The following is a 230,686-nucleotide window of genomic DNA, read 5'->3' on the forward strand; positions in this document are numbered from 1 at the left end:
CATGGATAACCTGCACCGGCAAACTCATCGGAGTATGGTTGGACAGCACGCTCAGCGGAATATCGACAATCCGGCGGGTGCCGGGGGAGATTTCTTCTCCCCCGATCAAAAATGGTTTACGCAACTTTGACCTTCTTACGGCTCTTGCCGCCCTTTGTCCGCGTGCGACCGGCACGGGCGTTCTTTTCCAAAAACTCGATGATCTTGCCTGCCACGTCGACACCGGTGGCATTCTCAACCCCTTCGAGACCCGGCGAGGAGTTCACCTCCATCACCACCGGCCCGTCATTCGAACGCAGCATGTCAACACCGCAGACATTGAGCCCCATTGCATTCGCCGCCTTGATTGCCGTCGCGCGCTCGGCTGCGGATATTTTCACGGCCTCCGCGGAACCGCCGCGATGCAGGTTGGACCGGAAATCGCCTTCCTTGCCGCGACGGATCATCGACGCGACGACCTTCTCACCAACCACGAGGCAACGAATATCCTCACCGTTGGCTTCCTTCACGAACTGCTGGACGAGAATGTTCGTTTTCACCCCGCCAAAGGCCTGGATGATACTCTCGGCCGCTTTCGGCGTTTCGCCGAGGACCACACCAATGCCCTGTGTACCTTCGAGCAGCTTGATGATGACCGGCGCCCCGCCGGCGATGCGCAGCAGTTCCTCGGCGTCCGAGGTCCGGTGTGCAAAGACCGTGACCGGAAGCCCCACGCCTTCGCGCGACAGGAGCTGCATGCTGCGCAGCTTGTCCCGGGAGCGTGAGATGCCGACCGACTCGTTCAGCGGATAGACGTCCATCATCTCGAACTGACGCAGCACCGCCGTACCGAAGAAGGTCACGGATGCGCCAATACGCGGGATGACCGCATCGTAGCCGGTCAGGGAATGTCCCTTGTAGTGCACTTCGGGATCGTTCGACGCAATGTCTATGAAACAGCGCAAATGGTCGATGACATCGATTTCGTGACCGCGCTCCTTAGCAGCCTCGATGATGCGCTTGTGTGAGTAGAGTTCGGGATTACGGCAAAGAAGACCAATCTTCATTTGCTTATCCTTTCTATCATTACCTTGGTTTAACCAACTACATGCTTTCGTCCGGTCACAAACGAACGTCCGGGATCGACCAGAAAGCGGTCCCTGACGGCCTGACGGCCCAAAAGCATTCGAAACCCGAGCTGATCGCGATCAGCCAGGGTGATTTCGATCGGCCATGTGAAGCCAGCGAGAGAAACATCGGTCGAGATGACGTAGCGAACGTCCTTGTGACCGCTGGAACTCATGACCTCGCGCTCGTCCAGCACTTCCGCGATGCACTCGACCACGGGCAGCCGATAGCGCTGCCGCGGGTGCACCACAAACGCAACATGCGGCGCACCATGGTCGGTGAATTGCCGGATGTTGAAAGCGTGCAACGAGGACGTCCGAGCACCGGTATCGATTTTGGTCTTGATCCGCTCGATCCCAAGCTCACCAAGAGACACCCATTCACGCCAGCCGATTACCGGCAAGCGCACTTCCTTATGCCGCTTCATACGCCCTCGTCACCCGTAGCCTCATCCACTCCCGGCTCTTCACCGGCCTCAGCCGTTACGGGCTCCTCCCCATCCGATATCGCACCGACAGGAAACTTCATTGCGGCGGCAATAACGCCCTCGTTCGCGCGCCGGTAACTGGCAAAGGTCTGCTGACTGACGACGATGAAGTAAGTCTCAAGATCGATCAGCAGATATCCCATCTCGTAAAGCGACCGGCGGAGGGCCTCGATCTGCTCCGGCCAGAGTCGCCGTACGCCCATCAGTTGGCGCATCAGCTTCATCGAAATCCGGTACCGCCCGCGCGGCTTCCCCGCGAAGGGATGCTCGTAAAGCGCCACCAGGCGTGTGCGTACATCCACGTAATCGACATCCACGTCGTCACCCATATTTCCGCCTCACATTTCGTGACCTAAAATATAAATTTTATTAGCTATAGCAAATATTTTTTTGACTATTCTATGATTTTTTATATATTCCGCCATCAATCAAAGAGATCTCGGAGAGTCGTCTTGAACTCGTTTTACGTGCAGCTTCTTGCAATCATTGCGCTTCTGGCAGCGAACGCCTTCTTTGTCGCAGCCGAGTTCGCGCTCGTCTCAGCACGGCATTTCCGGATCGAGACCCGGGCAAAGGGCGGCAGCAGCGCCGCCCGGATGACCCTGCGAATAAAAGAAAACATCGACGCCTATCTGTCCGCCTGCCAGCTCGGCATCACCATGGCCTCGCTCGGTCTTGGCTGGCTTGGCGAGCCGGCGGTTGCCGCGATCTTGAAGCCCGTGCTGGAGCCTCTCCATCTTTCGGATGCGACCCTGCACACGATCTCGTTCGTGATCGGCTTTATCGTCTTCTCGTCCCTGCATATCGTCATTGGCGAGCAGGTTCCGAAGACCTATGCAATCCGCAAGGCGGTCGCGGTCTCCATTCTCCTCTCCTATCCATTGCACTGGTTTTACCTCGCCATCTTCCCGCTGAGCTGGGTGCTGAACTGGGCCTCGATCTCGCTCCTGCGCCTGATGGGCGTAAAGGAAGCCAGCCACGCGGAAGTTCTGACCAGCGACGAGTTGAAAGGCCTGATCCATGTTTCAGCGGAACACGGAGAGGTCGAGGCGGAGCGTGCAACCATGCTGCACAATCTGTTTCATTTCGATGAGCGCACCGTCGAGAGCGTGATGATCCCGCGTACCGAAACCAGGGTTCTGCGGACCGAAGCCAGTGCTGCCGAGAATCTGGATACCATCCGTCAATCCCAGTATTCGCGGTTCCCGATTGTAAGCGACGGTCACGACAATCTGATCGGCATCATCCTTGTCCGCGACCTGGTAAACGCCTTGGTCGACGGCAAAAAAGCTCCCTGGGAAAACCTCAAGCCTTATTGCCGCGACCCCCTCGTGGTGCCTGAGTCCCTGCGTGTCTCCACCCTGTTCGAAATGATGCGCACCAAGCGGGCGCATATGGCGTGCGTGATTGACGAATACGGCTCCTTCGTCGGCATCGTCACGCTTGAGGATCTGCTTGAGGAAATCGTCGGCGAAATCGCGGACGAGACCGACAAGGACGAGCAGGAATTCCCGATTGTCTGGAAGGGCGATCACTGGGATTCCCATGGCCTAGCCTCGCTGGCCGATTTCGAGCGTGAAACCGGTTTCGTCGGAAGCGACGAGTATGAGGTCAATACGGTCTCCGGCCTGGTCATGAGCCTGCTCGGACGCATTCCACTCGCGAAGGACGTCGTTGAGCTGGATGGCTTTCGCTTCACCGTCCTCGCAATGAAGGACCGGCGCATAGAGCGGTTACGCATCTCGCGGATCGACGACGACGCCACGTCTACAGAAGAAAACGACAGCGACGGCGAGTCGAAACACTAGAAACCCTCAACGACGCTGCAAGCAAATAATCCGAACAAGGAGAATTGCCATGCTTGAACATGCAGAACCCATCGTTTCCGGGCTGAAGCAGATTGCGGATTCACTCTTCGAACTTCTGCCTGCGCTCCTGAGTGCCGCCCTGCTTCTTGTCATTGGCTGGCTCGTGGCCCGCACCGTTCGGGCGATCACTCTTCGGTCGGCGAAAACCCTGAACCGTGGAGCGCAGGCGCTCGGGCTTGGCGGCCTGGTCCGGACCATCGGATCCGAAGGCTCGACGACGAAGGTCCTGGCGAGCGTGTTCTACTGGCTGGTCATCCTGTTCTTCCTGACCTCGGCCACCAATGTGCTGGGTCTGACGGTTTTCACCGGCTGGCTTGCACAGCTTGTCACCTACCTGCCCCAGATCCTCTCCGGCGCCCTGATCATCTTCGCCGGGGTCATTCTTGCCAATATCGCGCGCGATGCCCTGATCGCCGCTCTGCCCGGTGTTCCCGAGCAGCAGCGCAACCTGCTCGGCCGGCTTGTGCAGGGACTGACGGTCGTGGTGCTGGTCGTCGTCGGTCTGGATCAGATCGGCATCGACATCACCATCATCATCACCATTCTGTCCGTTGCGGTCGCGGCCCTGCTGGGCGGCCTCTCGCTGGCCTTCAGCCTCGGTGCGCGCACTTTTGTCAGCAACGTGATCGGCTCCCATTACCTCGATCGCGATTTCAGCATCGGGCAGAAAATCCGCTTCGCTGAAACGGAAGGCGCCATCGCTGAAATCACGGCAACCACGGTGATCCTCGAGACAAGCGACGGCCGGCTCATCATCCCCGCCCATCGTTTCGCGGAGGAGACCACGCTCATCCGGACGGGAGACTAAGCCATGACGGATTATCAGTCCCTTGCTGCCGACTTCCTGCGGCACCATCCGGCGGAAGCCGCCTCCATCCTCGAGAAAAACGACTCCGAGCAAATTGCGGCATTCGCGACTACCCTCGGCGAGGATGAGGCAACCCGGCTATTCATGGTCCTGTCATCTCAGACAGCCGCTACCGCCCTTCGTCATTTCGGCGAGAAGGACGTAATTGCCATTCTAGGGAACATGCCCCGCCGCGAGGCGAGCAATATCCTGCGCCGGACTCCGCGGAAACGGCGTGAGGTCTATCTCGCCGGCATGCCGGCTGCAACCCGCCTGCAGCTTGAGGTGGTCCTGCACCAGCCCACCCACAGGGTCGGTGCCTATACGGACAGCAGCCTTGTTGCCGTCACGCCCAACACAACCGTCGAGGCGATCCGCAAGCGCCTGCGTTCCGTGGAAAGTCCGGTTTCCGTCATCTTCCTTGTCAACGACAAACAGCAGCTTCTCGGCAGTTTCCCGATCGGGCGGCTCTTTTCCGTCAAAGGCTCGGAAACCGCCAGCTCTCTCGCCGACACCACGCGGCAATCGCTGAATGTCAGGACGACATTGGAAGACGGACTGGCAAGCCCCGATTGGATGAACAACGACGTCCTCGGTGTAGTGGACCGGGAAGGAAAGCTCGTCGGCAGCGTGCGCTACGCGATCCTCCGCCAGGCCAATGAACCGGTCTCCGCACCCGAAGCCGTCGAAGCAGGGAGCGACTACATGCGTGTCGCCGACAATCTTTATGTCGGCCTCGCGGAGGTCCTGCTCACGACGATCCCTAAACCGAAGCCCCACGCCGCCCGGAATACGATCGAGGGAGATGCGAAATGACCGAGTGCGCACAAGCTCTGGCAAGTCACTACCTGACCGCCTACCCAAAAGAAGCGGCCCGGTCGATTGAGCAGCTGCCGCAGACTGTAGTCGCCGATCTGCTGTCATCGCTCGAGCCGGTCCAGATCGTTCCGATCCTGAACGCCCTGCCGGCAATGCTGGCGACGCCCGTGCTCATGGCGATGCCAGCGGCGATCCGCCGGGCAGTGATCGAAAAGGCTGACCGGAACCGGGCTGTTCCCCTGCTTGGCCAGATGAGCAGTGAGCAGCAGGAGGCCCTGTTCGCCGAGCTTCCGGCCGGACTTTCGGCGGAGCTCCGCACGATGCTCAACTATCCGGACGGCACAGCTGGCCGCCTCATGGACACTGTGGTCTTCAGCCTGACCGGTGAAGCTACCGTTGGGCGGGCCCTTGAACTGCTGCGTCAGCGCGATCCGGACCGGGTGCACTTCATCAAGCTGCTCGACAGCGAGAGCCGGCTCTCAAGTCTGGTCGACGTGCGCCAACTTGCGTTCAACGCTCCGGAAACCCGTCTCTCGGAGATTTCCCGACCGGTCGTCGATGTCGTCAGTCCGTTGGACCCCCGCGAGGACGTCGTGCGCAAGTTCGAAGAACACGACATGGAAGAGCTGCCGGTCATTGATGTGGACGGCCGGATCCTGGGCCTGATCCGCCATAGCGCGCTGGTCGTCGCCCTGAAGACGCAATCCACCCTCGACATCCAGACCATGGTCGGCGTCAGCAAGGACGAGCGGGCTCTGTCTCCGAGCTGGTTCGCCCTCCGCAAGCGCATGCCCTGGATGCAGATCAACCTGCTGACCGCTTTCCTGGCGGCGTCTGTTGTCGGACTGTTCGAAAACACCATCGCGACCTTCACCGCACTCGCCGTCCTGCTCCCGGTCGTGGCCGGGCAGTCGGGCAATGCCGGCGCTCAGGCCCTGGCCGTCACGATGCGCGGCCTGGCATTGCGCGAGATCACCATCGGGCAGTGGTTCAGGGTTCTGCGGAAAGAGCTGAATGTCGGCTTCTGGAACGGTATCGCCATCGCCATCACGTGCGGCATCGGCGTGTTCTTCTGGAGCGGCAGCATCGGCCTCGTGCTGGTCATCGCCCTGTCCATGATCATTGCCATGGTGGCTGCCGGCATTGCAGGCGCGCTGGTTCCGATCATCCTGTCCCGCCTCGGCCAAGACCCGGCCGTTGCGTCGTCTATCATCCTGACAACGGTCACGGACGTCGCCGGCTTCTTCTCGTTCCTCGGCATCGCGACAGTGCTGTCTGGAATGCTGTGACAGACGATCTGCATGGGTCAGTACCGGCATAACAAGCCTGACCGGCATCGGCCATTCACCGCGCGCTGCTGAATGGCCGCATACAGGACCGGCTCAATGACGAAAACCGAGCCTGGATCATGATCGGCCCGCTCTTCCCGGCCAATCCGGTCCGAGCTCGGTTCTCTTTCCCCGCAAGGGTGTTGCCGTGGGACGGAGCCAAGACCACCAGCCCCGAGCTTCAGCCCTCCTGGCCGGGTGCTTCCGGCCGGGCATCGGGGTGTTTCCTGACCTCGTCGCGTAATTTCTCGAGCTGCGCGCGAAAGCCCTCGGCGTCGCCATACTCAACGAAGTTCCTGTAGCGCGGATGCCGCGTGCGCACGCGCAGCGCATGCTTAATCGGACACCAGTACTGCTCCGAGCGGCTGGCGACTTCGCGTGCGAGGGCGATGACTCCGTTCGCGTAGCCGCAGTACCAGCAGTTCAGTTTTTCGATCCCGTTGAGATAGCTCAAACGGTGGCGGTCAACGATCACATGGTCCGAGCGCTTCACCCGCTCCATCCCCCACGCGGTGAAGCAGACGAGTTGAAAGATCCAGACCCCGAGATCCAGAAGGGCGATCGGTATGATCAGCCCGTAGACAGCCGGGGCTACGATCAGGCTTGCCAGCGGCGATCGCTTCAAAAACGTGACGAGGCTGGTTTTCAGCAGCTTGTGTTGACGGTTGACGCTCTCTTCGAAGACAGCGCGCCCCTCTTCCACGCGATAGCGAAACTGGTCACGTTGCGCCTCCAGCTTACGCTCGAGCTCATCTTCCAGACGCACCAGGCGCCGGACCAGATCGTCGATCTCGTTTTCCATCGTGATACCTTTCCCAGCAATCCTATCGCGTGACGACCTCTTGGTGCTGGGAACTAGGCATCCCATCGCCCGATCTGATCGATCCTACACGACAAGAATGCAGACATCTTGGTCTCAATGACGGACATGAAACAGGGCCTGTGAACCACAGAGGCCATTCTTGATCATTGTCGTGAAATATTCAGGGCCCTGACCCTGTCGGGACCAAGCTGATACCGGAGCACCGCTGAAATCGGCAACCAGTCTTTGGAATGGTGGGCCCGGAGGGATTCGAACCCCCGACAACACCGTTATGAGCGGTGCGTTCTAACCGCTGAACTACAGGCCCTATTCCGGCGGAAAGCACGGGACAGGTGTTATGCGCACCGATGGCGGCGCCGTCAACCGGCCTGCGCATCCCCGGACCTTTCTCCCCATAAAAAATGCCCGGCCTCTGAGGGCCGGGCAGTCAGGCTTTATCGGATCCGCCGATCGGATAACCGATCAAGAAACGATCCGAGCCGCCAGGGATTGATCCGTCTATTCTGTGCTCCGCGGCTCAGCCGGAGGCGCCTTCCTGGACGATGGTGAAGCGCGCCGTGCAGATGCTGCGGGTTTCGCTGGCGATGCGATCCCAGACCTGCCGGGCCTCACTCTGATCGCCGAACGGGCCGAACATTTTCTCGGTACCGTCGATCAGCTGGCTGAAGCGGGTGTCCGTATATTCCCCGCCGATGACCCAGAAACGATTGCTCATTGTCTCTCTCCTTTTCCTGTACCGGTCGTCCGGGAGCCGGCGGGGGCAATGGGTGGTTAGCCGCCCGCCGGCCCCAAGCCTCCCGGACCTTTATTCCGCTGCCGTGCGAGCCGCCTGTTCGGTCTCGTGGAACTGGGCTTCCTCGGTGGATCCGGTCAGCGCCGTGGTCGAGGAGGCATCGCCCTTGATCGCGGTCGCAACCGCGTCGAAGTAGCCGGTGCCGACCTCGCGCTGATGCTTGGTCGCGCTGTAGCCCTGCGCCTCGGCGGCGAATTCCGCGTCCTGCAGTTCCGAATAAGCCGCCATGCCACGCTCGCGATAGCCGGAGGCCAACTCGAACATGCCGTAGTTGAGGGAGTGGAAACCGGCCAGGGTGACGAACTGGTACTTGTAGCCCATGGCACCGATCTCACGCTGGAAGCGGGCGATATCGTCCTTGTCCAGATTGGCCGTCCAATTGAAGGACGGGGAGCAGTTATAGGCCAGCATCTGGTCGGGAAACTCCTTGCGGATGGCCTCGGCGAAGCGCTTGCACTGCTCCAGGTCCGGCGTCGATGTCTCCATCCAGAGCAGGTCGGAATACGGCGCATAGGCGAGCGAACGAGCAACGCAACGCTCGAAGCTGGTGCCTTCCTTCAACCGGAAGAAGCCTTCAGCTGTGCGCTCTCCGGTCAGGAACGGCCGGTCGCGCTCGTCCACGTCGCTGGTCACCAGCTTGGCGCTTTCGGCATCGGTGCGGCAGATCACCAGAGTCGGCACGCCCTCGACATCGGCGGCGAGACGGGCCGCGTTCAGGGTGTTGATATGCTGCTGGGTCGGCACCAGAACCTTACCGCCCATATGGCCGCACTTCTTCTCGGACGCCAGCTGGTCCTCGAAATGCACCGCAGCGGCACCCGCATCGATATAGGCCCGGGTCAGCTCGTAGGCGTTCAGGGCACCGCCGAAGCCGGCCTCACAATCGGCGATGATCGGCAGCATCCAGTCGGTGCTGTTATCGCCTTCCAGATGATGGATCTGGTCGGTGCGCAGCAGGGAATTGTTGATCTTGCGGGCCAGCTCCGGGCCGCTGTTCGCCGGATAGAGGCTCTGGTCCGGATACATCGCACCGGCGACATTCGCGTCCGCCGCGACCTGCCAGCCTGAGAGATAAACCGCCTTCAGGCCTGCTTTCGCCATCTGCACCGCCTGGCCGCCGGTGACGGCGCCGAGGGAAGGCACGAAATCTTCCTCATGCAGGCTCTTCCAGAGCCGCTCCGCACCCTTGCGGGCAAGGCTGTGTTCGATACGGACGGTGCCACGCAGCCGCTCAACATCGGCGCGGGAGTAATCGCGCTTCACATTGTCGAAACGGCCGGACGCGGTCAGCGTCATATTTTCGAAATCCTTGGACATGCTTGCTCTCCTCGGTTGCGCGGCCTCGCCGCCTTGATCCGGACGGTGCGCCCGGCCTTTCCAGAGCCGATGTGCACCGCAACACTGGAAAGACCGTGCAACGCAAAACGAAGAACGTCCATAAGTCATTGAAAGTAAAAAAGTAAATCTGTCACACCTGTAAAATTAAATGAGCATGTTTTGAAAATTATGAAAATCATTGTGCAGGCGCGAAAGAACCATAAGGTGGGAAGACGCCCGCTAATCATAATGAAGGAACAGGGCATGGAGGCGCTTGACCGCAAGGCGATGCTGGGGCCGAAGATCCGCCGTTTCCGGACAGACCTCGGCATGAGCCAGACGGAAATGGCAGGCGAGATCGGTATTTCGCCAAGCTATCTCAACCTGATCGAGCACAATCAGCGGCCGGTAACCGTCCCGCTGTTGTTCAAGCTCGGGCAGGCTTTCGAGCTGGATCTGAAACAGTTCGCCGAGGATGACGACGCCAAGACCGTCGCCGAACTCGCCGAGGTATTCAGCGATCCGCTGTTCCGGGATCAGCCGGTGCGCCCGGTCGAGCTGCAGGAATTCGCCGCCCGCTCGCCGAACGCGGCGCAGGCCATGCTGCGGCTCTATCAGGCCTATCGCCAAGTCTGGGAGAATGCCCGGGCGGGCTCGATCGGCACCGGGCGTGACCCGCTTCCCGATCCAGGCCAACCTCTCTCCCCTGTAGAGGCTGTGCGGGATATGCACCAGCGCGAGGCGAACCACTTCCCCGAACTGGAGGAAGCGGCTGAAGCGCTCTGGCTTGAGGCCGGACTGGATCGCAACGATCTGTTCAGGGGGCTGAGCGAACACCTCTTCCAAAAAAACGGCATCGCAGTGAAGGTGATGCCCGTGCATGTCATGACCGACACGCTGAGGCGCTACGATCCGCACGGCCGCCGCATTCTGCTGTCCGAAGCCCTGCTGGCATCGGGTCGCTGCTTCCAGCTCGCCTCCCAGTTCGCCGCGCTCGCCCATCACGATCTGATCGAGAGCATCATCGACCGGCTGGAGCCGACGGATGCGGAAACCCGCAACATGCTCTTCGTCGCCCTCTGCAATTATTTCGCCGGCGCCGTGCTGATGCCGTACGAAACATTTCGGACCTCGGCGCAGGAGTTGCGGCACGATCTCGAACTGCTGCGCCGCCGTTTCGGTGCCAGCTTCGAGCAGGTCTCGCACCGCCTGACCACCCTGCAGCGTCCGGGCGCGCGGGGCATTCCGTTCTTCTTCATCCGCGTCGATGCGGCCGGCAATGTCTCCAAGCGCCTCAATGGCGGCGGCTTCCAGTTCGCCCGCTATGGCGGCACCTGCCCACGCTGGGTGGTGCATGAGGCCTTCCGCACGCCGGGACAGGTCCACACTCAGGTCGCCCGGATGCCGGACGAGACCACTTTCTTCACCATCGCCCGCACCCTCGACAGCGCCGGCGGCTGGCACGAGCAATTGCAACCGCAATTCGCCGTCGGCCTCGGCTGCGAGATCAGGGACGCGAAGCATCTGGTCTATGCGGACGGGCTTGATCTGCCGAAAGCCACCGGCGCGACCCCAGTCGGCGTCAGTTGCCGGCTGTGCGAACGGCTCGATTGCAGTCAGCGCGCCCACCCGCCGCTTAACCGGACGATCCGGGCAGACCAGCACATGAAGAAAGCGTCGGCCTTCACCTTCGAAAGCTGACACAGGACGGCAAGCGGGGGTATGACCGGGCCGCTTCAGTGTGACCTAAAACACAAACAGAAACAGATTCCCGTCCGGATAGTGGCTCCGGGACGTCGAGGCGAGCTATGGTAGCGGGCAAACAATTATAAACGGCGCAAAGCAACTTGCGCCCGCCCCTGAACAGGCAGGCATGTGACAGTAGACTCGACACCTTCCCGGCAGCGGGATTTCCGCGCGATCTTCATTTCGGATATCCATTTGGGAACCCGGCATTGCCAGGCCGATCTATTCGTCGAATTCATGAACAAGCATGAAGCGGACCGAATCTATCTGATCGGCGATATCGTGGATGGCTGGCGGCTCAAGAAGTCACGATACTGGCCACAATCTCACGACGATGCCGTTCAGATGATCCTGAAGAAAGCGCATCTCGGCGTGAAGATTTCCTACATTCCCGGTAACCATGACGAGTTCGTCAGGCGGTACGACGGCCGCAGGATCAAAGGGGTGGAGATACTCGACCAGACGATCCATACAACAGCGGACGGCCGCCGGTATCTGGTGACCCATGGAGACCAGTACGACGTGGTGATCCAGAACGCCAAATGGCTGGCCTATCTCGGGGACTGCTTCTACGAATTCGCCCTCTCGACGAACACCTGGCTGAACTGGGTGCGCGGACGCATGGGGATGAAATACTGGTCGCTCGGCGCCTTCGCGAAACGTCATGTGAAGAGCTTCGTCAATATCATCGGCAACTTCGAGGCCGTTGTTGCGGAAGAGGTCCGGGGCCAGGAGCTCGACGGCGTGATCTGCGGCCATATCCACCATGCGACGAGCCGGGAGACGAATGGCATTCACTACGTCAATACCGGCGATTGGGTCGAAAGCTGTACAGCGGTCGTCGAGCACCATGACGGCACCCTGGAGGTGCTGTACTGGGAAGAGCTGTCGCAGGAACAGGAGCGCTATTCCGGGATCACCCTCGATCCGAAATATGACGAGCAAGCGTCGTAAGGCTTTAAGGTAACGCCTCTGAATCCGTGATGTGTTTCAGGATTAAAATATGACATCGATACTCATTGTCACGGATGCGTGGCTCCCGCAGGTCAACGGTGTCGTCCGGTCCCTGCAATGGACGGCACGGGAGCTTGAAAAGATGGGTGTCCGGGTCGAGTTTCTGTCACCCCAGGAATTCGTCACGGTCCCCTGCCCGACCTATCCCGACATCCGGCTTTCCCTGACACATCGCCGGGCCGTTCAGCGGCGCATGGCCGCCTACGGGTGCGAGCATCTGCACATCGCGACCGAAGGCCCCCTCGGGCTGTTGGCGGCGTCGGCTGCGCGCCGCACCGGCACGCCCTATACAACCGGGTATCACACGCGCTTCCCGGAATATGTGGAGGCACGCTGGCCGCTTCCGGTTTCCTGGTTCTATGCCTGGTTTCGCAGATTCCACAATTTCGGGGCCGGCTGCATGGTCGCGACGGAAACGCTCAGACAGGACCTGGAGAGCCGGGGCTTCCGGAATCTGAAAATGTGGTCGCGTGGTGTGGATGCGGATCTGTTTCGCCCGACGGAAGCCTCCGTGCTGCCGCCGGATCTGCCGCGGCCGATCTTCATCAATGTCGGACGCGTTTCGGTCGAGAAGAATATCAAGGCTTTCCTCGATCTGGATTTGCCCGGCTCGAAGGTCGTCGTTGGTGACGGCCCGCAACTGGCCAGCCTCCGGAAGGAATATCCGGAGGTCTATTTCACCGGCGCGAAATCAGGTGAGGATCTTGCCAGACATTTCGCCAGCGCCGATGCGTTCGTCTTTCCCTCGCTGACTGACACATTCGGGCTGGTAATCCTTGAAGCCCTGGCCTGCGGTGTTCCGGTTGCCGCCTATCCGGTGATGGGTCCCCGCGATGTCATCGGCGACAGCGGCACGGGTGTTCTCTCCGAAGACCTGCGTCAGGCCGCGCTGGATGCCCTGCAGATCCCGGCCGACCGTTGCCGCGCCTGGGCTCTCAAATACAGCTGGGCATCCTGCACGCAGCAATTTCTGGACAATGCCGTAGCCGCTCAAACATCACACGAGGCCGGGTTTTAGCCCGAGACCTCAACCGGCCAGCGCGACCGGTGCGGCTTTTGCCCGCGCATTCAGAAGTTCCTCCGTCAGCCCGCCTTCAGCGTCGGTGATCCTCAGAGGCTCAAAGCATTTTTCAAACTTCGACGGCAGCGGGACGAGTGGCTTGTATGCCGAGCGCAAGCCATCGCTCAGCGCGCAATAGGTCAGCGGCGGCTCTTTGCGCGATTGGCTCATCTGTCTGATGCTGCCCAGATTGATTTTGCCGCCGAAGCGGTGCAACGGGCGGACCATCGCCAATGCGGTCTGGTCCCAGTCGAAATGCTTGCGCCAATGCCAGGCGTGCTTGGCCGCATGCCGGGCCAAAGCGCGTTTACGGCCCTTGAACTGCATGAGATCGGCGACAAAGGGCACGACTTTCTCAAGCGGCTCCTTCGGCCATTCAACGACCTTTTGTCCATCCATGTCGCTGAGCAGGAGGTCTGGCATCAGGCGACCGGCGCTGGCCGCCTCGTCGAAATAGGGTGTGCCCAGAATGGGAATGGTCAGAGACAGCAAACCCGGCAGGGGAATGGTTGGATCATCCAGGACAGCGTTTAGCTGACTGTCCACGTCAGCGATCGTCTGCTGGGAAAAATCGGCGATCATTCCATAATCGAAGAACATGCCGTTCTCGGCGCACAGTTTCGTCAATGCGCGCGGGTCCGACGTCATGCTCTGCTTCTTGTTGAAGGATTTCAGAACCTCGGGATCAAGGGATTCCACGCCGGAAAACACAGCCTTGCAGCCGTTCCTGGCCATCAGCTCGACATTCTCCGGGCGTTTGAAAAAGTCCCCGGTTACCAGAGCCCCCCAGCCGCGGAACTGACCTTGTCGCCAACGGTCCCCGATCAGCTCGACGCGCCGCTCGAAGCTCTGCCGGTTGTTGCCATAAAAATTATTGTCCAGGACCATGACACCCAGCACGCGTTTCATGGCATCGAATTGGTGGGCGATGGATTGCTCCGAATGGGACACGTATTTTCGTTGCTCCCCGGTCAGGGAGCAGAACGAGCAGGCGAAATTGCAGTTCTTCGTCGTCTCCAGATAGCCGAGCCCCATCGAGGGCACGGCGAGATCGAACCGCGGCGCGCCGGTTTCAGAGACATGAGATCTGTCGAACACTTCTGCGATGACCTGTGACATCTCCTCAACGTCACCCTGGCAGGCATAGTCGAATGCCTCGGCGCAAAGACTGGGCAAGGCGCGGGCAATCGGACCGCCAATGACGGTGACGACGGCTGGATTGGCATTTCTGAAATAGGCTGAAAGCTGATGCGCCCGGTCGAAGGCCGCCGTCAGGCCGGTGAAGATGACCAGGTCCGGCCAGTCGAACAACCGGGTATCCAGCAGCGCGCCGTGGAACACCTCGTCCCAGACACGCACATTGACGAGATCGGCGTTGAAGTAACCGGCCAGATAATACGGCGCCATCGCCCGTGGGATGAACCAGCGCGTCGGTGTCGAGGAGCGCCACGGATCGAAATAGGCATTGATGATCAGTACGTTCTGTTTTCTTTTCAAGCTCATACCCAAAAAATTAGACCGAAGCTCCAGAACCTCGATCATGGCAGCTTATTCAACTCTTGCGGTTTGGTCTGTGGCATTGTCCAGTTGACAATCGCCGTCACGATGAGCGGATATCCCTCCTCGCTTCACGAATTTGATCAAAGGTCTTCATGGAAGACGCATCCCAGAACATTGCTCAAACCCTCGGCGCGCATCCTACTTTCGCGAAACTCAGCCCGGAAACCATCCAAGCGATAGCCTCCGTTTCAAAAATGACGGAAGCCTCGCCCGGCGAGCTGATTGTCCGGGAAGGTGATGAAAAAACGGATCTTTTCCTCTTCGTCTCGGGCTCGGCCAATGCTGTCAGGGAGTCCGGGGACGGAAGCTCTGTCGTGCTCAATGCGGTCACTGCCGGGGATTGTATCGGCGAACTGGCGTTTCTGGATGGCGGCCGGCGATCCGCGTCCGTCAGGGCGGAGGTGCCCTGTGTGCTGATCATGATCCCGGCGGACGCGCTGCAAAACATCGCGAATGCACCCGCGGTCATAGGCGACCTCAAGGGCGCACTTGCTTCTGTCGTGGTCAGCCGTGCGCGCACGCTCAGTGATGAAATGCTCGCCTCGCTCCGCAAGCAGCTGGAAATCAAGACGATCCAGAATCAGTTCGGCTACTTTCTGATCTTCACCATCGCGATCTACATGATCTCGACGACGTTGTTCTATCTGGTTGCCGAAGATTACGTAAAGGACATCTACGATCCCGGCTTTTCCTGGCAGACCGTCGTCTTTCTGGCCATTCCCTGCCTGCTCATCATAAGAATGATGCGCATCCCGCTGGCTGATCTGGGCATCAGGCGGGAAGGATTGTGGCGATCGTTCCGCGAGACGATTGTCATCTGCGTTCTCATCACCATTCCCGTGGCAATCTACCTTGTCTGGTTCAAACCGGAGGCGTCAGGAAACACGCCTGGCGCCAGCGTCGATACGTTTTTCCTCATTCAGTATTTTCTGCATACGGTCGTTCAGGAAGTCGGCTCGCGCGGTCTTCTTCAGGGGTTGTTCCAGAAATTTCTCGACGACACCAAAGGCCATCGGGCAGTTCTGCTGACGAGCACGATTTTCGCATCCCTGCACCTGACATTCGGGGTCGATGCCGTCGTGATCACATTCTTTGCCAGCATCATTTTCGGCTACGTGTATTTGCGGCAGAAAAACCTGCTCGGCGTTACGCTTCTTCACTACTGGCTCGGCGTTCTGGCTGCGGTCGCGGTCGCCTTCTAGGCGCGCGCCTTAGTCACGGATGAAGTGGATTCTGTCGAACCGCTTCCGCAGCTTCGCCACCTCCGGCGCCAGTGCCGATGGATCGTTCGCTTTGAGCGCCCGGACCACGTAGTCCGCGATCTCCGGCACATCCTCAACCCCGACACCCCAGCGGACCAGTTCCGGCACGCCGATGCGCAGCCCGTTCATGTCTCCCTCGACCGGCGCGATAGGCAGGCCGATACCACAGGCGAGGAAGCCGGCTTCATAGAGCCGCTTTGAAGCCGCCTGGCCGCCACCGAATGCCGCCGCCTCGACGGCGAACTGGTGCGAGCCGGTGAAACCGCGCCCGGCGCCATGAACAGGCATGCCGCCCTCGGCAAGCGCTGCGGCGAAGGCCTTGCTGACCTTGACCATCTCGGCCGCATAGGCGGCGCCGAATTCACGCCAGTCAAGCAGGGTGATCGCAAGTGCCGCTGATTTTCCGGCATCGAAATTCGCCGTCATGCCCGGAAAGGCGATGGCATCGAACTTCTCGGCCAGAGCAGCATCGTCGGTAACGATCAGCCCGCCGGCTGGACCGCCGAGACTTTTGTACGTGCTCATCGTCATGAAATGAGCGCCTTCTTTCAGCGGGTTCGGCCAGGCGCCGCCGGCGATCACGCCGCATTGATGCGCGGCATCGAACATCACCTTGGCTCCCACCGCGTCCGCAATCTCCCGCACACCGGCAACAGGATGGGGGAAGAGGTTGAGACTGCCGCCAACGGTGATCAGCTTCGGGCGCACCCGTTCGGCGAGGGCCTTGAGCCCGTCCAGATCAATGGTAAAATTATCCGGATCGATCGGCGCTTCGTGAATCTCGAGGCTATAGAGTCCGGCGCAACCGTCTTGCAAGTGGGTAACGTGACCGCCAATTGAGGCCGGCGGCGCGATGATGGCATCACCCGGTTTGCAGGTCGCCATGAAGCCGTAGAGATTGGCGATGGCGCCCGACGGCACCCGGATCTCAGCGAACCCGGCATCGAAGACTTCGGCTGCAAGCTCGGCGGCGATGACTTCGATCTCCTCGATCGCCTCAAGCCCCATTTCGTACTTGTCGCCGGGATAACCGAGCGACGGCCGGCTACCCAGCCCGGCCCCAAGAGCGGCTTCGGCCCGCGGGTTCATGACGTTGGTAGCAGGGTTCAGGTTGAAACAGTCGCGCTCGTGGATTTCCCTGTTGCGGGCGATCAGCCTGTCGATTCGCTCAGCAATGGCGCGCGCGCCTTCAGCGGCCGTCAGTTCCGCCAGCTTGCCGACCCGTGTTTCCGGGCCGTTCGGGACCCAGTTTCGCTTCCGAAGTCTCACGCGGCGCCTCCTTTGCTGCAACGCAGCGATCTTGGCATCTCGCCACCGAGCACGGCAATCGGATTTGCGGTCCAGCAATCAGGAAGCGCTCTGGTGACGTGAACCCAGTAACGCCAAGTTGCATGCAGATCGCGTGAAACGTGCGTTACTCTGAGCACTCGTGTAAGGTGGAGTGAAAAGCAGGCCCGTGGACCGGCATCCACAAGGAGCTATGCGTGAGGAAGCTTCTAAAAATTCTGGCACTGGCTTCGGTCATTTTTCCGGGAACCTTTGGCCCAGCGACGGTTTTGGCGCAGGGCGATCCACGATTCATCGAGCTGGATGCCTTTCTTGCCGCCCATCCGGACGAGCGCCGCAAATCGGACTCGTTCGAGCGACAGGTCCACAGGCTTGCAAGCCCCCTTGAGAAGCCAATAAAAACTCCGGTCACGATCCACATTATCTATCCGGGTCTGCAGCAGTCGGATTACTGGCGGCGCAGCGTGAAATCCTTCACCGCCCGCATGGACGAAATCGGCATCCCGCACAAAATCGCGACGCGGTTCACCAAGAGCGCGGAAGACCTTCGCCTGCAGGAACAGTCCATCGGGGAAGTGCTTCGGGAAAAGCCGGATTTCCTCATCTTCACGCTCGATGCCCTGAGACATAAAGGCATGATCTCCAGGGTTCTGGCTTCCGGTCATACGAAAGTCATCCTGCAGAACATCACCACACCACTGACCGATCTCGGCCCGCCACCGCCTCTGCTCTATGTCGGCTTCGATCACGGTGTCGGCTCAAGGCTGCTTGCGGACGAGCACATCAAGCGGGCCGGTAAAGAAGCACGATACGCTATCTTCTACGGGCCCGTCGGCTATGTCAGCGAGATGCGCGGCGGAACTTTCAAACGATACATTTCCGCCAGGACTGATTACAAACTCGCCGCGGAATATTATGTCGGGTTCAACCGGGAGCGTGCCCGAGAGGCCGCCCTGGCGCTTTTCAGGGTGAACAAGGATCTCGACTTCGTCTTCGCTGCATCGACGGACATCGCGCACGGAATTACAGACGCACTGAAAGAACTGGGTCTTCTTGGGACCATCAGGGTGAACGGCTGGGGTGGCGGCAGCAGCGAGCTGGCTGCAATCCGCAACCGCGAGATCGATTTTACGGTGATGCGGATGAATGACGACAATGGCGTCGCGATGGCCGAGGCGATCCGGATGACTCTGGAAGATCGAATACAGGATATCCCTCAGATCTTCTCCGGCAGTTTCTCAATGGTGGATCAGACAACCTCGGACGAAGCGCTGGAGACACTGGTCGACCAGGCGTTCCGGTACTCAAGGTAGCGCCGATCTTGACGCGTCACGACTTCCGCTATTCGACGATCATCGCCGCGGCTTCTTTCGGGGCGATGCTGGCTATTTCCGCCATCGTTGTCTGGCTTGGCTTTTGGTTCGCGAGCCAGACACTTGATGCTGAACTGGAGCGACGTCACCAGCATTACCACCGTTTCACGGAACTCCACTTCCGAACCCAGCTCGGACATCTGGAGAATTTTCTCCGTGTTCTGTCCCACAATGGCGTGCTGGTGAGTCGGCTGAGAGAAGGAAATTACAGCGCAGTCGAGGAACTTCTCGGCAACGCCTTCTTCGAGCTGGACAGCGGCGTGCTCGATATTCTTTTCGTGGATCCCGGCGGAAACGAACGGATCATCGATGTCAGCTCAAGTCCTTATAACAGCGCCTCAATTGTCCGGGACGCCGCGGCATTTCCTCTGTCCGGAGGCCCGCGTTTAATAACGAGCCAAGCGGCTGACGGTACGATGATTGCCGCCTTTGTCAGTGGCCTGCAAATCATCGATCCGACAAGCCGGGCCGTCACAGGAAGACTATTCGGCGGTGTTATCCTGAATGATAATTCGCGCGTCCTGCGCGATCTTCTGGACGACACGGACCTGAAAGCCGTCGCGCTGCTGGTTGACGGCAAGACGGTCTCTGGAATCTCGACCTATGACGAGACCAGTGGGGCGAGGACCGATGGGGCTGAAAGCGGTATTGCCACAACTGGGACAAAAACCACCATATCTTTTTCGGTTACGGCTGATGGCCCGGGGACAGTTATCGAAGCGGTCCGTGCAGCAAGTCCGATTGCAGACCTCCAGGCCACCTATCTCCGGCTGCTCCCCATCGTTATCGGTTTGATCATCGTTCTGGCCGCCATGCTCAGCGGGTTCATCAGGCTGGTGACCATGCGCTCGCTTTCCAAGCTGTCGCATTATGCCGACGCCGTCGCGGCCACGATCGAGGGCGGTAGCCATATCCCGCAATTCCAATCGGGTCCAATACGCGAATTCAACAGCCTCGGCGATACCATCGAACGGGTTTTCACTGCGTTCAGGGAAAGCGAATTTCGCGCGGAATCGGTCATCGATCGGGCACCGGCAGCGATTTTCGCCAAGGATCTGGACGGTCGTTACATCATCGCCAATGCCGAATTCCTGTCCGTATTCAATCTCCGCAAGGATCAAGTGATCGGAGGGTCTAACGAGGAGCTGTTTCCGGATGAATTCGTCCAGGAGATCAAGGCGTTCGAGACTTCGGCGGCGGAACGCGAAGACGGAACTGCGGTCGAACTCACCGCGCCGACGGCTCACGGAGAAAGGGCCTTCCTCGGTGTTATTTTCCCGCTTCGGGAGGATACCGGGGCTATCTATGCCTATTGCACAATTCTCGCGGATATTACGGAACGCAAGAAGGCCGAGATCGGCCTCCGGCATGCCAAGGAAGAGGCGGAATTCGCCAACTCCGCAAAAACCAGTTTTCTTGCCGGCGTGAGCCACGAACTCCGCACCCCCCTGAACGCGATCATCGGGTTTTCCGAGATGATCGTGAAAGAAGTGCTTGGGAAGATCGAAAACCGGAACTATGTCGAATATGCGGAGCATATCCAATCGAGCGGCACTCACCTCCTGAGCCTGATCGGCGACGTGCTTGATCTCTCGGTCATCGAGGCGCGCGGAGAAGCGGTGAGCGATGAACCCCTCAATATCGAACAATTAGGCGATGACTGTGTGCGAATGGTTGCCGACCAAGCAAGTTCCGCCGGTATCGACATCATCACCGACATCAACCTGCAAGGCCGCGCTCTCAGGGCCGATGCGCGGCGTATACGGCAAATCCTCATCAATCTTCTGACCAACGCGGTGAAATTCACGCCCCCAGGCGGGCGCATCGAACTATCCGGTCATCTGCAAGAAGATGGGCGCATCCGGCTGACAGTCACCGACACTGGCTTCGGCATGGACGAGGCCACCAAAGCTCATGCCTTCGAGCCGTTCATGCAGGGTAGTTCAAGCATGGTGCGTAAGGCTGAAGGAGCGGGCCTCGGGCTGGCTCTGGTCAAAAGGCTGACGGAACTGCACGACGCGAAACTGGACTGCATCAGCGCACCTGATGAAGGCACGACGATCTCGATCCTCTTCCCGGCAAATCGATCTGTCGCGGCTCCGCCATACCAATCCGTTTTGGAAGTCGGGCAATGAAAAAGGCGGCGCCTTAACGGCACCGCCTTCTCAAATAACCTTTGGGTCGTCCACCCGATAATATAGTCCAGCAAGGTCGGGAGTTTAGTAGTCCAGGAAGCTCCGGAGTTTCCGGGACCGGCTCGGATGCTTCAGCTTGCGGAGCGCCTTCGCCTCGATCTGACGAATACGCTCACGGGTCACGCTGAACTGCTGGCCCACTTCCTCAAGCGTATGGTCGGTGTTCATACCGATGCCGAAGCGCATGCGCAGCACACGCTCTTCACGCGGGGTCAGGCTGGCGAGCACACGGGTTGTGGTCTCGCGCAGGTTCGCCTGGATCGCCGCATCGAGCGGCTGCACCGCGTTCTTGTCCTCGATGAAGTCACCGAGATGGCTGTCTTCCTCGTCGCCGATCGGCGTCTCGAGGCTGATCGGCTCCTTGGCGATCTTCAGGACCTTGCGGACCTTCTCCAACGGCATGACCAGCTTCTCGGCCAGCTCTTCCGGGGTCGGCTCGCGGCCGATCTCGTGCAGCATCTGACGTGAGGTGCGGACCAGCTTGTTAATGGTCTCGATCATGTGGACCGGGATACGGATGGTCCGCGCCTGGTCGGCAATCGACCGGGTGATAGCCTGCCGGATCCACCAGGTGGCGTAGGTCGAGAACTTGTAGCCGCGGCGATATTCGAACTTATCGACGGCCTTCATCAGGCCGATATTGCCTTCCTGAATGAGATCCAGGAACTGCAGGCCACGGTTGGTATATTTCTTGGCGATGGAGATCACGAGACGCAGGTTCGCCTCGACCATTTCCTTCTTCGCCCGGCTTGCCTCGCGCTCGCCCTTCTGCACCGTCTGAACGATCCGGCGGAATTCGCCGATCGGCAGGCCTGCATCCTCGGACACGGCGGACATGCCATCGCGCAGCTTGGCAATTTCAAGCTCGTTACGCTCGACGAACTTCGCCCAGCCCTTGCCGGACAGATCGCCAACGCGGTCGGACCAGTCGGGAGCCAGCTCGTTGCCGAAATGCTCTTTCAGGAAAACGGCGCGGTCGACCCCGGCCTTTTCCGCCATCTTCAGCATGCGCATATCCATGCCGGTGAGATGACGATTGAGGCTATAGAGCTGCTCTACAAGCGCTTCGATACGGCCGTTATTGAGCCGCACGCCCTCCATCAGATCGACCAGTTCTTCGCGCAGCTTCTCGTAACGGCGTTCGCTCTGGGCGGTCAGTTCCTCACCCTTCTGCAGGCGCTGCAGGCGCTTGTCCTGAACCTTCTTCATCTTGCCGTAGGTCTCGGCAATCTTGTCGAAAGTTTCGAGCACCTGAGGCGTCAGGGCCGCTTCCATGGCGGAAAGAGACATATTGTTCTCTTCGGCATCATCATCGTCGTCGTCGTCATCAGATGTGTCGCCGGAAGCGCGTTCCTCATCGGACTTGACCACGCCGTCATCGGCCTCGTCGTCCTCGGACTCTGTATCCTCCGACTTGGCGTCAGCGGACTTGGTATCGTCTTCGTCGCTCTCGCCGTCTTCAGCTTTTCCAACGCTGGTGGCAGCGTTGGCGTTGATCACAGCGTTGGCGTTCGCGTTGGCGTTCGCAGCATTCTCCTTCGCCTTCGCGCCTTCCGGGGTAGCGCCATAGGTCGCATCAAGATCAATGACGTCGCGCAGGAGAACCTTCTCCTCCTTCAGCGCGTCACGCCACTGGATCAATGCCTTGATGGTCAGCGGGCTCTCACAGATGCCGCCGATCATCATCTCGCGGCCGGCCTCGATCCGCTTGGCGATGGCAATTTCGCCTTCGCGCGACAGCAGCTCGACGCTGCCCATCTCGCGCAGATACATCCGGACCGGATCGTCCGTGCGGCCTACATCGTCATCGGCGACGTTGCCGGCCACTGCCTTCTCATCTTCGGCCTTGGGCTCCGGGCCGCTGTCTTCCTGTTCCTCATTCTCGACGACATTGACGCCCATCTCGCTCAGAGCGGACATCACATCCTCGATCTGTTCAGAGGACATCTCCTCCTGGGGCAGTGCCGCGTTCACCTCGTCATAGGTGAGGTAGCCGCGCTCCTTGCCCTTTTTGATCAGGTTTTTGACAGTCTGATTGACATTGTCGATCAGCGGGCCGTCCGCGTTATTCTCTTCGCGGTCCCGGTTCTCGTCTTCGTTCGCCAGCGATTGCTTCGCCATTCGTTCGTCGACCTCTCCAAATGCGCCATCGCCCCAACCGGGGGCGACCCGCCGTTATCTTATGACCGACCCATGTCGGTCTCTTCGAGTGCGGAGCTGGAATTCAGGGAAGCCAGCGCCGATCTTAGGGACGCCAATCGGTTCCAACTCGCCTCGCTAAATTCTTCCGCCACGGCCCGCTCGGCATCGGCCAGCTGTGCCTCAAGCTGAGGCTTTCCGATGCGAGCCAGTAATTCAGTCAGTCCCGCGCGTGCCTGAACAAGCGTCGCGCTGCGCCGCGCGAAAGCCGCGTGGCCCAATGTCTCCCCACCAAGAAGCCCGTTGCAGGCATCCGACAACCCCAACCGCGTCAAATGGGAGATTAACCCGTCAGTGTCAAGACCCGAATCGGCGAGCGCAATCTCTATGATCTGCTGCCGCAGCTTGTCAAGGAAGGGATCGGCGAAGGAAAGCGCGCCCACAGTCTCGCCAAGTTCGTCAATCAGGCCCGGGTGATTGATCAGGGCTGCGAGCACGATTTGCTGCTGCCGGTTCGCCATCACCGCCGGAATATTCGAGCGGTTCCCCTGGATAAAAGTCGTATTCTGATTGGACGGTTTGTATCCGCGTTTATCGCCGCGCTTAAAATTACTGTTCTCCCGACCCGCACGCCGCATCTCGCGGATCCGGTTCTCGACCATGTCGGCATAGCTTTCCTGAACCGTGCGCTCACCGATTTCCTTGATACGGGCCCGCATCCGGGTCTGAAAATCGGCAATCCGCTCCGGCGTGGTCACCGGCTGGGCCGTCAACTCCTGACGCCAGATGAAATCAGACAGCGGCACTGCCGCATCCAGCACATCCCGCATCGCCTTGGAGCCGTGCCTGCTGATCAGGTCGTCAGGGTCCTGCCCCTGGGGCAATGTGACGAAGCGCAGTGAGTGACCCGGCTTCAGCATCGGCAATGCCCGGTCGGCGGCGCGGGCGGCGGCGCGCATGCCGGCGGTATCCCCGTCGAAACAGACGATCGGTTCGTTCGCCAGCTTCCAGAGCTCGGCGATCTGGTCCTCGGTCAAGGCCGTGCCAAGCGGCGCAACGGCTTGCGGGAAGCCGCCCTGCGACAGCGCGATCACGTCCATATAGCCTTCGGCGACAATGATCTCTTCCGATTTGCGGGCCGCCTCGCGCGCCTGCGCGAGTCCATAGAGTACGCGCCCCTTGTGGAAGACCGGCGTGTCTGGAGAGTTCAGATACTTCGGCTGCCCGTCCCCCAGGATGCGACCACCGAAGGCGATGACCCGGCCGCGCCGGTCGGTGATCGGAAACATCACCCGGCCACGGAAATAATCATAGGCATCGCCGCCGCCTTCCGGCTTGCGCAGCAATCCGGCCTCGACCAGCAAGGCCTCGTCAATGCCTTCAGCCTTCATCGACTGGGTCATCGCCGTACGGCTGTCCGGGGCCCAGCCAAGGCGGAAATGTCCGATGGTCTTGGGCGACAAGCCACGCCCTCGCAGATAATCGAGTGCTTCCGCACCGCCCGGCCCGGCCAATTTCTGCTCGAACCAGTTACAGGCATGCTCAAGAACTTCGTGCAGGGTGTTACGCTGCTTCGATCTTTCCCGCTCGGCAGGGGTTTCCTTGGGCACTTCGAGGCCGGCCATTTCCGCCAGCTTCTCGACCGCCTCGGGAAAGGCCATGCCTTCGTTCTCCATGACAAACTTGATGATGTCGCCATGCGCCCCACAGGCGAAGCAGTGATAGAAGTTCTTGTCATCGACGACATTCATCGACGGCTTGCTGTCGGTATGAAAAGGGCAGAGTCCAATGAACTCGCGCCCGCGCCGCTGCAAGGTCACACGTCTTCCGACGACCTCGGAGACCGGCAGTCGGGTCCTCAATTCATCAAGGAATTGCGGCGGAAAGCTCATCGCACACAGCACATTGTTCTGCCCTCGCGGAGCGGGTCAGGAATAGTGAACCTCGGAGGCGTTCCGGTCAAAAACAATCCCGGATCGAGATTTCTCAGGAAAATATCAGGTTAGGCGAGCTTTTGCCGGACGAGGCCGCTGGCCTTGGAGAAATCCATGCGGCCCGCATATTTCTCTTTCAGGGCCGCCATGGTGCGCCCCATATCCTTCAGCTCGCGGGCACCGATTTCCTGAAGCACGGATTCGACAGCTTCGGTAATCTCGTCGTCGCTCAACTGCTGCGGCATGAAACGGCGGATGACTTCCATCTCGGCTTTTTCCTGCTCGGCAAGCTCCAACCGGCCACCTTCTTCATACATCCGGATGGACTCGGTCCGCTGCTTAAGCATGGTCTGCAGCATGGCCAGGATTTCATCGTCGCCAATGCCGTCTGGCTGACCGCTTGTACGGCCGGCGATATCGCGGTCTTTCAAAGCAGCCAAAATCAACCGGATGGTGCTGACAGCACACTGTTCCTTGGATTTCAAAGCCTCTTTCAAGGCGTCACTGAATGCGGCGCGCAACATTTTTTCCAAACTACCCCTAGCCTTATTCGCGGCGGGTTTCTGAAAAGACCGGCGCGCGAATTCGCCTACACCATCGACATCGCGGCGCAAAACGCAAGGCACAATTCCTAACTAATTGAATTTATTGAATTATACACAAAACAAGATCCTTGACCTATTGCCCGGCATTCTTTATCAAAGCGCCACCGAAGCGCCCGGCCTGGCCTGAATTGACATTTAAATGTCGAGCAAGCGGAAATCCCATGAGATCCTCCGCGGTTCACGTGTGCCGGAACCGCAGCGATTCACGAGGGATATTCGTAATGGCGCAGCCTGCGACCGCCGATAACGCTAAACCCGACTTCTCCTCCGTCACCAAGCCGGATGGCGCCACCGCCGTTCTGATGCTGGCGGACGGCACCCTGTTCTGGGGCCGAGGATTGGGCGCCGCCACAACCCGCGTCGGCGAAGTCTGTTTCAATACCTCGCTGACCGGCTACCAGGAGATCATGACCGATCCGTCCTACGCCGGTCAGATCATCACCTTCACCTTCCCGCATATCGGCAATGTCGGCGCCAATTCAATGGACGTCGAGACAACCACACCGGCCGCCCTCGGCCTGGTGCTGCGCGCCGATCTGACCGAGCCCTCGAACTATCGTGCCGAACGGCATTTCGACGACTGGCTGAAAAGTTTCGATCTGCCGGGTATCAGCGGCATCGACACACGACGCCTGACCCGGCGCATCCGTGACGGCGGCGCCCCGACCGGCTGCCTCGTGCATGCTCCGGACAGTGTGTTCGATCTCGATGCGCTCTGGCAGACGACGCAGGACTGGCCGGGCCTGGAAGGTATGGACCTGGCGATCCAGGTTTCCTGCCGGCAGACCTATCAGTGGCGCGAAGGCACCTGGGAGTTCGCCCGCAACGGCATCAACGGCGAAGACAGTTTCGAGGCCGAGCCAGAGATCAAGCGTCATGTCGTGGCAGTGGATTTTGGCGCCAAGCGGAACATCCTGCGCAATCTCGCCAGCCTCGGCTGCAAGGTCACCGTCGTTCCGGCAGACGCCAAGGCCGAGGAAATCCTGGCGCATGAGCCTGACGGTATCTTCCTCGCCAACGGCCCGGGCGATCCGGCGGCGACCGGTGCGTATGCGGTCGCAGAAATCAGTAAGCTTGTGGATAGCGGCAAGCCGGTCTTCGGCATCTGCCTTGGCCACCAGATGCTGGCGCTGTCGCTCGGTGCCAAGACCGAAAAGATGCATCAAGGCCATCGCGGCGCGAACCATCCGGTGAAAGACTTGACGACCGGTAAAGTGGAAATCACCTCGCAGAACCACGGCTTCGTCATCAGCGAAGGCAGTCTGCCGGACGGTGTGGAGATCACCCACCGCTCGCTGTTCGACGGTTCGATCGAGGGTATCCGTCTGACGGGCCGCCCGGTCTTCTCCGTGCAGTACCATCCTGAGGCCTCCCCGGGGCCGCGGGACAGCCATTACCTCTTCCAACGGTTTGTCGATCTGATCGACAAGGAAAGCTGAGCGGCGCCATGCCCAAACGTACAGATATCCAGTCCATCATGATCATCGGGGCCGGCCCGATCATCATCGGTCAGGCTTGCGAGTTCGACTATTCCGGCGCACAGGCCTGCAAGGCCCTGAAGGAAGAGGGCTACCGGGTCATCCTGGTAAACTCGAACCCGGCCACGATCATGACCGATCCCGGCCTTGCCGACGCCACCTATATCGAGCCGATAACGCCCGAGATGGTCGCCCGTGTGATCGAGAAAGAGCGCCCGGATGCGCTGCTCCCGACCATGGGTGGACAGACCGCGCTGAATACCGCGATCGCGCTCTCCAAGGACGGCACGCTGGACAAGTACAATGTCGAGCTGATCGGCGCCAAGCTGGAAGCCATCGAGAAGGCGGAAGACCGGCTGCTGTTCCGCGACGCAATGGACAAGATCGGTCTCGATTCCCCGCGCTCAAGCCTCGTGCACACGGTCGAGGAAGCGATGGATGCACTATCCCATGTCGGCCTACCGGCCATCATGCGCCCGTCCTTCACCCTTGGCGGCGAAGGCGGCGGTGTCGCCTACAATGTCGAGGAATACGAGCAGATCATTCGCAACGGCCTGCGCGCCTCTCCGGTCAGCTCCGTGCTGGTCGAGGAAAGCGTGCTCGGTTGGAAGGAATACGAGATGGAAGTTGTCCGCGACAAGGCGGACAATTGCATCATCATCTGCTCCATCGAGAACGTCGATCCGATGGGCGTCCATACCGGCGACAGCATCACCGTCGCCCCAGCCCTGACGCTGACCGACAAGGAATATCAGCGGATGCGCGACGCCTCCCTCGCGGTGTTGCGCGAGATCGGTGTCGAGACCGGCGGCTCCAACGTCCAGTTCGCGGTCAATCCGGAGAACGGACGGCTCATCGTCATCGAGATGAACCCGCGCGTCTCCCGCTCCTCCGCGCTGGCGTCCAAGGCAACCGGTTTCCCGATCGCGAAGATCGCGGCGAAGCTGGCTGTCGGTTACCTGCTTGACGAGCTCAGCAACGACATCACCGGCGGCGCGACGCCGGCGAGCTTCGAGCCGACCATCGACTATGTCGTCACCAAGATCCCGCGCTTCACCTTCGAGAAGTTCCCGAACGCGGTGCCACTGCTGAGCACGGCTATGAAGTCGGTCGGCGAGGCCATGTCCATCGGCCGCAGTTTCCCGGAGAGCCTGCAAAAGGCCCTGCGCTCCATGGAAACCGGCCTGACTGGCCTCAATGAAGTTGATATGCCGGGTGTCGGCAGCGACGGCGTTGATCAACAGCGGGTCCTTGCGGCGCTCAGCGAACAGACGCCGGACCGGCTGCTGCGCGTGGCCCAGGCCTTCCGGGCAGGTCTCTCGCTGCAGGAAATCCAGAATGCCAGCCACTTCGATCCGTGGTTCCTGCGTCATATCGAAGAAATCGTGGCCGTCGAGGCGGAGGTTCGCGAAGCCGGCCTGCCGACCCATGCGAAGGATTTCGCCCGGCTGAAGCAAATGGGCTTCTCCGACGCCCGGCTCGGCGAGCTGACAGGCACGGAAGAGGCCGACGTGACGGCGGCCCGCCACGCACTGGATATCCGCCCGGTCTACAAGCGCATCGATACCTGCGCCGGCGAATTCCCGTCCCCCACGCCCTACATGTATTCCTGCTACGAGAGCAATGGCTACGAAGCCCCAGAATGCGAGTCCGATCCGACCGATGCCGAGAAAATCGTCATCCTGGGTGGCGGGCCGAACCGGATCGGTCAGGGCATCGAGTTCGACTATTGCTGCGTCCATGCCGCCTACGCGCTGTCCGAGGCCGGGTACGAGACCATCATGGTCAACTGCAACCCGGAAACCGTCTCGACCGACTACGACACGTCCGACCGGCTCTATTTCGAGCCGCTGACCGCGGAGGACGTGATTGAGCTGGTCCGCAAGGAACAGTCCAACGGAACGGTGAAAGGCGTCATCGTGCAGCTCGGCGGGCAAACCCCGCTGAAGCTCTCCCAGGCACTTGAAGATGCCGGAATTCCGATCCTCGGCACATCGCCGGACGCTATCGATCTCGCCGAGGACCGGAAACGGTTCCAGGCGCTGCTGAACGATCTCGGCCTGCGTCAGCCAGCAAACGGCACCGCCTTTACCGTCGAGCAGGCAGAGGCCATTGCCCGCGAGGTCGGCTATCCGGTTGTCATCCGCCCGTCCTACGTACTGGGTGGCCGCGGCATGGAGATCGTGCATGAGCCGTCGCAGCTCCGCCGTTATATGGAAAAGGCCGTCATCGTATCGGGAAAAAACCCGGTGCTGGTTGACAGCTTCCTGCGCAGCGCCGTCGAGGTAGACGTGGATTGCCTCTCCGATGGCAAACAGGTCTATATCGCTGGCATCATGGAGCATATCGAGGAAGCCGGGATTCATTCCGGCGACAGCGCCTGCTCCCTGCCGCCGCAAAGCCTGCCCGAAACCGTGATCCAGGAGATCCGGCGCCAGGCGACCCTGCTGGCCGAAGGCCTGAAGGTGGTCGGCCTGATGAACACCCAGTTCGCGGTCAAGGACGGTGCGGTCTTCATCCTAGAGGTGAACCCGCGCGCCAGCCGGACCGTGCCGTTCGTCGCCAAGGCGACCGGTGTGCCGATTGCCAAGATCGCCAGCCGCATCATGGCCGGCGAGAAACTGGCCGACTTCCCGCTGCCGACGAAAATGCCGGACCATGTCGCGGTGAAGGAAGCCGTCTTCCCGTTCAACCGGTTCCCCGGCGTCGATGTCATTCTCGGCCCGGAAATGAAATCTACCGGCGAAGTCATGGGCATCGACAAAGATTTCGGCCGCGCCTTCGCCAAGAGCCAGATGGCCGCGAGCACGCATCTGCCGACGTCCGGCACGGTCTTCGTGTCCGTGCGCGACGAAGACAAGGCGGAGATCGTCAAACTCTCTATCGATCTCGCGGAAATGGGCTATCAGCTGCTGGCTACCGAAGGCACGGCGAATGTCCTGAAAGAGGCCGGCTTGCGTGTCGACCGAACCAAGAAAGTGCTCGAGGGCCGGCCGCATATCGTCGACAACATGCTCTCAGGACACGTTGATTTGGTCTTCAACACCACCGGCGGGGCCCAGGCGATCTCGGACAGTTTCAGCTTGCGTCAGACTGCGCTGACCCACAATATTCCATACTATACGACGGTCGAAGGTGCCCGAGCCGCAGTTCAGGCAATGAAAGCGATGCGGGCCGGTCGCCTTGAAGTGGCACCGTTGCAATCCTATCTAAGCGGATCGTTTTGACGGCCGGCGGTAGGACCGGGCGCCACCGGTGACTCTTCCTCGGAAGAGCGGGTCGCCTTTTTTGTAAGCTTTTTGAGTAAGTAACCGAGGTCGGTTTAATGGAAAAAGTCCCGATGACGGCGCAAGGTTTTGATCGCCTCAAGGCCGAGCTGAAGCAGCTTAAGACTGTGGAGCGCTACGAGATCATCAAGGCCATTTCGGAAGCACGCGAACACGGCGATCTTTCAGAGAATGCCGAGTATCATTCCGCACGCGAACGCCAGAGCTTCATCGAAGGCCGCATTCTCGAGCTTGAGGACGCGACCAGCCGCGCCGACGTTATCGACACCGCCAAACTCGGCGGCGAAACGGTAACCTTCGGGACCATTATCAAGGTCGCGGATGAGGATACGGACGAAGAGCAGACCTTCACCATTGTCGGCCCCTACGAGACCGACATTTCGAAGGGCTTTATCTCGACCTCCTCCCCGATCGCACGCGCTCTGATCGGAAAACGGGTCGGAGACAGTGCCGAGGTGGCGACGCCACGCGGCTCGAAAAGCTACGAAATCCTCAGCATTGCCGTGATGTAATTCCGGCGCCTTGCCGCGCACAGAATTGAAGAGAAGAGCCCGGTTCGCCGGGCTCTTCTTCGTTCAGGGTCCCGTTAGTGACCCGCCGGCACGGTGACCGAACCCGTATCGGCGATGGTGAACTTCCAATTCTCGGCCTGCGTACCCGCCAGATTGAGATTCCCGCTGAGGAAATAGAGCCGGTCGCGGTCCTTGCCCTTGGCCGTGCAGAACCGGTCCTGCAGGTAGAAGGGCGGTGTCGCCTGGTAGGATAGCCGGGCGCGGACCGATACGGGCGTGCCCGCAAGCTCGCCCAGCGGGACGGCATAGCTCAGCCTGTCCCCGCCACCGCTCTTGTAGTCCGGATCATCCCCGACACCGAGAGACCCGGCATCCTCGGCCATGTCCGCACCGGCGCCCAGTGCCGCCGCAATCTCCTTGCGCTGTTCGAGCGGAAGATAACCGGTCGGCAGCAGCCTGTTATCCTTCACCTCCGCACAGATCGACAGGAAAGATGTGGTCAGCTGGCCTTCCGGCTTTGCGTCGTGACCGCATTGCGGGTTACTGGAGCCCGGCTTCGGCGTACTGACCAGTTCCTGATAGATCTGCACCTGATCCTGCCGCGTGATGAGCTGGTGGTGCGGCTGGTGCAGGCGTTTTTCGGGCTCGATCCGGGCAGAACAATCGTCCTTCCACCACATCTCGCCCGGCAGGGGTGCGCCATCCGGATCAACGATGCGACCCGCACCGTCCGTATTGCCGGAGGACCAGATCACATTCCCCAGCCGGTCCATGACGTCAAAGGTCACGAATGCCCGGCGGAAGCCGACCCCCGACGGGAACTTGTGCCCGACATGATTGGTGATGGAGACATCCGCCTCAAGAAGCGCCTTGTCAGTGTCTATAGAGACTTTGGTGACCGCAAGATCGGCCGTCGCCTTCGCCGCCTGATCCAGCATCTTCTGCTCGGTATAGATCAACGGGTCCATGCCCTTCTTGCCCATCATCGGGTCCTGGGTCCTGATGCCGAGCACGTCCGGGAATTGCTGGGCCATGCTGGTGAGGAAGACGTTGAGCCCGACCAGCGTGTGCTCGGCAAAGCCCTCGCGCACCGGCAGATCGATTTCATCCGGGCCGCGATTGAATTCGGCCTGCGGGAAATTGGAGAATTCCTGGATGCTCGCGATCCGCGATTTCACCGGCTTCCCGTCCGCTGTCTTCGACGGCATGTGGCAGTCCTGGCAGCTCTTTGAGATAGAGCCCGCACCTTCAGGCAATGGGCCGTCCGGCGAGGTTCCGGTGCGATAGGCACTAAAGGCCCATTCCGGATAGGTCAGCTGCTCATAGACATGACCGACGGTCTTGCCCTCATGCATCACCGGCAGGTGGACCGTGTGACAGGTGCCGCAGGTCTCCGACATGGCGAGGGTTGTGTTATGCGCCGGCTTGTTGCCAAGGGAGTCCACCATCGGCGCTGTCTTCGGGTCCTCGAACGGCCCGAAGATCACCTCCGGACCACCGACCAAAAACGAGCCGGTGAAGGTTTTGGCAAACCCGTCAACGTCCGGATTGAGGAAGGCCTGCCGCTCGACCACGCATTTGTTCTCGGGTCGCTCCTTCACCTCGTCGGAGATGTTTTCGCCGAGCACCATGCGATGACAGGAGGTGCAGGAAATACCGTCCCGGGCCAAAGCCCCGTAATCGGCATATTCGACATGCTCGTTCCTGGCTTTTTCGGATGGCCACGGCGTCGCCTCGACCACTTCGCGGGTGAAGGCTCCGCAGCCAGCCGGGTCCTCACCCTTCGGCATGGTGGCGAACGGCTTGATCTTGCCGGTACTGACATCGATGCCGTACTGACGCTGCCCCAGAATGCCGTGACAGCCGAGGCAGGTGTTCTCGACCAGCTTGGCGTCGGCTTTATGGAAGGTCTGGGTCTCGCTCGCGAGCTGGGCGAAGAAGATCGGATCACGTCCGGCCAGCCCCATCGGGGATGTCCGCCAGGAGCCATAGGGAGAATGGTTCCACATCTTTCCGGCCGCGGCATCCGAGCCGTCGCCATAATCTGGCGACACAGGCTCCGTCATATCGAACTGCAAGCCCGTGCTGCCCGCATCGTGGCAGCCAAGACACTGGCTGGAGGTCAGATATTCGTCATGGATCGTCGGGCCGCCGGCGGCCACAAAGGTTTCGTCATAAGTCTCCGACGGCATCTTCGGGACAGTCGCATAGTCCGGTGCCGCCCCGGGCCCGTTCCACTGGAAGGCCTCTGTGAATGCGGGATTGTAGGCATAGAGAGGTTGTCCCAGCCGTCGGACCTGATCAGTCGGTAATGTGACGACCGGATGGTTCGAGGCCGTGTCCGGCGTCGGGTCCTCGTCCTGATTGAGGAACACCAGCGGATGCCCCGGCTCCCCCTCGATATTCTTCTGCGAGGAGAAGGTCATGTTGTCCCGGGCGGAGGCATGGCAGTTCATGCAGTATTGCGCGAACCCCATATTGACCATCAGGTTGGAGGACTGGTTCGCCGGATAGTCCGGAGCCCAGCCTTTCCAGCCAAACCAGCCCCAGAACCAGCCGTCATGACTTTTCTTGGAATCACGCACCATGATCGCGGCGCCGTGGATGTTCGGGATCAGCTTCTCCGGCTCCACCGCAGAACAGACCGATGCCGGGGAGGAGTACATCTCCTTCACCATGATCGCACCGTCCGGAACGGGCGCCTTGTCCGTGCCCGAATCCTCGTCCGCCGGGGTCCGGTTGTCCTTGATCCAATCGAACATTTCCGGCGAGTACCAGATCACCACCGGCGCATGCGTGCCGTGATAGGTCCCGATCCACTCACCGCCGGTCAGATGCGCCGTCTCTGGTCCGGTATCACGGACAAACTTGTCCCGCACCCAGCCGGACGTCTTGTCGCGATGGCAGAAATTCACGAAATATTCCTGCAGCTTCAATTCGTATTCCCGCAGCGGCAGCGCGGAAGGATCGCGGACGACGGAATCAAGTTTCCGGCACAGTTCAAGATCCGTCGGCAGGACCGGAGCACTCTGCTCTTCCGGGCAGGTCGCGGCAGCAAGACCTGTTCCAAGGCCCAAAAGCAGCGCTGCGGAGACAAAAACATTCTTCAACCGGCAGAACCCAGTCATCATTCTCTCCATGTCTGCATGCTCTGTGGCACGCTTAGAAAAACCTTCTAAGGTAGAGTAACATGTTTTCGTCTCTACCCATGGATAGAGCTGTTTCAAAACTGTTAAAACCCATCCCGTGACGGCCTGGCGCTTGACATGCCCTGCCGCCCTCGTCTATTGCAGAACCCAGCGCCGATTTGAGACTCAGATTGCGGGCGCTTTAAAAATGCGGCTAAAGAGGGATTTCGATCCGTCCGGCACCGCCGCGACGGATTTTTTTGTTTCAGGCTTGGTCCAGCCGATTGGACCCGCGGGATTTGAGGGCAGCTTGCATCCGCGTCACCAAGTGCTAAAGCGCCACGGGGAATGCTCCCGTGGGCCCAATCAGAGACCAAGGAGCAGACGACCATGTCCGACAAAACCAGCCCCGCCTTCACCGAAGCCGCCGACTGGAATCTGGAAACCCGCCTGGTGCGCGGCGGCACCAACCGGTCGGAGTTCGGAGAGACCTCAGAGGCCCTGTTCCTCACGTCTGGCTATGTCTATGACAGCCCGGAATCGGCCGAGGCTCGCTTCAACGGCGAGGAAGACGGTTTCGTTTATTCCCGATACGGCAACCCGACGGTCCAGATGTTCGAGGATCGGATGGCCCTGCTGGAAGACGCCGAGACCTGTTTCGCCACCGCCAGCGGCATGGCCGCAGTCTGGGCAGCCCTGATCTGCCAGCTCAAGACGGGAGATCACGTGGTCGCAGCCCGGGCCCTGTTCGGCTCCTGCCATCACATCGTGACCAAGATCTTCCCGAAGTTCGGGATTGAGGCGACGCTGATCGACGGCACCGACATCGCCCAGTGGCAAAGCGCGGTCAAACCGAACACCAAGGTTTTCTTCTTCGAGACCCCCTCCAACCCGACCCTGGAGATCATCGACATTCCGGCTGTTGTCGCCATCGCCAAGCAGGCCGGTGCACGCGTCGTCGTCGATAACGTCTTCTCGACCCCGATCCTGCAGCAGCCGATCCGCCTCGGCGCCGACATCTCAGTCTATTCCGGCACCAAGCATATCGACGGCCAGGGCCGGACCTTGGGCGGAGCCGTGCTCTGTTCGAAAGAGTTCCGCAAGGATTATCTTGAGCCTTTCATGCGCCATACCGGCGGCTGTCTCAGCCCGTTCAATGCCTGGGTCTTGCTGAAAGGCCTTGAGACTCTCGACCTCCGTGTGCGCCGCCAGTCCGAGAACGCGCAGGCCATCGCCGAATTCCTGGAAAGCCATGCCGCCATCTCGCGGGTCATCTATCCCGGACTCGCCTCCCACCCGCAGCACGCGCTGGCGGCGAAGCAGATGAGCGGCTTCGGCACTCTTGTCTCGTTCGACGTCAAGGGCGGCAAAGAGGCTGCCTTCAAGCTTCTGAACGGCCTCACGATCGTCGATATCTCGAACAATCTCGGCGATACAAAGAGCCTGATCACCCATCCCTACACGACCACACACCGGGCGATGGAAGAGGCCGACCGCCAGGCACTCGGCATCGGTCAAGGTCTGGTCCGGATTTCTGCGGGCATTGAAAGCAAGGGCGATCTGATTGCCGATTTCACAAAGGCACTCGGCAAGTTCTAACGCCCCGCAGTCTAACGAAAAGCTGGATTTTAAAAGGAATTGCCCTACTAATTATATAAAACGCGTAAAAAGCGATACAAATTAGGGGCACACAATGGCCCAATGGGGACGGCAACCTTTCAGTAAAACAGATTTTCTGTTCGCGAAACGGATTGATCTTGAGGATCTGCCCAAGGACTCACTGATCAGAACAGCCTATGCATTCTGGCGGGCTCTGGCTCCGGAGCCATCCCTGCCGGCCCGGAGCGACTTCGACGCGACGGACGTGCCCCGTAAGATCATGCCATGGGTCTTCCTGCATAAAGTGGTGCGCAACGAGAACGGCACCCTCGACTACCGCTGCAAGCTCATGGGAACAAGCGCCGTTGCGACGATCGGTTTCGACCCGACCGGCCACCTGAACACAGAATATTTTTCAACGCCGGAGCTCAGATACCTCAACGAAAGTCTCGACCTAACAGTGCATCAGGCGATACCGACCTTCTGGAAGGCCGGTATCCCGCATGCACGCTACGAGACTGTTGCCGTCTGGCGCGGCATTTTCCCGCTGGCGAGTGACCGGAAAACAGTGAATATGATCCTCGGTATCGGCGAGCCGCGCCGCCTGTCGGGCGATATGAAATAGCATCTCAAAAGTAGCTTTAGCTATAATTTGTACTATTATTGGATTAACGACCCACCGAGATTCGGAAAGCAATCAGGAAGGCACGTATGGGCCATCCCGACCAGTCTGCGATTAAAAGATCTGCATTTCTTTTCCTCAAGCGCATCACGCTGGACGAAGTACCCGAGGATTCGCTCACAAGGACCGCCTACCGGTTCTGGCGTGGACTGGCCGTAGAGCCGACCCTTCCTGCCCGCACCGATTTCAAACCCGAGAACCTTCCGCGGGATGTTCTTCCGTGGATATTCCTGATGGATGTAATAAGGGCGCCTGATGGCGCACTGGACTATTGCTACAGGTTGAACGGAACCAGCAATGTCTCTCTTGTCGGGCGCGATCCGACGCGCCAGCTTGCGTCCAAGGTATTCGAGAAAAGCGACCGCCGGTTCATGCTCGACAGCTTCGACAGAACCGTAGAGGAGAGAACCCCGACCTTCTGGGTTGGCGCCATTCCTCACGACAGGATCGATCAAATCAATATCTGGCGCGGCCTCTTCCCTCTGGCAAGTGACCGGGAAAATGTCGACCAGCTCCTCGGCATCGCCGTGCCCCGCCCCAATGAAATGCAAACATGATAACGGCCCAAAGCGCATTCCGGGTGCGGCAGATAAAGGTCACGGACGCTACTGCCATTGCCGACCTGATAAACCCGATTATCGCGGACGGCAGACTCACTGCCATGACCAAAACCATAACGGGGCCGGATCAGGAGAGCTTCATCCGGACCCTGCCAAACCGATCCGCCTATCTGGCAGCGATTGAAGATGCGACGGACACTTTTCTTGGCGTCCAGGATTGCCTGCCTGACCCCGATCGTCCCACGCAGTGCGACATCAGCACTTTCGTGGATCTGAAAGCGTCCCGCCGGGGTGTCGGCCGAAGCCTCTTCAATGAAATGCTGAAGCAGCTTAAGCGCCTGGGGTTCCGAACGATCCGTGCTGTAATCAGGGAAGAGAACGCGGGCGCCCAGTCCTTCTATCGCGCGCTCGGTTTTATCGAGACAGGAAACCAGAACGGCAAAGTGATTGCGTCTTACAGGCTCGACTGAGCCGCACTCTTGCAAGCCGTTAGCGGCCGCACTGCTTCAGATGGCGCTCCAGCATCGGACACAACGCCTCCGCTACGCTCACGGCATCGTTCAGCGGCTCATACAGAAACGGCTCAACATGCCCGTCGAACGGCCGTGTCAGTTTTCGAGCCCGCAGATTTTGATGGAAAGCGGCAATCCGGCCTGTCGGCACCAACAGATCGGCGACATAGACGCCTTTGCCCGATGAACAGGCTTCGGAGACCATGTTCACCGAGTCGGATGTAACCACAATGGCGTCAGCCGCGCCGATGAAACCGAGATAGGGGTTCTCCCCCTCCCCGTTCCAGAAGCAGGCGGCTGCCTCATTCTGCCCGAGAGCGGAAAGCGCCTGGACCAGCCGCTCCGGCGTCCGCCGGGAGGCCGTGATCATCAAGCCGCAGCCGCTGTCGATCAGCCGCACAAGGTTACCGACAAACCGGTCCACCAGCGCATCCTCGACCTTTTGCCGACGGGTGGCACCGCCGACCGCGACAAGCACGCGCGGCCCCGGCAACGGCTGGACCATATGGCTGAAGCGTTTCGCCTCGGCCCGCAGATCGAGGGTCGCGAGGCTGTTCAGGGAAGCCGTGGTCACGATCACATTATCGCCCCGCGCCGGATCGTGTTCCGGAACGATCAGCGCGTCGAACAACTCCGGATCGATTCGCGGATCCTGGATCTGCACAGCAAAGCTATGGCCGCCCGACCGCGCCTTGACCGAAAGCACAGCGCCCGCATTGCGCCGGCCGCATCCGATGACAAGATCCGGCCAGGGCGGCGTGAGCGGGTCGCCCCCAGCGCTCGACGGAATCATCCGCCAGCTCCCCAGCGCCGGAAAGGCGCGCAGCAGCGGGGAAGGGCGGATACGTTTCATCACGGGCTCAATGCCGAGTGCCCGTGCGAGAGCAATCGACTGCACCTCCATGCCCCGGGTTCCGTCGCTGACGACCCAGGCCGACACATCCACCGGCTGACTCATAGGATGCTCCATCACAATATTTACGCACGAATATGACAAGGAGATGTAATAATCTTGCGCGAACGATCCCACCTGCTTTATTCTGCACTGCAATATCCGGCAAGGGAAACCTTCCGCTGCCGGTCACTCAATCGAACCAGGAGTCATCCGCCATGCGGCGCGTCAAGCTTGACCGTATCGACCGACGCATCCTTCGCGACCTGCAGGACAATGGGCGCATGACCAACGTGGATCTTGCGAACCGGGCCGGTATTTCCGCGCCTCCATGCCTGCGGCGCGTGCGCGCGCTCGAAGAGGCCGGCTTCATTCGCGGCTATCATGCGGACGTCAATCCGGAGGCGCTCGGCTACAAGGTCACGATCTTCGCTTTCGTCGGCCTCAACAGCCAGGCCGAAGACGATCTGGTCGCCTTCGAGGAAATGGTCGAAGACTGGCCCGAGGTGCGCGAGTGCCACATGCTGTCCGGGGAGACCGATTTCCTGCTGAAAGTGGTCGCCAAGGACTGGGACACTTTCCAGAAATTCCTGACCACCCGCCTCACCCCGGCACCGAACGTCTCCCACGTGAAAACCGCCCTCTCCTTCCGCACCCGCAAGCAATTGCCGGGCGTGCCTGTAGAGGTCGAGGTTGAAGACGACGAGGATGACGACGCCGAGGAGTGAGTACAGCCGGCCTTATTCATCCGCTTCTTTCAGGATCGGCCCGTTTCACTTTCGCCCGCATGCAAGGGAACGTCCGGAATGCGCGTACTGCTACAAAGAGTGAGTGAAGCCGCCGTCAGGATCGACGGTGTCATTGTCGGTGAGATCGGCCCCGGTCTTCTGGCCCTGGTGTGCGCCGTCGAGGGCGACGGGCAGGCGGAAGCCGAACGGCTTGCTGTGAAGACCGCGAAACTCAGGATTTTCGAGGACGATGCCGGGAAGATGAACCGCTCCGTCGCCGATATCGGCGGCCGCGTGCTGGTCGTCTCGCAATTCACCCTCGCCGCCGATACCCGAAAGGGCAACCGGCCGAGCTTCATCGGCGCCGCCGCGCCGGATCTGGCGAACTCCCTCGTCGAACATTTCGGCTCATGTCTGAAATCAGCGGGCCTGCCGGTCGAAACCGGTCGGTTTGGGGCAGACATGAAGGTTTCCCTGATCAATGATGGGCCGGTCACGATCTGGCTGGACAGCAGCGCATGATAAACGCCCGAGCCATGGCCGGTCTTGCGGTCACACTTTTTCTCGCAGCGGCCTGCGCCGACCCGCCACCGCCGAGCGGCTCATTCCCGGCGAACCCTCTGCGTGACGATGCCTTGCCACTCACCCTGGTCGATACCGTGCCGACAGGTCAGCGCTGCATTGTGACCGGAGGCAAGAGCCCACCTCTGACCGTCACCACGCCGCGCCTCGTCCCGCTCTATGAATATGGAGACAATCCCGTCATCGACTGCTTCGGGGACGGACTTGTACGGCAGCGTAAAGCCATGCACGTCAACAAAAGCATGCGTCTGGCCGAGCGCATGACTCAGCCGGGAGCCATCGATCTCGCGTTCGCCCCCTATCCAAAGCGCGAAAAAAGCGCCGGGGCCGGAGACTTTCCGGCATGGGTCCGCATCCGGTTGCAGCGAAACAGGTTCGACACTGTCGCTGAACGAGACCAGTACTATGCGGAAGAAGCGCGGTGGATCGCCGCAGCCTGGGATGCCGTCGAAGATCGCCTGAAGCAGGAATGCCAGAGTCGCTTGACCCAGGCGCAGGGCCTTATCCTATTGGATACACAGTGCAAGAAGGCCTTCCGCGCATTGGCGGACCGGCGCGCGGCGGATCGCGCCACAGTCGAAGTAAACCGGCGACAATCCACCATCCGATAAGACCGGGTCTTGCCATGGTTGCTGCAGCGCGGCACTCTCGGCCTTCGTCGGCCCTGCGAGAGAACGATCGCAGAACGTACAGGAGAAACGCGAATGAAAATCGGCATCGCTAAAGAAAGGCGACCATACGAGGCGCGCGTCGCCGCATCGCCGGATACAGTTAAAAAATACGTCGCCATGGGCTTCGAGGTTGCCATCGAAACCGGCGCGGGTCTGAGCGCGGCCTTCACGGACGCGGCTCTTGAGGCTGCGGGTGCGAAGATCGTCAAGACCGCGAAGGACGCGCTCGGCAGCGCGGATGTCGTACTCAAGGTCCGCAAGCCCATCGGCTCCGGTGCCGAGGTTACCGGCGAAGCGGACGAGATCGCCCTGATGAAGAGCGGCGCGACCCTGATCTCGCTGATGGAGCCTTATAAGGAGCGGGCGCTGATCGATGCGCTCGCTGCCAAGAAGATCACGACATTCGCACTGGAAATGGTCCCCCGGATCACCCGGGCGCAGAGCATGGACGTGCTCTCCAGCCAGGCAAACCTCGCCGGCTACAAATCCGTGCTGGATGCCTGCAACGAGTTCGGCCGCGCCTTCCCGATGATGATGACCGCCGCCGGCACCGTACCGCCGGCCCGGGTTCTCGTCATGGGCGCCGGTGTTGCCGGCCTGCAGGCCATCGCCACCGCCAAGCGCCTTGGCGCCGTTGTCTCGGCGACTGACGTGCGCCCCGCCTCCAAGGAACAGGTCGAAAGCCTCGGCGGCACCTTCGTCGCGGTCGAGGACGAGGAGTTCAAGGAAGCGGAAACCGCCGGTGGTTACGCCAAGGAAATGAGCGACGCCTACAAGAAGAAACAGGCAGAGCTGATCGCGGAGACACTGAAGAAGCAGGATATCGTCATCTGCACGGCGCTGATCCCCGGGCGCCCGGCGCCGGTACTCATCACCGAGGAAATGGTGAAGACGATGAAGCCGGGCTCGGTGATCGTCGATCTCGCCGTCGAGCAGGGCGGCAACTGTCCGCTCTCCGAATACGGCAAAGTGGTGCGCAAGCACGGCGTCGCCATTGTCGGCCATGCCAACGTGCCGAGCCGGATCGCTGTCGATGCCAGCGCGCTTTATGCCAAGAACGTGCTGAACTTCCTGACGCCGCTCTATGACGCGGAAGCCAAGAGCCTGAAGATCGATCTTGAAGACGAGATCGTGAAGGGCTCACTGATCACCCAGGACGGCAAGGTCGTGCACCCGGCCGTTCAGGCGGTTGCGGCGGAAAAAACTGCAGCGAAACCTGCTGCGAAACCACGCGCGGCCCGCAAGCCGGCAGCGTCGAAAACAACCTCTAAACCAGCAGCGAAAACCGCCAAGGCGCCCGCCAAACCGAAAGCCGCGACGGCAACTTCGGCGACAGCGCCCGCGGCCGGTTCCGATAAAGAGGGGGATGCCTGATCATGGATGCCACCCAGATTGAACAGAAGGCGAAAGCCCTCGCCGAGCAGGCCGCGAGCCTGGCGGGCGAGATGGCGCAATTCGCGACGGATGCGGGCGGAGTCGCCAGCCAAGTAACAGAGGCCGCCCATTCCGGCCCCTACAGCTTCATCTCGCTTTTCACGGTCTTCATCCTGGCCTGCTTCGTCGGCTACTACGTCGTCTGGCGGGTCACACCGGCACTGCATTCGCCGCTGATGGGCGTGACCAACGCAATCTCCTCCGTGATCATCGTCGGCGCCCTGATCGCCGCCGGTCCGGCGGAAACGAACTTTTCCCAGATCATGGGCTTCTGTGCCGTAGTGCTGGCGTCGGTGAATATCTTCGGCGGCTTCATCGTCACGCAGCGCATGCTTTCCATGTTCAAGAAAAAGCGCTGAGGCGGGGGATATAGACATGACCGAGAATCTCTCAGCCGTCCTTTATCTGATCTCCAGCATCTGCTTCATCATGGCGCTGAAGGGCCTCAGCTCTCCGGACAGTGCCCGACAGGGCAACATGTTCGGCATCGCAGGTATGGTGATTGCCATCCTCACCACCATCGCCATGCCGGAAGTGATGAGCTACGGCACCATCCTCGCCGGTATCGTCATCGGTGGCTCCATAGGTGCCTTCATCGCCCGCAAGATCGAGATGACAGCCCTGCCGCAGCTGGTCGCGGCCTTCCACAGCCTGGTCGGCCTCGCTGCCTGTTTCGTCGCTGCGGCCGCGTTCTTCAGGCCCGAGGCCTATGGCATCGGCACGCCCGGCAACATCGCCGTCGGCTCGCTGGTTGAAATGGCCGTTGGTCTCGCAATCGGCGCGGTAACCTTCACCGGATCGATCATCGCCTTCGGCAAGCTGCAGGGCATCCTTTCCGGCGCACCGGTCACCTTCTCCGGCCAGCATCCGCTGAACGCGGCACTCGGCCTGCTGATGGTCGCGCTGGTTGTCTGGCTGTGTATCGACCAGAGCCCGGCCGCCTTCTGGGCCGTCTTCGTGCTCGCCCTGGTGCTGGGCATCCTGATCATCATCCCGATCGGCGGCGCCGACATGCCCGTCGTGATCTCGATGCTGAACTCCTATTCCGGCTGGGCCGCCTGCGGCATCGGCTTCACCCTCGGCAACTCGCTGCTGATCATCACGGGGGCGCTTGTCGGCTCCTCCGGCGCGATCCTCAGCTACATCATGTGCAAGGGGATGAACCGCTCCTTCTTCAGCGTCATCCTCGGCGGCTTCGGCGGCGAAAGCGACGCAGCGGCGGCGATGGGCGGCCCGGGCGGCGACAAGTCGGTCAAGTCCGGCAGCGCCGACGATGCGGCCTTCATCATGGAGAACGCCTCCTCCGTCGTCATCGTGCCGGGCTACGGCATGGCGGTCGCACAGGCCCAGCATGCCTTGCGGGAACTGGGCGACATCCTGAAGGGTAAAGGCGTGAAAGTGCGTTACGCCATCCACCCTGTGGCGGGCCGCATGCCAGGGCACATGAACGTGCTGCTGGCGGAAGCCAACGTGCCCTATGAAGACGTGCTGGAGCTGGAAGAGATCAACCGCGATTTCGCCCAGACCGACGTCGCCTTCGTGATCGGCGCGAACGACGTCACCAACCCGGCGGCGAAAACCGATCCGGCCAGCCCGATCTACGGCATGCCGATCCTCGACGTGGAGAACGCCAAGACGGTTCTGTTCGTGAAACGCGGTATGTCTTCGGGCTATGCCGGGGTCGAGAACGAGCTGTTCTTCCGCGACAACACGATGATGCTGTTCTCAGACGCGAAGAAGATGTGCGAGGAAATCGTCCAGGCGCTCGACTGACGCGGGACGGAAAAAACTGATCGAAAAAGGAGCGCTTCGGCGCTCCTTTTTACTTTCCGTCGCTCGGCCTTGATGCCCCGACAACCTTCCGAAAAAACGTCGCAATCCACCGCCCAGGCCGTCGCCAGCGCCTGACGCCCCACCGAGCAACGTATGTTTGATCGTGACTATAGGAAGCGATCACCGCGATGAGACTTTACAAAACCTCCGGGGTTTCAACGTTGAGCTCCCGTGGCTGCGGGCCGGCGATATCAGGAGCGAACCGGATGCGGAAAGTCGCTCCGGTATCCGGTTCGCTTTCGACCCCGATTTCACCACCATGTGCGGCGACGATCCGCTGGACGATATAGAGGCCGAGGCCAGCCCCTTCTGCGTGACGGACATACGAGGAAGACGCCTGCCGGAATGGCTCAAATATTAGCTCCTGGTCTTCCTTTGGAATCCCGCATCCGTTGTCCGCGACTTCTATGATCACGTGATTATCGTCAGCCCTGCGGATGATGACCTGAATCCGCCCCTGCTCGTCTGTGAACTTGAAAGCGTTCGTAAGCAGGTTAATAAAAACCTGCCGCAGCAGACGTTGGTCGGCCCAGAATACCGCCACGTCGCGATCGACCTGGAAATCCCAGACCCGAGGGGAGCGCGCACTCAGACCAAGCATAACCTCCCGGCACTCTTCCAGAAGATTCTCGATCTCGAAGTTTTTCAGATTAGGCTGGCCCTCGCCGCTTTCCAAGCGGGACACATCGAGAATCGAATCGATAAGTTCCAGCAGAAACTGTCCGCTGTGATTGATGCTCTCCGCATATTCAAGATAACGGGGGTTTTCGATCGGGCCGAAAACCTGCGACTGCATCATGTCGGAGAACCCGAGGATCGCATTGAGTGGTGTACGCAACTCATGACTGACGCTGGCGAGGAAATGGGATTTCATCTCGTTGGCCCGTTGCGCCTCAAGTAAGGCTTCCGTTTTTTCATCCTCGGCCTTCTTGCGGTCAGAGATATCGCGAAACGTCAGCACATGAACCTGACGCCCGGTGGTCCGGCGCTCGAACGGACTTTTGCTCATGGCGAGCTGGATGACACCAACCGTCATCTCGATCTCAGTCGCACGGTCATCCTGAAGCGGAATTGTCAGCTCGAAACGCTCCCCGCCGCCTTGCCCCTCCAGGTGCGGGCGAATCTGCGCGTAAACTTTGTCCGGGAAGACTGATGACAGGTTTTTGCCGAGAACCTGTTTTGCATGAACCCCCAAGAGTATCTCGGCTGTGCCGTTGCATCTCTCGATAAAGCCCCGGCTGTCTGTCATGAGAATCCCGTCGAAGCTGTCATCGACGACCCGCCGCATGAGCTCGCGCATATAGACGCTCGAAAGCCGCTGACGGAAAAGGCGGAGCCCTTGCTCATGTAGCGTTTTCAGAAGCCTGAGAGACCACCACCCGGCAAGCACGCAAAGCCAGGCGGTAATCTGCAGGATCACTGGAGAGACTGCCTGCAATACGAAGCAGGCGAAGAGGATTCCTCCTCCTGCCGCGGCCGTCGCGATCACCGCTCCGCGCCAGGGCCTGCCAAGGATCAGCATCCCGACTGGAAGCAGGAACAGCATCCCGATCCAGAGCGTTACCGGGCTGCTTGTCTGCAGGGCACGCCCTTGCAGGAGACTCTCCGCGGCGAGAACCTGAACATAAACCCCCGGCAGGAATCCGTATCGCGGCACGGGAAATTTGTCGCCAAGCTCAATGGCGGTCGCACCGACGACAATACGCTTGCCGGCGATCAGACCGGGGTCGAATTCCCCATCGATGATCTTCCGCATCGAAACAAATGGAATACTGCTGTAATCGATCCCGAAATCAATCGTGAACCTGTCCGTGGGCAGCTGGCCCTCGGCCAGTAGCGCGGCCATTGACGGGCGCCTGCCGTTGCTGTTCTGGCTGAATGTAGCGTAACGCCAGATCCTGGAATCGCCTTCCGGCTCGACATTAACGGACCCGAAACTGCCGCCGACCTTTTCAAACTGGGTGGCCGACCGCTCGATCAATTGCTGGCCGTCGAGCGACCGTCCTCCCTGCTGAACAAAGGTCGGCAGGATGATCTGCGCCGAGCTGCCTTCAATGGCAGCGCGCAACGCCCAATCGTCGCTTTCCGTGGAAAAGGCGCTGAAATCGATATCCATTGCGATACTGCGTGCACCGGCCTTGTCCAGCCGCTGAATCAGGTCGGCAAAGTTGCGCCGCGGAAACGGCCAGGTGCCGATTGCGTCGATCGTACTGGCGTCAATCTCGACAACAGTAATCTCACCACTGGCCGGCGTTGTCAGCCAGCGAAACTTGAGCTCCAGTATCCGACGGTTCAGCGGTTCGAGCCAGTTGAGATGGGCAAGGAAAATCAGCACCAGAGGCACCGCACACAGCAACATCAAGGTCTTGCCGCGCAGTCGCCCCAGAGCCCACATTGAAACCGTCCCTATTTATCCCGGCTCAAGCACGGCCCGTGCCATCCAAGTGGTTTGTAAAACAGCCCATCGGCCGACCTAATTGTTCTTGCCGTTGCCATTCCCGTTATTACCGGAATTGCCATTCCCGCTGTTACCGGAATTACCGTTCCCGCTGTTACCGGAATTACCGTTCCCGCTGTTACCGGAATTACCGTTCCCGCTGTTACCGGAATTACCGTTCCCGCTGCTACCGGAATTACCGTTCCCGTTGTTACCGGAATTACCGTTCCCGTTGTTACCGGAATTACCGTTCCCGTTGTTACCGGAATTACCGTTCCCGTTGTTACCGGAATTACCGTTCCCGTTGTTACCGGAATTACCGTTCCCGTTGTTACCGGAATTGCCATTCCCGTTGTTACCGGAATTGCCATTCCCGTTGTTACCGGAATTGCCATTCCCGTTGTTACCGGAATTACCGTTCCCGTTGTTACCGGAATTACCATTCCCGTTGTTACCGGAATTGCCATTCCCGTTGTTACCGGAATTGCCGTTTGCCGACGCGAGAGCCGTTCGGATCGCAGCCCGATTTCCGGATCGCGCTGTCGCGGATCGATCGGAAACACGCGCGGACTCCACGGCCGAACGAGCCGATACCGCACCGTTTCCGCGTCCATTACCATTTGCGTTGCCGTTCGAGGACGACTTGGCCGCCCCCCGGCCTCCCGAGGCCTCGGCGCTGCGAACCAAACCGTTGGTAGCGCTGCTGATATCGATTTTAACCAATCCGACCGGCGCCGAAAGTACCGCGCCAGAAGCGACCTCCACGGTGGCTGCAGATGTGCCGCCTTCCGTCCCCGCATCAAGCGTTTCGCTCGGGGCAACATCCGGTGTGCCGTCTTCAACTGTTACCGCACTGTCCGTCTGGGTCGCCTCTGTCCCGTTGTCCACCGGCGCGCCATCCAGTTGCAGGCCGATTCCGGAAGATGTCCGGGCTGTCTGCCCGGGACGCACCATGACGGCAGCGCCACTGGCCACGTCAGTGACCTGAACCGCCCCTTCAAGAACATGGACGAGACCTGTCCCTTCCCGGACATTAACCGTAAAGGACGTCCCTTTGACGACTGCTGCCATATAGGGCGTGACAACCTCGAAGTGCGGGGACGATTTCTTCTGAACTTTAAAGAGCGCCGTTCCGAGCGATTGCAGAATTCGCGTCCCCCAGCTCTTGTCCTGCTCGGGAATACTGATTTCCGTATTCGGGCCGACGATGATCGACTCATCACCACGGATCAAAACCAGCCGGCCCCGATCCCGGGTCCGGATGACACTTCCCTCGCCAAGACGACTATCGACAGATACTGGAGCGATACCATTGCCACCTCGGTCGATCTCGACATCACCCGAGATTTCCAGAATGGTCCAGTTTCCATCTTGCTGCGCCTGCGCGGGAGCAGTGCCCATGAAAAACACGATCAGGGCCAGACCCAAGATTACGTCGGTAGCTACTTTGATCGTTCTATTCATTTCGGTCTTCATCCTTAACCCGGCGTTTTTGCCGTTGGAGCCTTCGCCATGCTGGCAGCCCCCGTCGCAAGGCTGTTGTGCCTCTCACTTTATGGAAAATTTTCCATAAATTTGAAATAATCACTATTTATCAACAACTTACACGCCATTATCTACGCCCTAGACCAAACAAATTCAACAATATTATCTGGCGACAAAGTATTAATCGCAGTTAACCACTTTTTTACTCATCTACGCTCGACATTTAGACGAAAGAAATTAATAATTAACTGACTGAAAACCATTTATAGTCTTAATACCTCGATGGTCAGACGGAAAATTTACTTATACACATTTTTTTTGCTGTTACTGATTTTGCATGGGGCACGCACCCCTGCATATGCTCAACAGAACCCGCAGCCGCATTCGTCTCCCGATGCGCAGATCGAAGAACGGGTACCCCGGGCGGCCGGGCGCACCTCGCCTGGGCCCGAGACCCCGTTATCGCCCGAAGGTCATGAGCCATCAGAGCAGCAAGAACAGACTTTCCTGCTCGCGGCCGTCACACTCGAAGGCAACACCGTTTTCTCGCGCGCGGACCTGGCCCTTTATTATGAAGACATTCTCGCCCGGCTCGTAACCACCACCGACCTCCAGGCGGCTGTAGCGCTGATCACGAAACACTACCGGGACCGGGGATACTTCCTGACCCAGGCCTATCTCCCGCCCCAGGACCTGTCTGCGGGAGTCGCCGTGATCCGGGTAGCGGAAGGCTATGTCGAACGTGTCGATTTCGAGGGCGACGGAGAGAGGGACGGATATGTCCGCCGGCTCGCCTCTGCAATTGACGAGTTCAGACCCATCAAACGGAAAGATCTCGAGCGGGTTCTGCTCCTGATCGGGGATTCGTTCGGACGCGTCGTTGAGTCTGCGGAGATGGCGGAAATCGATGCGCTCGCAGGGCGATACGCCCTTCAGCTTACCCTGACGGCTAAACCAGAAAGCGGGGTGATCTCCTACGACAACCGGGGCACCGACTCATCCGGCAAGCACCAGCTCTGGGCATCCATTTCAAGCAACCGGCTTCTTGACCCGGACACCCAGCTGCGGGTCGGTCTTTTCAGCATCCCCGATCAGCCACAGGAATTGCGCTACGGAGAATTGGAAATCAGTCGTTTCGTCGGCTCTAGCGGAACCACCCTCGGCGCAGCCCTCTCGGCGAGCGAAAGCGATGCCGGCGGAATCGATGCAATCGACGGGATCGAAGGCAACAGCCGACGCTTGGTCCTGAAGGCAGCACATCCGATCCTCCGGTCCACAGATACCAGCCTCTGGGTCAATCTCTCGGCCGATGTCCGGAGCGTCTCCGAAGAAGACAATGCCGGCAGCAACTTCAAGGACCAGCTCCGGGTTCTGCGGAGCAATTTGTACATGTATGCAGAGGATGATTTCGGCGGCCAAAATCAGCTCTTCGGTGAAGTATCCGGCGGTTTGTCAATACTCGGCGCGTCCGGGGAAGGAAACCTTCGTTCCCGCCTCGGGGCTGACGCAGAATTTCTGAAGCTGCGCGCGTCGCTCACACGCCAGCAGGAGATCACCAAAGAAATCGGCATCCGGCTCCACGCTGCAGGGCAGGTCGCCGACGATGAGCTGCTCTCCTCAGAGGAATTCAGCCTGGGCGGATCCTCGATCGGCCGAGCCTATGATTTCAGCGAATTGACGGGGGATCACGGCGTCGGTGGAAGTGTCGAACTGCAATACGGAGACAGCCTGAGGGACGACTATTTCACCTGGTTCCAGGTTTTCGGCTTCTACGATTTCGGCATGGTCTGGAACAAGGGTGAATTCGAGCAACCCCGGGAAAGCCTTTCCTCCGCCGGGATGGGACTACGCCTGAATCTGACGGACAGTATCCGCCTGCAACTTGAATATGCCCGCTCCCTGACGCGTCCCGTCGATGATGATGGCGGGAGCTTCCAGCGCATGTTCGTCGAACTGAGCAAGAACTTCTAACGCAATATCCGCCCCAGCTTTTCCGCAACCACAACTTTCGCCGCCGCTGCGATGGCGAGAGCGACGCGGCATAAGGAAGTATTCCCAAAAAAAGAGCGCTTCAGCGCTCCTTTTCTATTTCTGAGCTTGCTTCTGGCTCTGTTTTTGAGTGGCTGCGTGCAGTGGCCAGGCGACCTTCCGCCAGAGAAATGCAATCCATCTGCCGAGCCGCTGCCAGCGTCTAACTTCTCCGCCAAGTAACATTCTATTCTCCATTCCGGATCAGCAGGATCATGCTTGCCGCTTGTCAAAGCAAGGCTTCTCAAGACTTTAGACTGCTCGGCACCGGTCAATAGCCAGTCGTCCCAACTCTGAATGAACGACGTCAATCAACTCACGACATAACCCTAAACTGATAGGACGATGGCGAATACCGTGCGAAGCCGCCTTCTTGAATTCATAGAATAATGACTAGAAATCACCAGATTCCGGCAAGCCCCCGGAATTGCTGATTTCCACGCTCCGTTAACGTCTCCCTAAGCACTCCCATACTATTCCAATTGCAACTCAAAACCGCGAAGGGGGGCCTTATGACCTTGTGGATGAGCTGCACACGCCGGCTTCCAGCAACAGCACTTGTTGCCTGCATGACACTCGTCACGGCGGCACACGCGGACGATGCAAATCCGTTAACCCGCATGTCGCTCGAATATCTCATGAATATCGAGGTCACAACGGTCTCCAAACAACCTGAACGGGTTCAAAATGCCGCCGCTGCGGTTTACGTCCTGACCCGCGAAGAAATACGGCGCTCCGGCGCCAGCACAATCCCGGACGCACTGCGCCTCGTGCCCGGCGTGAATGTCGCGCAGATCAACGCCAATTCCTGGGCCGTGAGCATCAGGGGCTTCAACAGCCGCTTCGCCAACAAGCTGTTGGTCATGATCGATGGACGCAGCATCTATTCCCCCCTGTTTTCCGGCGTGTTCTGGGACAGGCACAGCGTTCCGATAGAAGAGATCGACCGGATTGAGGTGGTGCGTGGCCCCGGCGGAACGCTCTGGGGAGCGAATGCCGTCAACGGGGTCATAAACATCATTACCCGGCACTCCTCCGAGACGCAGGGACAGCAGGCGGAGTTCTCTGTCGGGACCGAGAAAGCCGGCGGCCTTTCGCTTCGCCAGGGCGCCTCGATCGGTGACGAAGCGACCTATCGCCTCTCTGCCCAATTCGATGGGTATAACGAGACGAAGCTGCCCGACGGATCCGGCGCAAACGATCAATGGGAGAACGGTCAGGCAAACCTGCGCGTCGACTGGACGCCGACGGTTGATGACGAAATCCTGATTGAGTCTGGATACAACAAGGTGATGGCCGGTGACCGGCATACGCAGCCTTCCTTGTCATTCCCCTACTCAACGCTCCGTAACGGCGACATCGACCGCTACGGAGCCTTTGTCATGGGACGATGGAACCATCAGGTGAATGAGGCCTCCGAGGTCTCCCTGCAGGGCTTCGTCGATCACCGGTACATGGATATCGACACCCCGATAGCCGAGGAATACCGCACCACAGCCGATCTTCAGGCCCAGCACGGGATCAAGCTGGGGGCTAAAACAAACCTGACATGGGGGGCGGGGTATCGCGCGATCTTCAGCGACATCCAGACAAGCGATTTCAGTTTCAACGTCGCCCCCGAAGACGAAAACACGTCCATCTACAATGTCTTCGCGCAGGCATCCCGTGGGTTTTTCGATGATCGTGTCGAACTGACGGTCGGCAGTAAAATCGAACACCACTCCGTGTCCGGAACCGAGATCCAGCCCTCTGCCAGGGCAATCTGGAACGTCACTCCGAGGCACGCGGTCTGGACAGCAGTCTCGACAGCGGCCCGCACGCCAAGCACCGGCGAAAAGATCGGCACGGTGCGAAACACTGTTGTCCCGCCCGGCACCCCGACCAATCCCTCCCCGCTGCCGCTAGTCCCGTCGATAGAAGGCGACAAAAGCCTGGATGCAGAGAGAGTAACCGCCTATGAGGCGGGTTATCACGGTCAGATATCGGAAACCGTCTCACTCGACGTCGCAGGCTTTATCAACAGCTATACAGACTTGCTTCTGGATTCAGATATCGGCGTCAGCAGCATCAACACGAACTACGGCACGCCGTTCATCGAGCTACCGTTAAGCATCAACAACAAGGCAGAGGCCACGACCTACGGGCTCGAGTTTTCCGGGCTCTGGCAGGCGCGTGACAACTGGCGTCTACGCGCGGGCTATGCCTGGCTTCATGAGGATATCAAGGCGCCGGCGGGAGCCGAGGGCAACGCGCCGGAACATCAGCTCACCCTTCAGTCCTTCTACGACATTGACGAGAACTGGCGCTTCGACACTGTCTTCCGCTTTGTCGACAATCTCGAAAACGCCGGGGCCGATGCATATCTAAACATGGATGCCCGACTGTCCTGGTCCCCAAACGATTCCATCGAAGTCGCACTCACCGGCCGCAATCTTCTGGATAGTGGATATCTGGAATACGGGAACGAGAGAGCCGATACACCGTTGCCGACAGCAAGCGAAGTCGACCGCAGCGTACTCCTCACCATGACAATGAAGTTCTGACATTGGTTAGACTTCCCGCGATAACGCTCCCACGTGGTGCGGTTAGCAGCATATTGCTCACAGCTGCACTGCTCCTTGCGCTCAACGTGGTCTGGAATATTCTGCCCATCGGCGCCTCGGCACGCGCCAATGAGACGCAGAGAAGCGTCATTATCGCGGGTTTCCTCTATAATTTCGCCCAGTTCGCAACCTGGGACGGAACGCCTTCCACAACAGACCCGATAGATTTCTGTATAGAGCAGGGCAAAATCTCCAGCTCGGTTTTTAATGACTGGGACAACCTGCAAATTCGCAAGCGGCCCCTTCTCGTCCATGAAATCACTTCGCTACATGACTCCGAGGAACTTGCCGGATGTGATCTTGCATTTGTCAGCAGCAATCAGGCGCCTCAACAGGAGTTGTTCGACCTGGCGAACCAAAGCCAGGTCCTGCTGGTTTCGGATTCGCCCGGCTTCGCAACCTCCGGCGGACATATCGAGCTTTTTCTCTCCGAGGGAAAATTCCGCTTTCGCGTCAATCTGGACAGCCTTGAACGCAGCGGCGTGAAACTGAGCTCACAAGTACTGCGCCTCGCGGAAATCATCGGCCGGGATCGGAACTGATGAAGCGGCTCGGGAAAACCACTATCCGCAACAGGTTGGTCCACCTTTCGACCGCGATTAGCATAATCGCGGTCCTTCTGGTCACAACAGTTCTGGCCCTGCACGCCTACCAATCACGCCGCGCTGCCCTCACTCAGGAACTGGGCGCCATCGGAGCGATCCTTGCCTCAAACCTGCAGGCATCCCTGATGTTCCAGGATCGGGAAGCGGCAACGGAAACACTGTCAGCGCTTTCCTCCCGCGCCTTGGTTACCAGCGCAAGCGTCGTCGATAGTCGTAACCAGATCCAGGCCAGTTTCGGCCCCCCGGTTGATGTGAAGGCCTGGCCCGATAACGGATATGCGACGGTCGACGGAAGCCTGCTCCTGACCGTTCCCATTGTGCAGGACGGCATTGCGCTCGGGGTATTGAGGATATCGGCGTCGCTCGCCTCTTTGGATGCGGCGGTAACCGATATCCTGATGCTGAGCCTCGCCATCCTGGTCATTGCCGCACTGATGTCCTGGGTCCTGGCATCTCTTCTCGGCAAAGCGATCTCACGTCCGATCGAGCATCTTGCGCAGACGATGCAAACTGTTTCGGAATCGAAGGATTACGAGCAGCGCGCGGCACGGATGACGGATGACGAGACCGGTGAGCTCATCGATGGTTTCAATCATATGATCGACACCATCCAGAGCAATCATAAGGATCTCGCCGAAGCCCGTGACCGTGCGGAGAAAGCGAACGAGTCCAAGTCACACTTTCTGGCCACCATGAGCCACGAGTTACGCACCCCACTCAATGCCATTATGGGGTTTTCCGAGATCATCCGGGAGCGCTCATTCGGTGACAAGCCAATGACCTATTCCGACTATGCCCGCGACATCCACGACAGCGCCGGCTTTCTACTCGCATTGATTAACGACATTCTGGATATGGCGCGGCTGGACAGTAGGGTTTACCGCCTGTTCGAGGAAGAAATCGACATGGGTAAGATGACCCGTGCAAGCGTCACCATGATAGGCCCTCAGGCACAGGCGAAAAATCTGCAGGTGGAAACCGATTTCGAGGCGCACGGACCGTATCTTTTCATCGACAATCGCGGACTCAGGCAGGTGCTCCTGAACATCCTCGGCAATGCCGTCAAATTCACCCCTCCGGCAGGCCGCATTACTCTCACGGCGAAATTTAATGAGACCGGAGATTATTTGATCGACGTCTCGGACACCGGTCCGGGAATTCCCCAAGCGGACCTGCAACGCGTTCTTCAGCCTTTCGAGCAAGCCTCGTCAAGCATGTCCCGGGAACATGGTGGCTCCGGGTTGGGCCTGTCGATCAGCGCCGGAATCATGGCCTTGCACGGCGGCTCCCTGACACTCTCCAGCGTGTTTGGAGAAGGCACCACCGCATCCATAATGATCCCGGCATCCCGCGTTATCGACAAGGCTGGCGGTACCGGCCAAACGGCCGAACAGCATCGTCCGGATATTTCCTAGCGCCTGACTTTTCCCGAGCCTTAGACCTTCAGCTCAAGCTGCGGCCACCGCCTTTGCCGCAGCAGCGATAGCCTCTTCCGTCTGCACCAGATCCGCCTCGCTCAGGGCGAGCGAGATGTAGAACTTGCTGGGCGGTTTCAGGATACCGTGCTGGCGCAGCACCGCGTTGAAAATGGCCGCCTGCTGCAGGTTACCGTCCGCCCCATCGCGGTAATTCTTCACCGGTTTGTCGGTGAATACCACATCGAACATCACCGGCTCGCCCACCACCTGATGCGCGATCCCGGCAGCACCGAACTCGCGGCCAAGTGCCGCCATGATGCGTTCGCCATTGGCGTAGATTTTTTCGTATGCACCCGGCCGCTTCAGGATCTCGAGCGTCTTCAACCCGGCGACACTGGCCACAGGATTCCCGCTGAGCGTGCCGATCTGAAAAGTGAAGCCCTCGGAGCCGACCTTCGCCTTGTCGAAATGGGCCATGATCTCCTCTGACCCGGCGATGGCCGCCAGTGGGAAGCCTCCACCGATCACTTTGCCGAGGGTGCAAATGTCCGGGGTTACACCGTACTTTTCCTGACCGCCACCATAGGCAAGACGGAAGCCCGTCACCACCTCGTCGAAGATCAGCACGATGCCGCGCTTGGCGGTTTCCTCGCGGAGCATCTCGTGGAAACCCGGCTCCGGCGGAATCAGGCGCTGCAACGGCTCGACAATCACCGCCGCGATCTCGTGCCCACGCTCCTCCAGAATGCCACGGACAAAGTCGAAATCATTGAAGGGCGCCACCAGCATGCCGTCGCGCACCGCTTCCGGAATACCGGCAGAATCCGGCACGGCGAGCGGAAAGTTCACACGCTTTTCCGGCGCCAGTGACATCAGCGAGTCTCCGGACATGCCGTGATAGCCGCCTTCGAATTTCAGGATCTTCTCGCGGCCCGTATGAGCGCGGGCGAGCCGCATGGCGTACATGTCCGCCTCGCTGCCAGTGGAGACGAAGCGGACCTGACCGGCACAGGCCATGGCGCCGGCGATTTCCTCGGCCAGCTGAATACCCTGGGCGTTGTTGGCAAAAAAGGTGAAGCCCGCCTTGATCTGCTCCTGCACCGCCTGCAGCACTTCGGGATGGCCATGGCCGACCAGCATCGGGCCGGAGCCGATCAGGTAATCGACATATTCATTACCGTCCTCGTCCCAGACCCGCGCGCCCTCGCCGCGGGCGATTACCACACCAGGATCGAAATTCCCGAAGCCTGCTGCGGGAAGCACCTTGCCCGCACGGTCTCGCCAGTCCTGAAGGGTCGGTTTTCTACTCATTTTGTCGCTCCCACGGCATGCGTCTGACGCCATTCAGACACAGGCCCGCAGGGCGATGCAACGCGCACCGTGACGCGACAGTCATTCCGGGGCGGCGTCGACCTTCAGCTTCACCGCCGCATACCAGTCGGCAGCCGCCCGGATCTCCTCGTCCGACATCGCCTCGGCGATACCGTTCATGATCTCGTGCGTCCGCTTGCCCCGTTTGAAGGCTTTCAGCTGGGTGTCGATATAGATGTTGGTCTCCCCGGCGAGGTTGGGAGCATCTTCGTGAACAGCAATGCCGTCGGCGCCGTGGCAGGCCGTGCAGGCTTCCGGTGCTTTGGCCGGGTCTGCCCCTCTCGGCAAGGACGCTGTCGCCTTATATGCGGCATACCAGGTAGAGACATCGTCGATCTGCTGTTCGCTCAGCCCAGACGCGACAACCGACATCATCTCATGACGACGGGCGCCGGATTTGAAGGCGCGCAATTGCCGCTGGAGATAGCTGCTCGGCTCGCCCCCGATATGCGGGGCGATAGGGATTTTCGCAAACCCATCGAGCCCATGACAGGTCCGGCACATATTCGCGACCTTGCGGCCGGCTACGGGATCGCCGGAAAAAGCCGGAGCGGCCCCGGCGAGCATCAGCCCGCCGAGACCGAGCAGGATCGCACTCCTCATTTGGCGTAGCTGATCCGGTAGAGAGCGCCGGCCAGATCGTCCGACACCAGGATCGATCCATCCGGAAGCTGCGCCACATCGACCGGGCGGCCGAGATATTCGCCCGTCGCATCATCCAGCCAGCCTTCGGCGAACGGCTCCATCGCGGCGTTGCCCTGATCGTCAATGAAAGTGACCATGACCCGGGCGCCGACCGGCGTTGTCCGGTTCCAGGATCCATGCTGGGCCGAGAAGATCGCGTTCTTGTATTTCTCCGGGAACATCCGACCCGTATAGAAATGCATTCCAAGATCCGCCGCGTGCGCGACTGTCGCGACGACCGGCATGACGGTGCCGGCAGGCGGCTCCTCAGACTTGTACTCGTTGGTGCGTGTGTCACCGCCGCCGTACCACGGATGGCCGAAATTCTGGCCCGCCGCCGTCTGCCGGTTCAGCTCGCCCGGCGGGATATCGTCTCCCATACCGTCGACCTGATTGTCAGTGAACCAGAGCTCCCCGGTCGCCGGATGGAAGTCATGACCGACGGAATTGCGGATGCCGTAGGTGTAGACTTCCCGGCCGGTGCCATCGAGGTTCAGGCGGATCATCCCGCCGATGCCCCACTTCTTGTAGAGATCCAGCTTGTCCGCCGGCGCCACATTGAAGGGCTGACCGAGCGAGATATAGATCTTGCCGTCCGGGCCGATCCGGCAGACCCGCGCCGTGTGGTTGAAGCTTTCCTCGTCCGGCGGGATCAGATCGCCCTTGGCGACAAGATTGAAGGCCGCAACGTCCGGGCTTTCGTAAAAGAACTCGGCGGCCGGGAACAGCAGAACCCGGTTCTGCTCGGCGATATAGAGAAAGCCGTCCTTGGAGAAACAGGGTCCGTTCGGAATGCTGAATGTCAGCGATGGCGCGAAATCCTTCACCTCGTCGGCAACGCGATCCTTGTTCCGGTCCGTGACCGACCAGACCTTGTCCTTGCGGGTGCCGACGAAAGTGACGATGCCCTGCGGGCCGACAGCCATGTGCCGTGCGTCGGGAACAACGGCATAAAGCTCGATCTTGAAGCCATCCGGCAGTTTGATGCGTTCCAGCGTCCTCTCGATGCCGGCAGCATAATCGCCACCTTGCTCGATAAAGGTGAACTCGGTGACGCCGGTGGTCTTGAAGCCCGACAGTTTTTCAAGATTGTCCGGAACCTGTCCGGACTGCGCGAAGGCGCCACCTGCAAAGAGCGACGCAGCCACGGCCAATACGATTATCTGTTTCATCAGATTTCCTCCCTGTTGGCACGCTTATGCAACCATGATTTGCGTCACCACGTGGTAGGTCAACCCGATTCCGGTTTTTAAAGTCCGCTAAAAAGATGCGTCATTGCCATCTGGCAGCGCACAGGAAAATTCATAATTTCGATCAGTGCTTGTGAAACAATCGGTTACAGGACTTCCGTCTGACGCAATCGAGGTTCAGGCCGGTACGGCAATCAGCAAACGCAGACGGCGCGCTACCAGCACGAAGACGGCGGACAGCCAGACGCACCAGAGCATCATGACCACGCCTTGCCGTTCCAGCGTAATCCCGGCATCGATCAGCAGACCCGTGATCGCCGGTCCAATGGCGGTGGAAAACACCATGGCCGAAACTGCCAGCGCCCGGATTGCACCGAGATTGCGGGTGCCATAGAGCTCCGCCCAGACCGCCCCGTTGAGGGCGCTGGAAAACCCTGCACCAAAGCCGATACAGCCGAGCACGACACCCCAGATCCAGACCGCGTCGCTGGTCCCGAGCAGAACGATACCGAGCCCAATCGGCAGCAGGAAGAGCGGCAACAGCGTCAGCGCGCCGAACGCATCGACAATCCGGCCGGCGACGAAAACCGCGATCATGGCGCTGACCGCATAGACCGGGTAACCGGCGGCCATCTCGATCAGGCTCCAGCCCTTCTCGCCGGAGACATGCGCCTGATGGAAGAAGATCACCGTGCCGATGAAGGACGGCGTCAGGATACCGGGAAAAAGCGCCCAGTACGACCAGTGCCGGAGCGCCTCCGGTCGGGTCCAGTGCCGGCCGAGCGCGCCAGGCGCCGGACCACTGGTCTCCCCGCCCTGCGGCTCCCGGTCACGAGCGAACAACACCCAGAGCGCGCCGCCGAAAACCAGAGTCAATATCCCGGCGGCAAGCAACCAGGTGCCGCGCCAGCCGACCAGCGCCATGGCCAGAACCGCCAGCGCCGGCAAGACCGCCTCGCCAATACCGTAACCGAGGCTGGTGATGGCGATTGCCCTTCCGCGTCGCGCCTGGAACCAGCGGGCGGTCGCCGTCATGCCGACATGACCGATCATGCCCTGTCCGAAAAAGCGCAGGCCGAGCACCATGACGAAAAGCATGACAATGGACTCGTGCAAGGCCATGCCGACGCAGATCAGGGCAAAGCCGGCAATGACCAGCATCGCCAGCTTGCGCAACGACATCGTATCGGCAAGTTGGCCCGCCTTGATAAGCAACGCGGCGGAGGTCAGGGTCGCCCCGGCATAGAGCGTTCCCCAATCTCCGTCGCTGAGACCGTGCAGCGCCATGAACTGGCTGGCGAAGAGCGCGATGAAATAGGTTTGCCCGAAGGAGGAGCCCAACGTGCACAACAGACCGACCCCGAGCCAGCGGGCATTTGCGCGATAGAAATTTTTCTGGACAGGGGTTGGATCCATTCATCTGCTTGGCGTGGAAAACCACGCCATGTCAAGCAGATGAATGATTGAGCACGGTCGCCTAGAAGGCGTGAAGAGACGATTTGCCTCTTGAAGCAGGGGCCGGCGACGTTTCACACTGCGGGCATCCGATACAGGTGTCCCAAACGCCGGTATGCCGCTCCGGCAAAACATGCTCCAGACGTCGCCGAAAGGGGTTACCCCCCCTGAAAGAGGACCTTCATATGCCCGCTGAGAAAATAGACACGCTGGTCGTCGGCGCCGGTCAGGCCGGGATCGCCATGAGCGAGCATCTCGGCAAGGCCGGCGTGCCTCACCTCGTGCTGGAACGGGACCGGATCGCCGAGCGCTGGAGATCGTTCCGCTGGGATTCCCTGGTCGCCAACGGCCCCGCCTGGCACGACCGGTTCCCAGGCATGGAATTCAAGGATGACGGCCCCGACGCCTTCGTCGAGAAAGAGAAAGTCGCCGACTATTTCGTCGACTACGCGAAGATGATCGACGCTCCAGTCCGCTGTGGTGTCGAGGTAACGTCCGTGACACGCAACGAGGGCCGCCCGGGTTTTCGTGTCGAGACATCGGATGGCGTGATCGAAGCCAACAGTGTGGTCGCCGCCACCGGCGCGTTCCAGACCGCGACGATCCCGCCGGTGGTCCCGGATACTCTGGGGATCACCCAGCTCCATTCCAGCGCCTATCGCAATCCCGGCCAGCTCCCGGATGGCGGCGTTCTGGTGATCGGCGCGGGCTCGTCCGGCGTGCAGATCGCAGACGAGCTGAACCGTGCGGGACGCAAAGTCACGCTCGCGGTCGGCCCGCATGACCGCCCGCCTCGTGCCTATCGCGGACGGGACAATTGCTGGTGGCTGGGCGTTCTCGGTAAATGGGAGGCCGCGACTCCGCCCGCCGGGGCCGAGCATGTGACGATTGCAGTGAGCGGGGCGCGTGGCGGAGAGACCATCGATTTTCGCAAGCTTACGGAACAGGGCCTCACCCTCGTGGGCCGCGCGGAAGGCTGCGAAGACGGCGTCATGGCGTTTGCCGATGACCTCCGCCGCAATATCGAGAATGGTGACAGGAATTACCTTTCCGTCCTGCAGGAAGCGGACGCCTATCTCGCCCGGACCGGGCTCAACCTGCCCGAGGAACCCGAGGCGCATGTCATTGGCCCCGATCCGGATTGCGTGACCAACCCGATCCGTGAGCTCGATTTGAAAGCAGCCGGGATCTCTACGATCATCTGGGCAATCGGCTTCGGACATGACTATAGCTGGCTGAAGGTCGATACCTTCGACGAGACCGGCAAGCCCTTGCACCAGCGCGGCGTCTCACGCGAGCCGGGGATCTATTTCCTCGGCCTGCCATGGCAGTCGCGGCGTGGATCGAGCTTCATCTGGGGCGTCTGGCATGACGCCAGATATGTCGCGGACCAGATCGCGATCCAGCGATCCTATCTGGATGTCGATGCCGCCGCCCGGTCGCGGGATACGACAAAGCTCTGAACCGGTACCACCCGGCGGCCAAACGGCCCGCCTTACCTTTCTTCACGGAGGCCAGCATGGCGCATGAACGGCTGCGGAAATTCAACACCAAGGACACCTACCCGGAGCAGAAGCTGGACAACGATCTGGCCCAGGCGGTGATCACGCGCGGCGGTCGGACCGTCTGGCTGCGCGGCCAGTGCCCGCAGGATCTGGACACGGCGAAGAACATCGAGAGTCACGATCCCGTCGAGCAGACTCATAAGGTGATGCAGAACATCCGCCAGCTTCTCGAGGAAGCCGGGGGCGACATGCATCATCTTGTAAAACTTGTCGTCTATATAACGGACGTTCGGCACCGGGAGGCCGTGTACCGAACCATGGGCGAGTACATCAAAGGCGTCCATCCGGTCTGTACCGGCCTTGTCGTCCAGGCGCTTGCCCGGCCGGACTGGCTGGTCGAGATCGATGGCACCGCCGTTATCCCGGATGATTAATCCGGACGCGTAATCAGGAGTTCCGCATGACCTTCTCCCTTGTTGCCCGCTGCGCCGAGACTGGCATGTTCGGCATTGCCATCTCCTCCTCCTCGCCCGCCGTCGCGGCGCGCTGCGCCTATACTCGCGCCGGCGTCGGCGCCGTCGCCAGCCAGAACATCACCGACCCGCGCCTCGGCCCACTGGTGCTGGACCGGATGGAGATCGGCCTCACCGCCGAAGGCGCCATCGAGGCAATGCGGAAGGAGTGCGAATTTCTCGACTACCGTCAGGTGCTCGCCGTCGACAAGCACGGCGGCAGCGCCATTCATTCCGGCGGTGACGCGCTGGGTATCTGGTCGGAAGCAAAGGCCGAAAACGTCGCGTCAGGCGGCAACCTGCTCGCCAACGCGGACGTCCCCGCAGCCATCGTCGCCGCCTTCACGGCATCCACCGGCCATCTGGGTGACCGGCTGATCGCCGCCGTGAAAGCAGGCCTCGCGTCAGGCGGCGAAGCAGGCCCGGTGCATTCCGCCGGCATGCAGATCGCGGACGAACTCGGCTGGCCCGTCGCAGACCTGCGCTGCGACTGGACCGAGGATTGCCCGGTCGAAGCAATTGCGACAGCATGGGACGTCTACAAACCCCAGCTCGACGCCTACGTCACCCGCGCCCTCGACCCGCGCGAGGCACCATCCTATGGGGTGCCGGGGGACGAGTGAGCTAATACCGGGTTGTGTCAGCCCAGTCTTAAACGCTACAGGTTGTGCCGACACGGGATCAGTGATCTGGGGATTCGAATGCGCGCCTTCTCGATGGCTCTCGCCTTTGCGGTTTTATTGTCCGGCTGCCAGACGACTAAACCGCTTGGGCCGCTCGCATTGCAGGACGGCTACGGCAGCGGGTTGCTTCAGCTTTGCTTCGGCCTTAATTCCGCAGAACGCAATTTTACCCTTACGGCGCAAGAAATAGATCCAGCCTCCCGTACGCTCGCCTTTGGCCCCGCTTCCCATAGGCTGGAAAAAACATTGCGGCTCCATGAAACGCGGGACGTCAATGGCGGCGCGTTCCTCGCCAAAAACAGGCGCCATTGCACATTCTGGCAATTCGAAGCGCCGGCGGGTGAGTATGCAATCGTCAAAGTGGGCGAAAGGCTTTCGACTGCCGGCAGTGCCGGCAGTGCCGGAGGTTCCCTGTTAGGTGCAGCATTAGGTGCAGCAATCGCCGTTGCGATTATCGCCACGGCTAAGAATGATGAAGTTGTCTTTGTCAGGGCTGACGGCAGCCTGAAGAACGACACACCGACATTTGAAATCCAACCGGGTGAGACAACGCATCTCGGTACAATCATGTATGATGGCGAGCAGGAGCCGCGCGAACAGCCCAGGCTCGACCCTAACGGGTATTGGGACGGCCAGAGCACCGACACCGTCAAAGTAACGAGACTTATTCTTGCCTATTTCCCAGCCGGGTCCGTGCCGGACACAACCAAGGCCATCGCGGGGAAATATGAAGCCAATCTTCCTCGGCAGACGATTTCCCATCTGACAGGCCGCACGGTCATTATCGAGGATTTTCCCGAAGTGGCTCCTCTGCCGCAATGAAGATCCGAGTAGGCCGACCTATTAGCATCCCAATATCGAGGAATAGAATGCGCACGACACTTCTGGCCATCTCCGCCATGTTTCTGCTGACCGCCTGCCAGACGACCGGGGAGCCCGTGCTGCCTTTGGATGTCACCAACGGGCAGGGTGCGGCGTCAGTCAAACTTTGTGTCACCGGCGATGTGCCCGACCGGTTTTACAGCGCCACGATCAGAAGCGTTGAAACCGTCGCCTCCGCGCCTGCAGCAAGTCAATCAAACGCCCGCACCGAGACGATTTCCTACCGCAAATATAACTTCCTCGAGGACGGCCGCGCGTGCCGGATGTGGCAGTTCGCGGCCCAGCCAGGAACCTTCGCTGTCACAGAACTCAGGGAATCCTATACCAGCCCCTATCCTGTAATCGGAACGCCGACCATGATGCTGACCGCAGCCATCGTCGCCGCCGACAAGAAAGACGATTTCGCGTCATTCACGAATGCCTCCGGGCACCTCACCAAAGACGCGCCAACATTCGAGATCCGCGAAGGACAGGTCAGCCGGCTCGGAACAATCATTTTCAATGGCCGTTTCGTTTTCCGACAGGTCCCCGTTATTGATAGCTCAGGATACTGGGACGGTCAGACGACTGAGGCCCACCAAGAGCCTAAACTCTCCGTCGAATATCAGGCTCCAGCCGAGAACGAGCCTGACAATGGTGCACCGATCGTCGGTAATATTACCGGGATGAGCATCCAGACTTTGGTCCCTCTTCTTGGGAAGGACATCATTCTGGAAGAACCGCCGAAGACAGTTCTGCCTCAATAACTCATCCCTCCGCTGCAACGAACGCGACCGACTGCTTCGCCGTTCGCATGACGTGCTTGCGTTTGATCCGCGACTGGAAGAACCGGTTTACCGCCGCCGCCAGAACCGGGGCCCAGGGGGCATCCGGGCGGGCCCGGATTTCCTCGCGGGTGGCGACCGGCAGCTTCACCATGTGGGCGGAGACGATATATTCCGGCTCCGCATGGTCGAAGAGACTAGGTAGCAGGTCCTCAAGAAAAGCTTCCGGATCATCCACCGCATAGGGCGCCGTGTCCTGCTGGGCCTCGACATAAGCAGCATTGCGGCCGGTAAAGCAGGCCATCTGCAACAGCGCGTCCGGCCAGAGATCCTCATGGCGTCCGCATTGCGCCCGGACCGCGTTGGCGAAGGTGATGCCGTGGGTAAAGTCGAGCCAGTTCACATTGTCCGGAACCGGGCGGTCGTGACGGGCACCCCAACTCGTATCGAAATGCAGCATCTGCCATGCGGCGGCGCCCATCAACGCATCGAACAGGGCTGTGCGGTCCCCGCTTGAGCGGTTCGCCCGATCAAGCGCGCGCGGCACGTTAAGACTGTAGAATTCATCCGGCGCGACCGGCGCATCGCCTGCCCCGTCCCATGCCTCCCGGGCCGGACGATATGCCTTGAACTCGGGGATCAGGTCTTCGCGGCTGGCATTCACCAGCGCACGGACCAGCGCCAGGTAAAGCGGCTCGGCCAATTCGTCGCCCAGTCGATCGACGAGCTGCCTTGTCTTGTAGCAATAGATCAGGGAATGACCGAAATCCTGATAGTGCGCGAGCGCGGCCCGGGTCATCGGCTCATCCAGCGCCTGCCATCCGGGACCGCGACAGGCGCCGCGCACCAGCGCGGCCGCTTCCGCCTCGTCTTCCGCCTCGATGGCATCCACCAACCGGTCCGCGTCGAACGCCGTCTCGCCGTCGGGGAATGGAAACCGCTCCCAGCGCAGGCTATCCCAGGCAAGATGGGCGACGATCTCGACATGCGGGATGATCGAAGAAGCCGCGTCCCCACCGCCGAAATCCTCTCCCAGCTCCAACCAGTCCGGTGCCGAGGCGATGGCGTGGGTGGTGCCCCATTCAAAATGCTCATGCGTCCAGAGTATCGCCTGCCGCACCGCGTCCAGAGGATCGCCCCCGGCCGCCTTCAGCCGGGCGATCTCTCGGGCCATGCGAGTGTAATTATGATCCCGAAAACTCTCTTTCAGATTACCGAGCGCGGTTTCGATCCGCTCCGCCACCGGAGCATCCGCTATATCGACAAAGATGGCGCCATCGCGGATTTGCGTGGGATAGATCCGCAACCGATCACCACCGACCTGATTGGCGCCGCTGACCAGATCGAATTTCCAGTTATGCCAGTTGCAGGTTAACCGACAGGCACCCGCCGCCTGATCAACAGTGCCCTCGATCAGGGGATAGCCTTCGTGCGGGCACCGGTTATTGCAGGCATGCACCTCGCCATCGACATGGAAGAGCACGATCTGCTTGCCTCCCGCCTTGAAGATCTTCCGGCCAACCTGCTCCAGCACAGTGAGCGGCATTGCCTCGACCCATTCGGGTTCCCGTCTTTTGTCCATGGCACATCTCCCACTTTTTTATCCGGTCAGCCCGGCCGCATGCCTTTTGCAGACAGCTCATCGATGGCCGCGTCCGTCTTCCGCAGATGACCGAGCCCCATGCCGCGCAGCACATGGTCCGCCTTGGTGAACTGGATGTTTTCGTAGCCGATGATTTCGACCCGGTTGCCCCAGGGGTCGAGAAAGTCGAGGAAACGATCCGGCAAGGGCAGGATCTCCACCCCGTTTGCCACCAGCGCTGCCCGCACGGCTTCCTTGTCAGCGACCACAAGGCCGACATGCCGCTTCACATCAGCAGGCTGCATCCGGCCCAGGACCAACGCGATGAACTGGTCGCCAAGATCGATCTCGGCCTGGGTCTCGCTCCGGCCACGCTGCTCGAACTGAAAGAGCTTGCCGTAAAAGGCCAGCGCCTCGTCGAGATCTCCGACCTCCAGCGCAATGTGATTGATCCCGACGACCTGAACCGGGGCGGGAGTTGAAGTCAGGATCCGACTCTCAGCGGGTTCTTCCGGCACGGCAGATCTCCTCGCAACGACGGGTGCGTTACGGAGCATTCTGCGCCGGCAATTTATTAAATCAAGATTTTTCTTTTTTAATCAAAACATGGGCTCAATCCCGCATGAACAGATCCCGCGAAGCGGGCCGGCCGCGCAGCCGGGTCAGCAGCCAGAGGATGATTCCGAGTCCGCCGAAGACCAGCCAGGCCGGGAACAGCAGGACTGTCACCATCACCGGGTGCCAGAGAAAGGGATGCAGATAACGGGCGATGGCCGGCTCGGCGAGTTGCAGGCTATCCCGGTGCAATCCGGCCCAGAGCGTGCCTGCATCCATGATGCGCAGCGCCTCCGCCTGGTAGCTCGCATATCCGTCCCGCGCGGCGAGTGCCAGCGCAATCAGGATCAACAGCAGCGCAATAAACCGGATCAAACGCCTCATACATCCCCCGGCGCGCCCTCACCGGTTCTCCGGCGGACCTGCGCGCAAACAACTGACGAGCCCCCTAACAGTCTGGAAAGACTACACCAATCGAGCCCCACAACCAATCGTACCGCGCATATCCGGGGGTCAGCGGCGGAACTGTCTTTTTTTCTTCAATTTCAGGCTTCAAATCGTTGCAAAGCCCGGACGGCTTTTGTATGGTCCGCGCCTCTTCAGGAGGGATGGCCGAGTGGTTTAAGGCGCACGCCTGGAAAGCGTGTTGGGGTGTAAGCCCCTCCGGGGTTCGAATCCCCGTCCCTCCGCCAGCTTTCCAATATCAATTTAATATTTTTTACGTGACGGGAAACCGCCCCGCATATCGTGCCCGGGTTGATCGCCCTTAGAGGGGCCGATTGCCTCAGACATATGCGGCCTCACCACGAATCACGCGACAGATCAGGCGGTCACTGGTTGCTCGAGGGCTTCCACCAGGGCGTTCAGGGCGGCTTCGGTGAAACGCCACATATTGGCTTCCCGGTTTCCGTCACCGGTCTCCAGCGTGAAGACCCGGGTCGTCGGGCCGCAGAGCGCGATGCAGGTGTGACCGGCGGCGTCGCCATAGCGGTTGCCCCTCGGGCCCGAGGCTCCGGTCTCCGCCAGTCCCCAGGTGGTGTCCATCTTCCGCCGCATGGTCTCGGCCAGCAGGGCCGCGTAGGGCTCGGAGGAGGAGCGCATGCCCGGGTGCTGTTCAAGCGCGATATCCGTGAAGATCTCGCGGGCCTTGTGGGTGTAGATCACTCCACCGGCGACAAAGTAGGCCGAGGCGCCCGGCACCGCCAGGAGGGAGGCCGAAATCAGCCCGCCGGCGGAGGACTCGGCGACGGCTATGGTCTCGCCGCGTGCCGTCAACAACCGTCCAGCGGCTTCACCAAACCCAGCCAAATCACGCATCCTGTTAGTCCTTCCGTCGCGCCTTGATTCGCGCTGTCTGTTCATCCGATCAATGTTACCCGCGCGGCAGAGCGATGGCCACAGGCCGGAAAAGTCCGGCGCGCAGTGATGGCTGATCCCTACCTCTGACTGAAATCGATCCGGGGCTGGAGAACTTTTAAGGACCTCACATGCTGAAGTTGACTCAGTACACATAATTTCTATGCTCAATTTTTACGTGCGGCATTCGGCTGGGGAAGTTAATGGGCGTTTGGTCGGTCGGGATTGTCGATTCGGGGGTTACGAACGAGACGGAAGCCGTCTACGGGCCCAACCTGTACGAATACGATTTTTACTACAGGAACAGCGACACTGACGGATGGCGCACGACGTCCCATGGATCTGATGTCGCGCAATCGGTCGAACAGACAAACGGCGCGCTTGAGCGGATCGACCTGCAGATCACCAGCAACAGCGAATATTATCTATCGACCTCGGCGATCAACAACGCGCTTAGTCAGATTGGCACCCTGCACGACTCCGGCTGGCATATCGGCGCCTACAATATGAGCTTTGGCAGCCCCTACTCTTCCTGGACCTCGCCGTTCCAGGCGCAGATCGATGCTCTTGCCGGACGCGGCATATTCGGAGTCGCTTCTTCAGGCAACGGGGGGACGGCAGCCGGCTTCGAGAACCCGACGTATCCAGCGGGCCTTTCCAACGTGATCTCGGTCGGCAGCCATGACGGCAGCGGCAACCCGAGCTGGTTCTCGCAGAACAGCCCCTCCACGGTTCACGTGCTTGCCGATGGCGAGAACTTCCCCGGTGTTGGCGACGACGGAACGAGCTTCGCAGCTCCGCAGGTGGCGGCGACGGTCACCACCGTCCAGGCGCTGGTTGAAGGCGTCACATCGGATCGGCTGTCGTTTGGGCAGACAATCGACGTTCTGCAACTGGGCGGCGCCGGGCCCCAATCGGAAGTTGATCCGGCCAACGGCGCGACAACTTATTTCCTGCATACCCACCAAGGGTCCGTCGATTACGCCTTATCGACTTATGTCGATCCGCACTTCAGCGGCCTCGAATATATCGCCTCCTTCAGCGACCTCGAGGCCGCGTTCGGTCGCGACGCCGGCGCTGCGCGCACTCATTATATTCAAGCCGGCGTTTACGAAGGGCGCACCGTTGAGTTCGACGGGCTGGAGTACGTCGCCAGTCACGCCGACCTGATCGGCGCCCTCGGGACGAACCGAGCCGCAGCGGCGGCCCACTACCTCGATGCAGGCCGCGCCGAGGGGCGCACGACCACATTCGACGCAGACAACTATATGAGAGCGAACCCGGACCTCGCCACCGCCTTTGGCGGGAACGACGATCTGGCGACACGGCACTACATCGCAAACGGATTCAACGAAGGCCGCGCAACGACATTGACGCAGCAGCCTGTTTCAGAAGGCGCCACCGATCTACCAAGAAGCACCAACACGTACGGCTCCGTCGGGGTGGGCCAGTCTGTTACTGGCGAGATCGGACAAAAAGGAGACCGCGACTGGTTCCGTACGGAACTGAACACCGGCGAAGCGGTTGCCATCCGGATACGCGGCTCTTCAACCGGCGGCGGAACCCTTGAGGACCCCTACCTACAGGTCCGGGGTGCCGAAACCGGTATCCGGGTCGCGGATAACGATAGCGGCGAAGGCAAGGATTCCTATCTCGTTTACACGCCGACAGCGAGCGACTCCCACTACATCGAGGTCTCCGGACTATTCAGCGGGACCGGCACTTACACAATCGAAGTATCTCGCGCATCCAACGCGACGCTTGCCGAATTGGCGGACGGTTCCTCACCGTTTGATCCTGGCAAGGCCCCGTCCTCCGACGACATCCAGCTGACCACTCTCGGCCCCGAGCCGACCTATACGGACTGGATCCTCTGAGCCGCTCCTATCTCTGCCCCCGCACCACAGTCCCCGGCAATTCCCCCGTCGCCTCGCCGCCCCGGTAGGTCACCTTGCCGGAGACGATGGTCGCGTCATAGCCGGTCGATTTCTGCATCAGCCGCTTGCCGTTCGCCGGCAGGTCGTAGGTGACGTAGGGGTCGGAGAAACCGACCTTGTCCCAGTCGATGATATTGACGTCGGCCTTCTTGCCGGGCGCCAGCACGCCCCGGTCGGACAGGCCGGCGGCGCTGGCCGTGTCGGAGGTCAGGCGGCGGATCACGTCGGTCATCGGGAAGCGGGCCCGGTCGCGGCCCCAGTAGCTCATCAGCCAGGTCGGGTAGCCGGCATCGAGGATGAAGCCGACATGGGCGCCGCCATCGCCCAGCCCCATGATCGCGTTCTTGTCCGCCAGCATCTCTTCCGGCGCGCTCATATCGTAATTCGCGTAGTTCACCAGCGGCGTATAGATGAAGCCGCGCCCCTCCCGCTCCAGCAGAATGTCGTAGGCGACCTCGGGCGCCGAGCGGCCTTCGCGCTCAGCGATTGCCTCAATCGAGTCACTCTTCGCAGGCTCGTAATTCGCGGGTGAGCCGAGGCGGAACATCTTGGAGAAGGAGATCCGGTGGATCAGCGGGAAGGTGCTGTCCTTCACCGGGTCCTCGGCGAGGATCTTCCGGCGCACTTCCGGATCGCGCATCGCCGCGACCCGCTGGTCGAGCGGCAGGTCGCCGATGGAGCGATATGTGGCCGTGCCGGAGAACGGGTTCTGACTGCCTTCGAGGCCGAGCAGGATACCAATCGGCCGCGGCGCCACCACCGGCCGGATCGACAGGCCATCGTTCGCCGCCTCGCCCGCCAGCCGCAGCAGGTCACGCCAGAAATCCGGCCGGTTATGGCGCTGGTTCAGGGTGAAGACGGCGGTCCGACCGCTGTTCTCGACGATGCGGCGGAGCATGGCGAACTCGGTTTCCGGGTCCGGCTCGTCCCAGTCCGAGACGATCTCGAGGAACCCGGCGCCGGCATCCGCCATCCCGCGCGCGATGCCGGTCAGTTCCTCCTCCTGGGCCCGCAGGGTCGGCGTGTAGTCACCGGCGAGGCTCTTGTGGCTGATGGTGCGCGAGGTGGAAAAACCGAAGGCGCCGGCCCGCACCGCGTCCGCCGAGATCTCCCGCATCCGGGCGATGTCTTCCAGCGTCGCATGTTCGAGATTGATCGCCCGTTCGCCCATGACATAGACCCGGACCGCCGCATGGGGCAGCAGCACGCCGAGATCCATGTCGCGCGGCAGCGTCTCCAGCACGTCGAGATATTCCGCGAAACTCTCCCACTGCCAGTTCAGCCCCTCATGCAGGACCGGGCCGGGAATATCCTCGACCCCTTCCATCAGCTCGACCAGCTTCTCCCGGTCCTCCGGCTTGCAGGGCGCGAAACCGACCCCGCAATTGCCCATGATCGCCGTGGTGACGCCGTGCCAGGCCGAGGGCGCCATGTGCTTGTCCCAGACGGCCTGGCCGTCATAATGGGTGTGAATATCGACGAACCCTGGCGTGACGAGCTTGCCGCGCGCGTCGATTTCCTCGGCGGCGCTCTGCGCTCCGAAATCGCCGATCCCGACGATCTTGTCCCCGGCCAGCGCCAGGTCCGCCTCGACCGGCTCCGCCCCGGTGCCGTCGACGATGGTGCCGTTCCGGATGATCAGTGTGGGCTCAGCAGACATGGCGCATTCTCCCGATTTTCGTTCTCTTTTTTCGTGAGTGTGAGCCTGCGGGCCGGTCCCGTAAAGGTGCAGGCGGGCATCAGTGTGGTGACAGGGACAGAGGCTTTCCGACGATCCGGCGGGACGCCGCCGCTGCAATCGCGTTTTTCCCGAAAGAAGCCGGAAAGCACCTATAGAACTGTCCTAGCGGACCGACATGCCCGGTTCTGTTAGGTTTCGGCGACAAGGACGACTACACGCCGTCGCGTGACTTTGTTGCAGCCGGTAGCGCGCTGCACAGCCGCGCGGGATGGGAAATAGCGCTGGTCCGGCATCCGCGGGTATGAATGACTCCCAGAGTCCGGAATGGATCAAGAGAAGAGCATGCGCCTCACTGACAACGCCACGGCCTCCGGAACACTAGACGACCCAACGGTCCTGTCGGCGATTCTCAAGGGCACGGTCGTCGGCTATCTGAAGCGACGCACACCGACGACGGATCTCGGCCTCGATGACTATGCCAGTCGACGTTTTGCCTCCTACTTCGGACGATTCGGAGCTTCGGTGCGGATCTTCGATCCTTCGCATCATTCAGGGCAAGAGCTGGTCAGCTTCCTGACAACTGAAAAGCCAGCCTTTGTATTTGCGTTCAACGGCGCCGGCATCGGAGCGAGGGCCGCCGGTGCGGACGCCAATACCTCAACCAGTACCTACGACGATTGCCGCGTGCCCTACATCTGCCGGATCAGCAATCCGGTGTTCTCCCGGAACTCTGCCCGCAGCTTCGGTCCCGGCCCCAAGCTCCGCACGATCCTGTTGCACGATGCTCATGAGCTGGGAGTGGCTCGCCGGCTCATGGGTGTCGGAGATATCGTCGGCGGATTGCGGGGCAATCCGCTGGACGTCACGGCGAACGGACCGGGGGCGTGGCAACCGGCTGACCAGCGGCAACACCGATTGTTGGTAGCGTGCGATTACGTGCCACCCGAAGAAATTCGCAGGCAATGGATGGATCATTACGGTCCGCTGGGTCATCTGCTCGATCATGTGCTGGAGGCAGCCTCGCCGTCCGGCACGCAATGCCTCGCCGAGACGGCGTTGCCGGTGCTGGAGAGCGCGGGATTGATGGACATCCGGTATATGCAGGTGGCTACGGCCGTGCTCGAAGGGGCGAACCTGATGCTGAAGATGGCACGACGCCGCCAGGTGCTGCGGCAGACGCTCTCCACACCCTGCCACTACGTTTTTCATGGAACTCCACCAGCACTTCCATTCCATTCGGACAGCACATTTGAGAGACGTGTGCCGGCCGACCGGCTGGCGGACATGATCGGCAACACGCGCGCCTATCTCGCGTTCAACCCGCAGAACATGAGCGGAGCCTTCGGCGAGCGCATAACCGAGGCGGTGGCCCGCGGAACCATGGCAATCTGCATGGAGAACAGTGCCGCACGCGCGGTATTCGATGACGGCGAGGGGCCGGTTTTTTTCGATCCTGACAAGGATGACTTGTGCGACAGGCTCCGGATGATCCTCGAAGACCCGACGGTCACCGAGCGGACCCACTCGGCCTACACGAGCATGCAGCGGCGTCATGGCGTGAACCACTTTGTGGCATCCGTGCTGCGGACCATTGCCGCAAAGCACCCGTGGAGCCAGGTCGGTCGCCGCGTCCTGGAACTCGGGCTAACGAATTGATCCGATTAGCTGCCGTGGCGCAAACCTGCTGCATGCGGCCGCTGTGCCGCGCCCCTGTCGGGAAGCCCGAGCGCATGCGCCGTGGCCTCCAGATAGGCAAGACCGTAGCACTGGTCCGGCTCCAGATGCGCCCCCTCGGCCCACTCGTTCCAGGCATTCACGAAGACCAGAGGCGCGGTTGAGGATTCGGCAAATCCGTTTTGAGAAACGACGGCGCGCAGCCAGGAGCCGTACGCTTCGGGCGTGCTGTCGACAAATATCTTGGCGTCGCGCCCTCGACGCGCGGTGTTGTCCCAGCTCGTCATGAGACCCCGAAACAGCGGGTAGTCCGGAAGTGCCCGCTCGACGGCGCGATCTGCGACCGACGGATAGTCGACAATGCGTCCGCTAAAATCGGCGGGCACCCCGGGAACCGAGCCGGTCACGTCTTTGCCGCGGGCGCCGTGAGGATAGAATTCGACAGCAGAATCGAAGCCGAGCGCCAATGGGTCACCAAGCCCGAAAGTTTCCATCGCCGATATATGCAGACGGCCAAGCCCCTCTTCTTCGCAGCGCCGGCGCCAGTGCGCCAGCGTTTCGCGAGGCTCCGACAACAGGGCAGCCCTGTAGACAAGCAGTATCGGGCCGCCGTCGGTGCGGATGTAGCGGCGGTCGCGCAGGACGGGCAGGGCGTCTTCGATGAACGCGCGATCTGCGGCCGGAGTATGAGTCTGCTGCAACAGGACCTCGTTGTCCCGCCCGTCCCAGCGCCGCGTCAGGGTTTCGTTCGCCCAGCAGATGCAAAAAGGGAAGTCAGGCTCGCCTGACTCCAGCACCTCGTTCAGAGGGCGTTCAAGGAACCGGCGCCCCTGAAACGAGTAGAAGTAGTAACAAAACCCATGGATCCCGTACGCCCGGGCCAGATCTGCCTGCGCTTGACGAGTCTCTGACACGCGCAGGTCATAAAAACCGAGATCTGCCGGTAGGTGCGGCTGGTAATGTCCCGGAAACAACGGTTGCGCGCGTGTGACATTCGTCCATTCGGTGAAGCCGCGCCCCCACCACGCATCGTTCTCCGGAACCGGATGGTACTGCGGCAGATAGAAGGCGATCAGCCTTGCCAAATAATTCATGGGAGCAATGCGGTGCTATTGATTGCGGCGATTCTGGTCCCGTATTGGCTCACCGGCACGTCTGAGGCGAGATACACGGCCCGGTACAGACAGCTCTCCGGTGCGTAATGCGCCGCAATGCGCGGCAGCCGGCCGGATCTGCCCGCTTGCGCCCCGTGAATCGTGGCAGAGTCGAAGAACACGACATCGCCACGGTGCGTGCTGACGCAGATCTTGCGGCCTTGGTAGGTTGAATTCATGGCATGCGCGACGTCAGCGATGTAACGGTTGTCAGCAACGCGTTCGGAATCGGTCTCCACCACAGTTCGATGCGAACCGGGGACGACGAATAAACGATTGTTGTCGTCATCGGCAGAGTCCCACAGGGGGATCCAGACGCCGACAACATGGCCGCTGGGAACAGTGTCGGTATAGGCGCAATCCTGATGCGGACCGTTGCAGCTCTCATCCAGCCAAAGTGACTGCACCACGCGAAACGGATCGGCCGAAAGACCATCAAGCAAACCAGCAATGGATGGGTGGGCCATGATCGCTGCGACGGCTTCGCGGAAGGGCTGAAAACTCGAGTCCTCCTCCAGATGTATGTTCATCAGCGGGTTCAGGAGTCCTCCTTTGCCGAAACGGTGGTACTCCCGCTTTGTGCTTTGCCGGAGATAGGCAGTGCGAGACTGACGAACGTCACGCTCGAAGCATTCAAGTGCCTGATCGAGCATGGGCAACGGCAAGATTCCATGCCCGATGGCAAAGCCATCCGTCGAAAGTTGCTGCGAAAACTGCTGCCTAGCAGATATACCGCCGTCTGACACGGCCTCCCCCCCACGAGTATTCATACGGCTCATCTGCAACGCAGATCCCGGCGCGGATGACAGCTTCTGAGCCAGAATCCTTGAGAATATGGATTTTCTCCGGCCCCCTTACCATAAAAATAGTCTGCATTTACGAAACTTACGGAATTAGTGAGAATTTTGTACATTAAAAAACAGTCTGTTTTCGCCAAATTTTGCCCCTCCAAACAGTGTCCGGCCATCCGCCGGATACAGGCGGGCACGAGTGTGGTGACACCCGCGCCTAGTCCGCCGCGACCGCCGGGTTCTCACTGGCGGCAACAAACCGCCGCTTGCCGGCGCGCTTCGCTGCATAGAGTGCGCTATCGGCCGCCTTCGAAACGGACGCACGGTCCGTCCCGTCGCGCGGATAACTCGATAGCCCGACAGACGCCCCGATAGAGACAGTCACTGGATCACCCGTCCGCTGCACGATCTGTATCGGCGCCGAAATAGCGTCAATCAGACGCTTGGCGATGCGCTCGGCCGTCGTGCCATCTTCCGAGTCCGGGATCGCGATGACCGCCAGAAATTCGTCGCCACCGGACCGGGCGATGATGTCGGACGACCGGAACATCCCCTTCAGCCTTTCGGCGATCTGCCGGAGCACAGCGTCACCCGCATCATGACCATAGGTGTCGTTGATCGGCTTGAAGTCGTCCAGATCGATGGCAAGAACCGCAAACGGCGAGGTCAGGCCGGCACGTTCGGCAAAAAAGGCGTCGAGGCCGGCCCGGTTCGCCAAACCCGTCAGCGGGTCTGTATTCGCCCTGTCCTGCAGGTATTCGGCCTGTCGCTCCGTGGAGATCAAAGCGGACAGCAAAGACTGGAAGGCGCGACAGAGAGTCTGCACCTCCCGGGGACCCGGAATGTCGGGGAATGACCGGCCGCGCTCGGTCCGCATGCTCTCCACCGCATCGGTCATGGCCTGCAGCGGGCGCACCAGCCGGGAGGCGAGTATCATCGCCAGCACACAGGCGGCGAGAAGGATCAGAACTGCGGCGGCAATCATCGCGGCTATGACGTCCGACACCGGCTGCAAGATGTCTTTGGCCGGGGCCCGCGTCAGCACCGACCACCCCAGGCCGGGGTAACTGCCTTCGCCGTCGGTCGCCGTGTAGCCAGTAACGTAGTCGCGCCCGTCGGGCCAGGCCTCCACCGCCCAGCCGGTCAGGCCTCGACGTGCGGCGGCAACGGACTCGAGATCCATGGCATGGCCGATAAGCTCGGGAACGGGACTAAGCAGTATGGTCCCGTCACGTGCGACGACGAATATCTCGACCATCCGTTCCGAGGCATTGAAGGTCAGCAGGGTGTCCGCCACGTCCGTCGCCCAGCGCCAGCTCAGATGTGCGGCGAAGATCCCCTGCAGCGCCCCGCTTTCGTCGAAGACCGGTTGGCTGATATCGACGAATTTCATCGCCTCGCCGGTCGGGTTTGGCAGGAGCGCGGCGAGCAAAACCGCATCGTGCACGTCTCCGATGAAAGTATCTTTCCTGGCTTCCGTGTAGACGGGACGCTGGGAGATGTTCTTGCCGACAAGGATACCATCCGTGGCCGCGATCACCGTGCCTTTGGTGTCGAGAATGCCGACCCAGGTGAAGGCGCTGACCTCATCCTTCAAACTGTCGATCAAGTTCTGGATCGAGTCCGTGCGCCGCATCTCGCTGATCGTCGGCAGCCCCGCCAGGATCCGGACTTCGGAGAGACGTATGGCCATTTCCCGGTCGAGCCGGTCCGACATCTCGGTCGCAAGCACCGCCATGGAATGGCCGATTTCGTGTGTCAGCTCCTTGGCGGAAATCCGAACGAAAACCACCGTCGTCGTCCCGATGGCCGTGATCAGCAAGATTGCCGCGAGCAAGACGATTTGCAGACGGAATGTCATCCTGATTGTATGTCCCTGCCTGATAGTCGCTGTTCGCGCTCTCCGTTCAAACGGGGAACGGAGCACCAGCTTTTACGAGCCGTTTCGCGAAGACTACTATGGTATTCACAAGGACAGCAAGAAAAGGCACCGCCGCCACTCTCCGCGCCGCTCGCCTGCCTTCCTGCCGAAATTCCATCAATCGGCGCGCTCCGGCTTTGCTAGCCTCCTGGCAAAACACGAAGCACTAATATCGCGAGGGGAAACGTGGCAATGGATAGCTCAAGCAAGGTAGCCCTGATCGGCGCCGGATTGATGGGGCATGGGCTCGCCCTGGTGCATGCGATCGCCGGGCATCCGGTGAAGATGACCGATATCAGCGAGAACCAGCTGAAGATCGGCATCGACCTCGCCGCCAGCGCGCTGGAAACAATGGTGTCAGCCGGCGCCATCGCCCGCGCCGACGTGGCCCCGATCCTCGCCCGGATCACGCCAGTGGCTACCCTCGCCGACGCGGTTTCGGACGCGGATTTCATTATCGAGGCGGTGGTCGAGAACCGAGATGTGAAGCGCACGGTCTATGCCGAGATCGAGGCGGCGGCCCCGGCGAAAGCGCTGATCGCCAGCAACACCTCCTATCTCGACGTCTTCCCGCTGGTTCCGGCCGGGTTACAGAGCCGTTTCATCATCACCCATTGGTACACGCCGCCCTACATCATCGACCTGGTCGATATCGCCGGCGGACCCGAAACCGATCCCACCCACCTGACGACGATGCGGGATCATTACCGCGCCATCGGCAAGAAGCCGGTGCTGTTCGAGCGCTTCACGCCGGGCTATGTCGCCAACCGGCTGCAGGCGGCGATGACGCTGGAAATCACCCGGATGCTGGACGAGGGCTGGGCCAGTCCCGAGGCCATCGACGATAGCATCAAATACGGCCTCGCCCTGCGCATGGCGACCATGGGCGCACTGATGAAAGCGGACTTCACCGGCCTCGACATGACCCGGCGCTCGCTCTCCAACAAGATGTACACACCGCCGGAAGTGAAGGGTTACAGCGAGACCCTGGAAAAGCTGATCGCCGACGGCAAGATGGGCGTGATGAGCGGGTCGGGCTATTTCGACTATGGCGACATGAAGCCGGACGAGCTGTTCCGGAACCGGGATATCGGGCTGCTGAAGCTGAAGGCGGCTGTGGAGACGGTGGAGGAAGAGACGCCGCTGTCGCCGAAGGGGTGATCCGCATGGATGCGATGGAAACGGACTATGTCGTGGTCGGTGCAGGCTCCGCCGGCTGTGTCGTGGCGAGCCGCCTGAGCGAGACCGGGGCAAAGGTGCTGCTGCTGGAGGCCGGGCCCGCGGACCACAATCCCCTGATCCACATTCCGGCCGGCGTGAAGAGCCTGCTCTATAACGCGAACGTCAACTGGAACTATGCGAGCGAGCCGGAAGAGGGCACGGCAGGACGGGCGATTCACTGGCCGCGCGGACGCGTCATGGGCGGGTCGCACTCGATCAACGGGATGCTCTACGTGCGCGGCAACCCGGCCGACTACGACGGCTGGGCGCAGCTCGGCTGCCGGGGGTGGAGCTTCAGCGACGTCTTGCCCCTGTTTCGCCGGTCCGAGCGCTACGACAAGGGCGAGGAGGGCATCCGGGGGCGCAGCGGCCCGATGCCCGTCGAGGATTACCGGACCATTCTGCCACTGACCCACGCCTTCGTGCGCGCGGCCCAGGAGGCCGGTTTTACCCTGAACCCCGATTACAACGGCGCGCAGCAGGACGGGGTCGCTTATTCGCAGATGACGCGGCGCGGGCGCTGGCGCGCGTCGACCGCACGCACCTTCCTGGCCGAGGCGCGCAAGCGCCCCAATCTGCGGGTCGAGACGGAGGCCATGGTGCAAAAGCTGACCTTCGAAGGTCGCCGGTGCACCGGGCTGGTGTTTCGCCGCCACAGCGAGGATGTCCGCGTCCGCGCCACCCGCGAGGTGATCCTGTGCGGCGGCGCCGTCAATTCACCGCAAATCCTGCAGCTCTCGGGGATCGGCCCGGCCGGACATGTCGCGGGCCTCGGACTGCCGGTGGTGCAGGACCTGCCCGGCGTGGGCGCCAACCTGTCCGATCACTACGTCACGCGCATCACGCACCGGGTGCGGGACGCGATCTCGCTGAACGAGCTGTCGCGGGGCTGGCGGGTGCTGCGCGAGATTGGCCGCTTTGCGCTTTTCGGCAACGGAGCGCTGACCTTCGGCGTGACCAGCGCGATGGTGTTCTGCCGCAGCCGCGAGGGCCTGGAGAGTCCGGACCTGCAGCTCCTGTTCACGCCGGCCAGCTACGATCCGGACAAGCCGCTGGCGCTTGAGCGCGCGCCCGGAATGGCGACGGTTATCTGTCCGACACGCCCCTCCAGCCGCGGCACGGTGATGGCCGCCAGCCCGGATCCGTCGGAGCCGCCCCGCATCAAGCCGAACTATCTGTCGGATCGCGACGATCTGCGCGTGATGCTGTCCGGCATGGAGCATGTGCGGCGGATCTTCGCGGCGCCGTCCCTGGCGCGCCACAGCTCTGCGGAACTCTGGCCGGGATCGGCTGCAGCGGACGAGGTCGCGCTCGCGCAATTCGCCCGGGAACGCGGCACCACGCTCTACCATCCGGTCGGCACCTGCAAGATGGGGATCGATCCGATGGCGGTCGTCGACCCGGAGCTCAGGGTCCGGGGCATCGAGGGGCTAAGGGTCGCCGACGCTTCGGTGATGCCCTATCTGACTACCGGCAATACGAACGCCCCCACCATCATGATCGCCGAGAAGGCGGCCGATCTCATCCGGGCTGCGGCGGGATAACCATCGGGGCGCCCCCCGAAATCAATCCGACGTGCCGTCGATATAGACCCAGCCCTCGCCTTCGCGGCGAAACCGGCTGGTTTCGGTCTGCCGGCCCGTCCGGGTGCCCGTGCGCCACGTCGCGGTGAAGCGCACAGTCGCGGTATCGGGGCCGGTCACCTCAACGCGGTCAATCACGAGCCCGGTCCAGACCTGGGCGGGGCCCAGATCCAGGATCAATGGCCGCGTCTCCGCTGCCCAGCTCTTCTGCAGGTAGGCCGCATTTCCCCGGCTGAACGCGCAATAGCGGGAGCGCATCAGCTCCTCCGCATCCCGCGCCGGCGCCCCTGAATGCAACCGGCCACAACAACCGAGATAGCTCTTCCCGCTGCCGCACTCACATGGTTCAAACAAAGCTCTCTCCCATCAGGGCGCGCCCCATCAACTGGCACTCAGGTCGTCGAGATAGATCCGCACGGCATTCTGAACATGCCGGAAGCGGTCGCCGCCCAAATGCTTGCCGCCGAACCATCGCGTCACCACGATGATATGGTCGTGCAACCCTTCCCGCTCCAGCATGCGCAGGATCACCATTCCCGCGCCCGCCTCGCCATCGTCGTTTTTCGACGCCGTATCGGCGGTCAGCAGGGCCCACGTATTGTGCGTGGCCTTGGCGAATTTCTTTTTGGCGCAAAGCGTCTTGATAAAGGCCTTGGCCTCCTCTTCGGACGCGCACGGACCGCCCGAGACCGCATATTTGGAGCCACGGTCGCTGATGATGTTCTCGAGAATACGCATCGCGCAGGCTTAGGACGATCTGGTGACGGCAGCAAGGGGGCTGCGTTGGAGACGCCGGTATTTCGAAAGACGCTTCGGTCAGGACTCCGTCCTGTCGGTGTCCTGTACATCGGAGAGAATCTTGCGGTCGAACCCATGAAGTGACTGGCTGCGGCTTGCGCTCAGCACCTGCTCCCGGAAGTCGGCAAGCGCGTGACGCGCGGCAAGCGGAAAAGACGCTTCCACCCTGACAAGGGTTTCCGAAAGCTGGCGGACGACATCCGCGTCGGTAATGCCGTATCGTGCAATCGCTGCGAAGGCCCGGCAGGCCACATCCTCCAGAACGACAGTTTCGGTTAAGAGACGTACCTGGCAGTGCCGATCCAATTGCATCGTCGAAGGGATGCTCCGTCCGTCTACGCGACCAAGGACTTCTCCCAGTCTGTCAATGCAGTAGAGAGCGGTTGTCGGGTCATTAAAGCCGGGCGACAGGGATCGTTGGGCCAGCTCCACGATGCGATGGATGGCAAACTCCAGATCCTGATGGGGTGTCCGATCCCGCCCGATGACGACCGCACCGCAAAGCTGTTCTTCGATCTTGTCCGATACCCGGTCCTGCGGATATGCGGTGATCACGCACACACCTTTGGTGACAAACTGACCGGGCGGCGCATCGATCCGCAGAACAAGATCATGCTCCGTGGCAATCCGCATCAACGCGTCAACGCCGACATTCTGCACATATCCGCCAAAGTCGGCCGCGATCTGCCTGCTGTCCGCATCGAAGCCGTCAGGCATCTGGTGGCCGGCACCCTGCTGGGGTCGTTCGTCAAACAGGCGATCAACAGCGCAACAACCTTCGTAAGCAAGTTTCGCCAACAGGGTTTCGATCCGGATCGACGTTGCGATGTGATGAATGAAATAGATCAGAACAGCGACACTGGCCGCGGCCAGAACAACACCGAACCCGACCGCCAGATGGGGGACGAAGCTGGAACCCTCCATGCCCCGCACCGACCGCAGCACGAACAAGCAGTACAGAAAGGTCGCGATGAATGTGCCCAACACGATCTGGTTGCTGCGATCGCGCATGAAGTTGTCCAGAACCCGCGGCCCGAACTGCGAGGAGGCAAGCTGCAACGACAACATCGTGATTGAAAAGATCAGGCTCGCCACCGTGATCATCGAGGTTGCGATCACCGACAGGATCGACCGCGCGCCCTCGGGCCCGAACGTATAAAACGCACTCGGGTCATCCGTCAGGTCCACGCCGCGCAGGATATCGACCTCGATGAACAGAAACGAAAGCGCCACAGCCACGATGACCATGACCGTAGGCACGAACCAGAAGCTGGAGTTCAGCCGGTCCCACAACGCGATGACGCGGGTTATCGAATAGGAGGCGGCCATGACCAACTCTTTCCTTGTCGCCGCCTGGGTCGCAAGCCAGGTCGCAAACTTGCCGACCTGACGGCGAAGCCGCTTTCCTTCGCAGTGAAGGGGGTCATCCGGGGCCGCGCAGCTTGAGCCTCAATCCTAGTGCGATGTCGCCCACCGCACCACCCGCTTGATCTCCGCACGCAGGCGAAGTGCCTGAAGGATCTGGGTGAAGAGAACGACGGCATATGGCGCGGTTCGGCGCGCGGGCGTTCTCTGCGGTCTCCCGGATGGAAAGCGCCAGCGCCTTACCGCCCGACGGCAAGAAACCGGTGCTGTTCGACTGCGTCACGCCCGGCCATGCCGCCAACTGGCTGCAGGCGGCGATAACGCTGGAAATCACCCAGATGCTGGACGAGGGACTGGGCCGGCGCCGCGGCCATCGACGACAGCATCAAATACGGCCTCGCCCTGCGCATGGCGACCATGGGCGCGCTGATGAAAGCGGATTTCACCTGCTTCGACATGACCCGCCGCTCGCTCTCCAACAAGATGTGCACGTTGTCGGTGGTGAAGGGGTGAAGTTTGTCCGCTAGATGGTCACACTCAGTCGTCATTCATACTCAGCTCACCTAGACCAGCGCGGTACTTCTCAGTCATCTCATGATGCCAATCAGCCATCCGATCCCAGTTTTTCGGATCGCGGCCGTTGATCGACAGCGTTTGCATATAGAAGTAGTTGGTCTTGCCGCCATCCTCGAACGGTACGCCGATTGTCTTGTCCAACTGGTCTCTGTTGGTCTCAAGGGTAATGACTGTGCTTTCGCGGTCTCCCGCCCTGGGGCCTCGGATGAACACCCCGATTTTGTCCTGTCCGACGAACTGGGTGACGATAAGCCCCAACTCGGGAAAACTCAGCCACCGACTGCTCGTCCGGGCGTGCCCGAGTTGCGCCTCGCCCGGATAGCGGTCGATCAGGTGAGCCCAATAGGATTCCCGAAACTTGGTGATTTCCGATATTGGCCCGCTGGCGCTCTCACGTGCCATAGACTTCACTTTGCGGTCCCATTGATTGGGCCGTGCCAGAACATCAAATACCGGCGCCAATGGAGAGTCACCAATTCGGACGACTTTGACCCTAACGGCAATGAACGCGAACTCTTCGGTCGTATGCTCGTTTAACCAGTTCACAGCAGAGAGATGCGCCTCCCTAAATTCAGAGGCGATCCAGATAACCGTGCTGGCTTCCAGGCCCGCGAGATAGGTTAGAATTTGGCCAAGGTGCGTGTGGTCCGTCTTCTCCAATTGATTCTCAATGAGGACGAGCGAGCCGTCACCGAGATTACGCGCCAAGATATCGGCTGAGAAGCTCTCAACCGCGACTTCGCGCCCCTCCAATTCGAGTTCAAGGCCAATCTCACGAGACAATTGATCGAGGTGATCGGCAAGCCACGGGGTGAACTGATGCGCTTCGTGCATCCAGGCCTCGCGCAACGGAACATCCACGAGGGTTCCGAAATCAATCATTCTCCACCTCCCAAATCAATCCTAGAAAATTACATTTGAACTCGCTCCGTTTAAGGCAGAGACAAAGCCACACTTCGTCAAGATATTTCCCCGAGACAGAGCGATTTCAGACCGGCCCCAATATGCCTTTGTCCGCAACCGACCCGATTGTCGACTAAATTGAGCCACCGATAAGAGGGTACAGGCTCAGTACCCCATAATCTTTATGAGCCTTGAGAATTCTATGCTTCCATTGGACCAATTGAACAGCATTTGAGGGACCGAAAATGGCATTCTGGTGGGTTGCACAAAATCAGTCCTATAAACATGAGCGCGCAGGCGAATACCTTTGGGCGCCGAAGATTGATAAATCCAATAACACTCGATTTTATTGGGAAACGATGAACAGCGTATCGATTGGAGACAGTATCTTCTCTTATTCCAATCAAAAGATCCCAACGATTAGCATCGCTCAGACAAGAGCTTATGACGCGCCAAGACCAAGAGAGTTTGGTGACAATTCGACCTGGGACATGGACGGGCGCAAGGTCGATTTGCAATGTCAGGATCTCGACTCTCCCATATCTGTTCCCGACATCGTTGGCGGCCTCAAACCTTATCTTCCAGAGACTTACTCCCCAATTAATAGAAACGATCACGGCAATCAGGGGTACCTGTACGAGTTGCCGGATCAGGCCGGCCGGTTTTTGCTGAGCTGCGCAGGTAAGAACGAGTCCGATATTGGTGAATTGCTTATTGAGAAAGCAATTTCCAGATCCTCTTTCATTGATAAAACTGAACGAGAAGCCCTTGTTAAATCTCGTCGTGGTCAAGGAAAATTCAGGTCAGATCTACTTGTATTGTGGCATGGGAAATGCGCTGTGACGGGGTCTGCAATTCAGCAAATCCTTAGGGCTTCGCACATAAAACCATGGGCTGATTCGAACAACGCGGAGCGGCTCGACCCTAATAATGGGCTTTTGTTAGTCGCGCATTATGATGCCGCTTTTGATGCGGGCTTAATAACGTTCGAGAACTCTGGACAAATTCGACTTTGTCCGAGTGTTCCTGTTGAAGCTTTCATCTCAGCTGGAATTAAACCAAGTAGTTCGCTCGCGAGACTACAACCAGAGCACAAAGAGTATCTGTCACATCATCGGCGGTGGGTATTTCAGGATCAATGACTGTTGCTACGGCTTTAGTAACCCCACCAACGGGCGCAAGAATCTGGTTGGGCATCTGACAGCTTCGCCCCCGCCAATCTCCGCATTGCGCCCAGCATCAAAACAAACACAAAACACCGTCGGCTAATTCGGTAGTGTGTCTTCGAGATTAACGACAAGCTTCCATGACGACCCCCGAGAGCGCCCTCCATGCACCCCATAATCCTCTTCACCGGCTATCTCCTCATCACGGTCACCCCCCTCCTCCTCAGCGCGCTCCAAAACCTCCCGCCGCGTCCCCTGCTGGATGAAATCGCCTCAGGCCTCGGCATGACGGCGTTTGCCATTTTGCTGGTCGAGTTCGTGCTGTCGGGGCGGTTCCGGGCGATTTCGGGGCGGATCGGGATGGACGTGACCATGCGGTTTCATCAGCTCGTGGCCCGCACGGCGCTGATTTTCGTTCTTGTTCATCCCTATCTCTACAGCGCGGAGTTTCTCGGCACGCCGCTGCCGTGGGACCCGACGGGGCAGTTCACGCTCGGCCTCGATGCCGGCTCGCTGATCACCGGGCTGATCGCCTGGGTGGCGTTGCCGTGCTTCGTGCTGATGTCGATTTTCCGGGACCAGCTGCCGTATCGCTACGAGGTCTGGCGGGCGATGCATGCCGTGGGTGCGGTGGTGATCGCGGTGGCGGTGACGCATCACGCGCTTGAGGCGGGGCGGTACAGTGCCGATCCATGGCTCGCCGGGTTCTGGCTTGTGCTGCTCGCCCTCGCCCTTACCTCGCTGGTCTGGACCTACGTGATCGCGCCGCTCGGGGAGGCGCGCCGGCCTTATGAGGTCACCTCGGTCAGGAAGATCGCGCTCAGGACATGGGAGCTCGCCCTGCGGCCCCGGCGCGGCGACGCGCTCGCCTTCGAGGCGGGGCAGTTCGCCTGGCTCAAGCTGGGGCACAGCCCGTTCTCATTGCAGGAAAACCCGTTCTCGATCAGCTCGGCCCCCGCCGAGCGCCCGAATGTCCGGTTCGTCATCAAGGAAGCCGGGGATTCCACCCGGCATATCGGAGACGTCGCGCCGGGCACCGTCGCCTGGCTCGGCAACGCGCATGGCAATCTCACGCTCAAGGGGCGCACGGGAACAGGCATCGCGCTGATCGCCGGCGGGGTCGGCATCGCGCCGCTGCTCTCCATCGCCCGGCAGCTCCGGGCCGAAGACGACCCGCGCCCGATGATTCTCCTCTACGGCAACCGCACCGCCGAGCAGATCGTCTACGCGGATGAGCTGGAAGCGCTTTCCGGGCGCCCGAACACAGAGGTCATCCACGTCCTGTCGGAGCCCGCGCCGGGCTGGGCCGGGCGGGTCGGGCTGATCGACCGGGAGACCATCGGGCAGGTCTTCGCCTCGGAAGACGCTTGCGACTGGCTCTATATCCTGTGCGGGCCGCCCGCCATGCTGGAGACTGTCGAAGACGCCCTGCTGGCGCACGGGGTTCCGGCGCAGCAGATTATCGCCGAGCAGTTTTATTATGATTAGGGGGCTGGGCTCATGAAGTTGCGACACAGAATCCAGGCCGGTGTCTGGGGGACCAGCGCCCTGATCCTCCTCGCCATTCTGGTCTTCGCGCTGCGGTAGGGTCCGGCCCGCTGCCAATCACAACGGGCCGGGGAAATACGCGGCGGAAGATAATGGTCCTGGGCGCCTCAGGTGGTCATCGGCTGGTCGAGGGCCGACACCAAGGCATCCAGCGCCGCCTCGGTGAAACGCCACATATTGGCTTCCCGGTCGCCGTCACCGGTCTCCAGCGTGAAAACCTTCGTCATCGGCCCCGAGAGCGCGATGCAGGTGTGCCCGGCAGCATCGCCGTAGCGGTTGCCCCTCGGGCCGGAGGCACCGGTCTCCGCCAGCCCCCAGGTGGTGTCCATGCGCCGCCGCATGGTCTCGGCCAAGAGGGCGGCGTAGGGCTCGGAGGAGGAGCGCATGCCCGGGTGCTGTTCAAGCTCGATATCCGTGAAGATCTCGCGCGCCTTGTGGGTATAGATCACGCCGCCGGCGACGAAATAGGCCGAAGCACCCGGTACCGCCAGAAGGGACGCGGATATCAGTCCACCGGCGGAGGACTCGGCGACGGCGATGGTCTCGCCGCGCGCCTTCAGCAACCTTCCGGCGGCGTCCCCGAGCCTCTCCAATGCAACCATCCTGAAAACCCTCCCCTTACGCGACCTCGTGATCCGCCATCAGTTCCAGCGCCTTCACCATGGCCGAATGATCCCACGCCTTGCCGCCATGCGCCGTGCAGGCGTTGAACAGCTCCTGCGCCGTTGCCGTGTTCGGCAGGCTGAGGCCCATTTCGCGGGCGTTGGAAAGGGCGAGGTTCAGGTCCTTCTGGTGCAGCTCGATCCGGAAGCCCGGGTCGAAATTGCGCTTCACCATGCGGTCGCCATGCAGCTCCAGGATCTTCGACGAGGCGAAGCCGCCCATCAGGGCCTCGCGCACCTTGGCCGGGTCGGCACCCGCCTTGGAGGCGAACAGCAGAGCCTCGCCGACAGCTTCGATGGTCAGCGCGACGATGATCTGGTTGGCCACCTTGCAGGTCTGCCCGTCACCATTGCCGCCGACCAGCGTGATGTTCTTGCCCATCAGCTCGAACAGGGGCTTCACCCGGGCAAAGGCCTTCGGTGAGCCGCCGCACATGATGGTCAGAGACGCCGCCTTGGCGCCGACCTCACCACCGGAAACCGGGGCGTCGATATACTCGCAGCCGAGCTCGTTGATCTTTGTCGCGAAATCCTTGGTCGCGAGCGGCGAGATCGAGCTCATGTCGACCACGGTCTTGCCCTCGGTAAGCACCTCGGCAACGCCATCATCGCCGAACAGCACCTCTTCGACCTGCGGCGTGTCCGGCACCATGATGAAGATGATGTCGGCCGCCTTGGCGACCGCGGCCGCGCTCGGGCAGGCTTTGCCGCCAGCATCGACCAGGCTGTGCGGCACCTGATTGAGGGTGTTCAGGAAAACCTCATGACCGGCCGCGATCAGGTGTCCCGCCATGGGCACGCCCATGATGCCGAGGCCGATAAAACCAAGCTTGCTCATCTGTTCGTCTCCTCCTTTGAGTTTATTGTTCGCGCGTTCGCGTCACTGTGCCGTGCCGCGCCTCACGCCGTCATCCCGAATTCCGCAGCAAGCAGCTCGTAGCTCCGCCGCCGCACGCTCTCGTCATGCGCCCAGGTCACCACCGCAATTTCCTCGATCCCGAGCCGCTTCGCCAGCGCGTTGATCTGCTCGGCCACCTTCTCCGGCGTGCCGACCATCGCCTTGCCCCGCAACTCGTCCATCCGGGCCGTCTCGCTTTCCGAATAGGCCGCATTATTCGCCGTGTCGGCGCTTTCCAGCGCCGTATAACGGCCCCGGTCGCGGTAGAGCTGCCAGCGGGCGCGGGAGGCGAAGTGATATTGCGCCTCCTCCTCGGTCTCGGCGGCGAGCGCCCAAACGCAGATGCCGGGGTTCGGCTCCGGAAAGCGTTCGCTCGGCTGATAGCGGTCGCGGTAGATCTGGATCGCTTCCGGGCCGCCCTGCCCTTCGGTGAAGAACCAGGCGAAGCTGTAGGGCAAGCCGAAATGGGCGGCCACCTGAGCGCCGTAGAGCGAGCTGCCGAGCATCCAGATTTCGGGTGATGTCTCGCCCTGCGGGTTGGCCTGCACAGTGGCGAACGGGTGGCCTTCCGGCAACGGCTGGCCGCTGACCCAGGCCATCAGGTCCTGCACATCGTTCGGAAACTGGGCCGGGCGTTCCGCCGCCGCAGGATTGAGCGCAAGCGAGGTCCGGCCGTCCGAGCCCGGCGCGCGGCCGAGGCCGAGATCGATCCGGCCCGGCGCGAAGGCTTCCAGCACGCGGAACTGCTCGGCCACTTTCAGCGGCGCGTAATGCGGCAACATCACCCCGGCGGAGCCGATGCGGATACGGTTCGTGCGCATGGCGATCCCCGCCAGCAGGATTTCAGGCGCGCTGCCGACGATAGTCGGATGAGAATGGTGCTCGGACACCCAGAAACGCTTGTAGCCGAGGCCCTCGCACAGCTCGGCCATGGCGACGGTATCGCGGATGGTCTGGCCATGCGGCTTGCCGACGCCGGCAACGGACTGGTCGAGAACGGAAAGATGCAGCATGGGCGGGCTCCTTCTGGCGAGAGCTTGGAAAAACTCGGAGGAAAAGCATAGAGGGTTTCGCGCCCACCTGCCTTGCCGATCCACCACGAGACTCTTCCCCGCGCGTAATCTTGCCACAACGCGGAATGCCGCGCATTCCGCTGGCGTCCCATCGCCACCCTGCCTAGTCTTGCCGGATCAAACTTCCCGGCCGACACGCGCCGGGGGCGTTTCACTTCTGGCAAGGTTCCTGCCGCAGGTCATGAGCGACAGCAAAGACACACTCCCCCTCACCCCCAATGCCCGCCGGCGCTGGGGCCGTGCCCTGATCAGGCTCGTGCTGCTGGGTGGCATTGCCGTGATTGCCTTCATGGTCGGTGCCTGGTGGTACGCGGAGACCGGGCGCTACATCACGACCGAGAACGCCTATGTAAAAGCGCCGGTGATTGCCGTCAGCCCGAATATCGACGGCCGCGCCGTCGAGGTCCGGGTCGGCGACAACCACGCGGTGGCTGAGGGCGACTTGCTGTTCCGGATCGATCCGCAACCCTATCAGGTCCAGCTCAGGATGGCGGAAGCGCGGCGCGGCTCGGTGCGCAACGAGCTGCTGGCGACGAAGGCCGAACTCGGCCAGATCGCCGCCGAGATGGCCGAGCTTGGCCCCCGGGTGAAGTTCTACGCCAAGGAGGTCGCACGGCAGCAGCGGCTGGTGAAAAGCTTTGCCGGGACCGAGGCCAAGCTCGACGAGATGCAGATGGAGCGGGACACGGCCGAACAGCGCCTCCGCTCGTTGCAGGAAAAACGACAGGTCGTGCTCGCCAAACTCGGCGGAGCGCCGGACCAGCCGGTCGAGACCCACCCGAAGGTGCTTGAGGTGGATGCGGAGATCGAACGGGTGAAGCTTGATCTGGCCTATACGGAAATCCGCGCGCCGGTGACCGGCATCGTCACGAGGATGAAGCTGCAGGCCGGCGAATGGGTCGAGGCCGACACGCCGACCTTCGGCATCATCGGCACCGGCGCTGTCTGGATCGAGGCGAACCTGAAGGAAACCCAACTCGACGCCATCGCCATCGGTCAGCCAGTCGAGGTCCGCGTCGATGCCTATCCCGATGCTGTATGGTCCGGTCAGATCGAGAGTCTGAGCCCGGCCACCGGCGCCGAATTCTCCGCTCTGCCGCCGCAGAATGCGTCAGGCAACTGGGTCAAGGTGGTGCAGCGCCTGCCGGTGCGCATAACGGTCGAGCCGAACCCCGATTTGCCGCAGCTCCGGGCCGGCATGAGCGCTAAAATCTCCGTCGATACCGGACGCCAGCGCAATCTCGTCGACAATCTCGCCGCGCTGACCGACACATGGCTGGCCAGGGCGGCCGAAAGTACCCGCTAGTCGTCCCGCCGGATCTTCACGAAAACCAGCACCGGCAAGGTGGCGAAACAGGTCAGTGCATAGAGCAGGAAACAGTTGTTGAAGCCGATCAGGGCGGACTGGCGCCAAGCCTCTCCGGCAAGCAGGCCGAGACTGTCCGTCCATTGCACGGCACCGCCGCCAATCGCGTCCGGGAATTTCAGCCGCTCCTCGAACGGGCCGATCCCCTCGACCATCTCGGCGTAACGCACCTTGCTGGTGCGGACCAAGACGAAGACGCTGGCGGCGACATAGAGGCTGGTCCCCATGTTGCGGATCAGGTGGAACAGCGAGGTTGCATCCGGCAGCAGCGCGCGGTCCAGCGTCGAGAAGCTGACCATCGACAGCGGCACCCACATCAGCCCGCAACCGATGCCCTGCAGGATGCTCGGCCAGACCAGCGCCCAGAATCCGACATTGAGATCATACAGGCTCATCATCCAGCCGCTCGTCCCAATCGCCAGCGTGCCGAGCACCAACCCGATACGCGGATCCATCTTCCCCATCCTTGCCGCCGCGTAAAACCCGGCGATCATGCCGACACCACGCATTGCCAGCACCAGTCCGATCAGCGTGTCCGGATAGCCGCGATAGCTCTGGAGAAGCTGCGGCAACAGCACCAGCGGGGTAAAGTTCACCGCGCCATAGACGAAGACCAGAAAGAGCCCGACCACGAAATTTTGATTCTTGAGCAGCACGGGACGGACGAAGGGCCGGTCGACGCAGGCGCTGTTGGCGATGAACATTGCGAAGGCGGCGCTCATCACAATCAACAGCGTGATGATGGTCCCGGATTGCAGCCAGTCCTCCCGCTCGCCCCGGTCGAGCACCAGCTGCAGCGCGACGATGGCGACGGAGAACAGCAGGAAGCCCAGATAGTCGAAACGCGGCAGCGCCGTCTTGCCGCCCTCGCGGATCCAGCGCATCACACCGGCGAGCGCAAGCAGGCTGAACGGCACGATCATCAGGAAGACGAAGCGCCAGTTGTATTCCTCCGCCAGCCAGCCGCCGATCGACGGCCCGATGGCCGGACCGATGACGACCGACATGCCGAGATAGCCGTTCGCCTTGCCGTATTCCTCCTTCGGCCAGACCTGCAGCACGATGGCCTGGCTCAGCGGCACCACCGGCGCGCCGAAGGCGCCCTGAATAATGCGGAAAAACAGCACCGCCTCGAGCGAGGTCGCCATGGCGCAGGCGAGCGAGGCGAAGGTGAAACCGGAAAGGCAGAGGATCAGCAGTCGGCGCTGCCCGACCCAGGCGACCAGAGAGCCGGTCAGCGGCGTCACCACCGCCGTCGCCACCACATTCAGCGTCACCACCCAGGAAATCTCCTCGGTAGTCGCCGAAAAGGCACCCTGCATCTGCGGCAGGGCAACGTTCACGATCGTTAGCGTAAGCGCGTAGAGCATGCAGGCGCAGGCCATGGTGACGAGAACGAGCACCTTGTAGCTGCTGTTCTCCTCCGCCGCTGCTGCCGTCACAGCCGACATGGACGTCTTCCTCCGTTGGGCCGCCCGTTACTCCGGGAGCTCTCATTGGTCTGGTCAGTTTAAGAGCGGAAAATGCGGGAGGGCGAGGGATTTAGGTGGAAAGAGTGTCGTGTGGCAGGACCGTCACCCGGATTGAACGAACCGTTCTTGTATCTGCCGCTCGAAAAGCAGAAGGGGAGCCTCGCTTCAGCGGACTCCCCTCCAGCAGTCTATCGACGTTTGGACCAGCGATCAGATACCGGCAGCCTTACTGCTCTCGATATAGACCTGGCGCAGGCGCCGGGCGATCGGGCCCGGCTTGCCTTCACCGATAGTGGCGCCGTCGATCTCGATCACCGGGTTCACGAAGCTGGTAGCCGAGGTGGAGAAGGCTTCCTTGGCCGCTTTGGCTTCGGCGACGGTGAACGGGCGCTCCTCGACCTTCAGCTGCAGCTCGGCCGCGCATTGCAGAACGGACTTGCGGGTGATGCCGTGCAGGATATCGGTCGACAGGTCACGGGTGACGATGGTGCCGTCTGCGGTGACGATATAGGCGTTGTTGGAGGAGCCTTCGGTGATCTCCCCGTCCAGCACCATCCAGGCGTCATCGGCACCGGCGTCGTGCGCCTGGTTCTTGACGATGGAGGCATAGAGCAGCTGCACGGTCTTGATGTCGCAACGGCGCCAGCGCAGATCGTCGACCAGGATGATCTTCTGGCCACGCTCGGCCAGCGCGCTGTTGATCAGAGACTTCGTCTGCGGGAACATCAGCAGGGTCGGCTTCACGTCCGGACCCGGGAACAGGAAATCCCGGTCGGCGGCGCCACGGGAGATCTGCAGATAGATCAGCCCCTCGGTGAGGTCGTTCCGCCTCACCAGCTCACGATGGATGTCGAGCAGCTCTTCGTCGGTGGCAGGCGACGGCAGCTTCAGCTCTGCAAGGGACCGGCGCAGGCGCGTCATATGGCCTTCATACTCGACCAGTTTGCCGTCGAGAACCGATGTCACCTCATAGACGGCATCGCCGAACAGGGAACCGCGATCGAAGATCGAGATCTGGGCCTCGTTCTCCGGGACATAGCTGCCGTTAACAAAGACAGTACGCATTCTGTAAACCTCAAGAACCGGGTGGCGGATCGGGGGCCGATCCTTGGATGATGGATCGGGCGGGGGATCTACGCTTGCGCGCGGCCATCGTGCCTTTCAGCGAGGCCATCCCTGCCCACGGGGACGTCCCGGAGACCCCGAAGAGCCAGCGAGACCACGACCATACACTGCAGCCGGCCCCGGAAACCAGCCCTGTTTGCACTGCAATACGAACTCCGTCTGGCGCCCCTGGCCGGTCCTTTCACAGCAAAATTTTATGGCCGTCCGGCGGTATGCCCCCTAAGCTTGAACAGCTCGTCTCCGACGGCATCCGTCGGCAGGTTCCAGTGCTGGGCATCCTTACCGCGCCCGGCTTCGGTGCCGCCTCCAGGCTCGATCCATCGGAAGTGCTCTCCCGCAGTTGAAATCCGCATCATTGGCATTGCGGTCACCGCTTCGAAAACCGGCTGCATTCTTGCTGAAGGCGCGCACCTGAATATTCGGCGCAGCAAAAAAGTATAGGTTGATATGACGATCCCCGGCTCCCTTAACTAAAAGTTCACCACATCATGAAAAATTCCTCCGAAGGGAGGTGTGATACGTGCACTTCCGGGCGGTTTCCGAATTGCGGAAGCCGTCACGAGGGAGCGACTTGATGGCGAGCAAAAGACCCGGCCAATTTCAGTCCGGAATCGCGGCGGTTGTCATCCTTGCGGCCGCGAGCATCGCAGTGATGCTATTTCTCGGCGTACAGGCCGCAAGCCGGTTCAATGCCACGGAAGACTCCTGGCTCAAGTACAACAATCAGACCCGAAATGTTTCCGGAAGCCTCAATGCGCTGCAACGCCATCTCGGCTACGGCGGATTCATACACAATTTCAAGAATTTCGTATTGCGGCGCGATCCGGTTTATCTGGAGCGCATGGAGAAGAGCGCGTTCGCAGCGCTTGGCGAGATTGCTGCACTGAAATTCGTTCTCCTCTCCGCCGAAGAGCAAGGCCTTCTAAATGACGTAGAGGCAACGATTGAAGATTATCTTGCAAAAGAGAAAGAGACGATCCGCCTCTACCAAGAACTCAGCGTGAGCGAACTGGACAAACTGGTCCGTGTCGACGACAGAGCGGCGCTGGTCGCCCTCGAAAAGCTCCAGGGTCTGAACGAGATCCGAAGTTTCCAGCAGGAAAAGATTGCACAGGCCTCTTTCAACGACGCGATGAGCACCCTGAAGCAGGGATCGTTCGTCGTGGTGCTCATTCTGGCGGGCGCATCCGGTATGATCTTGCTGCTGATCCGGACCGCACGGGTAAATGCACGCCTCAATGCCTCCCACGCCTATGTCGAGCAGCTTTACAACGAATCTCCCAACGCGCTGGTCAGCGTTGACCAGGGCGGGCGCATTTTCCAGATCAACCGGCAGGCTGAACGGCTGCTCGGCTACTCAGTCGACGAGCTGTCCGGACGAACCGTGCATTCGTTGATCCCGGAACGGTTCGACGATGACCGCCAAACCCTCATACAAAGACTGACTTTCGACCTGGAAAACTTCGCCTCAGATGACTATTCGATGCAATTGGCTGCCAGGCACCACGACGGCCATGAAGTTCAGGTTCATCTGCGAATCCGGATCGTCATCGGGACCGCGAGGACATTTTTCCTGCTGGCTCTGCTCGACATCACCGAGATTGCCGAGCTCCATGAAGAATTGCGCATCGCCCAGCAGAATGCGGAAGCCGCCAGCGAAGCCAAATCCCGGTTTCTCACGTCCATGTCGCACGAGATCCGAACACCATTGAATGGCATCCTCGGGATGCTCCAGCTCATCGACAGGAAGGCTGTAACACCGGACATAGCCCAGAAGCTTTCTATCGCGAAGGAATCCGGCTTGTTTTTGCTAACCCTGATAAATCAGGTGCTGGATTTCGCCCGTATTGAAGCAGGCCAGATTACCATCTCCAAAGAACGCTTCTCCCTTCCAGCCATGATGAACGCGATGGAATCGATGTTCCGGATCCGGGCGGAGATGAAAGGTTTGGAGTTCCGCGGCAACGTGATCGGCGAGAACGGGGCTTTCCTTTATGGTGATTTCGATCATATCCGCCAGATTCTGTTCAATCTGATCGGCAACGCGGTCAAATTTACGGAAACAGGAAGCGTTGACCTGGTCGCCCGCAGCCAGATGCTCCACGATGGAAAGATCTGCCGTATTTCGTTCGAAGTGTCCGACACCGGCCCGGGGATCCCTGTGGAGGATATCGACAAGATATTCGAGGAATTCAAACAGACCGACGTCGGAATCCGCCATGGTGGGGGCACAGGACTTGGTCTGAACATTTCCAAACGCATTGCAGACGCGATCGGTGCCGAATTAAGTGTCGAAAGCGAGGTCGGCGTCGGCACGATGTTCCGCTTGTCCGTCGACACTGAGATAGCCAAAAATCAACAGGTTATCGATGAAATCGTCAAAGACGCCGACATTCCGCAGCTGCGAGTTCTGGTTGCTGAAGACAACGACATCAACCAGATGATCACCAAGGCCATGCTGGAACGGGATGGTCATACCGTGACGATTGCACAAGACGGGGAAATTGCGGTGAATCTCGTCCGCAATGCCCCTGATGCCTACGACGTCATTCTGATGGATGTGCAGATGCCCAATATGGATGGAGTGCAGGCCACGGTTTCCATCAGGCAGTTCGCCCGCAACGTGGAGAAACTCCCCATCATCGGGCTGACCGCGAACGCCTTTCAGGACCAGAAAGATGAATATTTGAGTGCGGGCATGCAATTTGTGCTGACAAAGCCGCTCGAGATTACAGACCTCAGAAACGCGCTAGGCCGATTTGCGCCGGTGCCGTCACCCGTGCAGACAACCGGTAATCCAGCACGTGCGACATCAACAGCCGTCCCCCTGACGACCGCGGCGGGCTCAAACGGCACAGATCGCCATATCGATCGAGAAATCCTGGAAACATTGAAGGCCTCCATACAGCCAGAAAGGCTTCTGACGCTTCATGACGATGCCTGCAAACAATCCACAGCACTCATCGAGGCGCTGAAAAACTCAGCGGGCAGCATCGACGAAAAAAGCCGTATCGCACATGAATTGACCGGGATGCTCGGAAATTTCGGCCTCAAGCTTGCACGCCTCGAAACAGAAAAATTCGGCGCCTCCATTCATGAAGGCACGGCAAGCCCGGGAAGTCTCAAAAAACTGGAAAACCTTCTGGAAACCAGCTGGCGCATTCTAGAGCAGGAACTAAAAACACCTTATCCATCACGCTCCTGACCGCTTTCACTTGTCCATGGCCTCCAGCCCAGCCTGTATTTTCTGCAATGTTACAGGCTTGTCGAAGCCTTTCAGAGCACCGAGGCTTTCTGCCATTGCCGGAAAATCCACGTCAAACTTGGCCTTCGCTTCAGTAAACACGACCGTCGGCAGAATGGTCTTGTTTCTGACCATCCAGTTCAGAACCTCAAAACCGTCGCTCTCCGGCATCAGAACATCAAGAAATATGCCGTCGAAGGAGTGCGACTGAATCAGCTTTATTGCCTCATTCCCATTTGCCGCTTCCTCGAAGCTCCGCCCAAGGGACTTCAAACACTCTCCGATTAATGCACGGGTCGGCTGATTATCATCAACGACCAGGAAATGGCCATTCATAGCGCGCCCTCTGAAAGCTTCATTTTAAGCAACACTACACTCGGTGCCCCGGCACGCACGAGCGGCAAATTATTGATAAGGATCAGATTACCTTCTGAACTGACTACCGTGCCCGGCATATACAGAACGGGTTCCTTGCTCTCTTCAAGCTTTCAAGAGCTATAGGGCTGGCGCGGCGCTCCGCTGCGAGAGCTGTTGCAGGTTGAACTAATACCAGGTTTTGACGCCCGGCGGATCGACGCCAGCGCCCGCCTCGAACTCAATGGCACCATTGAGAGTAGCTTCGACGACACGAACGAAGAGGCAGATCAGAGCTAACCGTTACCATACCCGCTACCGGCTTTCTTGTAGTCGCCGCGCGGCGGGCTGAAGACGTCGATGACAAAACAGCCTTCCGGGCCAGCCTTCAGCCCGTGCACAACATTACCCGGCGTGCACCAGAAATCACCGGCCTTTACTGCGTGATCCACTCCGTCCTGCGTTCGCACGCCGCTGCCTTCGAGCATGATGCCCCATTGCTCTTCCGGATGACTGTGCATTGAGCCTTCGGCATGAGGGTCAATTCGCACGATAGAGAACATCAGGTTCTCTCCCGGAAAGATCCGCGCCGTCAGCCCTTCGGCGAGAGTCCGTTGAATGCCCTGGTCGAGATCATGAAGATTGAAGAAATTCTGGCCGGACATTGATCCTGGCTCCCTGCTCGTTGACCTGATGCGAGAGGATCAAGGAGATCGACAGCCCGGACAAGAAGCTATCCCGGCATCCGGAAGCCTTCAGGTTTGGGTACGGATTCGTTCGAGGACCGTCACCTCCCCATCGGCCTCGATCCTGAACAGGATCACCTCGCCGGAAGCAGGGTAGACGCCTGTCAGAGCGGTGATATTTACCTGATGCGTCACCAGAATAACTCTCTCGTCATCCGGCAGCGCAGCCAGAAATGCGCGCAGCCCTTCCGTCTGCTCGGCCCCGGTTGACCTGTCGGCGAAAAAGGAATTGAGGCTGGCCAGTTCCTCAGTTGCACCCAGTCCCAGAATTTCCGCTGTCTCGAGGCAGCGGCACCATTGACTGGAAAGTATCCGATCAACTTCCATACCGGCAGCACGCACGGCATCGCCTATGCGTCGCGCCTGCGCGCGGCCCGTCCCGTCAAGATTGCGCTGCGTCGAGCAATCCCCAATCCGGAATTCCTCCGGATCGCCTGTTCCGGGCGCGATCGCATGACGCATGATTGCGAAAGTCCTCGGTGCCGCAAGACGCTCCCACCCCGTCCGTGAATCATTCGCCAGAGATGATTTGATCAACCCTGTGGACAGCAACGGTACGATAAGCAGCAACAGCAACGACCGACGCGCAAATACAGTCATGACAATCTCCCGAGTGGACCGACGCGCACGGAAATAGAGCGTCATACGGATCAGGCAAGCCGTCCCCCGCAAGCAATGGATCGAGCAAAGAAAAAGCCCCGCATAAAGCGGGGCTCTGAGATGCCGCAGACGGGAGATCCGTTACAGCACCCGATAGATCAGATCGCGAGATACTCCTGACGGAGCGCCTCATCATCCAGCACTTCTTGCGCGGTGCCGTCGAAAACGATCTGACCCATATCGAGGATCAGGGCCCTGTCTGCGAGATGCAGAGCCGCGATTGCATTCTGTTCAACAATAATGGACGTCATCCCGAGGGTTTTGATTTCCTCGAGGATCTTTTCGATTTCCTGGACAATAACCGGAGCCAGTCCCTCATAGGGCTCATCCAGGAGCAACAATTTCACGTCCCGGGCAAGGGCGCGGGCAACGGCCAGCATCTGCTGCTCGCCGCCGGACATCGTGATGCCCTCCTGCTTGCGGCGTTCCGCCAGACGCGGGAAATGTTCATAGAGCCGTTCGATCTCCCACCCTTTGGGACCGTTGATCTGCGCCAGCTCCAGATTTTCCTCGACAGTCAGACCCGGAATAATCCGACGGTCTTCCTGAACCAGCCCGACGCCGTTCTGCGCCGCTTGAAAATCCTTCATCTGATGCAGCGGTTTGTGGTCGAGCCAGATTTCACCGTGCTGCAACTGCGGATCGCCCGCACGAGCAATCGTCCGCAGGGTCGAGGTCTTGCCGGCCCCGTTACGGCCGAGCAGAGCCACGATCTCGCCTTCGTGGATATTGAAGCTCACATCCTGGACGATATAGCTCTCGCCGTAATAGGCCTGCATGCCCCAGCAGGAGAAGTAGGCTGGCGGAGTACCGACATTCCTGATCGGGTTTTCCGGCTTTTGCAGGGACCCGCTGTCCGGCTGATTGAGGAGAGTTTCAGTGCTCATAGATGGGCTCCCCCGAGATAGGCTTCCTGGACCCGCGGATCGCCCTTGATCTGCTCCGGCTTGCCCTCGGCGATGACAGTGCCCTGGGCGAGAACGGAGATCTTGCTGGCGAGCGAGAACACGACATGCATGTCATGCTCAATGACGATCTTGGTGATGCCGCGCTCACCGATCTGCTTCAGCAGGTCGATTGTCTTGTTGGTATCTGCACGGGACATTCCGGCAGTGGGCTCGTCCAGAAGCAGGAGTTTCGGGTCCTGCACCAGACACATTGCAAGCTCCAGCCGCCTCTTGTCCCCGCGGGACAGGGAGTTCGCGATCATCTCCCTCTTGTCCAGCAGGTCGACGTCACCGAGCAGTTGTTCGGCCCGGTCCCGTACCTCTGCAATGGAGTCGACACGGGCCCAGCCGTTCAGCTTGAAGGCGCCGTCCCGCCGCGCGAGCGTCGGGATCATGACGTTTTCAAGCAAACTGAGGTCGCCGAAGATTTCCGGTGTCTGGAACACCCGAACGACCCCTGCCTGATTGATCTCGTGCGGCTGCTTACCGAGCAGGGAAGTGCCGTTGAAATCGACCGTGCCAGTATCCGGGGTGAGACGGCCGACAAAGCAGTTCAGCAAGGTCGACTTACCGGCGCCGTTCGGCCCGATGATCGCGTGAACCGCGCCTTCCTCGACGTTGAGTTCCACATTGTGGAGCGCCTTAAGACCGGCGAAGCTCTTGTTTACGTTTCTGACAGACAGAATAGTGCTCATTTCGCCTTCCTCATTCGCCGGGTGCGGTGGATATGGAGGAACCGGGCGCACCGCGTTCCTTGCGCACCAGTTTGGCGATACGTCCCGCGCCTTCCATCAGCCCGCCGGGCAGGAAGATGACGATGACCATGAACAATGCACCAAGCGTGAGATGCCAGCCTTCACCGACGAAAAGTCCGGTAAGGGAAACGACGAGTCCCTGAAGCCATTCCGGCAGGAAGTCGAAGATCCCCATCAGCGCATCGTGATTGAAGGCACTGAAGATGTTCTCGAAATATTTGATCACACCCGCGCCGAGCACCGGTCCAAGCAGGGTTCCGGCACCACCGAGGATGGTCATCAGCACAACTTCTCCCGACGCCGTCCACTGCATGCGTTCCGCACCGGCAAGCGGGTCGGTCACGGCGAGCAGAGAGCCGGCGAGCCCGGCATACATGCCGGAAATCACGAAAGCAGCGAGTGCGTAAGGCCGGGTGTTAACACCGGTATAATTCAGCCGGTTCTGGTTCGACTTGATGGCCCGGAGCATGGTTCCAAAAGGCGATCTTGCGATGCGAACTGCAACGATAAACCCGAGGATCATCACTACCGCACAGAAGTAGAAGCCGGGATACCCCGTCATCTCGACACCGAAGAGATCGGTCGTCGGCAGAGCCGCCCCGTAATCAATCCCAGCCATCGTATCCAACAGACGCGGATCGTGCGGGCTGAGCTGCAGACCGGTCTCCCCGTTCGTGATCGGGGTCAACACCGAGTAAGCCATATTGTAGGACATCTGTGCGAAGGCCAAAGTCAGGATCGAGAAGTAGATCCCCGACCTGCGCAGACTGACAAAACCGATGGCCAGAGCGAAAAGGCCCGACACCCCAACCGCGAGAACCACAGCTGGCAGCACATTCATGGTCAGCAGCTTAAAGGACCAGACGGCAACGTAGGAGCCGACGCCGAGGAAAGCTGCATGGCCGAAAGAGAGATACCCAGTCAGCCCGAACAAAATGTTGAAGCCGATCGCGAAAAGTCCATAAATCGCGAACTTCTGCAACAGGTCCGGATAGCCGGCCCCGATCGGCGCGAGCCAAAGCGGCGCGGTCAGGACTGCGATCGTGAAAATTGCGATCAGGATGAAGTCGTTTCTTGGATTTGGCGTGATCATCTTAACTCTCCATCACGCCTTTGCGGCCCAGCAGCCCGCGCGGACGCACGAGCAAGATGACCACCGCAACGAGGTAGATAATGATCTGGTCGATGCCGGGGAAGATGCTCTTCACCTCGTTCATCGACGCAAAGGATTGCAGAATACCGAGCAGGAAGCCGGCCGCGACAGCACCGCCGAGCGAGCCCATGCCGCCGACAACCACGACGACGAAGGACAACACCAGGAAGTCCATGCCCATATGATAATCGGGCGGCAGGATCGGTGTGTACATCACCCCGGCAAGGCCCGCGACCACGGCCGCGATGCCAAAGACGATGGTGAAGCGCTTCTGGATGTTGATCCCGAGCAAACCGACCGTGTCCCGATCAGCCATTCCGGCGCGGACCACCATGCCGAAGGTGGTAAATTGCAGAAAGGCAAATACCGCCGTGATCACGAGACCGGAGAAAGCGAGATAGAGCAGGCGCCACCAAGGGTAGACAACCGAGTCCCCGAGGCCGAACAGAGCGCCGATGTTAGCGCTGCCAGACACCAGTTCCGGCGCCGGCTGCGGGATTGGATTGGCCCCGAAATAGGCCTTCACAATCTCCTGCAGCACAATGGCGAGGCCGAAGGTGACGAGGATCTGTTCCGCGTGTGTACGTTTGTAGAAATGCTTGATCAGGCCGCGCTCCATGGCGAGGCCGATCAAAAGCATGACCGGTATGGCGAACAGGATCGATAACGGCACGGCCATATCGATGATCGCAGTGCCTGTTTCGCCGAACCAGGTCTCCAGATAGGGGACCTCTTTATAGGCCTCGAAGAAGGTGATGCTCTCGTCCTTGACCTTCGCCGACAGCGTCAGCAGCTTTCGCAGACTGACGGCGCAGAAGGCACCAAGCATGAACAGCGCTCCATGGGCGAAATTGACCACGCCCAGAGTGCCGAAAATGAGTGTGAGGCCGAGCGCGATCAGTGCGTAGGCACCGCCCTTGTCCAGCCCGTTCAGAATTTGCAGAAGTATGGCGTCCATGCCGCGTTTCCCGCTCGGGGTTCCCCGCTAAGAAATCAGAAAATACCGGCCGCCGTCGAAACGGCAGCCGGTATCCGCATTCAGATGATCAGGCGCCGTTGTTGCACGGGCCGAGATCGCCAGCAAACTGCGGGATATTCGGATCGTACGTCACCTGTTCAGCCGGGACTTCCTGCACAACTTCGAGCAGGTCGAACTGAGAGGTCGGGTTTTCATTCCCCTTCACGACCAGCACTTTCTTGAAGCACTGGTGATCGTCGCCCCGATAGAGGGTCGGACCGTTGCCCATACCGTCGAACTTGAAGTTCTCCAGGGCGCTGACGACTTCGCACGGAGCGAAAGTGCCGGCACGCTCGCAGGCATCGGCATAGAGGATGGTCTGCACATAGCAGGTGTGTGCAGCCTGGCTCGGCGGGAAGCCGTACTCGGCACCGAAGGATTTCACGAAAGCTTGGGAGCCTTCATCCGTCAGCGACCAGTGCCAGTTGGTGGACCCGAAGATCCCCTTAACGTTCGCGCCAGCGCCCTGAGCCATCAGACGGCTGTAGAGCGGAACCACGATGGTGAAGTCCTTGCCGTTCACCTGCTTGTCGCGCAGACCGAACTGAACCGCCTGGGTCAGCGAGTTCACCATGTCCTTGCCGTAGTGGTTCAGGATCAGCACGTCCGCACCGGAGTTCAGCACCGGCGTGATGTACTGCGAGAAGTCACCGGCACCGAGCGGGGTACGCACGGCAGCAGCAGTCTTCCAGCCAACGGCTTCGGTCGCGTTCTTGATCGACTCTTCCTGGGTCCAGCCCCAGGTGTAGTCAGCGGTCAGGTGATAAGCGACACGATCGGTTCCGTAGTTCGCCTTCAGCACCGGAGCCAACGCGGCACCCGACATGTAAGCGTTGAAGAAGTGACGGAAACCGTTACGGCGGCGATCCTTGCCGGTCGTATCGTTAGAGTGTGTCAGGCCGGCCATGAACATGATGCCGGCATCCTGGCAGAGACCCTGAACAGCGATAGCCACACCGGAGGAAGATCCGCCGGAGATCATCAGAGCGCCGTCCTTTTCGATCATCCGCTTGGCGGATGCGCGGGCGGCATCGGACTTGGTCTGCGTGTCACCTGTGACATACTCGACCTTCTTGCCGAGAATACCGTTACCCTTAAGGGCCAGCGGCTTCATGGTGTTCATCATGCCGCCGTCGCCTTCACCGTTAAGGTGTTTGACGGCAAGCTGGTAGGCGCGCAGCTCGTCGGCGCCCTCATCGGCATAGGCACCGGTCTGCGGCACGTTGAAGCCGAGCTTCACGGACTTGGCGCTACCCGGGTTGTTAATGAATTCAGCGCCGTAAGCATTGCGCGTGAAAAAGGTCGGCGCGGCAAGGGCGCCGGATAACGCGACGCCGCCCTTAAGAAGATTACGCCGGCTGAAGCCGGCATCAAACTTTGCCATTTGTTCCTCCCGTTATTTTTTCTGGAATGCGTCAGAGACCCAATCCCCATTGAGCATCTTTATGCGCTCGGTCACAACAGTACGCACATTTAGTCAAGAAACGAATAAGTAATTGAAATTTGCAGATTTTTTTGTAAATATTTGGACAAGAAATATTATTGGTTTGTAAATAATTTACGCTGCACCGCACCAAGTTGAGCGAAATCAAGGAACTGAAACATGGCCCGCGCGCCGATTGGCATGAGAATACGAGAGAGACGGCGAAGCCTCGGGCGGACACAGGCCGATCTTGCACAGGCCGTCGGCATTTCCGCGTCATACTTGAACCTGATCGAACATGACAAACGCCAGGTCGGTGGTGCACTCCTACGGCGACTGGGGGAGGTCCTTTCCGTCGGGATCGAGTATCTGGACGGCGCTGCCGAACGCCGGCTGATCCAGGACCTAGAAGAAATCGCAACCGACCCGGCCAATGCCGATGGCGAGACCGATCCGGAAAGCGCAACCGATCTTGTCGCCCGGCACCGTCCATGGGCCGGGCTGATCGTGAATATGCACAGAACCAACCTGGACCAGACCGCGACCCTGCATGCCCTGTCCGACCGCTTGCGCCAGGACCCTTTCCTCTCCGACGCCGTGCACGGCATGCTCTCCAATATTGCCGCTATCCGGTCCACCTCTGAGATTCTTGCCAGCGTCGATGACGTCCCGGATGACCAGCGGACGCGGTTTCACCGCAATCTGGCGGAAGAAAGCGCGAAACTGTCCGATGTCGCCCAGGCCATGGCCGGATATTTCGACCGTGCGCCATCACGCCAGGGCTCCGTGACACCGGCTGAGGAGGTCGATGACTTCGTCCTGGAGAACCAGAATTATTTCGCGCCGCTGGAAGAAGCCGTAGAAAAACTCGGCGCACGCCTCGGGTGCGACGCGGTCGCTCCGGAATTCGAATCCGCCGCCCACACGTTGCTCCAGCAGATCGGTAAAACACCGCTGCCCCTGCCCGACAGCACCGGACCGGCCCTGCCGGCAGCAACCCGGCGGTTCCGGGCGGCACGGGCGCTGGTAGTCGCGGCACTGACGGACGTGATCGAGGAAATCTTGCTGCACTCCCCCCTGCTGACCAGCGATGCGGCACTGGTCAGGGGGCGCCGCGCTCTGCAATCCTATGCTGCTGCAGCCCTGTTGATGCCGTACGACCGTTTCCGCGAGACAGCGATCGCCTGCCGGTATGATATCGACATGCTGCAATACCGGTTCAGCGCCAGCGTCGAGCAGGTTTGCCACCGGCTGGCCTCGCTCCGGAAACCCGGCGCGGAAGGTGTGCCCTTCGCCTTCATGCGGTCCGACCCGGCCGGCTTCATCACCAAGCGGCTGCCGCTGCGCGACCTGCCATTACCGCGCTACGGTGGCGCTTGCCCCCTCTGGGCTATCTATCGCGCCTTTCAGACCCCGGATCGGGTGTTCCGGCAACTGGCCGAATTTCCAGACCGCAGCCGCTTCCTGTTTTTCGCCAAGACCGTCGCCAAACAGGCCACGGGGTTCGACGCTCCCCGGCACCTTGTTTCCATCATGCTCGGTTGCGACGCGCTCTATGCCCGCGACGTGATCTATGGCGATGGACTGGACCTGACGGCGAAGTCTGTATCGGAGCCCGTCGGGTCCGCCTGCCGGGTCTGCACGCGCGAGGAATGCCGCCATCGGCAGGAACATCCGATCACTGGCGCCTGACGGAAACACGCAGAGTTGTTGCGCCATCGCCCGCCTGAGCTACACTCGAAATCAACCGGCATTGAAAAAACAGTCGGACTACTAACACGGCTATTGGGGGAAACGGCGTGACGACACGCGTCTTTATTGCGGAGGACGAGCCTAACATTCTCGAATCCCTGAGCTTCCTTCTGGGACGCGAGGGGTGGGAAGTGACCAGCGCGCTCGACGGAGACTCCGCCCTGGAACAACTGAACGACGGCGCGCTGCCTGACGTGGTGATTCTCGACATCATGCTGCCGCATCGCAACGGATTTGAGATCCTGCGCCAGCTCCGCGCGTCTCCGCGCACACGGGAGCTCCCGGTCATCGTCCTGACCGCCAAAGGCCAGGAAAAGGACCGCAAGACAGCAGAGGAAATCGGCGCGAATGCATTCGTGACCAAACCCTTCTCTAACAAGGATGTCGTCGACCAGGTCCGCAGGCTGGCCGGGCTCTAGCCGATGCGCCCCGCCTCGCCCAGCACAGCGGCCAAGTTTCGTGATGCCGCCTTCCTGCTCCCGGTAGCGGGATTCTTCCTGCTGCTGCCGCCCGTCATCGATCTGTTCACGGCACGGGTGAGCCTTTTCGGCATTCCGCTGATCGTTGCCTATATCTTTGGACTCTGGTCCGCGCTGATCACGATTGCCTTCTGGTTCTCCAACAGACTCCATGATCCGGAACCGCACGCGCCCGTGCCTCCGGATACATCCTCCCCGGGGCGCTGATGCTCTCCCCGAACCTGATATTCCTGACCTCGCTCGCCTATGTGGCGCTGCTCTTCATGGTCGCCTTCCTCGGCGACCGACAGGCGCGCTCCGGGAAGGCCTCCTGGATCCAGTCGCCGGTGGTCTACACCCTCTCAATCTCGGTCTATTGCACCTCCTGGACCTTCTACGGCGCCGTCGGCTCGGCGGTCCGCAACGGGCTCGAATTCGCCACCATCTATCTCGGCCCGACGCTGGTGTTCATTGGCTGGTGGTTCCTGTTGCGCAAGCTGGTCCGGATCGGCCACATGCACCGGATCACATCCATTGCCGACCTGATTTCCTCGCGCTACGGCAAGAGCACCAGCCTTGCCGTTCTGGTGACCCTGATCGCGGTGATCGGAACCACGCCCTATATCGCCCTGCAGCTGAAGGCGGTGACCACTAGCATCCAGGTCATTGTCGCCTCCGATCCGGGCAATCTAGCAAACCCGCCAAGCAGCGACCCAGCCAACGAAATGGCCTTCTGGATCGCCGCCGGCATGGCGCTCTTCACGATCATTTTCGGCACCCGGACAATCGACGCGAACGAACGTCATCACGGCGTCGTCGCCGCCATCGCGCTGGAAGCACTGGTCAAGCTCTTCGCGCTGATCGCGGTCGGGCTGTTCGTGGTCTTTGCGCTGGCGGACGGGCCGGCCGACATCTTCAGCCGGGACGCCGCGCGCATCCTGCAGACCGAAGACATGTTCGACGCGCGGTGGATTGCGCTCACCTTCCTGTCCGGAATCGCCATCATCTGCCTGCCGCGCCAGTTCCAGGTCACGGTCGTGGAGAATACCGGCGAGGATCAGCTCCGCATGGCGTCCTGGCTGTTCCCGCTCTACCTGCTGCTGATGAGCCTGTTCGTGCTGCCGATTGCCATCGGCGGCCTGACCGTTCTGCCCGAGGGCTCCAACCCGGACATGTTCGTGCTCACCCTGCCGATGTCGGTCGATCAGGATTTCCTGGTGCTGCTGGCTTTCCTCGGCGGGTTTTCCTCGGCGACATCGATGGTCATCGTCGCCTCCATCGCACTGTCGACCATGATCTCGAACCATATCGTCATGCCGATCGCGCTCCGCACACCGTGGACGTCGATCGAGCGCAGCGGCGATGTCCGCCGCCTGCTGCTGATCAGCCGTCGTATCAGCATCGGCGTCATCCTGCTGCTCGGTTATCTCTATTTCCGGCTCAGCGGCAAGTCGGATGCGCTGGCCGCCATCGGCCTGATCGCCTTTGCCGGTGTCGCCCAGTTCCTGCCTTCCCTGCTCGGCGGCATCTACTGGAAACGGGCGACCGCCAGCGGCGCCAAACTCGGTCTGCTGGCTGGTTTTCTGCTCTGGGGCTACACCCTGTTCCTGCCGAGCTTCGAGGGCGATCTGCTGCTCTCGGCCAGCACCATCGAGCACGGCCCCTGGGGCCTCGAGCTGTTCCGCCCGCAAGCTCTCTTCGGCCTGACCGGCCAGGACCCGCTGGTCCATGCCATGTTCTGGAGCCTCGCGACTAATACAGTTCTCTTCATCGGCGGCTCCCTGCTGTTCGAGCCGAAACCACTGGAGCGTCTTCAGGGCACGCTGTTCGTCGACGTGTTCCGCACGCCGGCGGGCGATGAGCACCGCTTCATCCAGCGCTCCGCCTCGGCGGAGGATCTGTTCATCCTTGCTCAGCGAATTCTCGGATCAACCGAAGCCCAGCGCGTGTTCCGCGAGTTCGCCGAGGGGCAGGGGCTGGAGGGCGATTTCCCGCAACCGACCGATGCCTTCATCGCGCATCTGGAGCGGCGTCTGGCCGGCTCCATCGGGGCCGCCTCTGCCCGGGCGATGATCTCGCGCATCGTCAGCGGCGAAACCATCAGCCTCGACGAGCTGATGCGGATTGCCGACGAGACCGCGCAACTGATGGAATACAGCCAGGAGGTGGAGAAGAAATCGCTCGAGCTCGAAGCCACCGCGCGCGAGCTCCGGCGGGCCAACCAGCGGCTTACCCTGCTGGATGCGCAGAAGGACGATTTCCTCAGCCAGGTCAGCCACGAGGTCCGCACGCCGATGACCTCGATCCGCTCCTTCTCGGAAATTCTGCTGGAAACCCGCGACCTGTCGAGCCCGCAGAGCCAGAGATTCCTTTCCATCATCCACGAGGAAAGCCTCCGCCTGACCCGGCTGCTGGACGAGATCCTGGACATGAACCTGATGGATCGGGGAGAGGCCTCCTGGAACCTGCACGAACTCGACGCAGCCGTGCCGCTCATCCGGGCCATCGAGTCCTGCCGCGGGCTGGCGCAATCCACCGGCAGCGCAATCCTGCTGGACGAACCACTTCGCTCGGCACTGGTTGATGCGGACCCGGATCGTCTGCAGCAGGTGGTCATCAACATCCTGACAAACGCCATCAAGCACAACACGTCACCGAAACCGGAAGTACGGATCTCCGGCAAGCTGATCAACGACCAGTACGAGATCGAAATTTCCGACAACGGTCCCGGGATACCGAGCCATCTGCGGCCATTCATTTTCGAGAAATTCCAGCGCGGCGCGGCCCAGTCCTCGACCGGCGGCATCGGTCTTGGTCTTGCCATCAGCAAGGAAATAATGAAGCGCCTCGGCGGCACTCTGGCACTGATCGACGACCGGCGGATCGGGACATGCTTCCGCATCACCCTGCCGGCAAAACGGGTACCTCCGCAGCAGCAGGAACGCGAAGCCGGCTAAGCCTGCAGAACCATTTTCGGTTCCGCGGGTTCCGCGCTCGGGCGGTCGGCACGCTCTACACGATTTCGCCCCAGATCCTTCGCCCGGTAAAGCGCCTGGTCGGCGGCGCTGTACATCTCGCTCCAGCCTGCCCCTGCCTCTGCTCCCGTAATGCCGACGGAGATCGTCACACCACCGGCGGAGATGGGCGTCTCCAATGGGCCGACGTCGAAATGCGTCACGTCGATCAGCCGGCGCAACCGTTCCGCCGCGACACTTGCACCGTCGACATCCGTACTTGGCAGGATTACCGCAAATTCCTCGCCACCAAACCGGTACACAGTGCCGCCATCGACCAGATCCATGTTCCCGACATCGTGGTGAATCTCACGTGCTAAGAGCGTCAGAATCGCGTCTCCCACCGCATGTCCATAGCGGTCGTTCACCTTCTTGAAGTGGTCGACATCTATAAGCAGAAGGCTGAAGCCTGCGCCGTCGCGCTCAAGACGCCGGAAGCCGAGCTCAATGTCGTCCTGCAAGGCACGGCGATTCTTCAGGCCGGTCAGCTGATCGGTTCTGGTCTGGTCCTTCAGCAACGACAAAAGCTCGAAAAGCCGCGCCCGGAACCGCAGAAAGGACAGCCCGAAATATCCCGAAAAGATCGCTACGAAAGAGAGGCCCAAATACGCCCGGTCCGGGATCTGGCCCTGCCGCGCGATCAGAAAGGCCACTACTGTCACGACCAGCCCCACCCAAATCTCACGACGGGAGAAGGCGAGGGTCATCACGGCAATCAGTGCGACGGGAAGATAGAAAGCCACGTTATGTGGCTCCACCGCGTGCGACAAGGTCGCGATCCGCAACACCAGAAACAGCAGACCAACCTTGAACGCATGGCGCAGTGTCGGATCGTAGCGGCGCATGCTCAGCCAGTACCCGATAGCAAGAGCCGTCAATGAAACCCTGATAGCCTGCAACCAGAGCGGCACACTCAGGAACCAGTCGGAATTCAGTATGAGTTCCATGCAGCCGAGAATGGACGCCGCGGCGAACAGCCCGCGCACGTAACTGAAATACTCTTGACTGTACCGGGAGCTACCCTCGTCAGTGGCGATTGGTTTCTCGTCCATAGGCATCTCTAGCACGCCAAACGCAACATCGGGTCTCTCTGCAAATGACCGTTCTCGGGGGGCCCCGCTCCGCCATCTGCTCATTCTGGCAAAAGAGCAGGTCACGCGATCAATCTGGACTATCCATAGGACACAGTAAAAAGCAATTAGGTCAGATTGTAGCCCAAGGCTTTCAGGCAAAGAATAAGGACCGAGGGAAAATCGCAGCATTCCGCACGGTGCCCGGCTTTCGGTCTGAGGGGATCCAACCGTTGCGAATCGCCTTGGCGCTGCCCCATATCCCGGGAAAGGGCGCCTCCTTAACTCTTTCGTGACGAATTTGATTAAAGATTGGCTCAGAGACCAAAGAAAATTTGGAGTAGCCCAATGTTTCTGAGTGTCATCCTCACGGTTTTCTTAATCGGGTTGCCTCTGCAAACAGCTCAAGCTTCTCCCGAAGGAGATGCTTCAAACTCCAGCAAAAACCTGATCGATAGCGCTCTCATAGACGAGCTCCGCGACGGCGGGTTTATCCTCTATATCCGGCACGCTGCGACAGATCACGATATTGCGGATAGCGATCGTGAAAACCTGGCAAACTGCGAAACCCAGAGACCGCTCTCCGAACTGGGCCGCGAACAATCGCGCAAGATTGGCGAATCCTTCGTAAAGCTCCGCATTCCGGTCGCAAAAATTATCGCCAGCCCGTACTGCCGGGCAAAACACACCGCAATCCTTGCCTTCGGGCGGGCCGAACTGAACCATGACCTCAAATTCTCACTCGGATCAGGAAGCGACGAATCCGAACGGCATGCCGATGTTCTGCGCGCCCTGCTGGCCGAGGAACCGGCTACCGGCACAAACACGGTCATCGCAGGCCACACTGCCAATCTGCGCGAAGCGTCCGGCGTCTGGCCCAAACCAGAGGGCGTTACCGTTGTTTTCGAACCGGACGGGGCCGGGTCCTTCCGCTACCGCACAGCAATCCACCCAGACAGCTGGCCGCTCACGGCCGCTCAACAGTAGGACGTCCTGTGATATCAAAAAAACAGCGCGGCCGGCGGTTTCGATTGGGATTGAAGACCTGGGTTTTTGTCGCCCCGATCATCACCGTGCTGATCTTCGCCGGGTTCTTGATCGTCGTTCTCCAGACCAACAGTGCGGAAAGGCGGGCGCTGGAGCGGATTCAGACGACCGCCATTTCCCGGCTCGGCCAAGTGACATCGCTCGGCGAAAGCGTTGCCGCCGTCCACCTTGAGATGCAGAGCGTCCTCGGCCGGGCCGTTGAGCTTGATGAGGGCGAACTCTACGATCTGGCGCGCCCTCATATGAACCGGCTCCACGACATCAAGGAGGAGCTGAAAAGCGTTCTGAGCACGCTGGACCCACAAACCCTCGATGGCCGACTGTTCGGACAGCTCGCGCAGAATTTAGAGACATTCCACGAGGACTACATCTCAGCCGTTCTGATGACCTCGGTGAATTTGGGTGTCCATGCAGAGCAGATGCGGCGCACGAACGAACGATACCAGGAGGTCTTCCACACCCTGGGCGAGCTGACGAATGTGAATTTGCAGGACAATTCGGATGCCTCCGAGGCCTACACCGCTTTTGACCGGCGCCTGACACAAACACTTCTCGCCGGTCTGGCACTCAGCGTTCCACTGTCGCTGCTAATCTCATGGTTCATAAACCGCCTGATGTCGCGGGACCTGATCGGCGCCATAAGGGCCATGGGCAATCTGGCAAAAGGCCAGCCGTCTGAATTCCTTCCGGACCAGAACAGGACCGACGAGATTGGGGAGCTGGGACGCGCGATCTCCTATTTCGAGGATATTCTGGACCAGCTTCGGCAAGAGGTTTCAGAGAGAGAACGAAGCGAGACCCAATACAAAGGACTTTTCGACAGCGCCGGAGACGCGATTTTCGTCTTTGAGAACCGCAGATACACCGCCTTGAACAAGAAGGCCGAGGAAATGTTCGGTCTCGAGAGCGCACAAGTCATCGGCAAGCCTCTTGGCAGGCTCTCTGGCAGCGTTCATGGCACACAAGAAAGATCCGTCGAAATCCTGAACGAGATTTTTGACGAAGCCCGCAAGGGAGTTCCGCAGGTCGTCCAATGGCGCGGCAGAAAGCTGGATGGCACCGAATTTCCGACGGAACTCACCGTGACAGCCTTCGAGGGCCCCGACCAAACAGAGATCGCGCAATTCATGGTCCGGGACATCAGCGAGAAAATCGAGGCTGACAGGCTCAAGGAAAACATGACCGCCGAACTTGAGCGGATGGTGTCAGAACGCACGGAGGACCTGCAACGTGAAATTGTCGTCCGTCACCAAGCCGAAAAGGCGCTTGAAATCGAACGAAAGACTCTGGAAGCCGTCGTTGACTACGCGCCGATCGGCATGATTCTGCTCGATACTGAAAACCGCGTTCGCCTCACCAACAACTGGATCAGGAAGGCGCATCAGTTTCCGGACGAGATCTGCACTCCAGGCACGCCCTATATCGAGATTTTGAAGCACATTCACACCAGCAAGAGGAATCTGCAGCGCGACCCGAAGAAGTTGGAGGAAATTCTGTCCGAACGGACCGCTCTTCTCGAGCGACGCGAAAACAATGTGTTTGAGGACATTTTGCCCGACGGGTCCTATCACAAGGTCGAGCGCCGCTTTGTCGACGACGTCGGGTGCATTGTGACCAATACCGACATCACGGATCTGAAGAGCGCCCAGAACGAGTTGGTACGTCAGGAAAAAATGGCGGCGCTTGGTGCGCTTGTCGCCGGTGTCGCGCACGAAGTGAACACACCGCTCGGGATTTGTGTCACCGCCGCGAGCCACGTGGCGGATATCGCCCGGGAGTTCAACAGCGAGATCCAGAGTCCGGAAGGCCGGTTAACCCGTGGACTGGCGATCGAACGCCTTTCAAATATCGGCAACGGGCTCGAAATCGTGGAGCGAAACCTCAATCGAGCCGCCGAGCTCATCAAGAACTTCAAGCTCGTCGCGGTGGACCAGACCGCTGATGACGCCCGGGAGATCGAACTGGGGACCTATGTTGAAAGTACGATTCAAAGCCTTTCAGCCGAGACCAAGCGGCGGGGTCTCACAATCAAAATCGCGGAGCCGGCCGAAGGCCTCAACCGGCTTACCTTCCCTGGTGCTATCGCACAGATCCTGACCAACCTCATCATGAACGCCGGAATTCATGCCTACGATTCAAACGGCGGCGAAATCGAAATAGAGGTCGAGAGACTGCAGAGCGGGGCCGATCGGATTTCAGTTCGCGATTTCGGCAAGGGAATGGACGAGGAGACCCGCACCCAGATTTTCGACCCGTTCTTTACCACCCGGCGCGCCAACGGCGGCACCGGGCTCGGGATGCATATTGTTTTCAATCTGGTGACACAGCGTCTGGGCGGAAAGATCAATTGCCGCAGCAAGCCCGGAGAAGGCACGGAGATCGAGGTTATTCTGCCTTGAGACCGTCGCGCACGTTCAGGGAAATCACAGATCGTCATGGAGGGCGCGGCAGCACTTCCATTGCCGCAGCGAGCAGGGCGACTATCTTAACCGTTCCCTCTTCGCCGGACGAGGAGTCCGTACTTGGATGATGTGAACAAATTGCGGGACGAAGAGGGTAGGCTGCTCGCGCTGCAACGCTACCAGATCCTCGAAACCTGCGAAGAAGATGCGTTCGAGCATGTCGTAAACCTCGTCCAGAGTATTCTGGACGTGCCTATGTGCGCAGTCTCTCTTGTCGAGCGCCAGCGCCAATGGTTCAAGGCGAAACGCGGCCTCGAAATCAGCGAAACGCCCCGCGATGTATCCTTCTGCGCCCAGGCCATCAAAGATCGGAATCCGCTCGTTATCCAAGATGCAACATGCGATCCGCGCTTTTCCGAGAACCCGCTGGTGACCGGCGAGCCTCATATTCGCAGCTATGCGGGAATCCCTCTGAGAACCCCGGATGGATATAATATCGGCAGCCTTTGTGCGATCGACACCAAGCCGCGGCTGTTCACACCATTCGAGGTCTCGATACTCGACCAGTTTGCAAAAATTGTCGTCGGCGAACTGGAACTCAGACAGATTGCTTCGAGCGACCATCTCAGTGGAGCCATGTCACGTGGCGCCTGGATGGAAGGCGCCAGCCGCGAGTTGGAACGTGCCAAACGCTACAACCGGCCACTGTCGCTCACCTTGTTTGATCTGGACCGCTTCAAGGAAGTGAACGATAGCTTCGGTCACCCGGCAGGCGACGAGGTCATCAGAACATTTGCAACCCTGTGCACATCTGAATCCAGAGACCTTGACCTTTTCGGCCGGATCGGCGGAGAGGAATTCGCGTTGTTGATGCCGGAAACCGATTTTGATCTTGCGGAGCAAGTCGCAGAACGCTGCCGGAACGCTCTTGAAACCACGCCCGTCGCAATCGGGGATCACACGCTTCGCGTGACGACCAGCGCCGGTCTGGCCTCTTTTCGTGAACGGGATTCCTTGAAATCTCTCATCGCACGGGCAGATTCCGCGCTGTTCTCCGCCAAAGCCGCCGGGCGCAACCGGTTGGCCATAGCAGCCAAGGACAGCTTCGGAGATGACAGCAAAACGGACGTGTCCGGAGACTGATCGCCCCCTCCACCCGAGCACCTGCTGCATCGCTCAACCGGAAACAGTGCGTCGCACCGCATCGCGCCACCCAGCATAAAGACTGTCCCGGACCTCCACACCCATAGCCGGCTCAAAGCGGCGCTCCCGGGCCCACTGTTCGGCCATCCTCGCCGGTGACGGATAATAATCGTGCCTGAGGCCGGCGAGGTAGGCGGCGCCAAGCGCCGTGGTTTCCGGCACGACCGGCCGGTCCACCGGTGCTCCGAGAATGTCGGCGAGAAACTGCATGGTCCAGTCCGAAGCGACCATGCCGCCATCGACCCTGAGCACGGTATCCCCGCCCTCGACACTCCAGTCGCTCCGCATCGCCTCCAGCAGATCCCGGGTCTGGTAGCCGACACTTTCAAGCGCCGCCCGGGCGAAGTCGGCAGGCCCGGAGGCCCGGGTCAGCCCGTAGAGCGCGCCGCGCGCCTCCGCGTCCCAGTAGGGAGCACCGAGGCCGGTGAACGCGGGAACGAGATAGACTCGGTGCGCCGCATCCGCCTGCTCCGCCAGTGTCGCGCTCTCGGAGGCATCCGAGATCATCCCCAGCCCGTCCCGCAGCCATTGCACGGCGGCGCCCGCCACGAAGATCGAGCCTTCCAGGGCATAGGTCGGCGCGCCATCAAGTTGATAGGCGATGGTGGTCAGCAGTCGGTTGCTGGACGCCACCGGCTTTCCGCCGGTGTTAAGCAGTGCGAAGCAGCCGGTGCCATAGGTCGATTTCATCATGCCGACCTCGAAGCAGGCCTGACCCACTGTCGCCGCCTGCTGGTCCCCGGCCACGCCGGAGATCGGGATCGGCGCTCCGAACAGATCGGCCTCCGTCACCCCGTAATCCGCCGATGAATCCTTCACCTCCGGGAGCATGAAGGCCGGCACCCCGAGGATCGCCAGAAGCTCCTGGTCCCAGACACCCTTGTTGATGTCATAGAGCAGCGTGCGCGAGGCATTGGTTGCGTCCGTCGCATGGACCTTGCCGCCGGTCAGCCGCCAGATCAGCCAGCTATCCACGGTGCCGAAAGCCAGATGCCCTGCATCCGCCAGTGCCCGCGCGCCCTCCACATTGTCGAGTATCCAGGCGATCTTGGTGCCGCTGAAATAGGGATCGAGCAAGAGGCCCGTCCGGGCCGTGAAGAGCGCTTCGTGACCGGCCTCTTTCAGGCGCGTACAGAATGGTGCGGTGCGCCGGTCCTGCCAGACGATGGCATTGGCGATGGCCTTTCCGGTACGCCGGTCCCAGACCACCGTCGTTTCGCGCTGATTGGTGATGCCGATGGCGGCGATCCGCTCGGCTCCGCCGACCTTCGAGATCGCCTCCCGCGCAGTTTCGACCGTGGTACGCCAGAGGTCCTCCGGATCGTGCTCGACCCAGCCGGATTGCGGAAAATGCTGCGGGAACTCCTGCTGAGACGTTGCGGCAACGCGGGTATTCGCATCAAAAATAATGGCGCGGCTCGAGGTGGTTCCCTGATCGAGCGCGAGAATAAGCCGGTCGGTGCCAGCCTTTGCAGCTGTGTTCATCTGATCCTCCCTCGGGCGACCTCGCCCCGACGCACCAGGCGCCGACAGGACTCAATAGCCCGTCACAGCGGGGGGGTTCCAGCACAAACAAAACCGCGCCGCCCCTCTCGGGACGGCGCGGCTGTAATCAGATCGCGTTTTCTGGGGCGGCGCGTTACTTCGCGACTTTCGCCCGCTCGATCGATTCGAGGATCGTGGTCCGGGCAGATTCAGCGTCGCCCATTTCGATGAACTTCACCCACTTGTCCTGTTCGAGGTCCTTGTAGTGCTCGAAGAAGTGGACGATCTGCTGGATCAGGATTTCCGGCATATCCCGGTAGCTCTTCACCCCGGCATAATAGGGGTGCAGCTTCTCGACCGGCACCGCGATGATCTTCTCATCCATGCCGGCTTCGTCTTCCAGATGCACGACCCCGATCGGGCGGCACGGGATGACAGCGCCCGGAATAACGCCGGAGCCGGTGATGACGAGAATGTCGGCCGGGTCGCCGTCGTCAGAGAGCGTGTTCGGAATGAAACCGTAATTCGCCGGATAGAACATGGCGGTGTGCAGGAACCGGTCGACCATCATCGCGCCGGAATCCTTGTCCAACTCGTACTTCACCGGAACGCCGCCTTGCGGAATTTCAATAACGGCATTTACTTCGTGTGGTGGATTCGGGCCGGTCGAGATCTTACTTACGTCCAAGGGTCTTGCTCCATTCGCACGGGACACCTAGCGAGCAGATCCCCGCACACGGTATTCCCGCCTTTTATCGGATTGGCGACAGAAAACTTTTGCGGCGCAGCATTTGCGGCAATGCGGCGCGAAGGTCAAGTGTCGAATGGACGCAGCTATGGAGAAAACCCGGATGGCGAGCCAGTCAGACGCTATTTCTTGTCGGTTTCGCCATGCTCACCGACATAGCGCGGCTTGGGCTCGCCGCCACCTGGCGCGGAGGCTTCACGAATGGAATTTTCGACCAGTCGCGCGAGATGATCGCGCATGTCACCGGCAATCCTTCCCTCGTTCAAAATCTGCAGAAGGCTCTCGGCTGCCTCGAACTCCAAGGTCAGATTAACAGTGCGCATCGATCAGTTCCCCTTGCCGGTGGATTTTCGACATCCTCGCATGCGGGGGTACGATTTCAACCCCTTGCATTTCCCGGCGTCACATCACGGAGATAATCCGCGATCCCACGCGATTGGTCCCACTGCCGCGGATACCCGAGGGAGACCTCGTGAAACCGGGTGTCGTCGATGACGTCCGTCCGGCGGGTGTGCAGATGGCCGGTGACCACGTCGATGGCACGAAACCTCTGGTGCCAGTCATGCGTAGCCCGCGTCCCGCACCAGGGCACAAACCTCGGCACCCGCGGTATCCAGATCAGATCCTCGCGCAACGGCCAGTGATTGATCAGCACGGTCCGCGCGCCTTCCGGCAAAGCCGCCAGCCGGGCTTCAGTTTCGGCGCAGCGGGCAGCGCACCAGGCGGGCCGGTCATCGAAGGGATCGGGATCGAGCAACACTTCATCCACCGGCACTGCGTGCTTCTCTCGCACCCAGTCCTTCAGGTCAGCAAGCGGAACATCCTCGGGGCGGAAGCTGTAATCGTAGAGCAGGAAAAGCGGCGCAATGAAGACCGACTCTCCATCCAGATCCACCGGCCATCTGGGATAAGGATCTTCCGGTGTGACAACACCGGCCGCCCGCGCCAGCTCGACGAGGTGCCGATAGCGCGAGTCCCCGCGCCGGGCGACCCCGCCGGGCCGCTGGTCGGTCCAGAGATCGTGATTTCCAGGCACCCAGATCAGCTTTCCGAACCGCGTGCCGAGCAGGTTAACCGCATCGACGAACACTTCCTCGCGCTCGGCTATATCTCCGGCCAGGATCAGCCAGTCGGCGCCGTGGTCAGGTATTTCGGCGAGCGCGTTTCTGTTCACCTCGGCGGCGAGATGCAGATCGGATATGGCCCAGAGCCGAAGATTTCCGGGCTCAGCCTTCATGCTCGTTCCCCGAACGGCGTGCCTCCATGGCATCGCGGATGGCCGTCCTGCGTCCACCCACCCAGAGCAACGCAAGGCATGCAATCGCGCAGCCGGCAACCAGCGGCCAGTGCAATCCGGCCCAATCCGAAACCCACCCCATGATCAGGGCTCCGATCGCCGGGCCGCCCCGGAAAAGCATGCCGTAGAGTGCGACCACCCGGCCGCGCATATCCTCGTCGACCGCCGCCTGGATCAGGGTCTGCGATCCGGCCCCGTGCGTCACCATCGCGCCACCGGCAACGGCCAGCGCAATCAGCGCCACCCAGAAGTTCGACGTGAGGCTGAATACGAGCAATGCCGCGATCATCGCCCCCACACTGACGATGGAGAGCTGCACCAGCCCCTCCATACCGCCGCGCTGACCGAGATAGATCCCCCCGATCACCGCGCCGATCCCGGTGGCCGTCGCCATCATGGAAAGCCCCTCCGCGCCCCGACCAAAGATTTCTGCGGCGAATCCCGGCAACAGCTCGAACACCGGCCGCATGGCGATGCAGGTGATCAGCATCAGGATCAGCATGGGCCCGATACCGGGATGGGTCAGGGCGTAGCGATACCCGTCGACCATCTGCGCGAAAATTCCCGCGCCGTGTTTCGGCTTTCTGCCATTTATATTCGGCTGGATGATCCACAATGCCACGATGAAGGGCAGATAGCTGATCGCGTTGGCGAGGAAGGCATAGCCCGCGCCATAGCCGACGATGACCACACCGGCGATGGCCGGGCCGACAAAGCGGGCGGCGTTGAAAATCACAGAGTTGATCGCCACCGCCGAGGCCATGTCCTCGCGCCGGACCAGATTGGGGATCATTGCCATCCGGGCCGGCTGCCAGAACGAAACGACAATGCCGGTAAACAGCGCGAGCGAAAACAGCCACCAGATGGTCAGTGCGCCCGACAGGGTAAGTATCGTCAGCGCGGTGGCCTGCACCATGTTGAGACATTGCGCGACCCGGGCAATCCACAGCCGGTCGAGCCGGTCAGCCAAAGTGCCTGCAAGCGGACTCAGGATAACCACCGGGAACAGCTCGGCAAAAGCGATGACGCCGAGCCAGCTCGCGCTCTCGGTCAGCTCCCAGGTTACCCAGCCGACCGCGATCCGCTGCATCCACAAACCGATGACGGTCAGGGAGCTGCCGGCGCAATAAATGGCGTAATCGCGGTTGCGGAACGCCTGACAGAAGCGCGCCGCCGATGTTGAGAGGGACATGATCTGTTTGTAATCCAATGTCCCGGGCTTGGAAAACACTTAGAACCGGAATGAAACGTCCCCGGTTTCGGAATCAACTCTATTCGTCGGTCTGCCGGGCGTAATCCGGAGCGACGTCAGTCCACGGGGATTTTCTGGCCGAGCGAAAGAAGCACCACGCAGGACGCGTTGTGCAGCATGTTTTCCAGATCGTCGTGCTCGAGCCGTGCCAGCAGGCGGAACGCCTTGACGCAGACCGGATTATATTTCGAGTCGGTCGCTTCCTCGAACATATCATTCAGCCATTGCCGCACCGGCTCGCTTCCGGGCTTGCGGGGCATGTTCCGGTAACGATCCATCATTCCGCCCATCAGCGGCAGCAAGCCGTGCTTGCCGCGCCAGACAGCTTCCTCGCGCCGGAATTCAGGCCGGTCGTGCACCTTGCCCAGCAAGTAATGCATCAGGCCGCAGAGGAACTGCTCCAGCCGCCGCATCTCAAGCTCATCGACATCGAGAACCGCATCGCACATGGAGCGGGCGAGATCCCGCACCCAGACATCGCGGTCAAGCGTGCCAGCTTGGGGGATTTTGTGTTCTGAGCGGCGTATTGGATCCATGATGCTGTTCTTACACTCTAAACTCTTTAAATTGCGATGAATCTCTTACCGATTTTTTCCGGATTTCACGAAAATCTCCCGCCGGCATGTCGCTGTCCAGCCGAATTCCAATACGAAGCCACTTCAAAATCGGGACATTCGCGCGCTTGAATGCTCAGGACGCCGGGCGTAGGCTTTGCGTCTCGTCTTTCCAGCCAGCCTTTCCGAGGAAATAATGAGCTTCATCGCTGACCGTCTCGGGCGCATCAAGCCGTCCCCCACCATCGCCATCAGCGCCAAGGCGCGTGAGCTGCAGGCCGCAGGCGGCGACGTCATCGGCCTCTCCGCCGGCGAGCCGGATTTCGACACCCCGGCCCACATCATCGAAGCCGCCATCGACGCCATGAAGCGCGGCGACACCCGCTACACGGACCCGGACGGCACGCCCGAGCTGAAGGACGCGATCTGCCGCAAGTTCAAACGCGACAACAATCTCGACTACAAGCGCAACCAGATCACCGTCGGCACCGGCGGCAAGCAGGTGCTTTACAATGCGCTGATGGCCACGCTCAACCCGGGCGACGAAGTCATCATTCCGGCGCCCTACTGGGTCTCCTATCCGGACATGGTGCTGCTTGCCGAAGGCGAGCCGGTCATTGTCCCCTGCCCGCAGGAGATGGATTTCAAGCTGCAGCCGGAAGATCTGGAAAAGGCGATCACGCCGAAGACCAAATGGATCATCCTGAACAGCCCGTCGAACCCGTCCGGCGCCGGATACACACGCGAAGACATGAAGAAGGTCACGGACGTGCTGATGAAGCACCCGCATGTCTATGTCATGACCGACGACATGTACGAGCGGCTGGTCTATGACGATTTCGAGTTCTGCACCCCGGCTGAAATCGAGCCTGGCCTGTATGACCGGACGCTGACCGTCAACGGCATGTCCAAGGCCTTCTGCATGACCGGCTGGCGTATCGGCTTCGCGGCCGGCCCGGTGGAGCTGATCACCGCGATCCGCAAGATCCAGTCCCAGTCGACCTCGAACCCGTCCTCGATCAGCCAGGCTGCCTCGATTGCCGCGCTCGACGGCCCGCAGGACTTCATCGCCGAGAACAACAAGGCCTTCCAGGCCCGCCGCGATCTCGTCGTCTCCATGCTGAACCAGGCCAGCGGCCTGAACTGCCCGACCCCGGACGGCGCCTTCTACGTCTATCCGTCCTGCGCCGGCGTCATCGGCAAGAAGACGCCCGACGGCAAGACCATCGAGAATGACGAGGATTTCTGCACCTATCTGCTGGAAGCGGAAGGCGTCGCGGCCGTGCATGGCGAGGCTTTCGGCCTCAGCCCGCATTTCCGGATCTCCTACGCGACCTCGGACAAGATCCTCGAAGACGCCTGCGAGCGCATCCAGCGGGCCTGCGCCGCGCTGCGCTGACGCACTTCAGAGACCTGAACGAAAAACACCGCCCGTAACTCTCCGGGCGGTGTTTTCTTTGCGTTACGCTCCCAGAAACGAAAGCATCTCCTTGGTGAATGCGTCCGGCTGCTCGAAGTTCGAGAAATGCGCCGCCTCCGGGATTTCGGCATAGCGAGAGCCCTTGATCAGACCGTGGATCTCGCGGGCATGTTCCGGCGTGGTTGCCGGATCGTCGGCGCCGACGATCACAAGGGTCGGCGTATCGATGCCGCCGATGGTCTCGCGCTGGTCCATCGCCTGAATGGCGCGGCAACAGCCGATGAAGCCCTGTGGCGGAGTGCCGAGGATCATCTCCCGGACCGTGTCGATATCCTGCTTCAGCCGCTGCTGGCTTGCCGGGGTGAACCAGCGCTCGATGGTGGCGTCGACAACGGCCGCCATCCCGCCCTTCTCTACCGTGCGAACCCGGCCGTCCCACATTTCCTGCGTCGGCATATGCGCACTGGTATCGGCGAGAATCAGTTTCTTCACCCGGCCCCGGTGCCGCACCCCGAGCATCTGGCCGACCATGCCGCCTTTGGAGAGTCCGCAGTAATCCGCCCGCTCGATACCGAGGCCGTCGAGCAGAGCGACTGCGTCTTCAGCCAGCGTCTCGATGGAATAGGCACCGTCCGGCGCGTCCGACTGGCCGTGGCCGCGACTGTCATAACGGATCACCCTGAAGCCGGCGGCGGTCAGGTCCGCGATCTGCGGGTCCCACATATGCAGGTTCGAGGCGAGCGAGTTGGACAGCAGCAGCGGCCGCCCGTCCTCCGGCCCGTCGATCCGGTAATGCAGCGTGATTCCGTTGGCACCGATATGCGGCATGATTATCTCCCCAATGTCCGAGCAGGTGCCCGGCTTGTCTGACATCCTGACATTAGCACTGCCGGATCATTATCCACCGCCCGGTTTCGCGGACCGGAAGCACCTTGGTGAGACAACCCAACGAAAATGGTTGCTTCTGTTGAAGCATCCCCCCCCAATAATTAATGATCGCGAGCGTCAGAAAACCAAAAATCCGCATTTTTACTATTATTTTATAAAAGAAGCCCAAGAATGCAGATCGCACTAGATGTCCAACTGAGCGGATACTCAGCACTCACGACGCTCACAGTCGGGTTTGCATTTCTAGTACTCTGGCGGAACACCCGGCTTAACAGTGTACTTTATTTCGGACTTTCCTTCAGTACGCTCGGCGCCGTAATTTTCTACATAACAGTCTGTAAATATTTAGATTTCTTCCCATACCGCGACATCCTAGGCGCCGGAGGCGGAATTGTTTCTTCCGTCTTCCTTCTTTCCGGATGTTTATCCCGATACCAGATCGCGACACCTTGGCGCCCAATCCTCGGGATCGCAGCTATTGCATGGATCAGCGTTCAGCTGATCAATAGTTACGCCAACGTGCTGGGCATCTCGTATGTACCGGGGTTGGTCGGGCTGGTCTCGTTCGGGTGTGGCACAATCATGCTCCTGAAGAGCAGGGGGCGCGGCGGGAAGGTTGTCGGGCTCCTGTTATTTGTCCGCAGCGCGCTGTTGATTCCGTGGCCATTTTTTTTCTACCCGAAATTCATCAATCTGATCCTGGCCCTGGATCAGATCATGATCTTTCTTATCGGGTTGTCGCTCTTGGTCATCGAACTGCTTCGGGCGCGAGCAGAACTCGCCGAAGCTAACCTGAGCCTCAGGGAACAGGCGCATGCACTTGAGATCGCAAACGAGAAACTCGGCGTAGAGCGCCAGCTGGCGGTCAGCGCAAGCAACGCGAAATCGGCCTTCCTCGCCAATATGAGCCATGAGCTCAGAACACCGCTGAACGCAATCATGGGGTTTTCAGAAATCATCGCCCAGAGTCCGGCCGAACAGATGGCTGAGCGCTACACCGGCTATGGCAAGGACATCCATCAAGCCGCCTGCGTGCTTCTGGATTTTGTCGATCAGGTCCTTGAGCTTTCACGCATCGAGGCCAACAGAATCGATTTCAATCCGGAAACACTGGATGTCGAGGTACTGGTCAGCACGGCGATCAATGCCGCGCGCCTGAAAGCCGGGTCGAGCCCGGCGGAGATTATCCGGTATTTCGAAGAGGGAACAGGTTCTGTCGAGGGTGACGAGAACCTGTTGAAACAGGCGCTGTCAGGAATTCTGATCCGCGCGCTGCGATTCACGGGAACCAGAGGCTCGGTCCATGTCAGCGCGGGCCCCAAGCCCGAGGATGCCGTCCACATCGAAGTGAAAGATAGCGGCCCACGGCTCTCGGACACCCAGGTTGCCGACGCTTTCAACCCGTTCAACATCACCAACGCCTCTGTAACCCAGGTGGGCGGCGGTATAGATCTCTCGCTGCCGCTGGCAAAACGCTTCGTGGAGGCGCACGGGGGAGAAATCTCGATCGACAACAAGATGGAGAACGGAACGATCGTCTCCATCAACCTCCCGAGGCGGCTGTTACTGCATTAATGTCGCCGTTTCCGGATTGCGGGCGCCGGGCAGCGGCCCTATCCTTGCCTTGTTTCGCCAGCGTGGCCAGACCATATCCCGCCGGGATTCAAGCAAACATCGGCGCCGAGAAATTCATGAGAATGACCCGCCTTGCGGCAATGACCATATCCGCTGCCGCAGTCCTTGCCGTGCTGTGCGCCGCCCCGGACTTTGCCCGCGCGGAATCTCCCGACAGCGCCTTCACCGTAACGGTTGAGAACGACCTCGTTAACGGCGCGGACCGCGATTACACCAACGGTGTGGCCCTGCAATGGACCGATACCCTGAACAGGGTGCCCTATGGCGTCCGTTACGCGGTGGCGCCTTTCATCGATCCGGGTGCAGATATCCGGGTGACCTACCAGCTTGGCCAGAACCTTTACACGCCGCAAGATATCGAGCGGAAGATCCCCGACCCGGCGGACCGGCCCTACGGGGCCTGGCTCTACGGCGCCGTCGGGGTGCTCGCGGATACCGGCAAAAGCGTGACCTCGCTGCAGCTCAGCCTCGGCGTTGTCGGCCCGGCCGCCCTCGGCGAGCCGGTACAGAGCTTCGTGCACAGCCTGGTCGACACCCGCGAGCCGCGGGGCTGGGACTCCCAGCTGAAGAACGAGCCGGCGCTGTTGCTGACGGCGGAACATAAATGGGCGGACCGTCTCCTCGGCGCCCCCTACGGCTACCAGATCGATGCCTCGCCCTATATCGGCGGTGCGCTCGGCAATGTCTTCACCCATGCCAACGCAGGCATGATGGTGCGCTTTGGCAAGGACCTGCCGTCCGGAGACTACGGGCCGCCCCGCATCCAGCCGAGCACGCCGGGCTCGGGTTATTTCGCGCCCAGTGACGATTTCGGCTGGTACTTGTTTGCCGGGATCGAGGGACGGATGGTCGGCCGCAATATCTTCCTCGACGGCAATACCTTTCAGGACAGCCCCTCGGTCGACAAGAAGCTGATGGTCGGTGATTTCACCTATGGAATCGTCTTCAATGTCGGCCGGGCCCGGGTCTCCCTGACCCAGGTTATCCGCACACCGGAATTCGGCAACGACGAGGACTTTTCCAGTTTCGGCTCCCTCGGCGTGACCTACAGCTTTTGAAGCAGATCAGCCTCCACCGTTTCCGCATTGCCACAATGCCCGGTCGGCCCTATTTTCCCGGCCAGCAACTTTGACGGTATTTGCCCTACATGACCGACCTCAGCCATATCCGTAACTTCGCGATCATCGCCCATATCGACCACGGCAAGTCCACGCTGGCCGATCGGCTCATTCAACTCTGCGGCGGCCTCGCCGACCGGGAGATGAAGGAGCAGGTGCTCGACAGCATGGATATCGAGCGCGAGCGCGGTATCACAATCAAGGCGCAGACCGTTCGGCTTTACTACACCGCCGACAATGGCGAGACCTATCAGATCAACCTGATGGACACGCCGGGCCATGTCGACTTCGCCTACGAGGTCAGCCGCTCTCTGGCCGCCTGCGAAGGCTCGATCCTCGTGGTCGACGCCAGTCAGGGTGTCGAGGCGCAGACTCTGGCCAACGTCTATCAGGCCATCGAGCAGGATCACGAGATCATCCCGGTCCTGAACAAGGTCGACCTGCCCGCCGCCGACGTGCCCCGGGTCAAGGAGCAGATCGAGGACGTGATCGGTATCGACACTTCGGACGCGATCGAGGTCTCGGCCAAGACCGGCCTGAACATCAAGGCCGTGCTGGAAGCCCTTGTACAGCGCCTGCCGGCCCCGACGGGCGACCGCGAGAAGCCGCTGCAGGCCATGCTGGTCGACAGCTGGTACGACAGCTATCTCGGCGTCATGGCACTGGTCCGGGTACGCCAGGGCGTGCTTAAGAAGGGCCAGAAGATCAAGCTGATGCAGACCGGTGCCACGCATCTGGTCGAGAAGGTCGGCGCCTTCACGCCAAAGCTGACCGAATTCAAGGAGCTTGGCCCGGGCGAGCTTGGCTTCATGAGCGCCTCGATCAAGACCGTGGCCGACTGCCAGGTCGGTGACACAATCACCGAGGAAAAGCGCCCCTGCGACACCCCGCTGCCGGGCTTCAAGCCCAGCATCCCGGTGGTGTTCTGCGGCCTGTTCCCGGTCGACGCGAACGATTATCCCGACCTGCGCGACAGCCTGGAAAAACTCCGCCTGAACGATGCCAGCTTCAGCTTCGAGGCGGAAAGCTCCGCCGCGCTCGGCTTCGGCTTCCGCTGCGGCTTCCTCGGCCTGCTGCATCTGGAGATCATCCAGGAGCGGCTGGAACGGGAATTCAACCTCGACCTGATCACCACCGCGCCGAGCGTGGTCTACCGGATCAACCTGACCAAGGGCGAGCAGATCGAGCTGCACAACCCGGCGGACATGCCGGACGTGATGCGGATCGAAAGCATCGAGGAGCCGTGGATCAAGGCGACGATCATGGTGCCTGACGAATATCTCGGCCCCGTCCTCGCGCTCTGCACCGAGCGGCGCGGCGAACAGATCGAGCTGACCTATGTCGGCAGCCGCGCCATGGCGGTCTACAAACTGCCGCTGAACGAGGTCGTGTTCGATTTCTACGACCGGCTGAAAAGCATCTCGCGCGGCTATGCCAGCTTCGACTATGCGCTGGAAAGCTACGAAGAAGGCGATCTGGTGAAGCTCAGCGTTCTGGTGAACCAGGAGCCTATGGACGCACTCTCCATGATCGTCCACCGCAACCAGGCCGAGTTCCGGGGCCGGGCCATGTGCGCCCGCCTGAAGGACCTGATCCCGCGCCAGCTCTTCAAGATCGCCATCCAGGCGGCGATCGGCGGCAAGGTCATCGCCCGCGAGACCGTCAGCGCCATGCGCAAGGACGTCACCGCGAAATGCTATGGCGGCGACATCAGCCGGAAGAAGAAGCTGCTGGAGAAGCAGAAGGAAGGCAAAAAGAAGATGCGTCAGTTCGGCAATGTCGACATCCCGCAGAGCGCCTTCATCGAAGCTCTCAAGATGGGCGATAACTAGGGCGGGTTTCGGGCCTACGCCTTTCGCTCTTCGCCTTCTGCCACCACTCAAAAACCGTCATCCCGTCGAAAGACGGGACCCAGGGGATGGCGGGTACAGCTCCATGATCGCCTAGGTCCCGGCTTTTCGGCCGGGATGACGACTGAGGGTGATCGGGTCTAGCTCAACCCAGCCCGGACCTCGTCCGGCGTAGCCAGCGTGCCGCCAGCCGCTTCGATTAACTTCGCCGCTTCCTCGACCAGTGCGGCATTCGTTATCTCCACCCCGAATGGCTGGTCCTCCAGCCCGACCCGGACATGGCCGCCGCGCTCCACCGCGGGAGCAATCAGCGGGCGGATGTCGACGGCGAGGCCGGCGACCATCCAGGGGGTGCCGGGCGCCTCTTCCTCGCGCAGCGTGTTGTAGGCCTCCAGCGCATAAAGCTCCGGCGGGAAGCTGAAGGTCAGGCGGTCGGAGAACATGTAGCGGTAGAGCGGTGTCGGGCAGCCGGGTGTCGCGCGGTGCAGGGCCGCGCCCTGGCGGATGAAGCCGGGCTCGTAGATGGCGTAGCTCGGGTGCAGGCCCTTTTCGCGGCAGAGTTCCAGACCGTAACGGACATGGCTTTCCGGGTTCAGATAGGTGAAGCCCTCGCGGCCTTCAGCAATCCAGGCATCGTGGGTGATGTTGGTACTACCGGGATCAACCACGGACCATTCGATCAGGCCGCGTTCGGCCAGTCCCTTCACATGGGCGAAGCGTTGCGCCGGGCTCATCGTGTCGGAGACGTTCGGCAGGCCCGCCATCGGCAGGGTGCCATAGATGATCACTTTCTCATCCACGTCGCGGACCCGTTCGATCACCTCGGCATAGGCCTCGGTGGTATCGACCTGCAAGCCGGTTTCGGTGTCATAGGGGTGAAAATGGATGATCGCCGCGCCTGCTTTCGCGCAGGCGATGCAGTCAGCGGCAATCTCTTCCGGCGAGACCGGAATGGCGGGTTGGTTTTTCCGGGTCCAGGGACCGTTGACGGCGGCTTCCAACCAGATCTTGCTCACGGCGTATCCTTTTTCGCTGTCCCGCGGCCGTCACGACCCGGCGGGCAACAGGCCAGCTTTCTTAACGGGGCAAAAGCTCCCAGGGCCGCATCTTCGCTGCCTTCTTGGAGGTCCGGGCCAACCGGTCAATCAGGGATTGCATCAGATAGCGGATGTAGGGGTCCATCTCATCGACCTTGGCCTCGATCAGTTTTCGGTCGACCACGGTCACCACCGTTTCCTCGAGACACTTGACCGTGGCCGTGCGCGCCGTATTCCCGATCAGCCCCATCTCCCCGAACATCTGATTGGCGGTGATGACGTCGAGCACTTTACGATCGCTGCCCGTGCCGATCGAAACCTCGACCGATCCGCTGCGCAGGATAAAAGCTTCCCGCGATTCGTCGCCCTCGACAAAGATCTTCTGCCCTTTGCTGTAGCGCCGTGTAGGCGGTTCTTTATATTGCATCGGTAAGCCCCCATTAATACGCAATGCCGTTAAATGCGTAGCGCTGATCGTCACATGAGCGCAATGACGTGTCCCACAGGGTGACAGAGAGAACCATGATTTCAACACGTCTTTTAGGCCGGTTACTGATCGGGGTCGCCGTTGCGGGACTGATTGCCGGGCTCATCGCCTGGCAGCTCGACAAAGATGTTGCCGCCACCTGGATCTGGGGCCTAGCAACCCTGCCTGTCGTCGTCAGCCTCGCGGCAAGCATAGTGCGCGACCTGATGGCCGGGCGCATGGGAGTAGACGCGGTCGCGCTGCTCTCCATGTCGGCTGCCCTCGCACTCGGCGAAACCCTGGCGGGCGTCGTCGTGGCGGTGATGTATGCCGGCGGAAACGTGCTTGAGGATTTCGCCGTCTCCCGTGCAGAGCGCAACCTGAAGAGCCTGACCGACAGGGCGCCACGCATCGCCCACCGCTATACCGATGGCACCCTGGAGGATATAGACGTCGAGCAGGTGGCGGAGCGCGACCGGCTGCTGGTCCGCACCGGTGAGATCATTCCGGTCGATGGCGTGATCATGCAAACCGGCGTCGAGTCGAACGTCGTAATTGACGAGGCTGCCCTGACGGGCGAGCCGATCCCCGTACAGCGCCATGCCGGTGAGCCGGTGCGCAGCGGTGCCATTAATGCAGGCGTGCCCTTTACGTTGCAGGCCACCGCCACGGCCAGTGAGAGTACCTATGCCGGAATCGTTGCCATGGTCGCGGCGGCGCAAACCGCGCAAGCGCCCTTCATCCGTCTCGCCGACAGGTTTGCCCTCCTGCTGCTGCCACTGGCCGTGGTGGTTGCAGGCGGCGCCTGGATTCTTTCCGGCGACCCTGTGCGCGGTCTTGCCGTTCTGGTGGTGGCCACGCCCTGCCCGTTGATCCTGGCCGCTCCGGTCGCTTTCATCTCCGGCGTCTCGCAAGCTGCCAGACGCGGCGTGCTGGTCAAGGGCGGTGCCGCGCTGGAGGCCATGGCCCGGGCATACACGATCCTGTTCGACAAGACCGGAACGCTCACCATCGGCGGCGCCCGGTTGGTCGCGGTGGAAACCGCACCAGGCGCGGACCCGAACGAGGTGCTGCGCCTCGCCGCCTGTCTCGAACAGGCTTCCCATCATGTCATCGCCCAGGCCATCGTCACTGCCGCCGAAAGCCGCGGCCTGACGTTGGTGCCCCCAACGGATGTCCGGGAAGACCTTGGCGCAGGCCTTGCCGGCACTGTCGAAGGCAGACGGATAGCCGCCGGAAGCCTCACTATGACCACCGGCGGTAATCAGCGTGCAAACTGGGTGGACCGGGCCCGGCGCCGTGCCTCCTGGCGCTCGGCCCTGTCCGTGTTCGTGACCATCGACGGTGAGCTAGTCGGCGCATTGCTGCTGGGTGACTCGCTCCGCCGGGAAGCGCCTCGCGCCATCCGCGCCCTGCGCGAGGCCGGGATCGGCCGCATCGTCATGGTGACCGGAGACCATGCCGATGCAGCGGAGACCATCGGCGCCGCACTCGACCTCGACGCTGTGCTGGCAAACCGAGTGCCCGCCGACAAGGTTGATGCGGTCAATTTTGAGAAAAAGCGCCATCCGACCCTGATGGTCGGCGACGGCATCAATGATGCGCCGGCCCTTGCCGCCGCCGATATCGGCATCGCCATGGGCGCGCGCGGCGCCACAGCCAGCTCGGAAGCCGCCGACGCCGTGGTGCTGGTCGACCGGCTCGACCGTGTTGCGGATGCGATTGCCATTGCCAAACGCTCGCGGCGTATCGCCATCGAAAGCATCATCGCGGGCATGGCGCTGTCGCTGATCGCCATGGGTTTCGCCGCCGCCGGCCACCTGACCCCGGTCGCGGGCGCTATTCTGCAGGAAGGGATCGATGTCGCCGTGATCCTGAATGCGCTTCGTGCACTGGTTCCTCCAGGCCTCGGTATACGGTCGAGCCTGCCAGAGGAAGCGGCCCGGTTGTTGCGCAAGGAGCACGAGGAAGTCGAAAGCTGGCTCGACCAGCTGCGCGCCCACGCGGATGCCTTGGACGACGCACAGGGCATCGAAGCGGTGGCCCATATCGCCGACGCCAACCGCATTATCAATGATGAGATCGTGCCGCACGAGCGAGAAGACGAAGACACCGTCTACCCACAGCTCGTTCCTCATCTGGGCAACGCGCATGGACTGGCGGCGATGAGCCGGGCCCACCGGGAAATCCAGCATCTCGGCCGCCTGCTCGACCGGCTGGTGACCGGCATCGGCGAGGAGGAAGCAGACCGCTACCTGATCCGGGACGCCCAGCGGATCATTGAATCCGTCGACGCCCTGGTTCGCATTCACAATGCGCAGGAAGAGGATATCTTCGATTTCGCAGCAGGATGAACGGCACCTTGCTGGCCTGGACTACAGGGATAGCTCCTCGATCGGCGCCGGACGGGCAAAAAGATATCCCTGCAGATAGTCCGCGCCCGCTTCGCGCAGGACCTTGGCTTCGCTCTCGGTTTCAATACCTTCTGCGATGACAGCGATATTGTGCTCTCGGGATATCGAGATCAAATGTCCGACAATCGACTGCTTCAGCGGATCCCGATCTATGTCCCGCACCAGATCCATGTCGATTTTGACGAAGTCCGGCCGTACTTCATGCAGCAGATTGAGACCGGACCAGCCTGACCCGATATCGTCCAGAGCAACCTTGAAGCCAGCCTGCCGGTAGAAGGCGAGAATGCCTTTCAGGTGATCCTTATCCTGAATACGGTGCGTCTCCGTCAGCTCAAATGTGATATCTCCGGGCTTCAGCCCAAGGTCGGATATCGTCGATGCCGTGGTTCTGAGACAATAGGCCGGATCGTAGATGCTCGATGGGTTAAAATTCACGAACAACTGGCCCTTGAACCCACTCTTGGCCGCACGCGAAACGGCGCTCGCACGTGCCGCAATATCAAGCGAGAACAACAGCCCCGCATGTTCGGCGAGCTGGAAAACATAACCCGGCGGGATATTGTTGCCGCTCGCGTCACGCATGCGGAACAGCCCTTCGAGGGCAAATGGCGGCGCATCCGCTTGCGCGTCGGCATGAACAATAGGCTGGTACCAGGTGTCGTAACTCTCGGCTTCAAGCGCCTCCACGAGCCAGGCTCCCTTGACCCGGTTGACGAACACGTCTGCCGGCATCACACGGCCTATTTCCAGAGGTGTCGGTGCTTCGCCAGCCGTCGTCAGAACCCGCGTTTCCTGCAGTTCCTTCTTGTTCAGTTCCCCGAAGATTGCCGTCAACACGCCATCCATCCGTGAGCCCGGCACTGTTATCTCGATGCAGTTCGCCTCTACGCTGTTTGGCTCAATCTCCTTGCGGCGCAACATAACGAGCAGGCGGTCGCGCGCATCTGACGTCGGCAACAGAAACCAACACCTGGTCCGGTCAAAAACAATCTCGTCGACATGTTCGCATTCTACACAGCGCATGATCAGGCTCCGAAGTTTATGACCTCTTACGTTCGCGTCCGGGCTGCCGGATCAAAGGAAATTCCAGAGCATTACGGCTGCTTGACCACACCCCGCAAGCGGTCCGGAAGGTGAGCAACTGCAAATCCGCCCCACCCCACCGGCAACACAAACTGGCCCCTATTAATTTAAAGTTCATTAATTTCAGATAGTTCGTTAAAAGCATCCTGAGTCGCGCAAGCCACGCATGCAATGTTGCGTTGCACAATTCCATTGAGACAATCGTGCGATTCTGTAATAAGTGCGGCAGATGATGCTCTCTCCTGCGTGCCCGGAGAAACCGCCCGGGGACGGAAGAGTGAGCGTCGGACTCCCCGAAACCAAAGCTAACGAATGAGACGCGCTCCCATGTTGCCAGCGATGAAATCGCTTATGTCTTCCATGACAGGAAAAAACGACGGGGACAAAAAGCTGACCCCGCTCCAGTTCAAGGCTGATGTCCTGGCAGGCCTGACCGTTGCCCTCGCACTGGTGCCGGAAGCCGTCGCTTTCGCCTTCGTCGCGCATGTGCATCCGCTGGTCGGTCTTTACGCGGCCTTCATCGTCGGTCTCATCACCGCCCTTATCGGCGGCCGCCCGGGCATGATTTCCGGCGCCACAGGCGCGCTGGCGGTCGTCATGGTCGATCTGGTGATCCGGCATGGCGTCGAATATCTGTTCGCCACCGTCGTGCTGATGGGATTGCTGCAGATGATCGCCGGCGTCATGCGCTGGGGCAAATTCATCCGCATGGTACCGCATCCGGTCATGCTCGGTTTCGTCAACGGCCTCGCGATCGTCATTTTCCTGGCCCAGCTTGGCCAGTTCAAGATGAAGACACCGGACGGCGGCATGGAGTGGATGACCGGCGAGCCGCTCTATCTCATGCTCGGCTTTACCGCGCTCACCATGGCGCTGATTTACGTGGTGCCGCGCATTACCAAATTCATTCCGGCACCGCTTGCCGCTGTCGGCATCGTCTCGCTGATTGTCATCGGTTTCAATCTGGACCTGCCGCGGGTCGGCGATCTGGCGAGCATCAAGGGCGGCCTGCCGGCCTTCCATATCCCGATGGTGCCGCTGTCGCTCGAGATGCTGCAGATCATTCTGCCCTATTCCCTGATCCTCGCCGCCATCGGCCTGATCGAGAGCCTGCTGACCCTGAACGTCGTCGCCGACATGACAGAGACCAAGGGCGGCGCCTCCAAGGAATGTCTGGCCCAGGGCATCGCGAACACGGTGACTGGGTTCTTCGGCGGCATGGGCGGCTGCGCCATGATCGGGCAAAGCGTGATCAACGTGAAATCCGGTGGCCGCACCCGGATCTCCGGCATCTCGGCCGCTTTGTTCCTGCTCAGCTTCATCCTGTTCGCCTCCGGCCTGATCGAGCAGATCCCGCTGGCGGCCCTGGTCGGTGTGATGTTCATGGTGGTGATCGGCACCTTCGCCTGGAAGAGCCTCATGATCATGCGCCGCATCCCGCGCAAGGACGCACTGCTGATCGTGCTCGTCACCGCCGTCACCGTGATGACGGACCTCGCGGTCGCGGTGATCGTCGGCGTGATCCTGTCAGCTTTGTTCTATGCCTGGAACGCGGCCACCCGGATGCATGCCGTCTCGGGCATCGATGTCTCCGGAGCCAAGATCTACAGCCTGGAAGGACCGCTTTTCTTCGGCTCGACGGAAAGCTTCCTCTCCCAGTTCACGCCAAAGGAAGATCCCGACCGCGTGGTGATCGACTTCATGAATTCCCGCGTCGTCGACCATTCCGGCCTGCAGGCCATCGAAAGCCTCGCCACGCGCTATGACGAGCTCGGCAAGCGGCTGCAGCTCCGGCATCTGAGCCGCGACTGCAAGATCCTTCTCGGCAAGGCCGGTCAGCTCGTGGAAGAGCGCGACGATGAAGATCCGACTTACGGCGTTGCGACCGACTATGACCTCAAGACCGGACAGGTCGGCACCGGGCACTAGGCCCGGCTAGCCAACCTTCCGTCAGACAACGGCGGCCAGGACCGGCGATCCCGGTCGGCCAACGATGGCCTCGACAGCAAGACCGACCGACAGAGCATGCGCATCCATGCCGTGACGGCAAAGGATCTGCAGGCCCACCGGCAGGCCCGAGCCGTACTGGTGCACCGGCAGGGAAATCCCGCAAAGGTTCCAGAGATTGCCCGGCTGCGTGTTGCGGGACGCCGCCATCGAACGCGCGGCACCTTCCGGCGCCTGCAGATCGGCAAGCGGCATCGCGACCATTGGCGTTGCCGGCATGACAATCCCGTCGAGATTGCGCAAAGCCTTGTCAGCAAGCGGTTTCAACGCCGCGTGTCGGCGACAGGCCAGGGCATAATCGACCGCTGAAACATCCAGCCCGATAGCGGCACGCATTGCCGTCACACTGTCCATCCCGTCCCGCCCGGCGGTGAACCGGTCAATGCCGAGGCTTGCAAGCACTTCCGGGCCGACAATGGTCGGGAAAACCGTCTCCCGCTCACGCGGGTCCGGCAGATCTTCCGCTGTCAGCTCGACCAGTTCCACGCCCGCCTCGCGGAGCGCCGCAAGGGCCTTCTCCACGCAACCGGCGACCGCATCGTCAAGATCCTCAAAGAAGAAGTCCCGCGGCACCCCGAGGCGCAACGCACTTGCCGCCGCTGGCTGCGGCATCGGTATGGCGGAGGTCGCGCCATGGACAAGTGCCGCATCCGCCGCAGTTCGGCAAAGCGGCCCGAGACTGTCGAGCGTCGGCGAAAGCGGAAACACCCCGTCGGTCGGGATCAGGCCGACACTGGTCTTCAGGCCGAACAGACCGCAGAGCGCCGCCGGAATGCGGATCGAGCCGCCGGTGTCCGAGCCGAGCGCAAAGGCACACATTCCGGCCGCCGTCGCGGCCGCTGAACCGCTGGAAGAGCCGCCGGGAAAGCGGTGTGTATCGAGATCCCACGGGTTCCAGGGTGTGCCGCGCGCTTCGTTGACACCGGTCGCACCGAGGGCGAATTCCACGGTCTTGGTCTTGCCAAGGACCACGGCACCGCCGCGCTTCAGGGACTTCACGTAGCTGCCCTCGGGGCCGGTGATGTCCGCAGACTCGATCAGGGAGCCGTTCGTGGTCGGCATGCCCTCGACGGCATAGATGTCCTTCACCGCCATCGGCACCCCCATCAGCGGGCCCAGATCGGTACCCGCACGCAACAGGCCATCCATCGCCTGGGCGGTGCGCAAGGCGCTTTCGGCGGCCACATGCTGGAAGGCGCCGATTTTGCTATCAAGCGCATCGATCCGCTCAAGACAGGCCAGCGTAGCGGCCTCGCTGCTGGTCCGGCCGGCACGGAGATCCTCCGCAAACCCGACTATGCCGCCCTTTTCGAACGGATCTTCTGGTAATTTCGCCACAGCATCGACCCCCATCTGCCTCGTTTGTGCCTTGTTCCAAAGCCAGACTAGCGCCGAGAACCAAGCACAAGGAAGATGCGTTGTGCCACGACACTGATCCGGAGCCGTGCGGAATTGCACCGCCAGCCCCACTCCGGGGTATCGCTAATGGTCGTGAGCCGCTATATCCTTGGGCGTACACGTAATTTAGAGAGCCAGGCGAGCGATGATCACAACCCACTCCGCCCTGATTTATGCCATGGTCCTGAGTGCGGCCGCAGACGGCAATGTCGATGACGAAGAGCTGAACACGATCGGCGAGATCATCAACGTGCTGCCAATCTTCCAGGATTTCGAGACCGGCAATTTCGGTCAGATCGCCAGCTCGGCGATCGATCTGTTGAGTGAAACGGACGGCCTTGATGCCGCTGTCGACCAAATCAAGCGTACCTTGCCGGAGAAACTCCGCGCGACCGCATACGCTCTGGCCTGCGATGTCGTCGCTGCCGATGGCACGGCAACCCAGGAAGAACTGCGGTTTCTCGAAATGCTCCGCCATGAACTCAATGTCGACCGGCTGACCGCCGCGGCGATCGAGCGCGGATCCGCCGCGCGCTACGCTAGACCCTGAGGAGACGGGCGGCATCATGCCAGCCCCAAAACCGCTCGATGGACGCAGAATTGGTCTCGTCGGCCTCGGCCGGCGCGGCCTCGCAGTCGCCCGCAAACTGACGGATGCAGGTGCGCGCCTGCATGTCTGGACCCAGAACACAGAGAAAGCCGCCGCGCTTGGGGAAGCCCATCCCCTGATCGAGGTCGAGCCCTGTCCCCGCGATGTTGCCCGCTACACCGAAGCAACCCTGATCGCCGTTAACAGCGACGCGGCACTCGAACGGGTCGTGTTCGACCTGGAAGAAGATCGCTATGGCGTATTGCACGGGACACCACCGGACGGCCTGATCGTCGATATCGGCGAAACCCCGCCGGAGCCGACCCGGAAATTCGCAGATCGTGTGCGGCAAAGCGGCCGTATCTGGCTCGACGCACCGGTGACCGAAACCGCGCTGGGCGGAACCATCTCCATTGGCGGCACCGACATGGCGCTCGCCCGGATCTGGCCCTTCCTCAATGCTCTCGGAACCAAAGTCCTGCATGCAGGACCGGTCGGCTCGGGTCAGGCAATCCGGACCTGCGGAGCCGCCATCCATGGCCAGATGGTCCAGGCCCTCGCTGAAGGCTTGGCGCTGGCCGCTGCCTCCGGGGTCGAAGCCGACGCCTTGCTGGCGGCCCTCGCCGACAGTGCTGTAGGCGGTGCCGTACTGTCGGAAAGCGGGCGCCGCATGGCCGACCGCGAATTTCGGGCCGGCCGCACCGTTCGCGAGCAGGCTGAGCTGGCCAATCAGGCACTGGAGCTGGCCCGCACGGTCGGCATGGACCTGAAAGGGCTCGCCAACAATGCCGAGCACTGGCAATCCCTCCTGGACAGCTCCCAGGGCGACCTGAACATTTCCTCTCTCATTCTTGAGATCGCCGAAAGCCGGAAGGAACAATAATGACGGCCATCGACGCCGTTCTGTTCGATGTTGGAAACGTCCTCATCGAATGGGATCCCCGTCACCTTTATCGCAGCATCTTCATGAAAGAAGACGGCTCCGCCGATGAAGAGCGCGTGACCCGATTCCTGACGGACGTCTGCACCATGGACTGGCACGTCCAGCATGATCTCGGCCGCAGCCCGGAGGAGCAGATCGCGATACTGATCCCGCAACACCCGGAACATGCCTGCCAGATCCGGGCCTTCTATGAGCGTTTCCAGGAGATGATCCCGGGCGCGATCGAGCCCGTCGTCGCCGCCAAACGGCAGATGAAAGCGGCAGGCACCAGGATCTACGGGCTGACGAATTTCGGTGTCGAGACTTTCAACGATACGCGCCGGCGGTTCGACTTCCTGAACGAATTTGAGGACGTCGTGGTCTCTGGCGCCGAACGCATGAAGAAGCCGGACCCGGCGATCTTCCAGCTCTGTATCGACCGGTTCGGAATCACCCCGGAACGCACGCTCTTCATCGATGACAGTGCCGCGAATATAGCTTCCGCCAAGGCGCTCGGCTTCGAGACACATCTCTTCGATGGGCCGGATGCCTGCCTGCAAAAATGCCGAGCCCTTGGTCTGATCTGACACCGCGCATTGCCGCGCCGGCAAGACCGGCTAGACTGAGGCCATGCAAGACCCAACGCTTCTCGCCGCGGCCGCCGCGACATTTTTCCTCGCCGGCACGGTCAAAGGCGTGATCGGGCTCGGGCTTCCCACCATCACGCTCGGCCTGATGACGCTGCTGCTCGATCTGCCCAGCGCCATGGCCCTGCTCATCGTCCCGTCACTGGCGACCAATCTCTGGCAAGCCGCCGTCGGCGGGCACATGCGGGAAATCCTGCGAAAGACCTGGCCTTTTCTGCTCACGGCCACGGTAACGATCTGGATCGGCGCCCAGGCCCTCAGCCGCATTGATCTATCCTATCTCTCCGCCCAGCTCGGCCTGTTGCTGATCACCTATGCCGCCACCGGCCTTGCCGGCTTCCGGTTTTCGATGTCGGCGCGCACCGCGTTCCAGAGCGGCCCGCTGTTCGGAATAACCAATGGCATCCTGACTGGAATGACAGGCTCCTTCATGGTTCCGGGCGTGCTCTATCTACAGGCGATGGGAATGCACCGGGACATGCTGGTTCAGGCCATGGGCATGTTGTTCATGCTGTCCACGGCGGCTCTGGCCCTCGCGCTCGGGCACGGCACGCATATCAACCCGGAGCTCGGCCTCGCATCCGCACTCGGTCTGATCCCCGCCGTCCTCGGGATGGTGCTCGGACGCAAGATCCGCGGATATCTGTCGGAGGCCCGCTTCCGGCAGGTTTTCTTCGCGGGCGTCCTCATCCTCGGCTTGTACATCGTCGCCAGCACGGGCCTCTCCTGACCGGCACAGGACCAACAAACGGCACAAAAAAACCCTCCAGGGCAAGCCCTGGAGGGTTTCTCGTAAAGGTATCTGGAGGCTTGGCTTAGAAGCCCATGCCGCCCATGCCGCCCATGTCAGGCATGCCGCCGCCCGGCATACCGCCACCGGCACCCTTAGGCTCCGGCTTTTCGGCAACCATGGCTTCCGTGGTGATCAGCAGACCAGCAACGGAACCGGCATTCTGCAGAGCAGAGCGCACAACCTTGGCCGGATCGATGATGCCGGCTTTGACGAGGTTCGTGAACTCGCCCTTCTGCGCATCAAAGCCCCAGTCGCTGTCTTTCGACTCCATCATCTTGCCGACGATGACCGCGCCGTCTTCACCGGCGTTATCAGCGATCTGACGTGCCGGGACCTGGATGGCCTTGCGCACGATGTTGATGCCGATCTTCTGGTCTTCGTTATCCGTCTTGAGGGAAGCAAGCGCCTTCACGGCATAGAGCAGAGCGGTACCACCGCCCGGGACAATGCCTTCCTCAACCGCGGCGCGGGTTGCATGCATCGCGTCGTCGACACGATCCTTGCGCTCCTTCACCTCGATTTCGGTAGCACCACCGACGCGGATAACGGCAACGCCGCCAGCCAGCTTCGCGAGACGCTCCTGCAGTTTCTCACGGTCATAGTCGGAGGAAGTTTCCTCGACCTGGGCCCGGATCTGGTTGCAGCGTGCTTCGATGTCGGTCTTCTCGCCGGCACCGTCGACAACGGTGGTTTCGTCCTTCGTGATCTGGACGCGCTTGGCAGTGCCGAGCATTTCCAGGGACACGTTTTCGAGCTGGATGCCGAGGTCTTCGCTGACCACGGTGCCACCGGTGAGGATGGCGATATCTTCCAGCATCGCTTTACGGCGATCGCCGAAGCCCGGAGCCTTGACGGCAGCGACCTTCAGGCCACCACGCAGCTTGTTCACGACCAGGGTCGCCAGGGCTTCGCCCTCGACGTCCTCGGCAATGATCAGCAGCGGACGGCTGGACTGCACGACCTGCTCGAGAACCGGCAGCATAGCCTGCAGGTTGGAGAGCTTCTTTTCGTGCAACAGGATGTACGGGCTTTCCAGCTCGCAGGTCATCTTGTCAGCGTTGGTGACGAAATACGGGGAGAGATAGCCGCGGTCGAACTGCATGCCCTCGACAACGTCGAGTTCGGTGTGCAGGGACTTGGCTTCTTCAACCGTGATGACGCCCTCGTTGCCGACTTTCTCCATCGCCTTGGCGATCATTGCGCCGATTTCGACTTCGCCGTTGGCGGAGATGGTGCCGACCTGCGCGACTTCATCAGTCGTGGAGATTTTCTTGGCGCGCTTCTCGATGTCAGCCACAACAGCTTCGATCGCCAGATCGATGCCGCGCTTCAGGTCCATCGGGTTCATGCCAGCGGCGACGGCCTTGGAGCCTTCGCGCACGATGGCCTGAGCCAGAACTGTAGCAGTGGTGGTGCCGTCGCCAGCGATGTCGTTCGCCTTGGAAGCAACTTCACGCACCATCTGTGCGCCCATGTTTTCGAACTTGTCTGAAAGTTCGATTTCTTTCGCAACGGTCACGCCGTCCTTGGAGATGCGCGGGGCACCGAAGGACTTGTCGAGAACAACGTTACGGCCTTTCGGGCCGAGCGTAACCTTGACGGCGTTCGCGAGCACGTCGACACCAGCCAGAAGGCGGGTCCGTGCGTCGGTGCCGAATTTAACTTCTTTAGCAGCCATGATGGATCAGCCCTTTCTTAGGATTCCAGAACACCCATGATGTCGGACTCTTTCATGATCAGCAGCTCTTCGCCGTCGATCTTGACTTCCGTACCCGACCATTTTCCGAACAGCACGGCATCACCTGCCTTGACGTCCAGCGGCTGTACCTTGCCGTTCTCATCGCGCGCGCCAGTGCCGGCAGCGACGACTTCGCCCTGCATCGGCTTTTCCTTGGCGGAATCGGGAATAATTATGCCCCCGGCCGTTTTTTCCTCGCCTTCAAGGCGACGGACTACGACCCGGTCATGCAATGGCCTGAATTTCATGCCAAAACCTCCGAATGACTCATCTCTGAGTGACGTTTCTATTGAGTGCTCGCCATGGCGAACCCAAATTATTAGCACTCACCATTGGCGAGTGCTGACGATGTAAGGAATGGCACTTCAACTGTCAAGGAAATGGCACCGAACGTGAGGAAAAAAGCTGAGTCCGGCGCCCTTGGGCGGGAGCATATTGAATCCTGACGGGACACATGGTGACCACGCGGCGCATTGCCAAGCGAATTCAGGCCTCGACATGCCAGAGACAAGCAGCAATCCACGTGCAGCGCTGCTAATACATTGATTTAATTTATTTATTGAAATGTGAGGCGTTTCTAACCCAAGCTTTCCCCAGACGCAACATGTGGAGTCGCTATATGTCGATCGAGCCAGTTGTTCTGTTTGAGCGCCGCGTGACCACCGCCGAGATCCTTTACCGCATGCCGGACTATCCGGATCTCCTGCAAAGCTTCATCTGGCAAACCCACGATGTGATTCCTAAGTTCCCCCGCCTGCGCCGCTTCCTCGACCATTGGCGCCTGAATATCGAAGCCCCGATCCATTCCGTACAAATTTCCGCCGGCTCCCTGACTGGAGTGGCGAACTTCAACCACGCGGACGTCGAGTTTCGCCTGCATTGATTGAGCAGTTTATCATCTCCCGATCAGAGGTAATCAATGAATTTCGCCACCTGCCGCTCCAAAGCTGCGGGCGGGTCTTCAAGGAACAGTGCAGCCAAAATAAACGACTGATCCATGTACACCTCCTATATCAAAAAAAATATTTTTCGAAATTCCATTGATCTTTACGTTAAAATTTAATAACAAAGTTCGCAGTAAAGTAGAAAATGATAACTGCGCATGACCGAGTTCAAAGATCTACGTATTTGCCATTTTCTACCCGGCGCAAGTGTCGCGCACAGGCTTGTTGCTGCGCTTATCTTGCCTGCCCTTACCGCATGTTCGCTCAGTTTTATTGATGACACAGGCAAACGGGTGGTGATCGGTCCCAGCCTCGTGCGCTCCACACCAACTGGCATCACAGAACAAGCCTGCAACCTGCTCCACCCGGTCGAGATCTCGAGCCTGGGTATCGCAATTCATTCCGGCTTTGGCGCCATCTCGGGTGGCATCGGCTTTCAGCGCTTCAGAGACGCCGCACTCAGAAGCGAGTGCCCATTGCCTTCCACGATCGAGCCGGCAGCGGATAATCATGCATCCCTACCACGGCCCATCGAAGGTCATCGGTTAGTGCTCTACACCTCCCTGCCTACGCATGTGCGGAAAGATTCAGGGACCGTCGTTTTCGTCGAAACCTACGGATTTTCCATCATCGCATCCGAAACCGAAACCGACATCACCATCGGGTACGGCGAGGTGGGGCTCGCCGCCATCAATAACAACAGTCTGATCCAGGGTAATCCGATTGCGGAGATTGCCCGACCGCACTCAATCAACGGGGAGTAGTCACTCATGGGGAACGGAAGAATGGCAAGATTGTCGTATCGGAAACATTTTATTCCATGTGCGGTGCTGTTTGCCCTTGGAGCCTGCGCCAATGCGGAAGAAAACGTCTTGTTCGTGACGGCGACACAGATCGACATCGGATACGATGCCGTTCTTGGAAACGGGAATATCGGCTATGACCGCAACGAATTCGTCGCTGGCCCGCAATATGTCGAGACTGGCGGCACCCCGCCGATCGTATCCGATCTGGATGCGGACCTCTCATTCTTCAGCCCGAAGATCAACCAACTCTACGCAACGGGTAACGCCGCTCTGCTCGCCACCGGTGGTAATCCCGAAGCCAAAATCGGAAACGCCAACGACCTCAAAGGTAAACGCCGGGCGATGTTCTTCGGGACGAGCACGTCATTCGGACTCAACCTTAAATTCCAGGCCGAAGTCCCTACCGCCATTAGCCTTGGCTACAAGCGCAAGGAAATGTCGGTGATCCCTCTGAACGAGAGCATGGGTCGCGAGAAGGACCAGGTTGATAAATATGGATCTACCCTTGCCCGTATCGAGATGAACGGCGACTTCAGCGCCCCATTGGAGACCTCCGTGGATTTACGTCAGTTTTTCGCGACAGGAAAAGCGGCAGAAATTCTTGCTCCCAAACTGAGGGTTGAAATCGAAAATCGCGCCACCAACGATGCGGCCGCGAACACTTTGAAGAATATCAACAGTGTCGTCACATGTGTCTCGCCGGGGATCGGAACAATGACGCCGGCACAGATTGCTGGCTGGCACGCACTTGTGGACGACACCCCAAATCTCGACAACACAACCCAGTCCAGATTTAAGGGATCCGACAGCGCCGAAAAAGTACGGGTCAATCTGGATCGCAGCCCAGGCCCGGCCAATGCGATCGCTGCGCAGATGAGGACGGACACCGACAAATACTGCAAGGGAGCAGTATGATGGCCAATACAGTGCGTACAGAGATTTGCCAGACAGAAGGCCAGGCAGATAAGCGGAAAGCATACCTTTCTGCACTTGGTTGGTCAGTCCATGGTCCCTATGAGAATTGCCTGGTGATCGCCGCCACCGTGAACAACGACGATACCCCCCCTGATGCTCCGGAACGGGATGTCGGCGAAGGCTGGGTCATTATGGCAACAAAGCCCCATTGAGTCGCGGCAGCCTGCGCCGAAGCGTCGCGACCGACCGGTTTGACCTTTCCGGGCAATAACGCCACATTCCAGCGGTCCTGAACGGAGTGCGGAGTGCGGAGTGAGCGCGTCCAGTCGATCCTACAGCCCGGCCCTGCCGGAACATGCGGCAACCGACCGGCCCGTTGCCTGGTGGCTTTCCGGCGTCGCCGTCATGGTGTTCCTGATGATCGTTATCGGCGGCATCACGCGCCTGACGGAGTCCGGACTTTCGATGGTCGAATGGCGCCCGCTGATTGGCTGGCTGCCGCCAATGAGCGAGCCCGAATGGTACCGGGTCTTCTCGCTCTACCAGGACACACCAGAGTTCCAGAAGGTGAACGCCTGGATGACCATCGACGACTTCAAGCACATCTTCTTCTGGGAATATCTGCACCGGGTCTGGGGCCGGCTGATCGGCATCGCCTTTGCCCTCCCTTTCCTTGTGCTGGCCCTGACCGGCCATATCCGCCGGGCGCTCTATCCCCGGCTCGGCTTCCTGTTTCTGCTCGGCGCTCTGCAGGGCGGTATCGGCTGGTGGATGGTGAAGAGCGGCCTGGTCGACAATCCGGCCGTGAGCCAGTACCGGCTGGCGATCCATCTCGGCGTGGCCCTGCTGATCCTCGCCACATTGATCCGGACGACGCTCGGGCTGATCCGGACACCCTCCGAGACCAACCGCAAGTACCGCCGCCATGCTGTCGCGGCACTGCATCTGATCGCTATCACCTCTGTCGCCGGAGCCTTCGTCGCCGGGCTGGACGCAGGTCTGATCTACAACACCTTCCCTTTGATGAACGGCCATGTGGTCCCGCCGGACTATGGCTTCGCCGAACCGTTCTGGATCAATTTCTTCGAAAACCCGGCCGCGGTGCAATTCAATCACCGCATCATCGCCATCCTGACCTTCGCCAGCATCGTCTGGTTGCTGGTCCGGGCAATGCGTGCCACCGACATCGCCCCGCGCACCCGCCTTGCCATCCATAGCCTCGCCGGCATGAGTGCGATCCAGGTCGCGCTTGGTATTTCGACGTTGCTCGCACAGGTGCCCGTGACATTAGGAGCCGCGCACCAAGGCGGCGCCGCCCTGACACTCTCCGCCGCGATCTGGGTGCTGTTCGAGGTGTCCGGCGCAAAAACCCGCTCCGGCTGATCGCGAAACACACTGATGACTATGGGCTGCTTGTCCCTCCAGTCCGGGCATGGCGATACTTCTGCCGCAAGGATAGGAGATCCCCATGCCCGAACAATCAGTTGCAGCCGAAATCATACGTGCCGTCGATGCAGGTTTCGATGAGCAGCTACAGCTTAGCCAGGAGCTGGTGCGCTGCCCCTCGACGCGCGGGCAGGAAGCGTCGGCGCAGGATCTGATGGCCCGTGCCGCACGGGATTTCGGCTATGCCGTGGACATGTGGCATATCGATCCCGACGAGATTGCCAAACATCCCGGATTTTCACCCGTCGATGTCTCTTACGAGAATGCCCTGACCGTCGTCGCTTCCTGGCGGCCGGAAAATCCGAAAGGCAGATCGCTGATCCTGAACGGGCATGTGGACGTGGTCCCGATCGGGCCGGAGAAGATGTGGACCCGGGCACCGTTCGGCGCCGAGATCGACGGCGACTGGATGTATGGCCGTGGCGCCGGGGACATGAAGACCGGCACCGTCAGCGCGCTTTTTGCCATGGAAGCCCTGAAGCGTGCGGGCTACCGCCCGGGCGGCATCGTGCATTTCGAGTCGGTGATCGAAGAGGAATGCACCGGCAATGGCGCGCTCTCGACGCTGGTGCGGGGCTACAAGGCCGATGCGGTACTGATCCCGGAGCCGACTGGTGAGACCTTCACGCAAGCGCAGGTTGGCGTGGTCTGGATGCGGGTCAAGGTCGCCGGCATTCCGGTCCATGTCGCCCATGCGGGCAGCGGCCAGAACGCGATCGAGGCCTGCATCCCTCTCTGGAGCGCCCTGCACGCGCTTGAGGACGAATGGAATCTGCCGGAGAACAAGCACCCGGCCTTCAAGGACAACCCCCACCCACTGAATGTGGTGATCTCGCAGATCGAGGGTGGCGACTGGACCTCCAGCGTCCCGGCATGGTGCACCTTCGAAGTTCGCGTCGGGCTCTATCCGGGCGTCGATCCGGCGACCATCCAGGCCCGGCTGACGGAGACGATTGCCAATGCCTCGAAGTCCCACACCTTCCTGGCGAACAATCCGCCGGAAATCGAATGGCAGGGTTTCCTGTCACCGGGATACGAAGTGCCGGAAGGAACGCCGGGCGAGCCCCTGCTCGACCGCTGCCATGAAACAGTGTTCGGAGCACCGCTCGGACGCCGATCGTCGACTGCGCTGACGGATTCGCGCTTCCATGGCCTCTATAACCAGACGCCGAGCTATGTCTATGGAGCGATCGCGGAGAACGTGCACGGCTTCGACGAGCGGGTGAACCTGCCTTCAGTCCGCCGGGTGACGGCGGCCATGGCTCTGTTCATCGCCGACTGGTGTGGGCTGGAAAAGATCTAGTCCCAACGAGACCGACCAGGACCAGACATAAGAAAACGCCGGCTGACGCCGGCGTTTTCCATAACCAAACAAACTTGGCTAAGCCGTATTAGGCAGCGGCTTTTGCGGCAGCAGCCTTCACGATGCGGCGCTTCAGCGCGCGGGCTTCGAGGCCGAGCTGCGCGTTCTTCGCTTTCAGCATGTAGGCATCAAGGCCGCCATTATGTTCGATGGACCGGATCGCATGCGTGGTCAGACGCAGGCGGACCATCTTGCCGAGCGCATCGCTCATCAGCGAGGTCTGCTGCAGGTTCGGCAGAAACCGGCGGCGCGACCTGTTGTTCGCGTGGCTCACATTGTTGCCGGTCTGGACACCCTTACCGGTGATTTCGCAACGACGCGCCATTTTTCTAATCCTCGGTCAACACAATAGAATTGGATTTCGCGGAGCCGGGCTCCACGAGGAAGCAGGGCATATACGCGAGCCCTATTTTTCAGTCAAGCGGATTCAGGTCAAAGCCGGGGCCACGGGCCTGATGCTTCTGCCTGGGACCGCCGGTTGCCTACTCGTTCTCGACCAGGAACATCGGCGGCATGGCAGGCCCGACCCTGACGCTCGGCCCGGCCGCGATCATCTTGCCTTTCACCGGCGAAGACAGAACGATGGAGGTTGTCGTCTCGCCGTACTTACGCATCTGGGAGATCACATGCTCCAGATGCACCATCGAGGAGACAATCACCTTGATCATGTAACTGTCCTGCCCGGTGACATGGTGGCACTCGAGCACTTCGCTCAATGTGTGAGCAACAGTCGCGATCTTGTTATAGTGCTCGCCCGAGGTCTTCAGATGAATGAAGGCCGTTGTCGGATATCCGAGCTTGTCCGGATTCACCGTGGTCCGGTAGCCGGTGATGATCCCAGCATCCTCCATCCGGCGGACCCGCTCAGCGATGGCAGGAGACGACAAGCCGACCCTGCGGCCAAGTTCACTGAAGGAAAGCCGGGCGTCCTCCTGCAAGACACGCAGCAATTGCCAGCCAACCTTATCCAGTTGTCCCTCACCGTTCGCACTCATGGGCAGATTCCTTCTGCTCGCCAGTTTCAGACAGATCATAAAGCCCCGTGATCACTCTGCAAAGCAACTCCGGCAATCGGCTCTGACAACCAATTAAACCCAGCGTTCAAACGCCTCAAACGCGAAGATGATGATCGATATTGCACTACCAGTAGAAATGCGGCACGTTAACCATACAGTTGTGTGCTTAAGTAAATCGGGAGCATCAGGAGTGGCACGCGTAATAGGGAGCGACCGGATCAGGAAGAACGTCACGATCGGTCATAGACGCACAAGCGTCAGTTTGGAAGCTCAAGTCTGGAATGGCCTCTCCGATATCTGCAAGAGAGAATCGATCGGCATGGACGGGCTTTGTACCATGGTTGCCGAGCGACGGCAGGAATCGAGCATGTCATCCGCATTGCGCGTCTTCCTGCTGACATATTTCCGTCTGGTTGTGGATAATATCGAGGATGCGCTAAGCGCAGCCCCGGCACCGGGATTAGGCGAAAGCAGGCAGGAACCGATTCCCGGCTATCTCGACATCGCCCTGCAGCGCTTTGCCGTCGAGCAAAAGCAATACGCGCTCAGCGATCAGGGTCCCGGAGACACCGCCCACTAGCCTCCGCATCACCAGGCAAGCACGTCCGAGAAGTAAGTCGGGCGTGCGCCATGGCTTGTGGTCAATGCATCAAGACCTTCGCCGGCGTCAGCAGTTTCTGCGAGCGCTGCGGCATGAATACCGCAGCCCAGCAGCAGGCTGTCGATACCCGTGCGGTTGGCGCCGAGAATATCTGTCTCCAGATTATCGCCGACGACCAGGACACGCTCCGCCGGGAGACCGATACGGTCGAGACAGCGTGCGAAGATCTCTGGATAGGGTTTGCCGAAATAGCGGACCGCGCCGCCCATTACCTCATACCGTTCCGCCATTGCACCGGCACAGATATGCCGCGCACCGCCATGAATGACCGACTTGTCCGGATTGGCGCAGATCATTGGCAGATTACGCGCAACGGAGCCCGATAGCTGGCTTTCATAATCTTCCAGGCGGGATTCCGGGCCGTCCGGCCCCGCGTTCAAAATCCAGTCCGCTTCCTCGACGCTCTCCACCACGGTGAAGGAGCCGTCCGGCACCGTGTCCGGGAAACGGCCCCGGCCCAGCCACAACACCCGCTCGCCAAGTGCCGCCGCTTCCGCATCGCGCCGACCGCCAACAATATCCGCCACCATGCCGCCGGAAGTGACGATTTCGCTGAACCAGGCCAGATCGAACCCGATGCCCGTCAGACGCTCGCCGACAATGGCGGGAATGCGCGGCGAGTTGGACAACACCAGCAACTTCTTCTCCATGCCGGCCAGAGCCCTGACGGTTTCAAGTGCCTCCGGGAAAGCGTTTCCGCCGTCATAAAGCGTGCCCCAGACATCGAAGATGAACCCGTCATAACGGTCGGCGATCTCGGCAAAGGCGGACAAAGGCGTGGTCATTCCCAGACTCCGGGCGTGATGAGGATTTCAAAACAGGCTCGCGGCACGGGGCCGCAAACTTATTTGGCGGGGGCGGTGGTCGGCCGAGGCTCTCCGAACAGATAGCCCTGACCGAAGTCGATTTTTAGATCGAGCAGGTCGCGCAACATGTCCTCGGACTCGATCTTCTCGACAATCAGGTCCATGGCGCACCGGTCGAGAGCGCCCTTGAAGCGTCCCATGTCGAGCTGCGGATCGTCGCCCCGGGCCAGCTCATGCAGCATATGCGCTCCGACCTTGATGTATTTGAAGCCGAGATCCGCCAGATGCGGCAGATCGAGATCCAGCGTACGCACCTGGTCGAGCGAGAAATGGAAGCCCAGATCCTGCAAACGCTGCAGATTGACCTGAGTCTCGTAGGTCGGATTGACGATCGCTTCCTGCTCGAATTCGAAAAGCAGGTTCGGCGTCAGCTTCTGATTGTCGCTCAGGAATTCGATGAAGTCGGTGAAGAAGTCGACATCCGTCAGCGAGCTGTCGGAGATGTTGCAGAAAAAGGCGAGACCCGGCTGCCCGCGCACGGCCCGGCGCACCAGCTGAATGCAGCGGAACAGCAGCATATTATCGATGACGGCGACCAGTCCGGCTGATTCAGCGACCGGAATATACTGCTCCGGCATGATAACCCGGCCGCGATCATCGACGATACGGGAGAAGCATTCGTAGAATTTCCGCTTGCGCTGCGGCAGGCTGACGATCGGCTGGAGATAGAGATCGACCCGGTCTTCCCGGAGCGCCTGCTCCACGATGGTCAGCACCTCGTCATCGTCGATCAGCAGCAGCGGCTCGCTCGCCCCGGATGCGGCGGCAACAGCGGGTAGCCCCGCATCTTCTTTCGGCTTCTGTTTGGCGGCCGCGGCGGGTTTCGGTTTGGGTTTATCCGGCGCCTTCGCGGAAAGCTGTCCAAGCAGGCCCTGCAGAACCTTCAGCTCGGACACCACATGTCCGCTGTCCGGCATGGCTTCTATGGTCTCCCGGATGGCGGAAACTTCCTCACGCGCGGCATCCAGATCATGCCGGGTGACGGCCAGCTCGTGCGCCAGCACCTCCAGCTGACGCTCAGAGGATTCCCGGGAGGCCTTCACCGACATCCCCATATGCACGAGGCTCGCGACGGTGAGCAGGAGCAGACCTGCCCCCCATCCCGGCATACCGATGAACGGGATAACCGGCGCCAGTACCGCAATCGCGATGGCGGGAAACAGATAGAAGCTAACGATCAGGACGTGACGCAACTGCGCGGTCCCCTTTCCGGTTCAGGGCGTGGCCCCGGCCTCCACGCCAATAACCTCCGTAACGGAGGAACAACCGTCCCGTTCAAGCAGCGTGCCAAGCTCCTCGGCAATCCGTCGAACGAGACCCGGTCCTTTATATATCAAAGCGGTGTAGAGCTGAACGAGAGAGGCACCGGCCTTGATCTTGGTATAGGCAGCCGCCCCCGAATCGATGCCGCCGACGCCGATCAGAGGGAGCTTTCCGCCAGTCAGCCGATAGGTCTTTGCCAGGATCGCTGTCGAAGGCTCGAACAGCGGCGCTCCGCTGAGCCCCCCCATCTCCCCCTTGCTCCCGCCTTTCAGGCTCGCGGGACGGGCAATGGTCGTGTTGGAGACGATCATCCCGTCGATCCCCTCATCCAGCACAACGCCGACGATCCCCTCAAGCTGCGCATCGTCCAGATCGGGAGCAATTTTCAGCAGGATTGCCGGACCGGTTTCGCCCGTAACATCCACCCGCGCGGCCTTTGCCGCTCTCAGCAACTCGCGCAACGGCCCTGGCGCCTGCAAATCCCGCAGACCGGGCGTGTTTGGCGAGGAGACGTTGATGGTGATGTAATCGGCGAGCCGCGCTGTCGCCCGGACGCCTGCCGCATAATCGCTCTCCGGTGTCTCCACACCCTTGTTGGCGCCGACATTGGCCCCGACGATACCTTGCGTCCGGTCACGGCGTGCGAGGCGGGCCGCTCCGGCTTCAAGGCCGTTGTTATTGAAACCGTTTCGATTGATGACGGCGCCATCCTCCGGCAAGCGGAACAGCCTTGGGCGCGGATTGCCCGGCTGCGGGCGCGGCGTCATGGTGCCGACTTCCACAAAAGCGGCGCCAAGCTTCAGGGCGCCGGCAAAGGCTTCCGCATCCTTGTCGAACCCGGCGGCAATACCGACCGGGTGCGGAAAGCGCAGGCCGAACAGGGATTGCCCGAGGCGTGCATCCGGCACCCAGCCGCCCGTGGACGGGCCGAGCCCGGCGGACAAGGCCCGAACGGTAAGACGGTGTGCGGTCTCTGGATCGAGGCAGCGCAGCAGGGGAAGGGCAAGATCAGCCAGCATAACCGTCTACTCCGCCTTCATCGCGGGGAAGACATGCAAACCGTCCTCGCCCAGCGGCAGATCGAATTCGGCGACAACAGCACTGGCCGGCAACGGGCCGTAAAGATGCGGGAACAGCTCCCCGCCACGGGCCGGCTCCCACTTCAGGGGCTCACCGAGAACCGCGCTGTCCACCTCGAGCAGTACGAGACCGGACTCTCCGCTGCGATGCTTCGCCGCACTTCCGACGACCTGAAGTGCCGTCGAGAAATGCAAAAATCCGTCGGCCGTATCCTCACGGGAGCCTTCGTAGGAACCGGCTGCCTTGGCACGATCCCAGTCGGCCCGGCGCGAGAGGTGGTAAATCCACCTGAATGGTGCTTGCTGTGTCATGGCCGGGAGAGTAGCCGCCGACCCGGCCAATCTCAAATTGTTCCGCTCTTCCTGGAGACAATTGCGTGATTGGCATTGCGCCGGGCGGCGAGCTAAGCTGGTTGCCAATTTCGGGGCGCGTCCGTTGACCCCCGCCAGACCTAAAAATCTATTCTGGAGCATTCCAATGAAGTCGCTGACGTATCTCGATGGCGAATGGCAAGAAGGCAATCCGCCGGTTCTCGGCCCGGCAACCCTCGCAACCTGGCTCGGGTCGGTGATTTTCGACGGCGCCCGGTCCTTTGAGGGGACCGCGCCGGACCTCGACCGGCATTGCCAGCGCGCCTGCGCCTCGGCAGAAAAGATGGGCATGAAGTCCCCGGTCAGCGCCGAGGAGATCGAACGCCTGGCCCGCGAGGGTATCGCCAAATTCCCGGCCGACACCGCGCTCTATATCAAGCCGCTGATGTGGGCCGAGGATGGCTGGATCTATCCGGACCCGGCAACCACGCGCTTCATGCTGCATATCTTCGAATCGCCACTGCCGGAGCCGAAGGGCTTTTCCGCCCATATCTCCAGCCGGCGCCGTGCGGCCCCGGATCAGGCGCCGACCGATGCCAAGGCCGCCTGCCTTTATCCGAATGCCGGTCGGGCCCTGCGCGAAGCAAACGAAGCCGGGTTCGATAATGCCATCATGCTGGATCCGGTCGGCAACGTGGCCGAATTCGCCACCTCCAACGTCTTCATGGCGAAGGACGGCGTGGTGAGAACGCCGGTGCCGAACGGAACCTTCCTGAACGGCATTACCCGCCAGCGCATCATCAAGCTGTTGCGTGAGGATGGCGTGACCGTTGAGGAAGCGACCGTCACCCCGAAGGACCTGCGGGAAGCAGATGAGCTCTGGTCCACCGGCAACCATGCCAAGGTCACCCCGGTATCCCGGTTCGAGGACAGGGAAATGCAGCCGGGACCGATCGCCGCGCGTTGTCGTGAACTCTATTGGGGTTACGCGAAGAAAAACGCGGCGCTCTAGGGAGCGGCGCGCAACAAACAGCGTCAATCCGTGGCGGCTTCGCTGCGGATTGACGAACGATTGGCCTGCGGAAGTTCCTCCGGGTCAGCTTTCCGGCGGCTCAGCTTTCCGGACGGAATTTCTCGATCAGGGTGCCGACGCCGCCGACATCCTTGAAGATATCGAGCTTCTCGACCTCGACCTTTACCGCCAGCACGCGGCGATCATCGAAAGCGAGCTCGCAAATCCGTTCCGCGAACCCTTCGACTAGCAGGACATGTCCCGCTTCGGCGATCATGCGGATACGACCGATGAAGGTCTCGTAACAGAAGACCCGGCTGTAATGGCTGCCGATACCCTCTTCCGGATAATCCAGGGTCAGGTCGACCGAGATCTTGACCCGCTGCGGGTCCGCCTTTTCGAACTCATGCACGCCGATGAACATGTTGAGCACGAGGTCACGGATACGCACCGTGTAGCCTGAACGGGGTTTCGCATTGGGGGCCGCATCGCGGACCACATCCAGCGGCGTCACATTATCGCCAATCAGGTCTCTCGCCACCGGCTCTTCCCTTCGTTTCATCCCGATCCAGCCGCCATGCGTATCGCATTGAGCGCTCCGCGAACATCCGAAATCCGTCACGAAACCGCAATTTCCGACAGGACGGCTGGATCAGGGCGACGCAATGTCAGGTTTTGATATCGAAGAAATCGACCGGCTTCATCAGAATGTTCTGCTGTTCCACAAGGCCGCCGAATTCCGCGCTGTGCTTGGTATAAGTGAGCCAATCCGGATCGGCCCACATGGCCGCCCGCTTGGCTTCGCGGTCGCCCGCGCTCTCGTAGACCCAGATATGGATATACTGGTTCGGGTTGCCGGTTTCAGTGACCATGTAGGCAAGCGGCTGGCCCAGATGCTTTGTCTGCGGCGCCTTGCCGTATTTCTCGTAAATCTCGAGATGTTTTTTGATGGAGCCGGGACGGCAGGTATAGGTACGTACGTCGAGCAGCATGGAATCCTCCCAAAAATTCAAAGTCCGTGCGCAGCATAAGCGGTGCAGCGCGCCCCCTCCAGCGCCGAGCAGGAATTAGAGGCGCGACGGCAGGGAGACAGTCCCAGGGCATCAGCCCCAAAAAGATCAGTCCAAGAAGATCAGTCCGGGAACATCAGTCCAGGCGGCGCACCCGTCCCTCAACGCCGGCTTTGACGCCACCGCTCTTCTGGACATAGTCGATGACCTGGCTTGCCATCAGGCGCGCCGAACTTGCATCGACGACGATCTCGCCTTTCTCGAAAGCGGTGTAGCCATCACCGCCTCTGGCGATGAAATCGTTGACTGCAATGACGTAGACCTTGCCGAGATCGAGAGGTGTATCCGCGACTTTCACTTCAGACACCCGGGAGCCTGCTGGCTTGCGGCCGTCAAAGGCAAAACTGATGCCGGAAACATGCGGAAAACGGCCAGCCCCCTTCTCTACCTGCGAGACCCCGTTTTCCAGGGCCGCGCGCAGGTCCGATCCCTTCAGCCGCATGGTCACCGTCCGGTTGCCGAAGGGCAATTCCGTCAGCACATCCTTTCGGGTCAACGTGCGGCCCGCCGGGTAATTGGTGTCCCCGCGAATACCGCCACCGTTTGTGATCGCCGCATCGGCACCTGTCGCCGTCCTCATCGCATCGGCAATCAGATTCCCGAAAGCGTTTTCCGCCGAACGCACGGAGGCCCGACGGGTATCGAGCGCGACCTCGGTGACACCGACTTCGATCGCAAGTTCGCGGTCCAGCTTTGAGCTAAAGGCCGAGACTTTCGCCGCAAGGACAGGGTCCGGTTCCACATCTGTTGTATTGATTAGCGAGAAGCTCGGTTGCCAGACCAGTTGCGGCCCGTTCCGGCCCTCGACCCGGTCGACGGTGAGATCCATGATCCCGACGAAATTACCCTGGCTGCCGGACTTCAGGATGGCCTGCTTTCCGTCATAGAGCACCAGAACGAGGTGGTCGTGACCGCCGAGCAGAATGTCGATACCGGCCACCTGACGCAGCGTCTCCAGATCTTTTTGATAAACCGCGTGGGTCAGGGCGATGACAAGGTCCGCGCCGTCCTTGCGCAGCTCCGCCACGACCTCCTTAGCCGTTTCGGCGAGCGGCGCGAAACCGACATCGGGGCCGGAGCTCGAAAGGCTCGGCGTATCGGTCGTGGTCAGACCGAGAAGCCCGATCTTGTACTCACCCGCCGTCACCAGGCGCGACCGCTCGGCACCGGGAAAGCCGGGCTTGCCCTTGTAGGAGATATTACTGCCGAGGACCGGATATTTGGCTTCCTTCAGACGCTGCTTCAGGACATCCGGGCCAAAATCGAATTCATGATTGCCGAGTACGGCCGCATCGAAACCGATGGCATTTGCCAGGGCCACCATATGGGCGCCCTTGTCGAAGCCGGACAACAGGGAGGGCGAGAGCATGTCGCCGCCGAAGGTCAGCAGCACCTGCCCGCCTTCGGCCTCGACCCGATCACGCTCGTAACGCGCAATACTGGCGATCTTCGCGGCCCCACCGGCCCCGTCCCTTGCATCGAGCCGATCCCAGTCATTCACGTGAACGATCGACAGACGCAGCGGCTCCGCATAGGCCGGAGACCCGCAAACAGCGAACAGCGTGAGCAGCAGTAACGTATGGAGCGCGGCGCGCATGGCTTCTCTCCGTAAACAGACCAGTCGAAGACTAGCCTGTTTTACGGGAAATTTCACCAACCACCATGAAAAGCCTCGGCTATTCCGCTAGGCGGACCGGCGCATCTCCGCGCGGCGGTTCCGTGGCGTATCCTCGTCGAAGAGGTTGGTCAGCTGGTCCATCATGGTCCCGCCAAGCTGCTCGGCATCCACGATTGTCACCGCCCGGCGGTAATAGCGCGTCACATCGTGCCCGATACCGATCGCGACCAACTCAACCGGAGACTTGTTCTCGATATACTGGATGACTTCGCGCAGATGGCGCTCCAGATAGTTCCCCGGATTGATGGAGAGCGTAGAATCGTCAACCGGCGCGCCGTCTGAAATTACCATCAGGATGCGGCGTTCTTCCGGCCGTGCCAGCAGGCGCTGGTGCGCCCAGAGCAGGGCCTCGCCGTCGATGTTTTCCTTCAGGATACCCTCGCGTAACATCAGGCCGAGAGACTTCCGCGCGTGGCGCCAGGGCGCGTCCGCAGATTTGTAGACGATGTGACGGAGATCGTTGAGACGTCCTGGATTGACCGGCTTGCCGCCCTGAATCCAGTTTTCCCGCGACATGCCGCCCTTCCAGGCCTTGGTCGTGAAACCGAGAACCTCGACCTTCACGCCGCAGCGCTCGAGCGTGCGGGCGAGAATGTCCGCGCTCATCGCCGCGATGGAGATCGGCCGGCCGCGCATGGAGCCGGAATTGTCGATCAACAGGGTCACGACCGTATCCCGGAAATCCGTATCCTTCTCCATCTTGTAGGAGAGCGAGCTGTCCGGCTGCACCACCACGCGGGACAACCGCGCGGCATCGAGAATGCCTTCTTCCAGATCGAACTGCCAGGAGCGGTTCTGCTTTGCCATCAGCTTGCGCTGCATCCGGTTGGCGAGCCGCCCGATCATGCCCTGAAGGTGGCTGAGCTGTTGGTCCAGCAGCGCCCGCAGCCGGGCCAGTTCTTCCGCGTCGCAGAGTTCGTCCGCCCTGACGACCTCGTCATATTCGGTCGTGTAGGCGTGATAGCTCTTCAGCAAGCGGTTGCTGTCGTCGGCATTGTGCATCTGCGGCGGTGTGCCGGGATTGGCCGGCTGCTCGTCACCCTCGCCGGGCTCGAAGTCGCCATCCTCGGTATCTTCGCCCTCACCGGCCTCGTCGCCGGAATCCATATCGGACGGAACCATTTCGGAGGATGTGCTGTCTTCCGCGGTGCCTTGCGTGCCGCTATCGTTCAGCTCCTCGCCTTCGCCGCCATCGTCTTCCGCCTCGGAGTCGGAATTCGACTCGTCGGTCATGCCGTCGTCGCCAATTTCAAGATCGAGTTCGCTGATCAACTGGCGGGATAGTTCCGCATAGGCTTCCTGGTCCTCGAGATGGCTCGACAGCTCCGAGAGCGTGTCGCCGATCTTTGAGTTGACCCACGGACGCCAGAGATCGACCGCGCCCTGCGCGCATTCCGGCGGCGGAGAGCCGGTGATCGCCTCGCGGGCCATCAGCCGGACCACTTCGGAAAGAGCAACCTCGTCCTTGTCGGTGACGCCTTCCAGGCCCTGCTTCTGGTAACGCTGCTCCATCGCCGCTTCGAGGTTCTGGGCAACGCCGGACATCCGCATGGCACCAAGCGCCTCGACCCGGGCCTGCTCGGCCGCATCGAAGATTTCCAGCGCGGCCTGACCGGACGGCTGGCGGCGGGCATGGGTCGCCGCATCATGAAAGCGGAGCTTCAGGGCAAGGCTGTCTGCCTCGCCGCGAACCCGCGCCACATCCTCGGCCGGAAGTCCGCGCGGCGGGGACGGCAGGCGCACCCGGTCACCCGAGACACTGGCCTGATCCGCACCATAGGTGACCTCAAGCTCCTTCTCGTGGGCCATCGCCCGCACGCAGGATGCTGTCGCGCGCTTGAAATCCTCAAGCCGGTCGTCGTCCGCCATAGATGCCATCGGGTCCTGTCCGCGCCGCTTTTTCTCTATTCCGCCGCGCGGATGCTGGTCTCCGGCAGATCGGTCCCGAAGCAACGCTGATAGAATTCGGAAACCGTGGCCTGCTCGACCTCGTCGCACTTGTTCAGGAAGGTCAGGCGGAATGCCGTCGCGACATCCTCGAAGATGGACGCGTTTTCGGCCCAGGTGATCACAGTCCGTGGCGACATAACGGTGGAGATGTCTCCGGCGATGAAACCGGCCCGGGTGAGATCAGCCAGCGAGACCATGTTGGAGATCGTCTCGCGGCCTTCCGGCGTATCGTAGCTCGGCAGTTTCGCCAGAACGATATCCACCTCACGGTCATGCGGCAGATAGTTCAGCGTAGTGACCACGTTCCAGCGGTCCATCTGACCCTGGTTGATCTGCTGGGTGCCGTGATAGAGCCCGGTGGTATCGCCAAGGCCGACCGTGTTGGCAGTGGAGAAGAGGCGGAAATACTTGTTCGGATGAATGACCTTGTTGGTGTCCAGCAGGGTCATCTTGCCGTCGGCTTCCAGCACGCGCTGGATCACGAACATCACGTCGGCCCGGCCGGCATCGTATTCGTCGAACACCAGCGCCACGCTGTTCTGCAGCGCCCAGGGCAGGATACCTTCACGGAACTCTGTGACCTGCTTGCCGTCGCGCAGAACGATCGCGTCCTTGCCAATCAGATCGATACGGCTGATGTGGCTGTCGAGGTTCACCCGGACGCACGGCCAGTTGAGGCGCGCCGCGACCTGCTCGATATGGGTCGATTTTCCAGTGCCGTGATAGCCCTGGATCATGACCCGGCGGTTGTGAGCGAAACCGGCCAGAATGGCGAGCGTGGTCTGCTTGTCGAACAGATAGGTCGGGTCCAGCGTCGGGACGTAGTCGCTCGGCTCGCTGAAAGCCGGTACCTTCATATCGACATCGATGCCAAAGGTCTCGCGAACCGAGACCTCGGTGTCCGGGGCTTCGATATGGTGCGCAGGCTTGCGCTCGTAAACATGTGCTGCCGACATGGCCCTATTCCCAAATGATGTGGGTGACTATCAGGTACGGGAGCAACCGTAACCGGGCTCCCAAGCCTTCAAGTTAGAAACTTTTTCAAAGTCGTATAGGCCTCGTTGATGATTTTCAACCGTTCTTCGGCCTCTTTATTCCCGCCATTCGCGTCGGGGTGATGTTTTTTCACAAGCTGCTTGTAGCGGGTTTTCAACTCCAGCTCGGTGACCGGCGGGGCCAACCCCATGATCGCGAAAGCTTTTCCCTCTGCCGTCTCGCTGCCGGGACGCTTGGGACCGGAACCGGACGCCGCCTCCATGTCCTCGTCACCATTGAGCGCACCGAACGGGTCTCTGTATTCACCGGCAACAAACTTGCGATATGCGGCGGCGGTGCCCAGCGGCCAGGTCGGCCGGTCCCAGGTGACCGAGCGCCGGATCTCCCGCTCCAGCTCCTCGGCAGACGCACCTTCGTAGTAGTTCCATTGCTTGTTATATTGCCGGACATGATCGAGGCAGAACCAGTAATAGTCGGATAGGTCACTGCGCGCCTTGGGCGCCCGGTGCTCGCCCACGGACCTGCATCCAGGCGCATCGCAGTGCCGGTAACCGGGTTCGGTACCGTAAGTGTCGATCTTCAGGGATTCGCTCTGCGCCTTCCGCATACCGTGGATTCCAAATTGTCGCTGGTCCAGCCCATGCTAGACATCGAAAATGCGGTTCTCGCCCCGCCATATAAACCAGATAGCTCCCCGGAGGGGGGCAAACAGGGAGACAAGTTAATGTCCGTGACTGAGACGATCAAAGTCAAATTAACGTCCGCGTTCACGCCAGAGCATCTCGCGGTCATCGACGACTCGCAGAAACATCAGGGCCATGGCGGCTGGCGCGAGGGTGGGGAAACCCATTTCAATGTCGAGATCACGTCCGACGCTTTCACGGGAAAATCCCGTGTGGACCGCCAGCGCATGGTGCATGAGGTGCTTGCCGCGGAGTTGGCGGACCGTGTCCACGCCCTGTCTATCCGGGCAAAAGCGCCGCAGGAGTGACCGGGCCAAAATAGTTAAAATGCAATCAATAGAGGATCAATGTATAAATAATCGTTTTTTAGTTGCGTTCAATTTACATACACTGATACACCAGACTTTAATCTGCCGAAATCCGGCTAGGACAGAACGTTTGCGGATAACACGGTGTCAACTCTCTTAAGCAAGAACGTATTAGTCGATGGCCATCGAACCAGCATGAGGCTGGAGCCGGCCATGTGGGACGCGCTCGCCCAGATCGCGGCGCGGGAAAAACTCACCATTCATCAGATCTGCGGAATTGTGAATCAGCACAGGGTGAACACATCCCTCACCTCGGCAACACGGGTCTTCATCCTGGGTTATTTTCGCGTCCTCGCAATCAGCCTGGAGCGCGACACACCCGGGGATTCCGAGCGTTCGATCATGACCAGGGTGTTCCGGCAGACGGAGGAATTCCGCAACACGCCGTACAACAACCGTTACGCCGGGTCCTTGTAGAATTCAGGCCAGATATCCTTGACGACCGGGCTGCTTTCCCCGAAGGCGTGGCAGGAATTCAGGAGTGGTGGACGCCCCGTCCGCTTCGGCTCTTCCTCTCCGGTTTCCCGCCGTTTGCGGGCGCTTTCGCCATAAAGCGTCTGGTAAGCGGTGGTCGCCATCGTCCAGAGCAGTTCGACCAGATGGGTGCACCCCTCGGCACCACCAAGCGCGGAAAGCACCTTCTTGCGCCAGCCGGGCCCGATCCTGATGCCTTTCAGGCGCTGGAAATTCACCGTAATGTCCGGGCAGATTGCAAACGGCCCGGCGTCGGTGATCGCCTCCACCGCGAGAATGGTGAGTTCGTCATCGACAGTCAGCCGGATCGACATGTCGTGGATCGGCTCGCCGGCCGGAATGCCATCCCTGAAACTGTTCGGGACCTCGTAAGTCTTTACATCCGTGATATGCCCCTCAATGTCGAGATGACCGTCATCGCGGCGAAAGCCCTCGCAGGTGACACGGCGCGTATGGACTTTGCGGCGCGACGCCGGGCTGGTCAGGGGCATTGATCTCTCCGGATTGATATTGCTTTGCGGCAAAAATCATTCCGGACCGCGCCGAAGTCAATTCCCGACAACTCCCCAAGCGGGGCAAACCTGCCCCCGGGTCAGGGAAGCCCGGCCATTCCCGAGCCAGAAATGAAGGCCTCGCGCTCCAGAACCGCCTCTTCCAGGTCCTCGCGGACGGCCGCATAGATATCCCGGATCGAGACCATACCGATGATCTTGCCGCCCTCCTCCACAGGCAGGTGACGGAAGCCGCCTTCCTGCATGCGTTGCAACGCATCCATCACAGAGGCCTTGGGGCCGATGGTTTCGGGTTTCGGAGTCATGATCGCCTCGATCAGCGTTCCCCCCGGAGACTTCTCTTCCGCCACCAGACGGCCCGCGATATCCCGTTCCGAGAGAATTCCAACCAGTTTCTCGCCATCAAGGATGAGAAGCGCACCAATCTTGCGGCTCGTCATGAGTTTCGCGGCCGTGAGAACCGTTTCTTTGGGGGACAGCGACGAGAGGTCCTGTTTACTCACCACATCCGGCACGATGTGTCTGGCCATGGCATTCTCCCTGATAGGTTTTTCTTTATCTCAAAAGATTATACCAAATCAGGAGCCATCTGGGAGCCGGGTCGTTTCAAGAGTTTCATTTTCGGTTTCCGTCGGCGTTTCCTTGGAGACCCGCAACAAGGTGATCTGGTTGCGGTGACGGCGTAAAATCTTGAACCTGAAACCGTGGAAAACGAACTCCTGCGCCACATTCGGGATGGTTCTGGCCTCATGCAGGATCAGCCCGGCGATGGTCGAGGCCTCGCCGTCAGGCAGGTCCCAGTCAAATTCCCGATTGAGGTCCCGGATCGTCACAGTGCCGTCGATGACGTAGGATCCGTCCGCCTGAGGCCGCACACCGGCGACCGCGACATCGTGCTCGTCGCTGATTTCGCCGACGATCTCCTCGATGATATCCTCCAGGGTCACGATGCCCTGGAAAGCCCCGTATTCATCAACCACGAGCGCGAAATGCTCACGCCGGGCGCGGAAAGCCTGCAACTGATCGAGCAGGGTCGTGGTGGTCGGAATGAACCAGGGGTCCGACGCCACCTCCCGCATATCGAGCTTCTCCAGCTCCTCGCCGCTCAGCCCCTTCACGGCGCGCAGAACCGCCTTTGCATGGATGACGCCGATGATTTCGTCATGGTCACCCTTGAACATCGGCAACCGTGTGTAGGGGCTCTTCATGATCTGCGAGATGATGTCCTCGACAGAGTCCTCGACATCCAGCATTTCAACCTGGCGCCGGTGGGTCATGATCTCCTCGACCCAGACCTCGCTCAGATCGAGGATCGAGCGCAACATGGCCCGTTCCTCGCGCACCTCTTCCTCGTCAACCTCGACCTTGTGGCCATGCAGCTCGATCAGGCCGCGCAATTCCTCTTCCTGCTCCGAATGACCGAACTCCTCGGAAATCCTGATACCGCACATGGACAGGAGCAAGCGGACGATGGCCCGTACAATCTTGGCGATCGGGCTCAGGATAAAGACGATGGCGTTGATCAGCGGGGCGACGGCAAGTGCAACCCGATCGGAATTGTTGAGGGCATATGTCTTCGGCAGGACTTCGGCGAAAATCACGACCACGACCGTCATGACAAGGGTCGCGTAGACCACACCATGCTCGCCGAAAAGCCGCAGGAACACGGTTGTCGCCAGCACAGAACCCAGGATGTTGGTGATGTTGTTTCCGATCAGGATCGCACCGATCATGGTCTCGCTATGCTCCCGCAGCGCGAGAACACGGGATGCCCGCTCGTCGCCCTTACGGTCCAGCTGGTGCATCCGGGCATAGGACGAGCCCGTCAGACCGGTTTCCGATCCGGAGAAAAACGCCGAAAACACGATCAGCAGCAAAATGGCCCCGATCGTCAGAAACAGTTCACCGTCCACAAGATCCAGGAGTTCTTCTTCCATCAGACGCCCGCCGCGACCGAAAGGTCTTCCTGCAGCATCGCGCGCACGGCATCCGGCGCGACATCGTCGCTGGTAAAGGCACCGCCGATCCCTCGCGCCAACACGAACCGGATCATCCCGTCACGCGCTTTCTTGTCCCGGCGCATGGAGGCGAGCAGCGCCTCCGCATCCCATTGCGCGGCTCCCGGTATATCCGCCACACGCGTCATCAACCCCATGGCTCCGAGATGAGCCCGCGCCCGCTCCGCATCCTGACCGGCGCAAAGGCCGAGGCGACGCGACAGCTCCAGTGCCTGGATCATACCGATCGATACCGCCTCGCCATGCAGCAGCGTGCCGTCGAATCCGGCCGCGGCTTCAAGAGCATGGCCGAACGTATGGCCGAAATTCAGCAATTCGCGTAGCCCGGCTTCCCGCTCGTCCGCGGCCACTACCTCGGCCTTTGCCTTGCAGCTTTCAACGACCGCGGAAATCCGTGCCGCCTCGTCGCCAGCAATCAAGGCCGCGCCATGCTGTTCAAGCCATTCAAAGAAGGCCGGATCCCTGATCAGGCCGTATTTGACGATTTCCGCATAGCCCGCCCGCACTTCGCGCTTCGGCAGGGTATCGAGCGTCCCGGTATCGGCCAGCACCAGCCTCGGCTGATGAAACGCACCGACCAGATTCTTGCCCTGCGGCGTGTTGATCCCGGTCTTCCCGCCGACCGAACTATCGACCTGCGCGAGCAGAGTGGTCGGGATCTGAATGAAATCAAGGCCGCGCATGACGGACGCCGCGCAATAGCCGGCAAGATCGCCGACCACACCGCCGCCGAGCGCAATCACAGCAGTTCGGCGGTCAACACCGTCTTCCAGCATGCGACAGCAGACATGCTCGAAATCGGCAAAGCTCTTGGATGATTCGCCCGGCGGCACGGCGATGGTCGTCACCGTAATATCAGCCGCACGCAACGACCGTTTGAGCGGATCGAGCCAATGCCCGGAAACCGTCGAATCGGTAATGACGAAGACCTTGTTCCCCCTGATCAGAGGCTTTATCTCATCGCCTGCATTCTCGATCAGCCCGGGTCCGACGCGGATATCGTAGCTGCGTTCTCCGAGGCCCACGGGAACCGTCTGGGTCGTCGTCATCATATTTCCTGTTTCAAAAAAAATCGGTTCCGTCATGCGGCTCATTCGGCGGGAACGGCTTTGCACGCATCCTCGAAGTAATTCATGAGCACGTCGTAGGCCTGATCGACCGTCGCCTCGAGCGGCCCCCGGCGCGATTCGATCCAGAGATCCGCCTTCTCGTAAACCGGATAGCGCTCTTCCATCAATTTCGTGAGGACCGCCTTCGGGTCTTTCTGCGCCAGCAGCGGACGTCCCTGACGACGGCTGACACGCTCGAAAAGGACGTCGATATCGGCCTTGAGCCAGAGAGACACCGCGTTCTCGGAGATTGCCGCCCGGGTCTCCTCCGCCATGAAGGCACCACCGCCGGTCGCAAGCACGACAGGCGGGCCACTCAGGATGCGCTGGATGACCCGTTGCTCGCCACGACGGAACTCGACCTCGCCGAAACGCTCGAAAAATTCGCTGATCGTGCAGCCGGCCGCGTCCTCGATCTCCCGGTCCGCGTCAATAAAATGCATACCAAGCCGCTGCGCCAGACGGCGCCCGACACTGCTCTTCCCGGCCCCCATGAGGCCGACGAGAACGATGCTTTTCGGGTGGGGCTGTGGCGTCTCCGCCAGATCAGAGTGATTCACCATGGGAAGCAGGTTCTGGCTCCGGACGAGACGCAGATAGCGTTTCCAGTCAAATCCGGCACCTCTCCTTTCCTCTCCCTCGTTGAACTCACTGGATGCGGTCGGTATGCTGCCGCAAACGCGTCATATTCTGCCGCTAGCATAACTTTCCCGATATGGCGTTGTAAACGCATTGGGGACGTTGCGCGCCGGTCGGCCGGACCAGTGTCGCGTGAAACCGTAATTCATGGGTCCGCAGCATGAAATTGACGCTCTGGGTCGTTATCGTCATAGCACTGTTCTTTGGCGGCGGCTTTGCATTCCTGTCCACGTGGGACATCCCGGCTCCGACCAGCCAGATCGAACAGGTCCTCCCCAATGATAAATTCCCCCGCTAACGGCCGAACCAGGCATCTGCGCGCCGGTTTCTGCGTCCTGATGCTGGCTCTGTCCCTGCCGTTCTCGGCAGGAGATACGCTGGCCCAGGGCGCGCCCAAGCCGTTACTGCCATCCCTCGGCGCTCCGAAACCGCTGCTTCCGCCGGCATCCGGCACAGGCAGCACCACCGATAGCGCCACCGACGCAGTCGAGATGGCCCCCAGTCCGCCGGCGGGCAGCGGCGCGGCGGACGCCAAGGACGGCATTTCCATCAATTCCCTGGACAGGGTTTCCGGAGAGAGCGTCGGGACCATTGGCCAGGACGAATCGGCCCTGCCGGCCACCATGTGGGACGGCACGCCCCGCAGTGCAATCGAGCGCATGCTGGCGCTGGTTGGCGAAGCTCCGGCGACCGCTTCCCTGCGCGACCTGATGTTGCGCATTCTGCTGAGCCCGGCCGCTGTTCCCCAGGCTACCGACCCGGCCGACCGGACGAGCATCGTCAAGGCCCGTATCGACGCCCTCGAGCGTCTCGGGGCCTGGCCGGATTACATCCGGCTTCTCGACAGTGTTCCGGCCGGTGATGACGAGACAGCATTGCCACCGGCATTACGCGCCCGGCTTAAAACCGATGCCGGCTTCCTGACCGGAGATACCGGCAAAAGCTGCGCCATTGCCCGCGACGCCATGCTGTCCCTGCCAGAGGATCGTTACTGGCAGAAGGCGGGAGCCTTTTGTCAGGCCCTTGCCGACGAGTGGGAAAGTGTTGAATTCAATCTCCGCCTGATGCTGGAACTCGGCGACCAGGATGCCCGCTATTTCGAACTGATGCGCGCTGTCAGCGGCACCGTGTCCGACCTGCCGCAAATGCCGGAAGCGGCACAGCTCAGGCCTCTGGATATCGCCATGATGCGGGCTGCCGGTGTGGCGCCCTCCATGCCGGACCCCGATGCGGTTCCGCCGTCCCTGATATCGATCCTGACCTCCTTCAAGGCTTTGCGCTTCGAGGACCGGCTGCGTCTTGCCGAGCGCGGCGAACGGCTTGGTCTGGTGGACCGGAGCGAACTGATCGCGCTGTATGAGCTGGTCGATATCGACCCGTCGCAAATGCAGAACGCGCTCACAGCCGCAGCGGCCGACCCAAGCGCAAATGGCCGCGCCCTGCTGTACCGGGCAATCGCCAGCCAGACCCTGCCGCTGGCCCGGGCCCAGGCCATCCAGCAAGCTCTCAATCTTGGCCGGGGAGAAGGCCGCTACGGTGCCACGGCCCGGCTTTACGCCCCGCTGATCCAGGAAATCCCGACAACGTCTCCTTATGCCTGGTTCGCCGCCGACGCGGCATCCGCCTTCATCGCCGCCGGCATGAGCGACGCCGCCGCGCCCTGGATGGAAATGGCCGCCCGCGAGGCGCGCATGGGACCGGAACAGGCAACCGCCTGGCGCGATGCGGTCATCATGTCCCGTCTTTCCGCCGGCGAAGATGTCCCGCTTGAGAAAAACTTCCTGCGGGAATGGTGGCGTGGCGTCCGCAACCTTGGCCCCGAGAACGCCCCGGCACGCGCGACATTGCTGTTCGGCCTGCTGGAAGCAACCGGTGCGGAAACGCCCGGCACGGTCTGGCGCGGCCTGATCGACCAGGCGGCACCAAAAGACACGAAAACGCCACCGCCCGCCCTGCTTTGGGCTCGCCGCGACGCTGCCGGGAACGGCCGTCTCGGAGAGGGCGCCCTGCTGACCGTGCTTTCACTCTCCGGTGCCGAATTGTTGGACTACGATACCGGAACTCTTACCGAGAGCGTCCGGGCTCTGTCGGAACTCGGATTGCAGAAAGACGCCTACCGGCTCTCGCTGGACATCTATCTGGCGGCGTCCAGCACGCCTGCCCCGGCAACTGCGGGCGAGTGAGCGGGTGAGCCCGGATAGCGGGTCCATCGAGCGTTTTCTTGAGATGTTGATTGCCGAGCGTGGCGCGTCCGGGAATACGGTCGACGCCTACAAGCGCGACCTGAGGGACTTCGCCGGCAGTCTGGTGAAGCGCAAGCAATCGCTCGGCACCGCTTCCAGCGACGACATCAGGGCGTATCTAGATCTGCTGGAGAAATCCGGCATGGCGCCCCGCACTGCGGCCCGCAGGCTCTCCGCGATCCGGCAATTCTATCGCTTCCTCTATAGCGAGGGAGACCGGAGTGACGATCCCTCCACCGCCATCGACAGTCCGCGCCAGGGACGTCCGCTGCCGAAGGTCCTGAGCGAGACGGAGGTCGACCTGCTACTCGCCGCCGCCCGCAACAAGGATGGCGCCGATGGGCTGCGACTGACCTGCCTGCTCGAAATCCTTTATGCCAGCGGCCTCCGGGTCTCGGAACTCGTCGCGCTCCCGCTTGCGTCAGTCGCGCGCGACCCCCGTGTGTTGATCGTCCGCGGAAAAGGCGGCAAGGAACGCATGGTGCCCCTGACCGATGCCGCCCGGGACGCCATCGTCGCCTATAAGGAAGCGCGGAGCAGCTACCTGCCCGAAGGCGCGACGTCTCCGTTTCTTTTCCCGTCCCGAAGCAGTGAAGGCCACCTTACCCGCAGGCGCATGGGACAACTTCTGAAAGAACTCGCCATCGCATGCGGCTTAAGGCCCGCCACCGTCTCGCCCCATGTACTGAGACATGCTTTTGCGACTCACCTTCTGGATCACGGCGCGGACCTCCGAAGCGTCCAGCAGATGCTCGGGCATGCGGATATTTCGACCACGCAAATCTACACCCACGTGCTCACCGAGCGGCTGAAAGCACTGGTCACCGAACATCACCCACTGGCAAAGCCCGGCAAAAAAAGCTGATCCGCCGTGGCAATCCAGACGTTGTAACCCAAGGCCCGGACAGGTATGGTTCCGCGCTTCCCAACATAGTGATTCGACGGATATGCGCGTCTTTCTGGATTTCGAAAAGCCGATCGCCGATCTTGAAGGCAAGATCGAGGAACTGCGTCACCTCTCTTCCGAGGGCGATATCAATATCGCCGAGGAAGTGGGCAAGCTTCAGGCTAAGGTCGAGCGTCAGCTCCGGCAGTCCTATCAGAAGCTGACGCCATGGCAGAAAGTCCAGGTAGCACGGCACCCGGACCGGCCACACTTCAAGCAGGTGCTGGCCCATCTGGTCGAAGATTTCACGCCACTCGCAGGGGACAGATCCTTCGGCGAGGACAAGGCAATTGTCGGCGGCATCGGTCGTTTCCGCGGGTTCTCTGCCGTTATCATCGGCAATGAGAAGGGCGGCACGACGGAAGAGCGCATCACGCATAATTTCGGCATGGCGAAGCCCGAGGGTTACCGCAAGGCCCGCCGCCTGATGGAAATGGCAGATCGGTTCAAACTGCCGGTTCTGACCTTCATCGACACAGCCGGGGCCTATCCCGGCGTCGGCGCCGAGGAACGCGGTCAGGCCGAGGCCATTGCCCGCTCCATCGATGCCTGCCTCTCCCTCCAGGTTCCGCTCATCGCCTCCATCGTCGGTGAAGGCGGATCCGGCGGCGCCGTGGCTCTGGCCGCGGCAAACCGGGTGCTGATGCTGGAACATGCGGTTTATTCCGTGATCTCTCCGGAAGGCTGCGCCTCCATCCTCTGGCGCGACGGCGACCATGCCCGCGACGCGGCGGAAGCACTCAAGCTGACGGCGAAAGATCTTCTTAACCTCGGCGTGATCGACGAAATCGTTCAGGAACCGCTCGGCGCAGCCCATCGCGACCAGGAAACAGCTCTCGATGCCCTTGGCGATGCCGTGGAAGCCAATCTCCGCACGCTCGTCGGTGTGGAAGGCGGCAAGCTGAAAGCCGACCGCCGCCGTAAATTCCTCGACATGGGCAAAAAAGGCCTCGCCTGACCGGTCTTTTCCGCCCCTCAGACGGTTCGAATTGATCTGGCACAATTCCCCTTTTTGCACCGGGTGATATGTCCCCTACATTGGAGCCATATGACATCGGCACCGATTGAGGGAACAGCTGGATGCTCGGTTATCGCACCATTCTGATAGTGCTGTTACTCGCCGCAATCGCGGGCGGGTTCTACTGGTATGATCAACGCGGAAGTGACCTGCCCGAAGGTTTTGCGCGCTCCAATGGTCGGCTCGAGGCCGAACGGATCGATATTGCCAGCAAATTCTCCGGCCGCATCCGTGACGTGCTGGTGACCGAAGGCGAAATGGTCTCCGAAGGGCAGCTCCTCGCCCGTCTGGACTCAACCGAAATCGAAGCCCAGCTCCGGGAAGCGGACGCCGCCGTTCTGCAAGCGCGGGAGGCGCTGAACGAAGCCCGGGCCCTGCTGGCCCAGCGCAAAAGCGAGCTGGTGCTGGCGGACCAGGAAATGCAACGGTCCGAGACGCTCGGCGAGCGAGGCTTTGCCAGCGGCGAGACCGTGGATCGCCGGCGCAGCCAACGCGCGACCGCCGCTGCGTCCGTCGCCTCCGCCGAAGCGGGCATCGCCCGTGCGAAAGCCACGATCGCGGCCCGCGAGGCAACGGTGGAACGCATTCGCGCCGATCTCAGGGAATATGAAATTGCCGTGCCGGTCGCCGGACGGATCCAGTACCGGCTGGCGGAACCCGGCGAAGTGATCGCGGCGGGCGGCAAGATCGCGACCATGCTGGATCTGAAACGGGTCTACATGACGGTCTATCTGCCAACGCGTGACGCCGGGCGGCTCGCTTACGGGGCAGAAGCCCGGCTGATCTTCGACGCGGCTCCGAAATATATCATCCCGGCAACCGTCACCTTCGTCGCTTCGGAAGCGCAGTTCACGCCGCGCTATGTCGAAACCGAAAGCGAGCGGGACAAACTGATGTTCCGGGTCAAGGTCACGATCCCCGAAGATATCCTCGACGGTTATGAACGGCTGGTGAAGGCGGGGATTCCGGGCATCGCCATTGTCCGCACGGACCCCGAGATGCCGTGGCCGGAGGAATTTACCGTCAAGCTGCCTCCGCGCGATGGCTGAGACCGCACCTCCCATAAGGTTTTCGGGAGTCTCCCACTGCTACGGGCGGATGGACGCGCTGCGGAATATCGACCTCGACATCACACCCGGATCGACAGTCGGCGTGATCGGCCCGGATGGCGTCGGTAAATCCACATTGCTGGCGCTGCTCTCCGGCACCAAGAAAATCCAAAGCGGGACGGTCGAGCTGTTCGGCGGAGATCTACGGAGCAAGGATCACAGGCGCCGGGTCTGCATCCGGATTGCCTATATGCCGCAGGGCCTCGGCAAGAACCTCTACCCGACACTCTCCATCGCGGAGAATCTCGACTTCTTCGCCCGGCTTTACGACCAGTCCGAGAGCGAGCGGCGGAAGCGGGCGGACGAGTTGCTACAAGCGACCGGGCTTTCTCCGTTCCGCGACCGGCCGGTGGAGAAACTTTCCGGCGGCATGAAGCAGAAACTAGCGCTCTGCTGCGCCCTGGTACACGACCCTGATCTGTTGATCCTCGACGAGCCGACCACTGGCGTTGATCCCCTCTCCCGCCGCCAGTTCTGGGAGCTGATCGCACGAATCCGCAACCGTCGCCCCTGGATGACGATCGTCACCGCCACCGCCTACATGTCCGAAGCCGAGCGGTTCGAGCATCTGATTGCGATGCATGACGGCAGTATTCTTGCCGAGGGAACGCCGGAAGAACTGAAAGAACAGGCTGGGGCAGACAACCTCGAAGACGCTTTCCTGGCCCTGCTTCCAAACAATGGCGGTGCAGGGTTCATTGCCCGGCCAAAACCGGAAAGCACGGCCCAGAGCGGCGAAGCGCCCGCTATCGAAGCATCCGGACTGGCCATGACGTTCGGCGACTTCACCGCCGTCGATCATGTCGATTTCCGCATCGAGCGCGGCGAGATCTTCGGCTTCCTCGGCTCGAACGGCTGCGGCAAGACGACGACCATGAAAATGCTGACCGGCTTGCTGACGCCGACCGAGGGTGAGGCCCGGATCTTCGGCAAACGGATCGGGAACGACAGCATGGAGATGCGCCGGAGGGTCGGTTACATGTCCCAGTCTTTCTCGCTCTATGGCGAATTGACCGTGCACCAGAATCTCGACCTGCATGCCGGCCTCTTCCGGATCGAGGGAAAACGGAAGAGGGAACGGATCGCGGAACTGGCCGACCGTTTCGGCCTGGCCACGGTTATGAACAAGCGACCGGATGCCCTGCCTCTCGGCATTCGCCAACGCCTGCAACTCGCGGTCGCCGTATTGCACAAACCGGAAATGCTGATTCTGGACGAGCCGACAAGCGGCGTCGATCCGGTCGCCCGGGACGTCTTCTGGAACCTGCTCACCGAACTCTCCCGCGATGACGGCGTGACGATTTTCATCTCGACCCATTTCATGAACGAAGCGGAGCGCTGCGACCGTATCTCGCTCATGCATGCCGGCCGCGTGCTGGCGATGGGCACGCCGGACACGCTGGTGGCGGAGTCCGGCCGGGATACGCTGGAAGAGGCTTTCATCAAACATCTTGAGGCTGCGGCGAATGATGGCGTGGTTTCCGTCGAGGAGCAGGCCATCGATGCTCTGCAAACCACCGAGGAAAGCGCGGTGCCGGCCCTGTTCTCTCCGAGCCGGCTGTGGGCCATCGCCCGGCGCGAGGCATACGAACTCAGCCGGGATCCGATCCGGCTTGCCTTTGCCATTTTCGGCCCGCTCCTTCTGATGTTGTCGATGGGTTACGGGATATCCTTCGATGTCGAAGATATGCGCTATGCAGCGCTGGATCAGGACCGCACCCGTGAGAGCCGCATGGTTCTGCGTCAGTTCGAGGGCTCGCGCTATTTCAGCGCCGCGCCGGAGCTGCAGGATGTCGCAGACCTGGATCGCCGCATGCAAAGGGGCGAGATCAGCCTTGCCCTCGTCCTGCCTCCCGGTTTCGGCCGCGACCTTGCTGCCGGACGGAAGCCGGAGGTCTCTGCCTGGCTGGACGGCGCCAACACCAGCCGCGCCGAGACCTCGCGCGGTTATGTGGAAGGCGCCTTCAATTCCTTCCTGTCGGAGCTCGCGACCCGGAATGGAACGGATACGGCAACGCAGCAGCTCACCGACATCGAGGTCAGGTTCCGCTACAATCAGGGCTTTACCTCGCAGCAGGCCATCCCGCCCGGGGTCCTGATGATGCTCATGATGATGATCCCCGCCATGCTGACCGCGCTCGGGGTCGTCCGGGAAAAGGAGTTGGGCTCCATCACCAATCTCTACGCCTCCCCGGCCAGCCGCTTCGAATTTCTGGTCGGCAAGCAACTTCCCTATATCGGCATCGCGCTCGTCAGTTTCTGCACGATGATGCTGATGATGTTCCTGCTCTTCGATCTGGCGCCGAAGTCGAGCGTCCTTGTCCTGCTGGTCGGTGCGGTGCTCTACGCCACCGCGGCCACCGGGTTCGGCCTCCTCGCCTCGACCGTGGCCACGTCGCAGGTCGCCGCAGTGTTCGGAACAGCAATCATCGTGCTGGTTCCGACCATCAATTTCTCCGGCATGCTGCACCCGGTCGCGACTCTGGATACCGCCGGACGGATTATCGGTGAGGCCTTCCCCGCGTCCTATTTCCAGAAGATCAGCGCCGGTGTTTTCAACAAGGGCCTGCCGGTCGCGGATCTGGCACCCAATCTCGCCATGCTTGCGGTCTTTTGCGTGGCCTACTGGGTGATTTCCTCCATCGCCCTGCCGAAACAGGGGCGCTGATGCCATGCGCTCTCTGCTGATCATCCTCCGCCTCGGCATCAAGGAAATCTACAGCCTGGCCCGCGACCCGGTGCTGATGGGGTTGATCATCTATACCTTCAGCGTCAGCGTCTACACCGTCGCCGACGGTGTCGAGACCGAGCTCAGGGACGCGGCAATCGCCATCGTCGACGAAGATGATTCCGTTCTGTCGCACCGCCTCAGGGGGGCATTCCTGCCACCCTATTTCAAGCCACCAGCCATCATCGGTATCGCCGATGTGGACACGGTACTCGACAGCGGCAGATACACATTCGTGCTCGATATCCCGGCGAACTTCGAGATGGATGTTCAGCGGGGGCGCCTTCCGGCAGTGCAGCTCAATGTCGATGCGACCGCCATGACCATCGCCGGGAACGGCGCCGGGTACATTTCATCTATTGTCGATCAGGAGGTCGCCCGCTTCATGAGCCGGGCGGAACCGAACGCCAACGCGGCAGCGGCCCTGCAGATCAGGGTGAAGTATAACCCGAACCTTGAAGCCGTCTGGTTCAACGCCGTGATGGAGGTGGTGAACAACATCATCGTCATGGCCGTCATTCTTGCCGGCGCGGCAGTGATCCGCGAACGCGAGCATGGCACCATCGAGCATCTGCTGGTCATGCCTGTGACGGCAGTGGAAATCATGATCTCGAAGATCTGGGCGAACGGTCTGGTCATTGTCACCGCCGCGCTGCTGTCGCTGGAAATCGTTGTGCACCGGGGCCTCGGCGTGCCCCTGACAGGATCGATCCCCCTGTTCGCATTCGGCGCTTCGGTTTTCCTGTTTTCGATCGCGGCACTCGGCGTGATGCTGTCGACCTTCACCCGGTCAATGCCCCAGTTCGCCCTGCTTGCGATCCCGGTCATTGTCATTCTGCACCTGCTGTCGGGAAGCCAGACGCCGCTGGAGAGCATGCCGGAGATGCTGCAACGGATCATGCAGCTGTCCCCCGCGACGCATTTCGTCCGGTTCTCGCAAGCCGTGATTTACCGGGACGCGCCGATCACCCTGATCTGGCCGGAGCTGGCCATCATGTTTGGTATCGGCTGCCTCTTTTTCGCGATGGCCCTGTCGCGCTTTCGCATCGCCATGGGCACGCGCTAGAGCAGTTGGCTACTCGCCTGCCTCGCGCAAGGCCGCATCATAGAGGTTCGGCCCCGCAAATTCCCGGTCATGGGTCAGGGACGGCACCTTGCCGCGTGCTTCGTCGACCTTTGCAAGATCGATCTCGGCCGTGATGATGCCCGGCTCCTCGCCCGCATCGGCCAGCACCTCGCCCCACGGCGCGACAATGATCGAGTGGCCGTAGGTCTGGCGTCCCTTGGAGTGGGTGCCGCACTGGGCGGCGGAGACCACGAAACACCCATTCTCGATCGCCCGGGCCCGCTGCAGAACGTGCCAGTGCGCTTCACCGGTCACCTTGGTGAAGGCGGCCGGAGCGAACAGCACCTTGGCGCCCGCCTGGGCGAGGGAGCGGTAGAGATAGGGGAAGCGGATATCGTAGCAGATGGTCAGCCCGAATGTGCCCCAGGGGGTCTCGGCGAGAACGCCTTCCTCACCGGGTTTGTAGGATGCCGACTCCCGATAGACCTGACCATCGCCAACTTGCACGTCGAACATGTGGATCTTGGTGTAGCGCGCGGCAATGTTGCCGTCGGGCGCGATCAGGAAGCTGCGGTTGGCAAGCCGCTCGTCATCCGCAAGCTTGACGGAGAGCGAGCCCGCATGCAGCCAAACACCGAGCTCAGCCGCGAGGCCACGGAAGGCGATGAGCACTTCATGCTCTTCCTCCAGCTTCGCCTTGGCCCGCGCCGCCGGTTTGTCCGGCTCGAACATGCCGACGATTTCCGGGGTGGTGATGAAGTGCGCGCCACGCGCCTTCGCCTCCCGGATCATCGGCGAGACCTCGGCGATATTCACCGCCGGGTCCGGCTTCGAGTTGGTCTGGACGCACGCTACGGTGAATTTCGACATCGGATCGATCCCCTGAACAGACGCTTAGGAGGCTTTCGCCTGCAACATTTCGTCGAGCTTACCACTCGCTTCCAGCGCCGCCAATTCGTCCGATCCGCCGATCCCGGCGCCGTCGATGAAAATCTGCGGCACGGTATAGCGCCCGTTTGCCTTCTCGGTCATCTCGGCGCGCTTCGAGCTGCTGGTGCTGACGTCGATTTCCGTGAAAGGCACGCCCTTCGACTCCAGAAGCTTTTTCGCGCGAACGCAGAACGGGCAAAACATGGTCGTATAGATTTCGACCTCGGCCATCGGGTGATCTCCTTGAGAATGCTTACCGCACCCAAATAGGGACGCTGAGCCCGTCAATCCAGCATTTCGCGCGGACGGGCGCAAGCGGCTGAATATCACGATCCCATGCATGGACTAAAGAACACGCGCCAGCGTCAGGAAACTGACCGGCCCCGCACCCGCCCTACGGCATGCCCGGATACAGGCTTCCGCTGTGGCGCCGGAGGTCCAGACATCGTCGATCAGGAGAATACGCCGTCCCGCGATCCGCTCACGCCGGTCGGGGCGGACCGCAAATGCACCGCGCACATTCAGTGTGCGCGCCTTTTTGCCAAGCCCTCCCTGACTTGGTGTGCGCTTCACCCGGACAAGCGACCGCGGGTCGGTCGGCAGTCCCGTCAGCCGCGCAAGATCCGCCGCCAGCAGGGCCGACTGGTTGAAACGCCGCCTGATCCGGCGCCAGGGATGCAGTGGCACCGGCACGATGATCACCGGCTCCAACAACAGATCCCCACCCGCCAATACCATCCAGCGAGCGAACAGACGGGACAGCGTCTCGTCCCCGCCATGTTTGAAGCGCAGGACCATCTCCCGGCTGGCATCGTCGTAGGCCAGCGCAGAGCGGGCAACATCGAACAAGGGCGGGACCGCCATACAGGCGCCGCACAGGGATCCGGCACCAACTTCATATTCGAAGGGCAACCCGCAGCCGGCACACCAGGGCGGCCCGAGAAACGTTACCGATGCCCAGCACTCCGCACAAAGGCCGTCGTCCTCAACCACCAGCGCGCCGCACTTCTTGCAGCGCGGCGGCAACACCAGATCGAACAGCCTCCGTCCGAAATGCACGGCCGGCCTCGCCAGACTTCCGATCATGCCACCGCCACGCTCCCCCACCTTTCCGGCCCGACATTCAAGGCATGGGACGGCCAGAAACATTTCCCCGGCGCCCGCGATGGACTATATCGGCGCCATGACCGATCAGATGCTCGTCTTCGACCGCCAGCAGGTCCGCCGTAACCGGGACCGCGCCGCCCCAGGCTTCGCCGACCATGATTTCCTGAAAAGGGAGATCTCCGAGCGTGTCGCGGACCGCATGGGCGACATCCAGCGCCAGTTTCCGCGTCTGCTCGATCTCGGCTGCCACAGCGGCCTGCTGCGCGACAGCCTGGACCCGCGCCTTGGTGTCGAATGGATCGTCGGGATGGACCCGTCAGAACGGTTCGCAATACAGGCTTCTCAGAACGGCCCGGCGCTGGCCGCCGAAGAAGAACTCCTGCCTTTCGCGCCCGCCAGCTTCGACGCCGTCGTCAGCGCGCTTTCGCTGCATTGGGTGAACGATCTGCCGGGTGCGCTCGTGCAGGCCCGGCAATGCCTGAAGCCGGACGGCCTTTTCCTCGGTGCCATGCTCGGCGGCGAGACCCTGCACGAGTTGCGCGCGGTGTTGACGGAAGCGGAAAGCGACGTGCTCGGCGGTGCCGGCCCGCGCGTTTCCCCCTTCGCCGAACTGCAGGATGCGGCCGGCCTGATGCAACGGGCCGGGTTCGCGTTGCCGGTGGTCGACAGCGATCTGCTGGCGGTGACCTATGAGAATGCCTTCCTCCTGATGCGCGAGCTTCGCGGCATGGGCGAAGGCAACGCCGTGGCAGCCCGGCGCAAGAGCCTCACACCGAAGAGCGTTTTCCTGCGCGCGGCCGAAATCTACCAGCAGCGCCACAGCACGCCCGACGGCCGGATCGCCGCAAGTTTCCAGATCCTCTATCTGACGGGCTGGGCGCCGCATGCTTCGCAACAGAAGCCCCTGCGGCCAGGCAGCGCCGCGCACCGGCTTGCCGACGCGCTGGAAGCGACGGAGCGGCCAGCCGGAGACATCGCGGCTCCAGGCCGAAAGGCGCCTTAGGCGCCGTGATCCGGGACGGTCTGCGCCACCTTCCGGGAAACAAGCCCTTCGGGACCGCTGACGGTGCATTTCAGATCCCGGATCCGGCCATCCCCGAGACCGTAGGCCCAGCCGTGCAGATGCAACGGCGTGCCTGCTTCCCAGGTCGCCCGGACGATCGGTGTGCGGGCGAGTGTCTGCACCTGCGCCCTGACATTCAGCTCGCACAGCCTGTTGTGCCGCTCATCGTCTCCGGAGCAGGTGTGAAGCTCGTCCTCGTAACGCTCGGCGACATCGCGGATGGGCTGCAGCCAGTGATCGACGATGCCATGTGCATTGCCGTCCACCGCCGCATGGACGCCTCCGCAACCGTAATGGCCGCAAACGATCACATGCTTGACGTGCAACACGCCGATGGCGAATTCCAGCACCGACAGAAGATTCAGATCGCCGGGGTGCACCAGATTCGCGACATTGCGATGCACGAAGACCTCACCGGGCGCGAGCCCCGTGATGACGTTCGCCGGCACCCGGCTGTCCGAACAGCCGATCCACAGATAGTCCGGGGTCTGCAAGCCGGACAGGCGCTCAAAATAGTGCGGGTCTTCAAGCAGTTTTCCTTCGGCCCACTCCACATTGTGCTGCAGCAGACCGGACAAATCCGGAATTGACGCCATCCATACCTCCAAAGGCAAGTCGGATGGATATAAGCGCTGACGGCCCGTCGCGAAAGGAAAATGCCCGTATCAGCGCGCCAGACCGGCTTTCACCAGATAATCGGCCGCCTCAAGGATGCGCGTGTGGTCCCTCAGTTCAAGGATAAGGCGGGGATTGGAGGTCAGCGCGGAAAGTGCCCGGAAAACCGACGCCCAGCGGATCGTTCCCTCACCCATCACCCAGTGCCGGTCGGCATAACCGTCCGCGTCCTGCAGGTGCACATGCTCCAGCATGTTGCCGGCGGCGACCATGAAATAGTCAACCGGCGGCGCGCCAGTCGAGCCGTGAGCGTAATGCGCATGCCCGGTGTCGATAGAGACGCGCACCTGTTCGCTCCCGAAAGACTCAGCCAGCCGGACACGCCAGCGCGGGTCGATATCCTCGACATTCTCGATGACGAGCGTCACACCGATTGCCTCGGCGCGCTTCACCGCCTCGCCCAGCACGGCATGCACCCGTCCGATCGCATCGTCCATGCTGCCGGGCTTGTTGTCGAAATTGTTGTGGTCCCAGGTGGTGAACGGGCTGTGCACGACCATTTGCGTCGCGCCGATTTCTTCGCAGGCATCGAGCCCCTGCATCATCCGCTTCTTCACGACATCACGGACATCCGGGTCCATCGTGTCGATGGTGAAGCCAAAGAACGGGCCATGAATGCCAAGCCGGCCGCTATGCCCGGACAGTTGTTTCTTTATCTCCGCCGCCAGCGTTTTCCAGTCGCCGTTCAGAACCTCTACCTTGACGAAGTCCTGGATTTCCAGATCGCGCTGGCCGTCGATCAACCAGTCCCGGTAATGCGCGAGCATGCGAGCAGGCATGGCCGCACCAAGGGTCGGCAAAGGCACAGATGCGGCATCAGTCATAGTCATGGCTCCGGTTCATGAGGCGATGGTGTCACTCTGGATTGACAGAGTGTCGCCTGTCTCCGGTCCGCATAAAATCAAAACTTTCCTGACAATCAGAAGGTTTTTGACACCGGGTTGATCCACCGCAGCAACGAAACCGCTACCACAATTTCACAAAATGGACCTGTAACGCCCCGGACAAAAAATCGTCCGCGCCTATTCCTGCTCGGTAAAAGAATCCGCAAAGCGTTCGCGCACGGCCACAATTTCATCGAAGTTCGCCATGAAAAGATCCACACCCTGCGGATCGAAATGGCGGCCCCGTTCCTCTTCCATGAGGCTCACGATGCGGTCCAGCGGCCAAGCCTTCTTGTAGCAACGATCGCTACCGAGAGCATCGAACACATCTGCAATCGCCGTCAGCCGGCCATAGATGTGAATATCGTCACCCTTCTTGCCATGGGGATAGCCGGAGCCATCCCATTTCTCATGGTGCTCAAGCGCAATGACGGAGGCCGCCTTCAGGATCTTCCGACTGGAACCGGCAAGCATCCTGTGCCCGAGTGCGGCGTGGGATTTCATGATCTCCCACTCCTCGGGATCGAGTTTGCCGGGCTTGTTCAAAATCGCATCCGGGACGCCGATCTTGCCGATGTCGTGCAACGGCGAAGCCAGCTTGAACAGTTCGACCTCTTCTTCCTCAAGCCCGTAGGCGGCGGCGAGGATACGGCTGATTTCGGCGACCCGCTTCACATGGTTTCCGGTTTCCTGTGACCGGGTCTCCACCGCTTCACCGAGCATATAGACGATCTCGCGCTGGGTGCTGGCGACATCCTCATGCAACAGCGCGTTTTCGAAGGCGATGGAAACATTCTGGATGAAAAGCTCCAGAAGGCGCTGGTCCACGTCGCTGATCGAACCGACGCCGGACATATAGGTCAGGTTGACGGCACCCTGGCGATCTTCGAAAAAGCCGACGAAATCACCGTCTCCATAATGGCTCGCCCGGCCCTTGATCGCCTCTTCCAGCCGGCCAACCACATCTTTGGGCAGGACGTGCTTTGCATCGTCTCCCGCATAGGAGCCAAAAGCGCCGGTCGCGGCAAGAATACGGAGTTTGTCTCCAGAAAAGGAGGCAGCAAGACCACCGGGTGCCGACGCGTCCTTGTGCATATAAACGGCGCTCGGGTCGAGGTGGAGAAGCGCGGTGAGCTGCTCAAGCGCTCCTTCGGCGAACTTGTTCATCGACTTGAGCTCGAACACGTTGGCCGAGGCCTTGATCACCTGTTCCAGTCCGCGTTTGTTCTGCTCGATCGTCACGATATCCCGATAGGACCTGAGCGAGCTGCACAACAGGGTGAACAGTTTCGTCGCGGTAAGGTCGGTCTTCTCTTTGTAATCGTTGATATCGTAATCGGCGATGACCTTCCGCTCTGGCGCCTGGCCGGGCTGGCCGGTCCGGAGGACGATACGGGAGCGCCAGTTATTGAGGTCCCCACGAATATACCGGGCCACCTGCAGGCCCGCATCCTCGGTCTCCATGACCACGTCCAGCAGGATCAGCGCCGCGTCCTGGTGATCGGCCAAAACTTCCTTGGCTTCCGCCCCGGAATAACAGCTGATGAAACTCAGCCCGCGACCCGCGAACTCGAAATCCGCCAACGTCAGCTTGGTGACGTCGTGCATGCCCGGATCATCGTCGATGATTACGACTTTCCATTTTGAGTCTGCCGCTGGAGCCCGGCCCAGGTCGGCCTCGCCATTGTCCTCAGCGGCAAAAATGAGGTCGTCATCATCAGTCATCGACAGTCTCCGACTTGATCGGGAGGGTTATGTCGAAACGCGTTCCCTCTCCGGGATTACTGAAACAGCGAATGGTGCCGGCCAGTGTTGTTGTCACCAAGTTATACACAATATGCATGCCGAGTCCGCTACCACCGGACCCGCGCCGGGTGGTAAAAAACGGCTCGAAAATGCGCTCCCGTACCGCAGCATTCATGCCTCGTCCGTCATCCTCGAAACTGATCCTGACCTGATCGTCGAAAAGTATCGTCCGAATCAAGATCTGCCCCCGGTTTTCCTGCCCCTGGCCTTCTTGCCCGAAGGCATGTGTCAGTGCATTCACCAGCAAGTTCGAGAGAATTTGGGAGAACGCTCCAGGGAAGCTATCGATAACAACATTCGCATCGGCTTCCAGGACCAGATCGACATTCGGATAGGCTCTGAGCTGCGGCTTCAGGCTTTGAATGATTTCGGACAAGTATGAATCGACGTTGAACGTCCGACGCTCTTCACTCGACTGATCGACGGCAACTTGCTTGAAGCTCCGGATCAACTCGGCTGCCCTGTTCAGGTTGCTCTCGATGATCCGGCTGCCCTCATCGGCAATCGAAAGATATCCCTCAAGCTGAGAGCGCTTTACGGTGTTGCTTCCAAAAGCAGCCCCGATCTTGAGTGTCTCTTCGCGAACATGCGTCGACGCGGTCAAGGCCGTTCCAATCGGCGTATTGATCTCGTGCGCAACCCCGGCCACAAGACCTCCAAGAGACGCCATTTTCTCCGCCTGGACCAGCTCGTCCTGCGCCAGTTCAAGATCCCAGAGGGCCTGCCGCAAACGCTCCTCGGCCTGTTTCTGCTCGGTCACGTCCACCGCAATCGTGACAACGCTTCCATCCCCGACGGGGTGACGCCGCACGCTGAAGGCCTTGCCTGCTCTGGATGTATATTCGAAGGGGCGCGCGGTCGGAGCAGCCAAAGACGCCAGAACAGTTTCGCGAGTCCGCTCCGGTTGGGGACCATAGTCACCCCGCTCGGCCACATAGCGAATTATTTCAGTGTAGTCGCAGCCAGTTTCCATCATCTCGCGCGGGACATCGAGAATGCCCCGTAGCTGGTCATTGGCCACGACGATTTTCATGTTCTCGTCCGTCAGGATGATCCCTGCAGGCGCATTGTTGATGGTTGATCGCAGCTGCTCTTCCTTGCGCGACAACTCAACCTCGATTTTCTTCCGGCTGGAGATGTCAAGATGCCAGACGATAGCCGCCTTCTTGCCGGTAAAGACAATCGGGCGCGAATAATGAATGCACCACCAGGTTGATCCGTCACGACGTTTGCGGAGGAGTTCCAGGTCCGAAACGGGGTTCTTGGCAAAACCCATGCTGCGAACGAAGTCCAGGGTTTCGGGATCGGCAAACGTCTCGGCCGCCCCCCATTCTGAAAGCGGCGTCCCGGTCGGTATCTTGAACATTCTGGCCATCGCCTCGTTTGCGTAGAGGCGGTTATGGTCATGCGCCTCAACGATCGTGATACCGATCGGGCTGAGATCAAGAAGCTGCTTAAGGTTGCGTTCGCTTTCCTTGAGACGCTCCGCGCTTTGCTGGAGTTCCAGTTCAGCCGCTCGCCGCTCGCTGATGTCGCGCACGATGGCACAGAAAAACTTGTGACCCGGAACCGTAACCTCGTTCACTGACAATTCGATTGGGAAGGTCTCCCCGTTCGCGCGCTGAGCGGAGAGTTCCGTAGTCGCTCCCATGATCCGGCTTTCCCCGGTGAGCAGATAGTTGTTGATAAGGTTTTGGTGGTCCTCTGCAACACTCTGCTCCATCAGGACTGCGACCGGCTTGCCGACAAGACTACTCGGCTCATATCCGAATATTGTTTCGACAGCCTGGTTCGCCGACGTAATCCGTCCATCTGGATCGACGCTGATAATCGCATCGGCGGCGCTGTCGATGGTGTTGCGATACTTCGCTTCGCTGAATTCAAGCTCCGCCTGGATAGCCTTGCGCTTCGAAATTTCAGCACGAAGCTCGGCTGTTCTCTGCTCGACCAATTCTTCCTGATCATTGTTCAGGGTCTGGATCTCGTTGAGACGCTCAACACGCTCGGTGACATCCATCAGAGTGCCGCAGACGGCCGTCTTCCGGCCATTCTCGAACAGGGGCCCTACCCGAGCCTCTACCGAGCGAACGCTGCCATCCGGGCGAAGAATGCGGCATTCGGTAGCGCTCTCGGAGTCAATCTTCCAGGCCTGGCGAAACCAGCGGTTTATTTCATCCCGCTCTTCACGGTGCACAGACAGCAGAAACGAGTTCCATTCCGCCGTTGTGCTGGCCTGATCCAGACCGAGAATACGGAATGCTCCGTCCGACCAGAAAATATTGTCGCCGTCGAGCGTCCAGTACCAGTATCCAATCTGCCCGATCCGCTCCGCATGGCCCCACGCCGTGATTTCCGGCAGCGAGTTCACTACCGACGGCTCGGAGCTATCGGCGGAAGCACCCGATCTCAGATGCAAGAAATAATATCCCGCCAATCCGGTGATGGCGGTAACCACAACCGCCTGCTCTAAAATCCAGAATGGGCCAGAGATCGCCTGCCCCAAAAACCACCAGAGAGCGCCGCCATGGAGCGCGAAAACAGTCCCCACGACAGCGGGCAACCAAACGCAGATGCGCCAGTCTGATTTCCGATTGAAAGCCCGATGCATTCCGTCGAAGTTCCCCGCAATTTTAGAAAATGCACGCTAAAGGCCAGATGTTAAGAACCGGTAAAACCTCATATTACTCAATGTAAGATGAACGCAGGATACCCCCGGCACCGGTCTCCTTCCGGCGCGGACATTGTACTTTTCTTCAGCGCCCATCAGAGTGGTCGCATCAGAGTCATGAAACAAAATCAGGCAGGGGGCCGGGATGGGAGCTTTCGATCTAAGCGGCAAGGTCGCCGCGGTAACGGGTGGCAACGGCGGCATCGGCCTGGCGATGGCCGAAGGACTTGCCAAAGCTGGTGCGTCAATCATGGTGATCGGGCGCAATCCCGATAAGAACAACGTCGCCGAAGGGAAGCTGACAGCGCTCGGCGTCAAGGCCAGCGCCTTTGCAGCAGACGTGACCAGCGAAGAGGATTGCGCCGCCGCCATGGCCGCAACGAAAGAGCGGTTCGGTCGCCTCGATATCCTGATCAACAATGCCGGCACCAATATCCGCAACGTGCCGCACAAGCTGTCGTTGCAGGACTGGCGGACAGTCATCGATACCAATCTGACCAGCGCCTTCATCTGCAGCAATGCCGCCTATCCGCTGCTATCGAAAGAGGGCGGCAAAATCATTAATATCGGCTCCATGCTGTCGATTTTCGGCTCAAGCTACGGCGCTGCCTATGCTGCCAGCAAGGGCGGCATCGTCCAGCTCACCAAATCGCAGGCCGTGGCCTGGGCACCCGAAAACATCCAGGTAAACGCCATCCTGCCCGGCTGGATCAATACCGACCTGACCCGGCAGGCCCGCATCGATGTCGACGGCCTGCACGACCGCATTCAGGGCCGCACCCCGGCCGAACGCTGGGGCGACCCAGAAGACCTTGCCGGCGTCGCGGTTTTCCTGTCTGCCTCCGCGTCCGATTTCGTGACCGGCACGGCCATTCCGGTCGATGGCGGCTTCTCCGTGAACATCTGATTTCCGCACTCCAGCTCCTTGAGGACAATTATGACCGGCAAACCCATCGATGAGGTTCTGAACTGGCTGGATGGCCAGCGTGATGCCATGACCGACCTGCTCGAAGAGCTGGTGAACACGGAATCCGGCACCTACAACAAGCCTGGCGTCGATGCCGTCGGCGCGAAGATCGAAGCGCATCTGAATGCCGCCGGGATCAAGACTGAACGCACCGGCGCCGAGAGCTTCGGGGATTGCATCCGGGCCGAGATCTCGGCCGCTCCGGGTGGGGCCAACCGGCATATCGTGCTGATGGGCCACCGGGACACCGTGTTTCCCGACGGCACCGTCGCCGACCGTCCCTTCACCAAGGACGGCGATGTTGCCTACGGCCCTGGTGTCGCCGACATGAAGTCCGGCCTGGTGATGAACACCTTCATCATGGAAGCCTTCCACAAGTTCGGCGGTGCGCCATTCCCGCTGGTTGCGCTCTATACCGGCGACGAGGAAATCGGCTCACCCTCCGGGCGCCCGGTGATCGAGGCCACGGCGCGCGGCGCACGGGCGGTCTTCAATGCGGAGCCCGGCCGTGAGACCGGTAACGTCGTGACCGGCCGCAAGGGCGCCTCCTTCTTCAAGTTCGAGATTGCCGGTGTCGCCGCCCATTCCGGCGGCCAGCCCGAGAAAGGCGTCAGTGCGATCGAGGAAATGGCCCGCAAGATCCAGGCCCTGCATGCGCTGACGAATTTCGAAACCGGCGTCACGGTGAATGTCGGCCTTCTTTCCGGCGGCAGCTCCGTCAACACAGTCGCCCCGCTCTGCTCCGCCGAAGTGGATGTCCGGTTCAAGACCATGGAGCAACGGGACCAGGTCTGGCGCGACATTCAGGAGATCCTCGACACCACGCACCTGCCGGGTACGGAAACCCGCGTCGTTCAGGAGCGCGGGTTCCTGCCACTGACCATGTCGGGCGACAGCCAGAATATCTTCGATATCTATGTCAACGGTGCCTCCGAACTCGGCATGACCATCGACGGTGAGTTTTCCGGCGGCAGCGCGGATAGCGGTTTCACCGCCCAGGTCGGCACCCCGACCCTCTGCTCCACCGGGCCGGTCGGCGGCGGCGCGCACTCGATCAACGAGTATTGCCGGCTGGATACGCTTGTGCCGCGCGCAAAGGCAGTTGCGCTGGCGATCTCCCGCCTGAATGTCTGATCTTGGTTCGGGAAGCTGTTAGACTCCCGACCATCTGGACTTTCGTGCTGTCCGGAAGCATCTCTCTTTGAGGGATCGTCTGTCTTAGAGAATTAGCGCGGGGGAGATTTCGACTATGGCACGCGTTTTGGTTCTCTTTGCACATCCGAGAACCGACCGGTCCGTCGCGAACACGGCCCTCGTGGCCGCCGCACGTTCCATCGATGGCGTCGAGCTTGTCGATCTCTATGCCGAATATCCGGATTTCGATATCGATATCGACCGGGAACAGCAGCGCCTGCTGGAGGCGGACATCCTGGTGCTCCAGCATCCGGTCTATTGGTATTCCTGCCCCGCCCTGCTGAAGGAATGGCTGGATCTGGTATTCGAGCACGGGTTTGCCTACGGCTCGGAGGGAACAGCACTTGCCGGCAAGCCGATGCTTCAGGTCGCCACCTGCGGCACGGCCCGGGAAGCCTACAAGAAGCGGGGAAAATACCAGAACGAGCTGCGGACATTGTTCTCGCCCTTCGAGCAAACCGCGAAGTTCTGCGACATGACCTATCTTGCCCCCTTCGGGGTTTTCTCGGCGGAAGATGCCAAGGATGAAAAGCGTCTGGACGGAATCGTCACCGATTACCACCGCGTGCTGACAGCCTTGCGTGACGGTACGCTCGACCTGGAAAAAGCCGCCGCAGCACCTCTGCTGAACGATGTCCTCGACGAGGTTATCGCCACCCCGGAACAGGCAGCCGTCTGATGGGATTTTTTCAGGACGCGTTCATCTACCTGCTGGCAGCCGTCATTGCCGTTACGGTCTCCCACAGGCTCGGTCTCGGCTCCGTGCTCGGCTATCTCTTCGCCGGCATCGCCATCGGTCCCGTTCTTGGTGTCGTCGCCGGCGCAGAGACCGAGACGGTGAAGCATTTCGCCGAGTTCGGCGTGGTCATCATGCTCTTCCTGATCGGCCTTGAGCTTGAGCCGCAAATGATCTGGCGAATGCGCTGGCAGCTTCTCGGGCTCGGCGGACTGCAGGTCACGCTGACGACTGCGACACTGACAGCGGCAGCGATGGCAGCAGGGTTCGCCTGGCAAACAGCCCTCGTCATCGGCATGACGCTCGCGCTCTCCTCCACCGCCATCGTCCTGCAAACCCTGAACGAGAAGGGCTGGATGCGATCTCGGGGCGGGCAGTCATCCTTTTCCGTCCTGCTTTTCCAGGATATCGCGGTCATCCCGATGCTCGCCCTGTTACCGCTACTCGCGGTCGGCGACCCAGCGGCGATGGCCGCCGGCAATGCGGGACATCAGGGAAGCATGCTCGACGGCTTTCCCGGCTGGTTCCAGACGCTTGTGATCGTCGCCACGATTGCCTTCATCATTCTGAGCGGACGCTTTCTTGTCCGGCCGGCCTTCCGACTGATAGCGGCGTCACAGATGCGGGAACTCTTCACCGCAGCCGCCCTGCTGATCGTCGTCTCCACCGCCCTGCTGATGGACCTCGTCGGGGTCTCCGCCGCGCTCGGGGCCTTCCTCGCCGGTGTCGTGCTCTCGACCAGCGAGTACCGGCACGCGATCGAGAGCGATATCGAGCCGTTCAAGGGACTGCTGCTCGGTCTCTTCTTCATCTCCGTCGGTGCGGGCATTGATTTCGGGCTGCTGTTCTCCGAGTTCTTCCTGATCATCGGCATCGCGCTCGGCATCATTCTGGTCAAGGCCTTGGTGCTGCTCGCGCTAGCAGGTATTTTCCGGCTGCCCTGGCAGGACACCTGGATGTTCGGACTCGGTCTAGCCCAGGCCGGCGAATTCGCCTTCGTACTATTCGGCTTTGCCGGATCGAGCGGCGCCATTGCCGGCAGCCTGGTCGAGATCCTGATCCTCTCCGTTGCCGTCACCATGCTGCTGACGCCGCTGCTTTTCATCCTGTTCGAGCGCTATGTCCTGCCGCGGACAGTCAGCACGACCAACCGTGAGGCTGACGAAATTCCGGAACCGGGCACCGTAGTTATCGCCGGTGTCGGCCGCGTCGGGCAGATCATCGCCCGCCTGCTGATGGCGGAGAATTACAAGATCGTGGTGCTCGACCACGATCCCAATCTGGTCGAACGGATGCGGCAGACCGGCGTGCATAGCTACTATGGCGATGCCACCCGGCCCGACCTGCTTGAGGCCGCCGGGCTCGGTGAGGCCGAAGTTCTGGTCGCGGCACTTGACGATCAGGATCAGCAGACCGCGCTCGTCCGGCATGTCGCGGAGCATTTCCCTAAATGCCGCATCGTCGCCCGTGCCTTCGACCGCCATCATCTCTACGAACTGGAGAAGGCCGGCGCCCATGCGATCGAACGCGAGGCCTTCGAGGGCGCGCTGATGCTCGGCCGCCGAACCTTGCGGGAACTCGGCTTGCATCCTTTCCGGGCCGAACAGAAAGTCCGCGCCTTCCGCCGCCACGACATGCAAACCGTCGATGTGTTGCGTGAATACTGGGGCGGCGCGGTCGGGAAAAAGTACCTCACCGCCGTTCGGGAACGTCTCGACGAGCTGATGCAGGTCATGCGCTCGGACCGCCTCGCCGGCAAGAACCTGCCCGATCGGGAATGGACGCCCCCACGCGGCGAGGATGCCGAGCGCTGAAATCTGGCATAAAGCTTGCGTTCTCTTTTTCTGGTACAATCAAACCGCGTGGCTCAGCGGAGCCGCACAGCCGGGGAAGAAGAGACAGCCCATGAAGATCCTTATGGTCATCCCGCGTTATGTCGAGCAGGCAGGCGCGTTCTATCATCTTCCTCTCGGACTGGGATATGTCGCGGCCATTGCAGAGCAGGAAGGGCATGAGATCCAGGCAATAAACCTGAACACACTCGGCCCCAACTATCTGGATGCCCTGCAACTCAAACTCTTTAACTACAAGCCAGATCTCTGCAGCACGGGCGGCCTCTCGGCCTTCGTTGCGAAAGTCCAGGAAATCCTCGGCATCTGCAAGGACGTCTGCCCGGACACCACAACCATCATCGGCGGCGGCATGTTGAGTGGCGACCCGGAACCGGCCATGCGCATGACAGGCGCCGATATCGGTGTCATCGGCGAGGGTGAGGATTCGTTCGGAGAGTTCCTGCGGGTTTTTTCCGGCTCCGGCGATCTGGCCATGGTCGATGGTCTGATCTTCCGCAACGGCAGGGGCGAGTTGATCCGCAACAAGCCACGGTCGGCCATCATGGCCCTCGACGATCTCCCCTGGCCCAGTTACGACCTGATGGGCTTCGGGGATGTGATCGACACCCAAAGCAGCCTCGACACCTATTTTTATCAGGGTCAGCCGAACTCGAACCCGCGCAGCATCGACATGATCACCAGCCGGTCGTGTCCGTTCAGCTGCACCTTCTGTTTTCATCCCGCCGGCAAGGTTTACCGGGAACGCGATCTCGAAAAATTCTTCCAGGAAGTTTCTTTCTACAAAGAGAAATACGCCATCAACATGGTGCAGATCGTGGATGAACTGTTCTCTCTGCGCCGGGATCGACTGCATGAATTTTGCGAGCGCATGGAACCGCTTGGCCTGCAATGGCTGGTCCAGTTGCACGTCAATAGCTGCGACCGCGAGACGCTGAAGAAGATGGAACGCTCCGGCTGCAGCTTCATCAGCTACGGGGTCGAGAGCATGGACCCGTCAGTGCTTGTCAGCATGAAGAAAAAGGCCAAGGTCGAGCGCGTCGATAGCGCTCTCCGGCTGACCGCCGAGGAAAAAATCGGCATCCAGGCCAACCTGATTTTTGGCGACACCGTGGAGACGCTGGAGACCGCCAACAATTCACTGAAATGGTGGGCGAAGAACACGGATCTCGGCGTCTATCTCTCCGCCTTGCAGGTCTATCCAGGAAGCCCGGATTATATCGAAGCAGTCCGCGATGGCCTCATTACGGACCGGGATCATTTCGTCAACGAGCTTCCGGTCTCCGTCAATATCAGTCAGATGAACGAAACCAACCGCACCTTCCTGACCATCCTGCTGAGTACCTACGGTCTCGGCATCCTCGATATCGCGCAGGATTCAACCCACAGAATTTCCGACAAGCAGTTCGAGAACCGCAAAACCGCCTACGATATCGATTTCACCTGCCCGACCTGCCAGACCGAAAATCATTTCAAGTCCGCGGTCATCGATACCGAGGGCAGTCCAAGTCTGCGCGTGGCCTGCCGGCACTGCCGCACCCGCCCCTATATTCCGAACCCGCTCAAGAACCGGAGCGCCTACCGCATCCGCAATCTCGAGATCGCCCGCTTGGAAGAGGCACACAAACTACTCGCGGCAAACGATCACGACGCGGCGTACACCATCCTGGAAAGCATGACCCAACTGGAGGGTTCATCGGACAGGAAGGCCAAGGCCTTCGCCCTGCTGGGCACGATCGAGGCAGCCCGCCGAAACTTCATGCCAGCCGCGTTACGCTGGGCGGATGCCGTACGATTGGCGCCGTTCGACCCGGATAATCATGTCGGCTTCGCGCGCGTACTCAGTGTGTTCAAAATCTTCGGTGGCGCGATCCTGCATTACAAGCAGGCCCTCAGGCTCTCCCCGGATCATGCCGAGGCCGCGGCGGAACTCCGGAAAATCGAACGGAACTACAGCACTGCGGAGAAGGAAGTGTTCGTCATTTCGCTGTCGAATGACCTGCCGCCGCAACGTAAGTCCCGGGAAAAGAAAAACACCCGGATCAAACACGCGGACAAGCTCAAACTGGCCGGCGGGCGCTTCGACACAGAGCCGGAATTCGCCCATCTCGAACCGGTGGCCTAAAACACGCTCTTTGGACTTTTCAGATTGCATGGATTGAAATAGAACCAATTTAGTCTCTATTCGATCCAACAAACTCTAAGGACCAATCGCGTGGAAGCTATCGATCTGCTCCTCACCCGCCGTTCCGTCGTCGTCAAGGATATGGTCGGGCCTGGTCCCGATGCGGCCGAGCTGGAGAAAATCCTCACCGCCGGTATCCGGGTTCCGGATCATGGCAAGATCGGCCCGTGGCGCATTCAGGTACTGCATGAAGCCGGTCAGGCTGCGCTCGGCGAGGTCTTCGCAAGCCGCTTTGCAGAGATCTGGGGCGAGGATGCCTCCGAGAACATGATCACCTTCGAACGAGAGCGGCCGAGCCGGGCGCCGGTTCTTCTGGTTGTTACTGCGGACCTGCATCCGGATCACAAGGTGCCTCTGATCGAACAGCAGATGTCCGGCGGCGCACTCTGCATGAACCTGCTGAACGCAGCCCACGCGCTCGGCTATGTCGCCCAGTGGCTGACAGAATGGCCAGCCTTCGATGAGGGTGTGAAGAAAGCCCTCGGACATTCCCCTGAAACCGAGATCATCGGCTTCGTCTATATCGGCAGCGCCGCCAATACGCCGTCGGAGCGCACACGCCCCGATCTGGAGACCGTCGTCTCCGAATGGACAGGCGCGTGAGCGGGCTGACCATTCGGACGGCAACACTGGCGGACATTCCCCGGGTCGCGGAGATCTACTGCGCTGCGCGGCTCCTTGCCTATGACGGTCTGGTTCCCGAAGCGGACCTGATCGCCAGCGCCGCACCCGACCGCCCGAAATGGCGCGAGTTGCTTGGAGACGACGGCGTCACATTCCTCGTCGGCGAGCGGGACGGGGACATTCTGGTCATGGCTATACTTGAAGGCGCCAAACTGGAATCACTACACGTCGATCCGGCAGCCCATGGCGGCGGTATCGGAAAAGCCCTTCTCGCCCATTGCCGCGCATTGGCCGGTCCCGCCATGGAGCTCTATTGTCTGGCAGGAAACGACCGGGCGATCGGCTTCTACGAGAAGGCCGGCATGCGGCAGACAGGCACCGTCGACCAGATGATCTACGGTGCCCGGTACGACGCTTTGCGCTTTGCTTACGAGGACTGATCCCCGTCTTTCAGGGCGCGGGCCAGAACCTCGATATGGGCGGCACCGATACCGCAACATCCTCCGATGATCGATGCCCCCATATCGCGCCATTTCCGGGTCCAGGCTACATAAGCAGGCGGATCGAGATCCCGGCGCATTTCACTCAGGCCTTCATTCGCCGCCAGTCCGCTGGCCGGTTTGCCGAAAGCATTCGCGTAGACGCCGACGCGGATTGATACGGGCAGGGCTGCGCGAGCCTCGCGAAGCGCGCCTTCCATCACCTCCGGCACACTGCAATTGAACAGCACCGCTTCCGCTCCGCAGCGCGCCGCCGCGGCCGCCGCATCGCGGACAGCCTCGCCGGAGCGCAGCCTCGGTGCGCCTGCTTCCTCACTATCGTCATCCAACGTATAGGCGACCCAGAGCGGTTTCGGGGCTGAAGCCGTCGCCTCTGCCGCGGCTGCCATCTCGGCAATGCTGCTGGTTGTCTCGATCAGCCAGAGATCGGCATGCTCTGCGAGCCCACCGACGAATTCCGCCAGCAAGGCCGGTGCGCGTTCCGCGTCGAAATCCTGCGGCTGGTAGGAGCCGAAGAGCGGCGGGATACAGCCGGCAACACGCACCCCCGGATACTTGTCCGCCGCCGAGCGGGCGAGCGTTCCGGACAACTCGATCAGACGCCGACCGTCACTGGCAAAACGGTCTTCACCGATATGGAACGGGACGACGGCATAACTGTTGGTCGTGATGACCTCGGCTCCTGCCTTGATGAACTCGATATGAGCCTGTTCGACGATTTCCGGCGCTTCCATCAGCGCCAGCGCCGACCATTCCGGCTGCCGGAACGGCGCGCCTAGGCGTTCGAGCTCACGGGAGAAACCGCCATCGAGAATGATGAGGTCATGCGGCATGCGGGGAGTCCTTTCAGAGCGCTGTCATGGCCGGGTATTCCGCCACGAATTGCCATACTTCTGCGGCACAGCTGTTAACCTGAGAAGCCTCTTGCCCGCGAAAGACAAGATGCTTACCACTCGACGGCCTTATGCTTTTCTCCTGGGAGGAACAATGAAAAAGATTAACAAACTGCTACGTGCCGGTCTTCTCGGCACGGCGCTGACAGCAGCGACCTTGTTCGCGGCCGATGCCGGCGCAGAAACCCGCGTGACCTACAAGTCCGCGAAATCGACCTCGTCCTACTACCAGATGGCCGTTCAGGTCGCCGAAGCGGTGAAGAAAGCCACCGGCGGCGCCATGGTACTGACCGTCGAGGAGAGCCAGGGCTCGGTCCAGAACGTCAAGGAAAGCGCCCGCCGTCCGGGTAACTACGTTTTCACCACGCCGCCGGTGCTGGTGAAGCTGGCCATGGCCAACAAGGGCAAGTTCGAAGGCGACACGGATTACAAATCCATCCGTGCCCTGTTCCCGATCCCGTCCCTCACCATGCATTTCGTCGTCCGCGCCGATAGCGGTGTGAACAGCTTCGCCGATCTCGACGGCAAGAGCTTCATCATCGGCAAGGGCAGCTTCGGCGCCCGCGAGGCGGCCAAGAACTTCACGCTGTTCGGTCTTGAGGGCAAGGTGAAGCTGGTAGACGCAGAGCTGAACGCTGCAGTCCCGGCCCTGAAGAACCGTCAGGTCGACGGCTTCGCCACCGCCGGCTCCTACCCGGCCCCGAACGTGATCGAGGCCGCTGCCGGCACCGAGGTCCGCCTGCTCTCCATGTCGGAAGAACAGATCAAGCAGACCAAGCGCACCAAGCTGGTGATCCCTGCCGGCACTTATCCCGGCATCGATACAGACGTGAACACCACGTCGCTGCCGGTGGTCGCCTACACCACGACGAACATGAGCGACGACGATGCCTACACGCTGACCAAAGCCTATTGGGACGCCAAGGGCTCGATGGGCAAGACCGCCAAATGGTGGGACGGCGTGAAGCCGGAGATGCTGGCCAACGTGATCGGCAAGCTGCATCCGGGCGCGGCCCGCTATTATGCGGAAGCCGGTGTCGCAATTCCGGACGCCATCAAATAATCAGAACATCAAACAGCGGGAGACGGACCGCCGTCTCCCGCGCCTGCCCTTTCCCGATACGCGACCGAGATTGCGCCGATGCTCCCCTCTGCCGATGACCGAGCCGCGCCGATGGGCGCCATGGCCAGTCTCGTGACCCTGCTTGCCTTCGGGTCCGTCGCCTTCCATGTCACCCTGATCTTCACCGGCCTGCTGCCGAACCTGCTGGTGCGACCGGTGCATCTGGCATTGGCGCTGCCCTGGGTTTTCATCATCGGCGCGAGTGGTTCCCTCTTCTCCCGGATCTCCGGCTGGCTGCTGGCCGGTGCCGGTGTCGCCATCTGCACCTATATCGCCTGGAACACCGACGCACTCGGCGATCAGTACGGCTATACCGAAGGCTGGCTGCAGCGCGCGGGCGGTATCCTGATCCTCCTGATCGTTCTGGAAATGGCCCGCCGGGCAGTGAAGCTGGCCCTGCCCGCACTCTCCGTGATTGCTCTCGCCTACGGTCTGTTCGGCGAATACCTGCCGGGTGAGTTCGGCCATCCGGGGCTGCCCTTCGACAGCCTGCTGGGCACCCTTGTCATTGCCGAGGGCGGGATCTGGGGACCGCTTACCGGCGTCTCCGTCAATGTCGTCGCCGTCTTCATCGTGCTCGGCGCCCTGGTCGGCGCCGGGCATGGCGGCACCGGTTTCATGAATGTCGCCACCCGGCTGGCCGGACGGTTGAAAGGCGGCGCGGCCAAGGTCTCCGTGCTTGCCTCCGCGCTGTTCGGCTCGATCAGCGGATCGGCCTCCGCCAATGTCGCCTCCACAGGTGCCTTCACCATTCCGACCATGCGCAGGCTCGGCTACCCGGCACCGCTCGCCGCCGCCGTCGAGGCCGTCGCGTCCTCCGGCGGCCAGATCATGCCGCCGCTGATGGGCGCCGGTGCCTTTGTCATGGTGGAGCTTCTCGCGACCACCTACGACACCATCGTTGCCGCCGCGATCCTGCCTGCCATCCTGTTCTTCGCCGCCGTCTGGTTCGGTATCGACTGGTTCGCCGCCCGTGACGGGCTGAAGGCGATGGACGAATCCGAGATCCCGGACCGGCGCACCGTGCTGCGCACCCTGCCGTTCTTCGTCATCCCGTTCGGCGCCCTGCTGGCCGTGCTGTTCGGCACCGGCTACACGCCGCAATATGCCGCCGGTGTGGCGATCTTCGCCGCAGCCGCCATGCTGCCGCTGAACCCAGACGGCTTTGCCGGGTTGAAGGCTACCTGGGAGAGACTCTCTGGCGCCGCTGTCGACGCCGCCCGGCAGATCGCCATGATCGCCTCGATCATTCTTTGCGCGGGGATCATCGTCGGCGTGCTGAACATGACCGGGCTCGGCGTCAAGGTGACCTCGGCCATCCTCTCCTTCTCCGGCGGTCAACTCTGGGCCGCCCTGCTGCTGACCGCGCTGGCTTGCCTGATCCTCGGCATGGAAGTGCCAACGACAGCCGCCTATGTGATCTGCATCTCCGTGGCCGGTCCCGCGTTGCAGGAACTCGGCCTGCCGCCGCTGACGGCGCATCTCTTCGTCTTCTGGTACGCCCTGCTCTCAACCATCACGCCGCCGGTCTGTGGCACCGTGTTCATTGCCGCCGGCATGGCTGACGCGCCCTGGCTGAAGGTTGCGGGCAATGCCATGCGGCTTGGCATCGGCCTTTATATCGTGCCGCTCGGCATCGTCGCGAACCCGTCCCTGATCGCCCTCACCGACACGCCGCTACTGGCGCTGGCCGCCTTCGTGAAACTCGGCGCCGGGCTGGCGCTGACAAGCTGGGGCCTCGTCAATGCGACCACCGGACTGCGCCCGATCGCGGCCTTTGCTGCCGGGCTCGCACTGGTGTTCATCCTCGGCTTCTGATGTAGTCTCGTCCCCGTCCAACCAAGCGGAGCTTTTCCATGCCTTCCATCGTCGTCAAATCCAGCATCTACGGAGACATGTTCGGCACCGCCGACATGCGCGGCCTGTTCGAGGATGACACCATGCTCGGGCTCTATCTCGACGTGGAGACGGCGCTGGCCCGGGCACAGGCGAAGCTCGGCCTGATCCCGGAAGATGCCGCGAAGGCGATCACCGACGCCGCAGACGTTGACAAGATCGACATGGACAAGCTGTCCGCCCGCACCCAGATCGTCGGATATCCGATCCTGCCGCTGGTTGAGCAGCTCTCGGGCTGGGCGCCGGACGGGCTCGGGCAATATTGCCACTGGGGCGCGACCACCCAGGACATCATGGACACTGCCGACGTGCTGCAGGTCCGCGCCGGGCTCGATATCGTCGAGGAATATCTGGAGCGGATCGCGGCGGCGCTGGCCAAACTCGCGGAAGAGCACGCCGACACGCCGATGGCGGGCCGCACCCATCTGCAGCACGCACTGCCGGTCAGCTTCGGTTTCAAGGCCGCGACCTGGTTGTCCGCCATCGACCGCCACCGCACCCGCCTTGCCGAGTTGCGCGGCCGGGTCGAGGTGGTGGAGTTCTCCGGCGCCGCCGGGACGCTCGCCTCGCTCTCCGGCAACGGTCTTGCCACGCAAGCGGCACTGGCGGAAGAACTCGGCCTCGCCGTGCCGGACATCACCTGGCACACCATCCGGGACGGCTTCGCTGAGGTCACCGGCTTCCTGGCCCTCGTCGCCGCCAGCATCGGCAAGATCGGCTACGACATCATGCTTATGATGCAAACCGAAACAGGCGAAGTGCTGGAGCCTTACGTTGCCGGGCGCGGCGCCTCCTCGACCATGCCGCAGAAGCGTAATCCGATTTCCTCGGAGATGATGCTGGCCGCCGCCAAGATCGTGCGCGAGCAGCACAGCGCCATGCTGGATGCGATGGTGCAGGACCATGAGCGCGCAACCGGCCAATGGCACGTGGAATGGCACGCCCTGCCCACCGCCTTCATCGTCGCTTCCGGCGGCCTCGCGGCGGCGGCGGAAGTGCTGGAAGGGCTGGAAGTCCGCCCGGACGCCATGCGGCAGGTGCTCGACACCACCAAGGGCCTGATCGTCGCCGAAGCGGTGATGATGGGCCTCGCCCCACATATCGGCCGGCAGGTGGCTCATGACGTGGTCTACGATTGCTGCCGCAAGGCGCTCTCAGGAGAGGCGACGTTCCTTGATGCGTTGATGGCCGAGCCGGAGATTTCCGGCGCGCTCGACCGGGGAAGCGTCGAGGCTCTGACAAAACCGGAGAACTATCTCGGCGAAGCGCCCGAGATGGTCCGCCGGCTTTTGCTCAAGCGGCGCAACTGACCTTCAGGCATTCTCGAACAGATTGCGGCCCGTCCGGTCTTCGCCCCGCATAAGGAAGACCTTCTGCCCTGACTGGTCGCGGATCTTCTGGGTCTCGGATTTGCGCTTTGCCAGTTCGCGATCGAACAGGCTCGTCGTCGGCATGAACCGCATGGTCATGCCGCGGCGCGGCTTGTCCGAATGGTTCGCCTCCGAGCCGTGCAGCAGATAAACGTCATGCAGCGAGAGCTGCCCGGCTTTCAACACCAGATCGACCGCCTCACGTTCGTCATAGGCAGCCGGGTCAAGTTCCTGATTCAGGGTTACATCGGTCGCGTCGGTTCGACTGTGCGCCTTGAGGCGTTGGTCCTTGTGCGAACCACGGATGAACTTCAGGCAGCCGTTCTCCTGTGTCGCCTCGTCGACGGCAAGCCAGACTGTGCAGGTCGCGAGCGGCCGGATCGGCCAGTATTCGCCGTCCTGGTGCCAGGGCGTCCGTTTGCCGCCATGGGCCGGCTTGGCGAAGAAGCTCATGTTCCAGAGCGCGATATCCGGCCCGATGAGCTGGCCGACCATGTCGAGGATCTCGGGACTCTCCGCGAACTTCCTGAAAGCCGGCTCGTAATCAAGCAGAGCAGAACAGTAATCCCTGAACTCCGGATGCCGTTCCAGCAAAGCGGCATGCAGGGCCTTGATCTCCTCCAGCGCATCCGCGCCGAGACGAAAATCAGGGATGACGTAGCCGTCCTCGTTATAGCGGGCGGCCTGATCGGAGCTCAGCATTTCTTCCTCCCAATCTGTTTTCCCAACAGCCTAGCGCCACCCGTTCTCTTTGTCCCGTAGGGGCCGCGATCCACTTGTCCTGACTGTTGGAATCGTAGAGACTCACGCAAAATAAAAATGGGAGGTGGGGCATGTCGGAAAGTCGGGAGGAAGCACTGCGCGTTCGGCTTGCCGCGCTCAAGATCGTGCCCGTGATCAGGACGCCAAGTGCCGATCTGGCCATCCGTGCCTGCGAATGGCTGCTTGAAGCCGGGTTGCAGGCATTGGAACTCACCTTCACCACTCCCGACGCCCATCGCGTGATCGAGACATTCACCCGCACAGCGCCTGACGCGCTGATCGGTGCCGGAACGGTGCGCACGCCTGAACAGGCGAAAGCCGCCGTGGATGCGGGCGCCGCCTTTCTGGTCTCCCCCGGTGCCGCACCCGGGGTCGGAGAAGCCGCAGCCCGCTCCGGAGTGCCTTATCTTCCCGGCGCCGCAACACCGAGCGAGATTGAGGCACGCTGGGCAGCCGGTGCGGCTGTCGTGAAGATCTTCCCTGCCCGGGAATGCGGCGGCCCCGGCTTCCTCAAGGCGGTCAGATCCGTCTACCCTGAAATTCCGCTGATGCCGACAGGTGGCGTCTCGCCGGACACAGCCAAGGCCTATCTCGATGCCGGAGCACTCTGCCTCGGCATGGGTGGCGAGCTGGTTCCCGTCGATGCCCTGAAGGCGAACGATCCGGGACCGGTCAGGGAAGCCGCCGCCCGTGCGCTGGCGATGCTTCACGGATGATGAAGTTCCCGGAGCTACTCTGCCTCGGCGAGCCGATGCTGGAATTCAATCAGCAGCCGGACGAGCGCTATCTTGCAGGCCATGGCGGCGACACGTCGAATGTGGCCGTCGCCGCAGCCCGGCAGGGCGCGTCCGTCGGCTACCTCACCCGGATCGGGCGCGACGGCTTCGGCGAGAGCTTCATGCAGCTCTGGGAAGACGAAGGCATCGACACACGCGGGGTCGAGACCTGCGCGGACGGTCATACCGGGATCTATTTTGTCACGCACGGCCCGGACGGGCACCGCTTCAGCTATCACCGCGCCGGTTCGGCGGCGAGCCTGATGACGCCGGGTTTTCTGCCGCGCGGCATGATCCGGGACGCCAAGGTCCTGCACCTCTCCGGTATCAGCATGGCCATTTCCGACAATGCCGCTGACACGGTATTCGCGGCGATCACGCTTGCGAAGGAAGCGGGCGTCAAGATCTCGGTCGACCCCAATCTGCGGCTGAAGCTCTGGCCGCTGGACCGGGCCCGCGCGATGACCCATGCCGCGATGGCAGAGGCCGACATCGCCCTGCCCGGCCTGGACGACGCAACCCTTCTGACCGGGAAGAGCGATCCCGATGCCATTGCGGATTTCTATCTTGGTCTCGGCGCGGGAACTGTCGCCCTCACTCTCGGCGAAGAAGGCTGCCTCATCGCCACGGCCTCGGACCGCAAGCGGCTCCCGGGACACGCGGCCGACGCCAAGGATGCCACCGGAGCCGGAGATACATTCGACGGCAGCTTTCTGGCCGAATATCTCCGGACCGGCGATCCGTTCACGGCCGGGCGTCATGCCAATATGGCGGCCGCATTGTCGACGCGGGGCTTTGGCGCGGTCGGTCCGATGCCGCGACGGCCGGAGGTCGAGGCAGCCTTGGCCCGCCCCTCTGAACAGACTTCTGTCGACTAGTGCTTTTCCTCACCGTTCCCCTGACTCATAATATGGCATCCAGACGTTCCCGCTTCGCGTAAACGGGTAGCGTACACCGGATTGACCACATGCAATTTGACAGCTCAAATCTTCAAAAAGCCGTTGGACAAGGCACGATTGGCGGCGTCATCGGCAAGCCGGTCACGCTGTCCTTCCGGCAATGCCTGATCGCGCTCGTTTTTGCCTGCATAGCGCTGCTCATCGGCTACCTGTTCGGCACGCCTCAGGATGCTGTCTTCTCGGCCTGCGTGGCCCTCGTCGGCGGCTATATGGCCCTGAATGTCGGCGCGAACGATGTTGCAAATTCCGTCGGACCGATGGTCGGCGCGCGGGCGCTGCCGCTTGGAGCCGCCCTGTTGCTTGCCGCCGTGGCCGAGACCGCCGGCGCCCTGTTTGCCGGGCAGCATGTTGCCGGCCGTATCGCCTATCGCATCGTCGATCAGGATACGGTGCAGGACCCCGTGCAGTTCGTCATTGGCATGCTCGCGGCCCTGACCGGCGCCGCCCTCTGGATCAATGCGGCGAACATTCTCCGGGCGCCGATCTCGACGACCCACGCCATCATCGGCGGGATTGTGGGCGTAGCGGTCTTCGCGATCGGTGTTGATGCCGTCGTCTGGCCGGAAATCTCCCTGATCACGCTCGGCTGGTTCCTCTCCCCGATGGCCAGCGCCGGCGCCGCCGTTCTGATCTTTGCCTTTATCAGGTCTGAACTGCTCGGCGTGCAGAACAAGGTGAGAGCCGCCCGCACCTGGATTCCGATCCTGATCGCCGCCATGGCCGCCCTCTTCACGCTCTTCCTGATCGCAAAGGGCCTGGCAAATGTCTGGACCCCGACCACTCCGGTCCTGACCACAGCCGTGCTGGGCGCCTTCATCGCCGCGCTGGTCATATCCGGGCCCTATATCCGCCGGAGTTCGATGGGGCTGGCCAACCGGAACCAGACCGTACAGGCGCTGTTCCGGGTGCCCCTGATCGTGGCCGGCGGCTTTCTCGCCTTCTCCCATGGCGCCAACGACATCGCCAACATCGCCGGACCGGTCACCGCCATCCTGCATGTACAGCAGACGTCCGACCTCAGTCTCTCGCTGGACATCCCGATCTGGGTGTTTGTGCTCGGCGCGCTCGGACTTTCATGCGGGTTGCTGTTTTTCAGCTCCGGCATGGTGAAGGTCGTCGCCACCCGCATCACCAAGATCAACCCGGTACGGGCCTATGCGATTGCCATGGCAACGGCGTCGACCGTTACCGCCGCCTCCTGGATCGGCCTGCCTGTCAGCACCACGCAGATCGCTGTCGGTGCCATCTTCGGGATCGGGATCTATCGCGAATTCATCGCACGGCGCCAGCAGGTCCAGAAGGTTTTGGAAGAAGGCGCGGAGCAGAAGAAGCAACGGATGCTGATCCGGCGCGATGATGCCATCCGCATTCTAGCGGTCTGGGCCATCACTTTCCCCGCCGCCGGCCTGATCTCCGCCGCCCTGTTCTGGATCATCAACCAGTTTCTCTGAATATCCGAAGAGCCCTGCCAAAGCTCTGAAACAGCCCGGTCAATCATTGACCCGGCTGCTCTGCCTCTGCTTCTGCGACATCGGCAATCCCATGGGCGTGCTTCAATTCCTTTTCCAGCTTGTCGGCGGCATCGGCACGGGCCGAGGACAGACTGGCGAGCGCGATGTAGATCACCGGTGTCAGGTAGAGGGTGAAGGCCGCCGCCAGCCCGAGGCCGCCGAACACGACCCAGCCAATGGCGCTCCGCGCCTCGGCGCCGGGACCGGTGCTCAGGATCAGGGGCAGGCCGCCTAGAATGGTCGAGATCATCGTCATGGCGATCGGGCGGAGGCGAACGAGGGCCGCCCGTTCGACCGCCTGACGCACACCGAAGCCGCGGTCGCGAAGCTGATCCGCAAACTCGACCACGAGGATGCCGTTCTTCGCCATCAGCCCGATCATCATGACCAGACCGATCTGGCTGTAGATATTGACCGAGGTCCCCGTCAGCAGCAGCGCATAGATCGCGGCGGCGATCCCGAAGGGCACGGTCAGCACGACGATCGCGGCACTGGTGACACTTTCGAACTGGGCTACCAGCACGAGGAACACCACGATCATCGCAATGGCGTAGGTGATCGCGACCTCATGCGAGGTTTCCTCAAGCGCCTCAGCTTCGCCAAGCAGGATCAGGCTCACATCGTCCGGCAGAATCTCGTCCGCGAGCCTTTGAACGTCAAGAATGGCATCCCTCAGAGGCAAGCCGGGCTTGAGATCCGCATCCAGCTCCACCGCGCGGCGTTGGACATGCCGGTCCAGCTCGGCCGCCACGCCTTCCTCTTTCAGGGTGACCAGACTGGAAATCGGAATGAGTTTGCCCTGGCTGGTCCGGACATAGAGGTTCGTCAGATCGGTCGGGTCGTCGATCGCGCCGCCCATGGCCTCAAGGCGGATCGGGATGGATTCGTCGCGCACGTTCAGATCGGCGATTTCCATCCCATCGATGGTGACCCGCAGAACATCCGAGAGATCCGCCAGACTGACACCAAGATCGGAGGCCCGGCGGCGGTCGATATTGATCGAAAGCTGCGGCTGGGTCGGCTGATAGGAAATCCGCACGTCGGACAGGTCCGGCAGGCGGTCCTCAATGGCCCGCGCCAGCGTCTTCGCAACTTCATAGAGCCGCAGATAATCGTTGCCCACGAGCGCCACTTCGACGCCGCCCCCGGCGGAGCGGAGATTGAGGCTGTTGGGGCTGTAGGCCCGAACCCGGACGCCCGGGATCTGGTTCATCTGCTTGCGGATCTCGGACAGGATTTCCTGCTGCGAACGACTGCGTTCGCCCCACGGTGCAAGCGGTGCGGAGATGAAGGTCCGGTTGAGGTCCCAGCGGCCGACGATGGTGAAAATCGAGCTGATCTCCCCGCTATCGACATAGGGCTGCAGGATGGCCTCCATCAGGTCGGCCTGCTTGTTGCTGTATTCGAGGCCGACACCATCCGGACCATCTCCGCGGATATAGATCCGCCCGCGATCCTCCGATGGCAGCAATTCCTGATCGAGACTGTTGAAGGTGAGCCAGGCGCCACCAGCCAGAGCCAGCGAGGCGGCGATGACAATAATCGGAGCCGAAAGGGCCGCCCTCAGGGTCACGCCGTAGAACCGGGCGAAATAATCCCCGATCCGCCCCATCGCTGTTCGCAGCCCAAGGCGGTCGGGGGCCGCATCCGCGAGCCGTGCCGCAAGTGCGGGCACCAGCGTAAGCGCCACGAAAGACGAGATCATCACCGCGATGGCGAGGACAAAACCAAACTCGCGGAACAGCCGTCCGGCCGTGCTCGGCAGGAAGGAGATCGGCACGAAGACGGAGATCAGGGTGGCGGTTGTCGCGATCACCGCGAAATAGACCTGGCGCGTGCCGAGAACGGCCGCAGCCCGGCCACCCAGCCCCTGGGCGCGGCGGCGCTGGATGTTCTCAAGCACGACAATACTGTCATCGACGATCAGGCCGGTTGCCAGAACCAGCGCCAGCAATGTCAGGATATTGATCGAAAAGCCGAAGGCCCAGATCGCGGCAACCGATCCGACCAGCGCGACCGGGATGGAAACGCACGGGATCAGCGTCGCTGCGGGAGAGCCGAGGAAGACCCAGAGCGTCACGATGACGATCAAGACCGCGAGCAACAGGCTGAACAGAACCTCCGACACCGCCCCCTCGATGAAGAGTGCGTCGTCCGACGTCACCATGACCTCGATCTTGTCGAACCGCCGGTTCAAACCGGCGATGGCCTTGGCGACATTCTCCGAAATCTCGATGGTATTGGATTGCGCCTGCCGGATGATGCCGAGGCCGATCACCTCCTCGCCATTGACCCGGACAAGGCTCTCGGGATCTTCCGGCCCGAAGAAGACCTGTGCCACATCCCCGATCCGGACCGCGCCCCGGATGATGATGTCCTCGACCTCTCTCGCCGATTCCACCGTCGCATTCGCACGCACCAGCAGTTCCTGATCCGTCGATGCGAAGCTGCCCGCCGGGATATCGAACGGAGCGCTCTTAAGCACGGCAATGACATCGGCGACGGACAGCGCGAAAGCGCTCAGCCGCATCGGGTCGAGCACGACCCTCAGCAAGCGCGCCCGGTCCCCGTACTGGGTAACGTCCGCAACGCCGTCGATGGAGATCAGCTCCGGGATGACATCCGTTTCAACGACATGGGTCAGTTCCTCTTCCGTCAGGCCATGCCCGAATACAGCAAGCCGCATCACCGGGCTCGCGTCCGCATCGGCCTTGATGACAGTCAGCTGCTCGACATTCGCCGGCAGCTCCCGCTCGACCCGGCTCACCGCCTCGCGGATATCGGACGCAGCAACATCGAGATCAGCCGAGGGGCTGAATTCCGCATGCAGCCGGAAATTGTTCTCCTCGCTCGAGGAGCGGATACGCTTCACGCCATTGACCCGGGCGACCGCGCCTTCGACCAGACTTGTCACCTCGCTGTCCATGGTCTCCGGCGAGGCGCCGTCGAGAATGCCGCGAACGGATACGACGGGCCGATCGACATTCGGCAGCTCGCGCACTTCCACCGCCATGATCGCCGCGGCACCGGCAAGCGCGATGAGAAGATTGAGGACCAGCGCGAGCCAGGGACGGCGAACGCTGATGGAAGGCAGATCGTTTTGTGACGATGAAGGAGGCGCTGACGGGGTGTCGGTCGTCGTCATGATGTGGTCGCGTCCTGATACGCCTTGACCGGCGCGGCTTCGGGGCCGCCCCCCGGCAGGATCTCGACCTTCGTCCCCTCTCGCATGCGATGCAGCCCCTGGGTCACGACCTTGTCGCCCTGCTTGAATGCACTGTTGAGCAGGACGGTCGCCGCCTGCCGCTGCACGATGGAGACAGGCAGGCGCCTGGCGACGCCATCGGAAACCGCCCAGACAAAGGATCCGTCACCGCCCCACTGGATTGCAACCTCGGGCACGCTGGCACGTTCCGGCCCCTCGACATCAAGCGTGACCCGGAAACTCATACCGGGGCGAAACCGGTCATCAGAATTTGGTATGCGTGCGCGCACGACAAAGGTCCGGGTCGCTTCGTCGATCCGGCTTCCCGTGTCGTAGATTGTGCCATCTTCGATCGGTCCCGATTCCCCGCCCCAAAGGGCGAGGCCGATCGGGTCGCCGACAACAATCCTGCCGTGCAGGGCTTCCGGCACTTCGAAGCGAATGAGCAGGGACGACCGGTCGTCAAGAGCCGCGATTTCGGTACTGGTGTCCACCCGGTCACCCACATCGACTTCGGTCATGCCGATACGGCCGGAGAAGGGCGCCAGGATGAAACGATCCTCAAGCGCAACCTGCGCTCGCTCAAGCTCGATCTGGGCAGCGTCGACCGCCGTCACAGCGTCGTCGAGAGCGGCCTGGGTGGTGGCACCACTCCTGCGGAGCTTGCCAAGACGCTCGGCGATCCGTTGCGCCGCCTCGAGGCGGACACGGGCCAGATCGACGGCGAGCGTCTCCGATTTGCGGTCCAGTTCGAGAAGAACCTGACCCTTGCTCACCTTGGCGCCTGTAGCAACCGACATCTCGGTCACCCGCCCACTCGCAACCGGATGCAGCCGCGCGGACTGGTAGGCCCGCGCCGTTCCCACAGCCTCGGTCCGGAACCTCTCCTTGAGGAATTTCACATCGGCGACGACAACGGCTGCCGCTCGGTTCTTCTTGCCGGCGCTTTGTTCGCCGCCCTCACCCTTGCTGCCGGGAGCGGACCCGAAATAAAACCATCCGCCGGCCAGAACGGCGGCGCCGAAAAGCACTACAAGCAATTGACGCGTCACGCTCATCCGAACCGTCCTGTTCCGCGCATCGGATCATCCGAATGCGATGCCAAGGAGTTTAGTTCTCCGTCGGGCTTTGTCTATTCAGCAGCGAAGAGGTCTGTGAAAAGAGCTGGCCGCGAAATCTCGCACGGCCAGCTCACCGCCGGTCTATTCCGGTCTTGTTATTCAGGGCGCGGCTGAAGCGGCGGCTGCACGTCGGCCGGGATAGGGCAGACATAGGGTGTCTTGGCCGTGCGAGCGGCGTGATCCGCCTTCGCGGCAGCCAGCAAGTCAGCGTCGCGGACCAGATCGACAGCAGTTCCGGCCATCGCTTTGGCGGCATAGATCATGCCCTTGTGCGCGGCGGGTGCCTTGCCCTGGGCCGTGATCTGCCAGGAATGCCCCGGCGTGCCGATGGCATGGGTGGCGACCCGTGCCTCGATGGTCGGCACCGCCCAGCTGACATCGGACACATCCGTCGATCCGGGCATGGAGACACCTTTCGCATCGAATGGCACGACGAAGTCGCAAAGCGGCGTGTCTTCCCGTTCCTCGACTCCGGCCTTGCGATATTCGCTGCCGATATCTTCCGGCGAGAGGGTCGCCTGGATTGCGGCGGCATATTTCCGGTCGTCAGCATCGAAGGGAACCGGGCCGAGGCGCTGCATGTTCTCGTACATGGTCCGGCGCATCGGCTCGTTATCCAGCATGTTCGAGACGGCGCTGACGATCTGGGCTGTCACCCTCGTCTCGGTCATGAGCGCGGCGCCCTCGGCGACCTTCTTCACCCGTTCGACAAGCGCCTGCATGGTGGCCAGCTCTCCCGCCCGAACGGCATAGCGCACCTTGGCGAAGCCCTGCACCACGTTCGGAGCTACCCCGCCAGAATCCAGCATCGCGTAATGGATACGTGCATCCGGGGTCATGTGCTCGCGCATGTAATTGACGCCCACATTCATGAGTTCGACCGCATCCAGCGCGCTGCGGCCGAGATGCGGCGCCGAGCTCGCGTGGCTGCTGCGTCCGGTGAAGGAGAAGTCGATCCGGGTATTGGCGAGCGAGTTCGCAACCTGAACCTTGGTCACACCGGCCGGATGCCAGGTGACGGCCGCATCTACATCGTCAAAGGCGCCTGCCCGGACCATGAAGCCCTTGGCGGCTCCGCCTTCTTCGGCGGGGCAGCCGTAATACCGCACCCGGCCCGGCGTGCCGGTCTTCTCCAGCCAGTCCTTCAGACCGGCGGCCGCCAGCATAGCGGCGGACCCAAGCAGATTATGCCCGCATCCATGGCCATGCCCGCCGGGCTCGACTTCCTGCGGCTCGGCAATATTGGCGACCTGGCTGAGGCCCGGGAGCGCGTCGTATTCACCCATGATAGCGATCACCGGGCCGCCCTCACCGGCCTCGCCCATCACAGCGGTCGGGATACCCGCGACGTTCTCGGTCACCCGGAAGCCCTGCTGTTCCAGCATCGTCCGGTGTTCCTCGACAGAGCGATATTCGGTGTAGCAGATCTCGGGCATGCCCCAGATCCGGTCCGCGAGCCCGATGAACTCCTCGCGGTGCTCATCGACCAGATCCCAGATCAATTCAGCATTCGACATGGCGGTCTCTCCTGGACGCATTTTCTCGACCGGATGCAGGCTCGGAAAGGCGGGGAATTTCTGAGCAGGGCAGTGCAAGGGTCACTTGGAAGGACCGAAACGATGCGCCGGAGCCGCTATCGGGTCAAGTGCGTCGCACGCACCACAGAGTGTATATCCTGGACATTTTTGTTCACTTTTTGTTCTATATATGATAATCACGATCGCCGCCAGCCGGGAGGAGAAAATGCAGTCACAGAACGATAAATTCGAAAGATTCAGGTCATTGCATTTCGGGGACCGGGCTTTCGTCATGCCAAATCCATGGGATGCCGGCTCGGCCCGCATTCTCACGCATCTGGGATCCCCCGCCCTGGCGACGACCAGCGCGGGATACGCCTTTTCCGTCGGTAAACGGGATTCCTTCGCCGGGTTGAGCCGGGAGGAAATTCTGGTCAATGCGGCGGCTATTGTCGCGGCAACGGACCTGCCGGTTTCAGCGGACCTTGAAGACGGATTCGGTGCTGCGCCGGAGGCATGCGCGGAGACCATAAGGCTGGCATCCGGCATCGGACTGGTCGGCGGCTCTATCGAGGATGCAACCGGCGATCCCGATGCACCGATCTACGATTTGCCTGAAGCCACGGAACGAGTCAGAGCAGCGGCGGAAGCCTCAAAAGGCCGCCCGTTCCTGCTCACGGCGCGGGCCGAGAACTATCTCTGGGGCAAGCCGGATCTGATAGACACCATCGACCGGCTGCAAGCCTTCTCGGAAGCCGGAGCGGATGTTCTCTACGCACCGGGTTTGCCCGATCTGGACGCCATTGCGACCGTCTGCCGAGCCGTCGACAAACCGGTGAATGTGGTGATGGGTCTGAAAGGCCGGTCTTTCTCCGTCGAGGAGCTCTCGAATGCCGGTGTGCGCCGGATCAGCGTCGGCGGCTCTTTCGCCCGTGCCGCCCTCGGCGCCCTGAAACGGGCTGCGGAAGAAGTTCTCACCGGCGGGACGTTCACCTACGCGGAAGACGCCATGCAGGATGCGGAGGTCGCCAGTCTGATGTCGCCGGAGAAGCGCACGGCCGAGCAATAAAAGGAGCGGCTCAGAAGTCCGGAAATGCCTCGGAGAGCAGACCGCCAAGGCGAACCGGGGCCACGCGGGTGGCGAGGCCGGTGGCATCGTCGCTTTCGATCAGCAGGCCGGAGACCGTCGCCGGGCCTTCGGCGACTTCCAGCCGGGGCCGTCCCCATTTAGACAGGAACCGCTCGACCGGCGCCTCTTTCTGCATGCCGATAACGCCCTCATAGGAGCCGCACATCCCGGCATCGGTCATATAGGCCGTCCCGCCCGGGAGGATCATGTGATCGGCGGTCGGGATATGGGTGTGCGTGCCGACGATGGCGCTGATCCGGCCATCGAGGAAATGGCCTAGCGCCAGCTTTTCCGACGTCGCCTCACCATGCATGTCGATGAAGATGAAGTCGGCGCCGTAACCGAGCGGGCATTCCTCGGCGATCTTCTCCGCGGCAACGAACGGATCATCGCTGGTATCCATGAACAGCCGGAGGATGACATTGGCGACCAGCACATGCCGGCCATCCGCCGTCGGGAACAGACCGCTGCCCTTGCCCGGCGTGTCGGCTGGATAGTTGGCCGGACGCAGCAGACGGGGCTCAGCGTCGAAATAGGTCAGGATCTCGCGCTTGTCGAAAGCATGGTTGCCGGTGGTGATGACATCCGCGCCGGCATCGAACAGTGCCTCGGCGATATCCGGCGTGATGCCGAAACCGCCGGCGGAATTCTCGCCATTCACGATGGCGAAATCGACGGCAAGCTGCTCGCGCAATTCAGGCAGGTGGTTCTGTACCGCCTCGCGCCCGGACCGGCCGACGACGTCACCGAGAAACAGCACTCTCATGCGGGAGATCCTTCGAAATCGGCAAGGCCTGCCTCGGTCAGCATGGCGTCCAGTCTCTGATCCGTGGCATCGCGCGGCACTGCCGGAACCCGCTGCGCCTCGTAGGCGGCGCCGACAGCCCGTACCGGCTTCAGCCCGCGCAGCCGTTCCAGCGTACGATCGTAGAACCCGCCGCCATAGCCGAGGCGGAAACCGGTATCGTCAAACGCGAGCATCGGAACGAGCAGCAGATCCGGCTCAAGCTCCGGTGCACCGACATCAGGCACAAGACCGCCAAGTCCTGCCTTCACCAGGGTCGCACCGGGTCCCCAGAGACGAAATTTCAAAGGCGCGGCTTTCCTGACGACGACCGGCAGCACGATGCGGTAGCCGCGCGCATGCAGGGCCAGCATCAGCGGGCGCGGGTCAATCTCGGTCCGGAAAGGCCAGTAGGCGGCGATAACAGTGGCTTCGGGTGGCAGGGCAATCCCGAGGAAATGATCCCGGATCGCGGCACCGGCAGTTTCGCTCAACGCATCGTGCGCGATACCGCGCTTTGCCTCGATCTCACTGCGCAGGGCCGCTTTATCGGCGGCGAGCGTGTCATTGAGGGGCGTGGATGCAGGCACGAGCGGCTTTCATTTTTGGAGATATGCGGACGGCGCCACCTCGACCGTTGGCCGTTGTAACCCTCTGTGGCCTGCAAAGCAGGTGGGCGCCGCATAACGAGGCCAAGGCCCCGCCAGAGACAGCTCCCGAAGGATCGATTATAGCCCCAGGGATTGTGTGACCTGACAAATCGCGCAGCCACCGTCCACGGGTATATCTAGGCGCGTTCCAGCTGGTCCGCAATGCTCTCGATCCGTCCGGCCATCGCATTGAGGGCCGAGACGATCTTTTCCTCGCCGTCGCCGAGGGACACGGAGCCCCCCTCCGTGGAGACTTCCCGCTCGATCTCGCGCAGATCGACGAGTTCGTCCGCTATCAGCAGGGAGGCCATGACAAGCAGCCGCGTATCGCCGATCTGACCGATCTGACCGACCAGATCCTTCACATGGGAATCGACCATGTTGGCGAGGCTGGCGATCCGGCTTTCCTGACCGTCTTCACAGGCGATCCGGTAATTCTTGCTGTTGATGGTGATTTCGACCTGGGCCAATGAACTATCCTTCCAGCACGAATTTCAGGCGGCCGATGGTCTTGTCCAGCTTCTCGCTGACCTCATCGGTGACCTTGGACAGTTCGGCATATTCCTTTTTCGCCGCATCGAGTTCGGCCTGCAGCTCGGCCGACCGGGAACTGAGTTCGACCGCATGGTGAGCGGCCGTATCCAGCCGCTCAATGGCGGCTTCCAGACGGGCGGCGGCTTCGTCGAGTCGGGACATCCGGTCCGATCCTTCCAACACTTTGGATTCCGGGCATCACGCGCCCGGCGGCAGAAGCATACAAAGCCGGATATCAAGGCGTCAACGCGCGCCCTTTAAGCGGCCCCGACCGCCGCCCTCACCGAGCCGGAAAAGCCCACATGAACTACAGAGTTGACGCGCGCGAGGTGGGACGGCATTTTCACCGCGCCTTTTAAGGGGCTGAGACGGTGTTACTGCGCCCGCCCCGATCATCAGTTGCGGCCTCCCGTCCGGCCCTGTTCCGGAGAAGGGCGCCGCCGAACCCGATTGACGCTCATGAACACGACATCTTCTGATGCAAGCGACGGTACCGGAAGCGCCGTTTCGCACGATATGCTCGCGAATGCGATCCGCGCCCTTTCGATGGACGCGGTGGAAAAGGCCAAGTCCGGCCATCCCGGCATGCCGATGGGCATGGCCGACGTCGCGACCGTGCTGTTTTCCGAATTCCTGAATTTCGATCCGAAGGCACCGAACTGGCCGGACCGCGACCGGTTCATCCTGTCGGCCGGCCACGGCTCGATGCTGATCTATTCGCTGCTGCATCTGACCGGCTACGAAGATGTCACGCTGGACGAGATCAAGAATTTCCGCCAGCTCGGCTCGAAAACACCGGGACATCCGGAATACGGCCACACCGCTGGCGTCGAGACCACGACCGGCCCGCTCGGCCAGGGTCTGGCCAACGGGGTCGGCATGGCGCTTGCCGAGCGCATGAACAATGCCCGCTTCGGCGACGACCTGGTCGATCATTACACCTACGTCATCGCCGGCGATGGCTGCCTGATGGAAGGAATCAGCCACGAGGCCGCCTCCATGGCCGGCCACCTGAAGCTCGGCAAGCTGGTTGTGCTGTTCGACGATAACGGCATCTCCATCGACGGCTCTACCGATCTGTCGGTCTCCGACGATCAACTGATGCGGTTCGAAGCTTATGGCTGGCATGTCAGCCAGGTCGACGGCCACGATGCCGAGGCAGTCTCCGCCGCCATCGAAGCCGCCCGTTCGGACGACCGCCCGTCCCTGGTCGCCTGCCGTACCAAGATCGGCTTCGGTGCCCCGACCAAGGAAGGCAAGTCCTCCTCCCACGGCGCCCCGCTCGGCACCGACGAAATCGCCGGTGCCCGCGAAAATCTCGGCTGGAGCGCCGCGCCGTTCGAAATTCCGGCGGACGTACTGAAAGCCTGGCGCGCCATCGGCGCCGACCGGGCCGAGGCTCATATTGCCTGGACCCAGCGTTACGACACGGCCGAGGCCGAAACCCGGAAGGCTTTCGACGCGGCTCTGTCCGGCAAGCTGCCCGCCGGTGCCGAGGCAGCCATCAAGGAGCTGATCGCCAAGCATGGCGAAGAAAAGCCGAAACTCGCCACCCGCGTCGCTTCCCAGAAGACGCTGGAAGTATTGCAGCCGGCGATCCCGGCACTGGTCGGCGGCTCGGCCGACCTGACCGGCTCCAACAATACCAAGGTTGGCGGACAGGATGCGGTCAGCGCCGGCAGCTATGGCGGCCACTACATCTATTACGGCGTGCGTGAGCATGCCATGGCCGCCGCGATGAACGGCATGGCCCTGCATGGCGGCCTGATCCCCTATGGCGGCACCTTCCTGGTCTTCACCGACTATTGCCGCCCCTCGATCCGGCTCTCCGCCCTGATGGGCCTGCGCGTCATCTATGTCATGACCCATGATTCCATCGGTCTCGGCGAAGACGGCCCAACCCACCAGCCGGTCGAGCATGTGGCGGCGCTCCGGGCCATCCCGAACCTGAACGTGTTCCGCCCGGCGGATGCGATCGAGACGGCGGAATGCTGGCTCGCCGCGCTGCAGGATGAGAATCGCCCGTCCATCCTCGCGCTGACCCGTCAGGGTCTGCCGACGGTGCGCAGCGGTGACACCTCGGAGAACCTGTCGGCCAAGGGCGGCTACGTGCTCTCCGACGCTTCCGGTGATCGCAAGGTAACGATCCTCGCCACCGGCTCCGAGATCGAAATCGCCCTGGAGGCGCAGAAAACCCTGGAAGCCGACGGCGTCACCACGGCCGTGATTTCCATGCCGTCCATGGAGCGCTTCAAGGCCCAGGACGCCGACTATCGCAAAGCCGTGCTCGGCTCCGGCACACTCATGGTCGCGGTCGAGGCGGGTATCCAGCAGTGCTGGGACGGCCTGATCGGGTTCGACGGTATCTTCGTCGGCATGAACTCATTCGGCGCATCCGCGCCAGCTGGCGACCTCTACAAACATTTCGGCATCACCAGCGATGCCGTCGTGTCCGAGGTCAAAAAACGTCTGGGATAATCCCATCTGCGCCGCCCCATCGGGGCGGCGTTCTTGTACGAGAATGATAAATCTGGAGGAAATCTGATGAGCGTCAATGTTGCCATCAACGGGTTCGGGCGGATCGGCCGTCTGGTTCTGAGGGCACTCGCGGAAAGCGGACGGGATGACATCAAGGTCGTCGCCATCAACGATCTGGGTCCGGTCAAGACCAACGCGCATCTTCTGAAGTGGGACAGCAATCACGGCCGCTTCCCGTTCGACGTGACCGTTGGCGAAGACACCATCGATTACGGCAAGGGCCAGATCAAGGTGACTGCCGAGCGTGACCCGGCGAACCTGCCGCACAAGGCACTCGATGTGGATATCGTGCTGGAATGCACCGGCCTCTTCACCAAGCGTGAAGACGCAGCGAAGCACCTCGCGGCCGGCGCCAAGCGCGTCATCATCTCCGCTCCGGGCACCGGTGTGGATCTTACCGTCGTCTATGGCGTGAACCACGACCAGATCACCGCCGAACACACGGTGATCTCGAACGCCTCCTGCACCACCAACTGCCTTGCCCCGGTCGCCTATGTGCTGAACGAAGCCATCGGCATCGAGCATGGCTACATGACCACGATCCATGCTTATACCGGTGACCAGCCGACGCTGGACACCATGCACAAGGATCTCTATCGCGGCCGCGCAGCAGCCAGCTCGATGATCCCGACCACCACCGGCGCCGCCAAGGCTGTCGGCCTGGTGCTGCCGGAATTGGCGGGCAAGCTGGACGGCACCTCCGTCCGCGTGCCGATGGCCAATGTCAGCCTCGTCGACCTGAAGTTCGTGCCGAAGCGCGCGACCAGTGTCGAGGAAGTCAACGCCGCCATCGTCAAGGCTGCCAATGGCAAGCTGAAGGGCATCCTCGGCACCAATGACGAGCCGCTGGTCTCCATCGACTTCAATCACAACCCGAACAGCTCCACCTTCGATCTGGGCCAGACCCAGGTGGTCGAAGGCAAGCTGGTCCGCGTGATGAGCTGGTACGACAACGAATGGGGCTTCTCCAACCGCATGCTGGACACCACCGCAGCGGTTGCGGCGACCCTCTAGAAACTTGAGAGAGAAGGACCGAAGGCGATGAAAATCACCCAACGCGTCAAGCGTATCCTCGATAATTACGAGAGCGATTGCCCGGGCACGAAAGCCAACCTCGCCCGCATCCTGATGCAGGGCAAGCTGGGCGGCACCGGCAAGCTCGTGATCCTGCCGGTCGACCAGGGCTTCGAGCACGGCCCGGCCCGCAGCTTCGCACCGAACCCGGATGCCTATGATCCGCACTACCATTTCAAGCTGGCAATTGATGCCGGTCTCTCCGCTTATGCCGCTCCGCTCGGCATGATCGAGGCCGGTGCAGACACCTTCGCGGGCCAGATCCCGACGATCATGAAGGTGAACAGCTCCAACAGCCTCGCCCGCGACAAGGACGGGCCGAGCCAGGCGATCACCGGCTCCGTGCAGGAAGCCGTGCGTCTCGGTTGCTCCGCCATCGGCTTCACCATCTATCCGGGCTCCGACAATGCCTTCGAGATGATGGGGCAGATCCGGGAAATGGCTGAAGAAGCCAAGGCATACGGCCTCGCGGTCGTGGTCTGGTCCTATCCGCGCGGTGGCGATCTCACCAAGAAGGGCGAAACGGCGGTCGATATCTGCGCCTATGCCGCCCACATGGCCGCCCTGCTCGGCGCCCACATCATCAAGGTGAAGCCGCCGACCGAGCATCTTGAGCTGGACGCCGCCAAGAAGTCCTACGAAGCCAACAAGATCGCCATCGGCACCATGGCCGAGCGCATCGAACATGTTGTGCAGTCCTGCTTCAACGGCCGCCGCATCGTCGTCTTCTCCGGCGGCGAAGCGAAGGATCTGGACGGTCTCTACAACGAGATCCGCGGTCTGCGCGACGGCGGGGCCAACGGCTCCATCATCGGCCGCAACACCTTCCAGCGTCCGCGCGAGGAAGCCATGTCGATGCTGAACACCATCATCGACATCTACAAGGGCAAGGCGTAAACCTCGCCCCATACCGCTTAGACGCGGCGCCCGCTCGAAAGGGCGGGCGCCGTTTTCACATCCAGAGGCAAAAACGATGTCCGCCAAGTCCGAGCCGCGCTGCGAGCTGTACCTGATCACCCCGCCGAAGATCGAGATCGACGCCTTTGCGGAAGACCTCGCTGCCGCCCTTGATGCCGGACCGGTCGCCTGCCTGCAGCTCCGCCTGAAGGAAGTCTCCGACGACGAGATCAAGCGGGCCGCGGAAACGCTTCTGCCGATCTGCCACGAACGCGGCGTGCCGATGCTGTTGAACGACCGCCCGGATCTTGCCCTGCTGACGGGTTGCGATGGAGTCCATGTCGGCCAGCAGGACACTCCCTACAAAGAAGCCCGCCGCATTCTCGGCGACGAGGCCATGATCGGCGTGACCTGCCATAACTCCCTGCATCTGGCGATGGAAGCAGCGGAAGGCGGCGCCGACTACGTCGCCTTCGGCGCGTTCTACCCGACAGAAACCAAGGAAATCCTGCATCACGCCGAAATCGAGACGCTGCAGACTTGGGCCGCCGTCTCCACCATCCCCTGTGTTGCCATCGGCGGTATCAATCTGGAAAACGCGCAGCCGCTAATTGAGGCGGGCGCGGACTTTCTCTGCGTGATTACGGCGGTCTGGAAGCACCCGGAAGGGCCGGCGGCGGCAGTGAAGGCGTTCAACGGGCTGTTCGCAGGCGCAGCCTAAACGATCGAATCCAGGAACGGCCTGCCGTGAACCCAGTTTGGTCAGGCGACAGGAGCGAATAGTCTCAGGACCGAACTTCCGAGGAGCAAAAGATATCCGACGATCAGGCAAACCTCGTCGACCGGCCGCCAGGTGGTGATATCCCGGTTGCCCTTGTCCAACAGAATGTCTTTCACCTCATTCCTGAAGGAGGCCGGGTCGTGCGACAGTGCGTCCTGTACTTTCTGAAGCTTCTTGCGGCGGAAATTGAGCGACCAGACCGGAACGGCGAGGACCGCGATGCCCACCAGCGACATCAGGTTGAGCCACCATTGAATGTCGCTTGCCGACATCAGACGGCTACAGCGTGAATCACCTCGGCAGCAGCGGCAGCAGCGGAAGGGCTCTCCTCGTCTAGATCGAACTCCTGTTCGGAGAAGCTGAACTGCATGTGGCCGCCACATGCAACTACGTACTTCAGCACAGTCTCCAAGGTGGGTAAGGACCCGGTCGGCGCTTCCAGCCGCGAGATCGCGGGCTGCGGCAGGCCGGATGCGGCCTCAACATCCTTCTGTGTCATGTTCCGCTTCTCGCGCAGCGTCCGCAGTGCCATCGCCAAGTTGTACTTCGCGAGATTGCGCTTCTCAATATGGCCTTTAACCACATGGCGCGCGTCCGGACGCAGATCGAGAATGTCCGATTTGAAATCTTTCTTAGCCATGCGACGACTCCCAGCTTGGGTTGATTAGTTTAAAATGGGTCGTAGCCCGGCGCCGACCAGCATCACAGGCCGACGAGTTGCGGCGCAACAGGCCATGGACCACACAGGGCCACGGCCGGTCGCCGGAAATATCCAAGGACACGACGAGCGCGTATTCCGAGCATTTCGGGATCGCCAGGGCGAAAATTTCATAACAGTTCGCCAACAGCCCACATCTTTCATCCAAATCCGGATCACGTTCCTCGAGTTCTTCGAGCAAAAAATAGGCGCCAGCGACGCAGTCCACGGACGGAGACACGAAATCTTCGCGAACCTGCGCACGAAATTCGGGCACCGGTTCAACAGAACGCTTCTCACTCATTCGAGCCTCCGACGAGGCGCACCCAAAATATACCCCTGGAGACATATAACTTCAAGCATATATTCATGTTTTCGCAATCGAACGTCATTAACTCCCCCTTCACCACGATCTCCCGCTAAAAGCGTACAATTTTAGATTTACCCACGCTACCCGAGAATTTTTCACTTTAAATTCCGGCGCGAAAGAAAAAGCGCCCCCCTCAAACCACCTGCATTGTCCCCATCAATAGACACCGCCCCCGCAACCTGATAAAAGCGCGCCGCACCTGACTCAGTGTGCGTCCGCGCGGTTTTGCGCGACGCCGGACACCGCGACAGCTCGACGGACAGAGATATGAAAATCAACGGTAACGCCATCCGCATTGGTAATGTCATCGAACACAAGGACCGCCTCTGGGTCGCCATGAAGACCCAGGCCGTGAAACCCGGCAAGGGCGGCGCCTTCAACCAGGTGGAACTGAAGGACATCCGGTCCGGCACCAAGCTGAACGAGCGGTTCCGTGCCGACGAGCAGGTCGAGCGTGTCCGCCTTGAGCAGCGTCCAGCCCAGTTCCTCTTCGCCGAGGACGAACTGCTGACCTTCATGGACAACGAGACCTACGAGCAGACCCAGATCTCAAAGGACCTGCTCGGCGATAACGTGGTGTTCCTGCAGGACGGCATGGAAGTGCAGATCGAAAGCCATGAAGGCGAGCCGCTTTCCGTGCAGATGCCGGAAACCGTCGTGCTCGAAATCGTCGAGGCCGACGCTGTGGTGAAGGGGCAGACCGCCTCCTCCTCCTACAAGCCGGCAATGCTGGAAAACGGCGTGAAGATCCTGGTGCCGCCACATATCGAAAGCGGCACCCGCGTTGTCGTGCGGACCGAAGACAGCACCTACGTCGAACGCGCCAAAGATTAAGGCTGGCCCAAAAAACCACGGCTGGATGCCGGGATAGCCCGCATCGCCCTGACCCTGTTTGAACTGGAGAGACCATGGCGACCCGTTCGCCCGCAATCAATGTGATGGTGAAGGCCGCCATGAAGGCGACCCGCCAGCTGCTGCATGACTTCAACGAGGTCGAGCAGCTTCAGGTCTCGAAAAAAGGCCCGGCCGATTTCGTCTCCAACGCCGATACCGCTGCGGAAAACACCATCGTCGATATGCTGAAATATGCCCGGCGCGATTACGGCTTCCTGCTCGAGGAAGGCAACGAGATCGAGAGCAAGGACGAGCTGAAGCGGCGCTGGATCATCGATCCGCTGGACGGCACCACCAACTTCCTGCACGGCATCCCGCATTTCGCGATTTCCATCGCGCTTGAGGAAGCCGGCGAGATCGTCTCCGCCATAATCTACGAGCCGACCCGGGACGAGTTGTTCTGGGCCGAAAAGGGCAAGGGCGCGTACCTGAACGACCGCCGCCTGCGTGTTTCGGCACGCCGAAACCTTGAGGACAGCGTTTTCGCCACCGGCATTCCGACCCTCCGCGGCACCGATCACGAGTTCTACCTGAAGCAGCTAGAAGCGGTGATGACCCGCTGCTCCTCCGTGCGCCGTCTCGGTGCAGCCGCGCTCGACCTCGCCTATGTGGCGGCCGGGCGCTATGACGGCTATTGGGAGCGCGGCCTCAGCCCGTGGGATATTGCAGCGGGCCTGCTGATCGTTAAGGAAGCGGGCGGCTATTGCACCGATTACCGGAACCGCGACAAGGCTCTGGAATCCGGCGAGGTCGTTGCCGCCAACGACCAGGTGCACGGCAGGCTTCTGAAAGTGCTGCGGGACGCGACGAAGGCCTGACCAAAATCGAAAGCATGATCTGAAGAGAACTGACCGCGACACCGCTAAGGCGGTTGTCGCGAAAAGGCCTGTTGCGATAAGGTCATCGGTGAGATTAACCCTCCACCCGAGGACGCGCTGACATGGCCGGATCATCTTCCCTGGGCAAACGCCCCGTGTTTCTTATCCTCGCGGGCCTGATCGGGCTGCCGGCCGGGCCGGCGCTGAGCCAGGAAACAATCTATATCGGCGGCACCGGCAGTTCGGTCGAGGTCAATCTCGACGTCCTCGATCAGCTCGGCACGCCGCCGACGGTTCCGCAGATGCTGCAGACCGATATCCGCCGCGGTCAGGCTGCTTCCGGAGCACCGCTGCCCCTGCCGGGCGAAGCGCGCGCGACAGTGTCCCGTGGCGCTCCATTGCCCCCGCCAACAAGGCCGGCCAGCGCCCAAAGCCGCCGCGTGGTCACAGCCGGATCAACCGCGGCACCGCTTGCAGCGGCACCCAGGAAGCCGACAGTGCCGAGCGCGCGCAGCCAGGTCAGTGCCCCGGCTCCGACGACCATAACCCCGCGCGTCCCGGCTCCGGCCCGTGTCACCGCACCGGTCCCGAGTGCTCCGAAGGTAGCCAGGGCTCCGGCCCCGATCGTTGCGCCTCCGGCCAAAGTCGCTATCCAGGCACCGGCTCCGAAAGCTCCTGTCCAAGCACCGAGTAAAGCACCGGAGACGAAGACCACGATCCCGGATATCACGATCCCGGCCGCGCCCAAGGCAACCACACGGACTGCCGCCATCGTTCCGCCGCCGCCGCCCGCTGCCATAACCACGCCGGCCATAACCACACCAACCGTCGACGCGCCGGCGGTTACATCCCCGTCCGCGAAAACGCCGGAACCGGCCAAGCGGGTCGCTTCCGCCTCCCCGGCCCCGAAAGCCACATCTCCCGCACCGAAAGCCTCCAGTGGCAGCGCTATCAGCATTGCCTTCGACACCGACGCCAAATCCCTGCCGGCAAGCGCCAGCGGGACGCTGGGCGAGATTGCGGAGAAAATGAAGGCAGACACGTCGATGCGGATCCAGCTTCTGGCCTATGCCAGTGCCGGCGAGCGCTCCGAAGCCAAGGCCCGGCGGCTCTCCCTGTCCCGCGCCCTTGAGGTCCGCTCCTACCTGATCGGCAAGGGTGTCGCCAGCACGCGGATGGATGTGCGTGCGCTCGGCAACCAGGCGCCTTCGGGCTCCCCCGACCGTGTCGATCTGACTCTGGTCAATCGCTAAGGACACCGACAGGTGTCATCAATCGCCGGAAATCTGCCGCATTTCTCGTCCATAGAACCAAACAGACTACCGGGCATAAGGCTTAAGCGGCCGTGCCCGGCCACAATCAGGGGATCGATCAGGTGACCAAACCAACGCGTTTTCTCGTCCGGATGGCGATCTTTCTGGCGCTTGTCACCGTGGTCGCGGTGCTTCTGGTCGGCGCGTTGCTGGACGCCTTCATGGCGAATGCCGCGCTGAACGGCATGATCCTGGCAACACTGGTCATCGGTATCCTCTATGTCGTCCGGCAGGTCATGTCGCTCGGCCCCGAAGTCGCCTGGATCGAATCCTATCGGTCCGGTCAGCCCGGCCTCTCCATGCAGCAGGCGCCGGCCCTGCTGGCGCCGGTCGCCACCATGCTGGGCGAACGCCGGGACGACCGGGTCAGCCTGTCCGCCATGTCCCTGCGCTCCCTGCTCGACAGCATCGATTCCCGGCTCGCGGAAAGCCGAGACATTTCCCGCTATATCGTCGGCCTGCTGATCTTCCTCGGCCTGCTCGGCACCTTCTGGGGCCTGCTGCAGACAGTCGGCGCGGTCGGCACCGTAATCGGCAGTCTCAGTATCGAGAGTGGCGATATCGGCAGCGTCTTCGGCGATCTGAAGACCGGGCTGGAATCCCCTCTGAACGGCATGGCAACCGCCTTCAGCTCCTCCCTCTTCGGTCTCGCCGGCTCGCTCGTCCTCGGCTTCATGGAGCTGCAACTCGGCCAGGCCCAGAACCGGTTTTACAACGATCTCGAAGAATGGCTGTCGGGCCTGACCCGACTCAGCTCCGGTGGCGGCGTACTCGCGGACGGAGAACATTCCGCCAGCGCCTACCAGACCGCGCTTTGGGAACAGACGGCGGACAGTCTCGACAAGCTGCAGCGGGTCATCCTGCGCAGCGAGGATGACCGCCGGCAGGCCAACACCAACCTGATGTCCCTGAACGAGAAGCTCGGCACCCTGGTCGAGCAGATGCGCAGCGATCAGGACCTGATGCGGAAGATCGGCGAGGCCCAGTTGGAGATCCGGCCGGTGCTGGCAAAAATCGCGGAAGGCCAGACAAGCGGCCGGGATGAGCTTATGCGCAGCCATCTGCGCAATATCGAGGCTTATGTTGCCCGTCTGGTCGAGGAAAGCTCCGAGGGCCGGAACCGCACCGTGGAGGAAATCCGCCAGGAGATCCGGCTGGTCGCCCGGACCATCGCGGCGCTCGCCGAAGAAGAACGCTAGGAGAGCGCGGCCATGTCCGCCCGCAGCCGCGCCTCGACGCGCGAAACCAATATCTGGCCGGGGTTCGTCGACGCCCTCGCCACCCTGCTGATGGTCATCATCTTCGTGCTGATGGTGTTCATCGTCTCGCAATTCTACCTGACCCAGGCGCTGTCCGGCCGGGACGAGGCCCTGCACCGACTGGAAGCCCAGATCTCCGAGCTTTCCGAGCTGCTCAATCTGGAGAAGGAAACCAACACCGAACTCCGCCTCAATGTCGCCCAGCTCTCGACCGAGCTGCAGGCCTCCATCTCCCGCCGCGATGCGTTGAGCCAACAGGTCACCCAGCTGGTCTCCCAGCGCGATCAGCTTGAGGATCGGCTGGCCGCTGCCGTGCACGACCGGGCAAGCATGACGCAGCGCCTGAGCGAGCTAGAGAACGGCCGGGCCGGGCTCGAAGAGCGGCTGACGGAAGTCCTCAGCGAGCGCGATGCCCTGATGGCCAAGCTGCGCTCCGTCGAAAACGACATGGCGATCGCCAAAGCCGAGCGGGACGAAGTCACGGCCGGGCTCGAGGATGCCTTCAAGGTGATCCAGGCGGACCGGGAAACCATCACCACCCAGTTGAAGGATCTGGAGAGCCTGCGCCGCGATCTGGTCGCCCTGAAACAGGCCCGCCGGAATTTGGAAGCAGAAGTCGCCGACCTGGCCTCCCAAAAGCTCGCCCTGCAGAAGACCCTGAGCCAGAGTGAACAAGACCGCGAGACAGCGGAACTCAGTGCCGAGGAACGCAAACTGAGGATCGACGCGCTGGTCGCCGAGATGACCCAGGTCCGGGATCGCAGCAAAGAGCTGACAGCACAGCTCAACGAAAGCGAAGAGCGCACTCTGCTGCAACAGAAGGACATCGCCGAGCGCGATATCCGGCTGGCCGAGCTAACCGCCAATTTCTACGATACCGCCTCCGCACTCGGTGCCGAGAAGGAAATTTCCTCCAAGGCGCAGGAAGCGGTCGCCCTGCTGAACCGGCAGATGCGAGCGCTTCGTGAACAGCTGCTTGCGCTGCAGGAGGCGATGGACGCGCTTGAGGCGAAGAACAAGGAACAGAATGTCGAGATCGTCGATCTCGGCGCCAAGCTAAACCGGGCGCTCGCGACTAAAGTTCAGGAACTGGCGAAATTCCGCTCCGAGTTTTTCGGCCGCCTGCGCGAGGTGCTGAACGACCGGCAGGGCATCCGCATCGTCGGCGACCGTTTCGTCTTCCAGTCCGAAGTGCTGTTCGACAGCGGCTCGGACCAGATCGGCCCGGCGGGCGAAATCCAGCTCCGCCAGTTCGCCGACGAGCTGAAGGATATCGCCGCCAAGATCCCGAAAGGCATCGACTGGATCCTGCAGGTCGAGGGCCACACGGACCCGGTGCCGATCTTCAACGAGCGTTTCAAGAACAACTGGGACCTCTCCGCAGCCCGCGCCATCTCGGTCGTGCAGACGCTGATCTCGGAAGGCATCCCGGCGAGCAAACTCTCCGCCACCGGCTACGGCGAATTCCAGCCGATCGACGAGCGCAAGGACGAGATCGGCAACCGCCGGAACCGCCGCATCGAGATGAAGCTGACACAGCGGTAGCCGCTTATTTCAACTCATCATAACCGTCATTCGCGCGAAAGCGGTGACCTAGGCGATCGTAAAATGCCGCACGTCTTCCCTGGGTCCCCACGTGCGGCGGGATGACGACAGAAAGGGTGGACAGGAAGAACTACTCCGCCGAAATCGCCATCCCCGCCGCCGCGGAATCCGCGAATTGCAGCTCGGCGAGATGCCGATAGAGCGGGTTGCTTTCCAGCAGCTCGGAATGCTTGCCCTCGGCGATGAGGCGGCCGTCTTCCAGCACCAGGATGCGGTCGGCCTTTAGTACCGTCGCGAGCCTATGCGCAATCACAAGCGTGGTCCGGCCCGGCATGATGGCTTCGAGCGCCTTCTGCACGGCTCGCTCGCTTTCGGCGTCGAGCGCGCTCGTCGCCTCGTCCAGTAGCAGAATGACCGGATCGCGCAGAATGGCGCGGGCAATGGCGATGCGCTGGCGCTGGCCTCCGGAGAGGCGCACGCCTTTTTCGCCGAGATGGGTCTGGAACCCTTCCGGCAGCGCCTCGATGAAGCTTTTCGCATTGGCGGCTTCGGCGGCGGCGATCACGTCGGCATCGGCGGCATCGGGGCGGCCGTAGCGGATATTCTCCATCGCATTGTCGGAGAAGATCACCGGCTCCTGCGGCACCATCCCGATCAGGGAGCGAAAGGCGCGCGGGTCGGCTTCGGTCAGATCGACACCGTCAATCCGGATATGCCCCGCCTGCGGATCGTAGAAGCGCAGCAGAAGCTGAAAGATCGTCGACTTCCCCGCACCTGAAGGCCCAACGATGGCGACACGCTCGCCAGGCTTCACCGACGCGGTGAAACCGCTGAGCGACGGGGTATCCGAGCGGGCCGGGTATGAGAAATCGACATCCTCGAAGCTGACCAGCCCCTTTGCCGGATCGGTCAGGGGAACAGGATTGGCCGGTGCGGAGACGTCGCTCTCCGCCTGCAGGAGGCCCATCAGACGCTCCATGGCGCCCGCGGCCCGCTGCAGGTCGCCAAGGACCTCTGAGAGCGCTCCCGTGGAGCCTGCGACGACAGCGGCATAGAAGACGAAGGCGGAAAGCTCGCCGGCACTGATCCGTCCGGCCAGAACATCCCTGCCGCCGATCCACAGAATGACGGCGATGGAGCCGAACACCAGCGAGATGACGATAGCGGTCAGGGCCGCACGGGCCCGGATCCGGCCGAGGGCGGCATTCAGCGCATTCTCGACCCGGGTACCGAACCGTTCCCGGTCCACCGGCTCATGGGCGAAGGCCTGCACGGCGCGGATGCCGTAAAGCGTTTCCTCCGCATAGGAGCCGAGATCGGCCACCCTGTCCTGAGTATCGCGGGAAAGCCGCCGCACCTTGCGGCCAAGCACGATGATCGGAATCACCACGATGGGAACGACCAGCAGGACATAGCCGGACAGCTTGGCGCTGGTGATCAGCAGCATGACCAGCGCGCCGGCGAACAACAGCGTGTTGCGCAGGGCGATGGAGACGGAGGAGCCGACCACGGTCTGCACCAGCGTGGTGTCCGTCGCAAGACGAGACAAAAGCTCGCCCGTGCGCGTGGTCTCGAAGAAGCCGGGGCTCAGGGAGATCACGTGATTGAAAACCGCCTTGCGGATATCGGCCACCACACGCTCGCCGATCCAGGAGACCAGAAAGAACCGCGCATAGCTTGAGCCGGCCAGCAGAACCACCACCCCCATGAGGACGATCACCGCTCGGTCCAGCAGCGCCGGATCGCCCGCCGAGAACCCCTTGTCGACCAGCAGGCGGAGCCCGTTGCCCATGGCCAGCACGGTGACGGCGGCGACGATCAGCGCAACCGCCGCACCCGCGACCTGCAACCGGTAGGGCCGGACGAATGGCATCAAAGCCCTCAAGGGGCCAAGATTGCGCCGGCTATTCTGTTCGCTCATATCGGATTCCCGTAAAAACAGGTCCCTTCGCCCTTGCGCTCGGTCCCTGTCTCCTTTATATCGTCGCGCTCTTATTCACGGATTGATACCCGCGCCCATCAACGCTCGGGGGCAGGAGTACGAAAAATGAAGGCTGATATCCATCCCGAATATCACGCGATCACAGTCGTGATGACCGATGGCACCGAATACCAGACCCAGTCGACCTGGGGTAAAGAGGGCGACACGCTTCGGCTCGAAATCGACCCGCTGACCCATCCGGCTTGGACTGGCCAGCACCGGATCCTCGACAGCGGTGGTCAGGTTGCGCGCTTCAACAAGCGCTTCGCCAACCTCGGTATTTAAGACCAATTGCCGCAGGCTTCGGCCGGCGGGAACTGAAACGGGCGTCCTTCGGGGCGCCCGTTTTCGTTTGCGTATTTTTACCTCTTGAATCCGATTTTCCCCTTTCCCACGTTCTGGTCAGGCGTCGTTGCCGGTTTCGGGACGATGTCTCTGTAACGCCACCCGGCCAGATATATGGCGGGTGACAAATTGACGACCATGTTGCTTGGAAAGGATATGGACCCTATGCGTACGATCGATTTTTCCCCGATGTTCCGTAATTCCGTCGGTTTCGACCGCATGGCGCAGCTTGCCGATACGGCGCTTCGCACCACTGCGGCCGGTAATCAGACGACCTACCCGCCTTACAATATCGAGAAGGTCAGCGATGACGACTACCGGATCTCGATGGCGGTCGCCGGATTCGCCGAACAGGATATCGACGTCACCGTGAACCAGAATTCCCTCATTATCACCGGTAAGGTCGAAAAGTCCGACGACGGTGAGAATCGGGAGTTCCTGCATCGCGGCATCGCCGAACGCGCCTTCGAGCGTCGGTTCGAGCTTGCCGATTTCATCAAGGTGACCGGCGCCAACCTGGAGAATGGACTGCTCCATGTCTCCCTCGTGCGCGAAATCCCCGAAGAGGCGAAACCGCGCAAGATTGAAGTGCGCCCGTCTGTGAAGGCGATTGAAGGCAAGAAAGCGGCGTAACCCCCACCGCTTTTCTGACTTCCGAATGAAGAATGCCCGGATCGCCTCCACTCGGTCCGGGCATTTTATTTTCTCCGCGGCCGGGATGACGAATTAGGCCAGCTCCAGCGCTGTCTCGCAGCGGGTGATCCAAGCGGTGAGGCTAGGGCGCTTGGACAGGTCGAAACCGCCCTCTCCCGCCAGCCGCGTGTAGGCGAGCAAGGATATGTCCGCCACGGACAAGGCTTCACCGACCAGGAAGCTCCTGCCCGCAAGCTGGGCTTCCATATGGTCCAGCGCCGCCTCGGCCCGCTCCACCCGCCAGGCTTCGCGCTCGTCAGCCGACTTACCCTGATAGACCATGTGGAATCGGCAGACGGCGACATAGGGCTCGTGGCTGTACTGCTCCCAGAACAGCCATTCGTTCACCTTGGCCCGCAGGAACGGGTCTTCCGGCAGCAGCGCCGTATTCTCCGCCAGATAGAGCAGGATCGCGTTGGATTGGGCCAGCGTTCTACCACCGCCGAAATCCACCGCCGGCACCTGACCCGCCGGATTCACCGCCAGAAACTCCGGCGTTCGGCTTTCGCCCGTCATGATGTCTACATCGACGAAGCGATAGTCGAGGCCGAGCCAGTCGGCCGCGAAGACGATCTTCAGGCAATTGCCGGAGCGCCGGTCGCCATAAAGCGTGAAGGCTGACGTACTCACGCACGCTTTTCCCGGCTGGAGTAGCTGAGCGGCTGCGGCAGGCGGGCGACCATTTCCTTCGGCACAACCTGCCAGAAATGACCCATCTCCTGGCCCCAGTTGATCAGCAGACGCTCGGCAAAGCGGGACTGAGTCTGCTCCACATGCTCCTGCACCAGACGTTTCAGGGCGGCTTCCCAGTAATCCGTCTCGATCCGCTGCCAGAGCACATTCTCCGGGTTCACGTTGTGCTCGAACCGGCCGTCCGAATCGTAGACAAAGGCCATGCCGCCGGTCATGCCCGCGGCAAAATTCTCGCCCACCGGGCCGAGCTGCACGACGGTACCGCCGGTCATGTACTCGCAACCGTTCGAGCCACAGCCCTCGACCACCGCATCGGCGCCGGAGTTCCGCACGGCGAACCGTTCACCTGCCTGTCCGGCAGCGAAGAGCTGCCCCGCAGTGGCCCCGTAGAGCACGGTGTTGCCGACAATGGTGTTCTCGTTCGAGGCGAAGCGCGCCGCCGTCATCGGCCGGATGACGATGGTGCCGCCGGAGAGGCCCTTGCCGACATAGTCGTTGGCATCGCCGAACACTTCCAGCTTCAGGCCCTGCACCGCAAAGGCACCGAGAGACTGGCCGGCGGAGCCGCGGAGACGCACGGTGATGTGCCCCGGCTGAAGGCCGAACATGCCGTATTTCCGGGTGATCCGGGAGCTGAGCTTGGTGCCGATGGCGCGCAGCGTATTGGCGATATTGTAGGTGAGCTGCATCTTCTCGCCGCCCTCGAGCGCCGGCTGCGCATCCTTGATCATCTGCGCGTCCAGCGTCTCCGGAACCTCGTTCCGGCCCTCGACCGCGTTCATCACCGGCAGCCCGCCGCTATCGGCGCGCACCAGGATCGGGTTCAGGTCGAGATCGTCGAGAGACGGATCGCCGCGGCTGACCTGATGCAACAGGTCGGTCCGGCCGATCACTTCTTCCAGCGACCGGACACCGAGTTCGGCGAGAATCTCGCGCACTTCCTCGGCCACGAAGGAGAACAGGTTCACCACCTTTTCCGGCGTGCCGTCGAACTTGGCGCGCAGGCTCTGATCCTGGGTGCAGACCCCGACCGGGCAGGTGTTGCTGTGGCACTGGCGCACCATGATGCAACCCATCGCCACCAGCGAGGCGGTGCCGATGCCGAATTCCTCGGCCCCGAGGATGGCGCCGATGACCACGTCACGGCCGGTCCGGAACCCGCCGTCGACGCGGAGTGAAACCTTATGCCGGAGCCGGTTCAGGGTGAGCACCTGATGGACTTCGGAAAGCCCCATCTCCCACGGAATACCGGCATATTTGATGCTGGTCTGCGGGCTGGCACCGGTACCGCCGCCATGGCCGGAAATCAGGATCGTGTCCGCCTTCGCCTTGGCGACGCCGGCGGCAATCGTGCCGATACCGGAAGAAGCCACCAGCTTCACGCAAACACGCGCATCCGGGTTGATCTGCTTCAGGTCGTAGATCAGCTGCGCCAGATCCTCGATCGAGTAGATATCGTGGTGCGGCGGCGGCGAGATCAGGGTCACGCCTTCGGTCGAGTGCCGCAGCTTGGCAATCATCGAGTTGACCTTGATGCCCGGAAGCTGCCCGCCCTCGCCCGGCTTGGCGCCTTGGGCGACCTTGATTTCAAGCTCGCGGCAATTGTTCAGATACTCCGCCGTGACGCCGAAGCGGCCGGAGGCGACCTGCTTGATCGCCGAGCTCGGATTGTCGCCGTTCGGACGCGGCTTGAAGCGCGCCGGGTCCTCGCCGCCCTCACCGGAATCCGACTTGGCACCGATCCGGTTCATGGCGATGGAGAGGGTCTCGTGCGCCTCCGGGCTGAGCGCCCCGAGGGAGATACCCGGCGCCACCAGCCGCTTGCGGATCTCGGTGATGGAGGAGACGTCTTCCAGCGCCACTTCCTCGCCGGTCGGCTTGAAGCCAAGCAGATCGCGCAGATTGATCGGTTTCTGGGCGTAGATCTCGTTCGCGTAGTTTTTGTAGAGGTGATAGCTGTCCGTCGCGACCGCGTGCTGCAGGGTATGCATCATCGGCCCGTCGAACGCATGCCGCTCGCCCTGGCGGCGGAACCGGTAGAGCCCGCCGATCGGCAGCGTCACCACCGTCTCATCAAACGCCTTGCGGTGCTGCTCCAGCGCCTTCTTCTGAATGCCCGGCAAACCGAGGCCGGAAATCCGCGAAGACATGCCCGGGAAGAACCGGGCCACCAGCGAGCGGGAAAGCCCGACGGATTCGAAGTTGTAGCCACCGCGATAGGAGGACAGCACGGAGATGCCCATCTTGGACATCACCTTCAGGATGCCGTCCTGGATCGCCTTGCGGTAGGCACCGACACAGTCGCTGAGCGTCTTGTCGCCGAACAGGCCGCGCGCATGCCGGTCGGCAATAGCTTCCTGGGCGAGATAGGCATTTACCGTGGTGGCGCCGACACCGATCAGCACACAGAAGTAATGCGTATCGAGGCATTCACCGGTCTGCACGTTGATCGACGTGAAGGTCCGGAGCTGCTGGCGCACCAGATAGGAATGCACCGCGCCGGTAGCAAGAATCATCGGGATAGCCGCCCGCGTCGCGCAGATAGCCTTGTCCGACAGCACGACGTGGGTGCAGCCACCACGCACCGCGTCTTCAGCCTCGCGCTGAATGCGGTCGATGGCTTCCGCCAGCGCAGATTCGCCGCCTGAGACGTCGAAGGTGCAGTCGATCTCCTCCGCCGTGTCGCCCATATAATCCCGCATCGCCTGGAACTCGGCGTTCGAGAGGACCGGGGATTCGAGCAGCAGGTGTTCGCACTGCTCTTCGGTCTCATCCAGGATGTTGCCGAGGTTGCCAAGGCGCGTGCGCAGGGTCATCACCCGGCGTTCGCGCAGACTGTCGATCGGCGGGTTCGTCACCTGGCTGAAATTCTGCCGGAAGAAATGGTGCAGGCCGCGATATTTCTCGGACAGCACCGCCAGCGGCGTATCGTCGCCCATTGAGCCGATGGCTTCCTTGCCACCATCCGCCATGGGTTGCAGGATCAGCTCCATATCCTCAAGCGACCAGCCGGAAACGACCTGGCGACGGCGCAGATCGTCGCGCTCCAGCCCCGGCTTCTCCTCGTGGTGGCTCTTGATCAGCTTGTCGATCTTCGTGCTCTGCTTGATCCACTTGCCGAACGGCCGGGAGGAAGCGAGGTGCGCCTTCAGTTCGGCATCGTGGTAGAGCTTGCCGCTGATCAGGTCGACCGCGATCATCTGACCCGGATCGAGCCGGCCCTTCTCGATAATGTTCTTGTCCTTGATCCGCACCATGCCGGTTTCGGACCCGGCGATCAGCAGGCCGTTGTCGGTGACGCTGTAGCGCATCGGGCGCAGACCGTTCCGGTCCATGCCGCCGAGCACCCAGTGTCCGCCATAAGCGGCAATCGCCGCCGGACCGTCCCATGGTTCCATCACTGCGTTGCAATAGGCATAGAGGTCACGCAGTTCCTGGGTCAGGTTGCCGCCATCTGCGACCGCCTCCGGGATCATCATGCTCTTCACCATGGGCAGGGCGCGACCGGCCCGGACCATCAGCTCGAACACTGCATCCAGCGCGGCGCTGTCGGAGCTGCCGTCCTGGATCACCGGCTTGATATCCTCGATCTCGTCGCCGAACGTGTCCGCCGCCATCCGGGTCTCGTGGCTGCGCATCCAGTTCCAGCAGCCCTTCAGCGTGTTGATCTCGCCGTTATGGGCAAGCACGCGGAACGGCTGGGCGGCGCGCCAGGCCGGGAAAGTGTTGGTCGAATAGCGCTGGTGATAGATCGCGAAATTGGACACGAAACGCTCGTCCAGCAGATCCGGGAAGAACTCGGAAACCTGCTCTGCCAGGAACATGCCCTTGTAGATGATCGAGCGGCAGGACAGCGAGCAGATGTAGAAATCGGTGATGTTTTCGGCCAGCGCGGCGCGCTCGATCCGGCGCCGGATCAGGTAGAGATCGCGCTCGAACTTGATCTCATCCGCCCCGGCAGGACCGGAGACCATGATCTGCTCGATTTCCGGGCGGGTGGCGTTCGCCTTCTCACCGATCACATCGACATTCACCGGCACCTGGCGCCAGCCGAAGATCTTGTAGCCGCGCGACAGGATCTCTTCCTCGACGATGCAACGGCAACGTTCCTGCGCAGCCAGATCGGTACGCGGCAGGAACACCATGCCGACGGCGATCAGGCTGTCGCCGACCGCCTGCCCGGCGCGCTCCACATGCTCGCGGAAGAAATCCTGCGGGATCTGCAGATGGATGCCGGCACCGTCGCCGGTCTTGCCGTCCGCATCGACCGCGCCCCGGTGCCAGATCGCCTTCAGGGCCTGGATACCGGCTTCAACAACGTCGCGCCGCGGCGTGCCGTCGATGGAGGCAACGAAGCCGACGCCGCAATTCTCGTGCTCGTCCGCCGGGTTATACGCGTGGGCGGCCTCAAGCCTTTCCACGTTCGCTTTCCAGTCAGCCACGAAGGCGTCGCCGCCGGTCATCGGAAATTGGTTATCCTGTTTCATATCGATCACCCTCGGCTCAGGAAGCGAGATCGAGCGCGGCGTTAGCCTTTTGCTCGATATAGGCATGCATTTGATCGGCAACGTCACGGCCGTCACGAACGGCCCAGACCACCAGGGAGGCACCGCGCACGATGTCCCCTGCGGCGAAGACGCCATCAAGGCTGGTCATCATGGTCGAGAAGTCGATTGAGAGCGTGCCCCAGCGGGACACCTTCAACTCGTCCTCGCCGAACATGACCGGCATATCCTCGGGATCAAAACCGAGCGCCAGGATCGCAATATCGGCCGGGATCGTGAAGCTGCTGTCCGCGACCACCTCAGGCGCCTGACGACCGGTCGCGTCCGGCACACCAAGATGAATGCGATGGCAGCGCACGCCGTCCACGACATCGTCACCGGTGAAGGCCTCGGGGGCCGACAACCACATGAACTCGACGCCTTCTTCCTCGGCGTTCTGCACCTCGCGCTGGGAGCCCGGCATGTTGGCCTTGTCCCGGCGATAGACGCATTTCACCGACTTCGCGCCCTGACGAATAGCCGTGCGCACACAGTCCATCGCCGTATCGCCGCCGCCGATGACGACAACGTTCTTGCCCTCGGCATTCAGGCTGCCGTCTTCGAAAGCGGGCACGCTATCGCCCAACCCCTTGCGGTTGGAGGCCGTCAAATAATCCAGCGCCGGGTGGACATTGCCGAGACCGACGCCCGGGCATTTCATGTCCCGCGCCTTGTAGACGCCCGTCGCCACCAGAACCGCGTCGTGCTTCTCGCGCAGCTCAGCGACGGTGATGTCCTTGCCGACATCGACGCCGGTATGGAAGTGAATGCCGCTCTCTTCCAGAACCCGGGTACGGCGCTGGACGACATCTTTCTCCAGCTTGAAATTAGGGATGCCGTAGATCATCAGGCCGCCGATCCGGTCATACCGGTCGTAGACATGAACCTGGTAGCCGCGCTTGCGGAGCTGCTCCGCTGCTGCGAGCCCGCCGGGACCGCCACCGATGATACCGACGCTTTCCTTACGCTCTTGCACCGGCTTCACCGGCTTCACCCAACCCTGCTCGAAGGCGGTCTCGGTGATATATTTCTCGACGGAGCCAATGGTGACCGACTCAAAGCCCTTTTCGATCACGCAATTGCCTTCACAAAGACGATCCTGCGGACAGATACGGCCACAGATCTCCGGGAAATTGTTCGTCGCACTGGAGATCTCGTAGGCTTCTTCCAGCCGGCCTTCGGCCGTCAGCATCAGCCAATCGGGGATGTTGTTTGAAAGCGGGCAATGCACCTGACAATAGGGCACGCCGCACTGGGAGCACCGGCCAGCCTGCTCCGCAGCTTGATCCTCGACGAACTCGTCGTAGATCTCGCCAAAATCCTGCCGGCGCGCATCGGCTTCGCGCTTGGACGGCATCCGCTTCGCGGTGTGGACGAACTTCAGCATACGGTCGGTGGTCATGACACTCTCTCCCATGGCCCTTCGGGCCTTATTCCTCTTCAGGCTTGCCGCCGCCCGAATTGTCATTCTGACGGCACTATACCTCATCGGGGAGCGCCTATCTACGGAAAGGAAACAAAAAGGTCAATAGTTAGGACTAATTTTCTTGACTGACGAGCGTGCACTTGTGGCGCACAACAGCATACGCAGACCGTCACCAATATTTAGTACCGAAACGAGACTTTATGCAATATTCTTTCTGTCGCAACGGGATGTTATAGTCTTATGCACGTTATAGGCAGGAGATCGGGGGCTCCGGCGACATTCGTGGCATTCCTTACACCCTCGACAAAACCAAGACCGGAGCTCGACGGTGCCAATCCTTCATCTGGCTATTCTCGCCCTTGTTCAGGGCATCACCGAATTCCTGCCCATCTCATCCAGCGGCCATCTTGTCCTCGTCCCCCATGTGATGCAGTGGCAGGATCAGGGTCTCTTGCTGGACGTTGCAGTCCATGTCGGCACGCTCGGCGCCGTCATGGTCTACGCTTGGCGCGAAATCGGCATGATGCTCAGCGGCTCCTGGAAACTGATGCGGGGACGCGTCGATCAGGGCACGCGCCTGATGCTGCAAGTCATCCTCGGTTCGATCCCGGTCGTCATTGCCGGCTACGCAATCGCCAAATATGCCGGCGGCATGTTGCGCAGCGTGGAAATCATCGGCTGGACCACGCTCGGCTTTGGTGTGTTGCTGGGGGTGGCGGACCGGGTCGGCATGACAGTCCGGCGGCTTGAGCACATGAGTTACGGCAGCGCACTTGCCATCGGCATGGCACAGGTGCTCGCCCTGATACCCGGCACCAGCCGTTCCGGCATCACCATGACCATGGCCCGGTTCCTGGGCTTCGAGCGAGCCGATGCGGCGCGCTTCTCTCTGTTGCTTTCGATCCCGGCAATCGCTGGCGCCGGCACCCTCTCCGGCATCGAACTCTGGCAAAGCGGCAATGTCAGCCTGACCCGTGACGCCCTGACAGCAGCTGGCCTCTCCTTTGCCTCGGCCCTCGTCGCCATCATGCTGATGATGACCTGGCTGAAACATGCCGGGTTCATGCCTTTCGTGGTCTACCGGATCCTGCTCGGCGCCCTGCTGCTCTATCTGGTTTATGCCGCCTGACGGAAGGGATTGATGCCGGATAAGGCATCGACCGCAACCGGCGGTATTTCTAGACTTCCGACAAAACCAAACCTAATCGCCAGGGAGGCGGCATATGAAGTTCGCGACTTTTGAATTGGCGGGAAAACCGGTCTGGGGCCTGGCATCGGACAAAGGGTTGCAAGCAGTCGATGCCGCCACACTCGCCCGCTATCCGAGCCTGAAGGCCGCCATCGCGGCGGACGCCCTGGCGTCGGTCGGCTCCGCCCTGAAAGACAGCGCCCCCTCGGTCACGCTGGCGGACGCGCATTTCCTGCCGGTCATTCCCGATCCGGAGAAGATTCTCTGTGTTGGTCTGAATTACGAGGCACACCGCATCGAAGGCGGCTGGCCGGAAGTCGAAAACCCAACGATCTTCGGCCGCTTTGCCAACTCGCAGATCGGCCACCGCCAGCCGATGATCAAGCCGAAGGTCTCGGACAAGCTCGATTACGAAGCCGAGCTCGCCGTCATCATCGGCAAACCAGGCCGTCACATCGCTGAGGCCGATGCCATGGATCATGTCGCGGGTTATGCCTGCTACAACGAGGGCAGCGTGCGTGATTGGCAGCGCCATACCACCCAGTTCACCCCGGGCAAAAACTTCATCGGCACCGGCGCGTTCGGGCCATGCCTGGTCACGAAAGACGAGATTTCAGATCTCGGCCCCCTGGTGATGGAAGCCCGCCTGAATGGCGAGGTGATGCAGCATACGAAACTCGACGATCTGATTTTCTCGGTCCCGCGCCTGATCAATTACATCAGCACCTTCACCGAGCTGGTCCCGGGCGATGTCATCGTCACCGGCACGCCGGGCGGCGTCGGCTCCCGCCGCGACCCGCAGGTCTGGATGAAGCCCGGCGACGAGATCGTGATCGAGATCGACAAGATCGGCTTGCTGTCCAACACCATCGTCGCGGAAGCCTGATCCAGTGGCGACGGTCATTCCCTTCGACCGGAATTTTGAGCCGCCCTATGGTGTGGTCGAGCGGCTCGCCCCCGGTCTCCGGCGGATCGTCGCCCGCAATCCCGGTCCCTTCACCTTCCGGGGAACGGCGACCTTCATCGTCGGCGAAGGGAATGTCGCCGTGATCGATCCGGGGCCGGACCTCCCCGATCACGTCTCCGCACTGCTGGCCGGGCTCGGGGAGGAAACAGTCAGCCATATTCTGGTGACCCACACCCACCTCGACCATTCCCCGGCTGCCGCCGCCCTCAAGGCCGCGACCGGCGCACCAACTTATGGCTTCGGCCCGCATGGCCGCGGTCCGGACGGCATTGAGGCTGGCGGAGACGCGGATTTCACACCGGATGTCACACTCAAGCATGGCGATGCGGTAGAGGGCAAAGGCTGGCGGCTGGAAGCCTTGCACACGCCGGGACACACCTCGAACCATCTTGCTTTCGCGTGGCCGGATCGGAAAATCCTGTTTCCCGGCGATCTCGTGATGGGCTGGTCTACCAGCGTGATCTCGCCGCCGGACGGAAATATGGGCGACTACCTCAGAAGCCTGGACCGGCTGCTGGAACGGGACGACGAAATCTACTGGCCGACCCATGGCGGGCCGATCCGGAACCCGAAACCTTTCGTCGAGGCATTCATCGCTCACCGCCGAGACCGGGAAGAAGAAATCCTTGCCTGTCTCCGGGATGGCCAGGAGTTCATTGCAGACATGATCCCGGCGATATACGCCGATGTGCCGCCGGCCGTACACGGCGCCGCCGCACGCTCCCTGCTTGCTGCCCTGATCTACCTCGTGGAGAGTGGACGGGTACGTTGTGACGGCGCGGTCGATGAAGAGAGCCGGTTCGGCTTGCCCTGAATAGGGAATACGAACTCGCAGCAAACCAATAAGTGAAATTGTGCGCTAACAGTCAGCCAAC

General features: G+C 61.1%; 204 protein-coding genes, 2 tRNA genes, 1 other RNA gene and 1 riboswitch (1 of these 208 only partly in view). Of the genes, 104 read left to right on the plus strand and 103 right to left on the minus strand.

The window, feature by feature from the left end; all coding sequences use genetic code 11:
- The 4 genes in view from VOI22_RS11255 to VOI22_RS11270 are tightly spaced (at most 29 nt apart) and all read right to left on the minus strand, a layout consistent with a single transcriptional unit that may run on beyond the window.
- A protein-coding gene (locus VOI22_RS11255) for a succinylglutamate desuccinylase/aspartoacylase family protein (protein WP_323796580.1) crosses the window boundary here: on the minus strand, nt 1–124 show its 5' end (the start). It extends 914 nt beyond the left edge of the window; only the first 124 of its 1,038 coding nucleotides appear in the window; the start codon lies at nt 122–124; the stop codon falls past the left edge of the window.
- Nucleotides 117–1,046 carry a 30S ribosomal protein S6--L-glutamate ligase gene (gene rimK, locus VOI22_RS11260; protein ID WP_323796581.1) on the minus strand — a complete coding sequence of 310 codons (930 nt, stop codon included), beginning with the start codon at nt 1,044–1,046 and terminating at the stop codon, nt 117–119. The genes VOI22_RS11255 and rimK overlap by 8 nt, the downstream gene beginning before the upstream one ends.
- Nucleotides 1,047–1,075: 29 nt before the next feature.
- On the minus strand, nt 1,076–1,534 hold the full coding sequence (locus VOI22_RS11265; RefSeq protein ID WP_323796582.1) for an ATP-dependent zinc protease: 459 nt from the start codon (nt 1,532–1,534) through the stop codon (nt 1,076–1,078).
- A complete protein-coding gene (locus tag VOI22_RS11270; protein ID WP_323796583.1) occupies nt 1,531–1,923 on the minus strand; it encodes a hypothetical protein in 393 nt (130 codons plus the stop codon). The genes VOI22_RS11265 and VOI22_RS11270 overlap by 4 nt, the downstream gene beginning before the upstream one ends.
- A gap of 123 nt (nt 1,924–2,046) precedes the next feature.
- On the opposite strand from VOI22_RS11270, the gene VOI22_RS11275 reads away from it, so the two are divergent.
- Genes VOI22_RS11275 through VOI22_RS11290 form a run of 4 tightly spaced genes read left to right on the plus strand, consistent with a single transcriptional unit; the run spans nt 2,047 to nt 6,417 of the window.
- The gene (locus VOI22_RS11275; protein ID WP_323796584.1) at nt 2,047–3,402 is read left to right on the plus strand and encodes a hemolysin family protein; all 1,356 of its coding nucleotides are present in this window, start codon (nt 2,047–2,049) and stop codon (nt 3,400–3,402) included.
- Between the two features lie 49 nt (nt 3,403–3,451).
- Nucleotides 3,452–4,270, plus strand: coding sequence for a mechanosensitive ion channel family protein (locus VOI22_RS11280; protein ID WP_323796585.1), 819 nt, complete (start codon nt 3,452–3,454; stop codon nt 4,268–4,270).
- Between the two features lie 3 nt (nt 4,271–4,273).
- Nucleotides 4,274–5,125: a magnesium transporter MgtE N-terminal domain-containing protein gene (locus VOI22_RS11285; protein WP_323796586.1), complete on the plus strand. Its 852-nt coding sequence runs from the start codon at nt 4,274–4,276 to the stop codon at nt 5,123–5,125.
- Entirely contained in the window at nt 5,122–6,417 is a 1,296-nt protein-coding gene (locus tag VOI22_RS11290; RefSeq protein WP_323796587.1) for a magnesium transporter, read from the plus strand. Before VOI22_RS11285 ends, VOI22_RS11290 begins: the two co-directional genes overlap by 4 nt.
- Nucleotides 6,418–6,637: 220 nt before the next feature.
- Here the strand turns inward: VOI22_RS11290 and VOI22_RS11295 are convergent, their stop codons facing one another.
- From VOI22_RS11295 to aceA, 4 genes are all read right to left on the minus strand, one after another.
- A complete protein-coding gene (locus VOI22_RS11295; protein WP_323796588.1) occupies nt 6,638–7,258 on the minus strand; it encodes a hypothetical protein in 621 nt (206 codons plus the stop codon).
- Between the two features lie 252 nt (nt 7,259–7,510).
- Nucleotides 7,511–7,586 (minus strand) — tRNA-Ile (locus VOI22_RS11300).
- A gap of 210 nt (nt 7,587–7,796) precedes the next feature.
- Entirely contained in the window at nt 7,797–7,994 is a 198-nt protein-coding gene (locus tag VOI22_RS11305) for a hypothetical protein (RefSeq protein ID WP_028466491.1), read from the minus strand.
- A gap of 90 nt (nt 7,995–8,084) precedes the next feature.
- Complete coding sequence (gene aceA, locus VOI22_RS11310) at nt 8,085–9,389, minus strand: isocitrate lyase (protein ID WP_323796589.1); 1,305 nt, start codon at nt 9,387–9,389, stop codon at nt 8,085–8,087.
- Nucleotides 9,390–9,653: 264 nt separating this feature from the next.
- Between aceA and VOI22_RS11315 the strand changes: the two genes are divergently transcribed.
- From VOI22_RS11315 to VOI22_RS11325, 3 genes are all read left to right on the plus strand, one after another.
- Entirely contained in the window at nt 9,654–11,090 is a 1,437-nt protein-coding gene (locus VOI22_RS11315; protein ID WP_323796590.1) for a helix-turn-helix domain-containing protein, read from the plus strand.
- A gap of 174 nt (nt 11,091–11,264) precedes the next feature.
- A complete protein-coding gene (locus tag VOI22_RS11320; RefSeq protein ID WP_323796591.1) occupies nt 11,265–12,089 on the plus strand; it encodes a UDP-2,3-diacylglucosamine diphosphatase in 825 nt (274 codons plus the stop codon).
- A gap of 49 nt (nt 12,090–12,138) precedes the next feature.
- Nucleotides 12,139–13,167: a glycosyltransferase family 1 protein gene (locus tag VOI22_RS11325; RefSeq protein WP_323796592.1), complete on the plus strand. Its 1,029-nt coding sequence runs from the start codon at nt 12,139–12,141 to the stop codon at nt 13,165–13,167.
- Nucleotides 13,168–13,176: 9 nt separating this feature from the next.
- Here VOI22_RS11325 and VOI22_RS11330 read toward each other — a convergent pair whose 3' ends face one another.
- Nucleotides 13,177–14,706, minus strand: coding sequence for a B12-binding domain-containing radical SAM protein (locus VOI22_RS11330; RefSeq protein ID WP_323796593.1), 1,530 nt, complete (start codon nt 14,704–14,706; stop codon nt 13,177–13,179).
- Nucleotides 14,707–14,861: 155 nt separating this feature from the next.
- Here VOI22_RS11330 and VOI22_RS11335 point away from each other — a divergent pair, with 155 nt between their 5' ends.
- Nucleotides 14,862–15,971 (plus strand): cyclic nucleotide-binding domain-containing protein, encoded by a 1,110-nt coding sequence (locus tag VOI22_RS11335; protein ID WP_323796594.1) that lies wholly within the window; start codon nt 14,862–14,864, stop codon nt 15,969–15,971.
- Between the two features lie 9 nt (nt 15,972–15,980).
- Here VOI22_RS11335 and glyA read toward each other — a convergent pair whose 3' ends face one another.
- Nucleotides 15,981–17,300 carry a serine hydroxymethyltransferase gene (gene glyA, locus VOI22_RS11340; RefSeq protein WP_323796595.1) on the minus strand — a complete coding sequence of 440 codons (1,320 nt, stop codon included), beginning with the start codon at nt 17,298–17,300 and terminating at the stop codon, nt 15,981–15,983.
- A 215-nt stretch (nt 17,301–17,515) separates the two neighbouring features.
- Here glyA and VOI22_RS11345 point away from each other — a divergent pair, with 215 nt between their 5' ends.
- Both VOI22_RS11345 and VOI22_RS11350 read left to right on the plus strand, forming a co-directional pair.
- The gene (locus VOI22_RS11345) at nt 17,516–18,631 is read left to right on the plus strand and encodes a substrate-binding domain-containing protein (RefSeq protein WP_323796596.1); all 1,116 of its coding nucleotides are present in this window, start codon (nt 17,516–17,518) and stop codon (nt 18,629–18,631) included.
- A gap of 8 nt (nt 18,632–18,639) precedes the next feature.
- Entirely contained in the window at nt 18,640–20,826 is a 2,187-nt protein-coding gene (locus tag VOI22_RS11350) for a PAS domain-containing sensor histidine kinase (protein ID WP_323796597.1), read from the plus strand.
- A gap of 84 nt (nt 20,827–20,910) precedes the next feature.
- Here VOI22_RS11350 and rpoD read toward each other — a convergent pair whose 3' ends face one another.
- The 3 genes from rpoD to VOI22_RS11365 form a co-directional block, all read right to left on the minus strand.
- Entirely contained in the window at nt 20,911–23,007 is a 2,097-nt protein-coding gene (rpoD, locus tag VOI22_RS11355) for an RNA polymerase sigma factor RpoD (protein ID WP_323796598.1), read from the minus strand.
- Between the two features lie 59 nt (nt 23,008–23,066).
- Entirely contained in the window at nt 23,067–24,917 is a 1,851-nt protein-coding gene (gene dnaG, locus VOI22_RS11360) for a DNA primase (protein ID WP_323796599.1), read from the minus strand.
- A gap of 110 nt (nt 24,918–25,027) precedes the next feature.
- Entirely contained in the window at nt 25,028–25,483 is a 456-nt protein-coding gene (locus tag VOI22_RS11365; RefSeq protein ID WP_323796600.1) for a GatB/YqeY domain-containing protein, read from the minus strand.
- 302 nt (nt 25,484–25,785) lie between these two features.
- Here VOI22_RS11365 and carA point away from each other — a divergent pair, with 302 nt between their 5' ends.
- The 3 genes from carA (at nt 25,786) to greA (ending at nt 30,841) form a co-directional block, all read left to right on the plus strand.
- On the plus strand, nt 25,786–27,003 hold the full coding sequence (gene carA, locus VOI22_RS11370; RefSeq protein ID WP_323796601.1) for a glutamine-hydrolyzing carbamoyl-phosphate synthase small subunit: 1,218 nt from the start codon (nt 25,786–25,788) through the stop codon (nt 27,001–27,003).
- A gap of 8 nt (nt 27,004–27,011) precedes the next feature.
- Nucleotides 27,012–30,269, plus strand: coding sequence for a carbamoyl-phosphate synthase large subunit (gene carB, locus VOI22_RS11375; protein WP_323796602.1), 3,258 nt, complete (start codon nt 27,012–27,014; stop codon nt 30,267–30,269).
- A 98-nt stretch (nt 30,270–30,367) separates the two neighbouring features.
- Complete coding sequence (gene greA, locus VOI22_RS11380) at nt 30,368–30,841, plus strand: transcription elongation factor GreA (RefSeq protein ID WP_028466504.1); 474 nt, start codon at nt 30,368–30,370, stop codon at nt 30,839–30,841.
- 74 nt (nt 30,842–30,915) lie between these two features.
- On the opposite strand, the gene VOI22_RS11385 is transcribed toward greA, so the two are convergent.
- Nucleotides 30,916–33,972, minus strand: coding sequence for a cytochrome P460 family protein (locus VOI22_RS11385; protein ID WP_323796603.1), 3,057 nt, complete (start codon nt 33,970–33,972; stop codon nt 30,916–30,918).
- A 158-nt stretch (nt 33,973–34,130) separates the two neighbouring features.
- Nucleotides 34,131–34,208, plus strand: a riboswitch (SAM riboswitch).
- 151 nt (nt 34,209–34,359) lie between these two features.
- On the opposite strand from VOI22_RS11385, the gene metZ reads away from it, so the two are divergent.
- From metZ to VOI22_RS11405, 4 genes are all read left to right on the plus strand, one after another.
- The gene (metZ, locus tag VOI22_RS11390) at nt 34,360–35,568 is read left to right on the plus strand and encodes an O-succinylhomoserine sulfhydrylase (RefSeq protein WP_323796604.1); all 1,209 of its coding nucleotides are present in this window, start codon (nt 34,360–34,362) and stop codon (nt 35,566–35,568) included.
- Between the two features lie 94 nt (nt 35,569–35,662).
- Nucleotides 35,663–36,193 (plus strand): PAS domain-containing protein, encoded by a 531-nt coding sequence (locus VOI22_RS11395; protein ID WP_323796605.1) that lies wholly within the window; start codon nt 35,663–35,665, stop codon nt 36,191–36,193.
- Between the two features lie 86 nt (nt 36,194–36,279).
- Nucleotides 36,280–36,807: a PAS domain-containing protein gene (locus tag VOI22_RS11400; protein ID WP_323796606.1), complete on the plus strand. Its 528-nt coding sequence runs from the start codon at nt 36,280–36,282 to the stop codon at nt 36,805–36,807.
- A complete protein-coding gene (locus tag VOI22_RS11405; protein WP_323796607.1) occupies nt 36,804–37,280 on the plus strand; it encodes a GNAT family N-acetyltransferase in 477 nt (158 codons plus the stop codon). The genes VOI22_RS11400 and VOI22_RS11405 overlap by 4 nt, the downstream gene beginning before the upstream one ends.
- Before the next feature lie 19 nt (nt 37,281–37,299).
- Here VOI22_RS11405 and VOI22_RS11410 read toward each other — a convergent pair whose 3' ends face one another.
- Entirely contained in the window at nt 37,300–38,280 is a 981-nt protein-coding gene (locus VOI22_RS11410) for a mitochondrial fission ELM1 family protein (protein ID WP_323796608.1), read from the minus strand.
- Nucleotides 38,281–38,432: 152 nt separating this feature from the next.
- On the opposite strand from VOI22_RS11410, the gene VOI22_RS11415 reads away from it, so the two are divergent.
- From VOI22_RS11415 to VOI22_RS11440, 6 genes are all read left to right on the plus strand, one after another.
- Nucleotides 38,433–38,942, plus strand: a complete 510-nt coding sequence (locus VOI22_RS11415; protein ID WP_323796609.1) for an Lrp/AsnC family transcriptional regulator — start codon at nt 38,433–38,435, stop codon at nt 38,940–38,942.
- Between the two features lie 78 nt (nt 38,943–39,020).
- Entirely contained in the window at nt 39,021–39,464 is a 444-nt protein-coding gene (gene dtd / locus VOI22_RS11420) for a D-aminoacyl-tRNA deacylase (protein WP_323796610.1), read from the plus strand.
- Complete coding sequence (locus VOI22_RS11425; RefSeq protein ID WP_323796611.1) at nt 39,461–40,135, plus strand: hypothetical protein; 675 nt, start codon at nt 39,461–39,463, stop codon at nt 40,133–40,135. Before dtd ends, VOI22_RS11425 begins: the two co-directional genes overlap by 4 nt.
- A gap of 93 nt (nt 40,136–40,228) precedes the next feature.
- Nucleotides 40,229–41,569: a Re/Si-specific NAD(P)(+) transhydrogenase subunit alpha gene (locus VOI22_RS11430; RefSeq protein ID WP_323796612.1), complete on the plus strand. Its 1,341-nt coding sequence runs from the start codon at nt 40,229–40,231 to the stop codon at nt 41,567–41,569.
- 2 nt (nt 41,570–41,571) lie between these two features.
- Entirely contained in the window at nt 41,572–41,988 is a 417-nt protein-coding gene (locus VOI22_RS11435; protein ID WP_028466515.1) for an NAD(P) transhydrogenase subunit alpha, read from the plus strand.
- A 16-nt stretch (nt 41,989–42,004) separates the two neighbouring features.
- A complete protein-coding gene (locus VOI22_RS11440; protein WP_028466516.1) occupies nt 42,005–43,402 on the plus strand; it encodes an NAD(P)(+) transhydrogenase (Re/Si-specific) subunit beta in 1,398 nt (465 codons plus the stop codon).
- 196 nt (nt 43,403–43,598) lie between these two features.
- On the opposite strand, the gene VOI22_RS11445 is transcribed toward VOI22_RS11440, so the two are convergent.
- Both VOI22_RS11445 and VOI22_RS11450 read right to left on the minus strand, forming a co-directional pair.
- Nucleotides 43,599–45,857, minus strand: coding sequence for a CHASE2 domain-containing protein (locus VOI22_RS11445; protein ID WP_323796613.1), 2,259 nt, complete (start codon nt 45,855–45,857; stop codon nt 43,599–43,601).
- A gap of 78 nt (nt 45,858–45,935) precedes the next feature.
- Nucleotides 45,936–47,363, minus strand: coding sequence for a FecR family protein (locus VOI22_RS11450; protein ID WP_323796614.1), 1,428 nt, complete (start codon nt 47,361–47,363; stop codon nt 45,936–45,938).
- 339 nt (nt 47,364–47,702) lie between these two features.
- Between VOI22_RS11450 and VOI22_RS11455 the strand changes: the two genes are divergently transcribed.
- The 4 genes from VOI22_RS11455 (at nt 47,703) to VOI22_RS11470 (ending at nt 54,035) form a co-directional block, all read left to right on the plus strand.
- Nucleotides 47,703–49,355, plus strand: a complete 1,653-nt coding sequence (locus tag VOI22_RS11455) for a ShlB/FhaC/HecB family hemolysin secretion/activation protein (protein WP_323796615.1) — start codon at nt 47,703–47,705, stop codon at nt 49,353–49,355.
- A 581-nt stretch (nt 49,356–49,936) separates the two neighbouring features.
- Nucleotides 49,937–51,955: a TonB-dependent receptor gene (locus tag VOI22_RS11460; RefSeq protein WP_323796616.1), complete on the plus strand. Its 2,019-nt coding sequence runs from the start codon at nt 49,937–49,939 to the stop codon at nt 51,953–51,955.
- A 53-nt stretch (nt 51,956–52,008) separates the two neighbouring features.
- The gene (locus tag VOI22_RS11465) at nt 52,009–52,557 is read left to right on the plus strand and encodes a YfiR family protein (RefSeq protein WP_323796617.1); all 549 of its coding nucleotides are present in this window, start codon (nt 52,009–52,011) and stop codon (nt 52,555–52,557) included.
- Complete coding sequence (locus VOI22_RS11470) at nt 52,557–54,035, plus strand: ATP-binding protein (protein WP_323796618.1); 1,479 nt, start codon at nt 52,557–52,559, stop codon at nt 54,033–54,035. The genes VOI22_RS11465 and VOI22_RS11470 overlap by 1 nt, the downstream gene beginning before the upstream one ends.
- A gap of 33 nt (nt 54,036–54,068) precedes the next feature.
- Here VOI22_RS11470 and VOI22_RS11475 read toward each other — a convergent pair whose 3' ends face one another.
- The 4 genes from VOI22_RS11475 to VOI22_RS11490 form a co-directional block, all read right to left on the minus strand.
- A complete protein-coding gene (locus VOI22_RS11475; RefSeq protein WP_323796619.1) occupies nt 54,069–55,349 on the minus strand; it encodes an aspartate aminotransferase family protein in 1,281 nt (426 codons plus the stop codon).
- A gap of 81 nt (nt 55,350–55,430) precedes the next feature.
- Nucleotides 55,431–56,012, minus strand: a complete 582-nt coding sequence (locus tag VOI22_RS11480; RefSeq protein WP_323796620.1) for a c-type cytochrome — start codon at nt 56,010–56,012, stop codon at nt 55,431–55,433.
- Nucleotides 56,009–57,265, minus strand: coding sequence for a PQQ-dependent sugar dehydrogenase (locus VOI22_RS11485; protein WP_323796621.1), 1,257 nt, complete (start codon nt 57,263–57,265; stop codon nt 56,009–56,011). The genes VOI22_RS11480 and VOI22_RS11485 overlap by 4 nt, the downstream gene beginning before the upstream one ends.
- Nucleotides 57,266–57,460: 195 nt before the next feature.
- Nucleotides 57,461–58,699 carry an MFS transporter gene (locus VOI22_RS11490; protein WP_323796622.1) on the minus strand — a complete coding sequence of 413 codons (1,239 nt, stop codon included), beginning with the start codon at nt 58,697–58,699 and terminating at the stop codon, nt 57,461–57,463.
- 224 nt (nt 58,700–58,923) lie between these two features.
- Here VOI22_RS11490 and VOI22_RS11495 point away from each other — a divergent pair, with 224 nt between their 5' ends.
- The 5 genes from VOI22_RS11495 (at nt 58,924) to VOI22_RS11515 (ending at nt 63,066) form a co-directional block, all read left to right on the plus strand.
- On the plus strand, nt 58,924–60,201 hold the full coding sequence (locus tag VOI22_RS11495) for an NAD(P)/FAD-dependent oxidoreductase (RefSeq protein ID WP_323796623.1): 1,278 nt from the start codon (nt 58,924–58,926) through the stop codon (nt 60,199–60,201).
- A 56-nt stretch (nt 60,202–60,257) separates the two neighbouring features.
- A complete protein-coding gene (locus VOI22_RS11500; protein WP_323796624.1) occupies nt 60,258–60,677 on the plus strand; it encodes a RidA family protein in 420 nt (139 codons plus the stop codon).
- Nucleotides 60,678–60,703: 26 nt separating this feature from the next.
- A complete protein-coding gene (locus VOI22_RS11505; RefSeq protein WP_323796625.1) occupies nt 60,704–61,378 on the plus strand; it encodes a DUF1028 domain-containing protein in 675 nt (224 codons plus the stop codon).
- A 78-nt stretch (nt 61,379–61,456) separates the two neighbouring features.
- Nucleotides 61,457–62,260, plus strand: coding sequence for a hypothetical protein (locus VOI22_RS11510; RefSeq protein WP_323796626.1), 804 nt, complete (start codon nt 61,457–61,459; stop codon nt 62,258–62,260).
- 47 nt (nt 62,261–62,307) lie between these two features.
- Nucleotides 62,308–63,066 (plus strand): hypothetical protein, encoded by a 759-nt coding sequence (locus VOI22_RS11515; protein WP_323796627.1) that lies wholly within the window; start codon nt 62,308–62,310, stop codon nt 63,064–63,066.
- Nucleotide 63,067: 1 nt separating this feature from the next.
- Here VOI22_RS11515 and VOI22_RS11520 read toward each other — a convergent pair whose 3' ends face one another.
- The 3 genes from VOI22_RS11520 to VOI22_RS11530 form a co-directional block, all read right to left on the minus strand.
- Nucleotides 63,068–64,666: a Rieske (2Fe-2S) protein gene (locus tag VOI22_RS11520; RefSeq protein WP_323796628.1), complete on the minus strand. Its 1,599-nt coding sequence runs from the start codon at nt 64,664–64,666 to the stop codon at nt 63,068–63,070.
- A gap of 26 nt (nt 64,667–64,692) precedes the next feature.
- A complete protein-coding gene (locus VOI22_RS11525; RefSeq protein WP_323796629.1) occupies nt 64,693–65,184 on the minus strand; it encodes a VOC family protein in 492 nt (163 codons plus the stop codon).
- Between the two features lie 94 nt (nt 65,185–65,278).
- Nucleotides 65,279–65,605 carry a hypothetical protein gene (locus VOI22_RS11530; protein WP_036552955.1) on the minus strand — a complete coding sequence of 109 codons (327 nt, stop codon included), beginning with the start codon at nt 65,603–65,605 and terminating at the stop codon, nt 65,279–65,281.
- Between the two features lie 218 nt (nt 65,606–65,823).
- Between VOI22_RS11530 and VOI22_RS11535 the strand changes: the two genes are divergently transcribed.
- A tRNA-Ser gene (locus VOI22_RS11535) sits at nt 65,824–65,913 on the plus strand.
- Nucleotides 65,914–66,043: 130 nt separating this feature from the next.
- Here VOI22_RS11535 and VOI22_RS11540 read toward each other — a convergent pair.
- On the minus strand, nt 66,044–66,538 hold the full coding sequence (locus tag VOI22_RS11540; RefSeq protein WP_323796630.1) for a CinA family protein: 495 nt from the start codon (nt 66,536–66,538) through the stop codon (nt 66,044–66,046).
- A gap of 242 nt (nt 66,539–66,780) precedes the next feature.
- Here VOI22_RS11540 and VOI22_RS11545 point away from each other — a divergent pair, with 242 nt between their 5' ends.
- Entirely contained in the window at nt 66,781–68,454 is a 1,674-nt protein-coding gene (locus tag VOI22_RS11545) for a S8/S53 family peptidase (RefSeq protein WP_323796631.1), read from the plus strand.
- A gap of 7 nt (nt 68,455–68,461) precedes the next feature.
- Here the strand turns inward: VOI22_RS11545 and VOI22_RS11550 are convergent, their stop codons facing one another.
- The gene (locus tag VOI22_RS11550; RefSeq protein WP_323796632.1) at nt 68,462–70,174 is read right to left on the minus strand and encodes an N-acyl-D-amino-acid deacylase family protein; all 1,713 of its coding nucleotides are present in this window, start codon (nt 70,172–70,174) and stop codon (nt 68,462–68,464) included.
- Nucleotides 70,175–70,537: 363 nt separating this feature from the next.
- Here VOI22_RS11550 and VOI22_RS11555 point away from each other — a divergent pair, with 363 nt between their 5' ends.
- Entirely contained in the window at nt 70,538–71,851 is a 1,314-nt protein-coding gene (locus VOI22_RS11555; RefSeq protein ID WP_323796633.1) for a glycosyltransferase, read from the plus strand.
- A gap of 5 nt (nt 71,852–71,856) precedes the next feature.
- Here the strand turns inward: VOI22_RS11555 and VOI22_RS11560 are convergent, their stop codons facing one another.
- From VOI22_RS11560 to VOI22_RS11570, 3 genes are all read right to left on the minus strand, one after another.
- Nucleotides 71,857–72,963, minus strand: coding sequence for a glycoside hydrolase family 99-like domain-containing protein (locus VOI22_RS11560; protein ID WP_323796634.1), 1,107 nt, complete (start codon nt 72,961–72,963; stop codon nt 71,857–71,859).
- Nucleotides 72,960–73,802, minus strand: coding sequence for a phytanoyl-CoA dioxygenase family protein (locus VOI22_RS11565; RefSeq protein WP_323796635.1), 843 nt, complete (start codon nt 73,800–73,802; stop codon nt 72,960–72,962). Before VOI22_RS11565 ends, VOI22_RS11560 begins: the two co-directional genes overlap by 4 nt.
- A 229-nt stretch (nt 73,803–74,031) precedes the next feature.
- Nucleotides 74,032–75,675 carry a sensor domain-containing diguanylate cyclase gene (locus VOI22_RS11570; protein WP_323796636.1) on the minus strand — a complete coding sequence of 548 codons (1,644 nt, stop codon included), beginning with the start codon at nt 75,673–75,675 and terminating at the stop codon, nt 74,032–74,034.
- A 252-nt stretch (nt 75,676–75,927) separates the two neighbouring features.
- On the opposite strand from VOI22_RS11570, the gene VOI22_RS11575 reads away from it, so the two are divergent.
- Together VOI22_RS11575 and VOI22_RS11580 are read left to right on the plus strand one after the other, a co-directional pair.
- Nucleotides 75,928–76,896 (plus strand): 3-hydroxyacyl-CoA dehydrogenase family protein, encoded by a 969-nt coding sequence (locus VOI22_RS11575; protein ID WP_323796637.1) that lies wholly within the window; start codon nt 75,928–75,930, stop codon nt 76,894–76,896.
- 5 nt (nt 76,897–76,901) lie between these two features.
- Nucleotides 76,902–78,500 carry a GMC family oxidoreductase gene (locus tag VOI22_RS11580; protein WP_323796638.1) on the plus strand — a complete coding sequence of 533 codons (1,599 nt, stop codon included), beginning with the start codon at nt 76,902–76,904 and terminating at the stop codon, nt 78,498–78,500.
- 21 nt (nt 78,501–78,521) lie between these two features.
- Here the strand turns inward: VOI22_RS11580 and VOI22_RS11585 are convergent, their stop codons facing one another.
- The 5 genes from VOI22_RS11585 to VOI22_RS11605 all read right to left on the minus strand — a co-directional run bounded on the left by VOI22_RS11585 (nt 78,522) and on the right by VOI22_RS11605 (nt 82,160).
- Nucleotides 78,522–78,893, minus strand: a complete 372-nt coding sequence (locus tag VOI22_RS11585) for a YchJ family protein (protein WP_323796639.1) — start codon at nt 78,891–78,893, stop codon at nt 78,522–78,524.
- Nucleotides 78,894–78,920: 27 nt separating this feature from the next.
- Nucleotides 78,921–79,277, minus strand: coding sequence for a YigZ family protein (locus VOI22_RS11590; protein ID WP_323796640.1), 357 nt, complete (start codon nt 79,275–79,277; stop codon nt 78,921–78,923).
- A 78-nt stretch (nt 79,278–79,355) separates the two neighbouring features.
- A complete protein-coding gene (locus VOI22_RS11595; protein ID WP_323796641.1) occupies nt 79,356–80,666 on the minus strand; it encodes a DUF2254 domain-containing protein in 1,311 nt (436 codons plus the stop codon).
- A 275-nt stretch (nt 80,667–80,941) separates the two neighbouring features.
- A complete protein-coding gene (locus tag VOI22_RS11600; RefSeq protein WP_323796642.1) occupies nt 80,942–81,250 on the minus strand; it encodes a hypothetical protein in 309 nt (102 codons plus the stop codon).
- Nucleotides 81,240–82,160: a hypothetical protein gene (locus VOI22_RS11605; RefSeq protein WP_323796643.1), complete on the minus strand. Its 921-nt coding sequence runs from the start codon at nt 82,158–82,160 to the stop codon at nt 81,240–81,242. Before VOI22_RS11605 ends, VOI22_RS11600 begins: the two co-directional genes overlap by 11 nt.
- Before the next feature lie 266 nt (nt 82,161–82,426).
- Here VOI22_RS11605 and VOI22_RS11610 point away from each other — a divergent pair, with 266 nt between their 5' ends.
- Both VOI22_RS11610 and VOI22_RS11615 read left to right on the plus strand, forming a co-directional pair.
- Nucleotides 82,427–83,323, plus strand: a complete 897-nt coding sequence (locus tag VOI22_RS11610; protein WP_323796644.1) for an HNH endonuclease — start codon at nt 82,427–82,429, stop codon at nt 83,321–83,323.
- Between the two features lie 189 nt (nt 83,324–83,512).
- Nucleotides 83,513–84,835 carry a ferredoxin reductase family protein gene (locus tag VOI22_RS11615; protein ID WP_323796645.1) on the plus strand — a complete coding sequence of 441 codons (1,323 nt, stop codon included), beginning with the start codon at nt 83,513–83,515 and terminating at the stop codon, nt 84,833–84,835.
- A gap of 167 nt (nt 84,836–85,002) precedes the next feature.
- Here VOI22_RS11615 and VOI22_RS11620 read toward each other — a convergent pair whose 3' ends face one another.
- The 3 genes from VOI22_RS11620 to VOI22_RS11630 all read right to left on the minus strand — a co-directional run bounded on the left by VOI22_RS11620 (nt 85,003) and on the right by VOI22_RS11630 (nt 87,468).
- Nucleotides 85,003–85,497: a CinA family protein gene (locus tag VOI22_RS11620; RefSeq protein ID WP_323796646.1), complete on the minus strand. Its 495-nt coding sequence runs from the start codon at nt 85,495–85,497 to the stop codon at nt 85,003–85,005.
- A gap of 16 nt (nt 85,498–85,513) precedes the next feature.
- Entirely contained in the window at nt 85,514–86,395 is an 882-nt protein-coding gene (gene glxR / locus VOI22_RS11625) for a 2-hydroxy-3-oxopropionate reductase (RefSeq protein ID WP_323796647.1), read from the minus strand.
- A 62-nt stretch (nt 86,396–86,457) separates the two neighbouring features.
- A complete protein-coding gene (locus tag VOI22_RS11630; RefSeq protein ID WP_323796648.1) occupies nt 86,458–87,468 on the minus strand; it encodes an LLM class flavin-dependent oxidoreductase in 1,011 nt (336 codons plus the stop codon).
- Between the two features lie 241 nt (nt 87,469–87,709).
- Here VOI22_RS11630 and VOI22_RS11635 point away from each other — a divergent pair, with 241 nt between their 5' ends.
- The gene (locus tag VOI22_RS11635; protein WP_323796649.1) at nt 87,710–88,834 is read left to right on the plus strand and encodes an HlyD family secretion protein; all 1,125 of its coding nucleotides are present in this window, start codon (nt 87,710–87,712) and stop codon (nt 88,832–88,834) included.
- Here VOI22_RS11635 and VOI22_RS11640 read toward each other — a convergent pair.
- From VOI22_RS11640 to VOI22_RS11650, 3 genes are all read right to left on the minus strand, one after another.
- Entirely contained in the window at nt 88,831–90,345 is a 1,515-nt protein-coding gene (locus VOI22_RS11640; protein ID WP_323796650.1) for a DHA2 family efflux MFS transporter permease subunit, read from the minus strand. The two genes, VOI22_RS11635 and VOI22_RS11640, sit on opposite strands and share 4 nt — an antisense overlap.
- Nucleotides 90,346–90,576: 231 nt before the next feature.
- The gene (locus VOI22_RS11645) at nt 90,577–91,431 is read right to left on the minus strand and encodes a D-amino-acid transaminase (RefSeq protein ID WP_323796651.1); all 855 of its coding nucleotides are present in this window, start codon (nt 91,429–91,431) and stop codon (nt 90,577–90,579) included.
- A gap of 254 nt (nt 91,432–91,685) precedes the next feature.
- Nucleotides 91,686–91,853: a hypothetical protein gene (locus VOI22_RS11650; protein WP_323796652.1), complete on the minus strand. Its 168-nt coding sequence runs from the start codon at nt 91,851–91,853 to the stop codon at nt 91,686–91,688.
- Nucleotides 91,854–92,065: 212 nt separating this feature from the next.
- Between VOI22_RS11650 and VOI22_RS11655 the strand changes: the two genes are divergently transcribed.
- Nucleotides 92,066–94,696, plus strand: coding sequence for an ATP-binding protein (locus tag VOI22_RS11655; protein ID WP_323796653.1), 2,631 nt, complete (start codon nt 92,066–92,068; stop codon nt 94,694–94,696).
- A gap of 6 nt (nt 94,697–94,702) precedes the next feature.
- Here the strand turns inward: VOI22_RS11655 and VOI22_RS11660 are convergent, their stop codons facing one another.
- Nucleotides 94,703–95,071, minus strand: a complete 369-nt coding sequence (locus tag VOI22_RS11660; RefSeq protein ID WP_323796654.1) for a response regulator — start codon at nt 95,069–95,071, stop codon at nt 94,703–94,705.
- 195 nt (nt 95,072–95,266) lie between these two features.
- On the opposite strand from VOI22_RS11660, the gene VOI22_RS11665 reads away from it, so the two are divergent.
- The gene (locus VOI22_RS11665; protein ID WP_323796655.1) at nt 95,267–95,389 is read left to right on the plus strand and encodes a hypothetical protein; all 123 of its coding nucleotides are present in this window, start codon (nt 95,267–95,269) and stop codon (nt 95,387–95,389) included.
- Here VOI22_RS11665 and VOI22_RS11670 read toward each other — a convergent pair.
- The 7 genes from VOI22_RS11670 to VOI22_RS11700 all read right to left on the minus strand — a co-directional run bounded on the left by VOI22_RS11670 (nt 95,386) and on the right by VOI22_RS11700 (nt 101,752).
- Nucleotides 95,386–95,754, minus strand: coding sequence for a cupin domain-containing protein (locus tag VOI22_RS11670; protein ID WP_323796656.1), 369 nt, complete (start codon nt 95,752–95,754; stop codon nt 95,386–95,388). The genes VOI22_RS11665 and VOI22_RS11670 overlap by 4 nt on opposite strands.
- Before the next feature lie 90 nt (nt 95,755–95,844).
- Entirely contained in the window at nt 95,845–96,435 is a 591-nt protein-coding gene (locus VOI22_RS11675; protein WP_323796657.1) for a histidine phosphatase family protein, read from the minus strand.
- 158 nt (nt 96,436–96,593) lie between these two features.
- Nucleotides 96,594–97,382 carry an ABC transporter ATP-binding protein gene (locus VOI22_RS11680; RefSeq protein ID WP_323796658.1) on the minus strand — a complete coding sequence of 263 codons (789 nt, stop codon included), beginning with the start codon at nt 97,380–97,382 and terminating at the stop codon, nt 96,594–96,596.
- The gene (locus tag VOI22_RS11685; protein WP_323796659.1) at nt 97,379–98,137 is read right to left on the minus strand and encodes an ABC transporter ATP-binding protein; all 759 of its coding nucleotides are present in this window, start codon (nt 98,135–98,137) and stop codon (nt 97,379–97,381) included. The genes VOI22_RS11680 and VOI22_RS11685 overlap by 4 nt, the downstream gene beginning before the upstream one ends.
- Before the next feature lie 10 nt (nt 98,138–98,147).
- Complete coding sequence (locus VOI22_RS11690; RefSeq protein ID WP_323796660.1) at nt 98,148–99,290, minus strand: branched-chain amino acid ABC transporter permease; 1,143 nt, start codon at nt 99,288–99,290, stop codon at nt 98,148–98,150.
- Between the two features lies 1 nt (nt 99,291).
- The gene (locus VOI22_RS11695; RefSeq protein WP_323796661.1) at nt 99,292–100,308 is read right to left on the minus strand and encodes a branched-chain amino acid ABC transporter permease; all 1,017 of its coding nucleotides are present in this window, start codon (nt 100,306–100,308) and stop codon (nt 99,292–99,294) included.
- Nucleotides 100,309–100,396: 88 nt separating this feature from the next.
- Nucleotides 100,397–101,752, minus strand: a complete 1,356-nt coding sequence (locus VOI22_RS11700) for a substrate-binding protein (RefSeq protein ID WP_323796662.1) — start codon at nt 101,750–101,752, stop codon at nt 100,397–100,399.
- 219 nt (nt 101,753–101,971) lie between these two features.
- On the opposite strand from VOI22_RS11700, the gene VOI22_RS11705 reads away from it, so the two are divergent.
- The 4 genes from VOI22_RS11705 to VOI22_RS11720 all read left to right on the plus strand — a co-directional run bounded on the left by VOI22_RS11705 (nt 101,972) and on the right by VOI22_RS11720 (nt 106,958).
- Nucleotides 101,972–103,483 carry a helix-turn-helix domain-containing protein gene (locus VOI22_RS11705; protein WP_323796663.1) on the plus strand — a complete coding sequence of 504 codons (1,512 nt, stop codon included), beginning with the start codon at nt 101,972–101,974 and terminating at the stop codon, nt 103,481–103,483.
- 107 nt (nt 103,484–103,590) lie between these two features.
- Nucleotides 103,591–103,962, plus strand: coding sequence for a response regulator transcription factor (locus VOI22_RS11710; RefSeq protein ID WP_028467760.1), 372 nt, complete (start codon nt 103,591–103,593; stop codon nt 103,960–103,962).
- Nucleotides 103,963–103,965: 3 nt separating this feature from the next.
- On the plus strand, nt 103,966–104,229 hold the full coding sequence (locus VOI22_RS11715; RefSeq protein ID WP_323796664.1) for a hypothetical protein: 264 nt from the start codon (nt 103,966–103,968) through the stop codon (nt 104,227–104,229).
- Entirely contained in the window at nt 104,229–106,958 is a 2,730-nt protein-coding gene (locus VOI22_RS11720) for a sensor histidine kinase (RefSeq protein WP_323796665.1), read from the plus strand. The genes VOI22_RS11715 and VOI22_RS11720 overlap by 1 nt, the downstream gene beginning before the upstream one ends.
- Here the strand turns inward: VOI22_RS11720 and VOI22_RS11725 are convergent.
- On the minus strand, nt 106,955–108,067 hold the full coding sequence (locus tag VOI22_RS11725) for a GGDEF domain-containing protein (protein WP_323796666.1): 1,113 nt from the start codon (nt 108,065–108,067) through the stop codon (nt 106,955–106,957). The two genes, VOI22_RS11720 and VOI22_RS11725, sit on opposite strands and share 4 nt — an antisense overlap.
- A 366-nt stretch (nt 108,068–108,433) precedes the next feature.
- Between VOI22_RS11725 and VOI22_RS11730 the strand changes: the two genes are divergently transcribed.
- From VOI22_RS11730 to VOI22_RS11740, 3 genes are all read left to right on the plus strand, one after another.
- A complete protein-coding gene (locus VOI22_RS11730; protein WP_323796667.1) occupies nt 108,434–109,072 on the plus strand; it encodes a histidine phosphatase family protein in 639 nt (212 codons plus the stop codon).
- 44 nt (nt 109,073–109,116) lie between these two features.
- Entirely contained in the window at nt 109,117–111,531 is a 2,415-nt protein-coding gene (locus tag VOI22_RS11735; protein WP_323796668.1) for an ATP-binding protein, read from the plus strand.
- 132 nt (nt 111,532–111,663) lie between these two features.
- Nucleotides 111,664–112,677, plus strand: a complete 1,014-nt coding sequence (locus tag VOI22_RS11740; RefSeq protein ID WP_323797021.1) for a sensor domain-containing diguanylate cyclase — start codon at nt 111,664–111,666, stop codon at nt 112,675–112,677.
- A gap of 33 nt (nt 112,678–112,710) precedes the next feature.
- On the opposite strand, the gene glpK is transcribed toward VOI22_RS11740, so the two are convergent.
- From glpK to VOI22_RS11770, 6 genes are all read right to left on the minus strand, one after another.
- A complete protein-coding gene (glpK, locus tag VOI22_RS11745; RefSeq protein WP_323796669.1) occupies nt 112,711–114,222 on the minus strand; it encodes a glycerol kinase GlpK in 1,512 nt (503 codons plus the stop codon).
- Between the two features lie 154 nt (nt 114,223–114,376).
- Complete coding sequence (ppa, locus tag VOI22_RS11750; protein WP_323796670.1) at nt 114,377–114,910, minus strand: inorganic diphosphatase; 534 nt, start codon at nt 114,908–114,910, stop codon at nt 114,377–114,379.
- A gap of 182 nt (nt 114,911–115,092) precedes the next feature.
- Complete coding sequence (locus tag VOI22_RS11755; protein WP_323796671.1) at nt 115,093–115,293, minus strand: hypothetical protein; 201 nt, start codon at nt 115,291–115,293, stop codon at nt 115,093–115,095.
- A 56-nt stretch (nt 115,294–115,349) separates the two neighbouring features.
- A complete protein-coding gene (locus tag VOI22_RS11760; RefSeq protein WP_323796672.1) occupies nt 115,350–116,207 on the minus strand; it encodes a metallophosphoesterase in 858 nt (285 codons plus the stop codon).
- Nucleotides 116,197–117,459 (minus strand): MFS transporter, encoded by a 1,263-nt coding sequence (locus tag VOI22_RS11765; protein ID WP_323796673.1) that lies wholly within the window; start codon nt 117,457–117,459, stop codon nt 116,197–116,199. The genes VOI22_RS11760 and VOI22_RS11765 overlap by 11 nt, the downstream gene beginning before the upstream one ends.
- Before the next feature lie 116 nt (nt 117,460–117,575).
- On the minus strand, nt 117,576–118,055 hold the full coding sequence (locus VOI22_RS11770; protein WP_323796674.1) for a hypothetical protein: 480 nt from the start codon (nt 118,053–118,055) through the stop codon (nt 117,576–117,578).
- Nucleotides 118,056–118,269: 214 nt separating this feature from the next.
- Here VOI22_RS11770 and VOI22_RS11775 point away from each other — a divergent pair, with 214 nt between their 5' ends.
- Complete coding sequence (locus VOI22_RS11775) at nt 118,270–119,472, plus strand: pyridoxal phosphate-dependent aminotransferase (protein WP_323796675.1); 1,203 nt, start codon at nt 118,270–118,272, stop codon at nt 119,470–119,472.
- 63 nt (nt 119,473–119,535) lie between these two features.
- Here the strand turns inward: VOI22_RS11775 and pcaD are convergent, their stop codons facing one another.
- A complete protein-coding gene (pcaD, locus tag VOI22_RS11780) occupies nt 119,536–120,321 on the minus strand; it encodes a 3-oxoadipate enol-lactonase (RefSeq protein WP_323796676.1) in 786 nt (261 codons plus the stop codon).
- 231 nt (nt 120,322–120,552) lie between these two features.
- Here pcaD and VOI22_RS11785 point away from each other — a divergent pair, with 231 nt between their 5' ends.
- The 3 genes from VOI22_RS11785 (at nt 120,553) to lepA (ending at nt 124,966) form a co-directional block, all read left to right on the plus strand.
- Complete coding sequence (locus VOI22_RS11785) at nt 120,553–121,956, plus strand: HAMP domain-containing sensor histidine kinase (RefSeq protein ID WP_323796677.1); 1,404 nt, start codon at nt 120,553–120,555, stop codon at nt 121,954–121,956.
- 116 nt (nt 121,957–122,072) lie between these two features.
- Complete coding sequence (locus tag VOI22_RS11790) at nt 122,073–123,074, plus strand: lipid A deacylase LpxR family protein (protein WP_323796678.1); 1,002 nt, start codon at nt 122,073–122,075, stop codon at nt 123,072–123,074.
- An 89-nt stretch (nt 123,075–123,163) separates the two neighbouring features.
- Nucleotides 123,164–124,966, plus strand: coding sequence for a translation elongation factor 4 (lepA, locus tag VOI22_RS11795; protein WP_323796679.1), 1,803 nt, complete (start codon nt 123,164–123,166; stop codon nt 124,964–124,966).
- Between the two features lie 158 nt (nt 124,967–125,124).
- On the opposite strand, the gene VOI22_RS11800 is transcribed toward lepA, so the two are convergent.
- A complete protein-coding gene (locus tag VOI22_RS11800) occupies nt 125,125–126,000 on the minus strand; it encodes a 3-keto-5-aminohexanoate cleavage protein (protein WP_323796680.1) in 876 nt (291 codons plus the stop codon).
- 61 nt (nt 126,001–126,061) lie between these two features.
- On the minus strand, nt 126,062–126,448 hold the full coding sequence (locus tag VOI22_RS11805; protein ID WP_323796681.1) for a cyclic nucleotide-binding domain-containing protein: 387 nt from the start codon (nt 126,446–126,448) through the stop codon (nt 126,062–126,064).
- A gap of 95 nt (nt 126,449–126,543) precedes the next feature.
- On the opposite strand from VOI22_RS11805, the gene VOI22_RS11810 reads away from it, so the two are divergent.
- Complete coding sequence (locus VOI22_RS11810; RefSeq protein ID WP_323796682.1) at nt 126,544–128,841, plus strand: heavy metal translocating P-type ATPase; 2,298 nt, start codon at nt 126,544–126,546, stop codon at nt 128,839–128,841.
- A gap of 21 nt (nt 128,842–128,862) precedes the next feature.
- Here the strand turns inward: VOI22_RS11810 and VOI22_RS11815 are convergent, their stop codons facing one another.
- Complete coding sequence (locus tag VOI22_RS11815) at nt 128,863–129,924, minus strand: EAL domain-containing protein (protein ID WP_323796683.1); 1,062 nt, start codon at nt 129,922–129,924, stop codon at nt 128,863–128,865.
- A 411-nt stretch (nt 129,925–130,335) separates the two neighbouring features.
- Here VOI22_RS11815 and VOI22_RS11820 point away from each other — a divergent pair, with 411 nt between their 5' ends.
- Complete coding sequence (locus tag VOI22_RS11820; protein WP_051285384.1) at nt 130,336–131,913, plus strand: SulP family inorganic anion transporter; 1,578 nt, start codon at nt 130,336–130,338, stop codon at nt 131,911–131,913.
- Between the two features lie 21 nt (nt 131,914–131,934).
- Here the strand turns inward: VOI22_RS11820 and VOI22_RS11825 are convergent, their stop codons facing one another.
- Entirely contained in the window at nt 131,935–133,344 is a 1,410-nt protein-coding gene (locus VOI22_RS11825) for an amidase (protein WP_323796684.1), read from the minus strand.
- A 190-nt stretch (nt 133,345–133,534) separates the two neighbouring features.
- Between VOI22_RS11825 and VOI22_RS11830 the strand changes: the two genes are divergently transcribed.
- The 4 genes from VOI22_RS11830 to VOI22_RS11845 are packed head-to-tail and all read left to right on the plus strand — an operon-like array spanning nt 133,535 to nt 136,277.
- Nucleotides 133,535–133,939, plus strand: coding sequence for a tellurite resistance TerB family protein (locus VOI22_RS11830; RefSeq protein ID WP_323796685.1), 405 nt, complete (start codon nt 133,535–133,537; stop codon nt 133,937–133,939).
- A gap of 16 nt (nt 133,940–133,955) precedes the next feature.
- Nucleotides 133,956–134,861 carry an NAD(P)-dependent oxidoreductase gene (locus VOI22_RS11835; protein ID WP_323796686.1) on the plus strand — a complete coding sequence of 302 codons (906 nt, stop codon included), beginning with the start codon at nt 133,956–133,958 and terminating at the stop codon, nt 134,859–134,861.
- On the plus strand, nt 134,861–135,487 hold the full coding sequence (locus VOI22_RS11840; protein WP_323796687.1) for an HAD family phosphatase: 627 nt from the start codon (nt 134,861–134,863) through the stop codon (nt 135,485–135,487). The genes VOI22_RS11835 and VOI22_RS11840 overlap by 1 nt, the downstream gene beginning before the upstream one ends.
- 43 nt (nt 135,488–135,530) lie before the next feature.
- Nucleotides 135,531–136,277 (plus strand): sulfite exporter TauE/SafE family protein, encoded by a 747-nt coding sequence (locus tag VOI22_RS11845; RefSeq protein ID WP_323796688.1) that lies wholly within the window; start codon nt 135,531–135,533, stop codon nt 136,275–136,277.
- 85 nt (nt 136,278–136,362) lie between these two features.
- Here VOI22_RS11845 and groL read toward each other — a convergent pair whose 3' ends face one another.
- Nucleotides 136,363–138,018 carry a chaperonin GroEL gene (groL, locus tag VOI22_RS11850; protein WP_323796689.1) on the minus strand — a complete coding sequence of 552 codons (1,656 nt, stop codon included), beginning with the start codon at nt 138,016–138,018 and terminating at the stop codon, nt 136,363–136,365.
- A gap of 17 nt (nt 138,019–138,035) precedes the next feature.
- Nucleotides 138,036–138,326, minus strand: coding sequence for a co-chaperone GroES (gene groES / locus VOI22_RS11855; RefSeq protein ID WP_028467737.1), 291 nt, complete (start codon nt 138,324–138,326; stop codon nt 138,036–138,038).
- 371 nt (nt 138,327–138,697) lie between these two features.
- Here groES and VOI22_RS11860 point away from each other — a divergent pair, with 371 nt between their 5' ends.
- The 6 genes from VOI22_RS11860 to VOI22_RS11885 all read left to right on the plus strand — a co-directional run bounded on the left by VOI22_RS11860 (nt 138,698) and on the right by VOI22_RS11885 (nt 143,492).
- Nucleotides 138,698–138,961, plus strand: a complete 264-nt coding sequence (locus VOI22_RS11860; RefSeq protein ID WP_323796690.1) for a Usg family protein — start codon at nt 138,698–138,700, stop codon at nt 138,959–138,961.
- Between the two features lie 219 nt (nt 138,962–139,180).
- Nucleotides 139,181–139,786, plus strand: a complete 606-nt coding sequence (locus VOI22_RS11865) for a hypothetical protein (RefSeq protein ID WP_323796691.1) — start codon at nt 139,181–139,183, stop codon at nt 139,784–139,786.
- A gap of 21 nt (nt 139,787–139,807) precedes the next feature.
- Nucleotides 139,808–140,743 (plus strand): hypothetical protein, encoded by a 936-nt coding sequence (locus tag VOI22_RS11870; RefSeq protein ID WP_323796692.1) that lies wholly within the window; start codon nt 139,808–139,810, stop codon nt 140,741–140,743.
- Nucleotides 140,743–140,955: a hypothetical protein gene (locus tag VOI22_RS11875; RefSeq protein ID WP_323796693.1), complete on the plus strand. Its 213-nt coding sequence runs from the start codon at nt 140,743–140,745 to the stop codon at nt 140,953–140,955. Before VOI22_RS11870 ends, VOI22_RS11875 begins: the two co-directional genes overlap by 1 nt.
- Before the next feature lie 100 nt (nt 140,956–141,055).
- Nucleotides 141,056–142,126, plus strand: coding sequence for a COX15/CtaA family protein (locus VOI22_RS11880; RefSeq protein ID WP_323796694.1), 1,071 nt, complete (start codon nt 141,056–141,058; stop codon nt 142,124–142,126).
- A gap of 85 nt (nt 142,127–142,211) precedes the next feature.
- On the plus strand, nt 142,212–143,492 hold the full coding sequence (locus tag VOI22_RS11885) for an ArgE/DapE family deacylase (RefSeq protein ID WP_323796695.1): 1,281 nt from the start codon (nt 142,212–142,214) through the stop codon (nt 143,490–143,492).
- Nucleotides 143,493–143,580: 88 nt separating this feature from the next.
- Here the strand turns inward: VOI22_RS11885 and rpmB are convergent, their stop codons facing one another.
- Nucleotides 143,581–143,877, minus strand: coding sequence for a 50S ribosomal protein L28 (gene rpmB / locus VOI22_RS11890; RefSeq protein ID WP_323796696.1), 297 nt, complete (start codon nt 143,875–143,877; stop codon nt 143,581–143,583).
- Between the two features lie 157 nt (nt 143,878–144,034).
- On the minus strand, nt 144,035–144,547 hold the full coding sequence (locus tag VOI22_RS11895) for an Lrp/AsnC family transcriptional regulator (RefSeq protein WP_036555324.1): 513 nt from the start codon (nt 144,545–144,547) through the stop codon (nt 144,035–144,037).
- A gap of 211 nt (nt 144,548–144,758) precedes the next feature.
- On the opposite strand from VOI22_RS11895, the gene VOI22_RS11900 reads away from it, so the two are divergent.
- Nucleotides 144,759–145,148 carry a ribbon-helix-helix domain-containing protein gene (locus tag VOI22_RS11900; protein WP_323796697.1) on the plus strand — a complete coding sequence of 130 codons (390 nt, stop codon included), beginning with the start codon at nt 144,759–144,761 and terminating at the stop codon, nt 145,146–145,148.
- Nucleotides 145,149–145,156: 8 nt separating this feature from the next.
- Here the strand turns inward: VOI22_RS11900 and VOI22_RS11905 are convergent, their stop codons facing one another.
- Genes VOI22_RS11905 through VOI22_RS11920 form a run of 4 tightly spaced genes read right to left on the minus strand, consistent with a single transcriptional unit; the run spans nt 145,157 to nt 148,749 of the window.
- Nucleotides 145,157–146,014, minus strand: a complete 858-nt coding sequence (locus VOI22_RS11905; protein WP_323796698.1) for a TIGR01459 family HAD-type hydrolase — start codon at nt 146,012–146,014, stop codon at nt 145,157–145,159.
- 59 nt (nt 146,015–146,073) lie between these two features.
- The gene (locus VOI22_RS11910; RefSeq protein WP_323796699.1) at nt 146,074–147,288 is read right to left on the minus strand and encodes an EAL domain-containing protein; all 1,215 of its coding nucleotides are present in this window, start codon (nt 147,286–147,288) and stop codon (nt 146,074–146,076) included.
- Between the two features lie 21 nt (nt 147,289–147,309).
- Nucleotides 147,310–148,377 (minus strand): quinone-dependent dihydroorotate dehydrogenase, encoded by a 1,068-nt coding sequence (locus VOI22_RS11915; protein ID WP_323796700.1) that lies wholly within the window; start codon nt 148,375–148,377, stop codon nt 147,310–147,312.
- A gap of 6 nt (nt 148,378–148,383) precedes the next feature.
- A complete protein-coding gene (locus VOI22_RS11920; RefSeq protein WP_323796701.1) occupies nt 148,384–148,749 on the minus strand; it encodes a DUF952 domain-containing protein in 366 nt (121 codons plus the stop codon).
- A 166-nt stretch (nt 148,750–148,915) separates the two neighbouring features.
- On the opposite strand from VOI22_RS11920, the gene VOI22_RS11925 reads away from it, so the two are divergent.
- Nucleotides 148,916–149,761 (plus strand): branched-chain amino acid aminotransferase, encoded by an 846-nt coding sequence (locus VOI22_RS11925; protein WP_323796702.1) that lies wholly within the window; start codon nt 148,916–148,918, stop codon nt 149,759–149,761.
- 100 nt (nt 149,762–149,861) lie between these two features.
- Here VOI22_RS11925 and VOI22_RS11930 read toward each other — a convergent pair whose 3' ends face one another.
- The 6 genes from VOI22_RS11930 to VOI22_RS11955 all read right to left on the minus strand — a co-directional run bounded on the left by VOI22_RS11930 (nt 149,862) and on the right by VOI22_RS11955 (nt 156,062).
- Complete coding sequence (locus VOI22_RS11930; protein WP_323796703.1) at nt 149,862–150,323, minus strand: dihydroneopterin aldolase; 462 nt, start codon at nt 150,321–150,323, stop codon at nt 149,862–149,864.
- Between the two features lie 106 nt (nt 150,324–150,429).
- Complete coding sequence (locus VOI22_RS11935; RefSeq protein ID WP_028467727.1) at nt 150,430–150,753, minus strand: NIPSNAP family protein; 324 nt, start codon at nt 150,751–150,753, stop codon at nt 150,430–150,432.
- 154 nt (nt 150,754–150,907) lie between these two features.
- A complete protein-coding gene (locus VOI22_RS11940; protein ID WP_323796704.1) occupies nt 150,908–152,428 on the minus strand; it encodes a bifunctional UDP-sugar hydrolase/5'-nucleotidase in 1,521 nt (506 codons plus the stop codon).
- A gap of 87 nt (nt 152,429–152,515) precedes the next feature.
- Entirely contained in the window at nt 152,516–154,387 is a 1,872-nt protein-coding gene (cobT, locus tag VOI22_RS11945) for a cobaltochelatase subunit CobT (protein ID WP_036555320.1), read from the minus strand.
- Nucleotides 154,388–154,413: 26 nt separating this feature from the next.
- On the minus strand, nt 154,414–155,415 hold the full coding sequence (gene cobS / locus VOI22_RS11950; RefSeq protein WP_028467724.1) for a cobaltochelatase subunit CobS: 1,002 nt from the start codon (nt 155,413–155,415) through the stop codon (nt 154,414–154,416).
- Nucleotides 155,416–155,483: 68 nt separating this feature from the next.
- Nucleotides 155,484–156,062 carry a J domain-containing protein gene (locus VOI22_RS11955; protein WP_323796705.1) on the minus strand — a complete coding sequence of 193 codons (579 nt, stop codon included), beginning with the start codon at nt 156,060–156,062 and terminating at the stop codon, nt 155,484–155,486.
- Between the two features lie 117 nt (nt 156,063–156,179).
- Between VOI22_RS11955 and VOI22_RS11960 the strand changes: the two genes are divergently transcribed.
- Both VOI22_RS11960 and VOI22_RS11965 read left to right on the plus strand, forming a co-directional pair.
- Nucleotides 156,180–156,446 carry a BolA family protein gene (locus tag VOI22_RS11960; RefSeq protein WP_028467722.1) on the plus strand — a complete coding sequence of 89 codons (267 nt, stop codon included), beginning with the start codon at nt 156,180–156,182 and terminating at the stop codon, nt 156,444–156,446.
- 195 nt (nt 156,447–156,641) lie between these two features.
- A complete protein-coding gene (locus VOI22_RS11965; protein ID WP_416366221.1) occupies nt 156,642–156,923 on the plus strand; it encodes a ribbon-helix-helix domain-containing protein in 282 nt (93 codons plus the stop codon).
- On the opposite strand, the gene VOI22_RS11970 is transcribed toward VOI22_RS11965, so the two are convergent.
- From VOI22_RS11970 to VOI22_RS11990, 5 genes are all read right to left on the minus strand, one after another.
- Nucleotides 156,905–157,471, minus strand: coding sequence for a DUF2889 domain-containing protein (locus VOI22_RS11970; protein WP_323796707.1), 567 nt, complete (start codon nt 157,469–157,471; stop codon nt 156,905–156,907). The genes VOI22_RS11965 and VOI22_RS11970 overlap by 19 nt on opposite strands.
- Before the next feature lie 101 nt (nt 157,472–157,572).
- Entirely contained in the window at nt 157,573–158,022 is a 450-nt protein-coding gene (locus VOI22_RS11975; protein ID WP_323796708.1) for a CBS domain-containing protein, read from the minus strand.
- Nucleotides 158,023–158,070: 48 nt separating this feature from the next.
- The gene (locus VOI22_RS11980) at nt 158,071–159,429 is read right to left on the minus strand and encodes an HlyC/CorC family transporter (RefSeq protein WP_323796709.1); all 1,359 of its coding nucleotides are present in this window, start codon (nt 159,427–159,429) and stop codon (nt 158,071–158,073) included.
- Complete coding sequence (gene aroB / locus VOI22_RS11985; protein WP_416366222.1) at nt 159,429–160,562, minus strand: 3-dehydroquinate synthase; 1,134 nt, start codon at nt 160,560–160,562, stop codon at nt 159,429–159,431. Before aroB ends, VOI22_RS11980 begins: the two co-directional genes overlap by 1 nt.
- A gap of 38 nt (nt 160,563–160,600) precedes the next feature.
- Nucleotides 160,601–161,182 (minus strand): shikimate kinase, encoded by a 582-nt coding sequence (locus tag VOI22_RS11990; RefSeq protein WP_323796711.1) that lies wholly within the window; start codon nt 161,180–161,182, stop codon nt 160,601–160,603.
- A gap of 354 nt (nt 161,183–161,536) precedes the next feature.
- On the opposite strand from VOI22_RS11990, the gene VOI22_RS11995 reads away from it, so the two are divergent.
- The 6 genes from VOI22_RS11995 (at nt 161,537) to VOI22_RS12020 (ending at nt 170,368) form a co-directional block, all read left to right on the plus strand.
- Nucleotides 161,537–163,441 (plus strand): hypothetical protein, encoded by a 1,905-nt coding sequence (locus VOI22_RS11995; protein WP_323796712.1) that lies wholly within the window; start codon nt 161,537–161,539, stop codon nt 163,439–163,441.
- Nucleotides 163,442–163,445: 4 nt separating this feature from the next.
- A complete protein-coding gene (gene xerD / locus VOI22_RS12000; protein WP_323796713.1) occupies nt 163,446–164,366 on the plus strand; it encodes a site-specific tyrosine recombinase XerD in 921 nt (306 codons plus the stop codon).
- Nucleotides 164,367–164,448: 82 nt separating this feature from the next.
- Nucleotides 164,449–165,405: an acetyl-CoA carboxylase carboxyltransferase subunit alpha gene (locus tag VOI22_RS12005; protein ID WP_323796714.1), complete on the plus strand. Its 957-nt coding sequence runs from the start codon at nt 164,449–164,451 to the stop codon at nt 165,403–165,405.
- A 122-nt stretch (nt 165,406–165,527) separates the two neighbouring features.
- Nucleotides 165,528–166,514 (plus strand): efflux RND transporter periplasmic adaptor subunit, encoded by a 987-nt coding sequence (locus tag VOI22_RS12010; RefSeq protein ID WP_323796715.1) that lies wholly within the window; start codon nt 165,528–165,530, stop codon nt 166,512–166,514.
- Nucleotides 166,507–169,242, plus strand: a complete 2,736-nt coding sequence (gene rbbA / locus VOI22_RS12015) for a ribosome-associated ATPase/putative transporter RbbA (RefSeq protein ID WP_323796716.1) — start codon at nt 166,507–166,509, stop codon at nt 169,240–169,242. The genes VOI22_RS12010 and rbbA overlap by 8 nt, the downstream gene beginning before the upstream one ends.
- Nucleotides 169,243–169,246: 4 nt before the next feature.
- A complete protein-coding gene (locus VOI22_RS12020) occupies nt 169,247–170,368 on the plus strand; it encodes an ABC transporter permease (protein ID WP_323796717.1) in 1,122 nt (373 codons plus the stop codon).
- Nucleotides 170,369–170,377: 9 nt separating this feature from the next.
- On the opposite strand, the gene VOI22_RS12025 is transcribed toward VOI22_RS12020, so the two are convergent.
- The 3 genes from VOI22_RS12025 to VOI22_RS12035 form a co-directional block, all read right to left on the minus strand.
- On the minus strand, nt 170,378–171,238 hold the full coding sequence (locus tag VOI22_RS12025) for a carbon-nitrogen hydrolase family protein (protein WP_323796718.1): 861 nt from the start codon (nt 171,236–171,238) through the stop codon (nt 170,378–170,380).
- A gap of 24 nt (nt 171,239–171,262) precedes the next feature.
- A complete protein-coding gene (gene grxC, locus VOI22_RS12030) occupies nt 171,263–171,529 on the minus strand; it encodes a glutaredoxin 3 (RefSeq protein ID WP_323796719.1) in 267 nt (88 codons plus the stop codon).
- Nucleotides 171,530–171,643: 114 nt separating this feature from the next.
- On the minus strand, nt 171,644–172,384 hold the full coding sequence (locus tag VOI22_RS12035) for a ComF family protein (RefSeq protein WP_323796720.1): 741 nt from the start codon (nt 172,382–172,384) through the stop codon (nt 171,644–171,646).
- A 79-nt stretch (nt 172,385–172,463) separates the two neighbouring features.
- Between VOI22_RS12035 and VOI22_RS12040 the strand changes: the two genes are divergently transcribed.
- Entirely contained in the window at nt 172,464–173,408 is a 945-nt protein-coding gene (locus tag VOI22_RS12040) for a methyltransferase domain-containing protein (RefSeq protein ID WP_323796721.1), read from the plus strand.
- Here the strand turns inward: VOI22_RS12040 and VOI22_RS12045 are convergent.
- The 4 genes from VOI22_RS12045 to VOI22_RS12060 all read right to left on the minus strand — a co-directional run bounded on the left by VOI22_RS12045 (nt 173,405) and on the right by VOI22_RS12060 (nt 179,249).
- Entirely contained in the window at nt 173,405–174,064 is a 660-nt protein-coding gene (locus VOI22_RS12045; protein WP_323796722.1) for a carbonic anhydrase, read from the minus strand. The genes VOI22_RS12040 and VOI22_RS12045 overlap by 4 nt on opposite strands.
- 69 nt (nt 174,065–174,133) lie before the next feature.
- The gene (locus VOI22_RS12050) at nt 174,134–174,967 is read right to left on the minus strand and encodes a sugar phosphate isomerase/epimerase family protein (RefSeq protein WP_323796723.1); all 834 of its coding nucleotides are present in this window, start codon (nt 174,965–174,967) and stop codon (nt 174,134–174,136) included.
- 198 nt (nt 174,968–175,165) lie between these two features.
- The gene (locus tag VOI22_RS12055) at nt 175,166–176,752 is read right to left on the minus strand and encodes a DUF3369 domain-containing protein (protein WP_323796724.1); all 1,587 of its coding nucleotides are present in this window, start codon (nt 176,750–176,752) and stop codon (nt 175,166–175,168) included.
- Nucleotides 176,745–179,249, minus strand: coding sequence for a PAS domain S-box protein (locus tag VOI22_RS12060; protein ID WP_323796725.1), 2,505 nt, complete (start codon nt 179,247–179,249; stop codon nt 176,745–176,747). The genes VOI22_RS12055 and VOI22_RS12060 overlap by 8 nt, the downstream gene beginning before the upstream one ends.
- Nucleotides 179,250–179,646: 397 nt before the next feature.
- On the opposite strand from VOI22_RS12060, the gene VOI22_RS12065 reads away from it, so the two are divergent.
- From VOI22_RS12065 to VOI22_RS12095, 7 genes are all read left to right on the plus strand, one after another.
- The gene (locus VOI22_RS12065; RefSeq protein WP_323796726.1) at nt 179,647–180,408 is read left to right on the plus strand and encodes an SDR family NAD(P)-dependent oxidoreductase; all 762 of its coding nucleotides are present in this window, start codon (nt 179,647–179,649) and stop codon (nt 180,406–180,408) included.
- Between the two features lie 30 nt (nt 180,409–180,438).
- Nucleotides 180,439–181,602, plus strand: a complete 1,164-nt coding sequence (locus VOI22_RS12070; protein ID WP_323796727.1) for a M20 family metallopeptidase — start codon at nt 180,439–180,441, stop codon at nt 181,600–181,602.
- 115 nt (nt 181,603–181,717) lie between these two features.
- Nucleotides 181,718–182,341 (plus strand): NAD(P)H-dependent oxidoreductase, encoded by a 624-nt coding sequence (locus VOI22_RS12075; RefSeq protein WP_323796728.1) that lies wholly within the window; start codon nt 181,718–181,720, stop codon nt 182,339–182,341.
- A complete protein-coding gene (locus VOI22_RS12080; protein ID WP_323796729.1) occupies nt 182,341–184,212 on the plus strand; it encodes a monovalent cation:proton antiporter-2 (CPA2) family protein in 1,872 nt (623 codons plus the stop codon). Before VOI22_RS12075 ends, VOI22_RS12080 begins: the two co-directional genes overlap by 1 nt.
- Nucleotides 184,213–184,303: 91 nt before the next feature.
- Nucleotides 184,304–186,373, plus strand: a complete 2,070-nt coding sequence (locus VOI22_RS12085) for a B12-binding domain-containing radical SAM protein (RefSeq protein ID WP_323796730.1) — start codon at nt 184,304–184,306, stop codon at nt 186,371–186,373.
- A gap of 90 nt (nt 186,374–186,463) precedes the next feature.
- Nucleotides 186,464–187,036 (plus strand): nitroreductase, encoded by a 573-nt coding sequence (locus VOI22_RS12090; protein WP_323796731.1) that lies wholly within the window; start codon nt 186,464–186,466, stop codon nt 187,034–187,036.
- A complete protein-coding gene (locus VOI22_RS12095; protein WP_323796732.1) occupies nt 187,033–187,497 on the plus strand; it encodes a GNAT family N-acetyltransferase in 465 nt (154 codons plus the stop codon). The genes VOI22_RS12090 and VOI22_RS12095 overlap by 4 nt, the downstream gene beginning before the upstream one ends.
- Here VOI22_RS12095 and VOI22_RS12100 read toward each other — a convergent pair.
- Nucleotides 187,485–188,390 carry a homocysteine S-methyltransferase family protein gene (locus VOI22_RS12100; protein ID WP_323796733.1) on the minus strand — a complete coding sequence of 302 codons (906 nt, stop codon included), beginning with the start codon at nt 188,388–188,390 and terminating at the stop codon, nt 187,485–187,487. The two genes, VOI22_RS12095 and VOI22_RS12100, sit on opposite strands and share 13 nt — an antisense overlap.
- Before the next feature lie 154 nt (nt 188,391–188,544).
- Between VOI22_RS12100 and VOI22_RS12105 the strand changes: the two genes are divergently transcribed.
- The 3 genes from VOI22_RS12105 to VOI22_RS12115 all read left to right on the plus strand — a co-directional run bounded on the left by VOI22_RS12105 (nt 188,545) and on the right by VOI22_RS12115 (nt 192,779).
- On the plus strand, nt 188,545–189,513 hold the full coding sequence (locus VOI22_RS12105; protein ID WP_323796734.1) for a TAXI family TRAP transporter solute-binding subunit: 969 nt from the start codon (nt 188,545–188,547) through the stop codon (nt 189,511–189,513).
- A gap of 78 nt (nt 189,514–189,591) precedes the next feature.
- Nucleotides 189,592–191,391 (plus strand): TRAP transporter fused permease subunit, encoded by a 1,800-nt coding sequence (locus tag VOI22_RS12110; protein ID WP_323796735.1) that lies wholly within the window; start codon nt 189,592–189,594, stop codon nt 191,389–191,391.
- Between the two features lie 38 nt (nt 191,392–191,429).
- On the plus strand, nt 191,430–192,779 hold the full coding sequence (locus tag VOI22_RS12115; protein ID WP_323796736.1) for an adenylosuccinate lyase family protein: 1,350 nt from the start codon (nt 191,430–191,432) through the stop codon (nt 192,777–192,779).
- Between the two features lie 3 nt (nt 192,780–192,782).
- Here VOI22_RS12115 and VOI22_RS12120 read toward each other — a convergent pair whose 3' ends face one another.
- Nucleotides 192,783–193,541 (minus strand): phytanoyl-CoA dioxygenase family protein, encoded by a 759-nt coding sequence (locus VOI22_RS12120; RefSeq protein ID WP_323796737.1) that lies wholly within the window; start codon nt 193,539–193,541, stop codon nt 192,783–192,785.
- Between the two features lie 131 nt (nt 193,542–193,672).
- On the opposite strand from VOI22_RS12120, the gene VOI22_RS12125 reads away from it, so the two are divergent.
- From VOI22_RS12125 to VOI22_RS12135, 3 genes are all read left to right on the plus strand, one after another.
- On the plus strand, nt 193,673–194,317 hold the full coding sequence (locus VOI22_RS12125; protein WP_323796738.1) for a bifunctional 4-hydroxy-2-oxoglutarate aldolase/2-dehydro-3-deoxy-phosphogluconate aldolase: 645 nt from the start codon (nt 193,673–193,675) through the stop codon (nt 194,315–194,317).
- On the plus strand, nt 194,314–195,255 hold the full coding sequence (locus VOI22_RS12130; RefSeq protein ID WP_323796739.1) for a sugar kinase: 942 nt from the start codon (nt 194,314–194,316) through the stop codon (nt 195,253–195,255). The genes VOI22_RS12125 and VOI22_RS12130 overlap by 4 nt, the downstream gene beginning before the upstream one ends.
- An 89-nt stretch (nt 195,256–195,344) precedes the next feature.
- On the plus strand, nt 195,345–196,787 hold the full coding sequence (locus VOI22_RS12135) for an anion permease (RefSeq protein WP_323796740.1): 1,443 nt from the start codon (nt 195,345–195,347) through the stop codon (nt 196,785–196,787).
- 43 nt (nt 196,788–196,830) lie between these two features.
- Here the strand turns inward: VOI22_RS12135 and VOI22_RS12140 are convergent, their stop codons facing one another.
- From VOI22_RS12140 to VOI22_RS12150, 3 genes are all read right to left on the minus strand, one after another.
- Nucleotides 196,831–199,992, minus strand: coding sequence for an efflux RND transporter permease subunit (locus tag VOI22_RS12140; RefSeq protein ID WP_323796741.1), 3,162 nt, complete (start codon nt 199,990–199,992; stop codon nt 196,831–196,833).
- The gene (locus VOI22_RS12145) at nt 199,989–201,110 is read right to left on the minus strand and encodes an efflux RND transporter periplasmic adaptor subunit (protein ID WP_323796742.1); all 1,122 of its coding nucleotides are present in this window, start codon (nt 201,108–201,110) and stop codon (nt 199,989–199,991) included. The genes VOI22_RS12140 and VOI22_RS12145 overlap by 4 nt, the downstream gene beginning before the upstream one ends.
- A 158-nt stretch (nt 201,111–201,268) precedes the next feature.
- A complete protein-coding gene (locus VOI22_RS12150) occupies nt 201,269–202,690 on the minus strand; it encodes a M20 family metallopeptidase (RefSeq protein ID WP_323796743.1) in 1,422 nt (473 codons plus the stop codon).
- Nucleotides 202,691–202,916: 226 nt separating this feature from the next.
- Between VOI22_RS12150 and VOI22_RS12155 the strand changes: the two genes are divergently transcribed.
- Nucleotides 202,917–203,759, plus strand: a complete 843-nt coding sequence (locus VOI22_RS12155; RefSeq protein WP_323796744.1) for an isocitrate lyase/phosphoenolpyruvate mutase family protein — start codon at nt 202,917–202,919, stop codon at nt 203,757–203,759.
- 10 nt (nt 203,760–203,769) lie between these two features.
- Here VOI22_RS12155 and VOI22_RS12160 read toward each other — a convergent pair whose 3' ends face one another.
- From VOI22_RS12160 to VOI22_RS12180, 5 genes are all read right to left on the minus strand, one after another.
- A complete protein-coding gene (locus VOI22_RS12160) occupies nt 203,770–204,585 on the minus strand; it encodes a TIGR00282 family metallophosphoesterase (RefSeq protein WP_323796745.1) in 816 nt (271 codons plus the stop codon).
- Nucleotides 204,582–205,193: a 5-formyltetrahydrofolate cyclo-ligase gene (locus VOI22_RS12165; RefSeq protein ID WP_323796746.1), complete on the minus strand. Its 612-nt coding sequence runs from the start codon at nt 205,191–205,193 to the stop codon at nt 204,582–204,584. The genes VOI22_RS12160 and VOI22_RS12165 overlap by 4 nt, the downstream gene beginning before the upstream one ends.
- Nucleotides 205,194–205,221: 28 nt before the next feature.
- A non-coding RNA gene (ssrS, locus tag VOI22_RS12170) (6S RNA) lies at nt 205,222–205,377 on the minus strand.
- A 13-nt stretch (nt 205,378–205,390) separates the two neighbouring features.
- Nucleotides 205,391–205,723, minus strand: coding sequence for a cell division protein ZapA (locus tag VOI22_RS12175; protein ID WP_323796747.1), 333 nt, complete (start codon nt 205,721–205,723; stop codon nt 205,391–205,393).
- A gap of 4 nt (nt 205,724–205,727) precedes the next feature.
- Nucleotides 205,728–205,949, minus strand: a complete 222-nt coding sequence (locus VOI22_RS12180; RefSeq protein WP_028467687.1) for a hypothetical protein — start codon at nt 205,947–205,949, stop codon at nt 205,728–205,730.
- Between the two features lie 297 nt (nt 205,950–206,246).
- On the opposite strand from VOI22_RS12180, the gene tkt reads away from it, so the two are divergent.
- From tkt to thiE, 4 genes are all read left to right on the plus strand, one after another.
- Complete coding sequence (gene tkt, locus VOI22_RS12185) at nt 206,247–208,265, plus strand: transketolase (protein ID WP_323796748.1); 2,019 nt, start codon at nt 206,247–206,249, stop codon at nt 208,263–208,265.
- Nucleotides 208,266–208,331: 66 nt separating this feature from the next.
- Nucleotides 208,332–209,339 (plus strand): type I glyceraldehyde-3-phosphate dehydrogenase, encoded by a 1,008-nt coding sequence (gene gap / locus VOI22_RS12190; protein ID WP_323796749.1) that lies wholly within the window; start codon nt 208,332–208,334, stop codon nt 209,337–209,339.
- Nucleotides 209,340–209,366: 27 nt separating this feature from the next.
- Nucleotides 209,367–210,296, plus strand: a complete 930-nt coding sequence (locus VOI22_RS12195; RefSeq protein ID WP_323796750.1) for a class I fructose-bisphosphate aldolase — start codon at nt 209,367–209,369, stop codon at nt 210,294–210,296.
- A 76-nt stretch (nt 210,297–210,372) separates the two neighbouring features.
- Nucleotides 210,373–211,017 carry a thiamine phosphate synthase gene (gene thiE, locus VOI22_RS12200; protein ID WP_323796751.1) on the plus strand — a complete coding sequence of 215 codons (645 nt, stop codon included), beginning with the start codon at nt 210,373–210,375 and terminating at the stop codon, nt 211,015–211,017.
- Nucleotides 211,018–211,058: 41 nt separating this feature from the next.
- Here the strand turns inward: thiE and VOI22_RS12205 are convergent, their stop codons facing one another.
- The 3 genes from VOI22_RS12205 to VOI22_RS12215 are packed head-to-tail and all read right to left on the minus strand — an operon-like array spanning nt 211,059 to nt 212,078.
- Complete coding sequence (locus tag VOI22_RS12205) at nt 211,059–211,349, minus strand: hypothetical protein (RefSeq protein ID WP_323796752.1); 291 nt, start codon at nt 211,347–211,349, stop codon at nt 211,059–211,061.
- Nucleotides 211,349–211,717 (minus strand): helix-turn-helix transcriptional regulator, encoded by a 369-nt coding sequence (locus VOI22_RS12210; RefSeq protein WP_323796753.1) that lies wholly within the window; start codon nt 211,715–211,717, stop codon nt 211,349–211,351. Before VOI22_RS12210 ends, VOI22_RS12205 begins: the two co-directional genes overlap by 1 nt.
- On the minus strand, nt 211,710–212,078 hold the full coding sequence (locus VOI22_RS12215; protein ID WP_323796754.1) for a hypothetical protein: 369 nt from the start codon (nt 212,076–212,078) through the stop codon (nt 211,710–211,712). The genes VOI22_RS12210 and VOI22_RS12215 overlap by 8 nt, the downstream gene beginning before the upstream one ends.
- 333 nt (nt 212,079–212,411) lie before the next feature.
- Here VOI22_RS12215 and efp point away from each other — a divergent pair, with 333 nt between their 5' ends.
- From efp to VOI22_RS12240, 5 genes are all read left to right on the plus strand, one after another.
- Nucleotides 212,412–212,978: an elongation factor P gene (gene efp, locus VOI22_RS12220; RefSeq protein WP_323796755.1), complete on the plus strand. Its 567-nt coding sequence runs from the start codon at nt 212,412–212,414 to the stop codon at nt 212,976–212,978.
- A 74-nt stretch (nt 212,979–213,052) separates the two neighbouring features.
- Nucleotides 213,053–213,856, plus strand: coding sequence for an inositol monophosphatase family protein (locus tag VOI22_RS12225; RefSeq protein WP_323796756.1), 804 nt, complete (start codon nt 213,053–213,055; stop codon nt 213,854–213,856).
- Between the two features lie 122 nt (nt 213,857–213,978).
- On the plus strand, nt 213,979–215,109 hold the full coding sequence (locus VOI22_RS12230) for an OmpA family protein (RefSeq protein ID WP_323796757.1): 1,131 nt from the start codon (nt 213,979–213,981) through the stop codon (nt 215,107–215,109).
- Between the two features lie 122 nt (nt 215,110–215,231).
- The gene (locus VOI22_RS12235; protein ID WP_028467677.1) at nt 215,232–216,368 is read left to right on the plus strand and encodes a hypothetical protein; all 1,137 of its coding nucleotides are present in this window, start codon (nt 215,232–215,234) and stop codon (nt 216,366–216,368) included.
- 12 nt (nt 216,369–216,380) lie between these two features.
- Nucleotides 216,381–217,973 carry an OmpA family protein gene (locus VOI22_RS12240; RefSeq protein WP_323796758.1) on the plus strand — a complete coding sequence of 531 codons (1,593 nt, stop codon included), beginning with the start codon at nt 216,381–216,383 and terminating at the stop codon, nt 217,971–217,973.
- 130 nt (nt 217,974–218,103) lie between these two features.
- Here VOI22_RS12240 and VOI22_RS12245 read toward each other — a convergent pair whose 3' ends face one another.
- A complete protein-coding gene (locus VOI22_RS12245; RefSeq protein WP_323796759.1) occupies nt 218,104–219,894 on the minus strand; it encodes an ABC transporter transmembrane domain-containing protein in 1,791 nt (596 codons plus the stop codon).
- A 126-nt stretch (nt 219,895–220,020) separates the two neighbouring features.
- Here VOI22_RS12245 and rpmE point away from each other — a divergent pair, with 126 nt between their 5' ends.
- Nucleotides 220,021–220,239 (plus strand): 50S ribosomal protein L31, encoded by a 219-nt coding sequence (gene rpmE, locus VOI22_RS12250; RefSeq protein WP_323796760.1) that lies wholly within the window; start codon nt 220,021–220,023, stop codon nt 220,237–220,239.
- 225 nt (nt 220,240–220,464) lie between these two features.
- Nucleotides 220,465–220,932, plus strand: coding sequence for an Hsp20 family protein (locus VOI22_RS12255; protein ID WP_323796761.1), 468 nt, complete (start codon nt 220,465–220,467; stop codon nt 220,930–220,932).
- A 93-nt stretch (nt 220,933–221,025) separates the two neighbouring features.
- Here VOI22_RS12255 and VOI22_RS12260 read toward each other — a convergent pair whose 3' ends face one another.
- Genes VOI22_RS12260 through VOI22_RS12270 form a run of 3 tightly spaced genes read right to left on the minus strand, consistent with a single transcriptional unit; the run spans nt 221,026 to nt 227,631 of the window.
- Entirely contained in the window at nt 221,026–221,622 is a 597-nt protein-coding gene (locus tag VOI22_RS12260; protein WP_323796762.1) for a glutathione S-transferase family protein, read from the minus strand.
- Nucleotides 221,619–226,172 carry a glutamate synthase large subunit gene (gene gltB / locus VOI22_RS12265; protein WP_323796763.1) on the minus strand — a complete coding sequence of 1,518 codons (4,554 nt, stop codon included), beginning with the start codon at nt 226,170–226,172 and terminating at the stop codon, nt 221,619–221,621. Before gltB ends, VOI22_RS12260 begins: the two co-directional genes overlap by 4 nt.
- Nucleotides 226,173–226,188: 16 nt before the next feature.
- Nucleotides 226,189–227,631: an NAD(P)-dependent oxidoreductase gene (locus VOI22_RS12270; RefSeq protein ID WP_323796764.1), complete on the minus strand. Its 1,443-nt coding sequence runs from the start codon at nt 227,629–227,631 to the stop codon at nt 226,189–226,191.
- 352 nt (nt 227,632–227,983) lie between these two features.
- On the opposite strand from VOI22_RS12270, the gene VOI22_RS12275 reads away from it, so the two are divergent.
- The 3 genes from VOI22_RS12275 (at nt 227,984) to VOI22_RS12285 (ending at nt 230,625) form a co-directional block, all read left to right on the plus strand.
- On the plus strand, nt 227,984–228,784 hold the full coding sequence (locus VOI22_RS12275) for an undecaprenyl-diphosphate phosphatase (RefSeq protein WP_028467669.1): 801 nt from the start codon (nt 227,984–227,986) through the stop codon (nt 228,782–228,784).
- 94 nt (nt 228,785–228,878) lie between these two features.
- Complete coding sequence (locus VOI22_RS12280; RefSeq protein ID WP_323796765.1) at nt 228,879–229,730, plus strand: fumarylacetoacetate hydrolase family protein; 852 nt, start codon at nt 228,879–228,881, stop codon at nt 229,728–229,730.
- 4 nt (nt 229,731–229,734) lie between these two features.
- Nucleotides 229,735–230,625 carry an MBL fold metallo-hydrolase gene (locus VOI22_RS12285; protein WP_323796766.1) on the plus strand — a complete coding sequence of 297 codons (891 nt, stop codon included), beginning with the start codon at nt 229,735–229,737 and terminating at the stop codon, nt 230,623–230,625.
- Nucleotides 230,626–230,686 lie beyond the last annotated feature (61 nt).

This window comes from Nisaea sp. (assembly GCF_034670185.1).
GTDB lineage: Bacteria > Pseudomonadota > Alphaproteobacteria > Thalassobaculales > Thalassobaculaceae > Nisaea.

Excerpts from the sequence above, each read along its gene's own strand:
- VOI22_RS11870 (WP_323796692.1), top strand. The coding sequence starts at position 139,808 with ATGGCAAGATTGTCGTATCGGAAACATTTTATTCCATGTGCGGTGCTG.
- VOI22_RS11790 (WP_323796678.1), top strand. The coding sequence starts at position 122,073 with ATGAGAATGACCCGCCTTGCGGCAATGACCATATCCGCTGCCGCAGTC.
- VOI22_RS11990 (WP_323796711.1), bottom strand. The coding sequence starts at position 161,182 with ATGGTGAATCACTCTGATCTGGCGGAGACGCCACAGCCCCACCCGAAA.
- VOI22_RS11965 (WP_416366221.1), top strand. The coding sequence starts at position 156,642 with ATGAGGCTGGAGCCGGCCATGTGGGACGCGCTCGCCCAGATCGCGGCG.
- VOI22_RS11385 (WP_323796603.1), bottom strand. The coding sequence starts at position 33,972 with ATGATGACTGGGTTCTGCCGGTTGAAGAATGTTTTTGTCTCCGCAGCG.
- VOI22_RS11440 (WP_028466516.1), top strand. The coding sequence starts at position 42,005 with ATGACCGAGAATCTCTCAGCCGTCCTTTATCTGATCTCCAGCATCTGC.
- VOI22_RS11430 (WP_323796612.1), top strand. The coding sequence starts at position 40,229 with ATGAAAATCGGCATCGCTAAAGAAAGGCGACCATACGAGGCGCGCGTC.
- VOI22_RS11770 (WP_323796674.1), bottom strand. The coding sequence starts at position 118,055 with ATGGATCCAATACGCCGCTCAGAACACAAAATCCCCCAAGCTGGCACG.
- VOI22_RS11980 (WP_323796709.1), bottom strand. The coding sequence starts at position 159,429 with ATGGAAGAAGAACTCCTGGATCTTGTGGACGGTGAACTGTTTCTGACG.
- VOI22_RS11405 (WP_323796607.1), top strand. The coding sequence starts at position 36,804 with ATGATAACGGCCCAAAGCGCATTCCGGGTGCGGCAGATAAAGGTCACG.
- VOI22_RS11395 (WP_323796605.1), top strand. The coding sequence starts at position 35,663 with ATGGCCCAATGGGGACGGCAACCTTTCAGTAAAACAGATTTTCTGTTC.
- VOI22_RS11725 (WP_323796666.1), bottom strand. The coding sequence starts at position 108,067 with ATGGACGAGAAACCAATCGCCACTGACGAGGGTAGCTCCCGGTACAGT.
- VOI22_RS11905 (WP_323796698.1), bottom strand. The coding sequence starts at position 146,014 with ATGACCACGCCTTTGTCCGCCTTTGCCGAGATCGCCGACCGTTATGAC.
- VOI22_RS11840 (WP_323796687.1), top strand. The coding sequence starts at position 134,861 with ATGACGGCCATCGACGCCGTTCTGTTCGATGTTGGAAACGTCCTCATC.
- VOI22_RS11555 (WP_323796633.1), top strand. The coding sequence starts at position 70,538 with ATGCGCCTCACTGACAACGCCACGGCCTCCGGAACACTAGACGACCCA.
- rimK (WP_323796581.1), bottom strand. The coding sequence starts at position 1,046 with ATGAAGATTGGTCTTCTTTGCCGTAATCCCGAACTCTACTCACACAAG.
- VOI22_RS11715 (WP_323796664.1), top strand. The coding sequence starts at position 103,966 with ATGCGCCCCGCCTCGCCCAGCACAGCGGCCAAGTTTCGTGATGCCGCC.
- VOI22_RS12055 (WP_323796724.1), bottom strand. The coding sequence starts at position 176,752 with ATGACTGATGATGACGACCTCATTTTTGCCGCTGAGGACAATGGCGAG.
- VOI22_RS11875 (WP_323796693.1), top strand. The coding sequence starts at position 140,743 with ATGGCCAATACAGTGCGTACAGAGATTTGCCAGACAGAAGGCCAGGCA.
- VOI22_RS11580 (WP_323796638.1), top strand. The coding sequence starts at position 76,902 with ATGGATGCGATGGAAACGGACTATGTCGTGGTCGGTGCAGGCTCCGCC.
- VOI22_RS11645 (WP_323796651.1), bottom strand. The coding sequence starts at position 91,431 with ATGCGTACTGTCTTTGTTAACGGCAGCTATGTCCCGGAGAACGAGGCC.
- greA (WP_028466504.1), top strand. The coding sequence starts at position 30,368 with ATGGAAAAAGTCCCGATGACGGCGCAAGGTTTTGATCGCCTCAAGGCC.
- VOI22_RS12155 (WP_323796744.1), top strand. The coding sequence starts at position 202,917 with ATGCAGTCACAGAACGATAAATTCGAAAGATTCAGGTCATTGCATTTC.
- VOI22_RS11700 (WP_323796662.1), bottom strand. The coding sequence starts at position 101,752 with ATGGCAAAGTTTGATGCCGGCTTCAGCCGGCGTAATCTTCTTAAGGGC.
- VOI22_RS11635 (WP_323796649.1), top strand. The coding sequence starts at position 87,710 with ATGAGCGACAGCAAAGACACACTCCCCCTCACCCCCAATGCCCGCCGG.
- VOI22_RS11570 (WP_323796636.1), bottom strand. The coding sequence starts at position 75,675 with ATGACATTCCGTCTGCAAATCGTCTTGCTCGCGGCAATCTTGCTGATC.
- rpoD (WP_323796598.1), bottom strand. The coding sequence starts at position 23,007 with ATGGCGAAGCAATCGCTGGCGAACGAAGACGAGAACCGGGACCGCGAA.
- VOI22_RS11480 (WP_323796620.1), bottom strand. The coding sequence starts at position 56,012 with ATGAGGAGTGCGATCCTGCTCGGTCTCGGCGGGCTGATGCTCGCCGGG.
- VOI22_RS11955 (WP_323796705.1), bottom strand. The coding sequence starts at position 156,062 with ATGCGGAAGGCGCAGAGCGAATCCCTGAAGATCGACACTTACGGTACC.
- VOI22_RS12130 (WP_323796739.1), top strand. The coding sequence starts at position 194,314 with ATGATGAAGTTCCCGGAGCTACTCTGCCTCGGCGAGCCGATGCTGGAA.
- VOI22_RS11400 (WP_323796606.1), top strand. The coding sequence starts at position 36,280 with ATGGGCCATCCCGACCAGTCTGCGATTAAAAGATCTGCATTTCTTTTC.
- VOI22_RS11685 (WP_323796659.1), bottom strand. The coding sequence starts at position 98,137 with ATGAGCACTATTCTGTCTGTCAGAAACGTAAACAAGAGCTTCGCCGGT.
- pcaD (WP_323796676.1), bottom strand. The coding sequence starts at position 120,321 with ATGCCGCATATCGGTGCCAACGGAATCACGCTGCATTACCGGATCGAC.
- VOI22_RS12075 (WP_323796728.1), top strand. The coding sequence starts at position 181,718 with ATGGCACGCGTTTTGGTTCTCTTTGCACATCCGAGAACCGACCGGTCC.
- VOI22_RS12035 (WP_323796720.1), bottom strand. The coding sequence starts at position 172,384 with ATGATCGGAAGTCTGGCGAGGCCGGCCGTGCATTTCGGACGGAGGCTG.
- groES (WP_028467737.1), bottom strand. The coding sequence starts at position 138,326 with ATGAAATTCAGGCCATTGCATGACCGGGTCGTAGTCCGTCGCCTTGAA.
- VOI22_RS11650 (WP_323796652.1), bottom strand. The coding sequence starts at position 91,853 with ATGCCAATGATGCGGATTTCAACTGCGGGAGAGCACTTCCGATGGATC.
- VOI22_RS11540 (WP_323796630.1), bottom strand. The coding sequence starts at position 66,538 with ATGCGTGATTTGGCTGGGTTTGGTGAAGCCGCTGGACGGTTGTTGACG.
- VOI22_RS11915 (WP_323796700.1), bottom strand. The coding sequence starts at position 148,377 with ATGCTGGCTGATCTTGCCCTTCCCCTGCTGCGCTGCCTCGATCCAGAG.
- rpmE (WP_323796760.1), top strand. The coding sequence starts at position 220,021 with ATGAAGGCTGATATCCATCCCGAATATCACGCGATCACAGTCGTGATG.
- VOI22_RS11690 (WP_323796660.1), bottom strand. The coding sequence starts at position 99,290 with ATGATCACGCCAAATCCAAGAAACGACTTCATCCTGATCGCAATTTTC.
- VOI22_RS11515 (WP_323796627.1), top strand. The coding sequence starts at position 62,308 with ATGCGCACGACACTTCTGGCCATCTCCGCCATGTTTCTGCTGACCGCC.
- VOI22_RS12065 (WP_323796726.1), top strand. The coding sequence starts at position 179,647 with ATGGGAGCTTTCGATCTAAGCGGCAAGGTCGCCGCGGTAACGGGTGGC.
- VOI22_RS12120 (WP_323796737.1), bottom strand. The coding sequence starts at position 193,541 with ATGCTGAGCTCCGATCAGGCCGCCCGCTATAACGAGGACGGCTACGTC.
- VOI22_RS11365 (WP_323796600.1), bottom strand. The coding sequence starts at position 25,483 with ATGTTGCGCGCCGCATTCAGTGACGCCTTGAAAGAGGCTTTGAAATCC.
- VOI22_RS11835 (WP_323796686.1), top strand. The coding sequence starts at position 133,956 with ATGCCAGCCCCAAAACCGCTCGATGGACGCAGAATTGGTCTCGTCGGC.
- VOI22_RS11805 (WP_323796681.1), bottom strand. The coding sequence starts at position 126,448 with ATGCAATATAAAGAACCGCCTACACGGCGCTACAGCAAAGGGCAGAAG.
- VOI22_RS12040 (WP_323796721.1), top strand. The coding sequence starts at position 172,464 with ATGGACTATATCGGCGCCATGACCGATCAGATGCTCGTCTTCGACCGC.
- VOI22_RS11450 (WP_323796614.1), bottom strand. The coding sequence starts at position 47,363 with ATGAATAGAACGATCAAAGTAGCTACCGACGTAATCTTGGGTCTGGCC.
- VOI22_RS12025 (WP_323796718.1), bottom strand. The coding sequence starts at position 171,238 with ATGTCGAAATTCACCGTAGCGTGCGTCCAGACCAACTCGAAGCCGGAC.
- VOI22_RS11620 (WP_323796646.1), bottom strand. The coding sequence starts at position 85,497 with ATGGTTGCATTGGAGAGGCTCGGGGACGCCGCCGGAAGGTTGCTGAAG.
- VOI22_RS11485 (WP_323796621.1), bottom strand. The coding sequence starts at position 57,265 with ATGAAACAGATAATCGTATTGGCCGTGGCTGCGTCGCTCTTTGCAGGT.
- VOI22_RS11845 (WP_323796688.1), top strand. The coding sequence starts at position 135,531 with ATGCAAGACCCAACGCTTCTCGCCGCGGCCGCCGCGACATTTTTCCTC.
- VOI22_RS12085 (WP_323796730.1), top strand. The coding sequence starts at position 184,304 with ATGAAGATCCTTATGGTCATCCCGCGTTATGTCGAGCAGGCAGGCGCG.
- VOI22_RS12080 (WP_323796729.1), top strand. The coding sequence starts at position 182,341 with ATGGGATTTTTTCAGGACGCGTTCATCTACCTGCTGGCAGCCGTCATT.
- VOI22_RS11550 (WP_323796632.1), bottom strand. The coding sequence starts at position 70,174 with ATGTCTGCTGAGCCCACACTGATCATCCGGAACGGCACCATCGTCGAC.
- VOI22_RS11295 (WP_323796588.1), bottom strand. The coding sequence starts at position 7,258 with ATGGAAAACGAGATCGACGATCTGGTCCGGCGCCTGGTGCGTCTGGAA.
- VOI22_RS12195 (WP_323796750.1), top strand. The coding sequence starts at position 209,367 with ATGAAAATCACCCAACGCGTCAAGCGTATCCTCGATAATTACGAGAGC.
- VOI22_RS11775 (WP_323796675.1), top strand. The coding sequence starts at position 118,270 with ATGAGCTTCATCGCTGACCGTCTCGGGCGCATCAAGCCGTCCCCCACC.
- VOI22_RS11475 (WP_323796619.1), bottom strand. The coding sequence starts at position 55,349 with ATGAGTAGAAAACCGACCCTTCAGGACTGGCGAGACCGTGCGGGCAAG.
- VOI22_RS11670 (WP_323796656.1), bottom strand. The coding sequence starts at position 95,754 with ATGTCCGGCCAGAATTTCTTCAATCTTCATGATCTCGACCAGGGCATT.
- VOI22_RS11530 (WP_036552955.1), bottom strand. The coding sequence starts at position 65,605 with ATGAGGCGTTTGATCCGGTTTATTGCGCTGCTGTTGATCCTGATTGCG.
- VOI22_RS11675 (WP_323796657.1), bottom strand. The coding sequence starts at position 96,435 with ATGACTGTATTTGCGCGTCGGTCGTTGCTGTTGCTGCTTATCGTACCG.
- VOI22_RS11920 (WP_323796701.1), bottom strand. The coding sequence starts at position 148,749 with ATGACACAGCAAGCACCATTCAGGTGGATTTACCACCTCTCGCGCCGG.
- dtd (WP_323796610.1), top strand. The coding sequence starts at position 39,021 with ATGCGCGTACTGCTACAAAGAGTGAGTGAAGCCGCCGTCAGGATCGAC.
- VOI22_RS11960 (WP_028467722.1), top strand. The coding sequence starts at position 156,180 with ATGTCCGTGACTGAGACGATCAAAGTCAAATTAACGTCCGCGTTCACG.
- VOI22_RS11825 (WP_323796684.1), bottom strand. The coding sequence starts at position 133,344 with ATGGGGGTCGATGCTGTGGCGAAATTACCAGAAGATCCGTTCGAAAAG.
- aroB (WP_416366222.1), bottom strand. The coding sequence starts at position 160,562 with ATGATGACGACGACCCAGACGGTTCCCGTGGGCCTCGGAGAACGCAGC.
- VOI22_RS11315 (WP_323796590.1), top strand. The coding sequence starts at position 9,654 with ATGGAGGCGCTTGACCGCAAGGCGATGCTGGGGCCGAAGATCCGCCGT.
- VOI22_RS12255 (WP_323796761.1), top strand. The coding sequence starts at position 220,465 with ATGCGTACGATCGATTTTTCCCCGATGTTCCGTAATTCCGTCGGTTTC.
- VOI22_RS11595 (WP_323796641.1), bottom strand. The coding sequence starts at position 80,666 with ATGGCCGCCTCCTATTCGATAACCCGCGTCATCGCGTTGTGGGACCGG.
- VOI22_RS11470 (WP_323796618.1), top strand. The coding sequence starts at position 52,557 with ATGAAGCGGCTCGGGAAAACCACTATCCGCAACAGGTTGGTCCACCTT.
- VOI22_RS12225 (WP_323796756.1), top strand. The coding sequence starts at position 213,053 with ATGGCGACCCGTTCGCCCGCAATCAATGTGATGGTGAAGGCCGCCATG.
- VOI22_RS11290 (WP_323796587.1), top strand. The coding sequence starts at position 5,122 with ATGACCGAGTGCGCACAAGCTCTGGCAAGTCACTACCTGACCGCCTAC.
- gltB (WP_323796763.1), bottom strand. The coding sequence starts at position 226,172 with ATGAAACAGGATAACCAATTTCCGATGACCGGCGGCGACGCCTTCGTG.
- VOI22_RS11995 (WP_323796712.1), top strand. The coding sequence starts at position 161,537 with ATGATAAATTCCCCCGCTAACGGCCGAACCAGGCATCTGCGCGCCGGT.
- VOI22_RS11445 (WP_323796613.1), bottom strand. The coding sequence starts at position 45,857 with ATGTGGGCTCTGGGGCGACTGCGCGGCAAGACCTTGATGTTGCTGTGT.
- VOI22_RS11730 (WP_323796667.1), top strand. The coding sequence starts at position 108,434 with ATGTTTCTGAGTGTCATCCTCACGGTTTTCTTAATCGGGTTGCCTCTG.
- VOI22_RS11755 (WP_323796671.1), bottom strand. The coding sequence starts at position 115,293 with ATGCGCACTGTTAATCTGACCTTGGAGTTCGAGGCAGCCGAGAGCCTT.
- VOI22_RS11565 (WP_323796635.1), bottom strand. The coding sequence starts at position 73,802 with ATGAGCCGTATGAATACTCGTGGGGGGGAGGCCGTGTCAGACGGCGGT.
- VOI22_RS11325 (WP_323796592.1), top strand. The coding sequence starts at position 12,139 with ATGACATCGATACTCATTGTCACGGATGCGTGGCTCCCGCAGGTCAAC.
- rpmB (WP_323796696.1), bottom strand. The coding sequence starts at position 143,877 with ATGGCGCGTCGTTGCGAAATCACCGGTAAGGGTGTCCAGACCGGCAAC.
- VOI22_RS11660 (WP_323796654.1), bottom strand. The coding sequence starts at position 95,071 with ATGAATGGCCATTTCCTGGTCGTTGATGATAATCAGCCGACCCGTGCA.
- VOI22_RS12270 (WP_323796764.1), bottom strand. The coding sequence starts at position 227,631 with ATGACCACCGACCGTATGCTGAAGTTCGTCCACACCGCGAAGCGGATG.
- VOI22_RS11680 (WP_323796658.1), bottom strand. The coding sequence starts at position 97,382 with ATGAGCACTGAAACTCTCCTCAATCAGCCGGACAGCGGGTCCCTGCAA.
- VOI22_RS12245 (WP_323796759.1), bottom strand. The coding sequence starts at position 219,894 with ATGAGCGAACAGAATAGCCGGCGCAATCTTGGCCCCTTGAGGGCTTTG.
- lepA (WP_323796679.1), top strand. The coding sequence starts at position 123,164 with ATGACCGACCTCAGCCATATCCGTAACTTCGCGATCATCGCCCATATC.
- aceA (WP_323796589.1), bottom strand. The coding sequence starts at position 9,389 with ATGTCCAAGGATTTCGAAAATATGACGCTGACCGCGTCCGGCCGTTTC.
- VOI22_RS11425 (WP_323796611.1), top strand. The coding sequence starts at position 39,461 with ATGATAAACGCCCGAGCCATGGCCGGTCTTGCGGTCACACTTTTTCTC.
- VOI22_RS11495 (WP_323796623.1), top strand. The coding sequence starts at position 58,924 with ATGCCCGCTGAGAAAATAGACACGCTGGTCGTCGGCGCCGGTCAGGCC.
- VOI22_RS12125 (WP_323796738.1), top strand. The coding sequence starts at position 193,673 with ATGTCGGAAAGTCGGGAGGAAGCACTGCGCGTTCGGCTTGCCGCGCTC.
- VOI22_RS11860 (WP_323796690.1), top strand. The coding sequence starts at position 138,698 with ATGTCGATCGAGCCAGTTGTTCTGTTTGAGCGCCGCGTGACCACCGCC.
- VOI22_RS11410 (WP_323796608.1), bottom strand. The coding sequence starts at position 38,280 with ATGAGTCAGCCGGTGGATGTGTCGGCCTGGGTCGTCAGCGACGGAACC.
- VOI22_RS11505 (WP_323796625.1), top strand. The coding sequence starts at position 60,704 with ATGACCTTCTCCCTTGTTGCCCGCTGCGCCGAGACTGGCATGTTCGGC.
- VOI22_RS11600 (WP_323796642.1), bottom strand. The coding sequence starts at position 81,250 with ATGACGACTGAGTGTGACCATCTAGCGGACAAACTTCACCCCTTCACC.
- VOI22_RS11630 (WP_323796648.1), bottom strand. The coding sequence starts at position 87,468 with ATGCTGCATCTTTCCGTTCTCGACCAGTCCGTTGCCGGCGTCGGCAAG.
- VOI22_RS11815 (WP_323796683.1), bottom strand. The coding sequence starts at position 129,924 with ATGCGCTGTGTAGAATGCGAACATGTCGACGAGATTGTTTTTGACCGG.
- rbbA (WP_323796716.1), top strand. The coding sequence starts at position 166,507 with ATGGCTGAGACCGCACCTCCCATAAGGTTTTCGGGAGTCTCCCACTGC.
- VOI22_RS11590 (WP_323796640.1), bottom strand. The coding sequence starts at position 79,277 with ATGCGTATTCTCGAGAACATCATCAGCGACCGTGGCTCCAAATATGCG.
- VOI22_RS12140 (WP_323796741.1), bottom strand. The coding sequence starts at position 199,992 with ATGACGACGACCGACACCCCGTCAGCGCCTCCTTCATCGTCACAAAAC.
- VOI22_RS12135 (WP_323796740.1), top strand. The coding sequence starts at position 195,345 with ATGCAATTTGACAGCTCAAATCTTCAAAAAGCCGTTGGACAAGGCACG.
- VOI22_RS12110 (WP_323796735.1), top strand. The coding sequence starts at position 189,592 with ATGCTCCCCTCTGCCGATGACCGAGCCGCGCCGATGGGCGCCATGGCC.
- metZ (WP_323796604.1), top strand. The coding sequence starts at position 34,360 with ATGTCCGACAAAACCAGCCCCGCCTTCACCGAAGCCGCCGACTGGAAT.
- VOI22_RS11865 (WP_323796691.1), top strand. The coding sequence starts at position 139,181 with ATGACCGAGTTCAAAGATCTACGTATTTGCCATTTTCTACCCGGCGCA.
- VOI22_RS12215 (WP_323796754.1), bottom strand. The coding sequence starts at position 212,078 with ATGAGTGAGAAGCGTTCTGTTGAACCGGTGCCCGAATTTCGTGCGCAG.
- VOI22_RS11490 (WP_323796622.1), bottom strand. The coding sequence starts at position 58,699 with ATGGATCCAACCCCTGTCCAGAAAAATTTCTATCGCGCAAATGCCCGC.
- VOI22_RS11975 (WP_323796708.1), bottom strand. The coding sequence starts at position 158,022 with ATGGCCAGACACATCGTGCCGGATGTGGTGAGTAAACAGGACCTCTCG.
- VOI22_RS11785 (WP_323796677.1), top strand. The coding sequence starts at position 120,553 with ATGCAGATCGCACTAGATGTCCAACTGAGCGGATACTCAGCACTCACG.
- VOI22_RS11930 (WP_323796703.1), bottom strand. The coding sequence starts at position 150,323 with ATGAAACGAAGGGAAGAGCCGGTGGCGAGAGACCTGATTGGCGATAAT.
- thiE (WP_323796751.1), top strand. The coding sequence starts at position 210,373 with ATGTCCGCCAAGTCCGAGCCGCGCTGCGAGCTGTACCTGATCACCCCG.
- glpK (WP_323796669.1), bottom strand. The coding sequence starts at position 114,222 with ATGAACACAGCTGCAAAGGCTGGCACCGACCGGCTTATTCTCGCGCTC.
- VOI22_RS12280 (WP_323796765.1), top strand. The coding sequence starts at position 228,879 with ATGAAGTTCGCGACTTTTGAATTGGCGGGAAAACCGGTCTGGGGCCTG.
- glxR (WP_323796647.1), bottom strand. The coding sequence starts at position 86,395 with ATGAGCAAGCTTGGTTTTATCGGCCTCGGCATCATGGGCGTGCCCATG.
- VOI22_RS12045 (WP_323796722.1), bottom strand. The coding sequence starts at position 174,064 with ATGGCGTCAATTCCGGATTTGTCCGGTCTGCTGCAGCACAATGTGGAG.
- VOI22_RS11820 (WP_051285384.1), top strand. The coding sequence starts at position 130,336 with ATGTCTTCCATGACAGGAAAAAACGACGGGGACAAAAAGCTGACCCCG.
- VOI22_RS12210 (WP_323796753.1), bottom strand. The coding sequence starts at position 211,717 with ATGGCTAAGAAAGATTTCAAATCGGACATTCTCGATCTGCGTCCGGAC.
- VOI22_RS11270 (WP_323796583.1), bottom strand. The coding sequence starts at position 1,923 with ATGGGTGACGACGTGGATGTCGATTACGTGGATGTACGCACACGCCTG.
- VOI22_RS11810 (WP_323796682.1), top strand. The coding sequence starts at position 126,544 with ATGATTTCAACACGTCTTTTAGGCCGGTTACTGATCGGGGTCGCCGTT.
- VOI22_RS11655 (WP_323796653.1), top strand. The coding sequence starts at position 92,066 with ATGGCGAGCAAAAGACCCGGCCAATTTCAGTCCGGAATCGCGGCGGTT.
- VOI22_RS11510 (WP_323796626.1), top strand. The coding sequence starts at position 61,457 with ATGCGCGCCTTCTCGATGGCTCTCGCCTTTGCGGTTTTATTGTCCGGC.
- efp (WP_323796755.1), top strand. The coding sequence starts at position 212,412 with ATGAAAATCAACGGTAACGCCATCCGCATTGGTAATGTCATCGAACAC.
- VOI22_RS11575 (WP_323796637.1), top strand. The coding sequence starts at position 75,928 with ATGGATAGCTCAAGCAAGGTAGCCCTGATCGGCGCCGGATTGATGGGG.
- VOI22_RS12050 (WP_323796723.1), bottom strand. The coding sequence starts at position 174,967 with ATGACTGATGCCGCATCTGTGCCTTTGCCGACCCTTGGTGCGGCCATG.
- VOI22_RS11760 (WP_323796672.1), bottom strand. The coding sequence starts at position 116,207 with ATGAAGGCTGAGCCCGGAAATCTTCGGCTCTGGGCCATATCCGATCTG.
- VOI22_RS11335 (WP_323796594.1), top strand. The coding sequence starts at position 14,862 with ATGGAAGACGCATCCCAGAACATTGCTCAAACCCTCGGCGCGCATCCT.
- VOI22_RS11940 (WP_323796704.1), bottom strand. The coding sequence starts at position 152,428 with ATGCGCGCCGCGCTCCATACGTTACTGCTGCTCACGCTGTTCGCTGTT.
- VOI22_RS12180 (WP_028467687.1), bottom strand. The coding sequence starts at position 205,949 with ATGTCCCGACTCGACGAAGCCGCCGCCCGTCTGGAAGCCGCCATTGAG.
- VOI22_RS11460 (WP_323796616.1), top strand. The coding sequence starts at position 49,937 with ATGAGCTGCACACGCCGGCTTCCAGCAACAGCACTTGTTGCCTGCATG.
- VOI22_RS12145 (WP_323796742.1), bottom strand. The coding sequence starts at position 201,110 with ATGAGCGTGACGCGTCAATTGCTTGTAGTGCTTTTCGGCGCCGCCGTT.
- VOI22_RS11895 (WP_036555324.1), bottom strand. The coding sequence starts at position 144,547 with ATGAGTGCGAACGGTGAGGGACAACTGGATAAGGTTGGCTGGCAATTG.
- VOI22_RS11610 (WP_323796644.1), top strand. The coding sequence starts at position 82,427 with ATGGCATTCTGGTGGGTTGCACAAAATCAGTCCTATAAACATGAGCGC.
- VOI22_RS11765 (WP_323796673.1), bottom strand. The coding sequence starts at position 117,459 with ATGTCCCTCTCAACATCGGCGGCGCGCTTCTGTCAGGCGTTCCGCAAC.
- VOI22_RS12115 (WP_323796736.1), top strand. The coding sequence starts at position 191,430 with ATGCCTTCCATCGTCGTCAAATCCAGCATCTACGGAGACATGTTCGGC.
- VOI22_RS12020 (WP_323796717.1), top strand. The coding sequence starts at position 169,247 with ATGCGCTCTCTGCTGATCATCCTCCGCCTCGGCATCAAGGAAATCTAC.
- VOI22_RS12010 (WP_323796715.1), top strand. The coding sequence starts at position 165,528 with ATGCTCGGTTATCGCACCATTCTGATAGTGCTGTTACTCGCCGCAATC.
- VOI22_RS12160 (WP_323796745.1), bottom strand. The coding sequence starts at position 204,585 with ATGAGAGTGCTGTTTCTCGGTGACGTCGTCGGCCGGTCCGGGCGCGAG.
- carB (WP_323796602.1), top strand. The coding sequence starts at position 27,012 with ATGCCCAAACGTACAGATATCCAGTCCATCATGATCATCGGGGCCGGC.
- VOI22_RS11640 (WP_323796650.1), bottom strand. The coding sequence starts at position 90,345 with ATGTCGGCTGTGACGGCAGCAGCGGCGGAGGAGAACAGCAGCTACAAG.
- VOI22_RS12005 (WP_323796714.1), top strand. The coding sequence starts at position 164,449 with ATGCGCGTCTTTCTGGATTTCGAAAAGCCGATCGCCGATCTTGAAGGC.
- VOI22_RS12100 (WP_323796733.1), bottom strand. The coding sequence starts at position 188,390 with ATGCCGCATGACCTCATCATTCTCGATGGCGGTTTCTCCCGTGAGCTC.
- VOI22_RS11545 (WP_323796631.1), top strand. The coding sequence starts at position 66,781 with ATGGGCGTTTGGTCGGTCGGGATTGTCGATTCGGGGGTTACGAACGAG.
- VOI22_RS11935 (WP_028467727.1), bottom strand. The coding sequence starts at position 150,753 with ATGCTGCTCGACGTACGTACCTATACCTGCCGTCCCGGCTCCATCAAA.
- VOI22_RS11720 (WP_323796665.1), top strand. The coding sequence starts at position 104,229 with ATGCTCTCCCCGAACCTGATATTCCTGACCTCGCTCGCCTATGTGGCG.
- VOI22_RS11830 (WP_323796685.1), top strand. The coding sequence starts at position 133,535 with ATGATCACAACCCACTCCGCCCTGATTTATGCCATGGTCCTGAGTGCG.
- cobT (WP_036555320.1), bottom strand. The coding sequence starts at position 154,387 with ATGGCATCTATGGCGGACGACGACCGGCTTGAGGATTTCAAGCGCGCG.
- VOI22_RS11520 (WP_323796628.1), bottom strand. The coding sequence starts at position 64,666 with ATGGACAAAAGACGGGAACCCGAATGGGTCGAGGCAATGCCGCTCACT.
- tkt (WP_323796748.1), top strand. The coding sequence starts at position 206,247 with ATGAACACGACATCTTCTGATGCAAGCGACGGTACCGGAAGCGCCGTT.
- VOI22_RS11435 (WP_028466515.1), top strand. The coding sequence starts at position 41,572 with ATGGATGCCACCCAGATTGAACAGAAGGCGAAAGCCCTCGCCGAGCAG.
- VOI22_RS11925 (WP_323796702.1), top strand. The coding sequence starts at position 148,916 with ATGAAGTCGCTGACGTATCTCGATGGCGAATGGCAAGAAGGCAATCCG.
- VOI22_RS11560 (WP_323796634.1), bottom strand. The coding sequence starts at position 72,963 with ATGAATTATTTGGCAAGGCTGATCGCCTTCTATCTGCCGCAGTACCAT.
- VOI22_RS11615 (WP_323796645.1), top strand. The coding sequence starts at position 83,513 with ATGCACCCCATAATCCTCTTCACCGGCTATCTCCTCATCACGGTCACC.
- VOI22_RS11970 (WP_323796707.1), bottom strand. The coding sequence starts at position 157,471 with ATGCCCCTGACCAGCCCGGCGTCGCGCCGCAAAGTCCATACGCGCCGT.
- cobS (WP_028467724.1), bottom strand. The coding sequence starts at position 155,415 with ATGTCGGCAGCACATGTTTACGAGCGCAAGCCTGCGCACCATATCGAA.
- VOI22_RS11885 (WP_323796695.1), top strand. The coding sequence starts at position 142,212 with ATGCCCGAACAATCAGTTGCAGCCGAAATCATACGTGCCGTCGATGCA.
- carA (WP_323796601.1), top strand. The coding sequence starts at position 25,786 with ATGGCGCAGCCTGCGACCGCCGATAACGCTAAACCCGACTTCTCCTCC.
- VOI22_RS11695 (WP_323796661.1), bottom strand. The coding sequence starts at position 100,308 with ATGGACGCCATACTTCTGCAAATTCTGAACGGGCTGGACAAGGGCGGT.
- VOI22_RS12240 (WP_323796758.1), top strand. The coding sequence starts at position 216,381 with ATGTCCGCCCGCAGCCGCGCCTCGACGCGCGAAACCAATATCTGGCCG.
- VOI22_RS11415 (WP_323796609.1), top strand. The coding sequence starts at position 38,433 with ATGCGGCGCGTCAAGCTTGACCGTATCGACCGACGCATCCTTCGCGAC.
- VOI22_RS11705 (WP_323796663.1), top strand. The coding sequence starts at position 101,972 with ATGGCCCGCGCGCCGATTGGCATGAGAATACGAGAGAGACGGCGAAGC.
- VOI22_RS11280 (WP_323796585.1), top strand. The coding sequence starts at position 3,452 with ATGCTTGAACATGCAGAACCCATCGTTTCCGGGCTGAAGCAGATTGCG.
- VOI22_RS11265 (WP_323796582.1), bottom strand. The coding sequence starts at position 1,534 with ATGAAGCGGCATAAGGAAGTGCGCTTGCCGGTAATCGGCTGGCGTGAA.
- VOI22_RS12105 (WP_323796734.1), top strand. The coding sequence starts at position 188,545 with ATGAAAAAGATTAACAAACTGCTACGTGCCGGTCTTCTCGGCACGGCG.
- groL (WP_323796689.1), bottom strand. The coding sequence starts at position 138,018 with ATGGCTGCTAAAGAAGTTAAATTCGGCACCGACGCACGGACCCGCCTT.
- VOI22_RS12230 (WP_323796757.1), top strand. The coding sequence starts at position 213,979 with ATGGCCGGATCATCTTCCCTGGGCAAACGCCCCGTGTTTCTTATCCTC.
- VOI22_RS12150 (WP_323796743.1), bottom strand. The coding sequence starts at position 202,690 with ATGTCGAATGCTGAATTGATCTGGGATCTGGTCGATGAGCACCGCGAG.
- dnaG (WP_323796599.1), bottom strand. The coding sequence starts at position 24,917 with ATGAGCTTTCCGCCGCAATTCCTTGATGAATTGAGGACCCGACTGCCG.
- grxC (WP_323796719.1), bottom strand. The coding sequence starts at position 171,529 with ATGGCCGAGGTCGAAATCTATACGACCATGTTTTGCCCGTTCTGCGTT.
- VOI22_RS11285 (WP_323796586.1), top strand. The coding sequence starts at position 4,274 with ATGACGGATTATCAGTCCCTTGCTGCCGACTTCCTGCGGCACCATCCG.
- VOI22_RS11605 (WP_323796643.1), bottom strand. The coding sequence starts at position 82,160 with ATGATTGATTTCGGAACCCTCGTGGATGTTCCGTTGCGCGAGGCCTGG.
- VOI22_RS11305 (WP_028466491.1), bottom strand. The coding sequence starts at position 7,994 with ATGAGCAATCGTTTCTGGGTCATCGGCGGGGAATATACGGACACCCGC.
- VOI22_RS11500 (WP_323796624.1), top strand. The coding sequence starts at position 60,258 with ATGGCGCATGAACGGCTGCGGAAATTCAACACCAAGGACACCTACCCG.
- gap (WP_323796749.1), top strand. The coding sequence starts at position 208,332 with ATGAGCGTCAATGTTGCCATCAACGGGTTCGGGCGGATCGGCCGTCTG.
- VOI22_RS12205 (WP_323796752.1), bottom strand. The coding sequence starts at position 211,349 with ATGTCGGCAAGCGACATTCAATGGTGGCTCAACCTGATGTCGCTGGTG.
- VOI22_RS12070 (WP_323796727.1), top strand. The coding sequence starts at position 180,439 with ATGACCGGCAAACCCATCGATGAGGTTCTGAACTGGCTGGATGGCCAG.